We start from the raw sequence: 224,866 nt of genomic DNA, 5'->3' as shown, positions 1-224,866 counted from the left end.
CGGGCGATCAGAGCGTCGACCTGTGTGTCGTCGAAGATCTCGCATCGCGTCGGCCCGCGGAGGTCGGTGCCGTACTCCTCACCGACCATCCGCATACGGACCTGACCGACCGGCTCGTTCATCGGCACCGACTGCTCCCCGAACTTGCCGTACAAGCCCAGGTGCACGTGGACGATCGCACCGTTGTCGTATCGGTGGAGCAGATGCTTGCCCCACGCGTCCGCCCGCTTCAGAACATGCCCGGAGACCCACTCGGAGCCGTCCACGAAACGGCCCTGCGGACTGGAGACCTCGATGGCCTGTCCGCCGAAGCGCTTCTGGTGCAAGCGCGCCAGACGATGAAGAGTGTGCCCCTCGGGCATGGGTTGTCCCTGACTGTCGAGCCGACCTGACTGCCTTATTCGGAGCCGGCACCGGCCTCGGGCGCACCGGGCACGGCCGGTGCGTCACCGGTGCGCTCGTACTCGGACAGGATGTCGATGCGGCGCTGGTGGCGCTCTTCGTTCGACCATTCGGTCGCAAGGAACGCGTCGACGATGGCCAGAGCCTCCGGAAGAGTGTGCATGCGGCCACCGATACCGATGAGCTGGGCCTTGTTGTGCTGACGCGCCAACTGGGCGGTCTCGACGCTCCACGCGAGAGCGCACCGAGCGCCGGGCACCTTGTTCGCGGCGATCTGCTCGCCGTTACCGGATCCTCCGAGCACCAGGCCCAGGCTCTCGGGGTCGGCGACGGTGCGGCGGGCGGCCTCGATGCAGAACGCGGGGTAGTCGTCGACGGCGTCGTAGGTGTACGCGCCGCAGTCGATCGGCTCGTGACCTGTTTCCCGCAGGTGGTCGATGATCTGATTCTTGAATTCGAAGCCGGCGTGATCGGCACCCAGGTATACGCGCATGGCTAGAGTTTGACAGGTGTCCTCCCCCGACTCGACGTCAGCGTGCGAGGTGGGGCCGGTCGCCGGTGTCGACGGCGCCGCCGGCCGCTGGGTCGTGGCCGTTCTCGACGGCACCCACCTGTCGACGACGCTGGTGGACACCGTGTCGGACGTCCTGGTTCTGACCGCCGACTGCGCGGCTGTCGGCGTCGACATGCCTCTCGCGATTCCCGACGCCGGCGTCCGCGCGAGCGAGACGGCGGTGCGCACGTTCCTCGGCCCGGCGCGGTCGTCACTCTTCCCCACCCCGGTCCGTGACGCGGTGTATGCGCCGTCGTGGGAAGAGGCGTGCGTGATCGCCCGTGCGCGCACCGGCAAGGCGATCAGCAAGCAGTCGTGGTTTCTCACCGCCTACATCCGCGCGTGGGAGGACGCCGCACCCGATCCGAGCCGGGTGGTCGAAGTGCACCCCGAGTCGTCGTTCCGAGCGCTGGCACCGACGGTCACGTTCACGTCGAAGAAGCGCGCCCGCGGCGTCGCCCAGCGCATCGCGGCGCTGTCGGCGGTCGTCGGCACGGTGGAGTTGCTCGACAGCGTGCGCTCACTGGCCGACGGCCCGGCGATGGACGACGTTCTCGACGCGGTCGCCGCAGCGTGGTCGGCACGGCGCTGGCTCACCGGCGAGGCCGTCGTGTTCGGTGACGGATCGGTCGATGCCGGCGGCCGCCCCGATCGCATCGTCGTCTGAGAAAAGACGACTCACCCCCGCCGGGGAGTCCCGACGGGGGTGGCGTGAGGGATCAGTCGAACTGAGGATCCTCGTCGCGGGACCTCTTGAGCTCGAAGAAGTGCGGGTACGACGCGAAGATCACCGATGCGTCCCACAGCTTTCCGGCTTCCTCGCCTCGGGGGATGCGGGAGAGCACGGGCCCGAAGAATGCGACGCCGTTGATGTGGATCGTCGGGGTGCCGACGTCCTTGCCCACCTTGTCCATTCCCTCGTGGTGGCTCTTGCGCAGGGCTGCGTCGTGATCGGTGGAGAGTGCGGCGTCGGCGAGGGACGCAGGGAGATCGAGGGCTGCCAACGACTTCTCGATGACGTCGGTGAAGTCCTTGTTGCCCTCGTTGTGGATCCGCGTGCCCATCTCGGTGTAGAGCGACGGGAGGATCGCGTCGCCCTTCTCCTCCGCCGCGGCGATGGCGACCCGCACCGGGCCCCACGCCTTCTTCATCATCTCCACGTACTCGTCGGGGAGATCGCGTCCCTCGTTGAGGACGGACAGGCTCATGACATGGAACTTGGTCTCGATGTCGCGGACCTTCTCCACCTCGAGAATCCAGCGCGAGGTGATCCAGCACCACGGGCAGAGGGGGTCGAACCAGAAATCGGCCACGTCCTTGGAATCGCTCACGTCGGTCCTTTCGTCGAAAATGCGTCACGGTGGGTGCGCGCGTCGTGCCGCCCGCTCCCGACACACCTGTTCTACCCCCACGTCGCCGTCGGCGTCATGATGGGATGGAGTCAGCGGCGACCGCAGTTCGGCGGTCGCGAGAGAAATCGACAGGAAGGGTGCACGTGGTTGCCCCCAATTTGACCAGGGACCAGGCCGAGGAACGGTCCTCGCTGCTCTCGGTGAAGAACTACACCATCACGCTCGACCTGACGGATTCGTCGGGTGCCCCGGGAGAGAAGACCTTCTCCTCGACGACGACCGTCACGTTCGACGCGACGGCGGGATCGTCCAGCGTCGTCGACATCGTCGCCGCCTCGGTGACCAGCGCGACGCTGAACGGAACCGAGCTGGACGTGTCGTCCTACGACGAGTCGACCGGTATCTCGCTGACCGATCTCGCCGAGCACAACGAGCTGACCGTGGTCGCGGACTGCGTCTACTCGCACACCGGTGAAGGCCTGCACCGCTTCGTCGATCCCTCGGACGGCTCGGTGTACCTCTACAGCCAGTTCGAGACCGCGGATGCCAAGCGCATGTTCGCGTGCTTCGACCAGCCCGACCTCAAGGCCACGTTCGACGTCACCGTCACCGCGCCGAAGGACTGGGCCGTCATCTCCAACGCTGCGGCGACCGGCACGTCGGACGCCGCGTCCGGTGCGGTCACACACGTGTTCGAGACGACTCCGGTGATGAGCACCTACCTGGTCGCGCTGATCGCCGGTCCGTACGCGCAGTGGACCGATTCGTACTCCGACGACCACGGGACCATCCCGCTCGGAATCTACTGCCGCGCATCGTTGTCCGACTACATGGACGCGGACCGTCTCTTCACCGAGACCAAGCAGGGCTTCGAGTTCTACCATCGCAACTTCGGCGTTCCGTACGCCTTCGGCAAATACGACCAGCTGTTCGTTCCCGAGTTCAATGCCGGTGCCATGGAGAACGCGGGCGCCGTGACGTTCCTCGAGGACTACGTCTTCCGCTCCAAGGTCACGCGCTACTCCTACGAGCGGCGCGCCGAGACGGTGCTGCACGAGATGGCGCACATGTGGTTCGGCGACCTGGTCACCATGCGCTGGTGGGACGACCTGTGGCTCAACGAGTCCTTCGCCACCTTCGCGTCGGTGCTCTGCCAGTCCGAGGCCACCGAGTACAAGAGCGCGTGGACGACGTTCGCCAACGTGGAGAAGTCCTGGGCCTACCGCCAGGACCAGTTGCCGTCGACGCACCCCATCGCCGCCGACATCCCCGATCTCGCTGCGGTCGAGGTGAACTTCGACGGCATCACCTACGCGAAGGGCGCCAGCGTCCTCAAGCAACTCGTCGCGTACGTGGGGCTCGAGGACTTCCTCGCCGGCCTGCGCAGCTACTTCCGCGATCACGCATTCGGCAATGCGACCTTCTCGGACCTGCTGTCGGCACTCGAGACCTCCTCGGGTCGCGATCTGTCCGACTGGGGTGATCAGTGGCTGCGCACCACCGGACTCAACACGCTCACACCGGAATTCGAGATCGACGAGAACGGCAACTACTCGTCCTTCGCCGTGGTGCAAGGTGCCGCGGCGCCCGGCAAGGGTGAGCGCCGCGTGCACCGCGTGGCCGTCGGCGTCTACGACGGCGATGACACCGGCCCGCTCGCGCGCACACAGCGCGTCGAGCTCGACGTCGAGGCGCAGGAGCGCACCGAGGTTCCCGCCCTGGTCGGCACACCGGCCGGTCGGTTGGTCCTGGTCAACGACGACGACCTCACCTACTGCTCGCTCCAGCTCGATCCGACCTCGCTCGAAACACTCATCGCGCGCATCGGCGACATCACCGAGTCGCTCCCCCGCACGCTGGCGTGGTCGGCGGCATGGGAGATGACGCGCCAGGCCGACCTGAAGGCACGCGACTTCGTGGCACTGGTCCAGCGCGGCATCACGTCGGAGACCGAAGTCGGAGTGGTGCAGCGTCTTCTGCTGCAGGCGCAGACTGCCCTGGGCAGCTACGCCGACCCGCAGTGGGCGGACAGCACGGGCTGGCCGGAGTTCGCCGACCGCTTGCTCGAGCTGGCGCGCAGCGCCGACGGCGGATCGGACCATCAGTTGGCCTACGTCAACGCCCTGGCATCGTCGGTACTCGCCGAGCGCCACACGGACGTCCTGCAGGGCCTCCTCGACGGCGACGTCGACGGTCAACAGCTGAGCGGGCTGACGGTGGACACCGATCTGCGGTGGCGGCTCGTCACCGCGCTGGCACGCAGAGGTGCCGTCGACACCGGTGACGACACCCCCGTCATCGACGCCGAAGCGCAGAAGGACAACACCGCGGCCGGAGCCCGCAACGCCGCAGCAGCCCGCGCGTCGCGTCCGCAGGCGTCGGTCAAGGAAGAGGCCTGGACGACGGTCATCGAGAACGACTCGCTGCCCAACATCACCGCACGCGCCATCATCGGAGCGTTCCCCGGCACCGGGCAGGGTGAGTTGTTGGCGCCGTTCGTCACCCGCTACTTCGAGGCGATCTCGGACGTGTGGGCGCGGCGGTCGAGCGAAGTAGCTCAGACCGTCGTCGTCGGGCTCTACCCCTCGTGGTCGATCAGCGAGGATTCGGTGGCCGCGGCCGACGCGTTCCTGGCGGGCGACCATCCGCCGGCGCTCGAGCGCCTCGTGGTCGAGGGCCGTGCGTCCGTCGTCCGGTCGTTGGCGGCACGGGCGGCCGACAGCGCCTGACCCGGTAACGAGAGCAGGGCCCGCCATCTCGCGATGGCGGGCCCTGCGTCGTCTCTACTGTCGAGCGTTACCTCAGGACGAGGGTCCCGTGATGGCCGCGCTCATGACACGCACGGCGGCGACCAGACCGTCGATGAGGTCTCCGTCGCGGAAAGATCCTGTGGCAGCGGTGATCCCGAGCTGCGCGATGCGATCGTCGACCTTGTGTGCGACGCCACGTCCGTAGCGCACCTCGATGGCGTGCTGGTTGGGCGAGACCGCGATGAGCACGGAATGCTCCGCCTCGGGCGTGGCCACCAGTGCCGCGTCGGCGCCGGCAGCGGGATCGGCACCCAGATCGCCGACGAGGACGTTGAACCGAACCCTGGTACGACGGGTCGCCTCGATGAGCGCCTCGTCGAGCTGGATCAGCTCGTCGGTGGCGAACGGCGACAGGTCGGGGTTGACGGTGCCCACCTGATGCACACCGGACACACGCCCGCTGGCGGTGACCACATGGCCTACCGGAAGGTTCTCTTCCGATACACGTCGGATCGAGACGTCACCACTTGCCACTTGCCCGGCCTCCGATCAGAGAAGCCGAACCCGCGGTGAGCTCGGCGTGACCCGAGTGCGCTGCACCCGAGTGATGTGTGTACGGCGTGACCTCGTCCGTCGCCGACCACAGCACCGGCGCGTGGTCCCACGTCTGCCCGAGACGGTAGGGCGCGGGACGCGGTGCGGGATCGGTGGACGTGATCTTCGCGAACACGTAGAGCGCGAGGAACAGGACGAGCGGAATCAGTCCGAAGATCAGCGCAGTTTCGAGGATGCTCACGCCTCACACCTTAATGGACGACGATCACGCCGCACCCTCACCCAGGTACGGAAGCCACGTGGGATCGAGTTCCTTGATACTGGCGAGCAACCTCCAGTGCGGACCCTTGGGCGGAACCAGTGCCGCGCGCAGGGTCCATCCCAGTTCGCTCAACATCTTGTCCGCTTTGCGGTGGTTGCAGGACGCGCAGCACGCCACGCAGTTCTCCCACGAATGTCCGCCGCCTCTGCTCCGAGGGACGACGTGGTCGATGGTCTCGGCCTTGGACCCGCAGTACGCGCACCGGAAGCGGTCACGGTGCATCAAGGCGGCTCTGGTCATCGGGATCCTGGCGCGGTACGGGACGCGCACGTAGTTGCGTAGCCGGATCACCGACGGCACCTGCAGCGCGAGATCCGCCGATCTCACCACCGGACCGTCGTCGTCGTCGTGGACCACGACGGCTTTCTCGCAGACGAGCAGTACGACGGCGCGGCGCATGGGCAGCGCGGTCAGGGGTTCGAACGTGGCGTTGAGGAGAAGTACGCGTCTCTTGACCCAGACGGGCACGGAGGCATCGTCGTGGAGATGATCGTCATCGAGATCACCGCCGATGGGGTGTGGGAGATCGGTGACCGCACGAAGCGCGACGCCACCGGGTTGGTCGCCGGCCCTCGACGCGTCGACAGTGTCGGCGTCGACGGGCGACCGTTGTCGGTATTCCGTCCGGTGGTCGGTCTGTTGTCGATGCACGGCCAGAACCTGACCGGCAGTCCCACTCTTCTTCATGCCACCTCCAGTGAGCACACTGCGTGCACCGCGACATGTCACTGGATTGCGACAGCCACCGCCACACGTGAAGACGAACACAAGTGCATCACGAATCGGTGCAGTTCGCACGCGCATTCGAGGTCCGGAAGCGGCACGCGGGATGAATTCTCGGTGGCGAGGATGCGTGTGATCCGTAGACTTTTCGGGTGTATTCCGCCGACCCGAACGCCGTCCTTGCCCTCTCGCTCTCCGACACCGGTCGCGACTGGCTCATCGAACGACCACTTCAGATCGTGGGTTACGCGCTTCTGGCCGTGTTCCTGCGTTTCGCACTCCACCGGATGATCGACCGATTCTCCTCTCGACCCGGTACCGGCAAACCCACCCTGCTCCGACCTTTGCGCGAGCGCGCACCGGCCGGAGTGCAGTCGACGATCCTGAACGAACGCCGTAATCAGCGGGCCCGGACCATCGGTTCCGTCCTGAAATCGGCGGTTTCGGTCGCCATCCTGGTGTGGTTCGTGCTGTCCGCCCTGTCCATCGTCGGTGTGAACGTCGCACCGTTCATCGCCTCGGCCGGCATCGTCGGCGTGGCCCTGGGCTTCGGCGCCCAGAACCTGGTCCGGGATTTCCTGTCGGGCATCTTCATGTTGCTCGAGGATCAGTACGGCGTCGGCGACATCGTCGATCTCGGGGAGGCGTCGGGCACGGTCGAGACCGTCGGACTCCGCGTCACCACGGTGCGCGACATCTCCGGAACGCTCTGGTACGTGCGCAACGGCGAGGTCCTGCGCGTCGGCAACATGAGCCAGGGCCATGCCGTCGCCGTTCTCGACCTCCCGGTCAGCCACACCGCCAACGTCGACATCGCGTGCGAGGTCGCCGAGCGCACCGCGCAGGAGTCCATCGCGCGCGGCGAGTTCGACGAGGACATCCTCGAAGCTCCTCAGATGCTCGGCGTCGACGCGGTCACCTCCGACACGGTGACCTTGCGACTGACCATCAAGGTGCGGCCCGGGCGTCAGTGGGCGGTGCAGCGACGACTGCATCGCCAGATCCTCGAGGCGTTCGACGACGCCGAGATCGCCGCGCCCTACCCCAACGGTCGGCCGTTCGGGCCGACCGCCAGCCTCACCTCGTGACGACGCAGCGGCCTGCGGAGAACACCCGACGCGTAGGGGACAATGGAGTCATGACCGAGCCGGCAGAGACCTTCTACGACGCGGTGGGCGGCGCCGAGACGTTCCACGCACTGACTGCTCGTTTCTACGCGGAAGTGGAGCGCGACGAGATCCTGCGGCGTCTGTACCCCGAGGAAGACCTCGGTCCGGCCGAGCGGCGGATGCGGATGTTCCTGGAGCAGTACTGGGGTGGCCCCCGCACCTACTCCGACGAGCGGGGGCATCCGCGGCTGCGCCTGCGACACGCGCCGTTCGTCATCGGCCCCTTCGAGCGGGACGCCTGGCTGCGGGCGATGCATACCGCTCTTGCGTCGATAGACACCGAGACGATGGACGACCGTCACCGTCAGCAGTTCGTCGAGTACATCGAGATGGCGGCGAACTCCATGGTGAATTCGCCGCTCTAGGCAGCCGCTGCCTGTCAGCCCAGCGCGGGTCCGCGCGACTTGCCGCGGAGCTTGCGGCTGACGCGCATGGCGAACCACAGCGGGCGCGGAATGTGCGGACGGAGGATGGCGTGCTTGCGCACGTACTCGGGCACGTGCCACTCCGACCAGGTGCCCGCGTAGAACAGGGCGGCGTCGCCGGCGCGGAGTACGCGCGGCTCGTTGCCGGCGGACTTGACCATCACTTCGCCCTCGATGACGTGAATCGTCTCGTCCTGTTCGAAGTACCAGTTGAAGGTGCCGGCGGTGCAGTCCCACACCCAGGTCGACGTGGTCGTATCGGGGCTGCAGGACCACTGACCGCTGCGGGCGACGGGCTCGCCGGCGATGATCCATGACGGGTCGATGGGGGCAGGGGCCAGCTCGACGTCGTCGAGACGAACAGCCTCGAACACGGGACTCGTCATGGTTCTTCCTTTACCGTTGCTTGAAGTTCCGCTGAAAATACCCCATGAAACAAACTTTGGGTAGTTTTCACACCGATCCCCGTGTCGGTCGGTTCCGAAAGGGCCCCGGACACGGGCCGACCGAGCGCGGCGAGGACCGTCACATGCCGCGGAGGTCTCACGCACGTCCGAGGTTTGGCACTATTGCCTCTTGTGAGCAACACGACGGACACCGGCCTGCAGAGCTCATCGAACGACTCCCCCTGGTGGTCCGACGCCGTGTTCTATCAGATCTATCCGCGATCCTTCGCCGACTCGGACGGTGACGGCATCGGAGATCTCGGCGGTGTCCGCGATAAGCTGGGCTATCTCGAACTCGTCGGCGTCGACGCTCTGTGGTTGAGCCCGGTCATGCGGTCCCCCATGGTCGACCACGGTTACGACGTCTCCGACGCTCGGGACATCGATCCGCTGTTCGGTTCGCTCGCGACGATGGACGCGCTGATCACCGAGGCCCACGGCCGCGGCATGAAGGTGACGATGGACCTGGTGCCCAACCACACCAGCGACCGGCACGAGTGGTTCCAGGCTGCACTGGCCGCGGCCCCGGGTAGTCCGGAGCGCGCCCGCTACATCTTCCGAGACGGAACCGGTGAGGACGGTTCGGAGCCCCCGAACAACTGGCCGAGCATCTTCGGTGGTCCGGCCTGGCACCGGGTCACAGAGGCCGACGGCACGCCGGGTCAGTGGTACCTCCACATCTTCGCCCCCGAACAGCCCGATCTGAACTGGTCGGAGCCGGAGATCCTCGCCGACCTCGAGAAGACGATGCGGTTCTGGCTCGACCGCGGCGTCGACGGCTTCCGCATCGACGTCGCGCACGGCATGTCGAAGCCGGCGGACCTGCCGGACATGGACCTATCGGTCAACGAACTGATGCGCAACGAAGACGGCGATCCGCGCTTCGACGACGACGGTGTCCACGAGATCCACCGTGCGATCCGCCGCGTGATCGACGAGTACGACGGCGCGATGACCGTCGGTGAGGTCTGGGTCCAGGACAACGAGCGCTTCAGCCGCTACATCCGACCCGACGAGCTGACCCTGGGATTCAACTTCCGACTCGCCGAGGCACCGTTCGACGCCACGGCCATACGCGACGCGATCGACAACTCGCTCGACGCCGTGGACCGGGTCGGCGGTGTGCCGACGTGGACCTTGTCCAATCACGACATCGACCGCGAGGTGACCCGGTACGGCGACGGCGACATCGGACGTACGCGTGCCCGCGCCATGGCGCTGGTGCTCCTCGCGCTGCCCGGAGTCGTGTTCGTCTACAACGGATCCGAACTGGGTCTGCCCAACGCCGACCTCCCCGATTCCGCCCTGCAGGATCCTGCATGGCTGCGGTCGGGCGGGACGGAACGTGGCCGCGACGCGTGCCGGGTTCCGCTGCCCTGGGAAGGTACCGAACCGCCGTTCGGCTTCTCCACCTCCGACGACACGTGGCTTCCGATGCCGCCGAGCTGGGCGCCGCTGACGGTGGAAGCTCAGCTCGAGGACGTGGACTCGATGCTCAGCCTCTACCGCACCGCGTTGGGCCTCCGCGCCGTCCGTCCGGAGTTCGCTCGGCCCGGCATCGAGTGGTACGGCAGTCCGCCGGGATGCCTCGCGTTCCGACGCCGCGGCGGGGTGATCTGCGCGCTGAACACGACGGACGCACCCATCGCACTGCCCCCGGGTGAACTTCTCCTCGCGAGCACACCACTCGAGGACGGCATGCTCCCTGCCGACGCCGCCGCCTGGCTGATCTGACTCAGGTCACCAGCAGGGGGATGATCGCGCCCCGGCTGCGGAAGACGGACCCGTACCGGGCGTCGAGACGCACCCAGGAACGCGCGACACGGACGCGAACCCGGTCGTCGGCATCTCCGGAATCGGCGCCGTCGGGAAGGAACTTCATGGCGTTGAGGGCGAAGATCATGCGCATCGACACCGGAACCGCCTCGTCGGCGGCGTCGACCGTCACCACGTCCTGATCGAGCAGCGACACCGGTGGTCCGTGGTCGGTGCCGTGCTCGCGCGCCAGAGCGACACCGCGCTCGGCGAGGTCGACGAGGACACGGCCCGGGACGTCGTCGACGTGGACGAAGCCCGTGTCGGGCGGAACGGGCCCGCGCCACGCGGAGTCCATCCCGAAACCGGGGTCGAACGGTGCGGCTCCGGCCGAGGCCATCAAGGACAGCAGTCCGTCGGCGGCGACCGTCACGTCCGACGGGATCAACCGTGCGCGGACGGTGCGCGAGGCGAGCACATCGAAGCCGGTCTCGACCCAGGCGACGACATGCTGATCACCGCGCCGTCGCATCCGGACGACGGCAGCGGCGTCGAGACGCGTCGCGTGAGTGAGGAAGGTCGCGAGGTCGTCTCTGTCCCGCGCGTCCGGAACGGTCAGCGACCGTTCCGCGAGTGCACCGGTCACGGACGCTGCCAGCGCTGGAGGTACTCGCGCTCGGTGTCGGTGAGCCTGCGCAGTCGCTGTGTGTCGATGTCGAACGCGGCGATCTGCGTGGACGCGACGATGGCCGGCGGGCTGCTCATCGGCGCGCCATGAGCCCGCACCTCGTACCCGGCGGTGAAGTCGACGGCACGCAGCTGCTTCGTCCACATGAACACGTCGAGTGGGGTGTCCTCGTGGCGCAGCTGCCCGCGATACCGCACGTGCAGGTCGGCGATCACCGCGCTGTTGCGGAGCGACGCGGTCGGGCACCCGTCCGCCATCAGCCAGGGAATGCGCGCTTCCTCCAGCAACGTGACCATGCGGGCATGGTTGATGTGCTGGTAGACGTCCATGTCCGACCACCGCACCTCGACCGGGCAGTGGAAACCGATGAGCTCGTTCGCTGTCACGTCGTCAACCTATCGCTCTCGACCGACCCCTTCCCCCGCGAGTACGTCCGAACTGTCGCCCCGACCCTCGGGATCGCGACACTGTCGACGTACTCGCGGGGGGCGATCAGCGCGAGACGTCGGTGCGCGCCCCTGCTCCTCGCACCATGCTGCGGATCTGGCGTGCGGCCACCGACAGGGTCGCCAGGTCGAGTGTTCCCGACTCGCCGATCTCCGTCAGCGCTGCACGTGCGCGGGACAACCGTGACGCGTTGGTCGACTCCCACTCGGCGATCATCTCCTCCGGTGTCTCCCCCGGTTCGCCGCCCCCGATGACGTCGAGCGTCAGTGCTCGCAGCGACGAGTACAGGTCGTCGCGCAACGCGAGCCGAGCCAGCGAATGCCACCGGTCACCGCGTTCGAGGGTGGACACCGCGGACAGCAGCCAGTCGATGCCCAGGTGCTCGCTCAGGGCGTAGTAGAGGCTCGCCATCGCGGCGTCGTCCTGGTCCGCGATGTCCGCCGTCTCGATGACGTCGAGGAGGCAGAACACATCGAGAAGTCGGAACACTCTGTGCGCGAGCGCTTCCGGGGCACCCTTCTCGATCGCGACCGCCGCACGATCGATGCCGCTGCTCGCCTGACGTCCCTTCAGCCATGACGGGAGCTCGGCCTCGAGGTCTCGCACCTTGCGAGCGAACCGGGTGATCTCGGCCCCCACTGCGATGGGCTGAGGGCGGTTGGACAGCAGCCAGCGCGATCCTCGGTCGAGCAGCCTGCGTGATTCGAGCACCAGTTCGTCCGACGCCGCCGTGGGCATGTCCGTCGTCGCGATGATGGACCAGATCTCGTGCAACCCGAAGATCTCGCTCGTCGCGGCGAAGGCACGGGCGGCGTCGGTGCTGCCGACCCCGGAGTCCTACGCCAGCCGGAACGCGTAGCTGATGCCGCCGTGGTCGACCGTCTCGTTGGCGATCCTGGTGGCCACGATCTCCTGCCGCAGCGGGTGCGCCTTGATGGCACCGGCGAACCGCTCACGCAAGGGCGTCGGGAAGTACTCCGTGACGAGCGGGGCGAACACCTCGCTGTCGGGAACGTCGGATGCGAGCAGATCCTCCTGCAGCGCCAGCTTGACGTGCGCCATCAGGGTCGCGAGTTCCGGCGAGGTGAGGCCCAGTCCCTCCTTGCCGCGACGGGCGATCTCCGACTTCGTCGGCAACGCGTCGATCGCGCGGTCCACCCGTCCGGAGGCCACCAGCTCGGCGATGAGCCGGGCGTGCACCCCCAGCAGTTCCGGCGCATGCGCCCGCGACACCCCGAGCACCTCGTTCTGCGCGACGTTGTCCTCGAGAACGAGCAGTCCCACCTCGTCCGTCATGGACGCCAGCAACTCTTCGCGTTCGTGCGCCGGGAGATCACCCGACGACACCGTCGAGTCGAGCAGGATCTTGATGTTGACCTCGTGGTCCGAGCAGTCGACGCCGGCCGAGTTGTCCACGGCGTCGGTGTTGATCTTGCCGCCCGCGGCGCTGTACTCGATGCGGCCCAGCGCGGTGGCGCCGAGGTTTCCGCCCTCTCCGACCACCCGTGCACGGATGTCGGAGCCGTTGATGCGGACGGGATCGTTGGCCTTGTCGCCGACGTCCGAGTCGGACTCGGTCCGCGACTTGATGTAGGTGCCGATCCCGCCGTTCCACAGCAGGTCGACCGGGGCGGTGAGGACCGCACGCATCAGTTCCGGAGGCGAGAGTGCGGTCACGTCGTCCGCGAGTCCGAGAGCCGAGCGGGCCTGCGCACTGATCGGTACCGACTTCACGGTGCGGTCCCAGACTCCGCCGCCCTCACTGATCAACGACGTGTCGTAGTCCGCCCAGGACGACCGGGGCAGCTCGAACAGTCGACGACGCTCGGCGAACGATGTCGAGGCCACCGGAGCCGGGTCGAGGAAGATGTGCCGGTGGTCGAACGCGGCGACGATTCGCAGGTGTTCGCTGAGCAGCATTCCGTTGCCGAAGACGTCGCCGCTCATGTCGCCGATGCCGACGACGGTGATCTCGTCGCGCTGCGTGTCGACGCCGAACTCGCGGAAGTGCCGCTTGACGCTCTCCCACGCTCCCTTGGCGGTGATGCCCATCGCCTTGTGGTCGTAGCCGATCGATCCGCCGGAGGCGAACGCGTCCCCGAGCCAGAAGTCGTACTCCGCCGACACCTCGTTGGCGAGGTCCGAGAACGTCGCGGTGCCCTTGTCCGCTGCCACGACCAGGTAGGAATCGTCGTCGTCGCGTCGCACGACGCGGGCCGGCGGGATCGCCGCCCTCGTCGCACGGTTAAGGTTGTCGGTGACGTCGAGGAGTCCTGCGATGAACATGCGGTAGCAGGCACGTCCCTCCGCGCCGGTGTTCGCGCGATCGGTCGCCGGGTCACCGGTCGGGGTGGGCGGCCGCTTGACGACGAAGCCACCCTTGGCGCCGACGGGAACGATGACAGCGTTCTTGACTGCCTGTGCCTTGGCCAGTCCGAGCACCTCGGTGCGGAAGTCCTCGCGTCGGTCCGACCACCGCAACCCGCCGCGAGCGACAGCGCCGAATCGTAGGTGGACTCCTTCGACCCGCGGCGAGTACACGAAGATCTCGAACCGTGGTCGCGGTTTGGGAAGCGCGTCGATGTTCCGGGGATCGAACTTCAGCGACAGGAAATCGCGACCGCGTCCCTCGGCATCGACGACGAAGTGGTTGGTACGCAACGTCGCTCGCACCAACGTGAACATCGCGCGCAGGACGCGGTCCGCGTCGAGGCTGACGACGCGGTCGATGACGGTGGTCAGCTCGTCGGCGATCTCCTGCGCGCGTTCCTCCGACGACGAGTCGGGATCGAACTGTGCGTCGAACAGGTCGGCCAGGAGAGAGGCGGTGACCGGGTTGTCCAACAGCACGCTCTCGATCCCGGCCTGGCTGTACGGGAAGGCTGCCTGTCGCAGGTACTTGGCGTAGGCGCGCAACACCACGACGCGCCGCCACTCGAGGCCCGCGCGCAGCACCAGTTCGTTGAACCGGTCCGCTTCCGCGTGTCCTCTCCACACCGCCGCGAACGAGTCGGTGAAGCGCCGACCGACCACGCCGGCATCCGTGGTCGCGCCCTCGATGACCTCGGGTTCCGCGGACAGCCCGAAATCGTAGATCCAGCACCGGGTTCCGTCGAGACGGACCACGGCGTACGGACGTTCGTCCACCACCTCGACGCCCAGGCTCTGCAGCACGGGCAGTACCTGGCTCAGCGACACCTCGTGACCGGTGACGTACAGCGAGAAGCGCCATTGTCCACGCTCGGCGTCCCGGGGACGGTACAGGCACATGTCGATGCGGTCGTCGACGAGCGCGTCGAGCCGGCCGATGTCGATCAGCGCACGCGCGGGGTCGAAGTCCTGCTTGTACGCCTCGGGGAACGCGACGGCGTATCGAGCGGCGCTGTCCGGGGACACCGCCGGATCCGACGCGGCCGCCTCGCGGAGGGCGTCGTCCCATGTGCGCGTGGCGTCCGCGATGAGTGAGCGGATGCGGTCGCGGTTGGCATCGGAGACGTCCACCGCGTCGGCCGACTGACCGTCGAACCGAACGGTGAAGTGCACCAGTGCGAGGGGACTGTCGGTGACGCGAGCCTCGTACTCGACGTCGATTCCGCCAAGTTCCTCGAGCAGAATGCGACGGGTCTCGAGTCGCAGCCTCGTGGTGTACGAGTCGCGCGGGAGGTACACCAGCGCGGAGACGAACCTGCCGTACCCGTCCCGACGGAGGAAGAGCAGTACCTCGCGGCGGAGCGCGCTGCGCTCGACGGCGGAAATGGTGTCGAAGAGCGAGCGGGCATCCGCGGAGAACAGCTCGGTACGGGGGAACGACTGGATGGACTCGAGCATCGCCTGGCCCGAGTAGGACGTCAGTGTGTGGCCCGCCTTCTCGATCACGGCGCGTACGCGGTCGCCGACCACGGGGATGTCGAGCACGTTGCCGTGCAGCGCCGCGATGGTGAACAGACCGGTGAAACGGTTCTCCCCCACCGTGTTTCCCTCGTCGTCCAGGTCGTGGACACCGACGAAGTACGGATGCACGGCGCGGTGGACCGACGTCGAACTCGACGCGCGAGTAAGGACCAGCAAGTCCTCGCGTGCCACCACACGGTCGATCGGCAGGTCGAATCCCTCGACTACCCCGGCGTCGTCGGAACGCAGGATGCCGAGACCGGATTCCGTCACGGGCTCGAGACCGGACTCCGTCGCGGTGTACCGGCGGCTACCGAGCACGCGGAAATTGCCCTCCGCCAGCCAGCGCAGCAGTCGGCCGGCGTCGTGTCGCGCCTGCGGGGTGACGGTTTCCGAATCGTCGGCGTCACCGCGTCGTGGCCTGTCGAGGCGGTCGGCGAGTTCGAGCTGACGTCGCTGCATCGCCGGGGTGTCGTCGACGACCCGGCGGACGTCGCCGAGCACGTCCTCGAGGGACGACTCCAGCGACGCGAAGGAATCCTCGCTGGCTGCCGGGTGCAGAGCCACGTGGATCCAGGACTCGAGGATGCTGCCGTCGGCCGCGTCGCCGGTGTCGACGTCGGCAGGGGTGGCGCCGCCTCGGATGGAGAGCAGATGACCGGAGTCGTCGCGGACGACACGGAGAATGGGATGAACGACCTCGACGACCGCGATCCCGAGGTTGGTGAGCCAGGCGGTGACCGACTCGACGAGCATCGGCATGTCGTCGGTGACGATCTGGATGGCGACGCCGACGGCGCTGTCCGGCCCGCGGTGGAGTTCGATGTTCGCGACGCCGGTCGTGCGGTCCTGCGCGAGAGCGAGGTGACGAGTCACGACTTCCGCGGGGTCTGCGCCGGTGGTGGCTCGTAGGACGTCGAGATCGACGTGTCCGAAGTACACCGCGCGGAGATCGTCCGCCCGTTCGAGCACCGAGCTCGGCGCCGTTGCCGAGTCGGAGTGCCCTCCCGTTGAAGTCATCGCTGTCGCCTTTCGATCACCACGATCGGCGGATCCACCGGTCGCGGCGACGTTGTCCGTGGGGTTCGGCTCCCGACCCTAGCCTCGAGAGGCCGGGAGCCGAACACCGCGGCAGCGTGGCGTGCGATGAAAATAGGTTACTTACCAGTACATTTCAGTCGCGCGTGAGCTTGCGGTGCGTCACCCGGTGCGGACGTGCCGCGTCGGGGCCGAGCCGCTCGACCTTGTTGGCCTCGTAGCCTTCGAAGTTGCCCTCGTACCAGTACCAGGCTGCCTCGTTGTCGCCGAAGCCACCTTCCCACGCCAGGATGTGGGTACAGGTCCGGTCGAGGAACCACCGGTCGTGCGAGATCACGACGGCGCAACCGGGGAACTCCTCGAGGGCGTTCTCCAGCGAACCGAGCGTCTCGACGTCCAGGTCGTTGGTGGGCTCGTCGAGCAGGATCAGGTTTCCGCCCTGCTTGAGCGTCATCGCCAGGTTCAGACGGTTGCGCTCACCACCGGACAGCACGCCGGCGGCCTTCTGCTGGTCGTGGCCCTTGAACCCGAACGAGCTGATGTACGCACGCGACGGGAACTCCTGCGTACCGATGGTGATGAAGTCGAGGCCGTCCGACACCGTCTCCCAGACCGTCTTCGCCGGGTCGATACCCGAGCGGTTCTGGTCGACGTAGCTCAGCTTGACCGTCTGACCGATCTTCACCTCGCCGCCGTCCGGCTCCTCGAGACCGACGATGGTCTTGAAGAGCGTCGTCTTACCCACACCGTTGGGTCCGATGACACCGACGATGCCGTTACGCGGAAGCGTGAACGACAGGTCCTTGATCAGGACACGGCCGTCGAAGCCCTTGTCCAGGCTCTTGACCTCCACGACGACGTCGCCGAGGCGCGGCGGGTTGGGAATCTGGATCTCGTCGAAGTCGAGCTTGCGCATCTTGTCGGCCTCGGCCGCCATCTCGTCGTACCGGTCGAGACGTGCCTTGTTCTTGGCCTGGCGTGCCTTGGCGCCGGAACGGACCCATGCGAGCTCGTCCTTGAGGCGCTTCTGCAGCTTCTGATCCTTCTTGCCCTGGACTTCGAGACGGTCGGCCTTCTTCTCCAGGTAGGTGGAGTAGTTGCCCTCGTACGGGTAGAGCCGACCGCGGTCGACCTCGCAGATCCACTGGGCGACGTGGTCGAGGAAGTACCGGTCGTGCGTCACGGCCAGGATGGCGCCCGAGTACGCGGCGAGATGCTGCTCGAGCCACAGGACCGACTCGGCGTCGAGGTGGTTGGTGGGCTCGTCGAGGAGCAGCAGATCCGGCTTGCTCAGCAGCAGCTTGCACAGTGCGACTCGGCGCTTCTCACCACCGGAGAGGTGCGTGACACCCTCGTCCGGCGGCGGGCAGCGAAGCGCGTCCATCGCCTGCTCGAGCTGCGAGTCGATCTCCCACGCGTCGGCGTGATCGAGCTTCTCCTGCAACTCGCCCATTTCTTCCATGAGCTCGTCGGAGTAGTCGGTGGCCATCAGCTCGGCGATCTCGTTGTACCGCTTGAGCTGGACCATCGTCTCGCCGAGTCCGTCCTCGACGTTCTCGCGGACCGTCTTGGTCTCGTCGAGTTCGGGCTCCTGCATCAGGATCCCGACAGTGGCGCCCTGTGCGAGGAACGCCTCACCGTTTCCGGGCTGGTCGATCCCGGCCATGATCTTGAGGATGGACGATTTGCCGGCGCCGTTGGGTCCGACGACGCCGATCTTCGCTCCCGGCAGGAAGCTCATCGTCACGTCGTCCAGAATGACCTTGTCGCCGTGCGCCTTGCGCACCTTCTTCATGGTGTAGATGAATTCCGCCACGAGTTCCTCTCGTTGTGCTCACCAGCGTGTTCGTGCCGGGCGCGGTGCCGGTGACTGGGAGATGTGCTCGACGGCAAACTCTACCGGGACCAGCACGTGGCGTGAAATGCTCGCGCGCTCAGCCCACCGCGGCCACCTCCCGCTCGCCGTGCTCCTGCTCCGAGTGCTCGTCCCCCGAGAGCTCCTGACCCGAGTGCTCCTGCCCCGGGTGCTCCGCCTGGTCCGGTCGCTCGGCGGCGACGGGCCGACTGCGATCGACCTTCACGCTGCACCTCGCCAGGTCGGGCCCGACCGCCGTCGCCCGGATCTCGAGATCGGCGCGGCCGACGCCGTCCTTCGTCGTGTACTCGTTGGTGTGGGCCTGTCCGAACACGATGACCGAATCGCCCTTCATCAGCGATGCCCCGACTCCCGACACCAGTCGGCGCCAGCAGCTCACCGAGGCGTAGAGGGTGTCACCGTCCTGCCATTCCCCGGTACCGCGATCCATCCGGCGCGAGTTGCTGGCGACGCGGAAGCTCATCACCTCGTCCCCCGATTGTGTGGTCCGCTTGATCGGGTTGGTGATGACCGTTCCCACGACCGTCAGGTACGCCTCGTACATGGTGAATCCCCCTCGTCCGCGGCCGACGCGGTGTCGGTCGCACAGCCGACTCTGCGCCGTCGGACGGCACGGAACCAGATGCGCGGGAGCCCTGTGGACGGTGGTCCACAGGGCTCCCGGAGGTCTTGACTTTCCTGATCGTCAGGCGGAGACCAGTTCGTCGCCCGACGCGGCGAGCAGGGTTGCGTAGGCACCTCGCAGCGCCACCAATTCGTCGTGCGATCCCGATTCGACGATGTGCCCGTGATCGAGCACCACGATCCGATCGGCGGTGCGCACGGTGGACAGTCGGTGCGCCACGACGATGGTGGTGCGGTCGTGTTCCAGCTGGTCGATGGCCCCGGCGAGAGCGCGTTCGGTCGTGGTGTCCAGCGCACTGGTCGCTTCGTCGAGCACCAGCACGGGCGGGTTCCGCAACACCGTGCGGGCGATGGCGAGCCGCTGCTTCTCGCCGCCGGAGAACCGGTAGCCACGCTCGCCGACCAGGGTGTCGTACCCGTCGTCGAGCGAGACGATGAAGTCGTGGATCTGCGCCGTGCGGGCAGCATCCTCGATCTCGGCATCGGTCGCGGTGGGTTTGGCGAACCGCAGGTTCTCCCGGATGGTGTCGTGGAAGAGGTAGGTCTCCTGGGAGACGACTCCGACTGCGGCCGACACGGCGTCGAGTGCCATGTCCCGGAGGTCGACCCCGTCGATCTCCACCGACCCGGACGTCGGGTCGTACAGCCTCGCGGTGAGATACCCGAGCGTGGTCTTTCCGGCGCCTGTGGCTCCGACGATCGCGAGCGTGCTGCCGGCGGGAACCGTGATGTCGATGTCGGAGAGGGTCGGTCGCCCGGCGCCGGGATACTCGAAGCCCACGTGGCGGAAGCGCACCTCGCCGCGCAGGGTCGCGGGGTCGACCGTCGTCGGCGACGCCGGTTCGTCGATGTCGACCGGCAGATCGAGGTACTCGAACACGCGGCCGAACAGGGCGAGCGAACTCTGCACCTCGACACCGGTGTTGAGCAGCATCATCGTGGGGCGGAAAAGTTGTGTCTGCAAGGTGGTGAAGGCGACCAGAGTGCCGACGGTCAGCGCGCTGCCGTTGCCGATGGTTATCCCGGCGAACCAGTAGACCAGGGCGGGCATCGCGGCGAAGCTGATGGACATCGTGGCCATGCGCCACTTGCCGGCCATCATCGAGCGCAGTTCCACGTCGGCAACTTCCGACGACCGTGAGGTGAACCGGTCGGTCAGGACGCTCGATGCTCCCGTGGTCTTGCCCAGGAGGATGCCGCTGACGGACAGGGATTCCTCGACCTGGACGGACAGATCGCTCAGAAGTCGTTGCCGCACACCGGAGATACGTCGGCGCTCGTCACCGACGCGTCGTGCGATGCGGACGAAGACCGGCAGGATCGCCAGGGAGAAGAGAGCAAGTTTCCAGTCGAGAAGGAACAGCGCGACGACGGTTGCCAGAACGGTCGTGGCGTTCTGCGCGATGGACGTCGCGGTATTGGTGACGACGGACTGCATCCCGCCGATGTCGTTGGCGATGCGCGACTGCACTTCCCCGGTGCGCGTCCGCGCGAAGAATCCGAGGGACTGTCGCTGTAGGTGGGTGTAGACCTTCACTCGCAATCCGTGCATCAGCGCCTGGCCGATGCTGTTGGACATCCAGGTCTGCGCGACGCCGAGGCAGCTGGTGATGACGGCGATGGCGATCATGCCCCCGGCCAGGATCGTCACCAGGGCGACGTCGGCGTTCGGGATGGCATGGTCGAGCATGTCGCGCAGCAGCAAGGGAGATCCCAGCGCGACGATGGCGCTGAGGGTGATGACGGCACTGACTGCGGCGACTCGGCCGCGGTACGGGCGAAAGAGAGAGACGACTCGCCCGAGGGGGGCGGGTTCGGAACGGTGTTCATCCGGCATTGCCGGACTGGTGGAGGAACGCATATGACCTCCCGGTTGGGTTGAAGCTGAGGTTACCTCATTATGAGGTCTACCGCTGCAACGTTAGTATCGTCGAGTGCATTCCCACGAGAAGGACCTCGGCGAACTGGTCACGACGGTGGCCCGCTCCATGAGACGCCGACACATGGCCGCACTCGAACCATTCGGGTTGTCCCCCTCGCACGGACGCGCGTTGCGAGTCCTGGCCGGCACGGACGATGCGCTCCGGCCCGGCGACCTGGCCGAGCGGCTGCGGATCGCGCCGCGGTCGGCGACCGACGTCGTCGATGCGCTGGAATCGTCCGGCTGGGTGGCACGCAGCGTCGACGCGACGGATCGGCGTGCGGTCCTCCTACGTCTCACCGACGACGGCCGCGACATGGCACGCACCATCGCCCGAGCGCAGAAGAGCGCCTCCGAGGCGATGTTCGCCGGCCTGGGCGCCGAGGACCGCGCCACTCTGGCGGAGCTGTTGACTCGTATCAACGACGAATCCGGTGCAGGAAACATCGCATAGCCCAGGACTGAGAACTAGCACCGTTGCCGGCGCGCGGGACCGCCTTGACCGCTGCCCCGCGTGTCGGCGTTACACGCGTGGTTTGTCGTAGTCCTCACCTAAGCTGCCTTCATGGCTAACCCCGCTGCCTTGCTGCACGACCAACTCATGATCTGGTCGACAGGCGACGCTGCCTCAGCCGCGCGTGGCATTGACCAGGACCCGACCGTCGGGTGGTCGAATGTGCGGCAAGCAGTCGCCCATGTGAGCGCAATCGAGGAAATACTCATTGGTAAGCAGCAGCAGGGGAAGCGCGTCAATAGCTACCTTGCCGCGATACCTCGATGGACAGCCGCCATTTTGGCCCATCCGCACGGTTGGACGAACGCGTCTCACGCCGGAATAAATCACTCCGATGTAGAGCTTCTCGATACACTAGCGGGGCTTCTTGATGACTGGCTACCCAGCACTAATCCAGACGAGCGCAAGGGTCTCGCGGACTACGTTTCGGAAATTCTTGAGACGTTGTCAGAAGATGACTCGTTACCCGACGATCTCAAGCTACATGTCGCTGAGTGCATCTTCCACGTACGCGATTGTCTGGACCGCTTCGACGTAGTTGGGGACTTCGACTTGCAAATTGCAGTGGACCGACTTTATCTCTCGGTCGGTCGAGCGAAGAATTCCAGCAAGCAAAGAGACAGATGGACGCATTTGGCCGAGAATGTCTATTATCCTTTTGCGGTTGGTGCATTGTCATCGCCTGTTGGGAACATTCTCTCCCATTTGGCCATCGGTAGCTGACCTGCCGCGCCCGTTCTGGGGCAGGTGACTCCATGGTGACAAAAGGTGTACGCTGGCAAAGAAAACCAGCCTTAATGGCTAGTAGTGGACAATGACGCGTCATAAGCCGGCGTCGTGTGCGAATGCGCGACTCGAAGACTACCTCTGACCAGGGGCTCCAAGACAGCTTTTTCCGAAAAACTGGAATCCATACCCGGTTTCAAAGCCCTGACCTGGGGTTATTCGACCAGAGAGAGATCGCGGCCGGGTGCGGCGGGGTCGGCCGCTGACCCCCACACGGCGACCACCTCCCCCCCTACCCGAGCCACCTTGCGCCACACGTCATTCCGTCGCGCCGGCCATTCCTCTCCATCCATTCCCATCGTCTCGGACTACCATTCATTGGTGAGTGCTGACCATTAGCAGTGAATAGGTTCGGTGCATTCCTATCGAACGCTGGCGCTGCCGTTCGGCGGGGTAGGACCACACCAGCGCGGGGCCGTTCGGCCGTGTGCGTCCGTCTCCAGGGCGTCGTCTGCGGGCCTGGCTCACGGGTCGCCGGCGGTCCTGGTCGGCTCGGTCGGATCGTGCTGTCACAGTGTCGACTCGAAGCATGATTGTGTGTGTGAGTTGGTCAGACACACATCGACACGAGCACGAGCAGGCAGCAGGCAGGGCACGAGGGCAGCAGGGGTGGCAGGGCAGCAGGGGTGTGGTGGCACCAGCACGAGGGGTAGCAGGCGTGGCAGCAGCAGTGGTGTGCAGTGTGTGTGGTGTCAGGTGTGTGGTTGTCAGATCATGTGTGTCAATCATCATGTGCAACAGTGTTAGTCAGCACTAGCACGTGCACGATGGGATCGTCTGACAGGTATCATGTTGTTTGACTTGGGTTGCACAACAGTTACTTTGACGTTTTGATGACCAGCAGGGTCACGTTCGTCGGTCATGTACCACTCGTCGATCACGCCCCTAGTCCACGGCGGCCGGCCATCGGAATGAGCGCGGCGCTTGCATTCATCGCGGCCAGGGTTGATCTCGATCCACTCGACTTTCCCTTTGTACCGCGCATAACGCGCCTTGGCTGAATCGACTGGTGAGGTGTCGATAATCCAGACATCACCTTTCCATGAATGACGCGCGTCGACGATGTGCTCGATCATGGCAATTCGTGCAGCTTTCACCACCCCTCGCAATCCGGCCGGTCTGGTGCGATCGGGAAAGCCTAGCGCCTCAGCGATGATATCGAAGTCGATCACGAGATCGCCAGCCTTCTTATGCTTTCGCACGAATGTACTTTTGCCTGATGCCGGCGGACCGCTGACAATCTTCAGTGTGTACATTCGATAACCCATTCTGTCGATACCTGGATAGCAGAAAAGACGCCCATCTCCCGCGCTTCCCGACGACACGGGCATGCAGCAGGGAGATGGGCGTCTCGTGGTCCGATGCGCCGGCCAGGAGAGGTAACCGGCCATCGGAGTTAAATCGCGCGGGGTCGATCGGTTCATCACGCCTACCGACCCCGCGCTGTGATCGGCCGTGATGCCGCGCAACCACATTCGCCGTCGCGGGGTGATGTGTTTGCCGCCAGGTCGATCCTAAATGCGGCCACACGACGGCCGAACACTGGTGCAGGTGAATGGACCAGTAGTTCGTGCCGTGGTGTGGCCGTTCGGCCCGGAGGGCTCGACGTTCCTCCGGTGCCTGTAGGGCGCGGTCCTCGGGGAGTGGATCAGGCTCCGCCGCGCCTCTACGATCCGCCCTCGCCCGATGCTCAGCGGACCCGCAGAGGCCCTTGCACATCAGGTTCGGGAGCTTGTGGGGGTCAGGCCGTGGTCGGCACCGAGAGGACTCGGAACGCGTTCGGCACGAGCACGTCGGAGCCGGTCCGGAAGTGCAGGAGCAGGCCGCGCTGGCCGGTCGGTCGTCCGTTGGGGCCGAACAGGTTCGGGATGAACTCCACGACGCTGCCCAGCTTGTTGACGATGACGAACTGAGAGAAGTCGCCGTAGATGGCGGCGTAGTTCGCCTCGGTCGCGGCCGGGTTCAGGGTGCCGTCCAGGGTGCTGATCTCGCTCACGGGCTTGTCGAGCAGTCGGCCGGCGGCCAGCTCCGGGAACTTCAGCGCACCGTTACCGGTCTCCATCTGCCGGACGCTGTTCAGGATCGCCAGGTTCAGCGCCCAGCGCGCTTTATTGCGGAACCGGGGCGGAAGGGCCTGCGCCAGCGCGAACACGTCGGCCGCGCTCACGGTCTCCGGGGTCGTCGCCGGAACCAGAACGGACGGGCTCGCCGCTGCCAGCGCGGTCACGATGCCCTTGGGCTGCGCCACTCCGGAACCGGTGGCGAACGCTGCCGCTTCGAGCTGGTCCACGGCGTCGATCAGGAGCCGCTGAAGGTCCGCGATGAACGATGCGCTGGCGTCCTGTTCGATCTCGAAACTGTAGGGAACGAACGCCGTTGCCTTGTGGACCTTGATCTCCGGGTTCGCCAGCGTCGGGCTGTTGTCTCCGACCTCGGTGGCCTCGGGGGTCCAGGATGCCTGCACACCGGCAGATGTGATGCCGCGCCATGCATTCGTCGACGTGGTGACCGAGCGGGAGATCTCTCGGAACGGGTTCACGCTGCCACCACTCGACAGGATGATCGCCGGATCGAGCTGGTAGGGCAGGATCGCGCTGTTGCCGGTGTTGCTCTCCAGGAGAGACCGGTTCTCGGTCTGCGCGCTCTGGTAGGCGCGGCGCTCGGCGTCGGTCAGGTCCAGGTGCCCGCGCTCACTGCTCATGACCTTGGCGAACGCCGATGCATAGACCTCGGTGCCGGTGCTGCGGATCAGCGTGGCCATGGCCGGGGAATGGGCTGCGGCGCGCTCGATGCGGGTCGCTGCGGCCTCGGTGACCAGACCGTCGTCCACCGAACGTTCCAGCGAGACCGCCACGTCGTGGTTGCGCGTGCTGCGCGTGGTCGGCTGGTGGCCCTGGTCCGCGCTCTGTCGCTCGTCGTCGTCGTGATGGGTGCCGGCGTTGGCCTTGTCGCGGAGGGACTTGATCCGCAGCTCGGCGCGCTCGATCTTCTCGTCGAGGTCGGTCAGGGTCTCGGAGACCTTGCGCACCTCGGCGCTGTCGATCTGGTCGCCGGACTCGCTCCGCTCGGTGAGGTCGGTACCGTACTCGGCCAGTTCCTCACGCGCGGCGCGGAGTTCGTCGAGGCTCCTGGCGCTCGCGATCTGGGCATAGTCGAAGTCGTTGGTGTTCTTACGTCGGCGCATCAGAGTCGCCCTTTCAGAATGAGGAGCGCCAGCCTGTCGAGATCGGCGCTCGGGGAGTCGTCGATACGGAGACCGACGGAAGTGGTGGGATATGCGGGGGACGCGACTGGTCCGGCCTCGTGCAGCTTGACGGCGGTGACGGTGCGGAGGATCGGGCCTCGGCCACCGGACCACATCAGGTCTTGGGCCTCACGGGGTGTCAGGAGCTTTCCGTCTGCGTCGTTCCAGTAGTCGGAGACGACCTCGAATCGGAAGCTCATCCCGGTCACTGCGCCCGACTGGATCGCCTGCCGAACCGGAAGAGTGTGCGCGTTGTCGTGCATGCGCGCGGTCACTCTCAGTCCGTGGGAGTCCTCGGTGATGTCGGTGAACACACCGAGAGGGACTTGACCGACTGCAGGGTCGCGGCCGTGGTTCCACTGCAGGATCGGGGTGCGCTCGGCGAGACTGTCGGAGAATGCGCCCCGTGCGATCCGCTCGTCGAAGTCGCCTTCCCATGAGCGGATGTGCGTCACATCGTCGAATGTTGCGGCGTAGCCCTCCAGGGTGAGACCGTCGCCGCCGGCCGTGCCGGAACGGGTCTCGAAGTGACTGGGCGTCGTCCGCGTGAGAAGCGTTGCCATGGTTGAACTTTCGGGTGGCATGCTGATACTGCGGGAATGTCGATGAGCCTGCGGCCTGGGTCAACCCTGTCGGCGCGCCTCGGAAGGGCCAGCAGGGGACGACGGTCGGTCTCTGTCGAACGGGTGCATCATAACCCGTCCGACCGAGACCGCCCCCCTGCACTATTTCTCGGTCGTCGTCCAGCTCTCGGGAACGTGATCCGGCGCTGCGGCGTCCACGGTCTCCCGGTAAGCGCCCGTGGCGTCGTCGTCGAACAGGAGCGACTTGGCCACGAACGCGAACGGCACATCCGTCACTTTCAGCTCGATCGGGTCGTTCTCGGGATGGACCGTGACGCCGTGCTCGGCCACCAGGGCGCGGACATCGTCGGGTAGCGCGGCCACGGCGTCGGCCATGATCCGTTCCATGCGATGAGTAGCGCGGCGTGCCTGGAACTCGGTCGGGCCGGTCATCGCTGCGCTCCGCATGTAGGGCATACGCCGGTCGGTGCCATATTTCCCAGACTTGTCAAATCGGTTTGTGCGACGACGTGATTGTCTTTCTTGGCCTGCACGAGTCCGCCCGTCTCGGTGACAGTGAGTCCGGTGGTGTCGATCTTGCTCTCAGCGAGCAGGGTCAGGAATCGTGTGCGGTTCTCGGTGGTGAGTGCCATTTCTATTTCTCCTTGCGAATCAGGGATAGATCGGTCGTGAGTTTCTGGGCGTCGCGTACTCGGTGTGCGCGCATGCCCTGTTCCCGGAACGTGGACCACGTGAGCGCGGGGTCGTCGAGGGCGTCGTACTGCACCCTGAGCGCCACGATGCGCGTCCGGAGAAGCGCGTAGCCGTTGGAACGGCTGGACCGGCCGGACGACGCTCTCAGGCCCACTGCGCCAGCGCGATCCGGCCGTCTCGGCGCTCGTAGAGGTAGCCCTCGGCCACCAGCAGATCGACGTGAGCGCGGATCTCCTCGGCCGACCAGTCGAGCACCGCTTCGATCGTCTCGGGCTTGATCCCGTCGAGATGCGCGCCGGCCAGCGCAACAATGCGGTCCGCGAGGTTGCTCATTGAACGCCCAGACGTGCTCGGCCCCTCGGCGGCGTGATCACGCGGTCACCTCGGCGGCGCGCTTGCGGTAGCGCTCCAGGGTCGTGAGGATGCGGCGCTCGCGCTTGGTCAGATCTTTCATGATGAATCCTGTTCTCTCGGTGACTTATTCGGTCTCAGGCAGGGGGGTAACCGGCCCGGTGAGTAGTAGAATCTATCTGTGACGCTCGGTCACACGTAGAGCCTGGAGGGGCCATGACTGCATCGCTGACGCTCGATCGAAGCGCGTTCGACATCGACACCGCCACAACCGAATCCGCTGATATCGCGTGGCTCGATCGGTATTTCCCGGATCAGGTGAGCTGCCCTCGCGTGCGGTTCGCCGACGGAGGTATCGGAGCACTGCTCCCGCCGCTCTGACCAGCGCAGACATTCGATAAGGCCCCTGACGTTGCCGTTGGGGGCTTTTTCATGCCATCCGCTACTCGGTGTCAGGCAACGGCCCCCGATGCGTCAGGGTGGGCGCTGGAGGGTTAGACGGGCTCGGCCAGGTCCAACGCTCGGGCGCGCTCGATATCCCCCGTCAGCGCGGCCAGGCGCTCGTAGAGTCGATCACGCTCGGTGAGCGCGGTGTTCAGGATCAGGGTCAGCGCTTCCGGCTCGCGGCCGATGTCCACGAGGAAACCGGCCCCGTTGTCGTAAGCGTTGGCGGTTACGAATGTCGTGTCCGGATTGTGCAGGAGTTCCCCCGCTACCGTTTGCACCATCCGCGAATTCATCCATCGGAGCGGTGTGTGCGTTATCCGTTGCACGCGCGGTCCTATGGAATTCGACGAACCGGGTTGTAGTGATTTGTCCACGAACATCGTGTCCACGAATATGGCCGGCCCGGAATAGCCGGCGATCGTGAGTGTCGGTCGGGTGATCGGTTGGATGATCAGCTCGTAGGGGTTGCTCATAGCGCGGGGAACCTGATCGAGCCGTCTTCCTGTTCGACACCACCCATGGACGCCAGCTCCGGGGTCATCATCGACTTGTGCGGTCGTCGTGGTTCGGTTTTCTCCGGCGAGCCAGGGAGGAGCGCCCCCGGCGCGGATCCCTCTGGCGTAGCCGGGTCTGGGTTATCGGTTAAGGAAAAGGAAGTAAGTGTCTGTAAGACACTCTTACCTTTCCTTTCCTTTCCTTTAACCGGGGGTAACCCCTGGTGGTCACTACCGGTGTCAACACCAGTGTCAGGTGTGTTTCCCCTGGTCGTCTTCGATGACGCGTCAGTGACGGCCGTAGTGACGGCGTTAGCACCCTGCGCCCTGGTTACGTACCCCGGTGAGCACTTCCAGGTGTCCGGGCAGGTGCTGTGGTCGCCGCTGCGGTGCCGGTTGCGCTGGTCCCATTGCTTCTGCTGCTTCACCCTCTCGCCCGCTGTCTTCTGGTCCGACCAGTCCACGCGCCAGCCGTCATCGACCGATTCGGCCAGTCCCTCGGCCACGAGGAGCGCTATCAGGACTTCGGGCTCGGACTGACCAGTCGCGCGGGTCAGCATGAACTCCGGGATATAGCCGTCGCTGCCGGCCGATGCCGACCATGTGCGCAGCTCCAGCAGGAATAGAATTGCGCGTAGCGAATGCTCGCCACCGTGCAGTAGTTTGTTCACTGCGATTCCGGAAAAGAATTCCTGTTCCAGTGTTGTTCCGTAGCTCATTGTGTCTCGATTCCGTGGGCGTGAGAGGGCGGAGTCAAGCGCTCTTGGCGCGGAGTTCCGCCAGCTTCTCGACTTCGACGCGATCGAGACGGACGAACTTCGGTGCTAGGCGATACTCGGTGAGTCCCAGCTTGGCGCTGTTGTTCATGATGGTTGTCGCCGAAACATTGAGCAGCACAGCGGCTTGCTCGCGAGATATGAGATCCGGGTGGACCGGAGTCTTGATTCGTGGTGTGGTCATGGTGGTTCCGTTCGGTCGGTGGCTTGTACTTCCGATTATTAGAAAACCACCTCATCCGACAAACTCCCCCCACCTACGGTCGCCGCTGGTCTAGGGGGGATTCCGGTCCCCTCGACGCTACCCTGGAACGCGGTGTGAGAGCCGGATCGACGGCCCCGACCTACAGCGTGGACATTCTCCCTCGGCGCTGCGGGTCGGGGCCTTTTGCTGTCGCCAACAGTCTTGACACGGCGCGCGACCAGCGCGGACAGTGATGCGATGAATCAGACACGCGTCAACAGGGTGGACCTACCCAAACCACGAACCATCCGCATATGGACGAACGAGCCGGACGGAAAAGGTACCGAATACAGCGCTGTCGCGGCTTTCAACCACTACGAGCACGGTGAGGACGGCCGCGTCACTCAAACAGCGGTTGTACCAATCGTCCTCGTCGATGGCCGCGAGCTTTCGCCGTATTCGTTGGCGGTCGAGCGCGACGCGGCAGGTGTCATGTGGGACGCCGATTGGCTTGACGGCTAGTCAACGCCTCGGCTCGACAGTCACCGCGCCAGCCCGACCGAGCGTCACGCGGAACACGCTGCGGATGAAATGCCGGCGCTGCTCCAGGTCGCCGTTCTCCCACGTCTCGACCGTCCCCATGGCCAGCAGTGAGCGCAGAGCCCCGTCCTCGGTGGCAGCGCTGGCAGCGGCTCGGGCCTCGGCAATCCGGCCGCTGAGCGTGGCCGTGATGGACCGGAGAGCGTCGATGGTTATGGCACCCTCGGCGTAGGCCGCGCTGGCGTCCGTGAGGCGCTTCTCCAGCGCGGCGGCGCGTTCCAGGTGCGCGGCGATCCCGGCGCTGTCGTCGTCAGGGGCCTCGGTCTGCGCCAGCCATTCCGAAAGTTGTGCAGTGCCAATGAAATTGAGCACTTTTTCTATGACCACATTGTCGAGCGTGTCGGCCTTGGTGGAGACGTGGCCCTCCGGACAGCGGTAGCGAACCAGGTCACCGACGCGCTTGCCATGCTTGATACTCGGTCGCACGTCCCGGCGCAGCGGTGCTTCACACTCGGCGCAGCGCGCGATGTTGGACAGCAGAGTCGACGCCTGTTGCCCGGAGGCCGTCTTCGCTCGGCCGCTGTCGAGCACGTACAGCAGGCGCGCATGGTCGGCCTCGGAGATGATCGACGGCCAGTTACCCCGGACCGGTTGGACGACCCCGCGATGCACTCTCAGGCCGGCCATCGACGCGCGGTTCAGAACGGACTTCACCGATATTGTGGACCAGGCATTGCCGTTTCGGGTCTGCACCCCCGAAGCGTTCCAGTCCTTGGCAATTCGGTACAGAGTGCGGGTGCCGTCCAGTAGCGACTCGACGGCGTCGGCGATCATCGGGGCCTCGGTCGGGTGGAGTGACCACACCTTGCGCCCGGTCTCGGGGTCGAAGCTCGACTCGAAACCGAACCCGAGAGCTGTGTAGGGATTGCCGGAGCTGGCACGGGCGTCGGTGGATCGCCGGATGCGTGACCGCGTGCGCGCGCTCTCGTATTCGGCCGTGGCCATACCGATGACCGTGGTGTAGGCGTCCGTCGCGTCGTCGAAGTCGATGACCCGCTGTCCGTCGTAGAGGAGGACGCCGCGCTCGCTACAGAGGTCTCTCAGGGCGATGTACTCGCTCATCTGGCGGGTAGCGCGGGACAGCTCCCAGACTGCCAGCACATCGCCTCGCTGAAGCACCTCGGACAGTCGCGTGTACCCCGGTCTCGACTTGGTGCTGTAGGCGCTGGCGCTTATCCCGTCGTCGCGGATCTCCTCGCGGACGGTCCAGCCTTCCCGCTCGGCGACCCCTCGGAGCGCTGCGAGCTGTTGATCGACAGACCGCGAACGGCCATCGCGATCCACGCTGACTCGCGCGTAGAGGATGGCCGTTCGTGGCGCTGCTGCGGTGCCAGGACTCATACCGGCGTAGGTTACTCCTTCAGGTGCAAGTTCCTACGATCGTCATAGCGACGTTTCCTGCACCGGATTCGGTGGGCCGGAGATCAGTGAGCGACGACCGTCGCGCCCTCGGGTCCGTCGGGCAGCTTGCCCGAGCGCACCAGCAGGCCCGCCATCACCGAACCGGCGAGGAAGATGCCCGACGCCCACCAGAAGGTGGTGGTGTAGCTGGCGATCTCCGCATTCATCCGCAGCAGCGTCGCGGCGGCCTGCGGATCCGCGGCCTGAGCCACGGCGCCCTGATTGTCGGTCGCGTAGTTCGACGCCGCGGTTGCCGCGATGGTGCTGAGCAGGGCCGTTCCGATGGATCCACCGACCTGCTGCATGGTGTTCACCGTTGCCGACGCCACTCCGGCGTCGTCGGGCGAGACGCCCGAGACTGCACCCTGCATGGCCGGAGCCATGGTGGCGCCCATACCGACACCCATGATGAGCAGGCTCGGCAGGATGTGGGCGGCGTACGAGCTGTCGATGGAGATCTGGGCCAGCAGCGCCATACCCGCCGAGGCGATGAGCATGCCGGCGCTCATGAGGACGCGAGGTCCGAAGCGCGGCAGGACCACCGAGGTGGCGACGGTCGCCGTGACGACCAGGGTGGCGATCATCGGCAGGAACGCGAACCCCGTGGTGATGGGCGTGTAGCCGAGGGTGCTCTGCAGGTAGTAGGTGAGGAACAGGAACACGGCGAACATGCCGGCACCGATGACGAACACGGCCAGGTAGGCACCGCCGCGTGTGCGGTCGAGAACGATGCGCAGCGGCAGCAACGGATGCGTCGCACGGGTCTGCAGGAAGACGAAGACACCGAGCAGGACGACGCCGACGGCGAGGAATCCGATGGTCACGGCATTGCTCCAGCCACTGGACTCGGCATGTGCGAATCCGTAGACGATGGAGAACAGGGCCGCGGACACGCTGATGGTTCCGGGAATGTCCAGCACGGGACGCTCGGTCGCGCGGTGCTTGGCCAGCAGCATGAAGCCTCCGACGAAGGCGACGCCGGCGAAGATCAGGTTGACGTACAGGCTCCAGCGCCAGTTCGCCCACTCGGTGAGCACGCCGCCGAGCAGCAGGCCGATGGCACCGCCGGCGCCGGCGACCGCACCGAAGATGCCGAACGCCTTGGCGCGCTCCTTCGGATCGGTGAACGTGGTGGTGAGCAACGAGAGTGCCGCGGGAGCGAGCAGAGCGCCGAAGACACCCTGACCGGCGCGCGCTGCGACGAGCATTCCGAAGTTGACGGCCGCGCCGCCGACGGCGGACATCACCGCGAAGCCGACCAGACCGACGAGGAAGGTGGTGCGGCGACCGAAGAGGTCACTGAGTCGGCCACCGAGCAGCAGCAGGCTGCCGAACGCGAGCGCGTACGACGTGACCACCCAGGAGCGGTCCGCGTTGTCGAAGCCGAGGTCGAGCTGGGCGGCGGGAAGCGCGATATTCACGACGGTCGCATCGAGCACGACCATGAGCTGAGCCAGGCCCAGAACGCCGAGGATGAACCAGCGTGTGCGGTCGGGAGCGTCGTGCGCGCTCGACCGGATTGCCCGGTCGACGTTTCCGACGTCGGATGTGGTGGAAGACATTGTTCCTCGCTTCGGTTACAGCGTGTGTGAGGTCTATGCGGAGGCGTAGGCTCCGGATAACAAGAAGATAGCAGCCATGCGGAGGTGTCGCCTCCGGTTAACCCGAGAACCAGGACGAAACGGACTGTGAAACCCACCACAGCGCCCAGACCACTACGCGCCGATGCCGAGCGGAACAAGCTCAAGATCATCGACTGTGCGCGAGAGTTGTTGGCGCGCAAAGGACTCGACATCACGCTCGACGATGTTGCGGCGCGGGCCGGCGTCGGCGTCGGCACCGTCTATCGACGCTTCGCCAACAAGCAGGAACTGATCGACGGCATCTTCGAACAGCGTCTCGTCGAGGTTCTCTCCCGCGCAGAAGCTGCCGCGAACGCCGAGGATCCGTGGGAAGCCATGGTCGATTTCTTCGAATTCATGTGCCGACACCTGGCCGCGGACCGTGGTCTCGGTCACGTCGTGCTCGGGTGCGACGACGGGATGGACCGCATCGCCGCCGTGCGCGGCAAGCTCGAGCCGACCATCGAGACCGTCATCTCTCGTGCGAAGGCCGTCGGCAAGCTCCGCTCGGACATCGAGCCCGGTGACCTCTTCACGCTGGTGAAAATGATCGTCGCGGGCGCCGAGATCGCGGACGAGGTGGACCCCGACAACTGGCGGCGCTACTTCGCTCTCGTCATCGACAGTCTGGCGGCCTACCCCGATCGCTCGATACCGTTGCCGGGACGCGCTCTGACGACCGACGAGATCACCGCCGTCAAACACAAGCTGCACGGGAGGGGGACGTGATCGACAATCCGACTGCTCCCCCGCTGCTCGCCTCCGATGAGCACCATCGCCTGATCGGCATCGTGCGGGGCGACGGTGCCTGGCCTCAGCTTCTCCGTTTCGCCATGGTCGGCGGACTCAGCAACGTCTTGTACGTCGCCGTGTTCGTGGCGATGCACTCCGAGGGATCCATCGTCGCCAACGCCGTGGGCGCCGTCGCCTCCACGATCCTGGCCAACGAACTGCATCGACGGCTGACGTTCCACGCCGCCGACCGCGTCGGCTGGTTCACCGCACAGTGGGAGGGCGGCGGGCTCGCTCTCATCGGACTGGGCGCCTCGACCGCCGCACTCACCGCGCTGGACGTCGCACTGCCCCAGGCCGGTGCAGCGCTGTCCGCCCTGATTCTCGTCGCGGTCACCGCGCTGGTCGGTGGCCTCCGCTTCCTGGCCCTGCGAGGACTGGTCTTCTAACGCCCTTCGCGCTCGCGGCGTGCCAGTTCGGCGAACATGGCGTTGTGCGCGGCCAGGTCGGCGCCGTCGTCACGATCGGCGGCGCGGTCCGTGCGCACCGCTTCCTTGCGGTCGGTGTTGGACCACTGGACGAGCAGAGCGAGCATCACCAGGATCAACGGAACCTCGCCCGTCGCCCACGCGATACCGCCGCCGAGCCGCTGGTCCTGCAGCAGGTCCGAATTCCACGGGAGTGACAGACCGCGGAAGAACGTCTGTCCCATGACGGTGTCCTGACTCATCAGCGCGATACCGAAGAACGCGTGGAACGGCAGGGAGCCGAACACCATGGCGAGCTTCGTCACCGGCGACAGCCGACGCGGGGCCGGGTCGATACCGATGACGACCCAGTAGAACAGGTAGCCGCTGAGCAGGAAGTGCGCGTTCATCAGCAGGTGCGCACCGTGCGAGTCGACGGATGCGCCGTAGATCCCGCCGAGGTACAGGGCGTAGAAGCCGCCAACGAAGATGACGGCAGCCACGATCGGTTGCGTCAGGAATCGGGAGAACGGACTGTGCAGGGCGGCCAGGATCCACTCGCGGGGGCCCGGAATCCCGTCCCTCCCCGCTGCCGGCAGGACGCGCAGGGCGAGCGTCACGCCGCCGCCGAGCGCCAGCAGCACCGGCGTCAGCATGGACAGCACCATGTGTGAGCCCATGTGCACGCTGAACATGGCCATCGAGTAGCGGTACACCCCCGACGACGTAGCGAACAGCAACGTCGCGCACCCGAGCATCCACGCGATCGTGCGGCCCACCGGCCACGCATCGCCGCGGGCATGCAGACGGCGCACGCCGAGGAAGTAGACGACGGCCATCACGACGGCTGCAGTTCCGAAGATCAGGTCGAACCGCCAGTCGAACAGGAAGCGTCCGAGCGAGGGTGGCGCGGTGAGGTCGTATCCGAGTTCCACCTCGGTGATCGTCAGTTCGCGGGCACTACCGAGCGGGGGCGGGGTGCGTGAGAGCCCGACGGCCAGACCGATGGTCGCCGCGAACACTAGGACCTCGGCCCCGGCGAACCGGACCAGATTCCCGCGTGACGACGGGTCCGCCGCGAGAGCGGGCAGAGCGCGCCGACGCTGCATGTACCCGAAGACGCCGAGCACGACGAGCGCGGCGACCTTGGCCAGAACCAGTCGGCCGTAGGTGGAGTCGACGAGGTCCGCGGGCTCGACGCGCACCAGCGCGTTGACGACGCCGCTGACGCCCATGACGACGAACGCGACCGTCGCGAGCAGCGAGAACCGTCGTGCCGCGACATCGGTGTGTGCCCCGCGCCGGGTGGCGTGGGCGAGCACGGCGAACAAGCCGCCGGCCCACAGCGACGCAGCCACCAAGTGCAGGATCAGGCTGTTGGTCGCCACGTCGTGGGAGCCGCCGGACGAGGAGTGTCCCGACAGCGCGAGCGGCATCAGCGAGCCCAGCGCCACCAGCAGCAGCACGGGTGTCCACGACCACCGCAGCACCGCGCGGCAACCGATCGCCAGCACGATCGCGATGATCGCCGTCCACTGCCATGCCCGGGCGAGTTCGATCTGCTCGATGCCCGACCACAGGTTCTGCGGCTTCATCGCCTCCGACAACGGCTGACCGGAGGTGTCCGACAACGTCAGCGGCACCAGCACGATCGAGCACGCGGCCCATACGATTGCGGCCGCCGACGCGGTGCGCACAGCACGGTATCCGTCGATGTCCAGCACACCCGACTTCTGCGGCGGAACCAGGAACGCTGCGAGCAGCAGGGAGCCGACCGCGATGACAGCGGCGACCTCACCCAGAGCACGAACAGCGGGAAGTCCGTAGGTGGTGACCGGTCCGGGGTCGGGAATGCCGAGCAGGACGAGGGCTTGCGACGCCGACAGCGCCACGACGAGCCCTGCGACCACGGCGGCGATCAGACCGGCGGTCACGAATACCCCGCCCGATCCGGTGCTGCGTGCGGCGGGCGCGGTGCGCTCGACCTCAGTTGTTGCCATACCTCCAGGGTAGGAGGTGACTGGCGTCGCAGCACCTACGGGCTGTAGTACTTCCCGTCACCAGTCGACATCACCGGTGGATCCGGCCCTCCCGCTCGCCGAGGGGCCTACCGCCCCCACCCCACCGGCGCGCCACGATCTCCGCCGCGATGGACACCGCGGTCTCCTCCGGTGTCCGCGCGCCGAGATCGAGCCCGATGGGAGACGAGAGTCGAGCCAGTTCGTCGTCACCGATCCCCACCTCGCGCAGTCGCGCAACACGATCGTCGTGGGTCCGACGTGACCCCATCGCGCCGATGTACCCCACGCGCGGGAGTCGCAACGCCACCTCGAGCAGGGGCACGTCGAACTTGGGGTCGTGGGTCAGCACACAGATGACGGTCCGATCGTCGATCTCACCCTCGGCCTGCAGTCGCTCCAGGTACCGATGCGGCCACTCGACGATCACCTCGTCGGCCGTCGGGAAACGCTCGGGGGTCGTGAACACCGGTCGGGCGTCGCAGACGGTCACGCGATAGCCGAGCAGGGAACCCTGACGCGCCACCGCTGACGCGAAATCGATCGCGCCGAACACGATCATGCGGGCACGGGGCGCGAACGAGTTCACGAACACGGTCATGCCCTCGCCCCGTCGCTGCCCGTCCGGACCGTAATGCAGCACGTCGGTGCGGCCGGCCTCGAGCAGTCCGCGGGCGTCGTCGACAACCGCCGCATCGGTGCGGGCCGATCCGAGCGTGCCCGACGCCGTGTCCGGCTCCACGACGAGCCGAGCGCCGACACGAGAGGCGTCGGGGTGCTCGATGACGGTGGCCACGGCCACCGGTCGGTGCTCCTCGACGGCCGCAGCCACCGAGTCGAGGTCGGAAAACGTTGTCCGAGAGATGGTCTCGACGAACACGTCGATGATTCCGCCGCAGGTGAGTCCGACAGCGAATGCGTCGTCGTCGCTGATCCCGTAGCGGTGCAGGCCGGTCTCACCGCTCTGCGCGGCGTCGTAGACAGCACCCTCGACGCAGCCGCCCGATACCGATCCGACGACTCGACCGTCGGCGAGGACCGCCATCGACGCACCCGGCGGGCGCGGCGCCGAGCGGAAGGTGCGCACCACGGTGGCAACGCCGACCGACTCGCCCCTACGCCAGGCGACGAGCACTCGATCCATCACGTCCAGCACCACCGCAGCCTTCCCTCGAACCGTGGAGTCTAAGCCGCACCTGCACCCGGGGCGCGGTGAGCGGCCTCGCTACACTCGACGGCGCATCGGACACCGATGCGCGCCTCCGTAGCTCAGGGGATAGAGCAAGGGCCTTCTAATCCCTTGGTCGCAGGTTCGAATCCTGCCGGGGGCACCACAGCCGGCTCACTCGCCCAGGCGGTAGACCACACCGGCCGCGACGAGGACCGCAGCGAGTGCAATCACGGGCGCGCCGAACCCCAGGCCCCGGAATGCCGCGGCGCCTGACACCGCCCCGGCGCCGAGGGACAACCACATCGTCGACGGCCGCACCCAGGATCCTGTCGACCGTCCTCGTAGGCGCGCCGCGACGTTCTGCCCGGCCTTGACCAAGGCTCCGGTCATGTAGGTCAGGCCGATGGTGCCACCGTCCTTCTCGAAGACCGCGTTCTCCGCACCCATCGCCGCTGCCAGCACCATGGCGGACACGACCGTCGCGGCACCCAGCGCATGCGCGGATCCGGCAACGGCGAGCAAGGCGGCGACCAGGAGCAACACCCCCGTTTTGCGACGCGACCCGGCCAGGTCCCCGACGACCGATCCCGCGACCACCCCGATGACGAACGCCGCGATGATCGATGTCCCGATCAGCACACTCGTCAGGTCACCGTCCACGAGGTCGACGGCGGCGCGTGTGGAGTTGCCGGTCATGAAGGACACGAAGAACCCGCCGAGTGCGACGAAGCCGACGGCGTCGACGAAGCCGGCCACCGCCGCGAGGCCGGCAGCCACCACGAAGTCGCGTCGCTCGATGGTCATCATGGGCAGTCATTCCATCACCGCGAGGCGCGGTAGCGTCGTAGAGGTGACTCGGCACTCGAAGACCTTCATCGTCCTCGGGCTGCTGTGCCTGGCGGGGTGCGCGAACGATGCCCCGGAGGGCGCCGTTCCGACCGAGACTCCCGCCGCCACCACCACCTCGTCGGCTCCGGTCGGGCCCTCGGTACCGACGGGTCCCGACGCCGTCGCCGCAGACGACCTCTTCATCGCCGGACTCGACAGCGGCGCCGTCGAGTACACCGACCCGGAGACGATGAAGATTCTCGGGCGCGGTATTTGCACGGAATTGCAGCAGGGTCAGCCCGTGATCGCCGAGGTCGACGCCGTCACGACGGGCAGCCGCGGCAAGTGGGACGAGAGCGCCGCGGGAGCCATCGTCGGCACGGCCATCGGCGCCTACTGCCCGGAGTTCCGAGCACTGCTTCCACCCTGACGGGCACGCCGCAGCAGGAACCGCTGGACCTTTCCGCTGGGGGTCTTGGGCAGAGCGTCGACGAAGTGCACCGTGCGGGGATACGCGTGGGCGGCGAAGTTCTCCTTCACCATCTTCTGCAGTTCCGCTTCCAACTCGGGAGTTCCCGGGACGTTCTCGGCCAGCACGACATACGCCTCGATGACCTCACCGCGAATGTCGTCGGGCTGACCGACCACAGCGACGTCCATGACCGACGGGTGTTCCACGAGAACGCTTTCCACGTCGAACGGCCCGATCCGGTAGCCGGCCATGATGATCACGTCGTCGTTGCGTGCGGAGAAGAAGTACGAGCCGTCCTGCACTCGTCCGGAGTCGCCGGTCAGGTACCAGGCGCCGTCCTCGGTGAATCGCTCGGCCGTCTTCTCCGGCGCGTCGACGTATCCGGTGAACCACATCAGCGGACTGCCCGCCACCTCGAAACCGATCTGATCCTCGACCACGCCGGCGGTGAAGCCCGGCAACGGCTTTCCCATCGATCCCGGTAGTACGGGCTCGCGGACCGAGTCGTGCCATCCGTTCACGATCACCATGCCGTGCTCCGTCTGCCCGTAGTGGTCGCGGACGGGCACACCCAGTGCAGCCTCGGACCACACGAGTACATCGGGAGTCAGCGGCTCACCGGCCGACGACGCGCGCCGAAGGGTGATACCGCCGACGGCAGGGTCCTTGCTCAGGCTGCGGTAGACGGTCGGCGCCGCCGCGAAATTGGTGACGCCGAACTGCTGCATCACCGACACGGTCAGCTGCGGAGTGAAGCCGGCGTGCAGCATCAGACTGCGTCGACCCATCGCCATCGGCCCGAGGATTGCGTAGTACAGCCCGTAGGCCCATCCCGGATCGGCGGCGTTCCAGAAGACGTCGTCCTCCGAGACGTCGAGACCGTAGGTCATGTAGGCAACGAACGATGCGAGCGCCGTCACCGGCACGGGCACACCCTTGGGCTTACCCGTCGTCCCACTGGTGAAGAGCTGGATCATGACACCGTCGCCGCCGACTGCCACGGATTCGAGAAGTGGTTCGTGCTCACGGATCATCGCGTCGAATCCCTCCCCTGCTTCGATGACGGTGATGCCGTCGAGGGAGTCGAGCTTGCTGCGCTGGTCGGGTTCGGTGACGACGACTCGGGCCGCCGCGGCCTCGACCCGCATGGCGATCGCCGGAGTCGCGAAAGCGGTGAACAACGGGACGTGCACGGCGCCGAGTCGCCAGATGCCGAGCAACGCCACCACGAGCTCGAGTCGCTTGCTCATCAGCACGCCGACGCGGTCACCGCGGGCGATCCCCATCGCGGCGACACCGGAGGCGAAGCGGGCGGACAGGTCACGCAGTTCGCCGTAGGTGAGGTCTCGCGAGGCGAGGTCACCCTCGACGAACGTGAACGCGACGGCCGACGGGTCGTGGTCGTCGCACAGCAGTGCCGCCAGGTTCGCGTCCGCGGATCCGTACTTCTCGAGCAAGGCCGGAACATCATCGGTGATCGTCGTCATGATGGGAGTGTGGCGCAGAACACTGGGCGCCCGATACCCTCCGAAGAGGGTAGGAAGACGGAGACGATGATCGATACACACTTCGAGGACGCGGTGGGCAGGCTTCGCGCTGCGTCCGGGGTCTCGCTGGCGTTCGGCGGTGTCGTCTCGGGCGAGTTGCTGACGCTCCGGCATTTCGCCGGCCGCTCGGTCGGCGCGCTCGACGGGGTCGCACTCGAAGCGGGCCAAGGACTCGGCGGCAAGGTTCTCCAGGTCAACCGCACCGTCTCGTTGGACGACTACATGCGCACTCCGAAGATCAGCCATCGGTACGACGCCATCATCTCCGCCGAGGGACTGCGCGCGATGATCGCCGCACCGGTCGTCGTCGGCCGCACCGCGGTCGGTGTCCTGTACGGGGCGATGCACACCCCCGGGAACATCGGCGACCGCGTTCTCGACGTTCTCACCGAGGAAGCACGCGTGTTGGGTCAGGACATGGCCGTCGACGAGGCGCGGCGCGATGCCGACCGTCTGCGCGAGGACGTCCGGCTCACCTACTCGCGACTGCGCGCGATGACCTCACGTGTCGACTCCGCTGAGCTCGCCACCGTGCTCGACTCGATGCGGGCGTTCCTCGAACCACCGTCGACCGGCAAAGTCGTGCCGAACGTGACCATGCGCGAACGGGACGTCCTGTCGCTGGTGGCGCTGGGCCGATCCAACACAGCCATCGCCGACGAATTGGGACTCACCGTGTCGACCGTCAAGAGCTACATGAAGTCGATCATGTCCAAGCTCGACGCGTCGACCAGACACGAAGCCGCAGTTGCTGCCCGACGGGCGGGCCTACTTCTCTGACGACGTCCGCAGCGTCTTCTCCAACGGCGTCGGAAAGCTCGGGGTGATTGCGGAACCGTCCAGATGCGCTGCGATGCGTGCACTTTCAGCCGCCACGGCCTCGTCGTCGACATCCTCGAAGAGGCGTGTCACCAGATCGCCGGCACCGCGCACTGCCCAACCGCCCACCACGCGTCCGTCCATCCACACCGTCGGACCGACGTTGCCGAAGGTGTCGAAAAGGTCCGGCCGATACTCGTCGGGCAGGAACCAGCGACGGTCCTTCCATCCCATCGGCGTCGCGTCGAGAGCCGGCAGCAGCGCGACCCCACCGTGCATTCCGTCGATATCGCTGTCGCGGAGCATGATTCCCGGTCCGGAGGACAGCTCGACCTCGACCGTGTCCAGCGCCGCCACCGCCTTCGTGGTGTGTCCCTTGTTCCAGCCCGTCCACCATTGCAGATCGTCCATGGTCGCCGGACCGAACGACTCGAGCCATGCGCGTGCGAGTTCGACACGCGCCTCGGCTTCGTCCATGTCCGGTACACCGTCGGGCCACCAATAACCGACGGGCGCCCACGTGTGGTGGCGAGAAGTCCACGTACCCCGAGGTTCCACCCGAACTATCCGGCCTTCGGCCGACAACAGGGTCAGCAGCTGCGACGTCACGTAACGCCGGACGTCATATGCCTTGTCCGTCGTCGGAAGGAACGCGGTGCGCAACTGCGGTACAGCGATGGACAATTCGGCCCCCGTGGCGGTACCCGCTGCCGCGAGCGCCGTATCGACGTCGCGCTCCACCCGATCCAGCCACGTCGGAACGTCGTCGATCACCGGATCCGTCGGCATGGTCGACAGTTGTTTGACGAGGCGAGTTCGCAGAGTCCGCGCCACTCCCGCGCTCGCGGCGGCCTGCACGATCGGCATGAACGTCCTGTCGATGACGAACAACGTGCGCCGCATCGCCATCACCCGCACCAGACTGTGATCGGTGTACATCGCGTCGCGCATGGCATCGAGCGTCGCCGTCGTCGACCGCGCCAGCACCTGCAGAGACACGGTGGCCGGATCCGTCGCGTGCAGGGCCACCAGTCGCGTCGTCACCTCCGCCGGCGTGAGCGCCATACCCGCGCCGACCGCATGACGGCGCACCAACACCTGCCGTCGTTCCGCGTCGGTCACCTTCATCGGCATAGTCTGACCGACCCCGCTCCCGTGCGCACGTGCCCCGCGGCGCAGTTCGTGTGGTGCTCCCCCGATGGGGAGTGCGCGGGACGAACCGCGGTGCGCGAGTCCCAGCCCGGCCCCACCACTCACAACGGCGCCACACCCGCAGGTGTGGCGCCGTTGTGAAGCGTGCTCTAGCGACCGTTCGAACGCTTGGACTCCTCGAAGTCCCCCTCGATCACTTCGAAGGTGCGCGTATCGGATTCTGCGCGACGCGAGGCCTCACGCATTTCGATGCCGTCGGTGACCAGGTCACCGATCTCGCGGGTGACGTCGCGGACCGCGGTCGCGATGATCACCGCGATCCGCCCGACGTGCATGGCCGCCGATTCGGTCAGGTCCTGCACTGTGTCCTTGTTGCGTTCGAACTTGCCCACCATGGCACTTACCTCTCAGGCTGCAGCTTTTTCGCGCTCGATGATCACACCGGTCACCTTGTCCACACCGGTGAAACGGTCGGGAAGGGCGAGCCGGAAGATCTTGCCCCACACAGTACCGATCTGATGGAAGAAGCCACCAGTGTTGTACGGAAGGCCGTACTCCTCACAGAGCGCCTTGACCTCGGGCGCGATCTGCGGGTAGCGGTGCGCGGGCAGGTCCGGGAAGAGGTGGTGCTCGATCTGGTGCGAGAGGTTGCCGGACATGATGTGGAACAGCTGCCCACCCTCGATGTTCGCGGAGCCGAGCATCTGACGCACGTACCACTGACCGCGGGTCTCCTGCGCGGTCTCCTCGACGGTGAACGTCTGCACGCCCGTCGGGAAGTGGCCGCAGAAGATGATGGAGTAGGCCCACACGTTGCGGACGATGTTGGCGGTGAAGTTGCCCACCAGCGTCGGCACGAACATCGGCCCGGTCAGCGCGGGGAAGACGATGTAGTCCTTGAGGACCTGTCGTCCGGCCTTCTTCCACCAGCCCTGGATGAGGGGCTTGACGTCGTGCCACTTGCGCTTGCCCTGGATGACGTTCTCGGCCTCCAGGTCGTGCAGCATGACACCCCACTCGAAGAAGGTCATGAGCAGGAACGCGTAGATCGGATTGCCCAGGTAGTACGGGTTCCACTTCTGCGCGCTGTCCATCCGCAGGATGCCGTAACCGATGTCGCGGTCCATGTCGAGGATGTTGGTGTAGGTGTGATGCATGTAGTTGTGCGAGTGGCGCCACTGGTCGCCAGGGCACGTGTTGTCCCATTCGAAGACCTTGGAGTTCAGGCCCGGCTCACGCATCCAGTCGTACTGGCCGTGCATGACGTTGTGGCCGATCTCCATGTTGTCGAGAATCTTCGACAGGCTCAGGGCGCTGACGGCGGCGATCCATGCCGGCGGGAAGAAGCCGAAGTACATCAGTCCGCGACCGGCGACCTCGAGTCCGCGCTGCGCCTTGATGATCTTGAAGATGTAGTCGCGGTCTTCCTGACCGAGGTCCGCGACGGTGCGGGCGCGCAGGTCGTCGAGCTTGCGCCCGAGTTCCTCCACGGCCTCGTAGCTCAGGACGACGGGTCCGTCGGTGCCCGGCTTGTCCAGCACGTCGACGCCGGACGTCGTGGTGTCGGGCGCCGAGCTGGAACCGATGAACGGGAGAAAGGACAGTGAGAGTCCGAACATGGTGACCTCCTCTTCGAGTGTGTGGATGGGTCAGACGTCGATGTCGACGTCGCCCACGGGGACGGAGATGCAGAGCTGGATTTCGTTGTCCGGATCGGAGTCGAGCTCACCGGTCTTGACGTTGCGGGTGCATCCCGACTTCTTGATTGCCGTGCAGGTGAAGCAGATTCCCATCCTGCAGCCGAATTCCGGTGTCAGCCCGGCATTCTCGGCCTGCTCCAGGAGGGTGGCGCCGTCGTTCTCCGCCTCGACGGACGAACCCGAGAACGACACGGTTCCCGAGGCATCCCCGTCGACGACCGGAACTGCGGTGACGAACTCCTCCGAGAACAACGACTCGGAGAGTCCGAGGTCGTCGAACACCGACCTGACGCCCTTCATCAGCCCGGGCGGCCCGCACAGGTACGTCTGCGCCGAGGCGTGCCAGGGTGCTGCGGCGTTCAGATGCTCGGTGTCGAAGAATCCGTGCAGATGACCACCGTTCTGCTGATCGGTGTACGCGTACAGAACGTCCACGTTGTCGTTCTCGGCCGCGATGCGGTCGAGTTCGGCGCGGTAGCAGACGTCGTTCTCCGTGTAGGCGTAGTGCAGGAACGCCACGCGTCCGGTGTACCCCTCGTGCACCAGCGTGCGCAGCATCGACATCACCGGGGTGATGCCGCTTCCACCACTGATCAGCAGAACGTGGTCCGGTCGCGGGCTCGGCAGCTCGAAGGTGCCCGTGGCGGGTGCGAGATTGACCACGAGACCGGGCTTCGCCGAGGCGACCAGGTAGTTGGACACGATGCCGTCCGGCTGAGCCTTGACGGTGAGCTCGATCGTGTCGTCGCCGGTTCCGGCAGTGCCGGCCGGGGAATAGCAGCGCGTGTGTCGGACGCCGTCGACCACGACACCGATCTGCACGAAGTGGCCGGCGGAGAACCCCTTCCACTGCCACGTGGGGCGCAGCGTCAGCGTGACGGTGTCGGAGGTCTGATGACGAACGGCGACCACCTCGGCGCGCATGTCGTCGACGGTCATCATGGGGTCGACGAGTTCGAGGTAGCGGTCGACCGCATGCGGCGTCGTCAGCGTCTCGAGCAACCGGGGGCGCAGCTTGGACAGCAGCGAACTGCGACGGCCGCGCGATGTGGGTGTGGTGGCGATGCTCAAGTCGTCCTCCTCGTATGACGGGCCGGTGACCGGACGATTTCTCCAGTGCACACGCGTTCACTGGAATCGAGTGTGACAGCCCGTACCGGCAACTATCAAGCCAAATGTGACGACGGACACGTACCGTGATCTGCAGTGACGCGCCTGGCTCCCGTGATGCGGAAGTGCACACTCATACACTGATGTCGGTTAATGTCGAGGGATGTCCGAGAACTCCGCAGGTTCCGCGACGGCCAGCAGGGCCGAACGCAAGGAACGAACCCGGCGGGCCCTCGTGGACGGAACGCTCGACGCCATCGCGGACCGCAGCTTCTCCAGCGTGAGTCTCCGCGAGGTCACCCGTGCGGCCGGAATCGTCCCGACAGCCTTCTACCGCCACTTCGCCTCGATGGAAGACCTCGGTGTGGCGGTGGTCGAGGACAGCATGCGGGTGCTCCGCAAGATCCTGCGCGATGTCCGCCGCCACCCCTCCGCCGACAACGCCCGCGAATCGCTCGAGTTGCTGATCGGTGAGATCCGGGAGCACGACGTCCAGTTCCGCTTCCTCATTCGCGAGCGGTCCGGCGGCATCGTCGAGGTCCGACGGGCGATCGAGACCGAGCTGCAGATGATCGTTCACGAGCTGACCCAGGACCTCTCGCGCATCCCCGCGCTCTCGTCCTGGCCGGGCGAGGATCTGGACATGGTCGCCGACCTCATCGTCAACACGATGCTGGCAACGGTCGTCGACCTCGTCGAAGTGTCGCCGTCCAGTGCCGCCGAGCGCGACATCGTCGAGCGCGCCCTGTCCCAGCTGCGGGTGATCATGCTGGGGATGGGTCAGTGGAAGCCCCGACAGTTCGGCTCGGCCCGCGGACCCGCGACCGCGCTGCGCGCGTAGCCACGCCCGACGCGACCGACGAGCCGCTAACCTCGGATGCATGCGCATCTCTGTCGGCGACCTCACTTTCGACGCAGATCGGTACGGAACGGCCGGGAACAGACCCGCCCTTCTCCTGCACGGATTCCCCGAGACGTCCGCGAGCTGGCACGACGTCGCCGTCCGGTTGGCCGATGCCGGCCGGGACGTCGTGGTTCCGAACCAACGCGGCTACTCCCCCGGCGCCCGCCCCGAGGGCACGGAGTCCTATCGGATCGACTACCTCGTCGACGACGTCGTCGGAATGCTCGACAGCCTGGGTCTCGACGCCGTCGACCTGGCCGGCCACGACTGGGGCGCGATAGTCGCCTGGTACGTCGCGGTGCGGCACCCGGAGCGGGTCCGCACCCTCACTGCCGTGTCGGTTCCGCATCCCGCTGCGTTCGGCTGGGCCATCCGCGAGGACGAGGACCAGAAGAAGCGCAGCGAATACATGACGTTGTTCCGACAGCCCGGAAAGGCCGAGGATCTCCTGCTCGAGGACGGCGCGCGCCGCCTGATCGCGATGTTCTCCGGTGCCGAGGATTCGACGATCGTCCACAAGCATCTGCCTGTCATGGGCGATCGTGCGACCTTGACCGCGGCTCTCGAGTGGTACCGGGCCATGACGCGGGATTTCGCCGATCTCGGACCGGTGACCGTTCCCACGACCTTCGTCTGGGGCAACCAGGACACGGCCGTCGGGCGCGTCGCGGCCGAACTCTGCGCCCAGCACGTCAGCGGCACCTACGAATTCGTGGAGCTGTCGGGAAGCCACTGGATCCCCGAGGAATTCCCGGATCGACTCGCCGACGAGATTCTCGCGCGCTAGCGCGAGACGGGCTGTCGCAGAATCGTTCTCAGTCTCGAAGGATCCACTCGCCGCGGGTCGCTCAGATAGATCTCGTGATGACGCCCCGTCATGCCGAGCGAGCGCGCCGGGACGACGACGTCGTGCATCTCGGCCAGTACGGCAGCCTCGTCGTCGTAGGACCCGATGTGCAGAGTCTGCACACACAGGCCCTCGTCGAGACGCTCGAGCCGCACGTCGGAGATGCGCGGTGCGCTCTTCATCGCCCGCACCTCCTCCAGATGGTCGGCGGTGATCCAGTCCGGCACCATGATCATCGCCGTCCATTCCCACTGCGACTTGTCACGCCGACTGGTGAACGACTCCATGTCGTCGGACCACCACAATGCTTCGAGGGGCATCACGACGTGGTCGCGTCCGAGCTCGTTCCTGCTCAGGAACTTCAGTCCGTAGGCCAGCGGGTACAGCGACGCGATCGCATCCGCGTAGGCCGACGTGTTCGGATCGCCCTGTCCGTCGACCATCAGATAGTCCACCGGGGGCACGGTCACGATGTCGAACCGGCCTCTCGACGCGGAGTAGGTCGGCAGATCCTTCCTGAAGTCGACCTTCACGCCGTCACCCGTGCCCGATCACCGTCCGGAGCCGCGACGCGCAGCAACGCCAGCAGGCCGGCGCCGAGTACCAGCAGCAGCCCCAGGATTCCTGCCCGGTCGGCGTCGAAAAGGTAGGCGAACAGGCCGAACAACGTCGGCGACAGGAACGACACGGCACGTCCGGTGGTCGTGTACAGACCGAACATCTGGCCCTCTCGACCCGGCGGCACGATGCGCGTGAGAAACGTGCGTGACGACGACTGCGCCGGGCCGACGAACAGACACAGGATCAGACCGAAGATCCAGAACATCAGCGGCCCCGACACCGCGAGCAGGATGGCCCCGGCAACGATCATGGACGCGAGCGAGACGACGATGACCCGCTTCGGTCCGATGCGGTCGTCCACGCGTCCGGCGATTAGAGCGCCCAGTGCAGCAACCACGTTCGCAGCGACGCCGAAAAGCAGCACGTCGGCGGCCGAGATGCCGTAGACCGTCACCGCCAGCACCGCGCCGAACGTGAAGACCCCGGCGAGACCGTCCCGGAACAGTGCGCTGGCCACCAGGAACCATACGGTGCGACGCTCGGTCCGCCACAGATCGGACACGTCTCGCCACAGCACGCGGTAGGACTCGAGATATCCGGCGCGTGCGGCAGCCGCGTCGGGGTCGAGGGCCGGAAGTTCGGGCACCGCGAACACGACGGGAAGTGCGAACAGGAGGAACCACACCGCCGCCATGAGGGCGATCAGACGGATGTTCAGCCCGCCGTCGGTGCTGACGTCGAAGAATCCGCGTGTATCGCCGTCGCCGGTGATGAAGCCGAAATAGCACAGCAACAGCAGGAAGATGCCGCCGAAATAGCCCATGGCCCAGCCGAATCCGGACACCCGACCCAGATTGTCGGGCGTCGACACCTGCCGCAGCATCGCGGTGTACGGAACCTGGGCGACCTCGAAGAGCACCGAGGCGATGGACAGCAGCACCAGTCCGAGCCACAGATAGTGGTAGTCGTCCTTGACGAAGAACAACGCCGCCATGCACACGATGGTCGCTGCGGTCAGGACGAACAGGAGTCGTTTGCGACGTCCCTTCGCGTCGCTGCGCTGACCCGACACGGGGGCGAGCAGGGCTATCGACAGCCCGGCGATTCCCAGTGCCCAGCCCAACCACGTGGTCGCCGAGATACTGCCGGGCAGGTCCGCTCCGACCGAGTCGGTCAGATACACCGAGAAGACGAAGGTGAGGATGACGGCCTGGAACGCCGCGCCACCCCAGTCCCAGAACCCCCACGACAGCACCTGCTTCTTCGACACCGCGCCAGGGCTACCCACAACGACCATGCGTCGGAGCATAAGGTGCCGAGATGACCGACTTCCCCGTTCTCCTGTCCCCGATCGAGGTCGGCCACACCACGCTGCGCAACCGCGTGATGATGGGATCCATACACACAGGGCTCGAGGACCGGGCCAAGGACGTCGACAAACTGGCCGCCTACTTCGCCGAGCGGGCGCGCGGAGGGGTCGCGCTGATCGTCACCGGTGGGTACGCGCCCAACCGCACCGGCTGGCTTCTTCCGTTCGCGGCGAAATTGACCAACCGACTCGAAGCTCGACGCCACCGCCGCGTGACCGACGCGGTGCACCGGGAGGACGGCAAGATCCTGCTGCAGATCCTGCACGCAGGTCGGTACTCCTACCACCCGTTCAGCGTCAGCGCCTCGTCGGGAAAGTCGCCCATCACCCCCTTCCGAGCTCGAGGTCTGAGCGACCGCGGGGTCGAGTGGCAGATCAGGAACTACGTGCGCTGCGCTCGACTCGCACAGCGCGCCGGGTACGACGGCGTCGAGATCATGGGCGGCGAGGGCTACTTCCTCAACCAGTTCCTCGCACCGCGCACCAACCAGCGCACGGACAGATGGGGCGGATCGGCGGAGAACCGCCGTCGTATCGCCGTCGAGATCGTGCAACGCACGCGGGCGGCGGTGGGTCCGACGTTCCTGCTCTCGTTCCGCATCTCGCTCGCCGATCTGGTCGAGGGCGGCCAGACGTGGGACGAGATTGTCGCGCTGGCCACCGACCTGGAGGCAGCCGGTGTCGACCTGTTCGATTCCGACTTCGGGTGGCACGAGTCCCGCGTCCCGACCATCGTCACGTCTGTCCCTCGCGCACCGTTCATCGACTTCACCAAGCGTCTCGCCGAGGTGGTTACCGTGCCCGTCGCGGCCGCCAATCGCATCAACATGCCCGAGATCGCCGAGGAGATCCTGACCGACGGCAGCGCGCAGCTGGTCTCGCTCGCACGCCCGATGTTGGCCGACCCCGAGTGGATCCTGAAAGCGCAGAGCGGCCGACGCGACCAGATCAACACCTGCATCGCGTGCAATCAGGCCTGCCTCGACCACGTCTTCGTACACAAGAAGGCCTCGTGCCTGCTCAACCCGCGCGCCGGTCGTGAGACCGAGTTGCTCCTGTCCCCCACTCGCCGGGCGACCGACGTGGCCGTCGTCGGAGCCGGACCTGCCGGCTTGTCCACCGCCGTCGCCCTCGGTCAGCGCGGACACCGGGTGACACTGTTCGAGGCACGCGCCGAGATCGGCGGCCAGTTCGCCATCGCGCGGCGGATTCCCGGCAAGGAGGAGTTCGCGGAGACCGTTCGCTACTTCTCCCACGCCCTCGAGGCGGCGAACGTGACGGTCCGGCTCTCGACGACGGCGACTGCCTCCGAGTTGTCCGGGTTCGACCGTGTCGTTCTCGCCACCGGTGTGATCCCGCGTGTCCCGTCGATCCCGGGGATCGACCATCCGAGCGTGATGACGTATGCCGACGCGGTCCTCGGGCACCGGACCATCGGCCGTCGAGTCGCCGTCATCGGTGCCGGCGGAATCGGTGTCGACGTCTCGGAGTTCCTCACCTCCGAGCCGGCGCCCAGCCTCGCCGAGTGGCGTGCCGAGTGGGGCGTCACCGACGACCCCACTGCTCCCGGTGCCGTGACGGACACTGCCGCCACACCGGCCTTGCGCGAGGTGTTCCTGCTCCAGCGCACGGAGGGGCGCATCGGGACGCGGCTGGGAAAGACGACCGGATGGGTGCACCGCGCCGCGCTGAGGAGCAAGAAGGTGACGCAGCTGTCCGGGGTCGCGTACGACCGGATCGACGACGCCGGTCTGCACATCACCGTGGACGGGGCGTCTCGCACTCTCGCCGTCGACAGCATCGTCGTCTGCGCGGGACAGGAATCGGTGCGCGACCTGCTCGACGAGCTGGTGGCATCGGGAACCGTGGTCGACGTCATCGGAGGTGCCGACGTCGCCGCCGAGGTGGATGCGAAGCGTGCGATCGAGCAGGGCACCCGCCTCGCCGCATCCATCTGACCCGCCGCTGCCGCGTCGGAACCGCTCACGCTAGCCTCGGACACCGTGAGCCTCCCAGCACCCTCCGAAGAGTCCCGTGCCGTCGTCACCGGAGCATCGTCCGGTATCGGTGAAGCACTCGCCACCGAACTCGCCGCCCGCGGGCACTCGCTGATCGTGGTCGCACGACGCGGTGAGCTCCTCGAGGCCCTGGCCACGAAGCTCACGGCCGAGCACGGAGTCGCCGTAGAGGTGCGCGTGAACGACCTGTCCGATCCCGCTCAGCGTCAGACGCTGGCGGACGAGCTGGCCGGCCGCGACATCTCGGTGCTGTGCAACAACGCCGGCATCGCGACGTTCGGGCCCGTCTCGGCACTCGACCCCGCCTACGAACGCGCCCAGGTGCAGCTCAATGCCGTTGCGGTGCACGACCTCACCCTGGCGGTGCTTCCCGGCATGATCGCACGCAAGGCGGGCGGGATCCTCATCACGGGGTCGGCAGCAGGGAACATGGCCATCCCCAACAATGCGACCTACGCCGCGACCAAGGCGTTCGTCAACACGTTCTCGGAGTCGTTGCGCTCGGAACTCTCCGGCACCGGAGTGCACTGCACCCTGCTGGCACCCGGGCCGGTCCGCACCGAGACGCCCGATCCGGCAGACGCCTCCATCGTCGACAAGCTGGTGCCGGATTTCCTGTGGATCGACAGCGCGTACACCGCACGAATCTCGCTCGACGGCCTCGAGAAGAACAAGATGCGCATCGTGCCGGGCATCCTCAGCAAGGGAATGTCCGTCGCCGGGCAGTACAGCCCGCGCTCCATCAGCGCCCCGATCATCGGCAGCTTCTACAAGAAGCTCGGCGGTTCCTGACCTCCTACCTGCGTCGACGGCGACCCGTCCCGAAGATGCTGCGTGAGATCTCCCGTCCTGCTGCACTCGCAGCCGAGCGGAGGAAACTCTTCACGGCCGGGTTCGCCATGATGCGCTCCGCCGCGGACGGGCCGTCGCGCTCCGGCTCGGGGAGCGGCGGCAGGTCGTAGGTCTGTGGCAGCGGCGGGAACTCGGGTGCCTGCGGTGTCGGCTCCGGCGCCATGCGGGCGTTCAACAGTTCGTAGGCGGACTCGCCGTCGACCGTCGTCCCGTAGGTGGCATAGAGCGGGCTCGCTGTCGCAGCCGCGGTGATCGCGTCGGTGCCGATGGTGTCCATCAACGACTGCGGCGGTCGGATCCTCGTCCACGCCACGGGTGTCGGCGCTCCACGCTCGGACAACACGGTCACGATCGCTTCTCCGGTTCCGAGCGTCGTCAGAGCTTCCTCGAGGTCGTAGTCCTCGCTCTTCGGATACGTCCGGACCGTCTTGGTCAGCGCCTTCTGATCGTCCGGGGTGAAGGCACGCAGCGCATGCTGCACACGCGCGCCCAGCTGCGACAACACCGGACCCGGTACGTCCGAGGGCAATTGGGTGCAGAAGAAGATTCCGACGCCCTTGGAACGGATCAGCTTCACGGTCTGTTCGACCTGCTGCAGGAATGCTTTCGACGCGTCGGCGAACAGCAGATGCGCCTCGTCGAAGACGAACACGAGTTTCGGGGCGTCCAGGTCGCCCTCCTCGGGGAGAGTCTGGAAGAGATCGGCCAGAACCCACATCAGGAATGTCGAGAACATCACCGGACGTGCTGCGAGAGCGCCCAGTTCGAACAGCGTGATCACGCCGCGACCGTCGGGTGCGATACGGATCAGATCCTCCGTGCGCATCTCCGGCTCCCCGAAGAACGTGTCTCCACCGTCCGCTTCGAGATTCACCAGTGCCCTCAGGATGACTCCGGCCGTCGACGACGAGACGCCGCCGATGCCCTTCAGGTCGGCCTTGCCCTCGTCGCTGGTGAGATGGGTGATCACCGCGCGCAGGTCTTTCAGATCCAGCAGCGCGAGCCCCTGCGTGTCCGCCCAGTGGAAGATCAGGCCAAGGGTCGATTCCTGAGTAGCGTTGAGCTGCAGGACTTTACTCAGAAGGATCGGCCCGAAGGCCGTGATGGTCGCCCGGACCGGGACAGCGCCGCCCTCGGTACCGAGCGACAGGAATTCCACCGGGAACCCGGTGGGCGCCCACTCCGTCGCCGCGGTCTCCGTCGCGCGGGCCCGCAGACTTTCGGAATCGGTTCCGCCGGCAGACAATCCGGACAGGTCGCCCTTGATGTCCGCGAGCACGACGGGAACGCCTGCGGCGGAGAGCTGCTCGGCGATGACCTGGACGGTCTTCGTCTTCCCCGTTCCGGTCGCGCCCGACACGAGACCGTGCCGATTGACCATCTTCAACGGCAACCGCACCCGGGCCGAGGCATCTGCCACGCCACCGAGCACGACACTGCCGAGTTCGATCGCCGGGCCCTGCGTCGCGTACCCCGCAGCGATGGCGGCTGCCCGTCCGGCAGTGGTGGAATCGGTCATCGTCTGCGGTGCTCCGTTCGGTGGGGGCGTTCGCGGTGAACTCTAGCGTCGACGTCGGGACTACTGTGGCAGCGGTGAACGACAAACTTGTGTGGATCGACTGCGAGATGACCGGTCTCGAGCTGGGCTCGGACAAGCTCATCGAGATCGCCGCTCTGGTGACGGACAGCGACTTGAACGTCCTGGGCGACGGTGTCGACATCGTCATCCACTGCGACGACGACTCCCTCGCGTCGATGCCCGACGTCGTGACCGCGATGCACGCCAAGTCCGGTCTGACCGAGGAGGTGCGCGCCTCCACCGTCACCATGGAGCAAGCGCAGAAGCAGGTGCTCGACTACATCCGTACGCACGTGCCCGCGGGCACGGCTCCGCTCGCCGGCAACTCGATCGGTACCGACCGTGGGTTCATCGCTCGGGACATGCCGGAACTGAACGACTACCTGCACTACCGGATGATCGACGTGAGTTCGATCAAGGAACTGTGCCGACGCTGGTACCCGCGCATCTACTTCGGTCAGCCTCCCAAGGGTCTGGCCCACCGGGCACTCGCGGACATCGAGGAGTCCATCCAGGAGTTGCGGTACTACCGTCAGACCGCCTTCGTCGCGCCCCCCGGCCCGAGCACGGAGGACATCGCCTCCGTCGTGACCGCGTTGACCGACAAGGACGCCTGACCGAGTAACCGATTGGCATCCCGCGCCCGGGACACGCTAGTATCGAACGCGCTGCGAAGCCCTCCACGGGGCAGACACAGTGATGGTGGGCGTAGTTCAGTTGGTAGAGCACCAGGTTGTGATCCTGGCTGTCGCGGGTTCGAGTCCCGTCGTCCACCCCGAACAGAAAGGCCCCCGACTCACGAGTCGGGGGCCTTTCTCGTCCGTGATTCTCTAGCGCGGCAGGGCGTCGAGGTTCGTCCGCATCAGGATGACGTTGTAGGACGAGTACTGCGATGCCGTGAAGTACAACGCATTACCGGCGGACTTCGGGTGGATGTACGGGGCGTACAGGCCTCCGCCGGGGTAGTTGCCGATGTCGTTGTTGACCACGAGTGCTGTGGGCGCGCTCCACGGGCCCTCCGGAGACGACGCGGTGCGCGCCATGATCCGACCTTCGACGTCGTTGCCGTACAGCATGATGTATCGGTTCAGATAGGCGTTCCAGGCGACGGACATCTCCCCGACCGGTTGCCGGACGACGGGCACGGCCGCATCCACTCCGGGAGCCCACCCGCCGCCGTTCCAGTATTCGTAGCGGCTCAGGTCCAGCATGGCCTCGGGTGTGACGCGGGCGAGGTACGCAGCACCGAGACGGCCGTTCGGAGTCCCGTACTGGTAGACGAACCCGTCCTGGCCGCGGACGAAGGCCGCCTGCTGGAAGCGCGCATCCAGTTGTTCGGTGCCGGGAATCGTGACGCCGCTGTTGAAGCGGATCGTGCTCGGTTCGGGGAACCACGTCTGCCCGTTGTCCCGTGATGTCGCGATACCGGCGTAGTTGGTCGACCAGACCGAGCCGCTCCACTCCCGAACCGACATGAAGTGCATGTACTGCACGCCGTTCACCGCGATAGCCGACGTCGGAACGATCGTGTACTCGACGGGTGAGAGCCCCAGCGCGGAGAGCAGCTGCGTGGCGAACCGTGGGTCGTTGCCGGCGACCACTGCACCCGACGAGGCATCGCCGGGAACTCCGTCCGCGAAGGTGATGCCGTCCGCGAGATCTGCGTCATTGCTACGCAGAAGGACGTTGTGCCGCCATTGCCCACCCGGCACCGAGCAGTTGCCGAAGGTGTCGCCGAAGGCCATCAACGTCTGTCCGGCGCCGTTGTCCCAGCTGATGCCGAGATCCGTTCCCGAGATCCCGAAGCGGTCGAACGTCCTGTTCGCGCTCTCCTGTCCGGTCACCCACGCCACGGTGGACGTCGACGGCCCGTCGTATGCAGGCACGGGGCCCTGACGACCGGCCGGTTGCTGCCCCGGGAAGCCGATACCGCTGATTCCGGTGCCGGAGAGTCCCCCGCACGGTTCGGCGACGGCTACCGGTGCGAGCGCCAGGCTCGATCCCCCGACCACCATCAATGCCAGGGCAGCAGCCATCGCCCGTTGTCGTCCCATATCGAAAATCCCCCACAGTCGCGTTGCACGCGGCAGTAACCCCGCCCCGCACGAAAGGTATCAGTCGGCCATGGAGCCCGACCTCCCCGCATGAGCAGGGCCTCCGATGAATTACACGCATGTGTTTTCCCAGCTAGGCGGCGCCGCTCGAATTACGTTGGTGTAATTGAGCATTCGTGTTACCCAGCGATACTCAAGTCCCGTAGAGTGACCGATGGCGCTCTTGGGGAAGGTGCGCCCCGTGTTACCTGTGTTGTTCCACCGGTCGTACCCGAAAGCCAAGGGAAGGGCATTCGCGTTCGCCGGTGCGGCATGGCCGTGCTCTCGCGTCGCCCGCTCGTGCGGACCCGCGTGGCGTCGACGGCTGTGTCGTCAGTGGACGCCGCGGCACCTCGGGACGCCTCCTCCTCACAGTCCGCGCCGACGTGAGAAGTCGACGCCCCCGGGCGCATACGGAGGTATTTCGTGCACCGAACATCACAGATCAGCCCTGAATCGCGCTCCCCCCGACGGCGTGGCCGCTGGGGATCGGCCGCCATGGTCGGCGTCGCAGCGACAGGGGCACTCCTCTTCGCCGGTACGCCCACCGCCGCGGCAGCACCCGTGTTGCCGCCGTTGCCCGCACTACCGGCGTTCCAGATCCCGGGCATCCCGATGAACGCGAAGCAGCAGGCAGCCATCCTGGCGGCCGTCTTCGACGCAACCGGCGTCCTGGTCCAGGAAGTCGCAGGACTCGTCCTCGGCGACATCACACTGACGCCGGTGACTCCCGACCCGACACCGGACGCGACGTCGCCGTTCCAGGCGGCACCACTGGGTGTCGGTGGAGCTCGGTTGCCGTTGTCCCCCGGCACTTTCGAGGTCACCTCGGGCTACGGCGGACGCAGCAACCCGACAGGCAGCGGACAGCAGAACCACGAGGGCATCGACCTCGGTGCGGCCCAGGGCACCACCATCTACGCCGTCACCGGTGGCACCGTCGTGCAGGCCGGCGACGCGGGCGACGGCTACGGCAACCTGGTCAAGATCAAGAAGGGCGACACCGAGGTGCTCTACGGGCACCAGAGCCGTATCGATGTCGCTGTCGGCGACACCATCGCGCCCGGACAAGCCATCGGAGCGGTCGGCAGCACCGGCGACTCCAACGGCCCGCACCTGCACTTCGAGGTTCGCCGCGGCGGTGAGAGTGTCGATCCGGTCGGCTATCTCACCGCACTCGGACTCGCGGTCTGAGGCTCAGACGGACTGGGCGTTACCGGCTTTCCACTCGTCCCACGGAATGTTCCAGTCGCCCAGTCCGTCTGTGCCCGAAAGAGTTCCGCCCAGCGTGTTCTTGACGATGGTGATGTCGCCGCGTTTGGTGTTGTCGTACACCCACTTCGCGTTCGACGGGCTCAGATTCAGGCAGCCGTGGCTGACGTTGGAATAGCCCTGCGATCCGACGGACCACGGCGCGGAATGGAAGAAGATGCCGCTGTACGACATTCGGGTGGCCCAGTCCACCGGCGTGCGGTATCCCTGCGCGGAGTCCACGGCGACTCCGTAGGTGGACGAGTCCATCACCATGGACGCGAACTTGTCGCCGATGATGTAGACGCCGTTGTCGGTCGGTGTGCTGTTCTTACCCATGGACGTGGGCATCGTCCTGACGTCCACCCCGTTCACGGAGAACGTGACCTGCTTCGTGTCGTCGTCGGCCGTGGCGATCACCGCGTCTCCGATCGAGAACGACGTGGAGGCGTTCTCCTGCCCGAAGAGGCCCTCGCCGAGATCGCGGCCGAAGACGTCGACGTTCACGGTGACACGGGTGCCCGGTGCCCAGTAGTTCTGCGGGCGCCACCGCACCTCTTTCTGGTTGACCCAGTAGAACGCGCCTTCCACGGGCGGGTCGGTCACGACGGTGATGGCGTTCTGCGCGGCGATCTTGTCCGGAACGGGTTCGTCGAACTGCACGGCCACCGGCTGACCGATGCCGACGATCTCGTTCTCCGACGGGAGCAGGTAGGGCTTGGTGACGTTGTCGGGCGAGCTGGTCGTGAAGGTGGAGACCGACGAGGCTTCGCCGCCGAGGCCGAAGGCGCGGGTGCGGAGCGTGTAGGTGTCGTTGTACCCCAGCGGCTCGTTGTTGGTCCACGACGACCGGTCCGGTGACAGAACGCCGGGAACGACTGCTCCGGCCGCGTCGGCGAGGGTGACCTCGGACAGCGTCCCGTCCGTCACGGTGACGGCCACGGGAGCGCTCGGGGAGAAACCGACGGAGGCGTCCGGGACGGGGAGCGAGACCTTCGGCTTCATGAGTTCCGACAAAGGATTGGAGTCGATGGGTGCGGGCGGGGCAGCTGCGGCGCCTTCGGACCCGGCCGTGCAGCCGACGACGGAGACCGCAACGGCCATCACGGACGCGACCAGTGCCGCTTTCCCGAGTCCACCGATTCCGGACGACTTCCTCATACTCGAACTCCACTCACGCCGACCACTCGATCCGCCCACATCATGCCATTCACCTGCAGTTCTTCACCACTCGGCTGCGGTGCGCCGTGGTCACGGTCGCGTACCGATCGCTGCGCAGGACAGCCCGGGCGAGGGCATATCGGCACCGCCGTGGGACGGAAAACCGACCGGACGTGCCATTTTGCCGAGTTGGACGCTGTTTTCACGCGAACCTGTCGACAGTCACAAACGCACCCCGCACACGCGAAAGCCGCCGAGCATGATGCTCGGCGGCTTCGTGGACGGTGTCGGCCGTGCGCCTCTCGGCAAGTGGCCGCTCGCAGCGGCTTATGGGGTGGTACCCGGGGCATGGATCCGATCACCGTCGTACTGCACAACGCAGGCATGCCGCAGTCTGTTCCCGCCGACTACCATCACGTGGATGCGGATACAGGGACCGTCGGGCGCCGCATCTGCGTCCGAGCCTCATGGCGGAGCACGGTGAGCGGCCTCCGCGTGCGCGACGCCGCCGCTCTGGTCGGCGTCAGTGACGACACGGTCCGACGATGGGTCGACAGTGGCGTCGTCGCGTCCTCCAAGGATTCGTCCGGACGGACCGTCGTGGACGGCGCCTCTCTCGCCGCGCACTCGCGGGCACGCGCCGCCGCGCCGCCCGATCCCAGCGGCACGGTCAGCTCCGCGCGCAACAGGTTGGCCGGGTTGGTCGTCTCCGTCGTCGTCGACACCGTCATGGCGGAGGTGCAGATGCAGTGCGGACCGTTCACGGTCACGTCTCTGATGAGCGCAGAGTCGGTGCGGACTCTGGGCCTGGAACCGGGCAGTGTCGCCGTAGCTGTCGTCAAGGCCACGACCGTCATCGTCGAGACACCCTGAATGTCGGGTACATCGTCCGTTCGACTGCCGGTGTGGATCCTCGCGCCGGCCGCCGTGGGCACGGTGCTCATCGCGGCTCCCCTCGTGGCGATGCTGCTGTCCGTCGACGCGCATCGCTTCCTTGCTCTCGTCACCTCCGCATCGTCACTCGCCGCACTGCGGCTGAGCCTGGAGACCGCCTCGGCGAGCACCGTCCTGTGCGTCGTGCTCGGGGTGCCCATGGCCGTCGTCCTCGCCCGGTCGTCGGGTCGCGTCATGACGGTGATCCGCGCCCTGGTGCTCCTGCCGCTGGTACTCCCCCCGGTGGTCGGCGGAATCGCCCTGCTCTACACATTCGGCCGACGGGGACTGCTGGGTAGCCACCTGTCCGCCTGGGGCATCGACATCGCGTTCACGACGACGGCAGTAGTACTCGCCCAGACCTTCGTCGCACTCCCCTTCCTGGTGATCAGCCTCGAGGGTGCGTTGCGCACGGCAGGAACGAGGTACGACGTCATCGCCGCCACCCTGGGCGCCTCACCGACGACGGTTCTGCGCCGGGTCACGCTCCCCCTCGTCCTGCCGGCTCTGGTCTCGGGCGCGGTCCTGTCCTTCGCTCGGGCGCTGGGCGAGTTCGGGGCGACCCTCACGTTCGCCGGGTCGCTCGAGGGTGTGACGCGCACCTTGCCGCTGGAGATCTACCTCCAGCGTGAGACCGACCCCGATGCTGCCGTGGCCCTGTCGTTGGTTCTCATCGTCATCGCCGCGGTGGTCGTGATCGTCACCCGCAGCCGACGTCCGGTGGGCGTGCTGTGACGGAGGACCTCTCGCTGCACGTCGACGCCCGGTCGAGCGCCCGCGGTGTCGACCTCACGGTGACAGTGCCGTCCGGTGCGGTCACCGCCCTGCTCGGACCGAACGGCGCCGGTAAGTCGACGCTGCTGGCGTTCGCCGCGGGGCTTGTCCGTCCGGACGAGGGGACGGTGCGGATCGGCGCCCGCATGCTGACCGATACCGGTAGTGGACACCATGTTCCGCCGCACCGTCGCCGGGTCGCTCTCCTCGCGCAAGATCCGCTCCTGTTCCCGCACCTCGACGTTCTGCAGAACGTGGCGTTCGCACCCCGCTCACGCGGCGACGGTCGTGCACGCAGCATCCGCATCGCCCGGGACCGACTCGACACCGTCGGTGCTCTCGACCTCGCCGATCGACGGCCTCGGGAACTGTCGGGCGGTCAGGCCCAGCGTGTCGCCCTCGCACGCGCGCTCGCGGCGGATCCGGACGTGCTGTTGCTCGACGAGCCTTTCGCGGCACTCGACGCGGACTCCGCCCCGATGATGCGCCGCGTGCTGCGCGAGGTTCTGCAGGAGACCTCGCGAACGACGGTGCTGGTGACGCACGACCAGGTGGACGCTCTCACCCTCGCCCATCGTGTCGCGGTCGTCGAGAACGGTCGCGTGGTCGAGACAGGAACGGTGCACGACGTGTTGCGGGCTCCGCGCAGCACCTTCGCGGCGACGATCGCCGGGGTCAACTCGATCGAGGGGCGCTTCACCGCTCCCGATGTCCTGACCACCGCGTCGGGCACGGACATCCGGGGACACACCGACGAGCCCGTCATGACCGGGTCGGCGGGTGTCGCGCTCCTGCACCCGACGGCGGTGGCAGTCTTCGTCGACGCGCCCGTCGGTAGTCCGCGCAACGTCCTCCCGGTAGAGATCGGCCACGTGGAATCGACGGGTGCGTCCGTCCGCATCACCTCCGTGTCGACGGGCGATCTTCGTCCACTGCATGCGGACGTGACCGTCGCGGCTGCCACGGAACTCGCCCTCGTTCCCGGACGCAGGGTGTTCTTCGTCGTAAAAGCCGGCGAGGTAGCCCTGCACCGGGCGCGGGATCCGCACGCTCGCCTCGACCCGTGACGGGGCCGCTCTCCCCGCGAGGGCGCGCACTGGCCCGTGCCGCGGCCGACCTGTTCGGTGAACGTGGTTACGGCGCAGTCGGAATGGACGACATCGCGGCAGCCGTCGGCACGACCGGACCGTCCGTGTACCGACACTTCGACACGAAGTACGACGTGTTGCGGGCGGTGCACCTCGACGCCGCGCGCAGGCTCGCCCGGCCGGTGCAGGTGCACACACCGGCGACACTCGACACCGTCGCGGCCGGTGCCGTCGCGGTCCGCCGATCTCTGGGCACGCTCAGACGGGATCGACGGAATCTGAACCAACACGATCGGACTGCCGTCGACGCGGCGCTCGGATCGGTAAGACGGGCGGTCGAGCGTCGAGTCGCCTCGGCACGTCCCGACGTCGATTCCTCTGCGGTGCAGACCATCACAGCGTCTCTGCTGTCGATGATGTCCAGCATCGGCACCCATCGCACGAGCCTCGCGGCCGGCACCACCGTTCACCTTCTCGACGACGCCGCCTCCCGGATACTGGCGACGACACTCCCTCGACGCCCCGGCGACGTCACCCCGACGGCGCGAGGAATCGGCGCCGTGGGCAAACGCGAGGCGTTGGTGCGCTCGGCCACGGAACTCTTCGCCACACGGGATGCGTCCGAGGTGACCATGGCCGACATCGCATCGTCCGTCGACCTGGCACCGTCGAGCGTGTACCGGTATTTCGGAAGCAAGGCGGCCGTGCTGGCGGAAGCGTGTCTCGGAGCAGCGCGACGGAACGCGGAGACGACGGCGCACGTCCTGTCCGACACGGACGACCCGCTACAGGCGGTGCGGACACTGGTGGCGCTGCGCACCCTCGACGCTTCGCGGTCACCAGGACTCCGCGTCATGAGAAGCCATGTGCACCAGCACGATCCCGAGATCCGTCGACGACTCGCGCACATGATCCGACAGGACCACGCCGAGTGGGTCCATCTCGTCCGACTCGTCGACCCGCAGCGACGCCGAGCCGAGGTCTCGTTCCTGGTGGAAGCGGCGTTCACCGTCATCGACGACATGTCCCGCACCACCGACGCGGCGACCGTGTCGACGATTGTCGACGCACTGCTCGACGTGGGATCACAGCAGTGAGCCCCGGCCGTCGACGACGACCGGGGCTCACCGCAGCCGGCTACGCCTGCAGAAGAGTGAAGGAGCGGTCACGCACCAGGATCGACGTCGGTGCATCCGCCACCTTCTGATCCGGATCACTCGACAGCGTCAACGCCCACGTCTCGTCAGGCAGTGTGAATTCCACCGGTGTGTCGGCCGCATTCATCAACCACAGGAACACGGCGTCCTCGGCCGTCGACTTGTAGAGGACCGCGATGGACTTGTTCGACCCGTTGGTCCAGTCGCCCTCTTCCATCGCTACGCCGTCGGCGCGCTGGAAGTCGACGGTGTCTCCCGAGCCGCCTTCCTCGCCGTGGCGGAACCACACCGGCCGCAAGGACGGATGCTCGCGGCGCAGCCCGATCAGGGCGGTGGTGAACTCGACCAGCTGGTCGTCGGCGGCGGCCCAGTCGTACCAGGAGATCTCGTTGTCCTGGCAGTAGGCGTTGTTGTTGCCGCCCTGGGACCGAGCGAGTTCGTCGCCGCCCAGGATCATCGGCACACCGGCGGACAGGAGCAGAGTCGCGAGGAAGTTGCGACGCTGACGGTCGCGGAGCGCATTGACGTCGGCGTCGTCCGTCGGACCTTCCGCACCGCATCCCCACGATCGGTTGTCGGACTCGCCGTCCTGGCTGTCCTCACCGTTCTCCTCGTTGTGCTTCTCGTCGTACATCGTCAGGTCCGCCAGCGTGAAGCCGTCGTGGGCGGTGACGAAGTTGACGCTCGCCAACGTCGGGCGACGGTCGTTCTCGTACACGTCGGGACTGCCCGACACGCGCTGCGCCAGTGCGGGCAGACTTCCTTCCTCGCCGCGCCAGAAGTCGCGCACGTCGTCACGGAACTTGCCGTTCCACTCCGACCAGCGGGCCGGGAAGCCGCCCACCTGGTAGCCGGCGGTGTCCCACGGCTCCGCGATCAGCTTCACGGGAGCCAGGACGGGGTCCTGATGGACCATGTCGAGGAAGGCGCTGTGACGATCGAGATCCTCGTCCTGGCGGGTCAGCGTGCTGGCCAGGTCGAATCGGAAGCCGTCGACGTGCATCTCGGTGACCCAGTAGCGCAACGAGTCCATGATGAGAGCCAGTGCGGCCGGGTGGCCGACATTGAGGCTGTTACCGGTACCCGTGGTGTCGAAGTACGCGCTCCGGTCGTCCGGGACCAGGCGGTAGTGCGACCCGTTGTCGATTCCCTTCAAGGACAGCGTCGGACCGAGGTGGTTGCCCTCCGCGGTGTGGTTGTAGACCACGTCGAGAATCACTTCCAGGCCGGCTGCGTGGAGCGCCTTGACCATGGACTTGAACTCGGTGACCTGACCGCCGGTGTCGCCGGCGCTGCTGTACTCGTTGTGCGGAGCGAGGAATCCGACGGAGTTGTATCCCCAGTAGTTCCGTCGGCCCTCCTCCAGAAGATGCGAATCCTGCACGAACTGATGAGTCGGCAGCAGTTCGACGGCAGTGATGCCCAGTCTGGTCAGATGCTCGATGGCGGACGGGTGCGCCAGACCCGCGTAGGTGCCGCGGATGTCGGCGTCGACGGCCTCGTCGAGCTGGGTGAAGCCCTTGACGTGGACCTCGTAGATCACGGACTCGGACAACGGGATTCGCGGTGCCGCATCGTCGCCCCAGTCGAAATCGTCGTCCACCACGACGGACCTCGGCATGAACGGCGCCGAATCGGCGTCGTTGCGCTTCTCGGGCTCGTCGTGGTGATGGGAGAAGACGGCCTCGTCCCACTCCACCGATCCGGCAACAGCTTTCGCGTACGGGTCGAGAAGTAACTTGGCCGCGTTGTGGCGCAGGCCCTCGGCCGGGTTCCACTCGCCGTCCACCCGGAAGCCGTACTTCGTTCCCACCGGCATGTTCTCGACGATCCCGTGGAACACGTGGCCGGTGTACTCGGGCAGAGGGGTCGATGCGCGCTCGGAGCCGTCGTCGTCGAACGTGACCACGGTCACCGATTCGGCTGTCTCGGAATAGAGTGCGACATTCGCACGTCCGTCGGATCTCCGACTGACACCCAGGGGGTAGGGGGTGGAGGTCGACGAGGTCGATGTCTTCGAGGTCACGTGTGGCACCAGTTCTGTTGGAGGGACTGGATGCCACTTACCCCGCCCGGGCAGCCACGAAACGGCGCAGGTTGAGCATGTGACGCATCGGGTAAAGACGCAGGATGGCCGGAACCCGTACCGCAGTCCGGATAGTGCAGGAGCGGTCGGAGATCGCGGCCGGCATGAAGCGCCGCCTCGCGGCACGCGACACCGCACTGGTCGCGGCGGGCATCACGTTCTACGGCGGCATCGCGCTGGTGCCGATGCTGCTACTGGGGCTCCGATCGACGGCCTTGCTGCTCGGTGACACCACCGTCGTCCGCTACGGCGAGGACATCGCCGGGCTGCTCCCCGGGGCGGCCGGAGCGCCGGACGCGGTCAGGACGCTGTTCGATGCGGGCGTGCACATCGGGTGGATCGGCATCCTGGTCGCCATTCTTCCCGCGACGTTCTATGGCGAGGGAATGCGTCGGGCTCTCCTGGTGTACGAGCCGAAGAAAGAGAACTTCATCGGATGGCGCGGACGAGCATCGTCTCTTCCCGTCCTCGTCGTGACCCCGTTGTTGACCATTCCCGTGTTGGCAGTCGGCTCGGCTCTGTCATCGGTGACCGGGGGTGTCGGCGCGGGAGCATTCCGGGTGTGGCTGGGATTCGTCACGATCTGGCTCGTTCTGTCCGTCCCGATCGGATGGACCTTCCGCGTCGTGGCGCCGACGTCGCTGTCGTGGGGCGCCGTCGTGATCGGCGCCCTGACCACGGCATCGTTCGTGTCGGGCTTCCTGCAGGGTTACGTTCTGTTCCTGGCGATACCCATCGACTGGTCCGGGCCGTTCGGAGGGCTCGAACCTGTCGGAGCAGCGGTGGCCACCGTGCTGTGGCTGTTCCTGCTGCACATCATCGTCATCGTCGGATGGGTGTTCACCCTCGAATGCGACCGGGTCGAGGCGCAGGAAGCGCACTGAGCGTGTGATGGATCGTCACGACGAGTTGGCTGAAACCGATGACGGCCAGCAACACGGCGACCCCGACGCCGATGGTCGCGAACACCGTGGTGTCGTGGACCATCGCACTGCCCAGCAGGGTGACCACCACGGCGATGACGCGCGACGGGCGCTCCCAGACGGTGACGACGCCGATACTCGTCATGCCCGCCGAGACCGCGCGGGCTCTCGCCGTCTCGTGCAGCAGGGTGAGGACGGCGACGGCCACCACGAGCGGAACCGGCGCTCCCAGAGCAGCCAGGATGGCGAAGGCCAGCATGTCCGACAGGCGGTCCGCGACGGAGTCCGCGACGTACCCGAACGCCGAGGAACGGCCTCGTAGCAGGGCGACCGCACCGTCCAGGCTGTCCACGAGAGCCGACGCGATCAGGAGAAGGGCCGCGCTGCCGGCACCCCAGGGCCCGGCGCCGGCGGTCGACAACGCGATGACGGCGAAGACGACACCGACCGCGGTGACCGCGTTCGGGGCCACACCGGCGCGGGCCAGTGGGCGCGCCAGGACGTAACTCAGGGTCAACCATCCGCGGACCATGCGTGACGACGACGCGTCGTAGCCGCCGTGCAGGTCGGACCACAGACTCAGGTACTCGGATCGCGTCGACGGTGTGTCCACGCCGACGGATACCCCGGATCTCGGCGCGACCGGCCGGCGCCGAGCGTCTGCGGGCACGACGACATCGGGTCCCGCGGTCGCGGGACCCGAGAAGGACTCGTGGTCAGTGACCACCGGGATCGAGGAGGGACTTGCCCTCGGCAGCTTTGACACGCTTGCGTTCGAGCAGTACCAGCGCGAGTCCGGCGAGCAGCAGAACGGGGCACGCGATACCGGCGATCAGCACCCAGCCCTCGAAGCCGCCACCGGCAGCAGTCAGCGTCAGACCCAAGGACATCAGGCCGAGTGCGATGAGGATGTACCCGGGCCATGCCCGACTGTCCGTGATGGCCTCGCCCGCGTGCGCCCTGGTGGTGCGGGCGAAGTCCTGGGGTTGTTCGTTCTCGTTCTGATGAACCATGACGGTGTCCCTTCGTTCATCTTCAGGTGCATGATTGCCCGGACGTCGCGTTCGGGAAACCCGGATGCCGTGCATCCACAGGGAAGATTCGGAACTGTCGGACCGTGCGACGGGGCGTTACGGGGTGACGCGAGCAACGGTGCACGCTATGGTGTCCGCGACAACAGACTGCGCGGTCTCCGCCCGAGGTGCGAACTACGGGAGGTGCGGACCGCACCTAGCGTGAGGACCTGCGCGTGCCCTATCTCGGCTTGCTCATCGCAGTGCTGTGGATCTTCTGCCTGATCGACGTGATCACCGCGGACGAGGGCGGGATACGCCACCTACCCAAGACTGTCTGGCTCCTCCTGGTCGTCTTTCTCCCCCTCGCCGGATCCATCGCGTGGCTCGCCGCGGGACGACCCGTGGGTGGCGGCATCTGGGGTGGACCCGACGCCGGCAGGAAGCGACCGGCCGGCGCCTATCCCGAGTACGACGTCCGCCCGGGCCGCGCCGTCGCGCAGACTCCGGAGTCCGACGAGGAATTTCTGCGGCGATGCCGCGAACGCGCGCAGCAGCAACGGGACGCCGCTCGCCGTCAGCGGGGCACGTCCGACTCCTGACGTCGCCACCGGCGCCGACGTCGGGTTAGGGTCGGCTAATGCATTCCGCCCCACCGTCCACCGGCGGCGCCATTCTTCGCAGAACTGCACGACGTCAGCGCGCCCGACTGATCGGGTCCTCCGCACTGTTCTGCGTCCATCAGTTCTGCGAGACCATGGTGCCCGTCGCGATCGGCCTGATCATCGGGCGCGCCGTCGCTACCGGTGACGTCACTGCGATGCTCCTGTCGCTGCTGGGGCTCGCAGCACTGTTCGTCGTCCTCTCCTACGCGTACCGCATCGGCGCTCGCATCATCGTGGTGGCCATCGAACGCGAGGCGCACCTGCTCCGCGTCGAGGTCGCCGGACGGGTTCTCGATCCGCGAGGGGTACACGTCGATCTCGGACCCGGCGAACTGCTGACCGTCAGCACGTCGGACGCGGAGAAGACCTCCTGGGTTCTCGACGCCGTCGCCCGCTTCGCCGCGGCGGCGACAGCCCTTCTCGTCACCGCGGTGGCGCTGCTGCTGATCGACCTGCCGCTCGGGCTTGCCGTCGTCGTCGGAACACCGCTGCTGTTGCTGCTGCTGCAGCTCAGCGCGCCGCTTCTCACCCGTGCGGCGACGGACCAGCAGGCGGAGGTCGCCCGCGTCTCGGGCCTGGCCACGGACGTGATCGGCGGCGTCCGGCCGTTGCGCGGACTAGGCGCCGAGGACGCCGCGTCGCGCCGCTTCGTCGATTCCAGCCGCCGAGCGCTCGCGGCGACGATGCGTCTGGCGCGAGGGAACAGTGTGTATCTCGGGGTGTCCGCCACCGTCAGCGCACTGCTGTCGGTGGCCGTCGCCGGCACCGCGGGATTCCTGGCGCTCGAGGGCCGCATCTCGGTCGCCGAACTCATCACGGTGGTCGGGCTGGCGCAGTTCCTCATCGAACCGCTCGGCTCCCTGTCGCGGCTGCCGGGGCTGCTGGCCGTCATCCGCGGTTCGGCGGATCGCCTCGCCCTCGTGCTCGGCGCCGACCCCGTCGTGACATCGTCCGGAACCGGTACCGCGGATCCCGCGTCGATCAGTCTGTCCGACATACGGTTCGGATCGCTCGACGGGCTCGATCTGCATCTCGATCGCGGAGAGATGGTCGGCGTCGTCCCCTACGATCCCGCGGACGGTGACGCGCTGGCCGCAGTGCTGTCCGGCCAGGTGTCCGCGCGCGACGTCGCCGGACGCATCGCGATCGGCGGCGTCGACGTCTCCGACCTCGCGCTGCACGACGTGCGGCGCACGGTGCTCGTCGAACCGCACGGGTCGGATCTGTTCGCGGGCACCGTCCGCAGCAACATCGCTCTCCGCGGCACGGTCGACACGGGACCCGCCGTTCGGGCGTCGTCGGTCACCGACATCGTCGACATGCACGACGGCGGACTCGATCATCCCGTCACCGATCGCGGCGCCAGCCTGTCCGGCGGACAGCGCCAACGTGTCGCGCTGGCCCGGGCACTCGCCGCCGAGCCACCCGTCCTCGTCCTGCACGATCCGACCACCGCCGTCGACGCCGTCACCGAACATGCCATCGCTCGGGGAATCGCGGAGCTGCGTCATGGCGGTGACGCCCGTACTCAGACGACGATCGTGATCACCACCAGTCCCGCGCTTCTGGCAGTCACCGACCGCGTCGTCACTCTCGACTCGGGTCGGGTCGCCGCGACCGGAACGCACCTGTCCCTCGCCGAGTCCGACCCGCGCTACCGTCGGGCGGTTCTGCGATGACCGAGATGTTGCCGGTTGCCGGCGGTCGTCGGTCGGGCGCCTTCATCCTCGACGAACTGCGGCAACGACCGGCCCTCACCCTGGTCACGGTCGTCGTCGGCGCCGTGGCGGCGGCCATGGCCCTCGTTCCCGTCTACGTGTTCGGTGTCCTGGTGGACCGCGTCCGTGAGGGCGCGCCCACGTCGACCATCGTCGGCGTGGTCGCCGTCATCACCGTCGCCGCGGTGGCCGGCGGTGTCTTCACCGGATTCGGGTCCTACGCCGTCTCGGTACTCGGCGAGAAGATCCTGGCGTCCTTGCGCGAACGGGTTCTGGCCAGGGCCCTGCACCTTCCGGTGAGCACGCTGGAACGAGTCGGCAAGGGAGATCTGCTCTCTCGGGTCGGCGACGACGTCGCGGTGATGGCCAAGTCGCTGGGCGAGGTGATCCCGAACATCCTCGCCGCGGTGCTGCTGGTTCTGCTCAGCGTCGTCACGATGCTGGGTCTCGACTGGCGTCTGGGACTCGCGGGCATGGTGGCGATCCCGCTGTACGTCCTGGCGTTGCACTGGTACCTGCCCAGATCCGCTCCCCTGTACGCGCTCGAACGTGTCGCGATGGGTGACCGTGCGCAGTCGCTCGTCAGCAGCATGCAGGGTGCACGGACCGTTCGGGCCTACGGAGTGGAGAGCGAACACCTGGCACGTATCGACGCGTCGTCGGGCCGCGCGCGCGACATCGCGGTCACCGTCTTCCGCTTGTTCACGCGGTTCGGCTCGCGCAGCAACAGAGCGGAATGTGTGGGCCTGTCGGTGATCCTCACCGTCGGATTCCTGCTGGTGCGCGAGGACGCGGTGACGGTGGGGCAAACCACGGCGGCGGCGCTGCTCTTCCACCGCCTGTTCAATCCGATCGGCATGCTGATGTATTCGTTCGACGACATCCAGTCCGCAGGCGCGTCACTCGCACGACTCGTCGGTGTCATCGACATCCCGGACGACCGTTCGCCCGGCACCGGCGCCGTCCCCGTGGACAGCACCGTGGTGGTGACGGGGCTGACCCATTCCTACGACGGAGTGAACGACGTCCTGCACGACATCGAGTTCCGCGTCGAGGCGGAGACGACGGTGGCGCTCGTCGGGTCGACCGGCGCGGGCAAGTCGACCATCGCCGCGCTGGTGGCCGGATCGATGAGGCCCGGTTCCGGTTCCGTCCGCATCGGCGGGGTCGACCTCGCCGATATCGGCGCCGACCGGCTACGACGGCACGTCGCCATCGTCAGCCAGGAGGTGCACGTGTTCTCCGGCCGGCTGATCGACGACCTGCTCCTGGCCCGGCCCGATGCCGATCGCACCGCTGTCCGGGACGCCCTGCGCGTCGTGGGTGCGGACGCGTGGGTGTCGGCTCTCGACGACGGCCTCGACACCGTCGTCGGCGAGGGTGGCCGCGAGCTCACTCCTTCTCGCGCTCAGCAACTCGCCCTGGCCCGGCTGGTGCTCGCCGATCCTGCGGTGGCCGTGCTCGACGAGGCCACGGCCGAGGCGGGAAGCGCCGGAGCCCGTGACCTCGAGGACGCCGCGCACGCCGCGACGAAGGACCGCACGACGATCGTCGTCGCGCACCGGCTGACGCAGGCGGCACGCGCGGACCGCGTGATCGTCCTCGAGCACGGGCGGATCGTCGAGGAGGGAACACCCGACGCCCTGATCGCTGCCGACGGCAGATATGCCGAGCTGTGGTCGGCCTGGAGCGCCCGCTGACACACCTCGACTACACCCGCAGCAGAGGAACGTCGGCGAGTTCCGGCGGTACCGGCGCGCCCGAGGTCACCACCAGTCCGTAGCTGCCGGTGTCCGGCACCGACTGCCCTCGCCGGAACACACCGATGCGCGCCGGATCGAGACCCTCGAGTCGCATCGCCTCGGAGTCCGCGTCGGTGGGCACCCGTGCGATCGAGGCGGACACCGTGCCGCCCGGGTCCGACGCCGGCTCCGAGAGCACGTCGTCGTCGGCGAGGGCGGGCACGTCTCGAAGCACCGCCGTCCGCGCCGGGTGGACCAACGAGGCAGCGAGTGTCATACGCGCCGGATCGGCCGTGTCCACAGTCGCGGACTCGCCGCGGTTCACCGCGCGTAGTGCAGACCATTCCTCGCTTCCCACGTCGAACAGCTCTGCAGGAGAACCCATGTCGATCATCGCGGACACCACGGCCGACGGAGAACCGGAGCACGGCGGCAGTGGCCACGTCGGGAAGATCGAGCCCGGCCACACGTATCCGGTCTCGCCGGCCCAGTCTGCGGGATATGCCTGCGGCGCTTTGGCCGCCAGCGCCCGGCGGTGGCTGGCGTGGACGGCGTCGTCACCGCACCACGGAGGCAGCCGACCGTCGTCGCGTAACTCGTCGAAGGTGGACGCCACGCCGGCGCTGTAGTCGAGCAAGCGGGGTTCCAGGGCGTCGGCATGCCCACGGGCCGTCCACTCGCGGCAGGTGGCCACGCCGTAGGACACCAGGGCGGGCGTGAAGCCGCGCCACATGACGACAGCGGGATGGTTCTTCCACCCGTAGGACGGCCAGACCAGAGCGCGGAGAATCTGGAACGTCTCCACACGCTGCTTCCCCAGTCTCTTGTCGTCCAGCGCACGGGCGCTGCGCGCGAAACCCGGTTCGGGCAGGAACGTCTGCACGTCGTTCGCCTTCCACTCGGTCGTCGGCGGTGTTCGCCGGTCGACAAGGGATGTCCGGCACGGGCGGTGCCGAAACGGCGTCGACCGCGAGCAGCGGACGTTCGATTCTCGTCGATCGGAACCCTGTGACGACGACGCGACGTCCGACACCATCGACGACATGACCACATCGATCGACTCGGAACAGTGGCGGCTGGCTGCGGTCTGCAGGGGTGATCGCAGCGACCTGTTCTTCTCCCCCGCCGGCGAGGGTCGGCGAGCGGCACGGCAGCGTGAGGAGATCGCGAAGACACTCTGCGCGCAGTGCCCGGTGCTGGACAGGTGCCGCGACGTCGCGCTCGCCACTCACGAGCCCTACGGAGTGTGGGGCGGCCTGTCCGCTCGGGAGCGTCAGGAGCAGCGCCGCATCGATGCGGAAGCGCGCCGGGCCTAGCGCCTCGCCGCGACGGGTCCCGTACTCCCCCGCACGACCAGCTGCGGTTCCACCACCAGTTCGGTCGGCACCGCGTCGTCGTTCTCGAGACGCCTGATCGCGAACCGGACGGCGTTGGCGGCCAACCCTTCCGCGTCCTGCCGGACGGTCGTGAGGTCGATGCGGGACAGGTGCGCCATCTCGCTGTCGTCGTATCCGACGATCGAGACATCGTCCGGCACGGTGATGCCCGCACGATGGAACGCATCCATCAGACCCACCGCACACAGATCGTTGCCGGCGACGACCGCGGTGGGCACCCGCTGCTCGGCGACCATGCGCGTGCCGGCGGCGCTGCCCGCCTCCTCGGTGTGCGCTCCCGGCCACACCACGGCCGGCAGACCGCGCTCCTCCATCGCCGCGCGGAACGCCGCCCGGCGCTCGGTCGCGCCGGAATCGGTCCCACCGTCGACGTGGTGGATATCGACGTGCCCGAGACCGACGAGGTGCTCGACCGCCTGACGCACTCCATGGTCGTCGGCGCTGCGCACGACGTCGAAGTCGGTGGCGGGCAGTGCACGTCCGATCATGACCACCACGGCTCGCTCCTCGAGGTGTGCGACGTACTCGGGTGAGGACGACGGACCGAGCAGGATCACACCTTCGCAGCGGTGGCTCAGCAGTGCCTCGATCGCCTTCGCCTCGTCCCGTCCGGGCGCGCTCGCCGACAGCAGCACCTCGTACCCGGCGGCCTCGGCCACGGGATAGATGTGGGTCACCAGATCGGCCTGGAACGGCTGCCGCACGTCGATGACCACACCCAACGTTCTGCTCCGCCCGCGGGCGAGGAGCCGAGCGGCATTGTCGGGTCGATAGTCGAGCTCGCGCGCAGCGGCGAGTACGCGCTCGCGGGTGTCGTCACTCGCTCCGGGCTTGCCGCTGAGAACGAACGACACCAGGGTCCGGGACACTCCCGCCAGAGCGGCGACGTCACTCATCGTCGTCTTGCGGGTGCGGGGCGGCGTGGACACCGGCACTCCTCTCGGATGGGGCTTGACACGGAAGCGTGATCCACCTCATAGTAACTTAAGCGCGTTACTTAAGCGCGTTAGTGCCACAGCACGAGCGCTGGACATTCTTCGAGAGGAACCCCCGAGACATGAGCACGATTCGCGTCGGATCCGCCCCGGACTCCTGGGGAGTCTGGTTCCCGGACGACCCGCAGCAGACGCCCTACACCCGCTTCCTCGACGAGGTGTCGGCGTCGGGCTACGAGTGGATCGAGCTGGGCCCCTACGGCTACCTGCCCACCGATCCGCAGAAGCTGCTCTCGGAGTTGGAGTCTCGCAATCTGAAGCTGTCGGCCGGCACGGTCTTCGAGCATCTGCATCAGGACGATGCGTGGGACGCGGTGTGGACTCAGATCGAGGACGTCGCCAAACTCACCGCGGCCGCCGGCGGCAAGCACGTCGTCGTCATCCCCGAGATGTGGCGCGACCCGTCCACCGGCGCGGTGCTCGAGGACCGCAATCTCACGGCGGACCAGTGGCGCAAGAAGACCGAGGGCATGAACGAGCTCGGCAAGCGCATGTTCGAGCAGTACGGCGTCAAGGCGCAGTACCACCCCCATGCCGACAGCCACGTCGACACCGAGGAGAACGTGTACCGCTTCCTCGACGGCACCTCCAGCGAGTTCGTGAACCTGTGCCTCGACACCGGTCACATCAGCTACTGCGGTGGCGACAACATCGCGATCATCGAGCGGGCACCCGAGCGCATCGGCTACCTCCACCTCAAGCAGGTGAACGAAGAGGTGCGCGCCAAGGTCGCCGCGGAGGATCTCCCGTTCGGCGAGGCCGTGAAGCTCGGCGCGATGACCGAACCGCCGCTCGGTATCCCGGACATGCCGCCGCTTCTCGCGACCATCGAGCGGCTCGCCGACGCCGGCGCGCTCACCGCCGACATCTTCGCGATCGTCGAGCAGGACATGTACCCGTGCGCCGTCGACGCGCCGTTGCCGATCGCGCAGCGCACCCGCAAGTACCTCGGTACCTGCGGCGTCCCCTCCGTCACCTTCTCCTGACACCTCCTCTCCGGAACGGATTTCCCTCACCATGACCACCGAACTTCGCATCGCAGTACTCGGCGTCGGCATGATGGGCGCCGACCACGTCGCCCGCATCACCTCGAAGATCACCGGCGCCCGCGTCGCCGTCGTCAACGACTACGTCAGCGAGAAGGCGCACGAACTTGCCGCGACCATCCCCGGGTGCCGCGTCGTCGAGGATCCGCTCGACGCCATCGCCGACCCCGAGGTGGACGCCGTCGTCCTGGCCACTCCGGGCCCGACGCACGAAAAGCAGTTGCTGGCGTGTCTCGAGCACGGCAAGCCCGTCATGTGCGAGAAGCCGTTGACCACCGACGTCGCGACCTCCCTGGCAGTCGTCGAAGCCGAAGCGGCACTGGGCAAGAAGCTCATCCAGGTCGGCTTCATGCGCCGCTTCGACACGGAGTACGCACAGCTCAAGACGCTCATCGATTCCGGTGATCTGGGCCGTCCGCTGGTGGTGCACTGCGCACACCGCAACCCCGCCGTGCCGCCGCACTTCGACAGCGCCATGATCGTGCGGGATTCCCTCGTGCACGAGGTGGACGTCACGCGCTTCCTCCTCGACGAGGAGATCACCTCGGTGCAGATCATCAGCCCGTCGGCCAATCCCTCTGCGCCGCAGGGACTACGGGATCCGCAGATCGCCATCTTCACCACCGAGTCGGGCCGCCACGTCGACGCCGAGGTGTTCGTCACCACCGGCATCGCGTACGAGGTCCGCACCGAGGTCGTCGCAGAGCACGGCAGCGCGATGATCGGTCTCGACGTGGGCCTGGTCCGCAAGTCGGCTCCCGGAACCTGGGGCGGCACCATCACTCCCGGCTTCGTGCAGCGCTTCGGTCAGGCGTACGACACCGAGGTCCAGCGGTGGGTGAACGCAGTCAAGGCCGGCGCCGAGACGGGCAACTACGTCGACGGACCCGGTGCATGGGACGGCTACGCGGCCGCCGCCGTGTGCGAGGCCGGCGTGAAGTCCCTCGAGTCCGGTGCTCCCGTGGCTGTCGAGATGGTGCAGCGCTCGTCCATCGTCGGTGCCTGAGATGAAGATCGCGCTCGATCCCACCCCGTTCCATCATTCGCATTCACTGCTCGAGCTGCCCGCGGTCGTCGCCGACCTCGGCTACGAGTGGCTGCAGCTCACCCCGCACGTGGACATGATCCCGTTCTTCAACCACCCCAAGGCCGACGACGGGTTGGTCGCGAAGTTCCGCAAAGCCTGTTCTGACGCCGGCGTCGGGATCGCCTCGGTGCTGCCGGTGCTGCGCTGGTCCGGTCCCGACGAGGACGCCCGCGAAGCGGCCGTGCGGTACTGGAAGCGGGCCATCCAGATCACCGTCGACCTCGGCGTGTCGACGATGAACACCGAGTTCTCCGGTCGACCGGAGAAGCCGGAGGAGTCCGAGCGGGCGTTCTACCGGTCGATGGAGGAACTGGTCCCCATCATCGAACGCGAAGGACTCGACGTCCTCATCGATCCGCACCCGGACGACTTCGTCGAGGACGGGCTCGCCGCGATCCGCACCATCCGCGGAATCAACTCCCCCAACATCGGGATGGTCATCGTGGCGTGCCACCAGTTCCACATGGGCGGTGACCTGCCGGCGATCATGGCCACCGCCGGGGACATGATCCGCCTCGTCCACGTCGCGGACACGATGGACCATCACCGCTCGCACGGCTTGCGGTACATCACCAACCCACCCGGCAACGCGGTGCGGGTGCATCAGCACCTCGAGATCGGCGACGGGGACGTCGACTGGGACCAGTTCTTCGGCGGCCTCGGCGAACTCGGGTTCTACGACAACGACACCGTCATGGTGTCGAGCGTTTTCGCCGAGAACGAGAACGCCCACGACGTCTCCCGACGCCAACTCGACACCATGAACAAGTACGTCGAGAAGTTCAGCGTTCGCTAGACAATCAGGACGGCTGCGCCCCGGGGGTCCGGACGATCATCGGAACCCCGGGGAACACCGCGGCCATCTCCGAACGCGACTTCCGCAGAGCAGCGGTGCCGTAGCCCTTCTGGCGATGGCCCGGGTGAATCCACACGCGCAGATCGATCTCGCCGTCGACGAGCTCGCCGAAGACGAAGCCCACCTTCTCCGATTCCTCCCGGGCGACGAACCACGCCGCCTGCTCGGAGTCGAGTCGGTCGCGCGCCGACGCCAGCTCCGTGTCCAGATCGCCTGCAGCGCCTCCTGATCCGTCACCGGCCGAGCCCACGTCGGCGAGCCGGGCAGCGAACAGGTCGCGGTCGTCGTCGGAGAAGGCGACGAGGACGAGGGACTCCCCCGCACTCGCGGGTCGATCGGCCAGCGTGAAGTTCAGGCGGCTGTCGAGGTCTTCGAGCTCGGCGGCGTTGCTCCGGCGAGCGTCCTTGGTGAGGCTCGAGAAGGACATTCCCATCACGGCCTCACCCCCGAGGCGCGAGGTACCCAGGAGCGCAGCGATGGCGTCGACCGCCTCGGGACGACTGTCGGCCTCGACGATGACGTCGAGCACCTCGTGACGTCGTTCGAAGGCCGCCAGAAGGGCGGACGTGATCTCTCGGCGAGCAGCAACAAGGTCGTGGTCGGTCATCGCGTGATCATAGGGCTTCACCCCCGCACGGGGGATCATGGACTCATGCAACCGAGACAGCTGCGCAGGATGGGTTTCCTCACGATCGGCCTCTTCGACGGGGACAACCCCGCCGCGGGGCACGAATCGACATTGCGGATCATCGAACTCGGTGAGCGCCTGGGCTTCGACAGCGCCTGGCTACGACACCGCCATCTGCAGTACGGCATCTCCTCACCGATGGCGGTGCTGGCCGCGGCGTCGCAACGGACGTCACGGATCGAGTTCGGTACCGCGGTCACTCCACTGGGGTGGGAGAACCCGATCCGACTGGCGGAGGACCTCGCGACCGTCGACGTGCTGTCCGGCGGGCGACTCAACCCGGGTATCAGTGTCGGCCCGCCGATGAACTACGACCGTCTGCGCGACGCGGTCTATCCGGACACGGCCGACACTGAGGACTTCACCTTTCGACGGGTCGAACGACTGCTGGCGGCGGTGCGTGGCGACGCTGTGACCGAGTTCGAGGGAACCGAAGGGTTCGAAGCGTTCTCGTCACGCGTGCAACCACATTCGCCCGGTCTGGCAGCACGCATGTGGTACGGCGGTGCCAGCCTGTCGTCCGCCGAGCGGGCAGGTGACCTCGGCATGAACTTCCTGACCAGCAGCGTGGTCAAGGCCGAGGAGTCCGACCGGTTCGACGACATCCAGACCTCCCACATCCGCCGATTCCGCGCACGACACCCCCTGGGCGACCGTGCTCGCGTGTCCCAAGGTCTCGTCGTCGTCCCGACCGACTCGGCGACACCTCACCAGCGCGACAAGTACCACGCCTACGCCGAGTCGCGGATGGCCCGCACCAGCACTCCGGTGGGGCCCGCCCGTCTGCTCTTCGCCCCGGACCTCGTGGGGCCGTCCGACGAACTGGTCGAACGATTGCACGAGCTGGCCGCCTTCCGGGAGATCGACGAGGTGGCCTTCGCCCTACCCTTCAGTTTCGACCACGAGGACTACGTGCAGATGCTCACCGACATGGCGACCACGCTGGGTCCTGCGCTGGGGTGGTCGCCGGCGTCGTGACATCGGGCTCGTGACCCCGGGGATCACTGCACGCTGACCCAGTGTCGTATCGCTGCCTTGGCGTCCGCGAACGGATGGTCGACGAATCCCATTCCGGCGGCGACCAGGGCACCCTCGTGGAGGAGCATGATCACGTCGACGAGCCTGTCGGTGTCCGGACGTCCCGTGTCTGCGACGATGCCGCGGAACAGGTCTGCCATCCACGCCTTCTGACCCACGATGACGGGGAACGCCGGGTGCGCGGGGTCACTGATCTCCGCGTGTGCGTTGATCATGCTGCACCCCTTGCCACTTCGCGCCGCCGTCCAGTCGGCCGACGCGTCGAGGACCGTATCGAGTCGCTCGATGACGCCGCTACCGCCGCGCTCGAGTCGTTCACCGAGGAAGTCCCTCCACTGCCGGTCACGCTCACGGAGGTATTCCACGACCAGCCGTTCCTTGGACTCGAAGCGGTCGTACAGCGTCTTCTTCGTGACACCGGCATGGGCGGCGATGACGTCGACACCCACCGCATGTATCCCGTGGGCATAGAACAGCTCGTCGGCGGCGGCGAGCACCGCCCGAGCTTTCGGTGTCCACGTCACGTCCGTATCCATGTTTAGGACTATACCGATCTGTATATTCACCGTCCATGACTACACAGATCGGTATACCCACGCGGAACGGACGGGCATGGTCCATCGTCCTGGGCGTGTCGTTCGTCCTCTGCTGGTCCTCCGGCTTCATCGGCGCCAAGGTGGCCGGCGACGAGGCTCCGACGACGACCATCCTCATGTGGAGGTTCCTTCCCCTCGCGATCGTCCTGGCACCCGCCCTCGGAATCCGCCGCGGTCGAGCCGACCGGAATCCACCGCGCCAGATCCTCGTCGGTGCGCTGTCCCAGTCGGGATATCTGCTGACTGTCTACTGGGCCATCGACCTGGGAGTGTCCACCGGCACCACGGCACTCGTGGACGGTGTGCAACCACTGGTCGCCGCGGCGCTGGCCGGACCACTCCTCGGAGCGGCGGCGACCGGCCGACAGTGGATCGGTTTGATCGTCGGAGCGGGAGGTGTCCTGCTGGCCACCGCTGCCGACGCGACGGCGACGGCGTCGACACCGTGGTGGGCGTACTCGGTTCCTCTGGTGGGGATGCTCTGCCTGGTGGCAGCGACGTTCGTGGACAGACGAGGTGATTCGACGACACCGATGCGCGCACTCGCCATCCACTGCGCGACATCGGCCACCATCTTCACCGGGCTCGCCGTCGCCACCGGCACCGCTGTCCCTCCGTCGACGACCAGGTTCTGGCTCGCCGTGGCGGCCACCGTCGTCTTCGCGACCTTCGGCGGATACGGCCTGTACTGGCATCTGTTGGATCGCATCGGCGTCACCCGCGTCAACACGCTGTTGTTCCTCGTTCCGCCGGTCACGGCAGTGTGGGGAGCCACGGTGTTCGACGAGCCGTTCACCGCCATGACGGCCGGCGGACTGGGGCTTACCCTGATCGCGACATGGATCGTCACCGGAGACCACAGGCCTACCATCGGAATCATGAGTGGAGCCGAGAAGGACAGCGGCGAGCGGGAATACACCGACGACGGTCATTACATCGTCATCAAGGGCAGACGGTGGCGTGCCACGGACCCGGACATCCCCGACGAGCGTAACGCCGAACTACGGTCGATCCTGATGGCCTGGCGGCGCGATGTCCGCGCGACCGGCGGCGCGGACAGCTCCCGAGCCGGGGTACAGGCAGCGAAAGTGGCTCTGGGAGAACGCGGGGACCCGTGGTGGGAACAGTCCCTCGACGAGCGCAGGGCCCGGTGGGAGGCGGACGTTCCTCGACCCGGCGACTGATTCGTGGCGTTTACGATTCAGCCTGCCGGGAACGCTGACGGTATGACCGAACCCGGCAACATCGACCATGACCAGCCGACGCTCGACGACGTGATCACTCCGACCGAGACCGCCCGACCCGATCACCGCGAGCACGCCAAGGAACCCCAGCCGATCGACGACCAGGATCTGCAGGAGCGCACGCAGCACGAGCGCGAAGAGACCTCGTCCCAGTAGGTCGCAGGGGGGTGTGTGAACACCCCTCGCGTAAGGCGCACACCCACTACCGCAGGTTGTAGAGGGTGTGCGCTTCGTGCGCCCGGTGTGTGCACCCTTTCCCGCACGGCGCAACGCGGTGTGACACCCGTGACACGGCACATCCGCAACGCCCGCTGACACCGAACACCGAAGGTGACGCACATACCCCGCGCCAGTGATGCGCTCGATCTGGCCGACCACGACCCGTCGTGGCTGGTGTGGATGGTCGGGCTCGACGACGCGATGGTGGTGCGTTCGGCGCCCACGTTCGATGCCGTCATCGACGCCGCACGGGCGTACAGCGCGGCATGGAACGCGCGAGTCGTCATCGTCGAGGATCCCGCGGGTAGCCCTGTGGCGGAAGAACTGTGGGTTCCGTTGCTCCGCACCGACGACCCACTCCCCTATCTGTACACGGTGGAATGCCGCTCACCGTCCGTGGCCGGACGGGAGTGCGTGTCGACGTTGTGGACCACCACCGATCTGGAATCCGCTATCCGCCACCGAGCACTCCTGCCACAGCACCTGCGCGTGCGGACGTTGATCGTCAGCAATTCCCCGGACGGCCGATCGCCGCGGTCGAACCGTCGACTCGGACGCGGCGATGCGCCGACCCGCGAACGCTCGGCGGCCGGATGCTGATCCCTACTTGACCATCGTGAACTGTCGGACGTCGATCAATCTGCGGTGGAACAGGTCCGCACAGCCGGGCAGATACCGCATGTAGGTGTCGTACATCTTCTGGCCGGCGATGGCCACCGCGTCGTCACGTCGCTCCTCGAGAGCAGCCGTCCACATGTCCAATGTCCGCGCGTAGTGCGGCTGCAGCGACTGGACGTGCGTGACGGAGAATCCGGCCTTCTCACCATGGTCGACGACGGCCTGCGGGGTCGGCAGTTCTCCGCCCGGGAATATCTACTCCACGATGAAGTCGGCGAAGTCCATGTCCGCGCGCGTCACTCGCGACTCCTGCCGGAACATGTCACGACCGAGCTGACAGATGGTGTGCAGCATCATCCGTCCGTCGGCGGGAAGGATGTCGTACGCCTTGGCGAAGAAATCGTCGTACCGCGGCGACGTGAAGTGTTCGAATGCCCCGATGCTGACGATGCGATCCACCGGTTCGTCGAATTCTTCCCAACCCTGCAGCCGTACCTCGACGGTGCGCTGGGTGTCGAGTCCACCGAGCATCGTCGACACGTGCTCGTACTGGTTCCGGCTGAGAGTCAGGCCGACGACGTCGACGTCGTACTTCTCCACGGCCCGGCGAAGAGTGCCGCCCCATCCGCATCCGACGTCCAGCAGTCGCATCCCCGGGGACAGATCGCACTTCGACAGCGACAGGTCGATCTTCGCCAGCTGCGCTTCTTCGAGTGTCATGTCCTCGCGCTCGAAGTACGCGCAACTGTAGGTCTGCGTCGGATCGAGGAAGAGACGGAAGAACTCGTCCGACAGGTCGTAGTGCGATTGGACGTCGTCGAAAAAGGGTTCGAGTGTTGACACGAGAGTTCCTCCACAGGTCACCGGACAGCCGACGCGCAGCCGGCCGGAGTGCCGGATGCGTCGGCGGTGTTCCCGACTGCTGGTCGACAAAACCACCTGCGGAGGATGTCTACGCGGGGCTCGACAGACGGCACGACGGGTCCCGGCACCACTCCGGTGCCGGAACCCGTCGCTCGTGTGTCGCCCGTCAGCCCGCGTTGGGGTCCAGCGTTTCCTTGATCTTGCCCATCACGCCCTTCTCCGTGCCGAGCGCTGCGTTGGACGGTTCGCCCAGCCCGCCGTCGTAGGTGGCGTAGAGCTTGGGATCCGGCGGCGGGCCGCTCTGCTTGTTTCCCAGAGCCTGCGGATCCGCGAGGAACCGATTCTCGTGCCGGCCGTCCGGCGCGGTGCCGTGTGCCCACCGACCCTTGTCGGACTCGGTCCCGTCGGACAGATGCCAGAGTGTGCTCGCGTACTCCTCGTCGAACAGATCGTTCGGTGCCACGACGCCCTCCACTCCGTCCGCCTGCAGTTCCTCGATCGCCGCGAGCCACATGTTCTGGTGGTACGTGTCGCGGGCGAGGTTGAACTCGAGCATTGCCTTGACGCCGGGGTCGTCGGTCATGTGCCACAGGCGCGCTGTCTGAACTCGGCCCTGGGCCTCGGCAGCGACGTTCGCGCGGAAGTCGGCCAGCAGGTTTCCGCTGGCGACGATGAAGCGGCCGTTCCACGGGACACCGTTGCTGTCGGCGAGCGTCGGTCCGCCGCCCGACACGATTGCCTGCTGCGGGTCCATGCCCCCCAGAACTGCCGCGACCACCGGATCAGCTGCCGCGTTCTTCGTCGACTCGGTAGCCGGCGCACCCTCGAGAAGACGCGCGACCATGGTCGCGAGCATCTCGACGTGACCGATCTCCTCCGTGGCGACATCCATGATGAGGTCCTTGTACTTGCCCTTCATGCGGCAATTCCAGCCCTGGAACAAGTACTGCATCGTGACCGTCATCTCGCCGTACGCGCCGCCGATCAATTCCTGCAGTTTGCGGGCGTAGACGGGGTCCGGCTTCTCCGGCTTGACGTCGAATTGGAGATGGTCGGTATGACGAAACATGAGCGCTCCCAACGATGCTGACGTGCGTACTCGGTCCTGGTCCGACTACCCGAGGCAATCGCACGCAAACGGAACCGACTCATCACTCCTGTACTGCATAGTTGCGATGTCGGCGGGTACTGCACTGTGTTGGACGTCGACTCAGGGCGTGCGGAATCCGCTGAACGTCACCTGTCGTCGAGTCCGGTATCCGAGGCGTTCGTACACCCCGATGGCCCGATCGTTGGACTCCGCCACGTGCAGGAACGGTGAGTCTCCCCGCGCGGTGATGCGTGCGCCGAGTTCAGTCACCAGATGCGCCGCATACCCGCGGCCACGCATCGCGGGGACGGTGCAGACCGCACTGATCTCCGTCCACCCCGGCGGACTCAGTCGCTCACCGGCCATCGCCACCAGGCTGCCGTCGACGACCACGCCCAGGTACGTCCCCATCTCGATGGTCCGCTGTCCGAATGGGCCCGGGCCCGTCCGCTCGATCAGGTCGAGCATGGCGGGAACGTCCGCGGACGTCAGCTGCACGACGTCCGGTCCGTCCGCTGCCGGGCTCGCGTAGCCGACGCCATCGTGGATCATCTGTCGACCCGGCAACGTGAACACCGGCTCCCACCCCGCCGGCGGTTCCAGCGGTGAGCTGAACATGTCGGCGAACCCGCCCGGACCCAGCACCTCGGCAAGGTCCGACCACGGGGCGCCGTCGTCGAGCGCACAGAATGTCGCGACACCGGCCGCATACGTCGCCGCGCCACCGACACGTCGACCGAGGTGCGCATGGCGACCGCGCAACGAACTACCTACCGGATCGTCGAGCGCAGCATCGGTCATAGGTGGATTATGGACCGACGAACAATCACTCCGGCCGGCTGCCCCGCGCCCGAAACCCCTACTTCCGCCAGAAAAGGTGGTGGACGATGCCACTGGCGCTGGGGACAACCTCGTGCTCGAAGCGATCGTTCAGTTCCTCGGGCGACTCCCACAGCGTCAGGCCCGGCGCGAGGTCGATGGGCGCGACGGCGATGTGCATCGTGTCGACGAGGTCGGCGTCGAGGAACTCACGGATGGAGGTCACGCCGCCACCGAGGCGCACATCGCGACCGTCGGCGGCTGCCTTCGCCCGGGCGAGCACCTCGGACGGTTCGGCATCGATGAAGTGGAACGTGGTGTCGGACAGTGTGATCGACGGCCGTTCGTGGTGAGTCAGCACGAAGACCGGAGTGTGGAACGGCGGCTCGTCTCCCCACCAGCCTTCCCATTCGAGGTTCTCCCACGGTCCGCGCTGAGGACCGAACTTGTTCCTCCCCATGATCTCTGCGCCGATGTTGTTGGAGAAGTCGCGCGCGAAGTAGTCGTCGAGGCCGCGGGTACCGCCCGGCTCGGTCCTGTTGGGCCAACTCGCGGTGGCACCGCACCACGACATCAGCGTCGAGTGGTCGAGCCCGAACGGACTCTCGAAGCTCTGATCGACGCCGGCCGCGACCCCGTCACGCGAAATGGTGAAGTTCTGGACTCGTAGCAGCTGTGTCATGTGGCTCCGCCCTCGACGACACCGGACACCGTCGTCCTGTGCGTCAGGAGAGACTAGCCGTCCGGGAATCATCGAGGGCAGAGATACCAGCCGACCGTTACGACACCTCGGCGGCAGATTTCGGTGCGTTCTCGGACCCGTGCACCGCCATGTACCCGAGTGCGCCGACGAGCCCACCGATCAGCGGGAAGACGATGAAGACCCAGAGTTGCGTCACAGCGTCACCTCCCGCGAACAGAGCAGGCCCGATGGAACGCGCGGGATTGACCGATGTCGAGTCCACTCCGATAGCGAGGAGGTGAACGAACGCCAAGGTCAACCCGATCGGAACTCCGGCTGCAGCAACGGGATTGCGTCCGGTGACGGCCAGGACGACGAGGACGAGAATCGCGGTGGCAACTACCTCGACGAGCGCGACAGACAGTAACGAGTAGCTGCCGGCAGAGGCGTCGCCGTATCCGTTCGCACCGAGGCCGTCCACGGACCGGTCGTATCCGGGCCGACCGGACGCCATCGCGAACACCACGAGCGCACCGATCGCTCCACCGACTACCTGCGCCGCGACGTACCCGGCTGCGCGTGCGGCCGTCATCCGGCGCGTGATCAGGAATCCGAGCGTGACGGCCGGGTTGATGTGGCAGCCCGACACCGGGCCCAGAACGAACACCATCGCGAGAAGGGTCAGCCCGAAAGCCAGCGCGATCCCGGTCGTGCCGACGTCGTCGCCCGCCAACACTGCAGTACCCACACCGCCGATCACGAGAATCGCTGTGCCGATCGCTTCCGCGACGTACACGGTCCATCTGGTCATCGTCGTCCCCCCTTCGCGCTGCGACGCTCGTCGAGCTTGCGCTTGGCATATCCCCAGGTAACGCGGCCGAGCCCCTCGAAGAGTCGACTCGACAGGCTCCTGCGCCGGCTCACGACGCTGCCTCGAATGCTGTGGAACGTGGTGTCATGTCTGTGTCCTTCCATGTCGAAGAGGCCCGTTGTCAACGGGCAGCGATGTAGTTCGGGATCAGGCGAGGGCGGAGTTCGGTGCCAGATGAACGTCGTGCACGACGATGTCGACCGGCACGCACCGGAGACCGGTCATGGCGTGCACCGCGCTGGTGACGTTCCGGCGCACGTCGGCAGCCAGATCTGCGATCGCAGTTCCGTAGTCGGCGACGAGGTCGATGCGTACCGACGCGCGGTCGTCGTCTACCCGGGCCGCAACACCCTGTGACGGTGCGGATTTCACGCCGGGAACGTTCTCGCGAAGAGCACCGACGGCGCGAGTAGCACCGTCACCCGTGGCGTACACACCCGGCACTTCGCGTGTCGCGATCCCGGTCACCGTGGCCACGACCTTCGGCGCGATCACAGTTCGTCCCGTCCTTACGGGTTGCTGTTCGATCGCCTGATCACTGGGTGCGACCGACGTCTTCACGGCGGGATCGGTCGCGGTGCGCGGGGCGTTCACTCATGTCCTTTCGTCGTGGTCGAACAACTGTGTCGACCGGTTACGACTACTGAGTCGCGTTCGCGAGCGGAAAGCGCACGTCCCGATTCGAGTGACGCGCATCACACAGGTTTGCCGGACAGCCTGGTCGGGCATCTCGAATGGACGTGAAGTAGTTGCTTCATCAAGCACCGGGGGGTGTGTCGACCCCGATGGGGTTTCGGGGGGAAGCAATGCTCAGTCGTCCATCGATGGCGCCCGACCCCGGAAGTCCCGGCGTTGCCGGCGCCACGAAACCCGGGGACACACGCCTCCGACACCCTGACGGCACCGCGGCGATCCGCGCCGAACTGGCCGAGCTGCCGGATCGGGCACTCGCCGCGGCGGCGGCCGTCGGCGACCGGTTCGCGTTCGAGGAAATCGCGCGGCGGTTCGGACCGGACATGTTGCGCTACGCGACTCATCTACTGTCCGACCGCGGTGCGGCCGAGGACATCGTGCAGGATTCCCTCGTCGACGCATGGAGAGGAATTCGCACGTTCCGTGCGGAATCCAGCGTGCGCACATGGCTGTTCAGCGTCGTCTCGCACAAGGTGATAGATCACCGGCGCAGACGCAGCGTGGCCCCCGTCGAAGATTGGGTCTTCGAACGGCCCAGCCTGGACCCGAAAGACGATCCGTCGTCGGCCGCGTCCGAGGCGAGCTTCCTGTCGGCGCTCGATGTCGCGCTCGCTGGGCTACCGTACCGACAGCGGGCGTGCTGGTTGCTTCGTGAAGTCGAAGGCATGAAGCATGCAGACATCGGAACAGTGATGTCCCTGTCACCCGGTGCCGTTCGCGGCCACCTCACCCGCGCCCGCGCGACACTCGGCGAACGATTGGAGACATGGAAATGACGTCGGGCGACCATGCTCCGATTCTTCGACACGCGGCGGAGGCCCTGCAGGACTCCCCTGTCCGCGGATGGGTCGACATCAGTGCGTCCGCCATCTCCCGCATACGAGCCGTGGGAATCCGAACATGGCCGCTCGACGCCCGCTACCCCGGTGACAACGCCCCCGCTTACGACACGCTGCGCATCAGCGACGCCATCGTCCGAGTGGCGCTTCGACGGGCCGTTGCAGAGGTTCCAGGAGCGGAACCGTCCGACATCTCGCTCTATACCGACGGGCACGTGTGCACCGGTGCACGTATCACCGTGATCGCCGCCTACGACTCGGATCTGGCCGACGTCGGCGCGCAGGTGTCGACGCGTGCGGCCGCCGCGTTGACCGACATCCTGGGATTTCCGTTCGTTTCCCAAGACGTCGACGTACTGGTCGTCGACGTGGACGGCCCTGCCTGATCACCTCAGGTGGAGCGGCGCTGACGTAAACCTGTCACGATCGCGGTGACCACCAGAATCAGCCCGATGAACTGCAACCCCGGTGAGTCGTCGGCGCCGCCGAGGACGATGGCCGCGATGCCGAGCAGACTCAGAAGGACCACGCCCACCCATCCACGCACGCTGCACTCCTTCGGTCACCGCGATCCTGCCGTCGTCGACACCGTACCTGCGGCGCCGCACACATGACGTTTGTCATCGATCGTCCATGACGATGTCATTCTCTTCGATGAATCCTCGCACTGCCGGAATCGTTGTCCTGGTTGAAAACTGATGGACATGAAGCAACCGGACGAAGGAAACCTGTTCACGGACCTGATGGAATTCGGTCCTGCCCCGACCATGTCGCGAGAAGTCGTCGTGGATGTCATTTCTCTGGCGATCGTTGCCGCGCTGTTCGCCGTCCTCGGCGTGACAGTGCCGACGCTGGTCGCCGCTGCGGTGATCGTGATCTTCCTCGGCATCCGATTCGTCGTGGGCCGTAGCCAGTGGAGGGAACGCTCGTGACAGTCATCGACGTGGTGGGAATGAGTAGACGTTACGGATCCGGGAAGAACGCGTTCGACGCCGTCAAGAATCTAGATCTGCAGGTCGAGGAGGGCGAGCTGTTCGGACTTCTAGGCACCAACGGCGCCGGCAAGACGTCGACGCTCGAGGTGATCCAGGGTCTGTCGCGGCCGAGTGAAGGATCCGTGCGCATCCTCGGATTCGACCCGGTGTCCGAACGGCGTTCGGTGCGGCCCTCCCTCGGCATCATGCTGCAGAAGGGTGGACTCCCGCAGGACCTGACGGTCGCCGAAAGCCTGCGGATGTGGGCCGGCACCTGCAGTTCCCCGTCGCCCGTCCCCGATGTGCTCGAAAGGGTCGATCTGGCGGACAAGCTCGACACTCGGGTGAAGGTTCTGTCCGGTGGCGAGCAGCGGCGCCTGGACCTGGCGTGCGCGATCATCGGTCGTCCTCGCGTCCTGTTCCTGGACGAGCCGACTACCGGTCTCGATCCCGAGAGCAGGCGGAACACCTGGAAGCTGATCCAGGAATTGAAGGACTCGGGAGTGACGATCATGCTCACCACTCACTATCTCGACGAGGCGGAGTCGTTGTGCGACCGCCTGGCAATCATGCACCGCGGCAGTGTTGTTCGTAGGGGCACCGTCGACGAGGTCGTCGCCGATCATCCCGCAAGGATCGAGCTGAAGGATCCACGGGTCGCGCTCCCCCAGCTGCTTGGATCCGACGTCGAACTCCGCGGGGACACCGTCACGATCACGACGTCGTCCGTGCAGGAAACTCTCACAGACCTGCTGAACTGGGCCCGCGACTCCGGCATCACCCTCCACGGGCTCGATGCTCGCGCCGCGTCCTTGGAAGCCGTCTTCTTGTCCATCGCAGACCGACTCGACAACCCCGAGGTGATCGACGCATGAGTACTCTCACAGCACTGTCGCGAGCCGAGTTCACGCTGCTCGGACGCAATCGCGTTCTCCTGTTCAATGCGCTCGTCATGCCGCTGGTCATTCCGATCGCACTCCTGCTCGTCGCCGGGCGCGACGGTGGCCTCACCGACGCCGGCGTGTCTGCGGCCCTGGAAACATTCGCCCTCTTCCTGCTGGTGTTCCTCGTCTACTACAACCTTCTGTCGGTCTACGCGACGAGACGGGACGAGTTGGTGTTGAAGCGCTTGCGGACCGGAGAAAGCAGCGATCAGCAGATCCTGCTCGGCCCAGCCGTTCCATCCCTGCTGCTCACCGTCGTGCTCGGCGTGATCGTCGGCGCGGTCGTGACCGCCCTCGGCGGCGGCGCCCCCGTCAATGCTGTGCTCGTTGCCGTCGCCCTGCTGGGAGGAGCGGTCCTCTTCGCCGCGTTGGCTCTGATCACGTCCGCGTTCACCCGAACTGCGGAAGCAGCTCAGATCACCAGCCTGCCGATCATTCTGCTGGCGATGCTCGGATCCTCGTTGCTGCGCGACGTCGTGCCGGAGTCGCTCGCGGACGTCGTGGCTCTGACACCGATGGCGGCGGTCGCCGACCTGCTGAACCTGGGATGGTTCGGCACCACCTCTGCCGGCGACGTATCGATCGGACTGACGTCGACGTTCGTGGAGGCCGGCCGGCCGGCTCTGGTCATGGCTGCCTGGATCGTCGGAAGCCTGCTGATCGCTCGCACCCACTTCCGGTGGGAACCGCGCTCGTGATCGCCGGTCTGTAAGGCTGAGAGCATGAGAGTGCGTGCCTACCTGGATCCGACACTGGGCTGGCGTCACAGCAGTGACGTCGACAAGGTCCGGCTGTACACACGCCAGTCGGGTCAATTGATCGTCGTGGCGATCGTGATCGCGTCGGTCGTTCTGTCCGTGCAGCAGAGCGACACGATCACCCTCGCTGCAACCGTGACGTGCGGTGTGGCGTCGCTGGTTCTGTTGCATCGGATCCCCGCTCTGGGTGGCGTGTCCGACGGCGGCCTCCGTATTCCTGCCACGATTCTGGCGGCGTCGGCCACGGTGTCCGTTGTGGCCGGTGAGCCGAAGACGGTGGTGTGGACGGCGTTCATCGTGACGACACCGGTTGCCGCGCTCATCGACTTCCGCTGGAGCCTGGGGCTGTCGGCAGTGGCGACCGCCCTCGCTGCTGCACTGGGGTTCGGGCCGGCTTTGTCCGTCGCGCTCGGTCTCTGCATCGCTCTGATGGCGGCCACGATACGGCTGTCGATGTGGTTGCTACGTATCGTCACCGAGCTCGATGCGACTCGTGACGCGGCCGCAGCACTGTCGGTGGCCGAGGAACGACTGCGCTTCTCCCGCGATCTGCACGACGTGGTCGGGCGCGCTCTGTCGGCCATCGCGGTCAAGAGTGAACTGGCGGCCACCCTCGCGCGCCGAGGCGATGACCGGGCAGCCACACAGATGGACGAGGTTCGCGATCTGGCTCGTCGATCGATGACAGATGCGCGCGAGCTGGTGCGGGGCTACAGATTCGTCGACGTCGCGACCGAACTGCGAGGGGCGACGTCACTGCTGTCTGCTGCCGACATTCGAACGGACTTCACCGGGAACGTCGACGACGTGTCTTCGGTCGCCGCCGAACAAGCTGCCTGGGCGATCCGGGAGGGAGTGACCAACATTCTTCGGCACTCGACCGCGACCTACTGCCGCATCGAGCTCGACAGCACCCGCATCCGCATCACGAACGACAAGCCGCACACCGGGAACGTGTCGAGCGGCGGGACAGGCCTGCGTGGTCTGCGTGAGCGCCTCGACAAGGCCGGTGGCACGCTGACAGTCGACGCGAGGTCCGACACCTTCGCGCTGACAGTCCGATTCGCATCAGAAGAGGGTTCGCGATGATCAGAGTCCTGATGGCCGACGACGAGAACCTGATCCGAGTCGCCCTGGCCACGATGCTCGATCTGGAGGACGACATCGAGGTAGTCGGACACGCCGATTCCGGCGAGGCGGCAGTCGTCGAGGCTGCCCGCACGACGCCGGATATCGCCGTTCTCGATCTTCAACTCGGCGGAATCGACGGGATCGAGACAGCGCAGCGGATCACCGCTGCCCTCCCGACATGTCGGACCATCATCGTCACCAGCCACGGGCGGCCCGGTTACCTCAAGAAGGCTCTCGAATCGGGAGTGGGCGGATTCCTCCCCAAAACCACCTCCGCCGCGACCCTGGCCGAGGTGGTTCGCACCGTGCACGGCGGCGGACGCTACGTCGACCCGACCCTGGCAGCGGAGGCGATCGGCGCCGGGGATTCACCGTTGACGCCCCGTGAGGCGGACGTTCTCGAATTCGCCGCCGACGGCGCAAGTATTGCGGAGATCGCGAATCGAGCTCACCTTTCGCAGGGAACGACGCGCAACTACCTCTCGGCCGCGGCGGCGAAACTCGGCGCCGCCAACCGACATGAAGCGTGTGCGGTGGCGCGGCGTCACGGTTGGATCTGACGACGAGCGTCAGCCCGCGCTGATGGCGTCTTTGCCGACCATTGCCGATTCGACGAGGTTGTTCTTGTCCAGCGCCGACCCTGAGCGCACGGCGTCTACCCACCGTTCCGTTGTCGCCACTGCGGCGAAATTCGAGTGCAGCAGTGTCATCAGCGTCGTGTGGAGGATTTCGGCCGACACGGTTCCCGCCGCGTTGGACAGATTGATGGCACCGGACGCGTCGGACAGGATCTCCGCTGCGAATCCGAGGCCCTCGGCTTCGACGGCCGTCGCAAGATCGCAATTGTTGGTCATGAAGCCGACGATTGTCACGGTGTCGACCTCGAGCGCGCGGAGCTGTTCTGCCACGTCGGTTCCGGCGAACACGCTCCCGAAACTCTTGGTCACTCGCGTCGTTGCCGACGGCAGAGCGGCGACGACCTCGGGGTGCAGATCGAACCCGTCTGTTCCGTCCACGAAGACGGGAGCGCCCTCGGGCATGGAGTGCTGCACTGCGATCACGGGTAGACCGGCGGCGTCGGCTACCTGAATCGCCGTGATCACGTTGGACAGCGACTCGGCGCGCGGCGGGTACGCGATTTCGAGGGGACCCGAGAAGTATTCCTGTTGGATGTCGACGACGATGAGTGCGCGGCGCGGTGCCATGGTGTGTCCTCTTTCTCGTGTGCGATCCGCCGGGACGGCGGCCGACCACCTCAGTGTTCGCCCGCCGGCGGATCTTCGACAGTGGCACACATGCACGGTTACGATGGATTCGGGCCAAACCAGGGAGAGCTGTGCGCATTGCCATCTACGCATTCGACGACATCACCATGTTCCATCTCGCCGCACCGTTGATGGTGTTCGGCGAGGTCCAGCGCCTCGGTCTGGCCACCGACTGGGAGACACGAGTGTGGTCGGACACCGAGGGAAGTATCCGTACATCCGAGGGATACTCACTCGGCGACATCGCCGGCCCGGAGACCGCGGAATGGGCGGACATCGTGATCGTCCCGTCCTGGCACGTGTCCCTCGATTCCTTCGGAACTGTCGTCAGAACTGCTGTGCTGAAAGCTCATTCACGAGGCGCAGCGATTGTCGGGCTGTGCCTGGGGGCGTTCGCGGTAGCTGACGCGAACCTCTTGGGAGGACGGTCGGCAGTGACCCACTGGGCGGCACTGTCCGAGCTCGCAGAGCGTAACGGCGGAAGTTCGGTCGACGCGTCCGTGCTCTACATCGACCACGACGACGTCATGACGTCGGCAGGTACCGTGTCGTCGATCGACGCCTGCCTGCACATCGTCCGCAAGCATCTGGGCACGTCAGCAGCCACCCGCGTCGCCCGGCAGCTGGTCGTCGCGCCCCATCGAGAGGGCGGCCAGGCGCAGTACATCGAGAGACCACTGGCCGACCGTGCCACCGACACCACCATCGCCGACATCCAGGAATGGATACTGGCTCACCTCGACCAGGATCTGTCCGTAGACGATGTCGCACGACATGCGCGGATGAGCCGACGGAGCTTCGTGCGACATTTCAAGCTCTTCACCGGGACGACGCCGGCGCGGTGGATTCTGGAACGACGGTTGGACGAGGCGCGACGACTGCTCGAGACGACTGACTGGCCGATCGACGCCGTTGCCACTGCGTGCGGATTCGGTAGCGATGTGACTCTGCGCCAACGGTTCGCGGCGATGTTCTCGACGACTCCGTCCGAGTACCGACGACATTTCGCGGCGCGCGCTCCGGCGTGACCGATGGGTCACGCCGGAGCCGACCTCAGTTCGTACCCCAGAATTCGTCCTCGGCGCTGCCGTCCGAGGAGAACAGGTACACGTCGACGATCTTCCCGTTCACGACGGTCAGGAGATCGAGGCCCGACATATCCATCGATGCGTGCTGCAGTCGACCCGTGAACCGCACCGGCACAGCGACATTGTTGCCGTTGACCATCATCGGGCCCTCCACGGTCAGTCCGAACGTTCCTTGACTGGTCGTCATCATGGCGCTCAGCAGTGCGCCGACACCGCCTACACCTCGGTGTTCGCCCGAGAACTGATTCGCGCCCGGCTGATGCCAGACGACGTCGTCGTCGATAAGACCCATCAGGGTCGACATGTCGCCGGTACTCAGAGCGTCGAAGTATCGGGTGGCGACATCGAGAGCGGTGGACTCGGTCATGGTGGCAGCTCCTTCGGAGTGGGGACATCAACGCGCCGAGAGTGACAGCCACTAGCCTCTAACCTCAACGTAACTGTCGATGACCTGGGGGGACGATGACAACGCCGGTATGGAATGTTCTGTTGGAAGACTGTCCGTCGCGCACGTCGCTGGCCAGAATCGCCAACAAGTGGACGGCGATGATCGTTATCGCCCTCGGAGACGACCGAGTGCGGTTCGGCGAACTCCGAACGCAGGTCGGGGGTATCAGCGCGAAGGTCCTCGCCGACACGCTGCGGGACCTGGAACGAGATGGCATCGTCGCCCGACACGCCTACGACCAGATGCCGCCGAAGGTGGAGTACGAGCTGACCGACCTCGGCCGGACTCTGCACGATCCGTTGCAGGCCCTCCGAACCTGGGCCGAGGCTCATTACGCTCAGGTGAGTCGAGCACGAGAAATGTACGACAGGGAGAAGTCGAGCTGACCTGAGCAGGCCGATGATCGATCAGTACTTCCGACCGATCGGTACGCTGACGCTCATGATCGTCTTGGCGATGCTCATCGCGGCTGCGGCCCTGCGGATCTGGACCGACGCGCTGGGCCCGACACCGAGTTTCGTCGTGACGGCCATCATCGTGGTGATGGTTCTCTACGTGCCGAGCGCGGTGATCACCGCGATCCACAATCGTCGATACGACGGGCACGCACTCGAACGATGACCGGCATCATCACGCAGATTCGCGCACGGGCCAGCCGATCTCGCTCACCAGGTCCTCCCCGCCGTGCACACCGGCAAGGTACCGCTCTCTGACCGGACCGGCGACACCGATGTTGCGGGACGAAACGTATTCGCCCAGAGCCGCGTACGTCTCGTCGATGCGTGCGTCCGGTCCTCGATGAACTGCTACGGCGTAGCGGGCTTCGGCGTACGGCACCACGTCCAGTCCTTGCCGGGCTGCGCCCACGGGGTCGACCGGGTACCACAGCGATGCGGTTCCCTTCTCGTCCGAGAAGAGTTCCATGTCGAAGTCGGCACCGAGAACGCCCACCGCGTCGACATGGAACTCGCGTAGACGGGATGTCAGGGTGTCGCGAGCGTCGTTCCACCACGGTGCGATCGCCGACAAGGTAACCGTGTCGGTGACGACAGTCGCGACGAACGCTGTCTCCGTGCGCATCTCGATGACAGGATCGATCGGCGTCGTCATCATCGATCGGAGCGCCTCGACGGCCTCGCGGGTGTACGTGAGCCTGTCCTCCAGGCGCTGGAAATGCTCTGTGAGGACCCGATGTCGGCTCACCTCGTCGTCGGCCGTGAAGTACGACGCGACGTCCGCAATCGGCATGTCCAGATCGCGTAACCGTCGTATCGTGCGGGCTCGGCCGACCTGCGAGATGTCGTAGTAGCGATATCCGGTGAACGCGTCCGTCTCTGCAGGCATCAACAGTCCGACGTCTTGATAGAGCCGCAACGCTTTCCGAGTAAGCCGCGTCATCGTCGAGAACTCACCGATGGTCACCCTCGTCGCCACTGGAACAGTCTCTCATCCACCGATACGCAGACCCGTGATCGACGAACCGTCGAGTTCGAACCGATACACCAGGTCGGCCACCCCGCCCGGGAAGTTTCCGGCAATACGGACCGATACGCGATAGTTCGAGGCATCGACGAACTCCGAGCCCGTCACGGTGGTGGTGTAGGTGTAGCGCCCGGCGACCGTGTCGCGCCAGCGTCGGACCTGGTCGTGTCCGCGGTAGGTATGGCCTTCGTCGGTCACGCCGGCGTCCGGCGCGAAGCAGTCGACGAGCGCATCGATGTCGTCGACATCAGCGGCAGCGAGGTAGCGGGTCACGACGTCCGGAGTTGTGGTTGTCATTACACCAGTCTGAGCCTGGCCCCGAGGTGAAGGTCCAGCCCCGCATCGGTATCTCTTCGCCACTCTCACCATAACTCCGACAGTGGGGCTTGCGGCAAGGGCCCGTGCGCGGTGCACACTCTCCCGATCACACCGTCGATGGAGGGATCGAATGGCAGACATGGCCGATACGCCGGAACGCTTCGTGGTGCATGAATCGGGTGCGTTCTTCCACGGCACCAAGGCCGACCTTCGGGTGGGCGACTTCCTCACAGCCGGCCACCGGTCCAACTACCGGCCCGAGCACATCTCCAATTACGTCTACATGACTATGGTCTTGGACGGAGCGGTCCTCGCAGCCGAGATGGCGGTCGGCGACGGCCGCTGCCGCGTCTATATCGTGCAGCCGCACGGAGATGTCGAGGACGACCCCAACGTCACCGACAAGAAGTTTCCCGGGAATCCCACCAGGTCGTACCGCAGTGCGGAACCGGTGGAGATAGTCGGGGAGATGACCGACTGGGTCGGCCATTCACCGGAATACCTGGACCGTTTCCGCGCAGGCTTGAACGCCTTGCGTGAGCAGGGCCGCGCAGTTCTGTACGACTGATCGCCTCGAGCGTGATTCAGTGGACCCATGACCTGGATCGGTCGAGAGCTGGTTGTCGCGTCCGCACTCGGAGCACTCGCAGGTGCTGCGGTGATGCTGGACAGTGTCGCCAACACGGCGGGTCTGATCCTGGGAGCCGTCGTCGGATCGATCGTCGGCCTCGTCGTCGGATCCGTGGCTGTCTGCGGCGGCAGGTTCGCTATGAAAACGACACTGCACTGGCAGCCCCGGTCGCGCAGCAGCTTCCGACACCGGTTCGCATTCTGGTCGATGATCCCCGTCGTCGGAGCGTGGGCCGTGTTCCTCATCTGGGGCGGCGCGGCGTCATCAACGGTCGCCGACCCCTCGACGCCGAACTACGTGGTGCCTCTCTCGATCATCGGCGCGGTAGGTGCGGTCAGTTACGTTGCCGCCTATATCCTCGCCCCCAGACATCAGGACGTCGCACACCTCGATGCCACCACGGACAACTAGGCCACCGGGAGCGAAGCGTCGTGTCATGGATGGAGAGACATCAGATCCCGCTGTATCTGGTGGCACTTGCGCTGGGAGCGGCGGTCGGGCTCGGTGCGCCGTCCACTGCATCTACCTTCGAACATGCGATCAATCCGGTCCTGATTCTGCTGTTGTATGCGACCTTCCTCGCAGTCCCCTTCGCCGCTATCGGACAATCGTTGCGAGACAGAAGCTTTCTTGCCTGCGTCGTCGCACTGAACTTCGTCGTAGTCCCCCTCGTAGCGTTTGCACTGACCAGATTCGTCGACGGAAACGACGCGGTCGTGGTCGGGTCCCTCCTCGTTCTCCTCGCACCGTGCATCGACTACGTCATCGTCTTCAGCGGGCTCGCCGGTGCGGCATCCGAGCGATTGCTCGCTGCTGCACCACTTCTGATGCTTCTGCAGATGGCTTTCCTGCCACTGTATCTGTGGCTGTTCGTCGGATCGGACGTCGTGTCGGTCATCGACGTCGCCCCCTTCGCCGAAGCCTTCGTGCTGCTCATCGCGCTTCCCCTGGCAGCGGCCGCAACGACCCAGGCTCTCGCGAGGCGCTACCGCTCGGGCGGTGCCGTCATGAAATTCCTGGCGACGTCGATGGTTCCGATCATGATGGCGACCTTGGCCGTCGTCGTGGCCTCGCAGGTCGATACCATTCGTACCGAAGGCATGCGGTCGGTCGCCGCCGTCCCGATCTTCGTCGCTTTTCTCGTCGTCATGGCGTTCGTCGGAAAGTGGTCGGCACACTTCGCCCGACTCGATGTGCCGGCGAGCCGCGCGTTGACCTTCTCCGGTGCCACTCGTAACTCGTTGGTCGTTCTTCCTCTGGCCCTGGCACTCCCCGACAGCCTGTCGCTTGCAGCAGTCGTAGTCGTCACGCAGACGCTCGTCGAACTCATCGGGATGGTCGTCTACGTTCGGGCCATCCCGGCTCTGATCCCGGACCGCAGTACGCCACGACAGGTGCCGGACCACCTCGACACCCCCTGAGACCTGGAGCGCATGCACCGCGCACGGGATCGACCGGAACGGCCGGTGACGCGACACGTGCTAGATGATCGACCCCACGTCGGCGCCGACGATCTTGTCGAGCGCGCGCTCGGCCACCGCGGCGATGGTCATCGACGGATTGCACGCCGCGCAGTTACCGGGGATCAGGGCGCCATCGAGAACGTACAGGCCGCGTTGTCCTTCGACTCGACCCTCCAGGTCGCACACCGTTCCCATGTTGGCTCCGCCGAGCGGATGCCACGTGGAGGGAAACACCGCGTTGGTGTCGACGACGATGCTGTTCGGGCCCGCGATGGCACGCACGCGCGGGTCGATCCGACTCTGGATCGCGGCATCCGCCTCGTGCGGCCACCGTAGGACCGCGTCGTCTCGAGCGCCGTCGTACACAAAGCGTCCGCGGGCGTCGCTGACGCCGTAGCCGACGAGAATCGTGGTGCGAGGGTCGAATCCGATCGGCGGAAACGACGCCTGGATGACGGTCATCGCTCGCGACGGGTCAGCCCAGTCGAGACTTCCGAACACCACCGGACCACCCTGAGCAGGCCCGAAATCTTGGTCGAGCGTGGTCCAGGAGTAGATCCGGTCCGCATTCGATCCCCATCCTTCGCCGAGGGCGTCGGGCATGTCCGGGATCCGCCCGGATGCACCCGCCCGCATCAGCAGGCGCGTCGTGTTCATGCTTCCCGCGGCCATGATCAGGGTCGGCGTCGTCAGGATCTTGTTCTCGAGCACCTTCCCCGTCGTGTCGATGCGATCGACGTATACCGTCCACCGGCCGTCGGGGGCCCTCTCGACGTCCGTGACCTGATGCAGCGTCTGCACGGTCACCAGTCCGGTCGCCTCCGCTTCCGCGATGTAGGTGACATCGACGGAGAACTTCCCGCCGTTGTTGACTCCGATCGCACCGTCACCGTTGGTGTAGGACGGCTTCATCCGACCGCGAAGTTCGTCGAGCGCAAAATTCCAGTCGATCGGCATCGGAATCTTCGACACCGGCAGCCCGAGCCGTCGAGCGTTGTCTCGAAAAGCCCTCGGTGCAGCATAATTGGGACTGTCGATCAGCTCGTCGGGCGCAACCTGCAGATGCAGCATGCGCGCCACCCGCGGATAGTGCACGCGATCGAGCAGCCCCCACTCCAGCTCTGCCGGGAACTGTGTGGCGAACACCGACTCGGCCGGCTGCAGCGTCATCCCCTGATAGACGAGGGATCCACCACCGACACCGGCTGCGCACAGCGCAGTCATGTTCTCCCCCGGTACCGCCTCGACGAGCCCGGTGTAGGCGGGAACATCGATGGGGCGACCGAAGGCGTTCTTGGCGGAGCCGTACCAGAGCAGACGGCCGTCGGGCGACTTCACGTGAGGGAACGTCTCGGCGTTCGGACCCGTCGGCCACCGCAATCCCCGTTCGAGCACCGTCACCGGCACACCCGCCTGAGCCAGACGCAGCGCAGAAACGCCCCCACCGAAGCCCGAGCCGACCACCACGACCCGATGATCTTCGTGGGACAACGGAACCCGTTGCACGCGTGCGCCGATTCCCTGCGCCGCGGCACGTCCGGCGCCCCGACCCGCTACCACCGATCCACCTGCCAGAGCAGCTCCGGTGAGAAACGTACGGCGAGTGAACGGTGTCATGCGGTATTACCCCCGGATCGACGCACACGCTCACCGATGCGTCGAGCACCCCCCGGTGAGCACCGACCTCTGCGGTCGGTACGCAGAATCTGACAGATATGACCCAATGTGTCAAGTATTCCGAGACCCGATGACATCGTGGCTCGTGGCAGAATGTCCTGGTGTCGGCACGAGAGAAGTTGATCGAAGGCACACTCGCGTTGATCGCGACAGGTGGTTTCTCGGCAGTCACCGTCGCGTCCGTAGCCCGCCAGTCCGACGTCTCCCGGCAGACCGTCTACACCCTGTTCGGATCCAAGGAAGCGCTGGTGTCCGAGGCTGTCGGAACCGTTGCCCTCGGCGTCCTCGGTGTCATCTCGGACCACGCGTCGGCGACCGACACCCCCCTGGACTACCTGGTGGAATTCGCGGTGGCGGCTGTCACCGAAGTGCGTCGCGACGCAGTTCTGACCACCCTTCTGTTCGCGAACGAAGGAAACCCGATCTTCATGCGGGAGACAGTACTTCGAGCTACCCCGATAGCTCGTGAGCTGCTGGCACCGATGTTCGACAAATATCCCCAGCTCACCGAGAAGAGCGACCGAGTCGTCGAACTGGTGGTGAGGCTGGGCATCAGCGTCATCATGTTCGACAGCGAGTCCGTGCGTGACGACGAGGGGCTGCGCGCATTCCTGCGGCCACCCCTCGCGTCCGTTCTCTGAACACCCCCGGTCAGCGGCCCGCACCGGCGGGCATACCGCCGCCCGGTCCGCCTGTCGCCGCCTGCTGGATGACGCTGCCGGCGTAGTCGTTCGTGGGGTCACGGTAGATGGTGTGGACGTGTCCCCAGCCCGAGGTCACCACGCCGTCGACGTCCGCACCAGCAGAACCCCGCTGTGCCGCGAACTCCAGGTAGACGTCCGGTCCACTGATCTGGAAGTAGATGCCGTCGCCCTGACTCATGTCGTAGGTCGTCGCCCCCGACCAGTCGACGTAGGTCGTGTCCAACGAGGCTTCGATCTCGGCGAGTTGTGCAGCGTTGGTCTCGTCGTCGGCCATACCCGCCCAGTTCGCGATCACCGCGAGGAGTAGTTGTCGCTGGTCGTCGGTCAACTCCGCGCCGGAAAGGCCGGTGCCGGTGGGGAAGTCACAGGTGCTGCCCGGTGCGCAGACCATGTCGGGAATGCTCTCACCTCGATAGAGCTTCGCCTTCTGGTCCTCGGTCAGACTGTCGTAGAACGCGGAGGCATCGGTGTAGATACCGTCGAACGGTTGCACCGTCGTGCCGTCGGCGGCGGTGTACGCGGCCGGCTGGATCCCCAGATGGGTGGGCGCGAACGTGATCGCGTTCGCTGCGCCGTCCAGCGTGGCGTTGATACCGAGGTGATGCCCTCCGAACTGGATCTCCCACGCCGACGTATCGGACGGGTCACCGAAGAAGGCAATGTAGTACTGCCCCAACGATTCCTCGGTCGACGAACTGTTCTCGTGCAGGTACTCGTCGCCGCCCATGATGCCGGTGACGGTCGCGTAGGCGTCGTCACTGAGCAGCGACTCGAGGACGGCCATGGCGGCGGTCCGCTGCTCGTCGGTGAGGTCGGTCAAGTTCAGCCCCGCACGATCGACGAAGGTGACGGGGAAGTTCGACCAGGAGGTCGTCTTGGTCTCGTCGTCGTAGGCATAGGTGACCTGCTCGCGCTGCTCGTCGGTCAGGGTAGCGAGGAAAGCGTCAGCCGCAGCGGCGCTGTCGGTGATGGTCCCGGTAGTCGTCGTGGCGTCGGTCGTAGAGGCGTCGGACGCCGCAGCGGACCCGTCCACGCTCTGACTGGACGTGACGGTGGACGTAGGAACGGTCGTGGTGTTCGCCGCCTCGGCGGAGCATCCACCGAGCGCGAGACCGCCCGCCAGCAATGCGGAGATGAGGGCGGTGCGGCCGCGGCCCGTTCGAAAGACTCGTCGTGGGGGCGAAGTTTCGTGTGTCATGGGACGAAAACTATGGGGCTTCCCCGGGACCCCGCTGGATGCCCGATGGGTGCCGGCTGTGAGAAATCTTCGCTAGACGAGCTCGGCCGGCAGTTCGACCGGATAGAGACTGAAGGCGCCCGACAACCCCTTCAAGTGGACCTCGCGCGGGGTCCCGAGCGCGATGCCGGGTGACGGCTCCAGCGCTTCGCGGACCTGCTCGCTCACCAGGATCTCGCCGCCGTCGGCCTGACTCGCCACTCTGGCCGCCAGCGCGACGTTGAGCCCGAACAGGTCGTTACCCCGGCGCACCGAACTGCCCGTATGGATACCCATACGTACCCGAATCCCGTTCCAGCGCTCCGGCTTGTCGTTGAGCGCCGCCTGCACCTGCATCCCGCATCGAACTGCTTGGCCTGGGTCCGAGAACGCCATCATGAAGCCGTCTCCCTGATTCTTGACCACGTGCCCGCCATGGGACTCGACCTTCTCGGTGACCAAGCGATTGTGACGCTCGAGCAGCTTCAACCAATCACGATCCCCGAGCTCCTCGTTGCGCGCGGTCGATCCCTCGATGTCGGAGAAGGCGATGACCACCGCACCGGCAGCAGTCATCCGCGCAAGGTCCGGCCGCTCGATTCGCGCCCATCCCGCCAGGTCTTCGACCGAGTTACGCACCGTGACCCCGAAGCCTTTGTGAACCAGCGAGTCCGCCGTGTTGAACGCCGTCTTGATCGCCAGGGGCGCGAGACCCCGGCGGCGGCGACGCGGCGAGTCACTTCTCGCGAGTTCGAGCGCCGCCCGTGTCTTCCTCAGCTTCACCCGTGAGACGACGAGTACGACGACGAGAGCCACGATCAGGGCCAGTTCCACCGACGCCGCGATTATCAACAAGGTCACGCCGCTCATCTTGGCCCCCATTCGACGAGGTCTATCCCCTGACCCGCGTTTCCTATGAAACGCCCCGGCGAGTTCTGTTCGAACGAGTTGCATCACCGGACCGCTCTGTTACCGCTTCTGGGGCTAGGCCTGTCCACGATCGTGGATGATGGACCCCGGATTCCGGGGTCCAAAGTCCACGATTCGTACGAGGACCCGACGCACGCCTATACGACCGTTCCGGCGGACGGTGATCGCGAGCTGACATGCGACGTATGGTGACGCCCATGAGCGCGACGACACCACGGCCAGGGCAGGCGGTCCGCGGCTCCCGCTCGGGGAGGCCGATCATGGTCGCGCTCGACCTCCTCGGCCGCCGCGGAGCTCTGACCGTCCTGTGGTCGCTTCGCGACGGTCCCGCCACATTTCGCAAGCTCCAGGAACTCGCGGACGGTATGGCCGCCAGCACCCTCAACACGCGCCTCCGCGAGCTGAGGGACGTCGGGCTGATCGAGCGTTCCGACGGGGGGTACCGATTGGCCGTCGACGGTCGGGCGCTGCTCGACGCCGGTGAGCCGCTGCTGGATTGGGCGCACGAGTGGGCCCTGCGACTCCCCCGGTCCGACTGAAGCGGTCGGTTCAACCCACCTCGGCCGCAGTACCTCTCACCAGGGTGACGCCGGGGATCGTGTCGATGAAGTCGACTCCGAACGCCGTGGATGGTGTCAGAGCACCGATCACCGGAGACTCCGCCAGCGCGATCATTGCCTGAACCATCGACTTCGCGGTGAAGGCGTAGGTGTTGTCCACCTCGATGGACCGCTCCACGCAGCGGCCCGAGTCGTCGGTCAACCGAACCCACCCGGCACTGCGAGTGAGACCTCGCGTCGCTTCCGACGGAACGGGCACGAACGCCAGCAGCTTCTCCAGAGCGTCACCGACACCACGGACGGACAGCAGTCGACGCATCGGCCGATCGAGTCGTCGCAACAGCGTCGCTCCCGGCAGGGCGGTGAAGGTGGTGACGTTCTGCAGGCCTGCAGTGCGGGCCGCGGACGCGAGATCGCCGAGCGGAGTGGATGCGACCGTGGCCTTCTTCGAACCCGGCAAGTCGATGGTCAGGATGCGATGACTGTGAGCGACGGGCTCGAATTCACCCGACACGCGAATCTTGTTTCCCGCGGCCATCCCGAGCAGGGCCGTGCTGAGTGTGCCGCGACTGAAACCACCAGGACTGACCATGGCGATATCGCCCGTGATCGCCTCGGGGAGGGCCTGTTTCGCCACTGCTGCGAGGTGGTCCGTGGGAACCACGTCGAAACCCACTCCCGGAACGAGTGCGACACCGGCGTGACGCGCGTCGGAGTCGCGGGCGTACACCGCCTCGAACACGTCCGCCTCCCCCGTCAGATCGAGGTAGTGCGTACCCGTTCGAAGGCACGCGTCGACCATCGGTGCCGACGTCCGCTCGTAGGGGCCGGCGCAGTGCGCGACGATGTCGATGTCCGCCAGCGCAGCGTCGAGGCCCTCCGCATCGTCGAGTGCCACGACACGGAATTGCACTCCGAGGTCGCGGGCTGCCGCTTCGGTTCGAACTCGATCGCGACCGGCCGCGATGATGTCCACGTCACGGCGCACTGCCTCCCACCCCACGAGAAGCCCTGTGTAGCCGTAGATTCCGTACACGAGGACGGTCGTGCGGATGGTGTCGCGCTCGGCTGTCGTGGGTTCGCTCACGCACCGCAGTCAACACGATCGATGCTTCGATAACAAGAGCGAAAGTTCTGCGAGCTCATCACCTTCGATCCCGTTCTACAGTCTGAACATGACTATCGAACGAGTACCGGTATCCGGCGGCAACATGGCCGTCGAGATTCTCCACGGATCCTCGGAGCCGATTCTCGTGGTGCACGGGGTCTCCAGCCAGCGCAGGCTGTGGGGCTGGCTGCACACGGAAGCGCCACACCTGACACTCGTCGCGCCGGACCTCCGCGGTCGCGGTGACAGCGTGGACATTTCGGGCCCGTCCTCGCTGACCCAGCACGCCGACGACCTTCGTGCCGTCGTCGATGCGCTGGGACTCGACGCCGTGCACATGTGCGGTATGTCGATGGGCGCGTTCGTGGCGGTCGAATTCGCGGCTCGGTATGCGTCCAGAGTGAAGAGTCTCGTTCTCGTCGACGGGGGCGTGCCGGTGGGACCGCCCCCGGGTCTCACCCGGGAGAACGTTGCTGCAGTCTTCATGGACAGGATGGCTCGTACTCAGCAGCGGTGGAACGATACCGACGACTACGTCGACCACCTGGTGTCGACGTCGTTGCCGCTGCTCGACCGTACCGACCCCCTACTGCGGGAGTACGCCGAACACGACCTCCTCGACGGGTCGGTCAGGTTGTCGTCCGAGGCGGTCGTCGCGGACGCTACGGACGTATTCTTCGGCGATTCGCGGTTTCGGGACATCACAGTTCCGGTCCGCTTCCTGCACGCTCAGTGGAGCATCGGGGCCGATTCGGCGCCGATGTATTCTCCGCGAGACATCGAAGCGCTGGACGTGACGTCGGTCGAATCGATGGTCGGACTGGATCATGCCGGCACGATCATGACGTCGACGGGAGCCCGCGCTGTCGGCGCCATGATCGACACCGCGGTGCAGGGCAGGTGAACGCGTTACCGACGGATCGTGCCGAACACGTCGACCGGGTGAGGCACTCGAAGCCCGCCGTCGTCACCGGGGACCGACACCGCCTCCAGATAGGCGCGCACCGGCCCGTACAGGTCAGGGCTCAGCTGGGCCTGGACTGCGAAGTTCAGCACCAGGTCGCTCGCGGACGCCAGGTCCACCAATGCGTCCAGGGTGACCGCGTCGTCGATGACGATGTCGGCATCCACGAAAGCCTTCTCGACGTCGGCGCTGAACCACTGCCGATGACCTTCCACGGGCGGCGCGAGAACGCCGACCAGCGCATTGAGTGCGGCCGTCGGTGCCACAGCCACCCACAGTTCGCCGCCGGGACGTAGCAGGGCGAGCGCGGCACGCAGCGTTGCACCGACATCGACGACGTAGTACATCGAGTGCACGAACATCACGACGTCGAAGGTCTCGTCCACGGGCGAGTCGTCGAACGATGCGACGAACGCGTCAGTGCTCAGCTCGTCGGCTCCCAGCGCATCCATCGTGGACGTGAAGAGGTCGGCGCTCCCGAGCCAGGGGTCGACGCCGACATACCGAACCGGTCGGCCGGGAACTGCTCGCACAAGGCTTGCGGCAAGTCTGGCGTCGAGCACGCCGTCGCCGCATCCCACCGACAGGACCGAGATCGGTCCGTCGCCCCTCGTCGCCAACCGACCGGCGAAGTGCTCGGCGATCAGACCGCGCTGATCGGAGAGTCGCTCGAAGGCGGCGTGCTGTCGGGCGTAGGAGTCGGGCTCGAGGCCCGCGAGCGCCGGGGCGCCACGCCGAACGTCGCGCAACCCGTCGATGAGCACGGCAGCGGTGTCGGTCGGCGGAGTCGGCGCTATGTTGGACATCGATACGAGTCAACCACGACGCACCCACCCGGTGTGCTGCGGTCGGCTTCCTAGGAGGAATGTCGTGAGCAGCGGAGATACAGCCGAACGCAGTCTCGAGCACTGGAGCGAGGCCGGTCGGACGGGCATGGAGGCGTTCTACGCGCTTGCCACCGAGGACTACCGACAGCTGGCACTGGCAGCCGAGTGGCCCACTCTGCTCGCCGACCGTGCCCACGAGGGATGGTCACTGCTCGACGTCGCCTGCGGCAGCGGGAAGTTCCCCACCGCTCTCCGCCGCTATACCGACTTGTCGGCTGTGCCCGAGATCGCCTACGACCTGCTCGACCCGTCCGCGTTCTCCGTCGCCGAAGCACGGGGGTCTCTCGGCGCGCCGTTCGCGGGCCGCCACGACCTGGTGATGACTCTTCAGGATCTGCCGGCGGATCACACCGGTTACGACGTCGTGTGGGCTACCCACGCGCTCTACGCCCTTCCGCCGGCCGAATTGGACGCTGCCGCCGAAAGATTCGTGGCTGCGCTCGCCCCGGGTGGTCTCGGCCTGGTCGCGCAGGCCACGGCGTCGTCCCACTATCTGGCGTTCTACGACGCCTTCCGCGCCGGCGTGCGCGACGCGACCCCGTACACGACGGCGGAGCAGGTACGCGACGCGCTGATACGGGCCGGCGCGGACGTGCGGGACCAGCGGGTCACGTACACCACCGGTACCTCCGATCGCGCCATCGCCGAGGGTTTCCTGCAGCGGTGCGCATTCGACGACTCCGTGTCCCTGGAGGAGATGGAGGCGGCGCCGGTGCTGGGCGACTACCTCGCGTCATGCCGTGACTCGTCCGGTGCCTACACCTTCTCCCATGAGGCGGCCCTGCTGTGGCTCTGACCGATCCGACGACCAACGAGCGGCTTCCCGAACAGAACCGGGACGGCGGTATCGATCAGGACTGGGCAGGCGACGATCAGGACTGGTGGGACTGGTACGTCACCCTCGCCGCCAACGACGCGACGTCCACCGAACTGGTCGACGGCCCCGGCCTGCCCGATGTCGAGGCGGCCACGGACGAACAGGTCGAGCGCGAGCTGGCGGAGCCCTACGACCTCGATCCTGCCTCCGCCGAAGCTTTTGCGCGACAAGCATTCGTACGGCTACCGGGCGTGCTGTCTCCGGCCGTGGTCCGGCGACTCGCCGAGCGGCTCGAGGAACTGCTGCGCGCCGAGCACGGTGAGGACGTCGCCGGCCGGTTCACCGCGCTGGAACAGATGTGGTTGCACGACGACCTGATGCGTACCGTGGCGCTCTCGCCCCGGATCGGAGGCCTGGCCGCCACCCTTCTCGACGTGTCCGGCGTTCGGCTGTATCACGACAACGCACTCTCCAAGGAGCCCGGCTGCGGGCGAACGCCCTGGCATCACGACGCCGAGCACTTCCCGCTGCAGACCACTGACGCCGTGACCGCCTGGATGCCGATGTCCGCCATTCCCGGTCGGATGGGACCGCTCTCGTTCGCCCGCGGTCGCACCGTTCTGAGCGAAGTAGCCGACCTGGAGTTCGACAAGGTCGGCACGTCGTACGACGAGGCCGTCGCTCGCCGCTTCGTCGAGCGCGATGTCTCCGTGGAGTCGGAGCCGTTCGCTGTGGGCGACGTGTCGTTCCACTCCGCGCTGTGCTTCCACACCGCGGGCCCGAACCGGACGACGCAGCCACGCCGTGCGTTGGCGACCACCTACTTCGCCGACGGGACACGCGTCGTGGAGTCGCCGACGCTGATCAGTGGCACGTGGCGCGAATTCCTCCCCGGCATCGAGCCCGGTGGCCTCGCGAACTCCGAGCTCAATCCGGTCGTGGGCCGGCGAACCTGACTCGAGACCAGCACTGGGCGTTCAACACCTCTTCACGGTGGTCGATGCCCTGAGTTCGTCGCGCCGTGAATCCTGTTCTCGATAGACCCCAGCTCGATACTGACGATATGCTCAGTTCTGTACGGGTTCTCCACGAGGAACGGACACTCCATGGTCGAGGAAGGCTCGGATCAGGCTCTCTCCCGACAAGCGAGACGTCGCCTGCACACACGGGCCATGCTCGTGCAGGCAGCGTGCGCATTCCTTGCCGGCGACGTCGGCGCCGACGCGAGCGTCCAGCAGTTGGCCGACCGAGCGGACGTCGGGGTCGGAACGTTCTACAACCACTTCGACAACAAAGAAGCCTTGTTCGAGGCCGCGATCGCAGAGACACTCGCCGAGTTCGGCCGATTCTTCGACGACGCGTGCGCCGACGTGGACGATCCCGTGATGCTGTTCGCCCACGGAGTGCGAATGACCGTGCATTTGAGCGAGTCTCACCGAGAGATGACCAGCATCCTGATGCGACTCGGGTTCGGATACCTCGCAGGCGATACGGCGTTGGCGCCCCGCGCCGCCGCCGGACTTCGGGCGGCAGCCGAGTCGGGTCGGCTGACGATCACCCATCTCGACACCGCTCTCGCGTGCACGGCCGGATCACTCCTGGGGTGCTTGCACGTGCTCGCCGCGGACCCCTCCGCCGATGTGGCACGCACGGCAACTGCCCTCGCTGCCGGACTACTTCGCATGTTCGGCCTCGACGACGCGAGCGCGTCGGACCTCGCGTCCCGGCCCCTACCGACGCGCCGAGTCATCCAGTCGGCCTGACTCCGCCGCCAGAACTGTCCGTTGACCTGCAGTACTGCATCGGCAGTCCGGTCACATGCAAACTGACGAAATCGTCATAAGTGAGGGCTCTTGACCCCCAATGGGCTCGAACGTGACGATTCGTTCACCGACACCGCCGAACACACCTCGGAAAGAGAGCCATGAGCATCGCCAGTACGAATCATCCCTCATCGGACGTCGACGTGGACGTCATCGTCGTCGGACTCGGTCCGACGGGAGCCACCGCAGCAAACCTGCTCGGACAGAGGGGCATTCGTACTGCGGTGATCGAGCGGGATGTGGACATCTATCCACGTCAACGCGCCATAGCCTCGGACGAGGACGCGCATCGGGTCTGGCAGAGCCTCGGATTGTTCGACCGCATGCTCGACACGATGTCTACCGACGTGAGAGTTCACCTCAAACACGGCGACCGAACGTTCCTGACCACCCACTCGGCAGAGAGCTACGGCCAGGGTGTTCCCGGGATGGCTTTCTACCACCAGCCGGAGCTGGAGCGAGTCCTCCGTGACGGCATCGAGCGCTTCCCCAGCGTGACCGTGACTGCAGGTCTCGATGCGGTGGCCCTCACCCAGGACGCCGACCGGGTGGTGCTCACTCTGCGGCCTGCGGACGGAAGCCCTGATCGGACGCTACGAGCGCGCTATGTCGTCGCCGCAGACGGCGGATCGAGCTCGATTCGGAAGATGTTGGGAATTCCGCTGCCGGGCAAACACATCGAAGAGCAATGGTTCGATATCCAGCTGCGCGCGTGGTACGACCTCCCCTCCGATGCACCTCTCGACTTCACGTTCATCTCCGACCCGTACCGGCCGGGCGTCGACTGCCCGTGCCCGATGGGTTACCACCGCGTCGAATTCCGCGTCAACAAGGGAGAGACGATCGACTACCTGCAGTCCGAAGCGGGTCTACGAGCGTTGCTGGCCGAGCGCGGCATCGACTACGACACGGTGGAGGTCTTCCGTAGCTGGGCCTATACCTTCCACATCCGCCAGGCAGAGAAGTGGAGCGAAGGCCGAGTGTTCCTCGCCGGCGACGCTGCTCACATCATGCCCCCGTTCGCGGGACAGGGCGTCTCGTCCGGCGTACGCGACGTCGCCAACCTGTGCTGGAAGATCGCCGCCGTGCTCGACGGCGCCGACACATCACTGCTCGAGACCTACGAGCCCGAACGTCGTCCGAACGTCACTGCGCTGACACGTTTCTCTTTGGCGATCGGACGTGTGGTCATGTTGCGCAACGATCGACTCGCACGCGTCCGAGACTCCCTGTTCGTCGCCGCATCGAAGACACCCGGCGTTCGATCATGGCTCGCGAGAATGGGACTCAAACCCCGATACACACTCGGGACCCGCCGGGGCTTCTTCGCGGAGCAACCTGCCCGAGGCAGCATGCGCGGCACCTTCGTCGAACAGCCGTGGGTGGTGGGATCGGACCTGACGCCGGTACGCCTGGACACACTGCTGGCCGACTCCTGGACGTGGATCGGCTTCCCCTCCGCCCCGATACCGCACCGGTTGGCCGAGGCGGGGGTGTCCGAGATCAAGGTCGAGTATTCGTCTGCGCTGGCGACTCACCGTGTACCGACCGGACACATCGTCGACGGTGAACGCGTTCTCGAACGGCAACTCCGAAAGTCCGGGGCCGCCGGCATCCTCGTACGCCCGGATCGCTTCATCTACGGCAGTGACCGTGAACTGACCTCCGCGGACCATCTGCGGGTTTCCGCTGTGATGGGCTCGGCCCCTGTGCGCGGTGTCGTGACAGGCGCCGGGCAGTGATCGTTGCCGACGGTGTCGGCGAGAACGTCCTCGTCGAATCACGCAGGACAGCAGCATGATCGACACCCCGCGGCCATTGGTGCGACGACTGTCCGGTGCCGCGTTCCTTGTAGCGGTGGCCGTATTCATCGGGACCAGCGTCGCAATCTACGCCCGAGCGTTCGAGCCGGTGTTGCACGTCGAGCTGACCACCGATTCGGTGGGTAATTCCCTGACCCGCGATGCCGACGTCAAAATGCGGGGTGTTCTTGTCGGACGCGTCGAATCATCGAGGCCCACGAGTTCCGGCACGGTGGTGTCCACATTGGGGCTGAACCCGGATACCGCGCGGATGATTCCCGGCAACGTCACCGCCCGCATTCTCCCGAAGACCCTGTTCGGGGAACGCTATGTCGCCCTGCAAATGCCGGACCGGCGCGACGGCACAGCGCTCCGCGACGGGGCCACCGTGCTCCAGGACCGCAGCGGCAATGCCGTCGAGGTCAGTGAACTACTGGACAGCATTCTCCCGCTACTCGATGCGGTCCCTCCTCGAGATCTCGGCGCCACTCTCGGGGCGCTGTCGGGGGCGCTGTCCGGCCGCGGGGAACAGATCGGACTGACCATCGACCGCCTAGAGAAGATCTTCACCGGTCTCGATACACAGCTACCCGCGATAAAGGCTGATCTGCAGGGCGTGGCGAAACTGTCGGTAACCTATTCCACCGCAGCACCGGACCTGGTGGACGCACTCGACAATCTCAGTTCCGTGGGGAACACGGTCGTCGAGCGCCGCAACGACATCACCGCCCTGCTCGCCTCGGCAACCACGACGTCCACCTCGGTCGCAGACGTGGTCGAACAGAATGCCGACTCGATCATCGGACTCGCCGCAGGTTCTCGTGCCACACTCGACATCCTGGCGGAGTACTCCCCCGCCGTCGGATGCACGCTGACATCACTCGCGAGAACCCGCGAAGACGCCGTCGCAATCCTCTCCGTCGACGATCCCTACCCCGGGATCCGCGGCACCCTGAAGTTCGACAACCCGATGGGCGCGTACCTCCCGAACCAGGACGAACCGCGCTGGTTCGACGACCGAGGCCCGTCCTGCTACGACACTGTCACCGCACCGGGCGAATTCTTCCCGGCGTATCCCGGTAGCTCGCGCAACGACGGCTCCTACCAACCCCCCTCGCGCAACCCCGGACCCGCGGAACTGGTGCCCGCCAGGCTCGCCCAGAATTCGCCGACTCCCGGGTACGCCGGATCCGCTCTCGAACGCGACACCCTCGCCGTCGTCTACGGTCAGGGCAGCGGCATCGATCCCGCGCACGTCCCTGCCTGGACCACCCTTGTCGGTGCACCAGCACTACGAGGCCGCGACGTCGACATCAACTGACAGCGCGCGCTATCGGCGTCCAGAAGCGATCGACGTCTCCTCCGTGCGGTCCGATCCGTCGGTAGGTGAGAAATACGGCAGCCAGGTGCGTCGGACGACATCGACGAACTGCCGTCCTGCCGCGTCGGCATCGTCACGCGAACGCCATACGACGTGGCCGTCGGCACGGACGACGACTGCTCCGCTCGTTCCCACCTCGTACAGGTCGACCGTGGCCTCGGGCGACGGGACCCCTGTCATATCGACGACGCGAGTTGTCAACGGCGACAGCTCCGTCGACAACGACGACAGAACTCTCGTCCACGACGCGGGGTCGGACGTGAATATGGTGAAAGCACTTGGTGTCGTAGCGACGAGCTCGAGTGTCGACCGCGGCCCGGACGGGGTCTCGACGACGGTGTGCGGCAGACGTCCTCCTGGCCTGGTTGTGGGGCGGTACTCGACGACATCCTCGGGGCCTACGGCCGGCTCTCGTTCACCAGGTTCGGCCGCGATCAAGGGACCGCCATACCGATACCCGTACTCCAATCCTGTCGAGACGAAGTGCGCGAGTTGCCCGGGGATACTTCCTGCCACGAGATCGCGAACACGTTGTGCGCGCCGACCCGTCGACGCGAGAATGCGCGTACGTGCCAGCCCGGCGCGAGTCACTCTGTCCGCCAGAGGCGCTGCGAGACGACCGGGAATCATCGTCATCGGTCGCCGCGACATCGCTGCCGTCGCCCGTTGCAGCATCGTGTTGGTGACACCGAAATAGCGGGTCGTGTCGTCCATCTTGACGTGATTGCTGACGCTGTGTCGGGCGAACAGGTCGATGACCGGTCGACGCTCGGTCTCGTAGGTGTCGAGCAGTCGGTCGGTGGCGTGCCCACCGAGAACGGCATCGAGCTTCCATGCGATGTTGTGCGCGTCCTGCACCCCACTGTTGAGTCCGTAGCCGCCGGTATGCGGAAAACGGTGTGCAGCATCACCTGCCAGAAGAATCCGGCCACGGCGGAACACCTCGGCGGTCTGGGATGTCATCGTCCATGTCCCGGTCGAGACGACCTCGACGTGCACTTGGTCGCCCAGGACGGCCGGCAACGTCGTGGCCCAGAAGTCCTCGCGGCGACGGGCCACGTCCTGATCGGGGTGAAGGTACGTGTTCATCAACACGTAGTGGTCATCGGCATGAGCGATCATGACTCCAGCGAAGTTCGGCTGATAGATCCAGCTGAGCAGCGGGCGGGCGTCGGCGGGATAGAGCCCGGGCGCACGAAAGAATGCGCTTCCCATGCGGGCCAGCACCGGACCATGCATTTCGACATTCGCGAACTCTCGGATGTCGCTGTTGGCGCCGTCTGCACCGACTAGGTACTGCGCAGTCACGGTGGCACCGGTACTCATCTGCGCGGTTACTGTGTCACCACGCTGCTCGACGCGCTCGACGCGAGTGTTCCTGCGGAAGTCGATCAGTGGTTCCCGGTCGAGCGCCGTCCACAGCACAGGCATCAACTGGTGCTGACCGATGTGCGAGATCAGAAAGTCACTGTGCGACTTCACACGAGCGAGTTGTTCCGGACGCGATGACAGGTCGATCTCGCCGAGAGCTCGCCCGCTCAGCTCGGAACACCAGCGGATGAGACTCACATCCTCTATCGGGGGCGCCAGTGCGGCGATGTCGCGCGCCAGAGCCGGATCCGCCTCCCGCCAGATCTCGAGGGACCTGCCGTGGATGACGTGTGCCGCGGGATGAGTGAGTTCGTCCGATCTGCGGTCGACGACGATGGACGCGATGCCTCGACTTGCGAGCAACAGCGCCGCCGTGGCGCCGGTCGAGCCGGCCCCGGCGATGAGGACGGGAGCCGGATCGGAGGTGCTCACAGCGTACGAAACGTGATGGCGCGTCGGTTGACTAGCGGAGTGGTCCCCGGTCTCACGCCGGCGTCTCGACGTAGCAGCGACTCCGCGGGGGCACCGTCACGGAGTCGTTCGAGCAGGTAGGACGGGTCGATGGTGATTCCGATCGGGTTGCTCGCGAACTCGTCGCTGGAGAAGAACCGAGCGGTGTCCTCGGCTGTGGAGAAATTCTCCGTCTGGAACTCCAGACGCGTTCCGTCGGGATCCTCGTAGTAGAGCGACGTGGTCGGGCCGTGATTGATAGCCCACACCGGGGTGATGCCCCTCGCGGCCAGTCGTTCGTAGTTCAGCAGCAGCGGCTCGAGCGTGGTGTAGGTGAACGCGAGGTGGTCGACGCCGTAGATCTTGCGTCGAAACCTGGCCAGCGGGAACAGGTATCGGAGCAGTCGAGGCACCTTGACCAGGGCCAGGCGGTGACTTTCGTCGTCCCAGGTGAGGAAGGCGATCTGACCGTCCTCGTGCACGACGTGGGCGCCGAGAACGGCGGCGTACCAGTCGATCATCTCCTCCGGACGCGCTGTCTTGACCACGAAATGGGCGATGAGGTCCGGGGCGAGCGCTGTCGTTGTCGGAGCGGGGCTCGCAGTGGGCGATGGCATGGAAGTCTCCTCGGTGTCAGTTCGGTGCGATGATCGGCGTGCGTTGCTCACCGAGATCCAGGGCGCCGTCGGACGATCGGATGGTGCTGGTGACGGTGTCACCCGGGCTCAGGAACGGCCCGGCGAGGTTGCGGCGAATGAAGAGTTTCCACATGACGTGCTCGGGCAACAACGCGGTCGCGAGCCGTCGCACGATTGCGGGTGGCGACTTTGCCGCGGTGCCGTGCGGGGTCCCCGTCAGGAGCACGTCGCCCACGTCGAGATTGCTGAAAGTGCTGAGCTCGGTAAGTGATTCGGCGGGCCGGTAGACGAAGTTCGCGGTGGTGTCGGTCTGACGCAGATCACCGTTGACGTGCAACCGCAGTACGAGGTCGTCCAGGCGGTCGTAATCTGCATCGTCGAGGACCGCGAGCAATGGGCCCATCGGGCAGAAGCCGCGGTAGCTCTTGCCTTTCAGATACTGCCCTTGCGGGAGCTGCACGTCACGTGCCGACAAGTCGTTGGCGATGGTCACCGCGACGACGTACTCGCGTAGCGAGTCGTCGGTGATCGTGACCGGCTCGGTGATCGCCTTGCCGATCACCAGCGCAAGCTCGATCTCGTGGTCGAGCAACCGGACGTGCGACGGGCGGGTGACGGCCGAGTGCGGGCCGGTGATCGAGGCGTCGGTCTTGTCGAAGAAGAGGTTGAACGCCGTGTTGTCCGGATCCATCCCGGAGTCGATGGCATGTTGGCGAAAGTTCGCGCCCTGACACAACACGCGGCACGGAGTGGTGATCGGAGACAGCATCTGCACGTCGTCGGCCACGTGGGTGGGCCGCCGCGATGCCGCGGCCGTCCAGTCGTCGCGTCCGTTCTCGAGAAGTTCACCGGTGGTCGCGTAGTCACCCTCGAGCGCGATGATCCCGCCGGCGGTCACCACACCCCACAGCTCGGCCTTGGCTGTCGTGAAGCGGCTGAGGTAGGTCGCCATCGTCTGAACTCCGTCCGTCGTGGCTGGGAGTGCCAGACTAGCGTGTTCGCTGAACAACAGTCAACGAATCATGTTCAGTCGGATCGGCCGTGGTCGTCCATAGTCGCGGCGGCGGTGAGTACGGCGATCTGTTCACGCAGGTCCGGGCAGCCGTCGATGGCTTGAACACCCCTCAACGCGCCGATGCCGATCTCGATGAACGAGGTGACGAGGGCGTCGACAGGCAGCGGATCGGGGTCGTTCAACCACCACGAGGACGCCTCGTCGAATGCGGCGACCAGGGTCGTGCCGACGAACTGCATGAGCTTGTTGCCGGGGTCTAGTTCCAGGGCGTGCGCCAACGCGGTCAAGGCCCGCGTACGTCCTCGGTCCGACGCGGCGACGACGGTCGGGTCCGGGTGTCGCCGCCCGACGATCAATCGCAGCGCGACTCCGCGGTGATTCTCGAGGTAGCTCAGATGAGTGCGCAGCGCGGCCCGGACGACCCTCGGGACGTCCGCGTCGTCAGGAATGCTGAACGCGGAATCCATCTCTGCAACAACGTTATCGAGGACGGCTCGATAAATTCCATCTTTGTTCGAGAAATGATGGAACAGCAATCCGTGGGCGACACCGGCCCGTTTGGCGATGTCCGCGATCGTCACATCGCCGTAGTCCCGCTCGGTGAACAACTCGGAGGCCGCCGTCAGCAATCGTTCCCGTGTGGCGGCCTTCTGTTGCGCTCGTGTCGTCAACGAACAATCCTGGAGGTCACTCGACGAGACTACCCGGGGCTGTCACAGGGGTCGTCCGATCACGACCGTTCGGCGAAGGCGTAGTCACTCAGGTCGAATCGTCGGCTCCGCCACGACGCCTCGAGCGTGGTCGACGCTCTGAACGGCACATCCCCGTTCTTGGTGAAGTAGTAGCTGTTGGCGCTCGCACAGCTCGGGTCGGTGAACACCTGCAGCGGCCGCCGCTCCAGGATGGCGCTCATGTACTTCTCCTGCGCCGCCGGTGTCACCTCGGCAACCGACGCCCGGAGGCGACGAGCTTCGCTCAAAACCCGCACGATGTGGGCGGCACTGTTCTCGACCAGGGTGAAGAACGACGCGCCGTTGTAGCCGTAGGGACCGAAGACGGTGAAGAAGTTGGGAAAGCCTGCTGTCGTCACGCCCTGGTAGGTGTGGAACCGCGCAGCGTCCCAATGCTCGGCGAGGTCTGTTCCGTCGTCGGACGTGAGCGGGTACGTCGGCAGCGCGTCCTTGTCCGTCACCTTGAATCCGGTGGCCAGGATGAGCACATCGAGCTCGTGCAGATCGCCGTCGGCCGTGCGAATCCCTGTCGGCGTGATCGCCTCGATGGACGCCGTCTGCAGAGCGACGTTCTCGCGATTGAACGTCGAAAGATACGAATTGTGGAAACTCGGCCGTTTGCATCCGAGGGCGTACTTCGGGGTGAGCGCCTCCCGCGTCGCCGGATCATCGACCTGCGCGGCGATGTATCGACGCGCAGCGACCTGCAGGGCGGCGGTGCCGGGAACCCATCGATGGAAGTGGGCCAACACCGGGAACGTCGCCTCGACGAAGGTCTGGCTCGCCAAGCGAGCGACCTGCCGAACTCCGGGAACTCGCCCGAGGCCCGCGCGTCCTACCCGGCCGAGCGGGAAGTCCGGTTTCGGCAGGCACCAGATGGGCGTGCGCTGGAACACGGTCAGGTGCTCGACCTCGGGTGCGATTTCCGGAACGACCTGCACAGCCGTCGCGCCGGTGCCGATGATGCCGACCCGCTTGCCCGCCAGCGATACCTCGTGGTCCCAGCGGCTGGTGTGCATCGTCGCGCCACCGAAGGAGTCGATGCCCGCGATATCGGGCAGTTTCGGTTGGCTCAGCGGCCCGCCTGCGTGAATCAACCAGCGGGCCGTGACATCTCCCCCGCTGGTCGAGATCGACCACTGGGCAGACTCCGCGTCGAACGAGGCTCCGTGCACCCTGGTACCGAATCGAAGGTGGGCACCCAAGCCGTATTCCTCCACGATCTGCTCGGCGTAGGCACGTAACTCGCTGCCCGGGGCGTAGCTGCGGGACCAGGTCGATCGTTGAGCGAAGGAGAATTGGTAACTGAAGGACGGGATGTCGACAGCCACACCCGGATAGGTGTTCCACTGCCAGGTACCACCGGGACCGTCACCGTCGTCGACGATGAGCACGTCGTCGAAACCGGCTTTCGCGAGAGCGATCGCGGTCCCCAGACCGGAGAAGCCCGCACCGACGATGACGATCTCGTGGTGTGGGCGGGCTGAAACGTCAGGCACCGACGGTTCCCTTCTGCACTGTGCGTCGCGGTGAAGCACTCGGACTGATCATGCGACCGTACAACCGCATCGCACGTCCTGGTACGGACTCTTCCATCCCCGGTTGCGCCGGACGGTTCCTCGCGGGTACCGATGTGCAGATGAAGACTTTCGATCTCCCCGGCACCGACCTGCACGTCTCGAGCATCGTTCTCGGACTCATGCGTATCGAGTCACTCGACGACGAGCAGATCCGCACACTCGTCGGAACCGCCCGGGACGCCGGTGTGTCGGTGTTCGACCACGCAGACATCTACGGCAGCGAACGGCATGCGTGCGAGCGACGGTTCGGTGATGCAGTGTCGTTCGCATCCGACCGCGACGATGTGATCATTCAGAGCAAGGTCGGCATCCGCGAGGGTTACTACGACTTCTCGGCCGAGCACATTCTCTCCACTGTCGACGAGTCTCTCGCTGCGCTGCGCACGGACCACCTCGACATGCTTCTGCTGCATCGACCGGACGCCTTGGTGGAACCCGCCGAGGTGGCTCGGGCCTTCGACACCTTGCAGTCCGCGGGAAAGGTCCGACACTTCGGCGTCTCGAACCACACTCCCGGTCAGATCGCCGTGCTGAAGACTGCGGTGCAGCAACCCCTCGTCGTGAATCAGGTGCAGCTCAGCATCACTCATGCACCGCTCGTCGCGGCAGGCGTGGCCGCCAACATCGCCGGGCTCGACCAGTCCATGGATCGGGACAATGGACTTCTCGACCACGCACGCGTGCACGGCATCACGCTCCAGGCATGGTCACCGTTTCAGAAAGGTACGTCGGACGGCGTCTTTCTCGGCGACCGTGAGAACTATCCGGACCTCAACGATGCACTCGACGACCTCGCCGACCAGTTCGGAACCACTCCCACCGCCATCGCCACAGCCTGGTTGACCCGGCACCCGGCGAATATCCAGGTCGTTCTCGGTACGACCACACCGTCACGGGTCGCGGAGGCGGCGGCCGGCTCCGACATCGAACTCGATCGTCAGCAGTGGTACCGGCTCTTCAGGGCTGCGGGCCACACGCTGCCGTGACCAGTGCACGTCCGAGCAGCGGGGGGTCAGACATGACCTCCACCGCTGGAACGGTTATTGCTCTAGCACTGTCGACCATCGCGCTGACCGCGTGTGGAACGTCGGAGATAGGTCAGCCGTACGAACTCGATGCGGACGATGTCGCGGCGTACTCCCGGAGAGACGGCTTCACCGTCCCGGACGGCTTCACGTTTGCCGAGGCGCACACGTTCTCGGAATTCGTCGGGCAAGCCCCGTGGTCGGCCCGATACGACGCGCCCGTCGACCTCGGCGACGGAAAAGCGGTGACGGCAGCCAACCCCACATTCCCGCCGATGGCAGCGATCACGTGCAGTGCGGTCCCTCCCGGCAATTGGTCGTCTCTCGGGTTCGATTGCGGACCGGGCACCCTCGTCACGCAGTATCCACCGTCCGGAGAGATCGACACCGTGACAGCACTTCTCACGCGGGACGACCGTGGCGCTTCCTTGTTCCTCTACAGCTCAGGACACTGACTAGGGCCGCCGAGGTTCGGAACCCCCGATCGTGGACGTCTACCCCCGCCCTACGGTGGTAGGAGTCCACGATCACCGGGCCGAAATCGGGCCTGGAGGCGTCCCTGGTTCACATCGAATTACTATCTGCCTATATAGATTTCACTGAATTGCTCAGTCCTCGTCGGCCTCGAACTGCTGCTTGCGTCGACGGCTGCGATAGATCGCCAGAGCAGCTCCGCCGCCTCCGAGTACAGCTCCGACGATCAGGCCGGCCCAGGTGCTCGGGTCTGCACGCCCGGGCAGGTACTTATCCGGAGCGAGGGTCACCCCGATGCCGACGAAGGCCACCAGCAGGAGTACGGCGCTCACATTGCCGCGGGCGGTGAACCACCGAGTCTCCGCGAACAGGTCCACATCCCTGGACTTCGCGTAGGCGAGGGTCGCGCAACTCACGACGCCACCGAAGATGATGATGCCCAGTGCAGTTAACGCCCCGGGGCGTCCACCGACCCATGGGAGGACAGCGGCGGCCACCAGCCCACCGAAGGTGTGCAATTGCAGCCCGACGGCAGCGGCTTCGTTCCATACGTCCCGCTGACGCTCGTCGCGATAGAACTCGGCGTCGAGATCGCCGACGAACCGCATCGATGTTGTGAACGCACTCATCAGGACTCCTTCTCGCTCAAGCTCGGGGTGTCGGACTTCGGGGTATCGGACCGCGGGGTGTCGGTGTCGACCGGGAACAGATGCTCGACCGTGGAGTCGAGCGCTCCCGCCACTTTCAGTGCCAGATACACACTGGGGGCGTAGTCCCCGCCCTCGATCGAGACGATCGACTGTCGGCTGACTCCGCAGACGCGGCCCAGCTCGGCCTGAGTCATGCGGGATGCCTTCCGGAGGTCTCGCACTCGGTTCGTCACGACCATGCAACAAGTCAACTGCACTTGTCATTTGATGTCAAGAGTGGTTGACATTTGCTTGATTGGCATCGATCGGGCCCAGTGCAACGTGGGGCCGTCACGGCATGCACCCATCGCTGAGTCTTGCGTTATTTGCATTTTGTGTGCAGTATCTGCAGAACGCACCGGGCGAACCGGGTGCGGACACCGAAGGGGGTTTCATGATCACAGTGACCAGTGCCGCAGGCGGTGTCGGACGACTGCTCGTGCGACAACTCGCACAACGCGGTGTTCCGGTGCGCGCGGTGGTGAAGAACATCGACCAGGAACGTACGACGCGACGGGACGGCGCAACAGAGGTCGTCGTGGGCGACCTACGATCTCCGCAGACACTCGACACGGCCCTGCTCGGCACGACCGTTCTGTACCACGCGGCTCCCACCCAGATCATCGACGAGCGACCCATCATCGCACACCTCATCGCCTCGGGACCGTCACAAGGACTGCAGCACATCGTGTTCCACTCGGTGATCCACCCGGATCTGCACGAGCTGACCCATCATCGACAGAAGGATGTCGCGGAGGGGCTGCTGCGCGACAGCGCTCTGCCCACCACAGTCCTGAGACCGTCGCACTACATGCAGAATTACCTCGAAATATGGGATCTTCTGCAGGCGGGCGTCATGCCCTACCCCGTCTCGCCGAACAGCGTCATGGGCGTGGTCGACGTCGCCGATGTCGCCGAGGCGGCAGCCACCATCGCGCTCGATCCGACACCGCACACCGGACGCACCTACGACCTGTCCACCGTCGAACTGACGCGTCACCAGATGGCCGCGATCTGGGCGAAGGTGTTGGGACACGGCGTGACTGCGGTGCGCATTCCCCCGTCGTCGCTGACACAGCGAGCAGCCGCACTACCTGCACTCGGGGCGGTGGTGACCCATGCGGTGCGGGCCACCGGGCTCCGTTCGGTCGGCCACCTCGTTCGTGGCGCCGGCGCAGCCTCGAATCCCCGCGGCATGAACGACTGGCCACCCGATGCCCGCGTTGCGTACCGGACGATGATGTCGCACTACGACCGCCACGGACTACCTGCCGGCGACCTCAGCGTACTGCCGGCACTGCTCGGCCGGGAGCCCACCTCGTACGAGGACTTCGCCCGACGAGCCGTCGCAGAACACGACCAGCAGAGCCGGAGTGACCGCGAATGAAGCAGGCGCCGCGCCGATTTCGCCCCCGACGGTCCCTGGTGACCGGCGCGAGCTCCGGCATCGGAGCCGAATTCGCCCGAGCCCTTGCTGAGCGCGGCTCAGACTTGGTGTTGGTGGCGCGGCGCGAGGAAAGACTCGTCTCTCTCGCAGCCGAACTAGGACGCGAGCACGGAGTCCACTGCCGCATCGTCTCCCACGATCTGTCGGAACCGGCGGCCGGACGCCACTTACGAGACCTGGTGCCCGAAAGACTGGACCTAGTCGTCAACAATGCCGGCTTCGCCGTTCAAGGCACATTCATCGACAACGATGCCGACGATCTCGCACGGCTTCTCGCCGTCGACGTCGCGGCCGTCGTGGACATCTGCTCGGCGTTCCTCCCCGACATGATCGCGCGCGGCACAGGATCCCTCGTGAACGTCGCCAGCACGACGGCGTTCCAGCCCGTCCCGACCCTCGCTGTGTACGCCGCAGCCAAGGCGTTCGTCCTCAGCTTCACCCAATCCTTGTGGTACGAATCCAAGCGCCACGGTGTCCGAGTGTTCGCGCTCGTCCCGGGTCCGACGCGCACCGAATTCTTCGACGTCATAGGCGAGACGGCCGCGGTAACGGGCTCACACCAGACAGCGACCGAGGTCGTCGCCACCGCGATGCGCGCCCTCGACGCGAAACACTCGCGCCCGTACGCAATCTCGGGCCGTAAAAACTCGATCCAGGCTGCGACGGCGATGTTGACTCCACCACGGATACTGCTTCCCGCCGTGGCCCGTCTGCTGCACTGAAATCCGTCGTCCCTCGCGCCGACACGGCTGTACTGTCACCACTATGGCCAGGGTCTCGAGATTCACGGCGGCCGACCGTCGCGACGCGGTGGAACGTGCATTCACAGGAACAGAAAGTCCGGCCGCTGTCGCCGCGGCCATGGGCATCCACACCACAACGCTGTATCGATGGGCTGCGTCCGACGCTACGGACGACTCGGGTCCTGCCACGACCCGGCTCGTCCGCGCGACCCAGGAGCTCCTGAGGCACGCCGACTACGGCGACATCACCGTCGAAGCCGTGGCACAGCAGTGCGGCCTCTCTCCCAGAACTGCGTTCCACCACTTCCCCGGCAAACGCGACCTGTTCCAGGCGGCGGTCAACGACGCCGCCACCACCCTGATCGACCGCATGGCAGCACGGTCCGCGAAAGTGGAGTGGCCGGACGATCCTCTGGGGCAGCTTCAGTCGTTTCTGCACATCGCCGCAGCCACCATCTACGACACCCCGGCGACCCACGTCCTGTTCCGCAACATAGGTGTTCCTCGCAGCGAGGGCACAGCCGAGGGATGGCACGACGACTTCGTCGGCGCGATCGATCAGTTGCTTCGTCGTGCAGCCGACGCGAACCAGATCGACAGTCACACAGACATACCTGCCACCGCGCGACTCGTCACCGGCGCCATGCGCGGTATTCATGCCGCAGTATTCGACGGCGCCTCTCCCGATGTGGCACTCCAGCTGGTCGACAGGATTCACCTGATGATTCCCGGCCGACCGCCACGGTTCGAACAGTAGGCGGCAAGGACCACCGATGAGCGCTCAGGCGTCCTTACGGCCTGCGCCTCGACCGGAGACGGTGACAGAGAGCTGCGTACTCACGCTCTACGACCAAGCCGGTGTCGCACCCCCTCGACCCGGTCATCATCGCCGATCACGCCGACTCCTATCGCGAGGCAGGAACGGACAGTAGCTCTTCCATCACCGGGAGGTCACACCGTTTTCCTCGGCACCGTCCGGCCCGGTCCGGTCAACGCAAGAGCGGTTCGTTTCGACAGGCCCTTTCGGGACAGTCCGGTGGAGCGTATGGTTTGAGTGCATACCCCCAGGGGGTATCAAGACCGAGCCCGAGACGGGTTGCACAACACGCGACCGGCGAGAGCGGCCTTCGCGAGACAGCACGACGACAAGGACATGACATGGTCGAGACGACACCGGACGTCACACGAGTCCACAGCGACCACGAACACCACGGCGGCCACGGCGGCCACGGCGGCCACGGCGGCCACGGCGGCCACGGCGATCATGCGGCCCAGTTCCGAAGATTGTTCTGGGTCATGGCCGTTCTGGCTGTTCCGGTGATAGCGGCGTCGGACATGTTCGCGATGATTCTCGGCTACGCCCTCCCCGACGTTCCCTGGATCGGGTGGGTGTCTCCCTTACTGGGCACGGTCATATTCGTGTGGGGCGGCTCCCCGTTCCTCACGGGCGCGCTCGGCGAGATCCGCGGCCGCGCTCCGGGGATGATGCTGCTCATCGCGCTGGCCATCACCGTCGCCTTCATCTCCTCGCTGGGAGCGAGCACGGGACTGCTCGATCACCAGCTGGACTTCTGGTGGGAGCTCGCACTGCTGATCGTGATCATGCTGCTGGGGCACTGGATCGAGATGCGATCGCTTGCACAGACGACGTCGGCCTTGGACTCTCTGGCCGCACTGCTGCCCGACACTGCCGAGCGCGTCGACGCCGACGGTGAGGTCAGCACTGTCGATCCCGGATCGCTGGCAGTCGGCGATGTGGTGATCGTGCGCCCCGGCGGTCGGGTGCCTGCCGACGGTGTCGTCGTCTCCGGGGCCGCGAGCATGGATGAGTCGATGATCACCGGCGAATCCCGGACGGTCCGCCGCAGCGAGAGCGAGACCGTCGTCGCCGGCACCGTCGCCACCGACTCGGGTCTGCGTGTGCGTGTGTCCGCTATCGGCGAGGACACCACACTGGCCGGGATCCGCCGACTGGTCAGCGACGCGCAGAACTCGACGTCGCGAGCACAGCGCATCGCAGACATCGCCGCGGCGTGGCTGTTCTGGTTCGCCCTCGGCGCCGCCGTTCTCACCGCGGCCGCCTGGACCCTCCTCGGCTCCCCCGACGACGCGGTCGTCCGCACGATCACCGTCCTGGTCATCGCCTGCCCCCACGCGCTGGGGTTGGCAATCCCGCTGGTGGTGTCCATCGCGACCGAACGTGCCGCACGCGCCGGCGTACTGATCGAGGACCGCCTCGCACTCGAATCCATGCGCACCGTCGACACCGTGCTGTTCGACAAGACCGGCACTCTCACCCGCGGGGAACCCGCTGTCACCGGCGTCGAGACCGTCGCAGGACGCACCGAGGACGACGTGCTGGTGCTGGCGGCGGCCGCGGAAGCGGACTCCGAGCACCCACTCGCCCGCGCGATCGCCGCCGCCGCACATGATCGGCGTCTGTCGACACAAGCGGCGACGAGTTTCGAATCCTCTCCGGCAGTCGGGGTGTCCGCACGCGTCGACGGCGCGGTGATCCGGGTGGGAGGACCCGCGATGCTCGAGGAGGAGAACCGAAGCGAACTCGACATCGCAGCACGATGGCGCCGCGACGGGGCGATCATCCTGCACGTCGTCGAGAACGGGAGTGTCATCGGAGCGGTGAAGCTCGCCGACGAGATCAGGCCCGAGTCACGCCGCGCCGTGGACGAGCTCCACCGCCGAGGGATCGCGGTGGTGATGATCACCGGCGACGCCGACGCGGTGGCCGGATCGGTGGCCACCAAACTCGGCATCGATCGCTACTTCGCCGGCGTACGGCCCGAGGACAAGGAGCGACGCGTCGCGGAGCTACAGGGCGAGGGCCGCACGGTGGCAATGGTGGGTGACGGCGTCAACGATGCTCCGGCGCTGGCCCGCGCTGACGTCGGCATCGCGATCGGAGCCGGCACCGACGTCGCGATCGCCTCGGCCGGAGTCATTCTCGCCGGCGACGACCCTCGATCGGTTCTGTCGGTCGTCGACCTTTCCCGTGCCGCCTACCGCAAGATGAAGCAGAACCTCTGGTGGGCAGCCGGATACAACATGATCTCCGTGCCCTTGGCGGCCGGTGTGCTCGCGCCGATCGGGTTCGTGCTCCCGATGTCGGTCGGGGCGCTTCTGATGTCGCTGTCGACGATCATCGTCGCCGCCAACGCCCAATTACTGCGGCGCCTCGACCTCCGACCCACCGACGCGGACGGAAACATCCCGGAGGACGAGCACGCGTGAAGATAGGGAGATGCGTGATGACGCGTGCCCCAGGGAGATCTTCACGGATGTCCGATCTGCGCGTGGATGCTCCACCTGTCCGGTTGCGCGATCTCCTCCACTATCAGTCCCCCCGCCAGTCGATATAGTGACATCGATTGTGCGGCAACGTGTCTTCCTGTAGCAGCGACGCCGTCGAACACTCCGGAATGTACCCCGTTGATGATGTAGCGGACGGCCACCCATCGTCGATCCACAACGATTTCCTGGGCCAGCCACGTCATCCCGGTGAACGACGAGTGAAGTGACGCCGTGACGTCGAGGTACGTTTCGACGCCGTCGAAGCGTTCGCCTCCGATGTGGAGGATCACGTCCGCATCGACCAAGGCCCGTCCGAGACTCCGGTCACCGGTCCGTAGATAGTCGCCCGCGTACCGTTCCATCGTCCATCGATTGACATCCGTGGGTTCCCAGATCTCTTCGTGAATCATTCTCTCCCCGCCCTCGGGGGCCTCGACCGTCGCAGAAGCGATCACGCGGGCCCGACCGGGTGCCAGTCAAGCCGGTCTCGCCCCGCACAGGGAGTCCTCTGCTTCGGGGTTACCGACGTGCACCCCATCCGATGCCGACGCAGTGTCGTCATCCGGGATACGCATCGTTTCGCGAGCAGTGACCTGTCGGCTAACCGAGCGGGCGGTTCACGTCGGCGATCGACTGCGCTTCCCAGCTGGCAAGGAGTTGCAGACCGTCGTGCGAGGGCGTCCCGACAGCAGCAGTGAAAGCGATGAGCATGAGCCCGGGAGCAGAATTGACTCCGAACGCCTCGTAGGTCAGATCCAGGTCGCCGACGACGGGATGGTGTATTTGCTTTGTCCCCGTCTCGTGGACACGCACGTCGTGTGCCGCCCACATCTGACGGAACTCGTCACTGCGAGTGGACAATTCACCGACCAGATCAGTGAGCGCACGATCATAGGGAGCACGACCGGCTTCACCACGAAGCAGGGCGACGATCTGCTCGGCAGAGTCGAACCAATCTCTGTAGAAGTCGACCGCTTTCGGGTCGAGGAAAACGTACCGGGCGAAGTTGGCCGGTACGCCGTCGTCGCGTGCCATTCCCGAGAAGAGAACGGACCCGAGCCGGTTCATCGCCAGGACGTCGAAACGCCCGTTCTGCACGATGACCGGCACGTTCGTCATCGAGTCGATCGTCTGCCGTACGGCGTCGCTGACTTTCTGGGCGGGAAGCGGGCGACGCTTGCGCCGCGCAGGGCCGCCTTCGTTCGCTGTGCGCACCAGCTCGTGCAGATGAAGCCGCTCCGCGTTGTCGAGCTGCAATGCTCGAGAAAGACCCTCCATGATCGAGTCCGAGATGCCCGTGGCGTCTCCACGTTCGAGACGGATGTAGTAGGCCGTGCTCATCCCTGCCAGCAGTGCGACCTCCTCCCGCCTGAGGCCTGTGACGCGTCGTGTCCCACCGAACAGAGGTAACCCGGCCGCCTCGGGTGTTATCCGGGCGCGCCTGGTCGTGAGGAATTCACGAATGTCGTCCTTGTTGCTCATCTTCCGAATATATGCCGACCACCACGCGGCCAGAGGGTTACTGGCGCTACCCCCAAGGTCCGGGACTCCCCGGCGGTTGCGGTGTCCGCTTCACTGGATCTCGGCGGGAGCGTCCCGACTGATCGCACACCCTTCGCAGCCGATCGACACAGCTGCCCGTGGTGCTCGAACACGCTGCACCAGAACGAACCTGCGCCGACCGCGGCGCACGGAAGGACAACATGAGCAAGGTCATCATCGTCACCGGAGCAGGGCGGGGACTGGGCACGGACATCGCCCGCGAGGCACTCGCCGCAGGACACCGAGTCGTGGCCACCGGCCGCCGGCCCGAGGACGTCGAGAAGAGACTCGGAGGACCGCAGGCCGACCTGCTGGTCACACGACTCGACATCACCAGCGTCGAAGACGCCGAGGCCACTGCACAGGCTGCCATCGACACGTTCGGGGCAATCGACGTCCTGATCAACAACGCCGGCAACTTGTACACCGGCTACTTCGAGGAAATTTCCCCCGAGCAGTTCCGCCGACAGTTCGAGACCAATGTGTTCGGCTCCATGAACGTCACGCGTGCGGTCCTGCCGTTTCTCCGCAAGCAACGATCGGGCCATGTCATCACCGTGACGTCCACGGCGGGATTGGTCGGCATGGAGTTCACGTCCGCGTACGCATCATCGAAGTTCGCGGAGGAAGGGTGGATGGAGTCGTTGCACTACGACGTCGAGCCGTACGACATTCACACCACGATCGTGAATCCCGGCTACTTCCGCACCGAACTCCTGGTCGACGGATCCACCATCTGGCCCGAAATCTCCCTCGACGATTACGCCCGGCGCACCGCGCCACAGATCGAGAGCATGAAGAGCATGAACGGCCGTCAGCCCGGCGATCCCGCCAAACTTGCTCGCGCCCTTCTGACCGTTGCTGATCAGAGCACGCCGGTACGCCGATTCATCGCCGGCTCGGACGCGATCGACGCTGCCGTGACCAAGGCGCAGGAACTCCTCGCGGACGCGGAAACTTCCCGTGAACTCGGAGAGCGACTGTCGTTCGACGACGTCGCCTGACGTCGCCCTCTCCCCTCGAACACTCGATAACTCACTCTCAGCGAAGGGTTCACCATGTCCAAGATTCTGCTGATCGTCGCGCATCCCGACCTGGCCGACGCCTCCAAAGCCAACGCCGCGCTCGTGAATGCGGTGAGCGATCTCGACCACGTCACCGTGCACGACCTGTACGCCGCATACCCCGACTTCGCGATCGACGTCGAAGCCGAGCAGAACCTGCTTCTCGATCACGACGTCATCGTCTTCCAGCACCCGGTCTACTGGTACAACGTGCCCCCACTGTTCAAGCTGTGGCAGGACAAGGTCTACACGATGCCGTTCGCCTTCACTCCGGATCGATCCCCCTCACAACTGTCGGGAAAGAAGGGCATCGTGGCTGCCACGACAGGCGTCCCGGCGGAGCACTACACCCTCGAGGGCGCCAACCGGACGACACTCGAGGCGCTCCTCGAAAACTGGACCGCGACCTTACGTCTATGCCAGTTCGACGTTCAGCCCATCTTCAAGGTTCACGGAGTGGCATTCGGAGGCACCGACGAAGACCTTGCGACGTCAGCGAAGGACTACCGCGAACTGATGCTCTCGTACGCGGACTGACCGGTCGCGCAATCAGGGGGATCCTGGCAGTAGCACCACTGACAGGACCTCCCTGTGATGTGCCGAGTGCAGTTCACTGGACATCGAAAGAACCCATTCGCGAAAGAAAGAGCCCGACATGAGAACTGCACGCCTCGGTGATCTGACAGTCTCGCGCATCGGCCTGGGCGCAATGACGATGGCAGGGACCTACACGACCGGAGTGACGCTCGATGACGAGGAGTCCGTCCGCACCATCCGGAGAGCTCTCGACCTCGGTGTCACCCACATCGACACAGCAGAGATTTACGGCCCCTTCCACAGTGAGGAAGTCGTCGGGCGAGCGATCGCAGGTCGACGCGACGACGTCATCATCGCCACCAAGTACGGCCTCGTCTCCCATGCCGGCGGCGGACCCGGAAACATCGACAGCAGTCCCGACAACATCCGCGTCGCCGTCGAGGGTTCACTCTCGCGACTCGGGGTGGACCACATCGACCTCTACTACCAGCATCGAGTGGATCCGGCCGTCCCGATAGAAGACACCATCGGAGCTGTCGCCGACCTGGTCGAGGCGGGCAAGGTTCGACACATCGGCTTGTCCGAGGCAGGCGTGGCGACTATCCGACGAGCTCACGCCGTCCACCCCATCGCAGCACTGCAGACCGAGTACTCGCTGTGGAGCCGCGAACCCGAGACCGAGCTGTTCCCGACGCTTCGGGAACTGAACATCGGGTTCGTCCCCTACTCGCCGTTGGGTCACGGTCTGTTGACAGGCCGGATTCGTAGCGTGGACGACTTCGCCGACGACGATTGGCGCAAGGACAACCCCCGCTTCGTGGGCGAGAACTTCCGACGCAACCTGGCACTGGTCGACGAAGTGCGCCATATCGCCGAACAAGCGAACGCCACACCGGCTCAGGTTGCCCTCGCGTGGATCCTGCTCCAAGGAGAGGACATCGCACCGATTCCGGGTACCCGCAGGGTCGATCGGGTGGAGGAGAACACGGCTGCCGATGGCATCGAACTGTCCCCGGAACAGGTGCAGCTTCTCGACGATCTGACTCCTGCGGCCGGCGCACGCCACAACGACGCGAACATGGCCACTATCGATTCGTGACGACGGGGTTGGAGCACCTCGTCGCGTGAACGACGCCTCGACGGACGAGACTCCGACAGCCGTCCTGATCGTCTAGCGGGTGCTGAACTTCTCGACGTACTTGGTCATGGTGTCGAGTTGGCGGCGGGAGACCTCCGCGGCGTTCTCGTTCTCGGCGAAGACGCTCGAGACCATGACGGTGTCCTTGTCGTAGAACCCGAGTTCGCCGAGGCCGCCGAAGAACTGGTCCCAGTCGACGTCCCCGTCGCCGATCTCGAGGTGCTGGTGCACCCGCACCGCGTTGCCGGGTGGGTTGGTGATGTACCGCAACCCGTGCGAGCGGTGATGGTCCATCGTGTCCGCGACGTGGACGAGGCGGATCATGTCCCCGGCGGTGGCCATGATCGCCGGCAGGTCACCGCCCATGTGGAACTGGTGGCACGCCACGATCACCATCCCGATGTTCGGGGAGTTGATTCCGCGGATGGTGCGGATCGCGGCGAGCCCGTCCTCGACGAAGTCGTCCGGGTGCGGATCGATGAGGACGTCGAGTCCTTCGCGTTCGATGATGGGGACCAGTTCCTCCATCGACCGGTAGAACGCCCGCTCGGACTCCTCCGGCTTCTCCGGTCGACCGGAGAACTCGGTGTTCATCGTCGACACCCCGAGATCGACGGTGATCTGGATGGCGCGTTTCCAGTACCGCACGGCCGCTTCGCGGGCGTCCTCGTCGGGACCGGACCAGCGCAGCACCGGCAGCACCGAGGCGATGCCGACGCCGGCGTCAGAACAGGCTTTGCGGAACTTCGCGACCAACCCGTCGTCGGCCTTCGGATGGTTGAAGAACGGGATCATGTCCACGTGCGGGGTCAGCTGCAACCACTCGTACCCCAGATCGGCAACCACGGCGGGTAGCTCGAGCAGTGAATGCGAATGATGGAACGGCGTCGGATCGAGAGCGATCTTCATAAATAGTCCTGTACTGGTCGGAGTGAACGCCGGCGTGAACTCGTTGGTGCACAGCAGCAGTCACGAGGCGAGCGACCGAGCGTCGTGCCGTGGGGTTCTGGCGACCAGGCCCCCGGATTCGACTCGCTGTGCGTAACCGTCTTGGACGAGTACGCGCTGAGCATGGATGACGGTGTCGCGGGAGACTCGCAATCTCCGCGACAAGGAGCGTGCGCTCTCCAACGCGCCGCCGTCATCGAGTGCTCCGGAGTCGATCAAAAGCCGAACCTGTTGCACCATCTGGTGATAGATCGGAACCGGGCTCGACGTGTCGAGTTCGATGCGGTGATGCGACATGGCTGTCTCGCTCCTACGGTCCTAGCGAGTGCCGCCGGCGGCGAGGTCGGCGATGGCGTCGATGTTGGTGGCGTCGATGAATGACGGTCCCGTCAGCACGGCCTGCCCGCCGCCGAGCGTGTTCTTGTTGTTCAGGTAGAGCCAGAGCGAGTCGACCGCCAAGTATCCCTGCAGGTAGGGCTGCTGGTCGATGGCCCAGGCCACGTCCCCGGACTTCACGGCGTCGACGAGCGCACCGTTGGTGTCGAACGTCGCGATCTCGGCGTCACTACCTGCGGCGCTGCGTGATTCGACGGCGGCGAGCGCGATGGGCGCGCCCAGTGTCAGGACTGCGTCGATGGTCGGATCCTGCTGCAGCTTCGCCTGGATGGTGGCCTGCACGGACGGCAGATCCTGGCCGTTGACGTTGAGATTCTCGATCTTCCCGCCGAAGCCCTCCGCGACACCGGCGCACCGCGCTTCGAGCGACACCGCTCCCTGCTCCTGGATGACGCAGACGGCATTGGTCGCACCGTCCGCCTTCAGGCGCTCACCGGCGGCGATCCCCGAGGTGCGCTCGTCCTGACCGAAGTACCCCTGGACTCCCATGTCCTTCCAGTTGTCGTAACCGGAATTGAAGGCGACGACCGGTACCCCGGCCGCGACCGCGGCTTCGACGTTCGGTTGCATCGCATCGGGTTTGGCCAATGTGACCGCCATGGCGTCGACGCCGGAGTCCAGCGCGTTCTGCACGAGGTTCGCCTGATTCGGCGCCTCTACCTCACCGTTGTATTGCAGGTCGATGTTGTCCTTGGCGGCAGCCGCTTCCGCTCCGCGCCGGATCAGATCCCAGAACGTGTCACCGGGAGGGGCGTGAGTGATCATGGCGATCGTGGCACGCGGAGTGTCGGCGACGCCGGCGTTCGCACCTCCGTCGGCCTGGTCGGGAGCGCCACCGGAGCTGCTGCACGCGGTGAGTGTGGTGGCGGCAGCGAGTGCCATGGCGACCGCAGCGCGACGTGTGGAGATCACGAGGAGTCCTACTTTCCCAAAGAGGTAGACGGATCTATTTGACCGGTCTAGTAGCAGAACTATGACGTGGCACACAGGGCGCTGTCAAGAGGTGGGTCAGGTCAGGACGGGACGGGGCCCGACGTCGAACGAACGACCAGACGTGGTCGCAGCACGACGGACCGTGGTTCGGTCCGTCCGTTGTCGAGTCGATCCACCGCGGCGTCGACGGCACTGACGGCCTGCTCGCGTGCCTCCTGGCTCACCGATGTGAGATCTACGTGCGCGAGCTGGGCCAGCACGCTGTCGTCGTATCCGGTGACCGACATCTGTTCCGGCACAGCGATTCCTGACCGTTGCAGTGCGTCGAGGAGACCCACTGCACTGCGGTCGTTCGACGCGACGACGGCCGTGGGGCGCGTGGCGCGCCGCATGACGGTCGCGGCAGCAGCCACGCCCGAGGCCTCGGTGAAGTCACCCTCGATGATGTCCACGTGGGCGTCGAGGCCGTGGCGGTGCATCGCTCGCACGTAGCCGGATCGCCGGTCCACCGCGATCGGGTTCGACCCGCCCGTCACATGGGTGATGCGCTGATGGCCGAGCCCCACGAGATGGTCGACGACCGAGCTCATCCCGCGGAGATCACCGGCGCGGACCACGTCCACGTCGGGCCGGGCCAGGCGCCGACCCACCGACACGATGGGCACGCGGGCGTTCCACAGGCTCAACAGCTCGGACTCCACCTCGGGACCGAGAAGTACGACTGCCTCGCAACGGAAGTCGAGCAGGGTGTTCATCACCGCCTCTTCCCCGTGCGTGGGAGTGAGTGCGCCGAGGACCACCTCGTACCCGCGTTCCGACGCGTGCTCGACGAGGTGCTCGACCATCTCCGCATGAAAGGTGTTGCGAATGTTCGTCATCACGCCGAGGAGGTGCGTGCGACGCAGTGCGAGCAACGCCGCACTGCGGTTCGGCCGGTAGTCGAGCTCCGCCGCAACGTCCATGACCCGCTCGCGCGTCGCCGCGCTGGGCCCCTGCACGCCACGAAAGATCATGCTCACGAGCGCTTTCGACACCCCTGCTCGATCGGCTACGTCCTGCATCGTCGTGGTGCGGGAACGGCCTCCGCCGCGGGACACCGAGCTGTCGGACACGCGGATCCCCTCATCGGTCGGCGGGCAGCACCCTTGACAGGGGCGTGATGCGACTCTCATAGTAGACCTACTAGACCGGTTCAATAGACCGAGTCAGTCATCCACCACGAATCTCGAGAGAGCAGTTCTCATGACCCACGACTCGATCGGCGTCGCCGTCATCGGCGGCGGTATGGCCGGCCGCGCCCATGCTGCCGGATACCGCATGGCCTCCACCCTCTTCGGCACCGACCGGCCCCAGGTCCGCCTCGTCGCCGTCGCCGACACCAACGCCGCAGTGGCCGACGACACCGCGAAGCGCTACGGCTACGAGCGTGCCGAGTACGACTGGCAGTCCATCGCCGCTGCCGACGACATCGACGTGGTCAGTGTCGTCGTCGCGAACCACCTTCACCGCGAGATCGTCGAAGGTCTCCTCGCCGCCGGCAAGAACGTGCTGTGCGAGAAGCCCCTCGCCGGATCGATCACGGATGCGGAGGCGATGGTCGCCGCCGCGTCGATGTCATCCGGTATCGCCACCGTGGGGTACACCTACCGCCGCTCCCCTGCCGTCCAGGCCATCGCCGACGAACTCGCGGCCGGCCGCCTCGGCGACATCGTGCACTTCGACGGCCGCTATCGCGCCGACTACTCGCTCGATCCCACGGGTCCCATGACCTGGCGCTACCGAGGCGGCCCCGGCACCGGTGCGCTCGCCGACGTGGGCAGCCACCTGATAGACCTCGCCGAGTACGTCGCCGGGCCCATCACCGAGGTGCGCGGCGCCCAATTCGCCACCGTGATCGGCGAGCGGCCCGTTCCCGTCGGCGTCACCTACGGACACACCAAGGCCGAGACGACCGGCGACATGGCCCCCGTCGAGAACGAGGACGTCGCCACCTTCACCGCGGCGTTCGCGGGCGGATTCGTCGGGACGTTCTCCGCCTCGCGTGTCTCCCATGCGAACCCGGACGGACTGTCCTTCGACGTCTTCGGCACGAAGGGATCGGCCTCCTGGGCGCTCGAGCGCGCTGCCGAATTCCACATCTCGACCACCGACATCGATGACGCCGTCAACGGCCGTCGCCAGGTGATCGTCGGACCCCAGCACCCCTATATCCGTGGCGGACTCCCGATGGACGCCGGCGGCGTCGGTCACGGCAAGGCCGAGTTCTTCGCCTACCAGGCACGCGCCTTCCTCGACCAGGTCGCGGGGATCGACGGCCTGCCGCCTCTCCCCGACTTCGCCCACGGGTTGCGCGGTATGCAGCTCGTCGCCGCGATCACCGAATCCGCAGCGAACAACGGTACCGCCGTCAAGATCTGACCACTCGACCACCATACACAGAGGACCAGCCATGAAGCTCGGCGTCTACAACGCGATCCTGCACGACAAGCCACTCCCGGAGGCACTGGCGACCATCGCCTCCCTCGGGCTCGAGGGCATCGAGATCAACTCCGGCGGGTTCCTCCCACCGGTCCACATCCCCGTCGACGACCTCCTCGCCGGAACCGTGGGTGCAGCAGACTATCTCGCGACGTTCGAGGGAACGGGCGTCTCGATCCAAGGACTGAACTGCAACGGAAATCCGCTGCACCCCGATCCCGAGGTGGGACCGGAGGACGCCGAGGATCTCCGCAAGTCCATCCGCGTCGCCGGGCTGCTCGGCATCGATCGCGTCGTCACCATGTCCGGCCTACCCGCCGCGCACGCCGGCGGCACCTGGCCCGCGTGGCACGTCAACACCTGGGACTCGGGCTATCTCGACTCGCAGGACTACCAATGGGACGAGGTCGCGGTGCCGTTCTGGAAGGAGATCGATGCCCTCGCCCGCGAGCACGGTGTCAAGATCGCCATCGAGATGCACCCGCAGAACCTCGTCTTCAACCCGCCGACCATGAAGCGACTCGTCGACAAGACAGGCGCCACCCACGTGGGCGCCGAGATGGATCCCTCGCACCTGTTCTGGCAGGGCATCGACCCGGTCATGGCTGTCGAATGGTTGGGGCCGTTGGTGTTCCACGCTGCTGCTAAGGACACCCGCATCAACCCGAACTGCGAAATCTACGGAGTACTCGACGACCGCTTCACCCGCATCCCCGCCGACCGGAACCCGGTGGGCCTCGGAGGCAAGCACGTGGTCAACAAGTGGCCCGAAGACTCGGCGTGGGACTTCGTCGCCGTCGGCAACGGACACGACACCGCCTTCTGGGCACGCTTCCTCCAAGCCCTCCACACGGTCGACCCGGACATGGCCGTCAACATCGAGCACGAGGACACCGCCTACGGACCCATCGAAGGCCTACGGATCGCAGCGGAGACACTGAAGGCTGCAGCCCGTACCGCTGGGATCTGACGCCCTCGCATCGGTCGTGCTCGTAGATTTCCGGATGCCGCTGCGGTGCGCGGCATCGGCCAGATCGGCGTTGACTTGGAGGGAGATTCCTCAGGTTGAAGTCGCGCCTCAGTCTGAAGGCCGAGGAACTCTATCCGTGGCTCGACGAGCAGTTGGCCGGGTTCACCCCCTGACGAACGGCCGCGTGGCACGCTGACCAACTTCGCCTCACCGACAAGGGTGTGGTGGGCCTACCCACTGATCGGTGCGGTATCGGCAGCGGTTCTGGCTGCGCCGTGTGCGATCGCCGGCGTAGGACTGGTTCGGCAACGCCGGCGTACGACTGGTTCGGCAACGCCGGTGACCGATGGTCGACCGGACGCAGTGAACGACCGCTCGACGGTGAGTTGGCGCCGTCACGCTCTTCTGTGGCCGGCGATCTGCTGCGCTCTCACATCGATCTTCGCCGTCCTGTGGGTCGCGGCGCTGGGTGGGTCGACCACGACCTGGGGTCGATTCTCGCGGTGTCGGCCCGGGTGCCGATCGCTGTGGTGGTGTCCGTGTTCGCTTTCGGCATCGTCGCCACGCTCGCGTCGACTATCTACGCGCGTGATCTTTTCGCCGAGATGCCCGCACCCATCGACTGGGATCGCGAAGTCTGATTCAGTTGATTCCACCACGCTTCGGACGCTGATCCGGCGCATACTGTTCGCCATGGCAACCGTCGCAGACCACTTCGTGCAGACCCTGACCGAGAGTGGCGTGACCCACGTCTACGGTCTTCCGGGTGATTCGCTGAACGGCTTCACCGACGCGATCCGTCGGCACGACGGCATGACGTGGCAGCACGTCCGTAACGAGGAAACTGCCGCCTTCGCCGCAGCCGGTGACGCCGCGATCACCGGTGAACTCGCGGTGTGCGCCGGCAGTTGCGGTCCCGGTAATCTGCACCTCATCAACGGGCTGTTCGACGCGCACCGCAGCCGGGTACCCGTGCTCGCGATCGCGGCGCATATCCCGCGCAGCGAGATCGGATCACAGTACTTCCAGGAAACCCACCCGCAGAACCTCTTTCAAGAGTGCAGCGTCTTCTGCGAGCTGGTCAGTGACCCGGAGATGGCGGAGCACGTGTTCGCGATGGCGATGCGCGCGGCGATCGAGGAACGCGGAGTCGCGGTGGTTGTCGTTCCGGGCGAAGTGCTGCTGGCGCATGCCGAACAGAGAAAAGCCACCCCAGCTATCCGCGCGACGACGTCCCACGTGCGCCCCGACGACGTCTCGCTCGACGAGGCCGCGTCGATCCTCAACTCGTCGGACAACATCACCATTCTGGCCGGCGCCGGTGTAGCAGGCGCGCATCGGCAACTGCTCGAGATCGCCGGCGCCCTGCAGGCTCCGGTCGTACACGCGCTGCGCGGCAAGGAGCATGTCGAGTACGACAATCCCTACGACGTAGGAATGACGGGTCTGCTCGGCTTCGCCTCCGGATACCGTGCAATCTCGCATGCCGACGTTCTTCTCATGCTGGGCACCGACTTTCCGTACCGCAATTTCTACCCCGACGACGCGAAGATCATCCAGGTGGACATCCGTGGCCAGAACCTGGGCCGCAGAGCGACCCTGGACCTCGGCTTGGTGGGTACCGTCGCCGATACCGTGGACGCTCTGCTCCCCCGTATCCACGCGAAGACGGACAGCAAGCATCTGGACACGTCGGTCAAGCACTACCGCAAGACACGCAAGAATCTCGACTCGTTCGCCGTGGACGACCGGCACCGCACACCCATCCGGCCGGAGTACCTGGCACGCATGGCGAACGAGCTGGCCGACGACGACGCCGTCTTCACCGTCGACGTGGGATCGCCCGTCGTATGGGCAGCCCGGTACCTGACGATGAACGGCAAGCGCCGGCTGCTCGGGTCGTTCAATCACGGATCGATGGCGTGCGCTCTCCCGTTGGCGATCGGTGCGCAGACCGCGCAGCCCGGACGGCAGGTGGTCGCTTTCGCCGGCGACGGCGGTTTGACGATGGGCTTCGGTGAGCTGATCACGTTGATGCAGAGTGGCCTGCCGGTCAAGGTCATCATCTTCGACAACTCGTCGCTGAATTTCGTCGAACTCGAGATGAAGGCTGCCGGCATCGTCAACTACGGCACCGACCTGAAGAACCCAGACTTCGCAGCTGTAGCACAGGCTCTGGGGATGTTCGGCCGACGAGTGGAGAAGCCGCAGGATCTCGAGGCGGCCCTGACCGACGCGTTCGCGTACGACGGTCCCGCCGTCATCGACGTCGTCACCGCGGCGCAGGAGCTCTCCATCCCTCCCAAGATCACCCTCGAACAAGCGAAAGGGTTCACGCTGTACGGAATTCGGACGATCCTGTCCGGCCGGGCCGACGAACTCGTGGACCTCGCGGACACGAACGTCCGTCGCCGAATTTTCGACTGAGAGATTCGTCGCCTGTCCCCTGGTGTGGCTGGTCGACACCGATGGACGTGCAATGTTGGCGGAACTGCCCCGCGAGCGCGAGAACGGGCTGGTCGCACCGCCCGCACTGGTAGCGCTGGACGCAGTGACACTGGTTAAGGCACCGCGGCTGGGCGTCTGTGAATATCTGTCGTATGACGGTGCGGCCCACCATGAATAGCGCTAGGCGTGACTTGCGGCAACCACCCGCAGCCCTTCCGGTGGCACTTCCCGGACGATGAACTCGTTCTCCACTGCGGTCACGACGGCAACGTAGAACATCGGGTTACCGTCGATCTGGACCGAGCAGCCGATGCTGAACCCCTCGAGCCTCGGGATTCGCCGCAGGGCGGGCTCGACGTGCCCAATCATGTCCGGGCCGTGCAGGCGCACCGCCTCCGCTGTGACCGCACGCCGCACAGCCTCGCGGTCGACGAGGTCGTCGTCGTCGGTGAGCGACGACAGCGACACCATCTCGGGGGAGATGAACGGTACCTCCAGCACCGCCGACGGGTCGGCGCCACCGTCGTGCACCTGCTGATCGGTCGGCGGAAGGAACTCGAGTCGATAGGCCGCCAGGGGCCGGTGGGAGCCCACATCGAGCAGGAACGACCAGTGCGCGCCGTGCACGGGCACCGAGCCGTGCAGTGCCGGCCCCCCTCGGGCCGCGACCTCACGGAACTCGTCATACCCGACGAGCTCGGTATCGGTACGGCTGTCGTAGTCGGCCGCCAGCAGTTGGGTGTGCACGTCGGCCATCTCCGGCTCGAACAGCTGGATCGGGTACGGGTACTTCCAGCCGTCGATCTCGCGGTGGAAACGTCGTAACGCGTCGGTGTGCAGATGACCGGCGATCCACCCGGCCACGTCCCGAGTAGTCACCGACGCGACGGGTTGCGCAGGTTCCGGGAAGCCGCGGAAGACGCCGTCTGCGTCGACGCTGTCCGCGAAGTCGTCGAAATCCATGTTGGCGAGCGACAGATTGTTCTCGATGCTCCACATCTCCGACGGAACTACTCGGAAGGTCTTTCCGCGCGGACGCTCCGGATCGTCGTCGGCGGTCTCGACGACGACAATGGGATGTTCATGGTTCTGTACCGCTTCGGTATCGGCGACAAAGATGTAGTACGGCGGCGGGTCACCCAACGCCAGCAGAAGTTGCTCGATGGACCAGCCGTCATGATCGGAGTTGTCGATACATGTCAGTACGGCTTCGAACTCCATGTCGTCGCCTTGGTCGACAGGTGCCATAGCGGCAAGCGCGACCTCGCGCCAGGCCGCGTCGTCGGAAAAGTCGGTTCGGATGAGGAGCGACTCCCCCGTCAGGTGATCGGCGAGCAAACGCCCCGTTCCGAGCATCTCGCGAATCTCCGCTTCGCGTCGTGCGTGCTCTTCTTGGTCGATCTCGGCCGTGATGTCTGCGGCATCGCGTTCCGGCGGGTCGACGGGCACGATCGACTCGATGATGCGCTCGCAGTCCTCCGCGCGCATCTCCTCGTAGGAACGGATCTCGTAGGTCCATTGACCGATGCCTCGACGATGACGGGCCGGGGTCTGGTCGTTCGGCCAGGTCACCTCGGGTTCACCGATCGCGGTGACCCAACGGCGAAGCGTGAAGTGCGCAGTTTGTCCCCCGACTGCCAGAACGAGTTCACCTGTACGAGGATCCCCCGATTGAGGCGTGGTGGTGATCGTCATCGGCAACCAGGTAGGAACTGCGCGGGCGATGCCTGCCAGTGCCTGCTCTCGCTCCTGCTGCTCGCGTTGCATGCGGGCCATCTCGTCGGCCGCCGGGCGTGACGGCCCCGACCAGCGGAACAGGTCGGTGTCGAATTCCTCGTCCATGACCGGGTTCTCGAGTTCCATCCACTGGTCGCCGTACTGCCACCGCAATGCAACTCCCAGTTCGGCGTCGATCACGTACGTGATCTGTTCGGTGGAGTGTGGATCGGTGGCAGTCACTTCCCACCCGTCGCGCCCGCGCACGGTGACCGGTCGCGGAGCGGTCGGATCGGTGAAGCGCGAGTCATCGAACCCGTGATTGCTCCTCTGGGGGAACGCGTCGTAGGCGCGCAGCACCGGGGACGGCGACCCCATGTCCATGTAGAACGTGTTCGCATCCTTCACCGCGTGGACCATCACGCCGTCCGCGTCACGCGACCACCGGTTGTCAGCGTTCTCGATGAATGTCGGTGATCCCGACTCGTCCTCGTGGCGCCACGACGTCGTTTCCGGCTCGTGGCGGACAAGCTGTCGAGATCCATCGCTTCGGTGCACGACACCGCGGATGGTGCGGCCCATCGTGCCGTAGTTCTGTGCTCGGACTTGTTCCCACTTCGGAGCCATGAGCAGAACGTACTCGAAGGTACGAAGTGCCGCCCCTGCCTCCGAAGTCAGGTGACGTTCTTCGTGGTGTGTCGACTGCGGCGAGCAGTACTCGAGCACGGGCGTCGAATCGGTGTTCCGTGCACGGGCGGCTTACGTGTGTCGAGGGCTTCTCACGCGCTGAGGTCGACCTCCATCCCGAGTCCGCGTTCGTGAGCTGCGGTGATGACGAGGTGGGCGACGGCGAGGTCTTCCGGTCCGATTCCGGTGGAGTCGAACAGTGTGATCTGCTCGTCCGATGACCGACCGATTCTCCGGCCGGTGATGACGTCACCGATTTGAGTGCTCAGGTCGTCTTCGGTCACCGCCCCCTCGGCGAGCGCCAGCACAGCGTCCCCGGACTTCGACAGCGCAGTGCTTCGACTGTCCACGACGACCCGCGACCGCGCCATGGCCTCCCCGTCCACTTCACGCTCGTTCGGGCGTGGCGCTGCACCAACCACGTTCAGATGCGTTCCGGTGGTGAGCCATTCGCCGCGCAGGATCGGCTGTACCGACGGGGTGAGAGTGCAGACGATGTCGGCGCAGCGGGCCATCTCTTCCACCGACGTTGCCGACCGCACCGGGAGATCGTCACCCTCGAGGGCCGTACGGAACGTCTCCACCGTGCTCTCAGATCTGGACCACACCAGGACACTGGTCACGTCCCGCACAGTGCGGATCGCGCGGACATGCTCGACCGCGAGCGCGCCGGCGCCGACGACACCCAGCACAGCCGGCCCCGGCCGTGCCAGGTACCGGGTGGCGACTGCACTGGCGGCTGCGGTCCTGATGGCAGTGATCGCACGTCCGTCCAACAGAGCGACGCATTCTCCGGTGCGAGTCGAGGTGACCAGCATCGTCGACCGCTGACGAGGAAGTCCGCGCGCACGGTTCGCGGGTGCGTCGCAGAGCACCTTGGCCACCGCCAGTTCCGCGACACCGGACTGGGCCACCATGGGGATGATGCGGGCGTCGTCCGTTCCGTTCATCGACGGCGGAACCGGGTTCTGGGCGCTGCCCTGACTCAATTCCACGAACATCCGCTCGACTGCTTCCAGGACGGTCGTGCGGTCCAGCAGCGCAGAGATCTCCGAGTGACGCAGTACCAGTGTCATCGTTCAGCCGACCGTCGTCAGTTCCGCAGCGTCGACGATGCGCGAGGTGACCAGGTCCTCGAACGCGGGGGCACGACCGACCATCTTCTCCTCGTGGAGGATGCGCATCCAGCGGTCGCTCGCAGCACCGTCGATGCGCACCGTGTCCCAGGTGCGGGACTGCTGAATCCTGGTGCAGGCGGCGGACAGAGTGGACAGCGGCATCGTGGGCCAGTGCTCGGCGAGCAAGGGTTCGAGTTCACTGACCGGAGTCGCCTTGACCGTTGCCATCGCAGCGTCCAAGGCGGATGTGAACGCGACCAACCGGTCCTGCAGTTCGTCGACACGGTCGGTGCGGCAGTAGTACACACTGTTCGGGCCGAGCCCGCCGACGTCCGCGTACTCGACGACGATGTGTCCGGTGTGGCGGTCCGACATCGACTGAGCGGTCGTGATGTCGAGAATGATCGCGTCACCCAGTCCGTCCTCGAACAGTTCGACGAACATCGCCGTGGAGAGGTCGCGGAGGAACGTGGTGGCGGCGGAGTCGATTCCCGCTTCCCGCATCATTCCCGCGGTGATCGCATACGGCGCGCTACCACCGATTCCCGGCGCCAACACGGTCTTCCCGGTCAGCATCGACCAGTCGAATCCTTCCGGTGTCGGCTCTCGCATGACGAGCGCCTTGGGGAACTGGTGATTGAGCTGCGCGAACACGGTGAGCTGACGAGATGTCCCCCAGTACATTCCGGGAACCCACAGTCCGCCGAGCGCGATGTCTGCAGCACCGCTGTCGAGATCGTCGAGCACGCCGGTCCATGGGTCACACGCCTTCGCGTGCACCGACAGACCGCGCTCGGCGAACATGCCGGCGTGATCGGCATAGTACTCGGGAAGGTAGTTCAGCCCGTGCGCGGTGGCGGAGACGAACAGTGACTCGGTCATGATGGATGTTGCCTTTCTGTTGTGGTGCAATGCATTCGAGTGTCAGGCTGCGACGAGTTCCTTCTCGTTCACTTCCTCGAGGGACTGTCCGAACGTCTCGGGCCCGAACCGGGCGACGACGACCAGGAGGACGTACATGGCCGCGATCATGAAGAACACTCCGGCCACTCCCGCGCGGTCGAAGAAGAAGAGAGCTGCGAACGGCATGACAGCGCCGGCTACATTGCCGATTCCGTTGACGATGGACGTGCCCATTCCGCGGATCGAGGTGGGGAACAGCTCCGGCGTCCACACCGACAGCATGGTGTTGAGCATCATGGTGAAGAACTGGAAGACGGCGCCGAGAACGAGGATGGTGGCCACACTGTTCGCGAGAGTCGCGAACGCGACCGCAGACATGCATCCGAGTACGGCCGCTGTCATGACAGTGGGTCGCCGCCGGACTCGACCGGCGAGATAGCACGCGGCACAGGCACCGAAGAGACTGCCGACGTTCATGATCATGGTGAACAGCAGAGAGTCCGTGAGCGAGTAGCCCCGCGAGACCAACAGGATGGGCATGAGGAACAGAAGGGTGACCTGGGCACCGAACGACATCCACGAGGCGGCTCCGACGGCCGCGGTGCGGCGCAGATTCTGCCCGCGGAACACCTCGGCGTACGACGTCGATGCGGTGGTGGGCAGGATGTCGGCATCGGTGACGAACTGCTTCGTCGGCCCCGGGTCGCGAAGCCCCGCGATCGAGCCGCTGGCCAGACGCGTCAGACTCCGGCTAGCCTCGTCGACACGCCCTTTGGACAACAGGAACCGCGGCGATTCAGGAAGGTAACGCCGGAAGAACACCACCAGCAGCGCCGGCACGGCAAGGATGACATAGGTCCAGCGCCACGATGTGTCGTCGCCGCCGAGCACGCCTCCGAGCGGACCGAGCACGAGCATGAAGAAGCCGAACGATGCGATGTTGCCGATGCCTCCGGACGAGATGTTGAGAGTCGCCAGGAGAGACCCGCGGTGGCGGGTCGCGACCAGTTCGGCAAGAATCGCCAAGCCGACCGTGAACTCGCCGCCCAGACCGATGCCCACTATGAATCGGCTCGCGAGCAGCATCTCGTAGCTGACGGATGCGGCACTGATCAGTCCGCCGAGGGTGTAGACCAGAAGGTTCAGGCTGAGCGCCACGCGCCTGCCCCACCGGTCGGCGATGTAACCACCGATGAGGCGGCCCACGAGCCCACCGATCACGGTGGCGGTGTTGATGAATGTCAACTGCGCGTTGCCGATTCCGAGAGAATCCTTGATGAGTGGGCCCATGGCGCCGGTGGAGTTCTGCTCGAGACTGTCGAAGAACAACCCCGCCATGAGCAGAAGGATGACGGCCCCCTGGACGCGGGTGAAACCGATGCGGTCGAGGGCGCTGGACAGCGCCGATGCCGGTACAGGATCGACGCCCGGTGGGATAGACGCCGGAGTGGATGTGGACATGGTGTGCTCCAGGGGACTGGACGGCACCGGGAACGGATGTCAGCCGGCGAGTCGCCTCTCCACGTGCTCCGAAACGACTGCCTAATTTGTATACAAATCATGTGTCATTCCGGTTGCTGACCGCTACGGACGTGTTAATCCCCTGATATACATCCTAGATAGTATACGAAACGGTGGTCGTCGACTCAGGTGCCGGTCTCGTCGCGCCGGAGATGCTCGTCCATGAGGAACCCCGCCTGGACGGGTGCGCCACCGAGGATGGCCGAGGCAAGCGCCGCGTGGTCGTGAACGGTGGCATCGGGATCGTCACCGAGACCCCACTCGACGCGCCGATTGACACCCGCCAACATCTCTCTGAGCTGGTCGTTGCCCGAGGCAATGGCGATGAGGTCGTGGAACGACCGGGCGCCGCTCCGGTCCGCGGGTGGTCCCCCGCCGCACTCCCGCGCCCGTTCGACGACGCGCGCCAGCTCGTCCGCCACCGAACCACCCCGGTTACGGGCAGCGAGCTGGGCGGCGAGAACTTCGAGCCCGTGCCGAACTTCGAGCAGCTCTCGATTGTCCTTGTGGAGAGTGGTCGACACCGTCGCACCGCGATACCGCACAGTGGTGACGAAACCTTCGGCTTCCAACTGCGCCAGAGCCTCTCGAACCGGCACGCGGGACACACCGAAACCCTTGGCGATGGTCTCCTCGACCAGCCTCTCCCCGCCGACACGGCGACCAGAGAGGATCTCCTCCCGCAAGTGTGCCGCGATCGTGTCGCCGGGTGACCTGTCATCCCCTCGATCCGCATCCACACGCGCAGTCTAGTTCTCCGCTTCCTCCTGTCCGGGACCGTGCCGATCAGCGATGGCACACCCGTCGACGGGCGGACAATGGTGTTCTCGTCATCGACACCTCGAGACTCGACGTGGCGCGGAACAGTTTCTCGGTCGAGATGGTTGACTTGTAAACTAACCAAGGGTCGACGTCGTGGCCCCGACCGAGAGGCTCAGCAATGCATGTAGGTGTGGACAGCTTCGTGTCCTCCGTAACCGACCCGACCGACGGCCGCGTGATCGGCGCTGCCGAGCGAATGGAGCATCTGCTCGAGGAGATCACCCTCGCCGACCGGGTGGGTCTTTACTCGTTCGGGATCGGCGAGCACCACCGCAGCGAGTACTACGATTCTGCTCCGTCGATCATCCTGGCGGCCGCGGCAGCTCGCACGGAACGAATCCGGCTGGGCAGTGCGGTCAAGGTACTCAGCGCGGACGATCCGGTGCGAGTCTTCCAGGAATTCGCCACCCTGGATCTGATCTCGAAGGGGCGGACGGATCTGGTCGTGGGCCGCGGCTCGTTCACCGAGTCGTTCCCCCTGTTCGGTCTCGACCTGGCCGACTACGACTCGCTGTTCATCGAGAAGCTCGAGCTGCTGCTGCAGATCCGGGACAACGTCGAGGTGACATGGTCGGGCAAGCACCGGCCGGCGCTGACGCGGCAGAGCATCTATCCGCGTCCCATGCAGGATCCTCTGCCGATCTGGGTGGGTGTCGGCGGCAGTCCCGAATCGTTCGCTCGCGCAGGTTTGTTGGGGTTGCCGCTGATGATTGCGATCATCGGCGGTGAGCCGCGCCAGTTCGCGCCGCTCGTCGATCTGTACCGCCGCGCGGGTGCGCAGGCAGGTCATGCGCCGGAGAAGTTGAAGGTGGGCCTGCACGTGTTCGGGTTCGTCGCGGAGAGCACGCAGGCGGCGGCGGACACCATCTACCCCGGGTGGAACGAGATGTTCACGAAGATCTCGAGGGAGCGAGGATTCGCGCGACCGACCCGAGCGCAGTTCGATGCCACGTCCGGACCGAACGGTGCCTTTTTCATGGGTGACCCACAGACGGTGGCCGACAAGATCGCGCGAGTGGGCGAACAGCTCGGCGGTGTGGATCGGTTGTCTCTGCAGATGACCAATCCCCGCTTGGCTCACAGTGATCTGCTCCGCGGCATCGAGCTGCTGGGAACGGAGGTCGCACCGCTGGTGGCCGATCTCTGATCGTGGGCTCGGTCATGACGAGCTAGCGGACCTACGGCCGGCTCTGCAGGATTGCTCGGGCGCGTTCGACCTCGATTCCCAGCCGACGTAGATTCCGTCTAACTCTGCCCGCCGTCCAAGTGCGGACGGCGGGCTCTGGAGCGAGATGGAATTGTGCCCCGCCCGGCAAATATTCGATTCACAGTCGCCGATCCCTCGACCGGTAGGGCGACCGGCCGGACCGGTATTTACCTCAGGTGCTGGGTGAAGAATCGGTCTGCCTCGTCGCTGGCGTATTCCGGGACGCCGGGGTGCCCACCCATGTTGGCGTGCAACGTTCGGTGGTGGTCCACAGTGCGGTGATGAGCTCGTCGTCCCCGGTCGATATCGGAGATCGAAGTCGACGGTGTAGTTGTACGGCAGGGGCGCTCCCACGATGAACAGCAACCTCCCACTCCGCCCGGGGGACGATGTCGCCGTCCGAGTTCTCGATGTAGCGGACGGTGGCACCCCAGGCACCCCAGGCGTCGCAGTAGGCGCGAGCAGCCTGCACCGCAGGTCTATCGGACCCGGTACAGACAGCTTTGCAGCCGCCTGAGCAGGCACATGCGCCGTTCGATATTGCCGAGAGGACCCGACACCGTGAGTTTTGAATTGAAAGTCACGAATAAGTAGTGAGTGGCACCGAAACCAGAAGGGCCCCTGACCAGCAACTGCTGGTCAGGGGCTCTTTTTGGTGCGCCCACAGGGACTCGAACCCCGGACCCAGTGACTATGCCCGCTGAATGCCAGGAATCCCATTGGGACCACGAAAGTCCGCCTGACCAGCGGGGATTAAGAGTCGCATGACCACACGAGACCACCACTGTGCGGGTGGGATCAGAATGAAAGTCATGAATAAGTGATGAGTGGCCCGCGGAGTGTCGAGTGCCCGCCATTCGTTCCCACCGTCGCCTTCTGTGGCGGCGGTCTGATCCGATTACGGCGCTCGATCCGCTACCCACGGACGATGAAATTGGGCTCGGGTTACCCAAGGCGGCCGCGAAACCGGCTCTTGTACTTGGGGGTTGTCGGATCCGGCTGGCATGCTCGTCGCAACGGACACCACGATGATGGCCGCGGACGGGCCACTATCCGTGCAAGCGAAAACGGATTGACAGGCTGATCGTCGCCGACGACACCGTCATGCCGATCCCGACCGCTGACATCATCGCCCAGCGGTACCCGAAGACACCGCGACGCGGCGACACCGACACCTACGGGTCACTGCTGTCCAACAACGCCGCCCGCACCGACCTCGGATGGGCGCCGGTCCACAGCTGGCGAGACCACGTCGGACAGCCCTGACACCCTCCCCCACCGGATGAGCGCGATGCACTGGGGTTAGCCACGACGCTGCACGGTGTCTCCGCGGCCACCCGATCGGTGCGCCGAGGCGGTGACAGAGGGCGGTGCCGTCGAGAGTTTTGAGGACGACCGGTTCGCTGTCGGCCTCGATCAGCTGGTGGTCGAGATCCGATGCCCCGCAGCGGTCAACGCAGTCACTGCATCGTCTCGGCGGCTCGCCGGGACGAGAACGAGGTCTCCGTCGAAGGTGGAGATGACGAAGACCGGGCATCCGATGTCCGCCAACGGGGATGTCATGGCCGCGACGATCCCGGTGGTCCCGAACGCGATCGTCCCCTCGGTGTAGAACGCCACCCACGGACCGTCCGTCACGGCGCCGGCGGGAACCTCCGAGTCCACGCACACGATGGACAACTCCCTCGTGGTGCGAGTGACCGAGAGGGCGCGGGAGGCATCCACAGTCGCGCGTGGTTCGAGTCGAGCGACGACGTAGGACTCGTTGAATTGATGCAAGTTCACAGAAGGAGATGTGTCGGTCACGGTAGATCCTCACCGGCGGCGCGGAAGGCCGGTGTCACGGCCACGAATATCGCGCTCGCGCAGAGTCTCACATATCGCTGTCCGTTCGCTCACGCCGCCCCGTCGTCCTGCATCAGCGGCGCGGTGCGGACGGAGCACCGTAAAAACCAACATTTCAGCGGTAAGCGAACCGCGTCACCGCCATCACCGCCATCACCGCCATCACCGCCATCACCGCCATCACCGCGAGAGCCTCATCGCGACACGCATCGCTATGGTGTTTCACTCACCTATCGAGCACACCAAGCCAGGAATACCGTCGGGACCACGAAAGTTCGCCTGACCCGCAGGGGTTAAGAGTCACATGACCACACGGGACCACCACAGTGCGGGTGGGATCAGATTGAAAGTCATGAGTGGCCTTCGGAGTGTCGAGTGCGGCCTCTGGCCACATGTAGTGACCGCGAGAACGAGTCGGCACCGGAATCGGGGTGCACCAAGACGCACCGGCTATCCCCGTCCCCTCAGCCGATCCAACTAACCTCGAGGTCGAACCCCGTGCAGGGATGTCCCTGCTCGCATGACGGGTGCTCGGATCGCCTCGTGGCTCATTGATTCCGACCGAGGCTACATCGGCAGGTGGAGAGAGACCCGAGCGCCGCCCAGAGGTGATCGAGTCACATCGGCAGTACCCGAATGGGCCGCGACCGTCCCGGCGACGATCGCCAGACCCAGCCCTGCACCGCCACTGTCGCGGGACCGAGAACTGTCCAGTCTCACGAACCTGTCGAACACCCTGCCACGCTCGGCCTCGGGAACACCGGGGCCGTCGTCGTCGACGACGACGTGGGCGACAGTGCCGTCGTCGTACGTACTGAGACGGATCTGCGTCGACGCGTGTCTGACGGCGTTGTCGACGATATTGCGGATCGCTCGTGCGAGCGCTCGCTGATCACCTGACACCCGCACGGGCGTGATCGACGAGGTCACCTCGAGATCCGACACGGCGGCGACTCTCCTGGCCTCCTCGAACACGATGTCGTCGATATCCACATCCACCGGATTCGACTGCGCCCCTGTCTCGTCCGAGCGGGCAAGCAGTAGGAGATCGTCGATCAGGTGCCTCATCCGACGCGCTTCGGGCAGCAAGGACTCGTCGATCATCGACTCGTCCAACAGGTCCGGGCGCGACGCCGCCAATTCCAGTGCCGCGGTGATCGTCGAGAGGGGGCTCCGAAGTTCGTGGGAGGCGTCGCTGACGAAGCGCTGCTGTCCGCGCTGACCTGCTTCCAACCGGGCCAGCATCTCGTTCATCGTCACCGCCAGGCGGGTGATCTCGTCCTGAGCTTGCGGCACCGGGAGCCGCTCGGACAACTGACTGTTGGAAATCGAGGCTACTTGGCGCCGCAGCCGCTCGACCGGGCTCAGCGCGGCACCCACGAGCCGATATGTCGCGAACGCCACGAGCGCGATGACGAAAGGCCCGACGATCGACAACAGTGCCGCGACCGTCGCGATCACCGTCTCGACGGGTTCACGGTCAGCGCCCACCAGCACCGTGACCGGACCACCCGGTGAGTTCGCTCCTCGCCCGCTCACCCAGAAGTCGCCTCCGTCGACCTCCGCTCGGCCCAGTTCCGCCGACTGCGGGTCCGTCAGCAGTACCGCCGACAGCGCCGTGCGGGCATCTCCCTGAGATGCGGCCACGACGTCGCCCGACCCGTCGACGATCTGCACCGACCCGATCTGAGCATCGGTCGCCAACAACGATTGGTCGATCTCGGGCGGTGTGTCGGTCTCGAGTTGTTCGGCAACCTGCACTGCCCGCGCGGCGGCAGCGTCGCGGGCGGAGGTTTCGAGGGAACTGTGGAGGACACCGAGCAGAGCCCCACCCGCGATGATCAGGCACACCGCGACGACCACCGTCGATGCAACTGCCGACCGGACCCGAACCGTCCATGTCTGTGGGCGAAGAGGGTCGAGGCTGAGACGCATCGTCACAGTCTGAGGCCACCACCGCCGGGGTGGGCACACATTTTCAGCGGTTCTTCAGGAACGCTCTGTCACAGTCCCGCCATGACCACTTCACGCACACTGGCGAGCAAAGTCCCCGAAGTGACCGTGTACTTCTGGATCATCAAGATTCTCGGCACCACGGTCGGCGAAACAGCGGCGGATTCCCTCAACGCCGATCTGGGACTCGGCCTGGGCGGAACCTCGATCGTGGTGGGCGCTCTGCTCGTCGGTGTCCTGATCTACCAGGTGACACGGACCCGGTACATCCCGTGGGTGTACTGGCTGACGGTGATCCTGATCAGCGTGGCGGGCACGTTGATCACCGACAACCTGACCGACAACTTCGGTGTCCCACTCGCCATCAGCACCGGGGTGTTCGCTGCCGCGTTGATCCTGACGTTCGCTGCCTGGTACGTCAGCGAGGGCACACTGTCGATCCACAGCATCCGGACGCGGCGACGCGAAGGCTTCTACTGGCTCGCTGTGTTGTTCACCTTCGCGCTCGGCACCGCAGCAGGGGACCTCGTCGCCGAGCAGATCGACCTCGGCTACGCCGCATCGGCACTGGTGTTCGGCGCGATCATCGTGGTGGTCGCCGTCGCTCACTACGCGCTGAGACTGGGCGCTGTGCTCGCGTTCTGGGTCGCCTACATCGTCACTCGCCCCCTGGGGGCCTCGGTCGGCGACCTCCTCACGCAGGACAGCGATTCCGGCGGCCTCGGCCTGGGCCCGACCGTGGTCACCGCCGCGTTCCTGGCGGTCATCGTCGCACTCGTCGCCTACCTCACCGTCAGCAAGGCCGACGCGATCGACCACGATCTCGACGAGACCACGGCAACCGTCACGGGGTGATCCTCAGCGGCGCACAGCGTTTCTTCAGGTCGGTGCGCGCACCCTCGTCGCACGCCGCACCAGGGGTGAATCAACTCTCACGAACCGAAAGGTCACACGCGTGAACACGACGAAGACCATCGTGGCGGCCGCAGCCGCCGTACTCGCAGCGGCGTCCATCGGCGCAGGTATCGCCGGCGCTCACGTCCTCGACCGAACCCGCACCTCGCACACCAGCGTCGTGGACACCCCCGAGCCCGGCGACACCCCCGACGTCGTTGGTTCAGTCGACACACCCGACCGCTAGCACTCCCGTGGTGACCGTCGGCATCGCGGGTGGGGCAACGCCGGATGAGGCTGGTGGCGAGAGTGGAGGCACCTGTGGGCGCACCGACAGTTCCCGCGGTGCACGGCCGGATGCGCACATGTCCGGGCGGGAGGCGCGCGTGTGGAAGGTGCTCGGACTCGTTGCGCTCGTGTCGATGTCGGTCGGATCGGTGTCCTACGCGCGTGCCCTCGCGACGCCCGGGTACGCGACATGGAACGACAAGACCTCGACGTGGGTGCGCGAACACGGAGCGGGTCCGCTGCTCGATGCGTACGAGAACTGGCGGTACGCCACTCCCCCGCCGGACACTCGACCCACCCTGCCTCTTCCCGGACGCGCAGCGGTGGCGGGCGGAACGGCGACATCCATCGGGACGCTGCCGACGCTCCCCACTGTCGCCTCGATGCCCGCAGCGATGTGGACTCCCGGCCGCACCGACGACCACGGGGCGCCGGTGGCCTATACCGCTGTGTATCAACCGGATCCGGCGCACCGCAGCGCAATCGCCGGGGTCGCGGTGATCTCCGGGCGGGCGACCGTCGCGCACCTCGTCGCCGGAACCGCCCAACCGCGCGCGGGCGACCCCGGCCGAGCCTCGGTCTCCGACGGCGACCGCCCCAGTCTGGTCGCGGTGTTCAATTCCGGGTGGAAGATGAACGACATCGAAGGCGGGTACTACGCCGACCGACACACGGTCCGGGAGCTGCGGAACGGACAGGCCTCGGCCGTCATCGACGACCGCGGGCACCTGAGCGTCGTCGAGTGGACAACCGACGCCGAGATGGATCCACACATCGTCGCCGTGCGACAGAACCTGGCCCTGATCGTCGACCACGCAGCCACCGTTCCCGCACTCACCGTGAACGGTTCAGCGCAGTGGGGCAGCGCCGAGAACCAGCTCCAGTACACCGAGCGGTCGGCGCTGGGCATCGACGCCGACGGCAACATCGTCTACGTCGCCGCGTCGAAAGTCGACCTCCCCACCCTGGCCCGGGCACTCGCCGACGCCGGCGCGGTCACCGGGATGGAACTCGACATCCACAGCGGGATGACGGCATTCAACTCGTGGTCCGCCGACACCGCAGGCATCCTCACACCCACCCCGCTCCTCCCCGGCGTGCAGAGCTCCCCGGAACGCTATCTGGCTGCAGATCAACGAGACTTCTTCTCCATCACACTCGCCGCCCCGACACCGCACCAGCCGTGGTCGGCCCCCGGTGAACCGCATCCTCCCGCACCGTCGTAGTCCCCACCGTCCGTGCGATCACCGTGCAGCGCTCATCGTGTCGGTCCCGAGGCCAGCCGGTACCCGACACCGCGGACGGTCTCGATGCTTCTGACCCCGAACGGCTGATCGACTTTCTTGCGCAGGTATCCGATGTACACCTCGACGATGTTCTCGTCCCCGTCGTAATGCGCATCCCACACCGACCGCACGATCTCGGACTTCGTCACCACGACACCGCTGCGTCGCATCAGGAATTCCAGCACGCTGTACTCCCGCGGAGTGAGCACCAGTTCCTCGCCGCGGCGGGTGACGCGGTGGCGTGCGGGATCGAGTTCCAGATCGCCGACGGACAGGACCACCGGACGCTCGGGTGCACCCCGTCTCACCAGCGCACGAAGCCGCGCGACCAGGACGACGAAGGAGAACGGTTTGACCAAGTAGTCGTCGGCTCCCAGATCGAACGCGTCGGCGAGGTCGTACTCCCCGTCCTTCGCCGAGAGCATCAGGATCGGTGTCCATACCCCGTTCGCTCTGAGGTCGCGGACGATGTCGTAACCGGATCTGCCGGGCACCATGATGTCGAGAACGATCGCATCGAAGTCGCCACTCACGGCTGTATGGAAGCCGTCATCACCGTCGTGGGTGATCTCGACGACGAAACCCTCGGCGACGAGACCGCGGCGGACCATCTCCGCCAGCCGCCTCTCGTCCTCGACCACCAACACCCGCATCCTCGAGCTCCGTCCGCTTCTCGCCGGACCCGAGTACATCAGACCACCGGTGTGTCCGCCGACACGCTTTCAGCGATTCTTCAGGACCCGATCCCCACACTGACGCTCGTGATCACATCCCCGTCGACGTCCATAATGCACACCGTCGTCACCGAAATCGTCACCGAAGTCGCGTCCGCCGAGATCGAAGCGACCGCGATCGTCGTCGCGCTCGGACCCGTCGCCGCCGCGGCGGCCCGACATCGCCACCGGTGCTCGCCTGCGGTGTCCGTACTGGGTTTCGCACTGGCATTGCTCACCCTCGCCGTCGCTGTCAGGACCGGCGGATGGGCGACACGCGCCGACGGCCCGATCACCGGCTGGCTCGTCGATCACCGGACCGCGGCCCTGAACCACCTTGCCGTCGTCGTGACATCTGCGGGTGGCCCGCCGGAGACAGCGGCCCTGGGGTGTGTGATCGCCGCTCTGCTGATCTGGCGGACCGAACGCTATGTGCCCGCGCTGATTCTGCTCGCCACCGTCGGAGTGTCCGCGGTGATCTGCACCCTGCTCAAGCTGCTCGTCGGGCGTGAGCGTCCACCGTCGGCCACCCGGCTGGTCCTGGAAACCGATCACTCGTTCCCGTCGGGTCACGTCACCGGGACCGCGACGCTGCTGTTGATGACCGTCCTCGTCGTGGGGCACCTGTCGAGGACGAGGCGAGTAGCACTGCTGGTCGCTGCGCTCGCCGTCACTGCCCTGGTCGCCGCGAGCAGGCTCTACCTCGGCGTGCACTGGTTCACCGACGTCGCCGCCGGTCTGCTGCTCGCGTGCATCATGGTCACCGCCGGTGCAGTCGCCCTGCGCGTCGACGCCGCCCACGCACACCGGCCCCCGCGGCACCGGACCGAGCCGTCCATCGACGACGAGGTCACCGTATGACCACCGCACTGCCCACCGGCATCCTCGACCCGCACACCCTGCTCTCGACGTTCGGTCTGCTCGGTCTGCTCGCCGCGGTCGTCGTCGAGACCGGGCTGCTGATCGGGTTCTTCCTGCCGGGCGATTCCCTGCTCTTCACCGCCGGTGTCCTCGTCGCCGGCGCCGACCCGTTCGTTCCCGTGTGGGTGCTGCTGGTGGCGGGTGCCGATCGCCGCGGTCGTCGGCGACCAATGCGGGTACCTCATCGGCCGCACCGCCGGTCACGCTGTCTTCGACCGGCCCAGCGCCCGTCGGCTCGGACCCGCCCAACTCGACCGCGCCCGCCGATACTTCACCGACTACGGACCGCGCACTGTCGTCCTCGCCCGCTTCGTCCCCGTCGTCCGCACCGTCGCACCGGTCATGGCCGGAGCATCAGGAATGCGATATCGGACGTTCACCATTTACAACATCGTCGGCGGAACCCTCTGGGGCGCAGGCGTCACCATACTCGGCTACCTCCTCGGCGGAATCGCGTTCGTGCGCGATCACATCGAGACAATCCTCATCGCAGTCGTCGTGCTCTCCCTGCTTCCCGTCGCCGTCGACTACCTGCGCTCACACCGCCGCACCGGCCGACGACCCACCTGACAGGCCGTAGCGATCACACGGCCTCGCCCTCGCTGACCACATCGACGATGCACCGCGGCACCCCTTGTCGCTCAGGGAACGGCTTACCCGCCACATCCTGCTCGTTCTCCTCATCGTCGTCCTGGCGCCGCTGACCGCGCTGGTCGCGATCGATGCCGCCACCGTGGTCCAGGCGTACCGGATCGGTGACTCCGCTGCCCGCGCAACGTGGGGCGCGAATCCCGAGATGTCCTCGGGTAAACGGCGGTCGAGGCCAGATCGGGGCGGAGCGAACGGACTCGTGTGACGTGGCGGTAACGTCGGTGTCCTCGGACCGGCGGGGTGCCGGTTCCCGTACAGAGGACTCATCATGCGACTCTCCACCCGCAATCAACTCGTCGGCACCATCGCCGAGGTCACCCTCGGGAGCGTGATGGCGACCGTGAAGGTGCGACTCGACGGTGGCGACCAGAGCGTCACGTCCTCGATCACCCGCGAAGCTGCAGTCGAACTCGGTCTCGAGGTGGGCCAGTCTGCGACGGTGTTCGTCAAGTCGACCGAAGTCACCATCGGCGTCGAGTAGGACCCCGACGGGATAGCTGTCACGGCTCCCGACGAATTCGCACGGAGCGCTCCGTCGGGTCGACGCCGCACTGACCGCACCTGACGGCGAGACCCTCCTTGTCGGTTTCCGCGGTCATCGGCGATGAACGGGCGACAAGCTCGGAGGCGTTGGCCTCGAAACACCAGATTCAGCGCGTGCCGCCATGGTGGCGTTTCGGCATTTCTCACGGACAACCCTCGATTGTACTGACAGGTACATTCGAGTGATGATGACGATTGACGACGTGTTCAGGCGAGGGATGGTAGGTCTGCCGTCGTGGATCGCGGAGACCGATGGGCGTCGGTGCGCCGTTCCGGTCTCGCGCTGGCTGGGCGGATCGTCCGCGACAGTCGATGATCGACGTGCGGATGCTGCCGCTCTGGCGCTGTGCACAGGCCCGACACTCGACCTCGGGTGTGGACCGGGCCGGCTGACAGAGGCGCTCGGTCGAGCCGGCGTGCCGACTTTGGGTGTCGATTCGTCGGTGTTCGCTGTCGAGTTGACCACCGGACGGGGCGGCGTCGCACTTAGACGCGATCTTTTTTCGCCGCTCCCGGCCGAGGGAGAGTGGTCGCACGTGCTTCTCGCGGACGGGAACATCGGCATCGGCGGCGATCCGCTGGCTCTTCTGCGCCGTGCCCGCCGTCTGCTGCGGGCCGAGGGGACGGCGATCATCGAAGTGTCGTCGACACGCGATGTCGGTGGAATTTTCGTACGCACGGTGCGTTGGGAATCGGGAGACTCGGCGAGCGAATGGTTCACGTGGGCCGACGCCGACACCGGCTCGCTCGAATCTCTCTCGACCGCAGCCGGGATGTATGTGCGCCGTATCATCGAGACGAGCAAGAGGACCTTCGTGGAATTAGGACTGCACGCAGCACCATGAGCAAGGACATCCCCCGCACCCCCAAGGGGCGGCGCACCCGTGAGTCCATCATCGACGCAGCGGCGACGATGATGTACGCGCACGGAGTTGCGGGGACCACTATCGACAACGTCCTCGACGCCTCCGGCACTGGAAAGTCACAGCTGTACCACTACTTTTCCGACAAATCCGATCTCGTCGACGCCGTCATTCAGCGCCAGCTCGAGCGAGTGCTCGCCGCACAGCCGCTACTCGACCACATCGACACGTTCGACGACATCGAGCGATGGGCGCAGGCGGTGATCCACACCCACGAACAGCCCGGTGGACCCTTCTCGTGCCCGCTGGGATCTCTCGCATCGGAACTGAAGAACGACCCGGCGTTCGTGCCTGCGCTCGATGCAGCGTTTCGCCGTTGGGCCGAGCCTCTGCGGTGCGCATTGTCTGCCATGCGCGAGCGTGGCGAGGTAGCCCCGTCCGTGGATGCCGCTGCCGCGGCGGCGATGCTCATCGCGGCCTTACAAGGCGGAATGCTGTTGGCGCGCACAGCAGGCGACGTCCAGCCGCTGCGCGATCTCCTCACTGCCGCAGTCGATTCTCTTCGACTACGACGCACCTGAACACGCTACGAATACCACCGATCTCCAGCGTCGACTCTCCGGCGTCGTCTGCTCGCTCCGCGATGCCTGGCGTTTCGGCACCCCATGTTCTACATTGACGGTATTCGCTTTGTACCGACGGGTACACTTTCTGATCGGACGTTCCCGTGCTGCACGTACCGACACCTCGATTCCGAAGCCCGATCCGCGGCGTCTGGCTCACCTCCGTTCTGGGGTCGGTGCTGCTGGTGACCTTGCCGATCGTGACCGTTACCGGCCTGCTGTCCTGGGTTGCCTACGGTCCTCGATTCGGCCAGTCGATGCCGGGCGACGTAGGCCTGCTGCACCTGCCGGTGTTCGACTGGCCGACGAACCCGTCGTGGTTGTACCGCCTCACCCAGGGCCTCCATGTGGGTTTGGGTTTGATTCTCACGCCGATCGTCCTGGCCAAACTGTGGTCCGTCATTCCTGCCTTGTTCGAGTTTCCTCCGATCCGGAGTCTCAGTCATGCACTGGAGAGAATCTCCTTGCTGGCGCTGGTGGGCGGCATACTGTTCGAGATCGCCACCGGTGTGCTCAACATCCAGTACGACTACCTGTTCGGGTTCAGTTTCTACACAGCCCACTACTGGGGTGCGTGGGTGTTCATAGCCGGGTTCCTCACTCACGTGGTCGTGAAGTTCCCGGCCATGGCCCGAGCGCTGCGCAGCCGTCCTTTCCTGGAGGTGATGCGTGTGCGTACGGCCGACACCGTCGTCGATGCCGGTGACCATTCGGTTCTGGCAGCAACCGACCCCGATCCTGCGACCATCAGCCGACGTGGCGCACTGACACTCGTCGGCGGCGGCGCGTTGTTCGTCGCAGTCCTCAGTGTCGGTCAGAGCACCGGCGGCTTCCTGCGGTCGGCCGCTGTCCTGCTCCCTCGGGGTCGGTCGTACGGCGACGGCCCGAACGACTTCCAGATCAACCGCACTGCAGCCTCGGCGAACATCACCGAGGACCAAATCGGTGAACTCTGGACACTGACCCTGCTCGGGGGTCTCACCGACGTCACTCTCACCCGGCAACAATTGCTCGAGATGGAATTACACACAGTCGACCTTCCGATCGCATGTGTCGAAGGCTGGTCGACGGTCCAGACCTGGACAGGAGTCCGTCTCCGAGACCTGGCGCAGCTCACAGGATTCGACACCGTCGATCGTGCCGAGGTGACGTCATTGGAGCGATCAGGTTCGTTCAATCGCGTCAATTTCACCGGCGCCCAGTTCCGACACCCTGATTCGCTGCTGGCACTGCGCGTGAACGGCGTGGACCTGTCCCCCGATCACGGTTTTCCCGCACGCATCATGATTCCCGCAATTCCCGGGGTACACACCACCAAGTGGGTCGAGTCGATCGAGTTCTCCGGAGGCGCAACATGATATTCCGCCGACTCTACGGAGACGGACCGACCCACCTCGTGGCGGTGGTGTTCTGCCTCGGCTTGGTCTTGCTGGTGCTGACGTCCATCGGGATCCCGGCATTATGGAACCCCGATCACAGACTGCAGTCGATCGCGGTGTGGTTCGTCGGCGCCGCAGTGATCCACGACCTGATCGCCTTCCCGCTGTACGCAATTCTCGACCGCGGACTGATCCGCGCATTGGGCACCCGAGTCAATTACGTACGAGTGCCCGCTTTGGGTGCCGCGTTGAATCTCATTCTGTTCTTCCCGGGAATCATCAAGCAGGGCAGTGACACGTATTACTCTGCCACCGGCCTCACCCAAGAGCCCTACGCCGTGAGGTGGGCACTGCTGACCGCAGCGATGTTCACAGCCAGTGCCGTCCTGTACGCCATGTCGCGAATCGTGCAATTGCGTCGCACATAGTCCCGTCGGCGCGGCCTGCATCTGAAGTGCACTAGAGCTCCTAGTGCCGAGGACGATTGCCGCCAGCCGATGATCGTGGTCGCAGTTCGGTCCGGCCGCAGCGTTGCCAGTGGCGCGTTGGAGTGGAGGGTAGGTACTCGGAGCGGTCCTGGCGAGCGGGGCGGGTTGGTTCATTACGTAGACCACGTAGTAGACCTAGCGTCTCGAAGGGAGTTGCCGACGCAACCGACTCTCCTCCGCTCACCCGCGCGGCGTCGACCACTCGAGCGAGAAGAGGATTCGCGTGGACGCGATCGAGGCCTGGTCAGCACCAACCGCTGGCATCATGGGGGCCGCTGCCGCAACCCGTCCCTCGAATCACGCTCCTCTCGTTCTGAGATCGCAGATTTGGGGGTAGCCGCGGAGGTCAGTTGGATCCACGGAGTTCCGTTGCGATGAGCTGTCAGTCGTCCAATACTCGTGGATCAAGAGTGCGCCGCACGAGGTCTCGAGCGACGCCGCTGATGGGCGTGGACTCGGCATACGCATGCCCGCGCAGCCGAACCGCCGCATCGTCGATCGGAATGCGTAGCCGAGCTGCCAGCATCCCGATGGCCGTGTGGACCTCGTCGCGCGAAAACTTCGCTGCCACGCCGTGTTCGAGTTCTGTGTTCTCACCCGAGGGACGCGCGTCGGCGACCTCAGCCACCAGCGCAGGCCCGATCATCGCCGCGATCGTCGCAGCGGTGGTGTGCTGCGCGACCGTCAGCTCCCCCGGCGCGGTGCGATACAACTCGAGCGTTCCGATCGTCGACTCACCGGCCGTCAGCGGGAATGCGAATACCGACCGCACCTCGAGCTCCTCCACCACCGCCGACGCGAACACCGGCCACCGCGCCGCAGCGCCGCGGTCCAGCAGATCGGGCACCATGTGCGCCTCGCGCGTGCGGAAGGCGTCCAGGCAGGGACCCTCCCCGATGGTGAACTGCAGCTCGTCGATGCGGGTCGCCACCGAATCGGTGCTGTGGATCAACTCCCGGACCAGCGGGGTCCCGGCGATGACCGCGACCGCGGCCCCGTCGACACCCGCCGCATCGACCGCCATCTCCGCCAGCAACGCCGCCGACGATGTGCCGGCCGTCCCGCCGTCGTACTCGTCTCGCATTCGACGTCTCTTCTCGTGAGCCCGATATTGCGCAGACCAGGCCGAGCGGCCAACGCACCGAACACCTCCGATGCCCACCCGCGCCCCAGATAAACACTCGATGGCGTCGACGATTACGGGCCGGCCGGGGTCGTTCCGAGGCCATCTCGGGAACGGGACGTGTCGACCGCCACAGCAGTGGACTCGACCCGTCGGACAGGATCGACGGAAAAAGCCGAGGTTGCACCGACCGATGACACGGGACCGTGATGGACGGCCATGGCTACACGACTCTTAATCCAGCGGTCTATTGGACCCAGTACAGACAAGATGGCGACGCCCTGACCAGCAGCAATGCAGCGTCAATCTTCGCCCGGAGGGCCCGAACACGCGAGTTTCGAGTTGAAAGTCATGAATAAGTAGTGAGTGGCACCGAAACCAGAAGAGCCCCTGATCAGCATAACTGCTGATCAGGGGCCCTTTTTGGTGCGCCCACAGGGACTCGAACCCCGGACCCAGTGACTATGCCCGCAGAATGCCAGGAATCCCATTGGGACCATGAAAGTCCGCCTGACCAGCAGGGATTAAGAGTCACATGACCACACGGGACCACGACGATCCGGGTGAGACCGAAATGAAAGTCATGAATAAGTAGTGAGTGGCCCGCGGAGTGTCAGGTGGTCCGCGTTCAGCGTCGATCGGCTGTCGGTAGATGTCTGCACTGGCAGAGCCGGATGAACCAGCCCACTCCAACGCTACTGGGGGGACTGACCCGTTCCCGCGCCCCTGACCGCGCAGCAGCGATTGGCGTTCATCACCGCCGCCAAGAGTCTCAAGATCACGATTAACGCGACACGAACTCGGGAGAGATCAGGCCGGGGTCACAGGGAGTGACACCCGGCGGAGCCACCTCGGTGGTCCGTCCTCACATCGCTGTGTAGTGGGAGATTCGTCCACCACTCAGTCGCGGGACACCTACTTTTCGAGCCTCGTCATGGCGGACCAATCGAGGCCTGCCGTCCGTTCCGTACAGGACGACAGAATGCCACGGTGTGGTCCACGCATCAGCATGGTCGAGCAGTCGAATCCCCAGCTTGTCAGCTCCGCGCGGTTGCGGGTGAATCGACAGACGCACGTGATTCGGAAAGTGCGCGGCGATCACCCGACCCCACCCTTGACTTCGCGACACGACGTGTCGCGCAGCGATCTTCGCTCGGCGATGTCGGTACGACCTGGTGTGGCCGTCACCGCTCGGAGCGTCCTCGGCCAGGAACTTGATCACCCCTCTGAGCTGCCGCGCGGCTGCCTCGTCGTGTCGGGCGCGTGCTCGAACTTCCTCGTGTCCGTCACACCAGGCGGTGTCGAGCAGTGTTCGTTTGTCCTCGAAGGTGCGACCCGGCCAGAGTGCGCCGAGATCGAACCATTCGAGATGGCCGAGGCGCTGGGCGTCGAGGAGTGCACGCAGGGCGGTGCCGTACTCGGTGATGGCGCCGTCGTCCACACCGATGTGGTCGGCGAAGACGTGACCGTCCGAGCAGATGGTCAGTGTCGCCCCCGGTTCGTAGATCTCGCCGATGCGCCGACACAGATCATCGAGCTCCATCAGGGCGAGACGTTCTCCTTCGTCGGGCAGAACTCCACACACCTTGTCCGGACTCGGCGACTTACAGGGAAAGGCGGGCAGCGTCATCCGAATGGGACGCTGCTGCAGAACGTGAGCCATGATCTGCGCGAACTGCGTCGACGCCTCGAGCGCTGCCGGAACCGCGGTCGGTGCCTCGCCGGGCACCGCGCGGCGGCGACCGAGAAGTATCTCGAGAATGTTCTCCGCCATCGTCACGTCGTCTCTCAGATGACGGGGAAGCGTGACGGTCATGCGCTCGCACTCCGTCGGCACGAGTAGTGCACCGGCAGCGCGGCGACAGCCCGGGTGATCGGTGAACTCGACCAGTCGAGGTCGTCGTTGCGGTCGTAAGCAGGCCTGAGCCCGTCCAAGCGAATGATCAATGCCGTCAACGCTTCCTGCAGCTCGACGCGCGCCAGACCCGCTGCCGGGCACGCATGACGCCCGTATCCGAATGCGAGGTGCGGATTCGGCGATCGGTCGATGCGCACGTCGTGAGGACACTCGAAGACCTCGGGGTCCCGATTGGCCGCTCCCAGAGCCACGATGACCGAGTCACCGGCCGGCACCGCCACACCGTCGATGTGACCGTCCGCCTCGAGGAACCTCCACGTCGTCAGATTGAAGGCCGAATCGTGGCGGAGCAGCTCTTCGACGGCGGACGGTACGAGGTCGGGATGGTTCCGAAGCTGCTGGAGAACGACCGGGCGTTCGAGCACTCCGACGAGGGCCAGTTCGAGTTGTGCGGCCACCGGATCCTGGCCGGCGGCGAACAGTTGAAAGATCATCGAGTCTCGTTCCTGCACAGTGATGATCGCTGCGTCGGCGGCGCGAACGATGTCGCCGAGCACGGTCTCGTCACGGGCCTCGCGTACCACGTCGTTTATGTAGTCCTGCAGTTCCACGAGGTTGTTCTCGTAGCGTTCTCGTCGCGGGTGTCCTGGCGGAACCGGAGCGACCACGGTCCGCCACTCGGGCTCGAATCGGTCCCGCAGATGATCCGGTAGCCCGATCGCGCGAGCGAGGGCGAGCATCGGCAGCGCCTCGGCGACGGCAGCGACCAGATCCACCGGTCGATCGTCGGCCGTCGCCGGCATCGCGTCGATCAAAGCATCGATGTCGGCTCTGATCGCATCGCGGTGGGCTTCGGATCGGCGTGCCGAGAGGTGGTCTGTGACCAGTGATCGCATCCGTGTGTGGTGCGGTTCGTCCCTGTGGAGCAGGTGCTTCTGCAGCCGGGATCGTTGCTGCTCGGGCATGATCGACGCCTTGGCCAGGAACTCGGAGTTCGCTCTGGCGTGGTCCTTCCCCAGTCGTTGGTCCGTCAGCGCGCGTCGTGCAGCGGCGTGTCCGGTGATCAGCCAGGCGTCGAGCGCCGGGAAGGAGACCGCGTGCACGGTCCCGGACGAGGTCAGGGTTGCGAACAGCGGATACGGGTCGGCGCGGTAGCGAGATCCGTCCAGCAGGGTGCGGTCTGTCATCGGGTGTCCTCTCGTGACGTGGTGCGATGGTGAGTTCGGTGGTGGGCAAGCAGGATGGCGGCGCACGCGGCGACCGCGGCGGCGACGGTGAGAGCGGGATTGGGTACGACGGGCGCCGTCCAGAGCGACGCCGCGACGAGAGGCCCGACGATGAAGCCTGTGGTTCTGGCGAGTTGCATGTGCGATGCCGCGATCGCGGCCCGTGCCGGAGCGACCGAGGACATCACCCATGCCTGCGCAGGGCCTCCGTAGAGCCCCATGCCTACCCCGACCAGCGCCAATCGCCATGCCAGCTCGCCGATGCTCCAGTCGCCGCGGTGCAGGACCATCGCGACGAGTCCGACAGTCACCGCCGCAACCCCGATCACGACGAGTCGAGACGGTCCGATGCGATCGGCGAGCATGCCCGCGACGAGACCGACCGCAGCCATGGCGGCCGCCTGGACGATGATGACCATCGCTGCGTCGGTGGCGGACCCGCCTGCCGCTTGCAGGGCGATCGACACCCCTAGCGGGACCACGGATGCAGCACTCGCGACCAGACCCACAGCCAGCACGATTTGTTTCGTCGGTGTCTCGTCCTCCGGCCGGCCACCGTCGCTCCGCGGCGGTCGGCCACGTGCCCCGGCGAGCGACCCCGGCGGCGTCCGCGCGAGAATCCACCCGGCGGCGACACACGCCGGAATCTTGAGGAGCAGCGCGGACTGCCAACCGAAATTGTCGATGAGCGGACCGGCCAGAACCGGGCCCATCACGATCCCGAGTGACCCGAGTCCTGTGGTCACGCTCAGGGCACGAGCTCGACGCTGCGGGGACACCGCTCCCGTCGACAGCAGCGGCATGCAGACGAACAGAACCGCCGCCGCCGCACCCTGCAGCGTTCGCCACGCCGTGGTCCACACGATGCCGATCTCGTCGCCGGGCGCGAACGCGGCGAGCACTCCGGTGGCGGCGAAGAGAGTCAGTGCGCCGAGGACAGTGCGGCGCGCGTCGTGCGCGGCGAGGAAACGCCCGGCCGGAATCAGGCAGATCGTCAGCATCGCCTGATATCCGATGATGGCGATCTGCGCGACCGTTGTCGTCGTCCCCGTGTGTCGAGCGATCGCCGGCAGAGCGAGATTCAACGCGGACATCTCCATCATCGCCGTGAACGAGAGAATCCCGGCAGCGACGACGACGATCCAACGGTCACCGCTACGGACGATCGGGCTCGCCGTCATGTCGCTTCGCTCAGGTAGTCCACCGAGATCTGCACGCCTCCGGTGAGCGGATGTCTTCCGATTGCCGCACGCACGCCGAACACGTCTCGGAGCAGCGCACCGGTCAGGACCGCCGAGGGCGGACCTGACGCCACGATGGCGCCCTTCGACAACACGTGCACCTCGTCGCACACCGCAGCGGCGACGCCGAGATCGTGCAGCGTGATCAGGCAGGTGCAGCCCGTGCGCTCGAGCAACGCCAGCATCTGTACCTGGTGCGCGAGGTCGAGGTGATTGGTCGGCTCGTCGAGCACGAACACCCCGGCCCCCTGAGCGAAGCATCGAGCCAGCAGCGCTCTCTGCTTCTCCCCGCCGGACAACGACTGGAAGGTCCTGGCTGCGAGATCCTCGATCTCCACATCGGCGAGAGCTCGATCGATCACCGCGCGGTCCTCCGACGACTCGCGGCGGAAGCTCGACTGGTGCGGGATCCGGCCGAGCGCGACGACGTCACGTACGGTCGCACCCGGTGCGCCCTCTCGTTCCTGCGGTACCGCGGCGACGAGGCGGGCCGACGCCTCGGTGGACGTGGCCGACAGGTCGCGATCACCGACGACGATGCGCCCGTGCGTCGGTGACACGTGGCGGTAGACCGTGCGGAGCAGGGTCGACTTGCCGCTGCCGTTGGGTCCGATGATCCCGGTGATGCACCCTGCCCGAGCGAGGACGGAGACATCGGAGACGATGTCGTTGCCGGACAGTCGAACCGACAACTTCTCGATCGACAGCGACACGGGCGGTGGTCCGGTGTCGGTCATGGGCGGCCGGTCCGTGTCATGAGAAGTACGAGCAGGACCGGGCCTCCGAGCGCGGCGGTGACCACGTTCACGGGCAGTTCCTGATGAACCAGACGCGCTGCGACACGGCACGACAGATCGACGAACACCATCAGCGTCGCCCCGACCAGAGCCGCGGCGGGAAGCAGCCGGCGATGGTCGACGCCGACGACGAAGCGGCACAGGTGAGGGACGAGCAACCCGATGAATCCGATCGCTCCCGACACGGCGACGATGACCCCCGTCATCAGGCTGACGACGACGAACACCTCCCGGCGGACACGGAGCACGGAGATGCCCAGAGAGGACGCGGTCTCGTCGCCGAGCGCGAGAGCATTGAGGTGGCGGGCACGGCCGTAGAGCACTGCCGCGCCGAGTGCGACCCCGATGACGGTGACAGGTAGCTGCGACCAGGTGGCCCCGCCGAGCGAGCCCATCAGCCAGAACAGGACACTGCGGGTCTGCGCCTGGTCGTCGGTCTGCAGCACCATGAAACTGGTGATCGCGGTGAGGATCTGGCCGACGGTGACTCCGGTCAGGACGAGTCGGGTGGGCCCGAAGGCTCCGCCGATGCCGCCCGCGGCTCTGGTCACCGACCACACGACCGCGAGGGCGATGAGAGCACCGAGGAACGCCGCAACGGGAAGGACCACCGCGGATCCGATGATGCCGACGAGCGTCCCGACGACGCCACCCCCGAACACCAACACCCACACGGCACCGACGGAGGCTCCCGAGGAGATACCGAGGAGGTACGGATCCGCGAGATCGTTGCGCACCAGCGCCTGCACGGCGACCCCGACCGTCCCCAGACCGGCACCCACGACGACGGCGAGGATGGGGCGTGGAATGCGCACCTGCCACACGATGAGATCGATCGTGCCGGGGGCGAAGGGTGTACCGAGCAGACCTCCTCGAACGGTCGACCACACGGTCGACACGGGAACCGACGTCGATCCGTAGCTCACCGCCAGTGTGAATCCCGCGACGAGCAGGACCGTGGTGGCGCCGGTGAGCAGCGCGGCACCGCGGTCACGAACCATCGACGGCGTTCGCGATGGTCGCCACGGCGGCCGCGTTGGCGATGCCGGGGAGCGTGGTCTCCTCCGCACCCAGGTCGATGAAACTTTGCTCGCGGACGGCGCGAAGGTCACGCGCTCGCGGATCGCTGCGGAGAGTTTCGAGCGCTGCAGCGTACGCGGCGGACTGCTCCGCGGCGGATGCCTTGTTCCTGACAGCGATCTGGATGAAATCAGGGTCGGCGGCGATGACGTCTTCCCAGGACACGGGTCGCATGCTCGTCGCATCGTCGGTGAATGCGTTACGGGCTCCGGCCAATTCGTAGATGGCGTTCGCGATCTGCTTACCGCCGACCGTGGTCATCCCCTGCGTGGTGTGGTCCGGCGAGTAGTAGAACACTGTCGGTCGGTCGTCCCGCGGTGGATGTGCGACGGCGACCTCGGCGATCGTGTCCTTCATGTCGGCCACGAGGTCGGCTGCGGGGGCAGATGCGTCGAGGATCGCGCCGATGCTCTCGATGTCGCGGTAGACGGCGTCCAGGTCCGTGCGGGCACCCTGGAGTGTCGCTGCGCAGGCACTCGACGACAGCACCACGTGTCGCATATCGGCAGCGGTCATCTCCTCCTCGGACAATCCGTCTCCCCCCATCATCTGCATCGATCCGAAGGCGTCGATGTACGCCTGCGCTCCGGTGGTGAGCAGGACCTCCTTGGGAATGCCACCGGTCGACAACACGGGAACCGTCTCCGCGGCCTCGCGGACGTCGTCCGGGAGCGTGGACACTCCGGACGCCCACCCGGTTCCGGCGACACTGTCCGCCCGCCCCAGACGGATCACCAGCTCGAGTGCGGCCAGATTGGCTGTCACCACCGTCGCCGGTGGCCCGTCGAACGTGGTGGGCTCACCGGCACAGTCCGCCACCGTGACGGGGAAGGGCGCGGGCCGGACGGCACCTCCGTCCGCCGTCGGATCGGGTGCGTCCACGGTCCGTGTGCACGCGGACGCCACCAGGGCCACAGCGACGAGCGCCGTCGAGAAGGTACGAGTGTTCATGCCTCGGTAGTCGGCTGTGGGCGCGGTCGGGTTCCCCTCCGTCGGGAATTCGTCCGGACGAGTGCGGTTGTGGTGCATCGGTTTCGGCTTCGAGAGCGCGGTCGTCGAGTCGAACCGGGACTGTCGGGAACTTTCGGTACGCGGCACCCGACCACTGGTGGACGATCACGGGCCTACGCGCCCGTGCGGCCCGAGCAGAGGAACGAACCGCGCATGCAGCCACGTGTGATGCCCACCTCGATCGTGGACGAGGACCGGTCGTGATCGCCGATGGCACGTTGCGCTGGATCTGTACGGCCCTGTTCGTCGCCGCCGCCGGCTATTGCGTGTCGCGGCTGGCCCACGTCGGGCGGACCCGCGGTGTGATCGATCATGGCCTGCACCTGGCGATGTGTGTGGCGATGATCGCGATGGCGTGGCCGTGGGGCCTCGGTGTACCCCTGCTCCCCCAGGGCGTCTTCTTCGGTGCGGCCACCCTGTGGTTCGTGTTCACGGCCGCGCAGGGTGTTCTCGCGAGTGTGCGGCGACGGGTGGACGTCGGTCGTCATGGTCCCGTGATGGCCGCTTATCACGCATTCATGATGGCCGCGATGGTGTGGATGGTGGTCGTCATGGCCGGGTGGTTGCCCGACACCGCCGCACACGATCATTCCGGTGGCGATTCGATGGCTGGTGACGCGTCCGCGCACGCCCATCACGCGGCGATGGAGACTTCTGCTCGGACGAGCGCGGGTTCGGAGTGGGTCTCCCTCGTATCTTTCGCTCTGACGCTGGCGTTCGCCGCGGCCGCGATCCTCTGGCTCCACCGCATGTTCGCAGTCGAACAGGACGCCGCCCTGGCCCCCACCACCGCGGAGCGCGGTGCAGTGGCCACCGTGGGACGCGTGTACCAGCCGCAGACCGTCGCCGCCGCGTGCGAGGTGGCCATGGCCGGCGGGATGGCCATCATGATGGGAGTGATGTGACGTCTTCCTCGACCCACCGTGACCAGTGCAGCGGCCGATGACACCGGGGATGCGTTCGTCAGGAGACGCGTCGTCGCGGCCCTCTCGCACACTGTCGACCCATGTGCTCACTGCGACGATCGTCGTCGCAGTCGGCCTCGTCGTGTCGGTCACCGCGGTCTCCGGTGACACCCGCTACCTCGCGAGCGGAGACTCGTATCCCGGCATCGTCACCTCCCAGCTGTACGTGGTGCTGCGGTTCGTCGCTGCCCTGTCCGGCGCCGTCACGCTCGGGGCGCTGGTGCACGCACTCACCTGCACACGGGTCACCAAGTCCGGGCGCATCGGCCCGGAGGGCTATGCGGCACTGTTGATCGCCGCGCGTTCCAGCTCCGTCTGGCTGATGTCGTCCGCAGCATTGATTCCGGTGTCCGCGGCGGATGCCACCGGGATCGGTCTGGGCGATGCCGTGCGGCGCGGCGCACTTCTCGACCTCGTGGCGCCGAACGAGGCACCGAAGGCGTGGATGGTGAGCGCAGTCGCCGCTCTCGCCGTGGTCGTCCTCACGCGTTGGACTCTGAACTGGGTACCGCTAGCCGCGTCGGCCGCTGTCTCCGTGATCGGGATTCTCCCGGCCTGGGTGATCGGCAACGCCGGGCAGGGCCGCGATCACGACATCGGTACCAGCGCAGTCATCGTGGCGATGGTCGCCTTCTCCGTGTGGACCGGCGCCGCGATCTCGTTGCGCTCGATGATCCTGCGCGTGGACGGACGCGACGCGCGCGAATGCGACCTGGCCGTGTCCCGGCATCGTGTCGTCGCCTCGTGCGCGGCGGTTCTCACCGTGGGACCAGCGATCGTGGTGGCCGTCATCCTCCTTCCGTCGGGAGCTGTGTTCAATTCGGAGTACGGCCGATTCGCCCTCGTGGCAGGGGCACTCGTCCTGGTCTCCGCGGTCCTCGCCGTGACTGCGGCTGTTCGGCGTCCTCCGTCCGATCGGTACATGCGAGTGTCGGCACAGGCGTCGTCGGTGATCCTGGTGTTCGTCTGGGCGCTGGTCGTGCTCATGGCCGTGCGGCCTGCTCCGGCTTTTCTGGTCACCGCGTCCACCGTCTACGACGTCTTTCTCGGGTTTCAGCCCACTGGTCCCCCGTCGCTCTCGCAGTTCGCCTCGTTCTGGCGCTTCGACTTCGTCACCGGCGCAGGCGCGGTCCTGTTGGCCGGGCTGTACGGGTGGGCCGTCGTCCGCCTGCGCAGGCGCGGCGACCCGTGGCCGCTCGGACGCACCGTCGCCTGGGCATCAGGGTGCCTGACCCTGTTGGTGGCGACCAGTTCCGGGGTGGGCGCCTACGGTTCGGCGATGTTCGGCGTCCACATGGGCGTGCACATGACGTTGAACATGTTCGTTCCTGTGCTGCTCGTTCTCGGCGGGCCGGTCACTCTTGCGCTCCGCGCACTGCCGGCCGCGCGGGACGGCAACGCCCCCGGGCCGCGCGAATGGATCGTCATGGTCGTGCACTCACCGCTACTTCGAGTTCTGTCCAACCCGGCTGTCGCCGTCGGACTGTTCGTGCTCTCACCGTTCGCGGTGTACTTCAGCCCACTGTTCGACGAATTGGTGCGGTACCACTGGGGTCACGAACTCATGAACATCCATTTCATCGTCACCGGATACCTCTACTACTGGGTCATCATCGGGATCGATCCGGGCCCGAAGCGTCTACCGCACCTCGGTCGGCTGGCGTTGCTGTTCGCGGCCATGCCCTTTCACGCGTTCTTCGGTATCGCGGTGATGACGATGGACCGTCTCATCGGCGGTACGTTCTACCGATACCTCGACCTCCCCTGGGTCCAGGACCTCGCAAGTGACCAGCGCTTCGGCGGGGGCTTGGCGTGGGCGTCGAGCGAGGTCCCGCTGGTGATGGTCGTCCTCGCTCTGGTGACGCAGTGGGCGCGCCAGGACAGGAAGACCGAGGTGCGGGAGGACCGGGCAGCCGATCGCACCGACGACGACGAGCTCGCGGCCTACAACGCGATGCTGGCCCAGTTGGCCAGAACGCGGAAGTGAACGTGCGCGCATGATCGACGTCCATCTCGTGGTTCTCGTCGTTCTCGTCGCGTTGGCGTCGTGGTTGGGAGCACGGGTCGAACACCGGCGGGACGCGCGACTGGTCGGAATCCTGGCGATTGCCCTGCTCGCGGTGGTCGTGGCCGTCGATGCGGCCGGGACAGTGCCGCATCCGAGCTAGAGCAGGGTCTGCCAGTAGTCGAGGAATCGTTCCCCGCACAGCAGGATCACTGCGGTGAACCAGAGGGCGACGATGGTCCATCTCCATCTGACGAACGGTGCCCACTGCGTCGCGCGGGAGACCGCGACGACCCACAGCGGCACGGTGACCGCCCACACGACCATGCAGTAGGGACACAGTGCGCCGATCCGGTACAGGCTCTGAAAGATCAACCAGTGCACGAACACCACCCCGACCGACAGTCCGATCGCCAACCCCGCCCAGTACCACCGCGGGACACGGACACCGCCGAGACAGAGGACGCCGGTCACCACCACCACCGTGAACGCGGGGATTCCCAGGATGGGGTTGGGGAAGCCGAACAGCGCGGCCTGCGGCGTGGTCATCACCGACCCGCACGACAGAACCGGGTTGAGACTGCAGGACGGTACATAGCTGGGATCGAGCAACAGCCGATATCGCTCGATGACCAACACCAGCGCCGCCAGGAGTCCGATCGCCCCGGCGACGAGGATCCCCCCGCCCGCGATGCGGCCGAGCGGGGGGCGTCCGGACACCTCGGTGCTCGCGAGGACGTCGGTCACGAGATCGCGAGCACGGCGGCGGTCAGTGCCTCGGGGGTTGTCAGCTGGAGGGGTTCGCCGTTGAGCAGGACGGTCGGAGTCGAATTCACGTTGGTCTCTAGCACCGACTGGGTGGAGGAGGCGACCCAGTCGGTGTGGGTTCCGTCGGCGATGCACTCGCCGACCGTCTCGGGTGCACCCGCCGCCACTGCCATCTCGGTGAGCTGATCGTCCGTCAGTCCGGCACCACCTTCGGCGGGCTGCTGTTCGTAGGCTGACGAATGGAAGCGCAGCCAGTTGTCCATCGACGAATCAGCCACGCACAGCGACGCGTTGGCAGCGCGTGTGGAGTAGTCGGTGGTCGACATCCTGTCGAGAATTGCGATCGGCTGGTAGTCGATCGCCGCGGCCCCGCTCGTGCGGAGCTCGTCGAGAGCACTACCGAAGGTGGCTTCGAAGGCTCGACAGCTCGGGCACTGGAAGTCCTCGTAGATCGTCAGGACTCGTGTGGGTGTCTGCCCGCCGCCGAGGGTCTCGACGTCGGGCTCGGCTGCGCGCAGGGCGCCGGTGTCGGTGACCGACGCCGGCGCAGCCGCTGCGCCGGGGGTGTCGCGGCCGGAGATGACCACGATGCCCACGACCAGCGCGAAAACGACCAGGGCGGCGGTGATTCCGGCGCGGATGAGCACCGAACGTCTGCGTTCGGCTTCCGCCAGCGCATTACGCTGGACACGGTCGGTCTTGGACACGATGTGGTTCTCTCTTTTCGTGGAGTGGTGACGGAAGAGAAGTCGGCCGCTCCATCGAGAAAGTTCCCGCGAACCCTCAACGCGGCGATTCCCGCTCGCCGGTGACCGAGTTGGAGGTTGTGAAACGGCGTAGTCGCAGAGAGTTCGAGACGACGAAGAACGAGGAGAACGCCATGGCCGCCCCGGCCAGCAGCGGAGTGAGCAGTCCGGCCGCTGCGACGGGGATGGCGGCGACGTTGTAGCCGAACGCCCACACCATGTTTCCCTTGATCGTCGCGAGCGTGGCCTTCGCCAGGCCCAGGGAATCCACCACGGCGCCGAGGTCGTCCCGGACGACGATGATGTCGGCGGCACCGATGGCGACATCGGTCCCCGCACCGATCGCCAGACCGAGGTCCGCTGTGGCGAGGGCCGGTCCGTCGTTGATGCCGTCGCCCACCATGGCGACCGTGCGGCCGCTCTCGCGCAGCGACGAGACGATCTCGACCTTGCCCTCGGGGAGCACCTCGGCGACGACGTCGGTGATGCCCACGGCGTCGGCGACTGCCTGCGCGGCGTAGGCGTTGTCTCCCGTGACGAGCAGAGTGCGGAGCCCGAGCGCGTGCAGCTGCGCGACGGCCGCCGCGGCGGACGGCTTGACCGTGTCGGAGACGACGAGAACTGCCCGCACTCGGTCGTCGACTGCCAGATAGACGGCTGTCGCTCCGAGTTGCTCACTCTCGTGCTGTGCACGGGCGAGAATTCCGGGAACGGGCCACTGCCTGTCCTCGAACAATCGCCGCCGTCCGATCTCCACGGCTCGGCCGTCCACGAGCCCTCGTGCCCCCAGTCCGGGGAGCGCGACGAAATCGTCGACCGACGGAAGTGTCCCCAGTCGGTCACGAGCGGCGCCGACGATCGCGGCCGCGATCGCGTGCTCGGATGCGACCTCCACGGCTCCGGCGAGTCGGAACAGATCGTCCTCGTTCTCCCCGTGAGCGACGACGATCGATTCGAACGTCAGCGCTCCGGTGGTGATGGTCCCGGTCTTGTCGAAGACGACGGTGTCGACCGTGCGTGTGGCCTCCAGCGCCTGATGTCCCTTGATGAACACCCCCAGTTGCGCCCCGCGGCCGGAGGCCACCATCAACGCTGTGGGTGTGGCCAGGCCCAGCGCACAGGGACAGGCGATGATCAGGACCGCGAGTGCAGCGCTGACCGCTGCGTTCATGTCGCCGCTGCCGACAACCCATCCGGCGAATGTCGCGGCCGAGAGCAGGAACACCACGGGAACGAAGATGCCGGAGATGCGGTCCGCCAGGCGCTGCAGATCGGCCTTGCCCGACTGGGCGGCGTCGACCAACCTGATCATGCCGGCCAGCGCGGTGTCGGCCCCGACCGCGGCGGCCTCGACGACGAGACGTCCGTCCAGCACGACGGTGCCGCCGGTCACCGCCGTGCCGACCTCCTTGTCGACGGGAAGCGACTCACCGGTCATGGCACTGGTGTCGACAGTGCAGTGTCCGTCCACGACAAGACCATCCGCGGCGATCACCTCCCCCGGACGGACGACGAACTGCTGCCCCTCCTTCAGTTCCGAGACGGGAATCCGTAGTTCGCCGCCACCGCGGACGAGCACCGAGACATCCCGAGCTCCCAGAGCGGCGAGAGCTCGAAGGGCGCCGCCGGCGCGGCGTTTGGCTTTTGCCTCGAAGTAGCGGCCGGCGAGTACGAACACTGTGACGCCGGCTGCCACTTCGAGGTAGATCGCATCGCTCGACGTGATGGCCGCCCAGATGCCCCGGGTCTGATCCGCCGTGGAGGTCTGGAAGAACATCGAGTAGACGGACCACCCGGTGGCCGCGATGATGCCCGTGGACACCAACGTGTCCATCGTGGTGGTGCGGTGCGCGAATCCGGACAACGCTGCCCGGTGGAACGGCAACGCCGACCACAGGACGACCGGGGCAGCGAGCGCCAGCAGGATGAATTGCCACCCCGTGATGCGTGTGTCGGGCACGACGGCGAACATGATGGACAGATCGGCCAGCGGAACGAACAGAACCAGGGCGACGACGAGACGGCGGAACAGGTCTCGGGAATGCGCGTCCTCGGCCGTGGTGTCGACGCGGGTGTCGTCGGTGAACTCCGCGGCTGTGAATCCGACGGCCTCGACCATCCCGCACAGGTCTGCTGTGGTGACGGACGGCGGAGCCTCGATGGTGGCGACCGCGGTGGCGTAGTTCACCGAGGCCTTCACCCCGTCGACCTTGTTGAGCTTGCGCTCGATCCGGTTGGCGCAGGCACCGCACGTCATGCCCTCGACGGCGAGTGCGACACGCACGGACGTCGCATCGTCGGCGATGTCAGCAAGGACGGTGTTCTGGTGGGTGCCGACGGACATGGTGATCAGCTCTTTCGTTCGACACTGCGGTTTCGGTGGAGTGGGGATGTCACGCGGCGGAGTCGCCGGCGTCTCGCAGGTGGCCGCGTCGACGCCCCTGGCGCGCGCCGTCCGGAACGATGACGCCCTTGTCGTCGCTGTGCGACAAGCGTTGCGGTGACGGTGATGTCGACCCGTTCGCGCTGCGCCGGACCATCGCGGTGACCGCGACACCGACGGCGATGATGGCGTGGGACGCGACGCGTTGGACGGTCACCTGGCCGGATATCGAGTCGGTGATCACGAAGACCGCCAGCAGCCCGGTGAAGGCGACCAGGACCGGCATCAAGCCTGCCGACGCTGCCGGCCGCCACGCGGCGACGAGGAATCCGATCCCGACGGCGATGTTCCACGCGGTGCTCTCGTTGAACAAGTGTCCGGCCATCGACTCGTGACCCATCGCCATGGGGTCGGCCGCAGGGGTGTGTCCCACTCCGAGGAGTTGCGCGGCGCCGAGCGAGATCTGCGCCATGGCCACGAGAACGAGGGCGGCTCTCCATGGATGGTCTCGGCACACCCATCGCGCCACGCGACGGGGACGACCGCGCGGCGCACGGACGCCGACGGCGTCGAGTATCTGCGCCGTCAGATCCGGGGTGCGTGGGGCGGACCCGACACGGAGACTGCGCGTCAGCTCGGTCGCGGAGGCGTACCAGTTCTGGCACCGGGCGCAGGACTCCAGGTGCTCGTCGGTCCGGGCGGACGGTACGGGCTCCCGTTCGCCGTCGATGCGCGCCGACAACGCTTCTCGCGCGAGTGTGCAGTCCACGAGTCAATGGTCGCCCGGGGTGGTGAAAAAGTTCCCGACGGGCCTTTTCAATAACACTGAAGGTCATCAACTACACTGAAGGTGTGAGTTCCCGAGCCGAGCACGACGCGCACACCACCGAGTTGGCGCTCGCCGCCGGCCGAGGTGATCACCGCGCACTCGAGTCCTTCGTTCGAGAGACACAGCGTGACGTGTGGCGATTCGTCGCCCATCTGAGCTCCCCGTCCGCGGCGGACGATCTCACGCAGGAGACGTACCTCCGCGCGATGACATCCCTCCCGCGTTTCGCGGCGCAGTCCTCCGCGCGCACCTGGCTCCTGTCCATCGCCAGACGCGTGGTGGTCGATCAGGTCAGGTCGGCGATGGCTCGCCCGCGGCTCGTCGGAAGCGACGACTGGGTGGCCGTGGCGGATTCCGCGCAGAGTGCCTCCACGGGGCCGAACGTCGCGGAGGACCTGGTGGAAGTGCGCATGATGCTGGCCGATCTGCCCGCGGACCGGCGCGAGGCACTGATCCTGACGCAGGTGCTCGGGCTGTCCTACCAGGAGGCGGCTGATGTGTGCGGGTGCCCCATCGGCACAGTCCGCTCACGGGTGGCGCGTGCGCGTGAACAGTTGATCGCCGGGGTCGGCGAAGTCGGTTCCGACACGGGTTAGGCGCGTTCGACCACACCGGCGATGGGCACGGTCATGGCCCACGCGTTCATGGCGTCCAACACCGGCCGGAGCCCCTGCCCCAGCGGCGTGAGTTCGTAGACCACCCGCGGCGGAATCTCCGGGTACACCGTCCGTACGAGCAACCCGTGGGTCTCGAACTTGCGCAGACGATTGGTCAGCGTGTGGGCACTGATTCCGTCGAGTGCAGTGAGCAGTTCGCCGAACCGGTGGGGACCACCCAACAGTTCGCGCACGATCAACGTGGCCCACGGGCCGTCCAGCAGACTCAGGAACCGCGTCACTCCGCAGGTCTCGACGGAGCAGTCCTCGAACGCGATCGGTCTCATGTATCCCCACGTTACAGCCAGTGCACTTGATGTAACCACTGCATCGCATGCACTAATGGGTTCATGACCTACATCGTTCACGGCGCCACGGGCGCTCAGGGTTCTCCCGTCCTCACCGCACTCACCGCGGCCGGCCACTCCGGCACCGCCGCTGTCCGCGACACCTCATCCGTCGAGGGCCCGGCGGTGGCCGTCGACTACACCTCCGTCGACACGCTCGTCGACGCCTACACCGGCGCGGACGGCGTCTTCGTCCATATCCCCATCGGTCCCCTCGACGTCCAGATGGCCGCGGCCCGCGCCGTCGCCGAAGCCGTCCGGCGCGCGCGCCCTGCCCGAGTCGTGTTCTCCACCAGTGGATCCACCATCGACGACTCCACCGCGCCGACGTCGGCTCCCGAGGTCCTCGCCCGCGAGCTGGCCGACAGCGGCGTGTCCCATGCCGTGATCGAGCCCCGCGTGTTCCTCGAGAACTTCCTGCTCCCCATTTCCCTCGGTCCGGTACGCGACGACGGCGTCCTCATGTACCCGATCCGGGACGACTACGCCGTGTCCTGGAGCTCACACCTCGACATCGCCGACGTCGCCGTTCGTCTGCTCACCGACCACACCGTCACCGGCGTCGTGTCGGTCGGTGCACTGCCCGGCCTCGTCGGTGCCGACGTCGCCGCAGGATTCGCCGCGTACCTCGACCGGCCCGTGACCTTCCGCGCCATCACCCCCGACCACTACGGCGACCTCATCACTCCCCTGTTCGGGGCAGGAGCCGCCGGGCCCGTCGTGGAGTCCTACCACCACCGATACACGCTGCCCGGTGAGGTCATCACCCCGGACAGGTCCGCGCAGCACCTGCTCGGTATCACCCCGCGCACCGTGCAGCAATGGCTGACGGACCTGGACGTCTGACGCACTGTGTGCGCGTCCGGCGAAGGATCAGCCGATGATCGAGCTGCTGACGACGCCGGTACGCATCCGCTGCGGATGGTCGCCGACCACCGCGCTGCCCACTTCCAGACCGGTATCGAACGAGATGGACGAGACCTTGTCACTTCCCGCCCACGACACGAAGCAGTACTGACCGTCGGCACTGCGCGTGGACCAGTAGGGCTTCTCACCGGACGTCACCAGCGGCCCCGCCGTCAGGGTGTCCCGCGAGACCACGGTGGCGTAGTCCGACATCGTTCCCGCGACGCACATCTTGGTGCCCGCGGTGTTCATCGCGATGCCGTGATGGGCCGAGTCGAGCAGGTACGACTCGCGCGGAAGTGCCGCCGCCGCAGGGGTGATGGGCAGATCGGCCACCCGGGTCACCCGGTCCTGCTGCAGGTCGTACTCCACGATGCCGTGGAAGAAAGAGACCTGCAGGTAGAGGAAACGCTCGTCCGGCGAGAGCGTCATCGGGCGGACGGACGAACTCATGTCGGGGTGCCCGGCCTCGGCCAGCTTGCGCCCGATATCGATCTGGCGCGTGACGGCCCCGGTGGTCCTGTCGTAGAAGGCGATCCAGCGCGGGAACTTGGTCACGCCGAGAGCGGGCGCGTCGAGGGGTGACTCGACGCGGCCGATGCTCGCGTTGATGATGTATCGGCCGTCTTTCGTGTACACGTTCTCGTGCGGGGAAGTGCCGGTGGGGAATCTGCCGATCTCGCGGCCGTTCGCCGTATCCAGGATGTGCACCGTGTTGGCCGTCGACGCCGAGACAGCGACCTGTGTGCCGTCATCCGAGATGGCCATGTGATCGGCGCGCTGGCCGTCGACGACGAATCGCCAATCGATCGCACCGGTTGCGATGTCGAGGGAGACGACGTCGGCGAAGCTGGGCCGCGAGACGATCAGCTTCCTGCCGTCCTTCGAGGTGTACATGTCGTCGGCGTACTGGTCGTGCCCCTCGCCCACCAGCTGCCGGATTCCGAAGTAGAACGCGGCACGCACTGGATTCCGGTAGATCTCCGCGAGGCGCTGTTCTTTGTCCGGCACGACGTTCAACCGACCCAGTCTGGTCAGGTTGCCGTCGGGGGTGAGGTAGTCCGCGGTCCCGTCCCAGTTGTTGGCCACGAACAGCACGTCGGTCAGGTCGGGTGCAGCAGCGGCCGGCGTCGCGACCGCGACGGTGCCCATCGCCGTGAGCGCCGCGGTGGCGATGGTGAGAAGTGTAGTGCGAGCGGTCATGTGCGGCCCCCGAGAATGTCGTCGAGGCGCCCTGTGCCCCCCGGCTCCATCACGGTATCCGCCGACGTTCTCGCGGGCATGCGAACCTCGCGGAATACGTGCCAGCAGACAAGCTCAGCGTAATTCTTCAGGTGAAGTACCGACTTTTCGGCGAAGCCGCGGGACACTGTTCGAAACCTCGACATACAGACATTTCGTTGTCGGCCTCACGAGCATCTGCACGGCACCACTCGACGAAGGAGGAGCGATGACACGCGACGAGAAGGCCGCGCCCACGGTGCGCACGAGCTGCAGTGCGGATGCTCGGCGCAAGCCTGTGTCCGTGCATTCTCAGCCGTCGTTCATCGAGGTGCGCGGCGCGAAGGTTCACAACCTCGCCGACATCGACGTGTCGATACCCCTGCACACGCTTGTCGCGGTCGCGGGGGTGTCGGGGTCGGGAAAGTCGTCGTTGGCGATGGGGGTTCTGTACGCGGAGGGCTCGCGCCGCTACATCGAGGCACTCTCGACCTACACTCGCCGCCGAATGTCGCAGTCCGCCCGCGCCGACGTCGACAGTGTCGAGCACGTGCCGGCCGCACTGGCCCTGCGCCAGAGACCCGGCGTGCCCGGCGTGCGCAGCACCTTCGGCACGTCGACCGAGCTACTCAACGTCCTGCGACTGATGTTCTCGCGGTTGGGTTCTCATTGTTGTCCGAACGGTCACCGACTCGCCCCCACGGTGGAGGTCGCCCTCGACCACGACCTGACGTGCCCGGTCTGCGGAGCCACCTTCTACCCTCCCGGCGCCGAGTCGCTCGCCTTCAACTCCGACGGCGCCTGCCCTCGATGTTCGGGCAACGGCGTCGTGCGCGAGGTGGACGAGCGCATGCTGGTGCCCGATCCGAGCCTGAGTATCGACGCCGGTGCGGTGGCTCCCTGGTCGATGTTCGGTCTCACGGTGATGCCTCGCGTCGTCGCCGAGATGGGCGTACGCACCGATGTGCCCTACGAGGAACTGCGCGCCGAGGAGCGCGACCTCGTCATGCACGGCGCGGAGGAGAAGCGGCACATCACCGTTCCCACCAAGAACGGCAAGCTGTTCGAGATGGACTTCACCTACCGCAATGCCGTACGCGCGGTGGAGGAAGCGGTGAACAAGGCGACGAGCGAGAAGGGGCTGAGCCGTGTCGACCGTTACATCAGCACCCACACCTGCCCCAGTTGCCACGGCGTCCGTCTCAGCGACTCGGCCCTCCGATCGCACATCGGCGGCATCGATCTCGGCCAGGCCACCGCCAAGACTCTGGACGACCTCACCGGCTGGGTCACCACCATCGAAACGTCCTTGCCCGCGGACATGACGCAGATGGCGCGCAACCTCGTCGACACACTCCTCGAGATGGCCCGGCGCCTCGTCGGGCTCGGCCTGGGCTATCTGACACTCGACCGCGGCAGTGCCACCCTCTCCACAGGCGAACGGCAACGCGTTCAACTCGCGCGTGCGGTGCGTAACCGAACCACCGGTGTGCTCTACGTGTTGGACGAACCGTCCATCGGACTTCACCCGTCCAACGTCGACGCCCTTCTCGACATCATGCGAGACCTCTTGCGGGACGGGAACTCCGTGGTGTGTGTCGACCACGACGTGCAGGTCCTACGCGATGCCGACTGGATCGTCGAGATGGGTCCCGGCGCGGGCAGAGACGGCGGACACGTGGTGGCGACCGGCACTCCCGCCGACCTGGGAGACGATCCGGCCTCCTCGCTCGGCGGCTTCCTCGTCGGTCGCGAAGGTATCGTCGTGCGCGATCGCGCACCGTCCGATCAGATGTTCGCCCGCGGACGGATTCACCTGACCACCCGTCCCCTGCATACCGTTCACGCTCTCGCAGTGGACATCCCGTCGGGGCGTATCACCGCGGTGACCGGCGTCTCCGGGTCCGGCAAGACCACGATGGTTCTCGACAGCCTGGTGCCCGCACTGATCGCTCGCGGCGCCGGCGGACGCCCACCCGCACACGTCACAGCATTCGACGCACCGGGCATCACGCGCGTCAACGTGGTCGACGCCACCCCCATCGGGATCAACGTGCGCTCCACCGTCGCCACGTACAGCGGGATCCTCGACGACCTGCGCCGCGCCTTCGCATCGACACCGGCGGCCGCAGAGCGCGGTCTCACGGCCGCCGACTTCTCGTACAACACAGGGTCCCTGCGCTGCCCCAGGTGCGAGGGAACCGGCCAGATCTCACTCGATGTGCAGTTCCTGCCGGATGTCGACATCGACTGCCCCGACTGCTCCGGCACGCGCTACTCCCCGGCCGCCCACGAGATCCGCCGACCTGTCCAGAAGGCCTCCGGCCCACCGGACATCTCGCTCCCGGACCTGCTCTCGTGCACGGTGACCGAGGCGCTGAATCTCACCACCGACCTCCGGCGCGTCCACACCCGCCTGCAGACCCTCGTCGACCTCGGATTGGGCTACCTCACCCTCGGCGAAGCCACACCCGCCCTCTCCGGCGGCGAGGCACAGCGCCTCAAATTGGCAACCGAACTACGTCGCGACCAAGCCGACACCCTCTTCGTCTTCGACGAACCCAGCGTCGGACTGCACCCACTCGACGTCCGCACACTGCTCACCGTCATCGACCGCCTCAACGACAACGGCGCCACCGTCGTCGTCATCGAACACGACCTCGACATGATCGCCAACGCCGACCACATCATCGACATGGGCCCCGGCGGCGGTGACGCCGGCGGACGCATCGTCGCCACCGGCACACCCGACGACGTCGCCGCCGACCCCTCGAGCATCACCGGTCGCTACCTTCACGAGCACCTACGAGCTGGAGCGGACGCGGGACACAACTCTCGCGGGTGAACCGCGGCACTACCGCCACACTCACATGTCGCGCGGCGCAGCGTTGTGGCGTCGACGTTCACGTGCAACAGTGCGGTACCGAAGAGTACTACGACGGTGACTGTTTCGATCACCGAGAGGATCGACAACGCACGCAGAAGCCCGGGAGTTACGCGGTCTCACCGGGCCATACGACCATCAACACCACGACGACGACCCACACCAGGTCGAAGGCACCGGTCGACATCCCGATTCGTCGCAGACGCGCACCCGTGTCCGGTGAGGTCAGCGCCTCTCGCTGCAGCGGAGCGATCCGGAAGGCCAGCAAGCCACCGGCTACTGCAGTGAGAGCCATCGCCGCAATCACTACGTATCGGTCGTTCTTGGGCGGACAGCAAGAGGTCCTCCACACCTTCAATTTAACTGAAGGCTTACCGATCGCGGGCGGCCCATTGCTCCGCATGCACGCGCAGCGCCTCGGCCAGATCGGGCGCCGCCGTCGAGAACTTGTCGTCCACCGTTTTCATCACGTCGGCGGCACGAGCCAGCAGCTCCTCGCCGTCACTCGAAATACTGAGGTGCGCTGCGGATCCCGAGTGCGCCGTGTGATCATCGACCAGTCCGGACGAGATGAAACCGGCGACTGTGACGTGCACACTTTGCACCGTGATGGACGAGCGACGGGCGAGTTCACTGAACGAGATGCCGGGCGCGGATCCGATGTGAGCGAGCATCCCGTACTTGCGAGCAGTCAATCCCATGGCCTTGAGCGCCTCGTTCAGCGTGGACTCCCACGCCTTGGCCACTGCCAGCAGTGCCGTCGTGGGGCTCAGGGGAACTCGGTCGACCATGAAGTAACACTATCGGCCGTGCCCCGTCGCCTGCACCGAGACGACGGTGCGGAGCCGCGGTGCGGCAGGGGCTGCACCGCGAGCAGTGCGAGCGCGTGGAAATTGGTGTCCGGTAGCACCGCGGTCCGCAGCCGCGGAATGTGGTCGCTCACCCGACCGCGAGAACTACTACGTTGCGTAGCAGCCGGGTAGGGTGTCGGCGGTGAGCACCCCGGCGACCAGTGCGCCTCTGCGCGGCGTCGTCGTCGGTGCGCTGTCCGTGCTCATCACCGCCGCCGCTCACGATCTCGGTGGAGCGGCACTGCCCTCGCAATCCGCCGCCGTCGCGCTGCTCGCAGTCTGCGTCGGCGTCGGGTGGATGGTCTCGACAGTGCCGGCCGGCAGGAACCGCCTCGTCGTCGCACTCGCCGTCGCACAGGCGCTCGGGCACCTCACCCTGGCCGTCGTGGACGGTCATCATCACGGTGCGCTCCTCGACCTTCGCATGGCCGCCGCGCACACTCTTGCCATCGGTATCGGCGCCGTCGCCGTCCACGGCGCCGAGCGCGGCATCATCGCCGCCGCCGGGGCGATGCGCCGTATCCTCCCGGTCGTTCTCGCCGTGGCGGACGTCGACACCGACACGGTCCGGCCAGCCCGCCCCGTCATCCGTGTCGACGCACCCGCGCGTCTGCTCGACCTTTCCGGGTGCGGCACTCGCGGCCCTCCCGCTCGACTCCGGTAACCCCTCCTCAACAGCCGCCCGACGCAGCACGCCGTCGGGTGAGGCATCTCGCCGCGCCGACCGTCGATCTCGTGTGTCGAGACTCGGCGCTCTCGTGCGCGCCATCACCGGAATCGAGCACAACCGTGTCCACACCCGAGAAGACCGAGCCCACCGCGGCTCCCGCACCGCCGCCGCCCACCTCGCGGTGGCGACCACTGATCCTGCGCCTGCACTTCTACGCCGGCATCTTCATCGCACCGTTCATTCTCGTCGCCGCCGTGACCGGCGGCCTCTATGCCATCGCACCCACACTCGAGAGCGTCGTCTACCGCGACCTGCTCCACACCGACAGCACCGGACCCGCACTACCGGTGTCCGACCAGATCCTCTCCGCGCAGCAGGAGCGACCCGATCTCACCGTCGCCGCCGTCCGACCGGCCACCGAACCGGGCGACACCACCCGCGTCCTGTTCACCGATCCGAGCCTCGGCGAGTCGAAACGCGCCGCCGTGTTCATCGACCCCGCCACCGCCGCCCCCGTCGGGCAGTCGACGGTCTACGGTTCGTCCGGCTCGCTTCCGCTGCGCACCTGGCTCAGCGAACTACATCGCACCCTGCACCTCGGCGACACCGGGCGCCTCTACAGCGAACTCGCCGCGTCCTGGCTCGGCGTCGTCGCGCTGGGCGGAGCGTTCCTCTGGGTGGAGCGCTTCCGACGCCGGCGCAGGCGGAACTCCGACAATGCACGCCTGTTCACCGTCGACCGCACCGCCCGCGGTCGACGGCGCACACTCGGCCTGCACGGGGCGAGCGGAGCGTGGATCGTCGTCGGGTTGGTGTTCCTGTCGGCGACCGGACTGACGTGGTCGAACCACGCCGGCGCGAACATCGGCGACCTACGGAGCGCGCTGAGCTGGACCACCCCCGCCGTCGCCACCGATCTCACCGGTCACGCCGGTCAGTCCGACGACCAGCACGCAGGCCACGCCGGACACGGCACGTCCGATGCCGCGACGACAGCCGAGCCGGTGGATGTCCGGCAGATCGACGGTGTCCTCGCCGTCGCTCGTGCGAACGACGTCACCGGCGCCGTCGAAGCATCGATCCCCACCTCGAGCGACACCGCCTTCACGGTGGCGCAACTCCGTGATCCGTGGGTGTTCTCCACAGACTCGATCGCCGTCGACGGAGCGTCCGACCGGGTCGTCGACGTGCAACGCTTCGACGACTGGCCGCTCGCCGCCCAACTCACCACCTGGGGCATCAGCCTGCACATGGGCGTGCTGTTCGGGCTCGTCAGCCAGATCGCCCTGCTGGCGTTGGCCGCGGTCCTGGTGACCATGATCATCGCCGGATATCGAATGTGGTTCCAACGCAGACCTGTTCGTAGTGGCGCATCCCCGGTGGGCCGGCCGCCGCAGCGGGGAGCCCTCTGGCGCATCCCGCCCGTCGCTGCGGTCGGACTCGTCGTCGCCACCGTGGCCGTGGGGTGGTTCGTGCCGCTCCTGGGTCTGTCCCTGCTCGCCTTCCTCACCGTCGACCTCGTCGCCGGCTTCCGCTCGCGTAGTGCACGCGTGTGAGAAGCGCGATGGAGTTTCGACGCAACCTCGATCTCCGTCACCTTCGAGGAGGCAGGTGATGTGACCGTCGACGCACCATTCGACATCAGCGAACCCGGCCGACTCGGCGATACCGAGCGCCCGCTACCTCCCACGGTGGCAGCGTCGGCCCGGGTCACGACGTGCTGCCGCTCGAACCGGACGGTCGCGGACGAGTGCGGAGCGGGGTCGATGTCGGTAGCGTGATCACCACGATCAGTCCCCCGTCCGGGTTCGGTTCGAGCGAAAGACTCCCCCTGTTCTCGCGGGCGAGCTGATCGACGATGGACAATCCGAGGCCGGATCCACCCGGGCGTCGGGTCCAGAAACGGTCGAGCGCACGGCGCCGGTCCTCCGCCGAGAGTCCCGGCCCTCTATCGGTGATCGTCAGGCGCAAGGACTCACCCCCGACCGCGGCGTCGACGACGATGTCGGTGCCCGGTGGGGCGACGTCGACCGCGTTGGCCAGAACATTGTCCAGGAATTGTTCGAGGTGACCGTCGCCGAGGACCGCCCGAGTACCGGCGGGAACGCACGAGACCAGTTCCACGCCATGCGCACTCGCCGCAGCGGACCAGGTGGCGAGGCGCTCGTCGACGACGGCCCGAACGTCGACCGTTGTCGGACGGTCGATCGGCTTCTGGGCGCGCGCGAGGGTCAACAGGTCGTGCACCAGGCGCGTCATCCGTACGGTGTCCGCGATCGACCGGTCCACGGCCGCCCGTGCGTCGGGGTCGCTCACCTCGTCCTGGAGGTTGTCGAGACTCAATCGCAGAGCGGTCAACGGTGTGCGGAGTTGGTGCGACGCGTCGGCCACGAACTGCCTCTTCGCGTCGATCAGGTCGCTGATGCGCCGAGCGGCATCGTTCATGGATTCGGCGACCCGACGTGTCTCTTCCGGCCCGGCGTCCAACGGATCCGTGCGGGCGGCGAAGTCCCCGCGTGACAGGGACCGAGCCATACCGTCGAGAAGCCGCAACGGACGCGTCATCGACCGGGCGAGCCACCACGCCGCGGCCGCCGCAATACCCAGCGTCGCCAACGCCACGATCAGCTGGAACCCGAACAGCTCCTTGATCTGCGCGGTGACGGGAGCGGACGGATACGTCAGACGCACCGCTCCGACCGTCGTACCGTTCGGATCGTTCGACGGCACGGTGACCTGCAGACCGGGCTCACCGAGCACGGAATCGTCCGTACGCGTCACGGTTTCCCGCCCCTGCAGCGCCGCGCCGATGTCGACTCCGAGAGGGTTCGACACCGGACGTCCCAGTGCGGGACGCCCGTCCGCGGAGAGCAACTCCACCCGGCCACCCGTCTGCTCCTCGAGGTTGCTGCGCAGTGTGAGCAGCGCCAGGTCCGCTCCCGCCGCCGAGTCGGGATCGGCGGCATCAGCGGTCGCGAGCAGGACCGCGACTGTGCGCGCTTCACGCAGTCCCACCTCCGCCTGGTTGCCGAGCAGGGCGTTCACCAGTCCGATGCCCTCGGGAACGGTGAACAGCGCCAACGCGAGTGCCACCAGTGCGAGATACGACGCGACGAGACGGCGGACCATCAGACCTCCAGGCGGAAACCGACGCCGCGCACGGTCGTCAGAGCGAGCGCGTCGCCGAACTTCTGCCGGAGCGCAGCGACGTGGACGTCCAGCGTTCTCGTGGGGCCGAACCAGTGCTCGTCCCACACCGCCTCCATCAGCTGTTCGCGGGTGAACACCGCGCCCGGCGACTCGGCGAGGTGAGCGAGGAGGTCGAACTCCTTCGGCGCCAGCAGAATCTCGACGCCGTCCACACTTACTCGGCGGGCAGCACGGTCGAGCAGGATCGGCCCGAGCGACTGGGGCGCCGCCACCGACGTAACGGAGTCGGACCCGGTGCGCCGCATCACCGCTCGAATACGGGCGATGATCTCGCGCACCCCGAACGGCTTGCTGACGTAGTCGTCCGCACCCACCTCGAGACCGGCCACGGTGTCGATCTCGTCGTCTCGTGCGGTGATGACGACGATGGGTACCGCTGAGCTCCTGCGGATCTCACGGCACACGTCGAGCCCGTCCATGTCGGGTAGCCCGAGGTCGAGCAGAACCACGTCGGGCAGCGGAGCCGCGAGTGCGTCCGCTCCCGTCGTCACCTGCTGCACCTCGTAGCCGTATCGCCGCAGACCCGCGGTCAGAGGGTCGGAGATCGACGGGTCGTCTTCGACCAGGAGTACGCGCACGGGTCATGGTCCCATCCCGGCGGTGTCCGCCGTGTCAGGTAGATCAGGCAGGCAACTTCGAGGAGTGGTGGTCGACGATCACGACGTCCCCGTCGTCCTCGAGCTCGAAGACGAAAGTGAAGCGCGCCGGCACCTCGTCCCCGGACTCGCCCATGGTGAACGTGTAGAGGCCCGACAGCGATCCCGACGTGGGGCTGAGCAGCTGCGGCACGGACTCGTCGACCTCGCCGGTCGGCTTCTTGGTGACGAAGTCGGTGAAATAGGCCAGTCGCTCTTCGGAGCTGTTGTACACCCCTGCCCACAACGTCGGAAGAAGCACCGCGTCCTCTCGGTAGAGAGCGTTGATCGCCTGCGGGTCGCCCTGCGCGACGGTATCGAGCCAGGTATCGAACTGGTCCTCGATGCGGTCGAGGGTGAGTTCGCCGACCGCGTCGACGGAGGCGTTGGTGCCTGCGGCGGTGACGGTGTCGGCTGCGACGGGCGTGGATGCCTGTCCGGTGCCGCATGCCGACAGAACGACGGCGGCTGCGACGACGGCAGCGACGGAGGTGGCGCGGACGACGGTGTTGGTGCGCATGGTCTTACCTCTCGATCTGGTGTCACCGAACCACTTTCGGTGACAGATCAAGCATCGCGATGCGATTGCCAGCGCAGCGTCAGGGAAGTGTCAGCGGACGGACAACTTTCCACCCGGAGCGGTGTGACGCGTGTTCCCGAGACGGCGCTGTATGACCGTCGACACCCGCACGCATCATGTCCGCTGGTCGCGGCACCTCCTGTCCACTGCGGCCGAACCGGACCGTGTGACAACGCTTCTCACGTTTCGTCGGTGCCCAGCGAGTGCTCCACCCGCTGGACAACCCGCTCAGCCGTCCACAACGGGATGTCGCGAGCATTGTGCGGACCATCCGGACGGGAACACCTGCACCACCATGCGGCGACCGCACCACGCGCAGTACCGCGGTGGCCCCAGGTCACGAGGCCGTGGTCGCGCCCCGTCGGCCAAGGGTGCGCCCGTCCACCCGTCGTACGCGGGGGACTCAGAGCGCGGCATCGAGTGCCTTGACCGGCATCATCAGCTCTGCCAACAGGTCGAGATCGGATTCGGCCGGACGACCGAGTGTCGTCAGATAGTTGCCGACGATGATGGCGTTGATGCGCCAAGAATGCCCTGTCGCGCGCCGAGATCGCCGATTGTGATCTTTCGGCCGTCGGTGAAACGCAACGTCGTGCGAGGGAGCGCGAGCCGGAATGCCGCGATGGCGCGGAGGGCAGCGGTCTCGGGCAGGACCTCGAGGTGGGTGAACGGGGTCCCGGGGCCGCGGCTCGAAGAAGGACGTCCGTTGCTACATGACTCATGATCACACCGTCTGTTGGACCCAGTACAGACCAGATGGCGACGCCCTGACCAGCAGTAATGCACCGTCAGTCTCTGCCCGGAGAGCCCGAACGCGTGAGTTTCGAGCTGAAAGTCATGAATAAGTAGTGAGTGACACCGGAACCAGAAGAGCCCCTGATCAGCATAACTGCTGATCAGGGGATCTTTTTGGTGCGCCCACAGGGACTCGAACCCCGGACCCAGTGATTAAGAGTCACTTGCTCTACCAACTGAGCTATAGGCGCATGGTCGGAGCAACGTGCGCTCCTTGGTGCGTGAAAGACATTAACACCTGGCGCGCAGGGAGTGAAATCGAGTCACTGACCTGCGCGGATGCTCAGCTGACGATCTTGCGGATCACCAGGAGTGCGACGACAGCGCCGACGCCGATGAGCGAGAACTTCACTGCCGGCTCGTTGAGGGTGCTGACGACACTGCGCTTGGTGTTCTCCACCAGGCGCTTGGGGTTGGCGCGCACGCTGAGCTCGTCCAGCGTCGACGCCAGCTGGTCGCGTGCGGCCTCGATGTCGCGCTCGATGTTGTCGGTGTTGCGTGCCACGAAAGCCCTCCCGGGTGAGCGTCTGTGCAGAACTGGTGCGGTTGACTCACGAGCCTAGAGCACGCCGTCCGGCTCGCTCCTCCGACTGTGAGGTGTCGGGATAGGTTTGGTGGCGTGACCGCGAACTCGAGACTCTCCGCCGGCGATGCCGCTCCCGATCTGACCCTGTCCGACGCCGACGGCAACACCGTCTCGCTGGCGGACTACGCCGGTAAGCGCGTGGTGGTGTACTTCTACCCCGCTGCCGGGACACCGGGCTGCACGAAGCAGGCCTGCGACTTCCGCGACAGCCTCGCTCAGCTGAACGACGCCGGCCTGGACGTGCTGGGTGTCTCGCCCGACAAGCCCGCGAAGCTGGCGAAGTTCCGTGACGCGGAGGGCCTGACCTTCCCGTTGTTGTCGGACCCGGAGAAGTCGACTCTGCAGGCGTGGGGCGCATTCGGTGAGAAGTCGATGTACGGCAAGACCGTCACCGGGGTGATCCGGTCGACGTTCGTCATCGACGCCGACGGCAAGGTCGAGGTGGCTCAGTACAACGTGAAGGCCACCGGCCACGTCGCCAAGCTCATCCGCGATCTGAAGCTCTGAGCCGCCACTCCCCCGGCACTCTGCTGAGGAAGGCGGCCTCGGCCACGGCGATGTTCTCGATCTCGGTCGGGTCGACGCTCTCGTTCGGCGCGTGGATGGTGCAGAGAGGCTCCTCGACGCCCATCAGGACCATCTCCGCGTCGGGCACGGCCCGCTGCAGCGCAGTGCACAGCGGGATCGAGCCTCCCTGCCCCGCGAACTGCACGGGCTGACCGTAGGCGTCGCCGAGTGCGCCGAGCAGCGCGCTGTACGCGGGGCCGTCCGTCCGCGCGGAGAACGGGGCACCCACCGCGTCGGGCGTGACGCTCACGCGTACGGACCACGGTGCGGCATTCTCGATATGGGCGATCAGAAGGTCTCGTGTCCGCTCGGCGTCCATGCCCGGCGGGATGCGTAGGCCGATGCGGGCGGACGCTCGCGGAACGACAGCGGCGGCGCTCCCGACCACGGGTGGGCAGTCGATACCCATGACGGTGACCGACGGCCGCGCCCACAGATGGTCGGCGATACTGCCGCTGCCGGTGAGGTCGACCCCGTCGAGCACTCCCGCGTCGTCCCGGAAGCGGTCGATCGGGTAGTCGGCGCCCTGCCACGCCCCGGTGCCGTCGACACCGTCGATAGTCGTGTTCCCGTGCTCGTCGTGCAGGGACGCGAGAACGGCGATCAGCGCCACCAAGGCATCGGGCGCCGGGCCGCCGTACATTCCGGAATGGACTGCGCCGTTCAATGTTTCGATGTCGACGCGAATGATCGCCATTCCGCGGAGGGATGTCGTCAACGTCGGGGTGCCGACGGCGATGTTGCCCGTGTCACCGATCACGATGATGTCCGACGCGAACAGTTCGGGCCGCTCGTTCACCAGGTCTTCGAGACCACCGGTGCCGGTTTCCTCCGACCCTTCGCAGACGACGACCACGCCCACCTCCGCGTCGTCCGCCAGCGCGCGGAGTGCTGACAGGTGCATGAGCACGTTGCCTTTGCAGTCCGCGGATCCTCGCCCGTACCAGCGGCCGTCCTGCTCGGTCAGCTCGAAAGGTGGCGTGTTCCACAGTGACTCGTCGCCGGCAGGCTGAACGTCGTAGTGCGAGTAAAGCAACACGGTCGGTGCGCCGGGTGCAGCGGGTCGACGGCCGATGACGGCGGCCGAGCCGTCGGACGTGTCGTACAACTCGGCGTCGGTGATGCCGACATCGCGGAAAGCGTCGCGCACCCATTCCGCAGCTGCACGACACTCGGACGGGGGCGCCTGCTCCTGGTCCGCGATGGAGCGGAAGGCCACCAGCGTGGCCAACTCGTCACGGACTCGGGGCATGCCAGCGCGCACCCGCTCGCGCAGTTGCTCGACGGACGGGACAGAAGCTTCGGTGCCTGACGTCATCCACCCAGTCTGGCACTGTGCCTGCTAGCGGTTACTGAGGGAACTCCTGGTTCAGCCACTGTCCGGTCTCGGCCCAGTGCTTGGCCCACGCCTCGTCCTGGAGTTGCTGACGGGACTTGCTCGGATCGTTCTCCGGCACAGGGACAGTGAACTGCGGCGGCGGAACGGCACTGGGCGACTGCGACGACGACGGTGACGTCCACGAGGTGGGCGCCGGGGTCGCGGCAGTCCACGGAGCAGGCGCTGCGGCTGCGGGCGCCGTCCAGTCGGGTGCGGCAGCCGGAGTGTCGGCGGCGTCGGTGGGCAACGGTTCCGCAGGAGCAGCGGGAGGTGCGACAGGAGGAGCAGCCGGAGCAGGCGCAGCCGCGGCGAGAGCGGGACTGTCGACGGTCGGCGCGGAATCCCGGGCCTGCTGGGTCGCAGCCGTGTTCTGTGGTGCGCTGTCCGATCCACCCGAGATCACGGCGGCGGTGCCGATGCCGGCGGCGACCAGAACTGCTGCGGCGGCAGCACCGGCGAACCCGACAGCTCGGCGGGACCGACGGGGCGCGGCGACGGCCGCGGCAGTGGGGACGACCAGGAAGGATTCCGTCGGCGCGTCATCGTGCTGCACGGCCACCTCGGGGAGGACGACGGCCGGGAACACCTCCGTGTCGGTGTCGTGAACGGTCGGACGGTCCTCGACGGCCGGTGCGGGAACGACCTCGGGTTGGGTCGCGGTCGGTCGTGCTGCTGCGGCAGCAGCCGCAGCAGCCGCGGCGGCGACCCCGGACTTCTTCACCAGTGACGGGGCCGGACGTGCCGTCGTCGCGGACGACCGGCGGACCGGTACGGCCGGAACCGGTCGAACGGGCGACGTGGATCGCGCCACGGCGGGCTTCACGGGCGCTACCTCGTCCGGGGACGGCGCCGGGGTGGCGGAGCCGAAGACCGGCACGCCGAACGCGAGCTCGAGGATGGGAGGTGCGACGTCGATGTCCGCGGCGGCACCCGAGGTCACGACGCACATGACGTTGGCTTCGGCGACGTCGACCAGATCCCACAGGATCGGCACGGTCAGCCCGATCTGTTCCGGCGAGAAGCTGTCGAGGTGGATCGATTCGGCGGCGCCCAGCTCGGAGCCGTCGACAGGTGAGAGCAACGTGGCGGTGACGGTGCTGCCGTCGAGGTCGTAGAGGAGGACAGCAGACACCACCGTGGTGTCACCACGTCCTCGCGCACTCTTCTTCGGGGTGTTGCTCATGGTGTGCCTCCTCTTCTCGCAGACAGGCGCAGCCGACCCCACCGTTGGAACTCCCCCGAGACCGGTATCCATGGCCGGCTGGACGCCACTTCAGTGAACGTCTCGCCTTGTTGTCGACTCTAAACATACCGTAAGTTCATATTGGTCGCTGCAGAATGGTGTCGCCCTGTTCGAGATCAGCGGCGAAACGGATACTGTGGGCACCGTGGAGTCGACCGACGGATCACCGATGCTCAGCGCGCGGGACCCGTCGGCACCGCACCCGTCGACCGGTCCTCACCAGGACGAATCCGATGTCCGCGACGGTGACGACACCAGCGAGAACGCCGACGCGAACGAACCCGTCGAGCTGCTTCCGCGCCGACGGCCCACCCAGGAACGCAGCAAGAAGAAGTTCGACGCTCTGCTCAGTGCATCGCGCGATCTCCTGACGGACGTCGGTTTCGAGTCGTTCACGTGCGAGGAAGTGGCAGCGCGGGCAGGTCTGCCCATCGGCACGCTGTACCAGTTCTTCGCCAACAAGTACGTCATCGTGTGCGAGCTCAGTCGCAGAGATCTGTCCGGCGTGGAGCAGGAGCTGTCGGATTTCGACGGTGAGATCCCGTCGCTCGACTGGCTACGCTTCCTCGACGACTTCCTCGACCACCTGTCCGGATTGTGGACGTCCGACCCGTCCCGGCGCGAGGTGTGGCTGGCGATGCAGTCGACGCCGGCCACCAGGACCACCGGAATGATCCACGAGAAGGCGTTCGCGGCCCAGGTCGAGCGGATGCTGGCGCCGCTGACTCCGCGCACACCCCGTGTCCGACGCAACCTGATGGCCGAGGTGCTGGTGCACGTCGTCTACTCGATGCTCAACTTCTCGGTGCAGGACGGCCAGTCCCATGCTGATGCCGTCGCCGAACTCAAGCGCCTCATGGGCGCCTACCTCCTGGTAGCGGAAAAGGAGAGCCGACGCTGATCGCGCCGGCTCCCCTCGTCTCGTAGTTCTCGAAGGATCACTCCTCCAGAATTGCCACTGCTCCCGCGATGTCACCGTCGTGCGTCAACGACAGGTGGATCTTGACCGTCGGCAGGAACTCCGCCGCCATCCCGTGCAGCTTGATGGACGGCCGTCCCCACGCGTCGTTGACCACTTCGATCAACGGGTACGGGTTGTCGCCGATCTGAGGCGCACGAGCGAAACGTGATGCGGCCCAGGCCTTCAACACAGCTTCCTTCGCGGCCCACCGCGCGGCGTAGTGCCGCGCGGGTTCCGCACTCTTGGTGGCGGCGTGCCGCCGCTCGCCGGCAGTGAAGCTGTCGCGGACCATGGTGGTCCCCACTCGCTCCATCTGCTCGGCGAACTCCGAGACCGACACCAGATCCAGACCGACTCCGAGGATGCTCACTTGGCCACCGTACGGTAGACGTCGTCCGCGCCGAGGCGAGAATCTTCGCTGAGCAACATGTCGACCTCGCGCTGATGCTTGGCATCGCTCGACGTTCCCTCATGACCCAACCGGCGGTCTTCCGGACGCTCGTACAGCGCCGCTCCACCGCACATCGCGTCCATCAACCGGCGTCGGCCGGCGACGAGGCGCGCCTGCGCCTTGGCCACGTAGTCGTCCCGACGCTCGGCCGGCACGGCCTCGATGAACGCCTGCGGATGCACCACGGCGATGAGGCCGGACACGTGCCCGAAGCCGAGGCTGGTCAGCAGACCGGCCTTGAGCGGCAACCGATCTCCGAACCGGAGCGGTTCACGAGCCCACACGAGGTGGTCGAACTCGGTCATCTTGTCGTCGACGCAATCGAGACTGCGGTTCGGCGGCACGACTCCCTGTGCGAGCACCTGGCACAGACCGATCAGCTGGAACGCTGCCGCTCCACCCTTGCTGTGTCCGGTGAGCGACTTCTGCGACACGACGAACAGCGGGTTGCCGTCCGTACGCCCGAGAGCCCGGGCGAGACGCGTGTGCAGCTCCGCCTCGTTGGGGTCGTTGGCGTTGGTCGAGGTGTCGTGCTTGGAGATGACCGCGATGTCGTCCGCGGCCACTCCGAGTGCACTCAGCGACAGGGCCATCGCCGAATCCTGTCCCCCGCGGCCGACGCCCAGAGCGCCGAGGCCGGGAGCCGGAATCGAGGTGTGGACACCGTCACCGAACGACTGCGCCCATCCGACGACGCCCAGGACCGGGAGTCCCATCTCGAGCGCCAGGTCACCGCGAGCGAGGAGAATCGTTCCGCCGCCGTGCGACTCGACGAAGCCGCCACGTCGCCGGTCGTTGGCCCGGGAGAACCGGCGATCACTGATGCCCTTGGCATGCATGGACGCCGAGTCGGCCGTCGCGGACATGTCACCGAATCCGATGATGCCCTCGGTGCTGAGGTCGTCGAATCCGCCCGAGACGACGAACGTCGCCTTGCCGAGTCGGATCTTGTCGACGCCTTCCTCGACGGACACCGCGGCCGTGGCGCACGCCGCGACGGGGTGGACCATGGCGCCGTACGAACCGACGTAGGACTGGACGACATGCGCGGCAACGACATTCGGCAGAGCTTCCTGCAGGATGTCGTTCGCCCGCGCATCACCGAGCAGCGTGTCGATGTACAGCGAGCGCATCGACTCCATGCCGCCCATGCCGGTGCCCTGTGTGTTGGCCACCAACGAGGGGTGGGTCCAGCGCATGAGCTCGGACGGATCGAAACCGCTGGTGATGAACGCGTCGACGGTGCAGACGATGTTCCAGAGTGCGACGCGGTCCACCGAGCCGGCCATGTCGGGCGAGATGCCCCACTTGACCGGGTCGAAGCCCGTCGGAATCTGTCCACCGACCGTGCGGGTCAGCTTCATCTGACGCGGCACCCGGATCTCGGTACCGGCTTTGCGCGTGACCTGCCAGTCGCCGTCCGCGTTCGTGTTCACGACGGTCCGCTCGGGGTCGGCCCCGACGAAGGCGCGAGCCTCCGCTTCGCTGCCGACGACGAACGTCAGGTCGTTGTCCAGGAACACCGAGGTCATCAGCGGCGCCGTGTTGTTCACCATGGCGCCGTCGTCCTCGTAGCGACGGATGCCGCAGCGCTCGACCACCGTGTCGTGGTACTTGTCGGCGATCTCCGCCTCGGGCACCAGGTCACCGGACTCGACGTCGTACCACCCGGGCTTGGGATCGTTCTCCCAGACCACCAGGCCGGTACTCCACGCGAGTTCGAGAACGCCTGCCGCCGAGAGCTTCTCGTCGACCTCCATCTCGAAGCGGGTACGTGCACTGCCGTAGGGTCCGAGCTCGCCGGTACCGACGATGACGACCATCTCGGCCGGATCGATGTCCAATGCGGGCCACGACGGTGCAGGCAACTGCTCGGCCGGGCGCGGCGGCGCCGGCAGGGCGTCGATCGTTGCCAGGTCGTCCGCGACGGTCTCGTCGGCGACGGCCTCGTCGGCCGCCTGCTTGGCCAGTGCGGCCAGGTCGAGCCCCGCCTCGGCCAGTCCGCCGGTCAGATCCACCTCGAGCGGAGCCCGTGCTGCGGCCTCACGGGAGGCCTCGTCGCAGGTTGCCAGCAACTGTTCCGCCATCTCGGCGGTCGACCAGGTGCGCACACCGGCCGCTTCGGCTGCATTGGCGACAGGATCGTTGTGGCCCATGAGGCCGGTGCCCCGGACCCACCCGATCCGTGCGTGCACCAACGTGACTCGCTCGGCCCAGGTGCGCTCGGCCTTCCACCGGTTCACGACGGCGTCGAGCGCAGCCTTCGACTCGCCGTACGCACCGTCGCCGCCGAAGAGGCCGCGGTTGGGTGAGCCCGGCAACGTGACGTGCAGTCGCGCGTCGACGTCGCGGTCGATACCGATCTTCGACAGTCCACCGATGAGGCGCTCGACCGACCAGAGCAGGACTCGCATCTCCATCTCGGCCCGCGATCCGGCGTCCGACAGCTCGCCGGCCACGCGGGGCGCGGCGAACGGGAAGAGCATCGTCGGCGTGATCGCCGGTTTCACCAGCGTCTTGGCGCCACCGGCGGAGTCGATCTGATCGCTACCGATCCACTCGATGAACGCATCGACGTCGGCGTAGGACGCCATGTTGGCCGGAACGACCCAGAGTGCTGCTCCCGCAGTGGCACTGGTGCGGTAAAGCTCCCGGTAGAAGCCGACACGGCTCTCGTCGAGGCGCGAGGTGGTCAGGAAGACCGTGGCACCTCCGGACAGCAGTTCGCTCGTCACGGCGGCGGCGATGGAGTTCTTGCTCGCACCGGTGACCACGGCGACCTGACCGGCCCAGCGAGTCGAGGCTTCGGTGGTCGAGGCTGCAGCCGTCGCGATGGCGCGGTAGGTCTCGGCCAGCGCGGTCAGACCTTGCGCATCCGCACGGTTGCTCCACCAGGTCGCATGATCGGCGACAGCATCGCCGGTACCGGCGAAGGCGCCGACGGCGAGGGCCTGAGCCTTCGCATCTCCGACCCACAGGCGAGCGAGGTCCTCGCGCGCCGTGGCCCAGCGGTCGTCGATCAGGACGGCCTTGCGGGCGTCGAACGACGGTGCCACCAGACGCGGCCAGTCGGTACCCAGTTCGGTCGAGACGAGGTCGACCAGTTCGGCCTCGCTCGCGTCGGCCTCGGGAAGCGTTGCGTCGTCGGCGAATCCGAGCTGTTCGAGAACCAACCGGGCTGCCGAGGCGAGGACGCCGCTGCGTCCGGTGATGTTCTCGGTGAACTCACCCAGTGCAGCTGCGTCGACGGTGCCACCACCGCCGCCGCTACCGCTGGACGGCATCGACACCTGGATTCCGCGACGCTGACCCACTGCGGCCACGGCCGCGTCGATCACCGCGTCGACGGCAGCGCCGTCGGCCAGGGCACCGGGAGCGAGCCCGCCGAGATCCCCACCGCGGATGGACGATCCGTCGCGAGTACCGAGGGCGACCTCGGCCGTGACGTGATGCGACCAGCCGTCACCGAGCTGCCAGACCTTGGCGATGCGCTCGGCGATGGATCCGGGACGTCGACCCGACGGTCCGAACACCTTGCGCAGGTGGTCGTTCACCGAGTCGGTCAGCACCGGGCCGTAGGGGCGGTAGGTACGCGCCAGCTTGTTCACGGTGCCGGCGAGAGCGCCCATGTCGGCGTCGGCTGCACCGTCGATGGCACCGAGCGAAAGCTCTGAACCGAGGTCGACGAGCAGCTGGTTACGGCGTGAGGAGACACCGTCGCACAGCGCCTCGATCGTGTCGGCGGGGCCGATCTGATCGATGCGGAGCTTGGTCCACAGGGCGATCAGCACCGTCGTGGCATCGGATGCGGTGAACGCGATGTCGTCGGGACGGGGAGCGCCGGCGGGTGCGGACGGGGCTGCAGCGGGGGCTGCGGCAGCGGCGGGAGCCGCCGTCGCTGCGGGGTCCGCGGCAGGAGCCTCCGGCTCGTCGACGATCTCCGGGTCGGTGTCGGTGGAGAACACGACGGCAGCGTCGCGCTCGATGTTGAGCACCTCGACCGGGTGGCCGATGCGACCCGGCAGCTTGAGCGTGTTCGTGGCCAGGTTGGCCACCGTCGGAACCGATCCCAGACCGACCTCGACGAAGCGCTCGATACCCAGACCACCGTCGGACTCGTCTCCGAAGAGCAGGTCCTGGGTCTCGATCCACCGGACGGGGCTGGCGAACTGCCATGCGAGCAGCTCGGTCAGCACCACGCGGCACAGATCGGACGGGCGCGCGGCCCAGTCGTCCCAGCTTGCGAGGACGTCGGACAGCGGCTGCGACGGAACCAGATCCGCGATCTCCTGCACGAAGTCACGCTCGAGCGAGAACAGACGCGGGACCAGGTTCGGAATGTAGCGACCGACGAGGATCGACGGGTCGATGTCCGCGGGCAGCAGATCGAGCAGTCGTGCCCGGAAGTCGTCCACACCGCCGCGGAGCACGGTGGAGTGGAACGGCACGTCGATGCCGGGAACCACGATGAAGGCGCGCTTGCCACCGAACTCGGCACGGCGACGGTCGATCTCGACCTCGAGAGCATCGAGACCCGCGACCGTTCCGGCGATGGCGTACTGCGAGCCCCGCAGGTTGAGATTGACCACCTGCAGGAACTCGCCGGTGCGCTCACCGATCGCCTCGACGAAGGAGATGACGTCCTCATCGGCCAGGCCGATCTGCGACGGGCGGATGGCGGCCATGCGGTACTGGCTGCGGCCCTTCGCATCACGTGGCACCAACTGGTGCATGGCCGATCCGCGCTGGAAGACCACCTCGAGGACAGCTTCGAGAGGGAGCACGCCGGCGACGGCGGCGAGTGCGTTGTACTCACCGACCGAGTGACCCGCGAGGAACGAGCCCTCGACGAAGGCGCCGGACTCCCGCAGCTCCGCCACCTGGGCGACGCCGAGGACGGCCATGGCGACCTGGGTGAACTGCGTCAGGTGCAGGACACCGTCGGGGTGACGATGGACGACTCCCCTGGCCCGCAACTCCGTCGGGTTGTCCCGCACGACAGCGAGAATGGAGAAGCCGAGCGCTGCGCGGGTGTGCTTGTCCGCACGCTCCCAGATCTCGCGGGCGGCCTTCGAACGAGCCCGCGCGTCCAGGCCCATTCCGGGCTGCTGGATTCCCTGACCCGGGAAGGCGTAGACGGTCTTCGGTGCGGCGATGCGGCCGGTAGCCAGCATCACCATGTCGCCGTCGACCTTGCAGGAGACCTCGACGACCTCGGTGCCGGCTTCGAAGCCGATGCGGTCGACACGGACGTCGATGCTCGCTCCCGGACGGACCATCCCGAGGAAACGGGTGGTCCATGCGGTCAGGCGACGCGGCGGTGTGGTCGCGGACGGATCGACGGCGACGACGACCTGCTGGGCGGCGGCCGAGAGCCACATGCCGTGGACGATCGGGCTTCCGAGGCCCGCGAGGAGTGCTGCGGCATCGGAGGTGTGGATGGGGTTGTGGTCACCGGACACCTGTGCGAACGCACCCATGTGGCGGGGTGCGGTGACGGCGGTGTCGCGGCGGCGACGACGCGGGGTCTCGACCAGTGCGTCGGTCACCGAGCCACCGGCGCGCGGCGGATCGGACAGCGTGCCGGTGCCGGTGCGCCCGCGGATGGCGAAGCGCTCGACCAGCGTGGCGACGACCGGAGCGTCGAGCCCCTCGCCGAGCATCGCGCCGATCTCGACGGACACCTCGACGACGCGGCCGAGGTCCGTGTCGACGACCTCGCCCGCTTCGGCCTTGACCACGAGGATGCTGTGGTGATCGGGCAGCTCGCCCACCAGGTCGATGCGGTGATCGAGGTGCACCAAGTCGAGCATGCCCTCGATGACGGCGCCGGCGTCGGCGGTCCGGGCGGATCCGAGCACGGCGAACACGGCGGGCCAGCAGGCGCCGACGAGCACGTCGGGAACAGCCGAGTGGCCGATGCCGAAGGCCGCGGGCAGTCCGGATCCCGTCACGCCCGCGTGATCGGCCACCAGATCGGGCGACCAGGCGATGTTGAGGCGTGCGGAACCGTTCTTGACGGTCGGAAGATCCTGTCCTGCAGCCACTCCGAGCAGAGCCGACATGGAGGACTCGGCGTCGGCGTCGGTCACCAGCGGGGCGCCACCGTCGACGGCGGACGCGGGGACGCTGATCCGGATGTCGACGGTTTTGCCCGGAGAGAGCGGTACGGACAGCAGAACCTGATCGGTTCCGACGACCGACAGCGAAGCACCGGTACGAGCGTGGGTGGCCAGCTCGTCGGACACGACGTCCCACTCGGACAGTGCGCCGAGTCGACGCACGGGGTTCGGAGCCAACCGGGATGCCCAGGTGATGTCGGGAGCAGCGAGCACCATGCCGACCAGTCCACCGGCGATGTCGGGGTGGCGACGCGTCGCGACGGCGACGGACTCGACGCCCTCGGCGAGGAGTCGATCGGCGGCGGCCTTCTCGAAGCGGTTGAGCAGGTCGCCGACCGGCTCGTTCAGCCGGTCGATTCCGGCGACGGCGACGGTGCCGGGGATGACGCAGACCTGGTCGGCCGAGTAGCGGGCGTCGTGTGCCTGCCACAGCGAGTCACTGCGCCACCACCGACGGACGTCCTTGTCCACCACGGGGACGAAGTTGACGGGCTTACCGGGAAGACGGCACAGCGAGATGAAGAACGGGACGTCCGCCGGGTGCAGTTCCACCGAACCCGCGTCGGGGTACGCGGCGGTGAGGGCAGCGATGGCGTCGGCCGGACGGTTCAGCAGATCCTCGTCGGCGAACAGCGTCGGCACGGGGCCGCGGTCGGACGGATGCAGACGGGCCTCCGCGCGCTGCAGCATGTCGCGGAAACGAACGCGCCACGTGACGTCCAACCACGGTGTGTCGGTGTCGATGTCGTGTCCGACGGCCAGCTCGACGTACCGCTCGAGCCACTGCAGGTAGGTCATCGACGCAACGTCACCGAAGTACGGCTTCGCGGTGGAGTCGAGCGCCGCGATGATCTCCTCGCGGCGTGCCGCGACAGCCTCGTCGTCACCGGCGACGTCGTCGAGCAGACGGCCGGTACGCGAGGCGGCGTTGTCGATCTCGTGGATGTCCGCGCCGAGCTGACTGCGACCCGACGCCATGCCACCGATCGCGGTGCCGGCGCCGACCCAGTCGGGGGTTCCGGGGGTGTCGACGAGGAGCTGCTTGACCTCGGGTGAGGTGGTCGCCTCGAGGGTTGCCATGGCAGCGGTTCCCACGAGGATGCCGTCGAGCGGCATGGCCGGGAATCCGGCGGCCTCCGACCAACGGCCGGTGAGGTAGTCGGCTGCACGCTCGGGTGTTCCGATGCCGCCGCCGACGCAGATGACGATGTTGTCGTGCGACCGCAGTTCGGCGTAGGTGGCGACCAGCAGGTCGTCGAGGTCCTCCCACGAGTGGTGGCCACCGGCGCGGCCGCCCTCGATGTGGACGATGACCGGGTAGTCCGGGACCTCGTTGGCGATCCGGATCACCGCGCGGATCTGCGCCACCGTGCCCGGCTTGAAGCAGACGTGGCTGATGCCGACCTCGGTGAGCTCCTGGATCAGCGCAACGGCTTCCTCGAGCTCGGGGATACCGGCCGTGACGACGACACCGTCGAAGGGGGCGCCGGCGGTGCGGGCCTTCTGCACGAGGCGCTTGCCGCCCAGCTGCAGCTTCCACAGGTACGGATCGAGGAAGAGGGAGTTGAACTGGACCGACCGGCCCGGCTCGAGAAGTTCCTGCAGCTCGGCGACGTGTCCGGCGAAGATCTCCTCGGTGACCTGTCCGCCACCGGCCAGTTCGGCCCAGTGTCCGGCGTTGGTCGCGGCGGCGACGATCTTCGGATCGACGGTGGTCGGGGTCATGCCCGCGAGCAGGATCGGCGAGCGGCCGGTGAGCTTGGTGAAGGACGTCTCGACGCCCGTGTAGCCGTTCGGCAGCTGGACGACGGTCGGGGCGAAGTCGCTCCACGGTCGGTCGACCTCGGGTGCGGCGCCCGGCGTCAGCAGGTTGCGGTGACCGGTGCGTGTCGACGCGGCGACGACGCCGACACCGTGTCCGCTGATGTTCGAGGCGGTCAGACGGGTGAGGGCGTCACCGGGTCCGAGGTCGAGGATCCACGATGCACCGGATTCGACGACGGATTCGGTCGCGGCGACCCAGTCGACGGGATCGACCAGGATCGACTGCGCGAGCGAGCGGGCGCGTTCGACGTCGACGCCGCACCGTGCGGCCCACGACGCGACGACGTCGACTGCCTCGTCCATCTGCGGGTGGTGGAAGCCGACCTCGATGTCGAGGGGTTCGAAGACGGGAGCGAAGATCGCCCCGCCGCGCTTCTTGGCATCGCGCTCGCGAGTCTCGGCTGCGGAGATCTCCTCGCAGCGCTGCTGGACCCGGACGAGCTTGGTGTACGGGCCGCTGAGCACCACGCGGCGGCGGCCGTTGCGGATGGCGACGACGGCGGAGGTGGAGGCATCGTCACCGGCGACCTCGTCGACGATCGTCTTCAGGCGGACCGGGTCGACGGCGGACACGGCGATCATGGGAGCGCGCTCGCCGGCGCCGATGAGGCCCCGTCTGCGTCCGACCAGACCGGCGGCTGCGCCGATGAGCTGGGCGACCGCGAGCAGTTCCGCGTCGCTGCGACCCTGGTCCGCGACGGCTGCCTGTGCGAGCACACCCTGGGAGTGACCGATGACCGCGGCCGGAGGGGTCGCGGTGTAGTCGAGCCCCTGCACGGACAGTGCGCGCAGTGCAGCGATCTGGGTCAGGAGGACACCGGGAACGGAGACGGCCGCGGACGAGAGTGCTGCGGTGGACGGTCCGGCGGAGGGGTCGTCGGCAAGTTCCTGCTCGAGCATCCAGGCGATGGGGTCGAATCCGAGCGGACGGACCACGAGGAGTTCCTGCGAGACCGGAGCCAGGATGGTTGCTGCCGAGTTGACCAGTTCGGTGATCTGCGGCTCGAGAGCGCAATCGCGCGTGAGCTCGTCCAGTGTGGGGAGCCAGGGTGCACCCTGACCGCCGAATGCGAACGCGTAGCGCTCACCCGCGACGAAGCGCTCGGCGAGAGCCTCCGCGCGATCGGTGGATCGTTGCCGATTGGGGGGTGTGCTCTCGTTGATGGTCACGCGTGCGTGTCCTCTCCTGCCTCGGGTACGAGGCGCTGGGGTCGTGTGGTGCTCGAATGAGCGGCCCCGGTGTCGATCGACCTGTGTGGGTCTCACGTAGGACCGATATCGGCCTCGTCGCCATGGACGTCGGGGCCGAGCCGGTGGCAGTCGTCATCGACAGACCACTCTCATCTCGTGGAACCAGGGTCGCACAGAATCATGAGGAATTCCTCACGTTCTGTTTGACGTCCTAGTGCTACCGGCGGGTATGTCGTGATCGTGGCCAGAATTGCGGCCTCAACTGACCGAATAGTAGGGAGTATCGCTGCAGACCAGCGCCGTTTCCTCGACACACGAACCTGAGGAAACCCTCGTGTTCATCGTTATCAAAGCGTTACATAAGGTCGAGCGGTCACGTTGCCCGACGTCGCCGATAACCAGCGACTTTCCTGTCGGACCGACGGTTTACGGTCCCCTCTGCACACACCGTGCACCAGTGCTGCTTCCGGGGGGAATCATGACGCTCGACACCACTTCCACGTTCGACACCACGTCCACGTTCGACACCACGCCCACGTTCGACACCAGGCCGATAGATCTGGCCACGCCTCTCCACCGCGTCGTCGCCGCCATTTCCGACGCGATGCCGCGGGAGAGCTGGCCCTTCTGGTTCGACGGGTGGCCTCAGGACTCCGAGGCCGCACTGCTGGACGCGATCTTCTCGTCCCGTGCCACGTACGGCACCGCTGCCACGGGGGTCCGCAAGGTCGTCACGTCCTGGCGCGCGTGGCGCGGCGACGCATCCGACGACCTGTCGTCGTTCGCGCTTCTCTCACCCGAGGAACTCCTCGACATTCTGGGCAATCGCCAGCGCGTGTCCGGTAACCGGATGTCCAAGGCCGAGGCGGTCCGTGACTGCGCGGCTCTCGTCGTCGGGTTCGGGGTGCGATCGGTGGGTGATCTCGCCGCACTCGACTCGGACGGCCTCGCCGCAGTACGTCAGGCCGTTCTGGGAGTAGCAGGAGTCGGGCCGGCGTCGTGGGACGTCTTCGTCGGGTCCTCGGGCGTCGACGTACCAGCGCTCGATCGGCACGTCACCGCCTTCGTCTCGGAGGCATGCACTCGTGACGTGCCGGACGCCGAATGCCGCGACCTGATCGCGAACGCGGCCATCGTCCTGCAGGTCGACGTGGCGACGGCTCGGCACAGCATCTGGCGGTACCAGCGTCGACCATTGCCGCGAACAGATCGAACGGCGGCGCCGACAGCTGCAACCGCGGGTAGTTGAGACATAGCGAGGAGAAACTGCGGAACGCCGTTTCGCAATCAGTGAGCATCGCCGGGGTACTTCGGTACCTCGGCGTTGCCCCCACGGGCGGTTCGCATGCGCACATTTCGCGTCGGATCAAACGACTCCGTTTCGATACCTCACACTTCACCGGGCAAGCCCATCGCAAGGGAGTACCGGCCGGGAATCGACAGACAGCGCTCGACATTCTCGTCGTACGCCCTCCGGGTTCCGCCCGGGCAAAACCGCATCATCTGAGACGCGCCTTGACCGATTCGGGCGTTCCCGAGCGGTGTCGTGGTTGCGGGCTCGGAACCACGTGGAACGGCTCGCGCCTACGCCTTCATGTCGATCACGTCGACGGAAACTACTTCGATTGCCGGCTGACCAATCTGCGCTATCTCTGCCCGAACTGTCACAGTCAGACCGCAACGTGGGCGCGCCGCCGAAATCCCGGCACGGCCCCGACGACGCTGCCGGACGATACGGGGGTCGACTAGAGTACGACTGCACGCGCGAGTGGCGGAATGGCAGACGCGCCACACTTAGGATGTGGTGTCCGGAGGACGTGGGGGTTCGAGTCCCCCCTCGCGCACCATCTTTCTGTGAGTACGACGCACTGTCGTTGATACTCGCTCGTCCGGTACCGTCGTGGTGTGGAACAGACCGGCGACAAGGCCCGCGGAACGCGTCGACCAGCACTCATCCTGCTCGTCGCCGTCAGTGCTGTCGGCTGCCTGGTGCTCGGTTACTGGCAATGGGAGCGGTTCGAGTCCTCGTCCGGCACGGGCCAGAACCTCGGTTACGCGTTCCAGTGGCCGCTGTTCGCTGCGTTCGTCGTCTTCGCCTACCGCCGCTTCGTCCAGTTGGAGGACAGCGTGGACGAACCGACGGACGACGACGGCCCGGCCCCGATGACCGAGATTCCCGCCGACCTGCTGCCCCGGCGTCCGGAGTCGGCCACGTCCACGGGCGACGACGCCGAGTCCCGTCAACTTCGTGAGTACAACCGCTATCTCGCAGATCTGGATTCCAGCCGCGAGAACGACAGGAGCACTTCGTGAGCACCGCAGAACCTCGATCCACGACGCGTGCCGACGGCACCCGGATCAAGCCGGCGCTGCTGCGCTACCGCGTGCTCGCCTACGCCACCGGCGTCTGGCTCCTCGTACTGACCGCAGAGATGGTGGCCAAGTACATCTTCGGCGTCGAGAACACTCCGACCTGGATCGCGGTCGTGCACGGGTGGGTGTACTTCGTCTACCTGATCGTGACGCTGGATCTGGCCGTCAAGGTGCGCTGGCCTGTCGGGCGCACCATCGGCACCCTGCTCGCGGGCACCATCCCGTTTCTGTCCTTCGTCATCGAGCACAAGCGCACGCAGCAGGTGAAGCGGGACTTCGCGGTCTGATCGATCAGGAAACGAGCGCCGCGATCTGCGGCAGCAATTCCCGCAGCGCCGTTCCTCGATGCGATGCGGCGTCCTTCTGCTCGGGGGTCATCTCCGCGGCCGACACAGCCGATCCCTCGGGGACGAACACCGGGTCGTAACCGAATCCGCCTGACCCGGCCCGCTCCCGCGCGACCGTCCCCCGCCACTCTCCCCGCACGACCGTCTCGCGACCGTCGGGAAGCACCAGCGCGCATGCCGAGACGAAGGCCGCGCCCCGGCGGTCGTCCGGGACGTCGGAGAGTTGCGCCAGAACCAGTGCGGTGTTGGCCTCGTCCTCGCCGTGGCGTCCGGACCAGCGCGCCGACAGCACACCGGGCATACCGTTCAGCGCATCGACAGCGATCCCCGAATCGTCTGCGACACAGGGTAATCCGGTTGCCGCGGCGCCGTCGCGCGCCTTGATCAGAGCGTTCTCCTCGAAGGTGGCTCCCGTTTCGGGGGTCTCCGGGTACTCGTCGACCTCGTCGAGGCCCACCAGGTCGATCCCGCTCACCTGCGCGCGGTCGAGGACTCGGCGCAGTTCCGCGAGCTTCTTGGCGTTGCGGCTCGCGACCAGCAGTCGGACCGTCCCGGTGCTGGGCGTCAGGTCAGGCACCGGGCAGTTCTCCCGGGTACGGCGCGGCGAGGGCTTCCTTCTGGATCTCGAAGATGCGCTCGCATCCGGCGAGCGCGTTGTCCAACATCGCATCCAGCGTCGACCGAGGGAACGTCGCGCCCTCACCCGTTCCCTGGATCTCGACGAGGGTGCCCGTGTCCGTGGCGACGACGTTCATGTCGACCTCGGCGCGGGAATCCTCCTCGTACGGGAGGTCGAGGCGCACACGGCCGTCGACGACACCGACGGAGATCGCGGCGATGGCACAGGAGATGGGCTGAGGATCGGCCAACTTGCCGTGCGCGGCGAGGTAGGTGACGGCGTCGGACAGGGCGACGAAGGCGCCGGTGATGGCCGCGGTGCGCGTGCCGCCGTCGGCCTGGAGGACGTCGCAGTCGAGCGCGATGGTGTTCTCGCCGAGGGCAGCAAGGTCGATGCAGGCCCGTAGCGACCGGCCGATGAGACGACTGATCTCGGACGTGCGCCCGCTGACCTTGCCCTTCACGGATTCGCGACTGTTTCGGGTGTGAGTCGCACCGGGAAGCATCGCGTACTCGGCAGTGAGCCAACCGAGTCCGGATCCCTTGCGCCAGCGAGGAACTCCCTCCTCGACACTGGCCGTGCACATCACTCGCGTGTTGCCGAATTCCACCAGCACCGACCCGGCCGGGTGCGAGGTGAATCCGCGGGTGATCGTGATGTTGCGGAGTTCGTCGTCTGCTCTACCGTCTTCGCGTGTGGACACGGCTGCCACCCTAGCCGTAGCGGGGATCGCCCATCGGAACGCCGGTGATCAGATCTCGACGACGTACCCGGGAGTCACCGCGTCGACGGGCCCGTCGAACTCGGCCGCGGCTTCGGCGATGACGTCCTCGCGTGACGTCCACGGTGGGATGTGGGTGAGCAGTAGGCGGGACACCCCGGCAGCCGCGGCCAGCCGCCCGGCCTCGGTGCCCGACAGGTGCACGCCCACGGGACGGTCGGCGTCGTGTGTCCACGAGGCTTCGGCCAGGAGGACGTCCGCCCCGGAGGCCAACTCCTGCACGGCATCGCAGACGCCGGTGTCACCGGTGTAGGCCAGCACGGTGCCGCGCTCGGTCGTGATGCGCATGCCGTACGACTCCGGCGGGTGGTACACCCGGCGCGGCTCGATGGTCAACGCGCCGAACTGCAGGGTTCCGCCGTCCCGCAGGTACCTCAGATCGAGGGTGTCCGACATGTCGTCGATGCGTCCGCCGCTCTCCGCGGACGCCACCCCCAGGCGGAACGCCATGTCCGACGGCCCGTAGACGATCGCTCGGCCCGCCGCCGGGGTCGGGTGGTACCGACGCCAGACGAGCAGACCGGGCACGTCCAGACAGTGATCGGCGTGCAGGTGCGACAGCAGCACATGGACATCGGCCGGGTTCACGTACTTCTGCAACGCGCCGAGGACGCCAGGGCCGAAATCCATGACGATCGGCGACGTGTCCGGAGCCTCGAGCAGATAGCCGGATGCCGGTGAGTCGGGACCGGAGACGCTGCCCGAACAACCCAGAACCGTGAGACGCATGAGGGTCATGCTGCCACGCCGGGCATGCGCCGCGAGCACGTTCCGCGACCGGCCGTGTCGTGACATTCTCCGTAGGTCACACGCGGACGTCGGGAAGTGTCAAGAGAGCCTCTGCTGCACCGTGATCGGTGCCGAACGCTCGCGTCGAGCGTGACCGGCGAACATCCAGGCGGCCAGAATTCCCGCGAGCGCTCCGAACAGATGTCCCTGCCACGAGACGTCCTCCTGCGTCGGCAGCACGCCCCACAGAGCGCTGCCGTAGACGAACAGAACGACGACTCCGACGAGGAGTTGCTTCATGTCGCGGGCGAACACGCCGCGCACGATGAGGTACGACAACCATCCGAACACCACGATCGACGCGCCCACGTGGAGGGAGGCAGTCGCTCCGGTCAACCACGTTCCCAGTCCGCCGACGATCCAGACGACCGCCGTGACCGCGAGGCCCCGGCCGATACCCGAGAGCATCAGCACGAAGCCGAGAACGAGGAGCGGGCCGGTGTTGGCGAACAGGTGGTCCCAGCCGTGGTGCAGCAGTGGGGCGAAGGCGATGCCTTGAAGTCCGTCGATCGACCGGGGACCGATGCCGTGGCGGTCCAGCGCCAGACCGGACGCGACGTCGACAGCTTCGATCACGTACAGCAGGAGGACGAAGCTGCCTGTCACCAGTGCGGCGCCTGCCCACCGTGACCGTCCGCGCGTCGTCGCCGGCGATGCGCCGGGTGTTCCGATGGTCATGGCAGTCCCGTCGTGCAGATCGGTGAAGTGTCCTGGTTCCGACGATACTCGAGGCGCCGAGTCAGGCGTGAGCACTGGGGAAGACGTCGCGATACGAGGGAATGCCCGCTACCGACGTGGCCGCGAGCACGGCCCGGACGATGGCGCGTTCGGCCACCACGGCCACGGCGGCACAGAGGGCGTCGAGCACGGCGAGGTCCGGGAGCATCGCAGGATCGTCGGGACCTGAGGCGTCGACTCCCCCGCGGCCGTCGTCGATCGGCTCCGTGCGGCCGGTGGCCAACGCGAAGATCGTGTCGCCGTCCAGCGGGGAGTGCGCCGGACGGATCGCCCGCGCCAGACCGTCGTGCGCGGCGACGGCAAGGCGTCGGCACGCGGGTGCACCGAGGTCGGCATCCGTCGCGACGACACCGATGGTCGTGTTCAGCGAGGTGTCCTTCGGGGCGAGTGCAGCGGCGGCGGCGATGTCGGCGGCATCGGGGTCCCGCAGATCGAGCTCCGGTACGGACGATGCGCCCCACAGGGTTCCGGTCGCGGGATCGAACACGGAACCGACGGGATTGCACACCATGAGTGCGCTCACGGTGAGTCCTGCCGCGGCACCCGACTCGATGAGCATCGACGCACTGCCGACGCCACCTTTCAGCACTCCTGCGCGTGCACCGGTCCCCGCACCGACGCTGCCCGCTGCGTAGTCGGCCGCGGCGTCGGCCGCCGCCGCGTAGCCGAAGTCGGCGGTCGGTCGCGTCGACCAGTCGCCGACCGGAAGATCGAAGACGACAGCTGCGGGAACGATGGGCACCACCCGGTCGTCGCGGCCCATCCGCACGCCGCGACCGCGTTCCTCCAGGAACCGCATGACTCCGTCCGCGGCGGCCAGACCGTAGGCGGATCCGCCGGCGAGCAGCACGGCGTCGACTTTCTGCACGGAATGCGACGGGTCGAGGAGATCCGTCTCCCGCGTTCCCGGTCCTCCACCCCGGACGTCGACCGCGGCCGTGACCGGCGCATCGGTCATGACGACGGTGCACCCGGTCGCGCGGCCGTGGCCGTCGACGTCGGGATCGGACAGGGTGACATCTGCATCGAGCACGTGGTGGTGCCCGACCGTCAGTCCTGCGACATCCGAGAGGAGGTCGCGGATCACGGCATAAGGACCTGGACGAGCGAGTCCTGCATCCAGGTGAGCCAGTGATAGACGTCGAGATGCGGCGCTCGCGGATCGTCCTCCTCGAGCTGGTCGGGGGTGTCCGCGTCGATGCCCAGCGTCGTCCCGAGCGCGAGGCGGACGTCGTTGAGGCCGGTCAGCCAGGAATCGGCCTGTTCACGGGTCAGCGCGATCTTGCCTCCGCCCTCGGGAAGTGTCGACAGGATGGTCGCTCCCGCTGCACGTTTGACGTCGATGATCTCCGGCTCGTAGAGGCCGCGCAGAGCGCCGTTCAGGTCGGCCTGCTCGGCGAGTCCGTCGGATTCGGCCGAGTCCGCCCCCTCCGGCCGGTGGAAATCGGGGAGCAATCGCGCGAGCGTCGGGTCCTCCGGAGGCCGCGTGTTCCCCGAGCGCATACCGGTCAGCTCCGCGAGGTCGTCCGTCGGCGCCTCGGCGCCTCGGCGGTCGAGGAGGCCGATCACGGACTCGACGAGCGAGCGGAGCACGGCCACTTCACGGGGGTCCATCTCGGACTTGAACTTGACGCCGCTCAGCGCGTTCTTCCGGGTCCACATGCGCACGACGACGGTCCTTCCAACGATCACGGGGTAGTTCTCTTCGCGAGCCGACAGGTCAGATGTCGTGCTGCATGGTGGCCCACAGGCCGGCCGCGTGCAGCTTCTGCACGTCGACTTCCATCTTGTCGCGATCTCCGCTCGAGACCACGGCCTTGCCCTCCGAGTGCACCTGCATCATCAGCTCGGTCGCCTTGTCCTTGCTGTATCCGAACAGCTTCTGGAAGACGTAGGTGACGTAGTGCATGAGGTTGACCGGGTCGTCCCAGACGATGGTGACCCACGGGGTGTCCGTCGCCGTGTCCTCCGCCACCGCCACGTCCGCGTCGGGGGTGGCCTGCGGAAGTGTCGCGGTGAGATCCGAAGCCATGGGTTCGAGGATACGGCGTGACGATGTCACCGCGGACACGACACCGATCCTCGGGTGGGATCTAGGGTGGCCTGGTGACGTCAACAGCGCTGTTCACAGATCAGTACGAGCTGACCATGTTGTCCGCCGCCCTTCGGGACGGTTCCGCGCACCGGTCGTGCACCTTCGAGGTGTTCGCACGCCGGTTGCCCGGTGGACGGCGGTACGGCGTGGTGGCGGGTACCGGCCGCTTTCTCGACGCTCTCCGGGACTTCCATTTCGGCGAGGCGGAGCTGGACTCGCTGACGTTCCTCGACCCCGACACGCTGGCGTGGCTGCGTGACTACCGGTTCGGCGGTGACATCGACGGCTACCGGGAGGGCGAACTGTTCTTCCCCGGCTCCCCCATCCTCTCGGTCCGCGGCACCTTCGCCGAGTGCGTGATCCTCGAGACGCTGGCGCTGTCGATCTACAACCACGACAGTGCGATCGCGGCCGCCGCGGCCCGCATGGTCAGCGCGTCCGACGGCCGACCGTTGATCGAGATGGGCTCACGACGCGCCCACGAGGAAGCCGCGGTGGCCTCCTCCCGCGCCGCGTACATCTGCGGTTTCTCCGCGACGTCGAACCTCGAAGCGGTACGCCGGCACGGCATTCCCGGCGCCGGAACCAGCGCCCACGCCTTCACGCTCCTGCACACCGACGCGAACGGTCCCGACGAGGCCGCTGCCTTCCGGTCGCAGATCGCCGCGCTCGGCGTGGGCACGACCCTCCTCGTGGACACCTACGACATCACCGCGGGCGTCGCGACGGCCGTCGAGGTGGCCGGACCGGAACTGGGCGGAGTGCGCATCGACTCCGGCGATCTCGGGGTTCTGGCCCGCCAGGTCCGTCGCCAGCTGGACGACCTGGGCGCGACCGGCACCCGCATCGTCGTCTCCGGTGACCTGGACGAGTACGCCATCGCCTCGCTGCGTGCGGAACCTGTCGACACCTACGGCGTCGGCACCTCGCTGGTCACCGGATCGGGCGCACCGACGGCAGGCATGGTCTACAAACTCGTCGAGGTCGACGGCATCCCGGTGGCGAAGCGCAGCTCGCACAAGGAATCGCGGGGTGGCCGCAAGCGCGCGGTGCGGCTGGCGCGGCGGACCGGAACCGTCGTCGAAGAGCTGGTGCTGCACGCCGACGCGGCGACACCGGCCTCCGATCCGTACACGGTGCGCGAGTTGTCCGTACCGCTGGTACGAGGGGGCGAGGTGGTCGAGCGCAGCACCGTCGAGGACGCCAGAACGCTCGTCGCGGACGGCCTCCGGTCGCTGCCCTGGGAAGGCCTCGGCTTGTCCCAGGGTGATCCGGCCGTTCCGACGGTATTCTCCTGACCGTGGGTACAGCACTCGTGGTGGTCGACGTCCAGAACGATTTCTGCGAGGGCGGGTCACTGGCCGTCGACGGCGGTGCGCGCGTCGCCGCGGCGATCACCACGCTGATCGCCGGGTCCACGTACGACGCTGTCGTCGCCACCCGCGATCACCACATCGATCCCGGCGCACACTTCTCCGACACCCCCGACTACGTCGACAGTTGGCCGCCGCACTGCGTCGTCGGCACGCCGGGGTGCGACTTCCATCCCGATCTCGATCTGTCCTCCATCGAGACGGTGTTCTCGAAGGGCGAGTACGACGCCGCGTACTCGGGCTTCGAGGGCGCTGCGGAGGACGGTGCGCGGCTCGCGGACTGGCTGCGCGCCCGCGATATCGACGCGGTGCACGTCGTCGGCCTGGCCACCGATCACTGTGTGAGGGCAACGGCGCGCGACGCCGCGAAGGAAGGCTTCGACACCACCGTGCTGGTCGACTACTGCGCAGCCGTGTCCCCGACCACCGTGCCGTCCGTGCTCGACGACCTCGCTCACGACGGTGTCCGCGCCAGCAGATGAGGTGAGCAAGCGCGACGGTGGCGAGCGGTAGCCTTCCACGGTGCCGCCGAAGTCCCCGAAATCCCAGAAGTCTGATCTGCCCACCGTTCCCAGCCTGCTGAGCACCGCGGTCACCGCTCTCGGCGGCACCGAGCGGACGGCGCAGCTCACCATGGCATCGGCGGTGGCGCACAGCATCGACACCGGCGAGCATCTCGCCGTCCAGGCGGGCACCGGTACCGGTAAGTCCCTGGCCTATCTGGTCCCGTCGCTCCGGCACGCGGTGACCTCCGGCAAGACCGTCGTGGTGTCGACGGCCACCATCGCGTTGCAGCGTCAGCTGGTGGACCGAGACCTTCCTCGCCTGTCGAAGGCCCTCACCACCGCGCTCTCCCACGAGCCGAAGTTCGCGATCCTCAAGGGGCGCGGCAACTACCTGTGCCTCAACAAGCTGCACGGCGCCCCGTCCGACGCGCCGGAGGACGAGCTGTTCGATGCGTTCGCCGTCTCGCGACTCGGCCGCGAGGTCAAGCGCATCACCGAGTGGTCCTCGGACACCGAGACCGGTGACCGGGACGAGTTGAACCCCGGCGTGTCCGATCAGGCCTGGCGGCAGATGAGCGTGACCTCGCGCGAATGCCTGGGCAAGTCGCGCTGCCCGTACGGCGAGGACTGCTTCGCCGAGATCGCGCGCCTCGACGCCGGCCGAGCCGACGTCGTCGTCACCAACCACGCGATGCTCGCCATCGATGCGATCACCGGTATCGCCGTCCTGCCGGAACACGACGTGGTGGTCGTGGACGAGGCCCACGAACTGGTGGATCGCGTGACCTCCGCCGCCACCGCCGAGATGTCCGCCACCGCGGTGGGCGCGGCCATGCGTCGTTGCGGGAAGCTCGTCGAGGACGAGATCCTGGACCGCCTCGCCGGCGCCGCCGAGGGTTTCGCCGCACTGCTCGACGAGCTCGACGGCGGACGCTGGGAAGAGCTGCCGCACGGCGGTTCTCAGACCATCGCGAGCATCCGCGACGCGGCGTGGGCCGTCCGTACCGCGATCGGCCCGGCGAAGCAGGGCGCCGCCGCGGCCGATCCCGACGCCGCCGCCGCACGGACGGCCGCGCTGGCGGCCATCGACGACGTGCACGACACCGCGGTGCGCATCCTCGAGACGTTCGAGGAGTCGGACCCGGCCAAGCGCCGCGACGTGGTCTGGCTGTCGGTCGACGAGTTCCGCGGCGTCGTCAAGCGGGTGGTGCGGGTGGCGCCGCTGTCGGTGGGCGGTCTGCTCCGGACTCGCCTGTTCGCGGAGTCGACCGTGGTCCTCACGTCCGCGACGCTCACCGTCGGCGGCTCGTTCGACGGGCTCGCCGTCAACTGGGGACTCCCGGCGGCCAACCCCACACGTGTCGACGCCGCCCTCGCCACCGGGTCCGAGGCGCCGTCCGACGCGGACACGTTCCGCTGGAACTCCCTCGACGTGGGTTCGCCCTTCGACCACGGCAAGGCGGGAATCCTCTACATCGCGAAGCACCTGACCGCCCCCGGTCGTGACGGCACGTCGCCGAGCCAGTTGGACGAGATTGCCGGGCTGGTCTCCGCGGCGGGCGGTCGGACGCTGGGACTGTTCTCCTCGATGCGCGCCGCCAAGGCCGCGGCCGCGGAGATGCGGGAACGGCTCGACACCCCGGTGCTGTGTCAGGGCGACGACGCCACCGGCGCGCTGGTCGAGAGGTTCGCGAAGGACGAGGCGACATCGCTGTTCGGCACCCTGTCGTTGTGGCAGGGCGTCGACGTTCCGGGCCGCTCGCTGACACTGGTGATCGTCGACCGCATCCCGTTCCCCCGGCCCGACGATCCGCTGCTGGTCGCACGCCAGCGCGCGGTCGAGTCGCGGGGCGGCAACGGCTTCCTGGCCGTCGCCGCCAACCACGCTGCTCTGTTGCTCGCCCAGGGGGTGGGCCGACTTCTGCGCAGCGTCGACGACAAGGGTGTCGTCGCGGTCCTCGACTCCCGCCTCGCTACAGCGCGCTACGGCGGCTACCTGCGGGCGTCGCTGCCGCCGTTCTGGGAGACCACCGACCCGGAGATCGTCCGCAAGGCGCTCACCCGGCTCACCGCCGACCCGGCCTGAGTCAGCCCACCGGTCCCGCGACGCGTCCCAACTCGGCATCTCCCGCGAGCAGCGCGTGGTGGGGCAGCACCCGCACGGTGTAGCCCACCGATCCGGACAGCGGGAGCGTCGTCGTCACGGTGAACCGCTCTCCGCCCGACGCGCCACCCTCGTGCGTCATCGGAACGCTGACCACGTCGCGGAGTTGCTCGTCCTGATCGACGTGGCCGAACACTGCCTGCACGGACACGTCCGAGGAACCGAGCCCACCGAGAGCGACCGTGGCCGACAGGGTCAGCGACGAACCGAGTACCGGCGTATCGGGCAGCCCGTCGGCGTCCACGTCGGTCACGGTGATGTCCGACCAGGCGGAGTCGACGCGTCGGCGGTATTCGGCCAGTGCCTTCGCTCCAGCGTAGTCGTCGGTGATCACGGCGGCTCCCGCCCGGGCGGCCGGACCGTAGTACTGCGCCGTGTAGTCGCGAACCATCCTGGACGCCAACACCTTCGGTCCCAGCGTCGTCAGGGTGTGCCGCACCATCTCGACCCAGCGAGCCGGCAGGCCGTCGGCGCCGCGGTCGTAGAACTTCGGCAGTACCGACTTCTCGAGCAGTTCGTACAGCGCTGCCGCTTCGAGATCGTCACGCCTGTTCTCGTCCACGATGCCGTCGGCGGTGGGGATGGCCCAGCCGTTCTCGCCGTCGTACATCTCGTCCCACCACCCGTCGCGGATGGACAGGTTGAGTCCGCCGTTGAGCGCCGACTTCATGCCGGATGTGCCGCAGGCCTCGAGGGGACGGAGCGGGTTGTTGAGCCAGACGTCGCAGCCCCAGTAGAGGTAGCGGGCCATCGACATGTCGTAGTCCGGGAGGAACACGATGCGGTGCCGCACGTCGTGCTGGTCGGCGAAACGCACGATCTGCTGGATCAGCGCTTTGCCGCCGTCGTCGGCCGGGTGTGATTTGCCGGCGACGACCAGCTGCACGGGACGGTCGGGGTCGAGCAGCATCGCGCGCAGACGTTCGGGTTGGCGCAGCATCAGGGTCAGCCGCTTGTACGTCGGCACGCGGCGGGCGAAGCCCACGGTGAGCACGTTCGGGTCGAACACGTCGTCCGTCCACGCCAGTTCGGCGTCCGTCGATCCGCGTTCGAGGCTCGAATTGCGTACGCGCCGACGCACTTCCGTCACCAGCTCGGCGCGCAGAGCCGAGCGCGTCTCCCACAGTTCGGTGGCGGGAACGTCGACGAGCTGCTCCCACCCGCGCGCTTCCTCCATGCTGTCGGATCCGACGGTCCGCTTCGCTAGGTCGAGCCAGCGCGGCGACGCCCATGTCGGCGCGTGGACACCGTTGGTGACCGAGCCGATGGGGACGTCGGACGAGTCGAAGCCCGGCCACAGCTCGTCGAACATGCCTCGACTGACGATGCCGTGCAGCTTGGACACACCGTTGGCACGCTGCGCCGATCGCAGACCCATGTGCGCCATGTTGAACACGGTCGGGTCGCTCTCACGGCCCAGCTCGAGGATGCGTTCCATCTCGATACCCGGCAGAAGCGAGGAGTCGGCGGTGCCGTCCCCGAAGTACAGCCTGACCAGATCCGCCGGGAACCGGTCGATGCCGGCGGGAACGGGCGTGTGGGTGGTGAAGACCGTGGAGGCTCGCACCGCCGCCAGCGCGGCGTCGAAGTCGAGGCCGTCGACATGTAGTTCACGGATGCGTTCGAGACCGAGGAAGCCGGCGTGACCCTCGTTCATGTGGAAGACGCTCGGCGCCGGCAGCGAGTGATACTCGGTGTAGGCGCGCACGGCCCGGACTCCGCCGACGCCCGCGAGGATCTCCTGCTTGACGCGATGATCCTGGTCGCCGCCGTACAAGCGGTCCGTCACGCCGCGCAGTTCCGGGTCGTTGTCGGCGATGTCCGAGTCGAGCAGCAGCAGCGGAACACGGCCGATCTGCGCAATCCAGATGCGCGCGCGCAACACACGGCCGCCGGGCATGGCCACGTGGACCAGGACGGCGGCATCGGACTCGTCGGTGAGCAACCGCAGCGGGAGCCCCTGAGGGTCGAGCGACGGGTACCGCTCGGCCTGCCAACCGTCCGCGGTCAGCGACTGGCGGAAATACCCGGACCGGTAGAGCAGACCGACGCCGATGAGCGGCAAGCCCAGGTCGGACGCGGCCTTGAGGTGGTCGCCGGCCAGAATGCCCAGGCCACCCGAGTAGTTGGGCAGCACCTCCGAGACACCGAACTCCATCGAGAAGTAGGCGATCCCGACAGGGAGGTCCTCGCCCGCGTCGACCTGCTTCTGGAACCACCGCGGCTGCGCGAGGTAGAGGTGCAGGTCCTCGACCAGGTCGTCGACCCGGCGGACGAACGCGTCGTCCTCGGCCAGTGTCTGCAGACGCGAGGCGTGCACCTCGCCGAGCATGCGGACGGGGTCGCGGTCACCGCTCACCCACAGCTCGGGATCGATGCTCTCGAAGAGCTCCAGCGTCGGCGGGTGCCACGACCATCGCAGGTTGACGGACAATTCGGCCAGCCCGGACAGACGAGGCGGGAGTTGCGCGCGGACGGTGAACCTGCGGAGGGCTTTCACGATTCCGAAGACTACTGCCGGGAGAGCTCCCGCACGCCGGAAAAGCGTTTGCAGAACTGCCGTGCGGGTACATCACGCACGAGAGATCCGAGGATGCTCCGTGCCCTCACGTCGGGTCGCGGTCGTGCTCTCGGTCGGTTCCGAGAAAGACCGAGCCGGTTCGTCTACGGTTGAACTTCAGGCTCAGCCCGACACCATAGAACTGGCGACAACCAGCAGAAAAGGGGCTTCGGTGACAGGCCGTATCGGCATCGACGACGTACTACCCAACACATCGTCCGGTAAATATCCCGCCAAGGCCGTTGTGGGAGAAACTTTCCCGATCACCGCCGCGGTGTGGCGGGAGGGACACGACGCCGTCAACGCGACGTTGGCGGTCCGCGGGCCCGGCCAGGGTAAATCGGTTCACATCCCGATGACCCCCGGTGAACAGCCCGACATCTTCCACGGAGTCTTCACTCCGGACACCGAAGGTTTCTGGATCGCACGCGTCGAGGGGTGGGGCGATCCCATCGCCACCTGGATGCACGCGGTCGAGGCCAAGCTCGGCGTCGGCCAGGGGCCGGCTGAACTGGCCAACGATCTCGAGACCGGGGCACGCCTGTTCGAGCGCGCGGCCAAGAACGTGGACCGGGCCGACAAGCCCCTCCTCGAAAACGTCGTCGCGGCGCTCCGTAGTGACGCGCCGCTGCCGTCGCGGGTGTCCCCCGCGTTCACCACCGAGGTGCGCGAGCTCCTGCACGCGAAGCCTCTTCGCGAGCTGGTGACGCGCGGCGAGGCCATCAACGTGTGGGTCGACCGGCGCGCGGCGCTCGTCGGATCCTGGTACGAACTGTTCCCCCGCTCGACCGGCGGGTGGAACGACGACGGCACTCCGCGACACGGCACGTTCGAGACCACGATCGGCGCACTCCCCCGCGTCGCGGCGATGGGATTCGACGTCGTGTACTTCCCGCCGATCCATCCGATCGGCAGAGTGAACCGCAAGGGCCGCAACAACACTCTCACCCCCGGCCCCACCGACGTGGGCTCGCCGTGGGCCATCGGCGCCTCCGAGGGCGGCCACGATGCGGTGCATCCGGAGCTCGGCACGGTCAAGGAGTTCCGCGCTCTGGTGACGGCCGCACGCAAGCTCGGCCTCGAGGTCGCGCTCGACCTGGCGCTGCAGTGCGCACCGGACCATCCGTGGGCGAAGGCTCATCCGGACTGGTTCACCGTTCTCCCCGACGGCACCATCGCCTACGCCGAGAACCCGCCGAAGAAGTACCAGGACATCTACCCGGTCAACTTCGACAACGATCGCAAGGGCATCTACGCGGAGGTGCTGCGCGTCGTCAGATTCTGGATCAGCCAGGGAGTCAAGATCTTCCGGGTCGACAACCCGCACACCAAGCCGCCGGACTTCTGGGAGTGGCTGATCGCCGAGGTGAAGAAGACCGACCCCGAGGTCCTCTTCCTCGCCGAGGCGTTCACGCGTCCCGCTCGCCTGTACGGGCTCGCCCGACGCGGATTCACGCAGTCCTACACGTACTTCACGTGGCGTGTGGCCAAGTGGGAACTGACCGAGTTCGGTCGGGAGATCGCCGCGAAGGCCGATCTCGGGCGTCCGAATCTCTTCGTCAACACTCCGGACATCCTGCACGAGAGCCTGCAGACGGGTGGCCCCGGAATGTTCGCGCTGCGGGCAGCCCTGGCCGCGACGCTGTCGCCGACGTGGGGTGTCTACTCGGGATACGAACTCTACGAACATGTTCCGGTCCGCGAAGGCAGCGAGGAGTATCTCGACACCGAGAAGTTCGAGCTACGTCCCCGCGATTTCGAGGGAGCCCGCGCACGCGGAGAATCCCTCGAGCCGTGGTTGACCACGCTGAACGCGATCCGCAAGGCGCACCCGGCCCTGCAGCAACTGCGCAACATCCATTTCCACAGCATCGACAACGATGCGCTGATCGCGTACTCGAAGTTCGATCCGGTCACCGGCGACGCCGTGCTGGTCGTGATCAACCTGAACCCGTTCGGTGCCGAGGAAGGCACCGTCTGGATCGACATGCCGGCCATCGGACGCGACTGGCAGGAGCACCTCACCGTCACCGACGAGGTCAGCGGCCAACAGTTCCAGTGGGGCCAGGCCAACTACGTCAAGCTCGAGCCGTGGCGCTCGGTGGCGCACATCCTCGCGCTTCCGCCCGTCCCGTACTCCCTCCGCACCGAACTCGCTTTCCGGAAGGAACAGTCATGACGGAACGCACCTCCCCCGGTTCGGGGTCCGACACGCTCGCCGCACCGAGCGGCAACGACCTGTCGCTGCTCGCACGCGGCCACCACCACGATCCGCACTCCGTGCTGGGTGCGCACCCGGTGCCGGGCGGGACCGCCATCCGCAGCCTGCGTCCCAACGCTCTCAGCGTCACCGCCCTCATCGGCGGGAAGGAATACGAGCTCTCCCACGTCGCCCACGGTGTGTTCTCCGCCGAGGTGCCGGTCGAGGATCTCGCGGACTACCGTCTGCGCGTCGAATACCCGGGTGGCCACACCGTCACCGTCGCGGACGGATACCGGTTCCTGCCCACGCTCGGGGAACTCGACCTGCACCTCTTCGGCGAAGGCCGTCACGAGCGGTTGTGGGACATCCTCGGCGCACACACCCGCAGCTACACCACACCGGACGGCACCGTCACCGGAACGTCGTTCGCCGTCTGGGCGCCCGGCGCCGTGGGCGTCACGGTCGTCGGCGAATTCGACGGCTGGGGCGGACAGACCTGGCCCATGCGAGTTCTCGGCACCACCGGTGTGTGGGAGCTGTTCGTTCCCGACATCGGCGCGGGCACGCTGTACAAGTTCCGCGTGCACGGCAAGGACGGGTCCGTGAAGGACAAGGCCGACCCGATGGCATTCGCCACCGAGGTTCCGCCGTCCACCGCGTCGGTCGTCAACCACTCCACCTACGAGTGGAACGACGACGAGTGGATCACCGCGCGAGCCGAACTCGAACCTCACCGCGCCCCGATGAGCGTGTACGAGGTGCACCTCGCGTCGTGGCGTCCCGGCCTGAACTACCAGGAACTGGCGGAGCAACTCTCGGCTCACGTCCGCGAGACGGGCTTCACCCACGTAGAGCTCCTCCCGGTCGCCGAGCACCCGTTCGGCGGATCGTGGGGCTACCAGGTGACGTCGTACTACGCGCCGACGTCGCGGTTCGGTTCCCCCGACGACTTCCGTGCCTTCGTCGACCTGTTGCACCGCGACGGCATCGGCGTCATCGTCGACTGGGTTCCCGCGCACTTCCCGAAGGACGACTGGGCCCTCGCACGGTTCGACGGTTCTCCTCTCTACGAGCACGGCGACCCGCAGCGCGGCGAGCAGTTGGACTGGGGCACCTACGTCTTCGACTTCGGCCGCACCGAGGTGCGCAACTTCCTCGTCGCGAACGCCCTCTACTGGATCGATGAGTTCCACATCGACGGACTCCGTGTCGACGCGGTCGCGTCGATGCTCTACCTCGACTACTCGCGCCCCGAGGGCGGATGGTCGCCGAACATCTACGGCGGTCGCGAGAACCTCGAGGCCGTGGCATTCCTGCAGGAGATGAATGCCACCGTCCACAAGCTCCACCGCGGTGTCGTCACTGTGGCGGAGGAGTCGACGTCGTGGCCCGGTGTCACCCGGCCCACCAGTGTCGGCGGACTCGGCTTCAGCATGAAGTGGAACATGGGCTGGATGCACGACACGCTCGGCTACGTGGGGCGCGACCCCATCCACCGCGCGTACCACCATCACGAGGTCACGTTCTCCCTGGTCTACGCGTGGAGCGAAAACTTCGTCCTTCCCATCAGCCACGACGAGGTCGTCCACGGCAAGGGCACTCTGTGGTCCCGGATGCCGGGTGACGACTGGGCGAAGGCTGCAGGATTGCGCGGAATGCTCGCGTACATGTGGGCTCACCCGGGCAAGCAGTTGCTGTTCATGGGCCAGGAGTTCGGGCAGACGGCCGAGTGGTCGGACGAACGCGGGCTCGACTGGTGGGAAATCGGTGACGACGGCGTCGGCGCACTGCACCGCGGTGTGCAGCAGCTGGTCGGTGACCTCAACCGCACCTACGTCGCCGGGCCGGAGTTCTGGACGCAGGACGGCTCCCCCGACGGCTTCTCGTGGATCGACGCGAACGACACGGCGAACAACGTGCTGAGCTTCCTGCGCTACGGCGACGACGGATCCGTCAGTGCGTGCCTGTTCAACTTCTCCGGCTCACCCAAGGGCGACTATCGTGTCGGATTACCCGAGCCGGGTCGCTGGGTCGAGATCCTGAACACCGACGCGGAGGTCTACGGGGGTTCGGGAGTCGGCAACCTCGGCGAGGTGACGGCAACGGAGCATTCATGGCACGGTCGACCGGCATCCGCCCGTGTCGCCCTGCCTCCTTACGGAGCGATCTGGCTCAGACTGGAGAGATGATGGTCGGGGCTCGCGTCGATATCGATGGATCGACTCGCCGCGGGCCTCTCCGCACCTTCGGTTCCGCGAGCCTCCTCGCGCTGGCCGCGGTCACGGTCCTGTCCTCGTGCGGGTCCGTGATCGACGGCACCGCCGTCTCCATCTACGACGACCCCTTCACCGTCGCCGGCCTACCCGTCACCGACGGTCCGTCCGGTCCCCGTCCCGGCGTCGGTCACGCCCAACTCGACGTTGTCGGCTTCGCCGGGACCGAGACCGACCTTCTGGCCGCCGATGCGGTGGACGACATCCAGAAGTTCTGGCGCACCACCTATTCGACGCTGTTCCGCGGATCGTTCCAGCCCATCCGGTCACTGGTGTCGTGGGACTCGTCCGACGAACCCGGCGAGGGTCCTATCTTCTGCGACGAAACGACGGACGGCCTGGCCAACGCGGGGTACTGCTCCCTCGACGACAGCATCGGCTGGGACCGCGGCGTCCTGATGCCCGCGATGGTCGACGCCTTCGGCCCCATGTCGGTCGTCATGGTGTTGGCACACGAGTACGGACACGCCGTGCAGACGCAATCCGGACTGATCGGCGACGACGATCCCACGATCGTCGCCGAGCAGCAGGCCGACTGCTTCGCCGGCGCCTTCATGAGGCACGTCGCCGAGGGCGACTCGACTCACTTCACGCTGAACACCTCGGACGGACTGAACGACGTCCTCGCCGCAACCGTCGCGGTGCGGGACGTGGATCCGAACGATCCGGATTCCGTGCACGGATCCGCCTTCGAGCGCGTCACCGCCGCTCAGATCGGGTTCACCGACGGCGCCGAATCGTGCACGCGAATCGACGAGAAGGAGGTCGAATCGCGGCGCTCGACTCTGCCGCGACAGTTCGACAGCCCTCTCGATACCGGTGAGCTCCCGGTCACGCGTGACACGCTCGAGCAGTTCGCGAAGACCTTCGAACAGGTCATGCCGACGGATTCACCTCCGACGGTGGACTACTCGGGTGCGGACACCGGATGTCCCGACGCGGACACCACCGAACCGGTGTCGTACTGCCCGTCCACGGACACCATCGGCATATCCGTCGATGCGCTGGCAGATCGTGGACGTCCCACCGAGATGAGCGACGACGCTATCGTGCCGGTGGACGTCACCGGCGATTACGGCGCCTACGTCCTGTTCGTCTCCCGCTACGTCCTCGCGGTCCAGAAGGACGCCGGCCACTCCCTGACCGACGCGCGCACCGCCCTGCGGTCGGCCTGCCTGTCCGGCGCCGTCACGGCAGCGCTGAGCCCGACGGATCCGACCGTCGCGGCCGGACTGGCGGTCACGCTCTCCCCCGGCGACCTGGACGAGGCGGTGTCCGGACTGCTGTCCGACGGACTCGCGGCCAGTGACGTCGACGGGCGCACGGTCCCCAGCGGCTTCTCGCGTGTCGACGCGTTCCGCTGGGGCGTCCTCGGCGGCAAGGACGCGTGCGACGGGCGTTACCGCTGACGAGAACCGGTCAGTAGAGAGCCGTCGCGAGCTTGCGTCGTGCAGCGACCACCAGCGGATCCGCCGGGTCGAACAGCTCGAACAATTCCAGAAGCCGGGCCCGTGCGCGCGCACGGTCGTCCTCGCGTGTACGGGCGACGAGGGCGATGACCCGAGCGAACGCGTCCTCGGTCCGCTGCTGGTAGAGCAACGAATCGGCAGCCTGCAGACCCAGGTCGACATCGTCGGGAGCCGCGTCCGCCTTCTCCAGGACGCCTTCGGGCAGGTCCTGGATGCGGGCGAGGAACCGAACCTGTCGGACACCGTTCAGCGCCTGCTTGTTGGCCGGCTCGGCATCGACGATGTCCTGGAACGCAGCCTCGGCCGCGACCAGATCTCCGTCGGCGAGAGCGTTCTCGGCCGCGTCGAAACGCGGGTCCTCGGGCTCGGGCGCGGGGCCGTCGGCTCCCGCGGGTCCGGTCAGTTTGCCCTCCACGGCGCGGGCGATGGCCGCGAGCCATTCCCGCAGGCTCTCCTCCGGCTGCAGACCCTGCAGATCGGCGAGCGGCTGTCCGGCAGCCACAGCGACAAGGGTGGGGATCGCCTGGACGCCGAATGCCTGCGCGATGCGCGGATTGACGTCGACGTCCACGTTCGCCAGCACCCACTCACCGTTGCCCTCGACAGCGAGGGCCTCGAGCGAGGTGGTGAGCTGGAGCGACTGCGGGGAGCGCGGCGAGAGCAGGTTGACGATCACCGGAACCTGGTTGGACCGCACGAGCACTTCGGCCTCGAAGTCCAGCTCGGTGACCGTGATGGACACTGCCAGACCGTTCTCGGCGGTCGGAGGCGGAGGGCCTGCGGCAGCCTGCGCCTTGGCCTTGAGCGCGGACAGGTCGACGGCTCCGGACATGGCGGCGGCCGCAGCGGCGGACGGGCGTACTGGGGGACGAGATCCGGGTCGAGTCACGCCGCTATTTTGTCACTTGTCGACGCGCTGTGGTGATGCGGGCACAGCGGTACGGACCAGCCGTCCGGTCCGCGACGCCCACACCTCGAAGATGATGGTCCCGAAGGGCGGGATGCTGGCGAGCAGTGCCACGACTGTCAGGCCCTTGCTCCAGCGCAGAGCAAGTGCCGTCAGGACGGTCACGATCAGGTACAGCACGAAGACCGCACCGTGCAGCATGCCGGGGATACGGACACCACTGTCGATGTTCGGGTCCGGCACGTACTTCACGGCCATCCCGATCAGCAGCGCGACCCAGGTGATCGCCTCGGCGATCGCCACGATCCGGAACCACCGGACGATCGGTGGAGCGCCCGCCGGGCTGTTCGCGGAGGTGTCGGTGCTGGAAACACGGTTGTCGGCCATGCCCCTATTCTGCCGTAGGTCCTCACTGGGCTGTCACCAACGGAACCGGGCTTCGATTGTGACTCACACCACCGATACACCCGGCGCGAAAAGGTCTAACGTCAAAGCATGACGAGCACCCAGGAGACCACGGCCACGGCAGATGCGGTGTCGGCCGGTCTGGTCACCGCCATCGATCACGTCGGTATCGCGGTCCCGGATCTCGACGCAGCCATCGAGTTCTACCGTTCGCATTTCGGCATGACCGTGACCCACCGTGAGGTCAACGAGAGCCAGGGCGTCGTCGAGGCCATGCTCTCCGTGCCGGTAGCCGACAGCGGTGCTGCTCAGATCCAGCTGCTCGCGCCCCTCGACGAGTCGTCGACCATCGCGAAGTTCCTCGACCGCAACGGTCCGGGACTCCAGCAGCTCGCCTTCCGGGTGAAGGACGTGGAGGAAGTCGCAACGTTCCTGCGCGACCGCGGAGCGCGGCTGCTGTACGACGCTCCCCGTCGCGGCACTGCCGACTCGCGCATCAACTTCGTCCATCCCAAGGATGCCGGCGGTGTGCTGGTGGAACTGGTCGAACCTGCCGCACACTGACCCGCGTATCTCGGACAGCTGGTCGACGACCCGACAGCAATAACGGGGCGCGTGACGGTAAGTTGTGCCCATGGCCCCAGAGAACGTCACCGGTAGCAGCTCCCTGCCTTTCAGCATCGCCCGCAAGGGATATGACAAAGACGAGGTCCAGCGGTATTTCGAGAGGTTCGACGCCGAACTCCGGGTGATCTCCACCGACAGGGATGCCGCAGCGGCTCAGGCCCGCGATCTCGCGGTCCAGCTCGAGGACGCTCGCGACGACATCGACGATCTCCGTAAGGACATCGACCGTCTGTCCGTTCCCCCCACCACCGCGGAGGGCATGAGCGACCGCATCTCCAGGATGCTGCGCCTCGCCTCCGACGAGGCCTCCGAGGTCCGCGCCAAGGCCGAGGCAGAAGCAGCCGAGACCGTATCCATCGCCGAGCAGGACGCGGCGCGTATGCGCGGGGAGTACGAGGGCCTGGTCGCCGAGCTGAAGGACCGACGGTCCGCGCTCGAGACCGAGCAGGAACAGACGCTCGCCGAGGCCCGCACCACGGCCGCGCGCATCATCGAAGAAGCCCAGGCGGAGCGCGATCGCTTGGCCGCCGAGGCCGAGAAGAAGCGGGCCGCAGCGCAGGAAGACTTCGAGATCACCATGGTCGATCGCCGCACCAAGGTGATGAACGCCGTGAACGAGCTCGAGGCCGATTCCAAGGCGGAGGCCGAGCGCAGGCTTGCCGACGCCACCGCGGAGGCCAAGCGTCGACTGCAGGCCGCCACCGAGCAGTCCGAGCGTCGTATCGCACACGCGAAGGAACTGGCCGAGGAACTCCGGGTTTTGCGTGGCCGAGTCCTGGCGCAGTTGTTGGGGATCCGCGGGCAGCTGGATTCCGTGCCGGCCATGCTGGCGTCGGTCAACCGCGAGAGCGAACTGCTGGACGCGCCTCTCGCTCCGGACGACCTCGAGATCGACGAGACCCTTTTGGACGACGAAGACTCGGACACGTCCGTCGACGCCACGTAAGCAGGGCGGGATCAGGACCAGCGGCGAGTGAGGCCTCTGGTCCTGCGGCCGGACCAGCAACCCGTGTGCCAGTGTCGACGGTCGTCCGCTCCCCCGATGCGATCGGACGGCCACACCACGACGTGCGCGACACCGGGAAAGATCTCCTGGTCGCATCCGGGGCAACGGTAGTGCTTGGTAGCTCGCGCGCCGGGGACGGGACGGACTATGTACTCCTCGTCGCCGTCGAACGCGGGCCCGGCCTCCCTGCGGGCAGTCGAGTTCCCGAACGTCGGAGCAGGCCGGTCCGCCCGTCCCGAGCGGCCGGTTCGCTGATTGTTACGCCGCGGCACAGCTCCGATCGTAGGCGACCGTGTCAGAACAATCTGAAGTCGGACGACTCGATACCGCGCAGCGAATCGTAATCCAGTGTGAGGCACCGAATCCCGCGGTCGTGCGCGAGCGTCTTCGCCTGAGGCTTGATCTGCTGGGCCGCGAACACCCCTCGTACCGGAGCGAGCAGCGGATCGCGGTTCAGCAGTTCGAGGTAGCGCGTCAGTTGCTCGACGCCGTCGATGTCTCCGCGGCGCTTGATCTCCACGGCCACGGTCGCGCCGTCCTCGGCGCGGCACAGCAGGTCCACGGGACCGATCGCCGTCGGAAACTCGCGACGGACCAGCGTGTAACCCTCGCCCAGCGTGTGGACGTGCTCGGCGAGCAGCTCCTGCAGGTGGGACTCGACGCCGTCCTTGGTCAAGCCGGGATCGATCCCGAGCTCGTGGCTGGTATCCAGTTCGACGTCCTCGATGGTGATACGGAGTTCCTCGCCGGCCTTGTTGGTCACCACCCACAGCTGACGATCGGCCGGAACCAGGTCGCCGTCCGCGGGAAGGGCTTCCGGCGGGTTCTCCACGAGCCAGCACGGGGGCGTCATCCAGTTCAGCGGCTTGTACGCACGGTCGTCGGCATGGACGCTCACGGACCCGTCCGACTTCACCAGCAACAACCGCTTGGCCCACGGAAGATGGGCGGTCAACCTGCCGACGTAGTCGACCTGACACCGAGCAATGACGAGACGCACCGGGCCACCCTATCCACTCGAACCCATGCCCTCAGGCAGGGGTCGCGAGGCGCGTTTCCTCGGAACGACCTCGCAGGGTCACGCTGTCGCCGAACGTCCACTCGTCGGATCGGATGTTTGTCGCCGACTCCACGGTGCGTGCCGACGCCACCAGACGACCGTCCGCCGTCTTGGCGAGCTCGGACAATCGCGCGGCTTCGTTCACCGGGTCACCGATGACCGTGTACTCGAACCGCTGCTTGGCGCCGATGTTGCCGGCCACCGCCCGCCCCGACGCGATCCCGATGGCAGCCCGGCAGTCCGGGACTTCCGTCTCGAGGCGGCGCATGATGGCGCGTGCCGCACTCAGCGCCTCGCCACAGTGGTCGTCGAGATCTCCGGGTGCACCGAAGATTGCCAGGGCGGCATCGCCCTCGAACTTGTTGACGAAACCGTGGTGCTTGTCCACCTCGTCGACCACCACGTCGAAGAAGCGGTTCAGCAGGTCGACGACCTCCGACGGAGGCTGGGATGCCGCCAGTTCCGTCGACCCGATCAGGTCGATGAAGAAGACGGCGATGTCGCGCTCTTCCCCGCCCAGCTCCGGGTTGCTCTTCAGCGCGGCCTCGGCGACCTCCATGCCGACGTGGCGCCCGAACAGGTCACGGATCTTGTCGCGTTCCGCCAGACCCTCGGCCATGCGGTTGAAACCACTCTGCAGCTCGCCGAGCTCCGTGCCGTCGTACACGGACACCCGAGCGTCGAGGTTGCCGCGCTCGACCTCGACCATCGCCGACCGCACGTTGTCGATGGGAGCCGTCGTCGCGAGGCCACCGAGAAGAGTCAGAGCGAATCCGAACAGGAAGGTGATGCCGCCGAGCGCGAGAATGGCGACGGCGAACTGATCGGCCGTCGTGTCGTTGCGGATGAACGAGGCGATGGCGATGACCATGAGGCCCGCAACCGGGACGCCCGTACCCAGGACCCACGAGAGGACCGACCGCCCCATCACGCCGGCGATTCGAATGCGTCGCAGATCGCCGGCCTCGAGTGCGCGCGCTGCCGCAGGACGCAGGGCGAATTCCGTCAGCAGATAGCTGAAGGCACACACGGTGGCACCGCCGAACGCGATGGTGAAGGCCACCTTCGGGATGGAGTTGGGATCGATGATCCCGTCGGCCGTGGTCACGATGATCAGGCCACCGATCCACAGCCCGATCTGCAGTCGGGTCAGACGCCAGGGCATGGAGAGAGTTCGTCTCTGCTCCTTCTGGGTGGGCTCTCTGTCCTCGATCGCCCACCGGAGGCCTTTGACGGTGCGCTTGGTTCCCCAGCCGACTCCGATGAGGAATGCCACCACGAGGTAGCAGGGGATGAGGATGAAGTTGACCCACCAGTACTCGCGGGGTGTCACGACGTCGGGGCCGGGAACCACGACGCTGATGAGAGCCCCGACGATGACGGCACCGATCGCATTGGCACCCAGCAGGAAGACCGTGAGCAGGATCTGTACCCGGATGCGCCGGCGACGCGGGGACTCATCGGTGTGCCCGAGCAACGGGGAGCCCAGTGGCGATATCGATCGTCGTGGTTTCTGCGGCATGGTGGATAAGAGACTATCCCGGCGTGCTCAGGACGGGACTCCGCTTGATCGGACTGTGTCCGAGACAGAAGCCCGTGAATGCAGAAAGCCCCCCGACCTGTGGTCGGGGGGCTTTCTGGGAAGGGTTGTTCGGCGGTGTCCTACTCTCCCACACCCTGTCGGGTGCAGTACCATCGGCGCTGGAGGGCTTAGCTTC

The 224,866-nt window shown here is 66.5% G+C and carries 220 protein-coding genes, 4 tRNA genes and 4 pseudogenes (1 of these 228 cut by a window edge); 107 read left to right on the top strand and 121 right to left on the bottom strand.

Annotated features, from left to right (window positions below; translation table 11 throughout):
- On the bottom strand, positions 1 to 362 hold the start of the coding sequence (locus AC0IX4_RS19500) for an Fpg/Nei family DNA glycosylase (RefSeq protein WP_056075476.1). 436 nt of this gene lie to the left of the window's left edge; only the first 362 of its 798 coding nucleotides appear in the window; its start codon is at positions 360 to 362; its stop codon lies beyond the left edge, outside the window.
- A gap of 35 nt (positions 363 to 397) precedes the next feature.
- Positions 398 to 895, bottom strand: coding sequence for a ribose-5-phosphate isomerase (locus AC0IX4_RS19495; RefSeq protein ID WP_042572759.1), 498 nt, complete (start codon positions 893 to 895; stop codon positions 398 to 400).
- Positions 896 to 911: 16 nt separating this feature from the next.
- On the opposite strand from AC0IX4_RS19495, the gene AC0IX4_RS19490 reads away from it, so the two are divergent.
- A complete protein-coding gene (locus tag AC0IX4_RS19490; protein ID WP_471830573.1) occupies positions 912 to 1,622 on the top strand; it encodes a DUF429 domain-containing protein in 711 nt (236 codons plus the stop codon).
- Positions 1,623 to 1,674: 52 nt separating this feature from the next.
- Here AC0IX4_RS19490 and AC0IX4_RS19485 read toward each other — a convergent pair whose 3' ends face one another.
- The gene (locus tag AC0IX4_RS19485; protein ID WP_471830571.1) at positions 1,675 to 2,286 is read right to left on the bottom strand and encodes a mycothiol-dependent nitroreductase Rv2466c family protein; all 612 of its coding nucleotides are present in this window, start codon (positions 2,284 to 2,286) and stop codon (positions 1,675 to 1,677) included.
- Between the two features lie 164 nt (positions 2,287 to 2,450).
- On the opposite strand from AC0IX4_RS19485, the gene pepN reads away from it, so the two are divergent.
- On the top strand, positions 2,451 to 5,036 hold the full coding sequence (gene pepN / locus AC0IX4_RS19480) for an aminopeptidase N (RefSeq protein WP_471830569.1): 2,586 nt from the start codon (positions 2,451 to 2,453) through the stop codon (positions 5,034 to 5,036).
- Between the two features lie 72 nt (positions 5,037 to 5,108).
- Here pepN and AC0IX4_RS19475 read toward each other — a convergent pair whose 3' ends face one another.
- The 3 genes from AC0IX4_RS19475 to AC0IX4_RS19465 are packed head-to-tail and all read right to left on the bottom strand — an operon-like array spanning position 5,109 to position 6,447.
- The gene (locus tag AC0IX4_RS19475) at positions 5,109 to 5,591 is read right to left on the bottom strand and encodes a DUF5130 family protein (protein ID WP_042572756.1); all 483 of its coding nucleotides are present in this window, start codon (positions 5,589 to 5,591) and stop codon (positions 5,109 to 5,111) included.
- Positions 5,578 to 5,853 (bottom strand): aa3-type cytochrome oxidase subunit CtaJ, encoded by a 276-nt coding sequence (gene ctaJ, locus AC0IX4_RS19470; protein ID WP_042572755.1) that lies wholly within the window; start codon positions 5,851 to 5,853, stop codon positions 5,578 to 5,580. The genes AC0IX4_RS19475 and ctaJ overlap by 14 nt, the downstream gene beginning before the upstream one ends.
- Positions 5,854 to 5,877: 24 nt before the next feature.
- Positions 5,878 to 6,447 carry an HNH endonuclease gene (locus AC0IX4_RS19465; protein WP_471830735.1) on the bottom strand — a complete coding sequence of 190 codons (570 nt, stop codon included), beginning with the start codon at positions 6,445 to 6,447 and terminating at the stop codon, positions 5,878 to 5,880.
- Between the two features lie 362 nt (positions 6,448 to 6,809).
- Here AC0IX4_RS19465 and AC0IX4_RS19460 point away from each other — a divergent pair, with 362 nt between their 5' ends.
- Together AC0IX4_RS19460 and AC0IX4_RS19455 are read left to right on the top strand one after the other, a co-directional pair.
- A complete protein-coding gene (locus AC0IX4_RS19460) occupies positions 6,810 to 7,745 on the top strand; it encodes a mechanosensitive ion channel family protein (RefSeq protein WP_471830567.1) in 936 nt (311 codons plus the stop codon).
- A 50-nt stretch (positions 7,746 to 7,795) separates the two neighbouring features.
- The gene (locus tag AC0IX4_RS19455; RefSeq protein WP_471830566.1) at positions 7,796 to 8,191 is read left to right on the top strand and encodes a globin domain-containing protein; all 396 of its coding nucleotides are present in this window, start codon (positions 7,796 to 7,798) and stop codon (positions 8,189 to 8,191) included.
- A gap of 14 nt (positions 8,192 to 8,205) precedes the next feature.
- Here AC0IX4_RS19455 and AC0IX4_RS19450 read toward each other — a convergent pair whose 3' ends face one another.
- Positions 8,206 to 8,637: a cupin domain-containing protein gene (locus AC0IX4_RS19450; protein WP_042572752.1), complete on the bottom strand. Its 432-nt coding sequence runs from the start codon at positions 8,635 to 8,637 to the stop codon at positions 8,206 to 8,208.
- Positions 8,638 to 8,829: 192 nt separating this feature from the next.
- On the opposite strand from AC0IX4_RS19450, the gene AC0IX4_RS19445 reads away from it, so the two are divergent.
- On the top strand, positions 8,830 to 10,431 hold the full coding sequence (locus AC0IX4_RS19445) for a glycoside hydrolase family 13 protein (protein ID WP_471830564.1): 1,602 nt from the start codon (positions 8,830 to 8,832) through the stop codon (positions 10,429 to 10,431).
- A gap of 1 nt (position 10,432) precedes the next feature.
- Here AC0IX4_RS19445 and AC0IX4_RS19440 read toward each other — a convergent pair whose 3' ends face one another.
- The 6 genes and pseudogenes from AC0IX4_RS19440 to AC0IX4_RS19415 form a co-directional block, all read right to left on the bottom strand.
- Complete coding sequence (locus tag AC0IX4_RS19440; RefSeq protein WP_042572751.1) at positions 10,433 to 11,098, bottom strand: DUF8010 domain-containing protein; 666 nt, start codon at positions 11,096 to 11,098, stop codon at positions 10,433 to 10,435.
- The gene (locus tag AC0IX4_RS19435; protein WP_042572750.1) at positions 11,095 to 11,526 is read right to left on the bottom strand and encodes an acyl-CoA thioesterase; all 432 of its coding nucleotides are present in this window, start codon (positions 11,524 to 11,526) and stop codon (positions 11,095 to 11,097) included. The genes AC0IX4_RS19440 and AC0IX4_RS19435 overlap by 4 nt, the downstream gene beginning before the upstream one ends.
- A 106-nt stretch (positions 11,527 to 11,632) precedes the next feature.
- A pseudogene (locus tag AC0IX4_RS19430) lies at positions 11,633 to 16,498 on the bottom strand (NAD-glutamate dehydrogenase).
- Between the two features lie 154 nt (positions 16,499 to 16,652).
- Positions 16,653 to 18,332 (bottom strand): energy-dependent translational throttle protein EttA, encoded by a 1,680-nt coding sequence (gene ettA, locus AC0IX4_RS19425; protein ID WP_042572748.1) that lies wholly within the window; start codon positions 18,330 to 18,332, stop codon positions 16,653 to 16,655.
- Between the two features lie 118 nt (positions 18,333 to 18,450).
- Positions 18,451 to 18,936 (bottom strand): single-stranded DNA-binding protein, encoded by a 486-nt coding sequence (gene ssb, locus AC0IX4_RS19420; RefSeq protein WP_471830562.1) that lies wholly within the window; start codon positions 18,934 to 18,936, stop codon positions 18,451 to 18,453.
- A 141-nt stretch (positions 18,937 to 19,077) separates the two neighbouring features.
- Positions 19,078 to 20,853, bottom strand: coding sequence for an ABC transporter ATP-binding protein (locus AC0IX4_RS19415; protein WP_056075460.1), 1,776 nt, complete (start codon positions 20,851 to 20,853; stop codon positions 19,078 to 19,080).
- A gap of 97 nt (positions 20,854 to 20,950) precedes the next feature.
- Here AC0IX4_RS19415 and AC0IX4_RS19410 point away from each other — a divergent pair, with 97 nt between their 5' ends.
- Together AC0IX4_RS19410 and AC0IX4_RS19405 are read left to right on the top strand one after the other, a co-directional pair.
- Entirely contained in the window at positions 20,951 to 21,391 is a 441-nt protein-coding gene (locus AC0IX4_RS19410; protein ID WP_471830560.1) for a MarR family winged helix-turn-helix transcriptional regulator, read from the top strand.
- Positions 21,392 to 21,502: 111 nt separating this feature from the next.
- Positions 21,503 to 22,174 (top strand): hypothetical protein, encoded by a 672-nt coding sequence (locus tag AC0IX4_RS19405; protein WP_471830558.1) that lies wholly within the window; start codon positions 21,503 to 21,505, stop codon positions 22,172 to 22,174.
- An 806-nt stretch (positions 22,175 to 22,980) separates the two neighbouring features.
- On the opposite strand, the gene AC0IX4_RS19400 is transcribed toward AC0IX4_RS19405, so the two are convergent.
- The 7 genes from AC0IX4_RS19400 to AC0IX4_RS19370 all read right to left on the bottom strand — a co-directional run bounded on the left by AC0IX4_RS19400 (position 22,981) and on the right by AC0IX4_RS19370 (position 27,091).
- Positions 22,981 to 23,493, bottom strand: coding sequence for a hypothetical protein (locus tag AC0IX4_RS19400; RefSeq protein WP_471830557.1), 513 nt, complete (start codon positions 23,491 to 23,493; stop codon positions 22,981 to 22,983).
- Between the two features lie 485 nt (positions 23,494 to 23,978).
- Complete coding sequence (locus tag AC0IX4_RS19395; RefSeq protein ID WP_471830555.1) at positions 23,979 to 25,421, bottom strand: phage major capsid protein; 1,443 nt, start codon at positions 25,419 to 25,421, stop codon at positions 23,979 to 23,981.
- Entirely contained in the window at positions 25,421 to 26,044 is a 624-nt protein-coding gene (locus AC0IX4_RS19390) for an HK97 family phage prohead protease (protein WP_471830553.1), read from the bottom strand. Before AC0IX4_RS19390 ends, AC0IX4_RS19395 begins: the two co-directional genes overlap by 1 nt.
- Positions 26,045 to 26,206: 162 nt before the next feature.
- Positions 26,207 to 26,497 carry a hypothetical protein gene (locus AC0IX4_RS19385; protein WP_471830551.1) on the bottom strand — a complete coding sequence of 97 codons (291 nt, stop codon included), beginning with the start codon at positions 26,495 to 26,497 and terminating at the stop codon, positions 26,207 to 26,209.
- Positions 26,494 to 26,697 carry a hypothetical protein gene (locus AC0IX4_RS19380; RefSeq protein ID WP_471830549.1) on the bottom strand — a complete coding sequence of 68 codons (204 nt, stop codon included), beginning with the start codon at positions 26,695 to 26,697 and terminating at the stop codon, positions 26,494 to 26,496. The genes AC0IX4_RS19385 and AC0IX4_RS19380 overlap by 4 nt, the downstream gene beginning before the upstream one ends.
- 2 nt (positions 26,698 to 26,699) lie before the next feature.
- Entirely contained in the window at positions 26,700 to 26,912 is a 213-nt protein-coding gene (locus AC0IX4_RS19375) for a hypothetical protein (RefSeq protein WP_471830547.1), read from the bottom strand.
- The gene (locus tag AC0IX4_RS19370) at positions 26,903 to 27,091 is read right to left on the bottom strand and encodes a hypothetical protein (RefSeq protein ID WP_471830545.1); all 189 of its coding nucleotides are present in this window, start codon (positions 27,089 to 27,091) and stop codon (positions 26,903 to 26,905) included. The genes AC0IX4_RS19375 and AC0IX4_RS19370 overlap by 10 nt, the downstream gene beginning before the upstream one ends.
- Before the next feature lie 234 nt (positions 27,092 to 27,325).
- Here AC0IX4_RS19370 and AC0IX4_RS19365 point away from each other — a divergent pair, with 234 nt between their 5' ends.
- Complete coding sequence (locus AC0IX4_RS19365; RefSeq protein ID WP_471830543.1) at positions 27,326 to 27,490, top strand: hypothetical protein; 165 nt, start codon at positions 27,326 to 27,328, stop codon at positions 27,488 to 27,490.
- 113 nt (positions 27,491 to 27,603) lie between these two features.
- Here the strand turns inward: AC0IX4_RS19365 and AC0IX4_RS19360 are convergent, their stop codons facing one another.
- The 3 genes from AC0IX4_RS19360 to AC0IX4_RS19350 are packed head-to-tail and all read right to left on the bottom strand — an operon-like array spanning position 27,604 to position 29,010.
- A complete protein-coding gene (locus AC0IX4_RS19360) occupies positions 27,604 to 28,029 on the bottom strand; it encodes a hypothetical protein (protein ID WP_471830541.1) in 426 nt (141 codons plus the stop codon).
- Complete coding sequence (locus tag AC0IX4_RS19355; protein WP_471830539.1) at positions 28,026 to 28,769, bottom strand: hypothetical protein; 744 nt, start codon at positions 28,767 to 28,769, stop codon at positions 28,026 to 28,028. Before AC0IX4_RS19355 ends, AC0IX4_RS19360 begins: the two co-directional genes overlap by 4 nt.
- A 34-nt stretch (positions 28,770 to 28,803) precedes the next feature.
- The gene (locus tag AC0IX4_RS19350; protein WP_471830538.1) at positions 28,804 to 29,010 is read right to left on the bottom strand and encodes a hypothetical protein; all 207 of its coding nucleotides are present in this window, start codon (positions 29,008 to 29,010) and stop codon (positions 28,804 to 28,806) included.
- Between the two features lie 258 nt (positions 29,011 to 29,268).
- Here AC0IX4_RS19350 and AC0IX4_RS19345 point away from each other — a divergent pair, with 258 nt between their 5' ends.
- On the top strand, positions 29,269 to 29,532 hold the full coding sequence (locus tag AC0IX4_RS19345) for a hypothetical protein (RefSeq protein ID WP_471830536.1): 264 nt from the start codon (positions 29,269 to 29,271) through the stop codon (positions 29,530 to 29,532).
- Here AC0IX4_RS19345 and AC0IX4_RS19340 read toward each other — a convergent pair whose 3' ends face one another.
- Both AC0IX4_RS19340 and AC0IX4_RS19335 read right to left on the bottom strand, forming a co-directional pair.
- Entirely contained in the window at positions 29,533 to 30,951 is a 1,419-nt protein-coding gene (locus tag AC0IX4_RS19340) for a recombinase family protein (protein WP_471830535.1), read from the bottom strand. It abuts the gene before it with no gap.
- 83 nt (positions 30,952 to 31,034) lie between these two features.
- A complete protein-coding gene (locus AC0IX4_RS19335) occupies positions 31,035 to 32,573 on the bottom strand; it encodes an MFS transporter (protein ID WP_471830534.1) in 1,539 nt (512 codons plus the stop codon).
- A 126-nt stretch (positions 32,574 to 32,699) separates the two neighbouring features.
- Here AC0IX4_RS19335 and AC0IX4_RS19330 point away from each other — a divergent pair, with 126 nt between their 5' ends.
- Positions 32,700 to 33,362, top strand: a complete 663-nt coding sequence (locus AC0IX4_RS19330) for a TetR/AcrR family transcriptional regulator (protein WP_471830533.1) — start codon at positions 32,700 to 32,702, stop codon at positions 33,360 to 33,362.
- Positions 33,359 to 33,814: a GtrA family protein gene (locus tag AC0IX4_RS19325; protein WP_471830532.1), complete on the top strand. Its 456-nt coding sequence runs from the start codon at positions 33,359 to 33,361 to the stop codon at positions 33,812 to 33,814. The genes AC0IX4_RS19330 and AC0IX4_RS19325 overlap by 4 nt, the downstream gene beginning before the upstream one ends.
- Here AC0IX4_RS19325 and AC0IX4_RS19320 read toward each other — a convergent pair.
- Positions 33,811 to 35,832: a bifunctional copper resistance protein CopD/cytochrome c oxidase assembly protein gene (locus tag AC0IX4_RS19320; RefSeq protein WP_471830530.1), complete on the bottom strand. Its 2,022-nt coding sequence runs from the start codon at positions 35,830 to 35,832 to the stop codon at positions 33,811 to 33,813. The two genes, AC0IX4_RS19325 and AC0IX4_RS19320, sit on opposite strands and share 4 nt — an antisense overlap.
- Before the next feature lie 70 nt (positions 35,833 to 35,902).
- Positions 35,903 to 36,994 (bottom strand): XdhC family protein, encoded by a 1,092-nt coding sequence (locus AC0IX4_RS19315; protein ID WP_471830734.1) that lies wholly within the window; start codon positions 36,992 to 36,994, stop codon positions 35,903 to 35,905.
- Between the two features lie 114 nt (positions 36,995 to 37,108).
- Here AC0IX4_RS19315 and AC0IX4_RS19310 point away from each other — a divergent pair.
- Positions 37,109 to 37,184, top strand: a tRNA-Arg gene (locus tag AC0IX4_RS19310).
- Positions 37,185 to 37,192: 8 nt separating this feature from the next.
- Here the strand turns inward: AC0IX4_RS19310 and AC0IX4_RS19305 are convergent.
- Positions 37,193 to 37,828, bottom strand: a complete 636-nt coding sequence (locus tag AC0IX4_RS19305; protein WP_471830528.1) for a YoaK family protein — start codon at positions 37,826 to 37,828, stop codon at positions 37,193 to 37,195.
- A gap of 43 nt (positions 37,829 to 37,871) precedes the next feature.
- Between AC0IX4_RS19305 and AC0IX4_RS19300 the strand changes: the two genes are divergently transcribed.
- Positions 37,872 to 38,279 carry a DUF732 domain-containing protein gene (locus AC0IX4_RS19300; RefSeq protein WP_471830526.1) on the top strand — a complete coding sequence of 136 codons (408 nt, stop codon included), beginning with the start codon at positions 37,872 to 37,874 and terminating at the stop codon, positions 38,277 to 38,279.
- On the opposite strand, the gene AC0IX4_RS19295 is transcribed toward AC0IX4_RS19300, so the two are convergent.
- Positions 38,243 to 39,808, bottom strand: a complete 1,566-nt coding sequence (locus AC0IX4_RS19295; protein WP_471830524.1) for an AMP-binding protein — start codon at positions 39,806 to 39,808, stop codon at positions 38,243 to 38,245. The genes AC0IX4_RS19300 and AC0IX4_RS19295 overlap by 37 nt on opposite strands.
- A 66-nt stretch (positions 39,809 to 39,874) precedes the next feature.
- On the opposite strand from AC0IX4_RS19295, the gene AC0IX4_RS19290 reads away from it, so the two are divergent.
- Positions 39,875 to 40,648 (top strand): helix-turn-helix transcriptional regulator, encoded by a 774-nt coding sequence (locus tag AC0IX4_RS19290; RefSeq protein ID WP_471830523.1) that lies wholly within the window; start codon positions 39,875 to 39,877, stop codon positions 40,646 to 40,648.
- On the opposite strand, the gene AC0IX4_RS19285 is transcribed toward AC0IX4_RS19290, so the two are convergent.
- From AC0IX4_RS19285 to AC0IX4_RS19270, 4 genes are all read right to left on the bottom strand, one after another.
- Positions 40,637 to 41,815 (bottom strand): winged helix DNA-binding domain-containing protein, encoded by a 1,179-nt coding sequence (locus AC0IX4_RS19285; RefSeq protein WP_471830521.1) that lies wholly within the window; start codon positions 41,813 to 41,815, stop codon positions 40,637 to 40,639. The two genes, AC0IX4_RS19290 and AC0IX4_RS19285, sit on opposite strands and share 12 nt — an antisense overlap.
- Before the next feature lie 173 nt (positions 41,816 to 41,988).
- Positions 41,989 to 42,234 (bottom strand): hypothetical protein, encoded by a 246-nt coding sequence (locus AC0IX4_RS19280; RefSeq protein WP_042575992.1) that lies wholly within the window; start codon positions 42,232 to 42,234, stop codon positions 41,989 to 41,991.
- Positions 42,235 to 42,246: 12 nt separating this feature from the next.
- On the bottom strand, positions 42,247 to 43,458 hold the full coding sequence (locus AC0IX4_RS19275) for a fatty acid desaturase family protein (RefSeq protein WP_471830520.1): 1,212 nt from the start codon (positions 43,456 to 43,458) through the stop codon (positions 42,247 to 42,249).
- A gap of 30 nt (positions 43,459 to 43,488) precedes the next feature.
- Entirely contained in the window at positions 43,489 to 44,610 is a 1,122-nt protein-coding gene (locus tag AC0IX4_RS19270; protein ID WP_042576001.1) for a ferredoxin reductase, read from the bottom strand.
- 202 nt (positions 44,611 to 44,812) lie between these two features.
- On the opposite strand from AC0IX4_RS19270, the gene AC0IX4_RS19265 reads away from it, so the two are divergent.
- Complete coding sequence (locus tag AC0IX4_RS19265; RefSeq protein ID WP_042575990.1) at positions 44,813 to 45,490, top strand: TetR family transcriptional regulator; 678 nt, start codon at positions 44,813 to 44,815, stop codon at positions 45,488 to 45,490.
- Positions 45,491 to 45,530: 40 nt separating this feature from the next.
- The gene (locus tag AC0IX4_RS19260; protein WP_471830519.1) at positions 45,531 to 46,340 is read left to right on the top strand and encodes an alpha/beta fold hydrolase; all 810 of its coding nucleotides are present in this window, start codon (positions 45,531 to 45,533) and stop codon (positions 46,338 to 46,340) included.
- On the opposite strand, the gene AC0IX4_RS19255 is transcribed toward AC0IX4_RS19260, so the two are convergent.
- Together AC0IX4_RS19255 and AC0IX4_RS19250 are read right to left on the bottom strand one after the other, a co-directional pair.
- Positions 46,337 to 46,933, bottom strand: coding sequence for a GyrI-like domain-containing protein (locus AC0IX4_RS19255; protein ID WP_471830518.1), 597 nt, complete (start codon positions 46,931 to 46,933; stop codon positions 46,337 to 46,339). The two genes, AC0IX4_RS19260 and AC0IX4_RS19255, sit on opposite strands and share 4 nt — an antisense overlap.
- Entirely contained in the window at positions 46,930 to 48,258 is a 1,329-nt protein-coding gene (locus AC0IX4_RS19250) for an MFS transporter (RefSeq protein WP_471830517.1), read from the bottom strand. The genes AC0IX4_RS19255 and AC0IX4_RS19250 overlap by 4 nt, the downstream gene beginning before the upstream one ends.
- 23 nt (positions 48,259 to 48,281) lie before the next feature.
- Here AC0IX4_RS19250 and AC0IX4_RS19245 point away from each other — a divergent pair, with 23 nt between their 5' ends.
- Together AC0IX4_RS19245 and cmrA are read left to right on the top strand one after the other, a co-directional pair.
- Positions 48,282 to 50,288 (top strand): FAD-dependent oxidoreductase, encoded by a 2,007-nt coding sequence (locus tag AC0IX4_RS19245; RefSeq protein WP_471830516.1) that lies wholly within the window; start codon positions 48,282 to 48,284, stop codon positions 50,286 to 50,288.
- Positions 50,289 to 50,333: 45 nt separating this feature from the next.
- Positions 50,334 to 51,140, top strand: coding sequence for a mycolate reductase (gene cmrA / locus AC0IX4_RS19240; RefSeq protein WP_471830515.1), 807 nt, complete (start codon positions 50,334 to 50,336; stop codon positions 51,138 to 51,140).
- A 4-nt stretch (positions 51,141 to 51,144) separates the two neighbouring features.
- On the opposite strand, the gene AC0IX4_RS19235 is transcribed toward cmrA, so the two are convergent.
- The gene (locus AC0IX4_RS19235) at positions 51,145 to 52,719 is read right to left on the bottom strand and encodes a helicase HerA-like domain-containing protein (RefSeq protein WP_056075410.1); all 1,575 of its coding nucleotides are present in this window, start codon (positions 52,717 to 52,719) and stop codon (positions 51,145 to 51,147) included.
- Positions 52,720 to 52,793: 74 nt separating this feature from the next.
- Between AC0IX4_RS19235 and orn the strand changes: the two genes are divergently transcribed.
- Positions 52,794 to 53,396 carry an oligoribonuclease gene (gene orn, locus AC0IX4_RS19230; RefSeq protein WP_042575999.1) on the top strand — a complete coding sequence of 201 codons (603 nt, stop codon included), beginning with the start codon at positions 52,794 to 52,796 and terminating at the stop codon, positions 53,394 to 53,396.
- A gap of 85 nt (positions 53,397 to 53,481) precedes the next feature.
- Positions 53,482 to 53,554 (top strand) — tRNA-His (locus AC0IX4_RS19225).
- A gap of 55 nt (positions 53,555 to 53,609) precedes the next feature.
- Here the strand turns inward: AC0IX4_RS19225 and AC0IX4_RS19220 are convergent.
- Complete coding sequence (locus AC0IX4_RS19220) at positions 53,610 to 54,833, bottom strand: DUF4185 domain-containing protein (protein WP_056075407.1); 1,224 nt, start codon at positions 54,831 to 54,833, stop codon at positions 53,610 to 53,612.
- Positions 54,834 to 55,370: 537 nt separating this feature from the next.
- On the opposite strand from AC0IX4_RS19220, the gene AC0IX4_RS19215 reads away from it, so the two are divergent.
- Positions 55,371 to 56,066 (top strand): M23 family metallopeptidase, encoded by a 696-nt coding sequence (locus AC0IX4_RS19215; protein WP_052493360.1) that lies wholly within the window; start codon positions 55,371 to 55,373, stop codon positions 56,064 to 56,066.
- Between the two features lie 3 nt (positions 56,067 to 56,069).
- Here AC0IX4_RS19215 and AC0IX4_RS19210 read toward each other — a convergent pair whose 3' ends face one another.
- A complete protein-coding gene (locus tag AC0IX4_RS19210) occupies positions 56,070 to 57,284 on the bottom strand; it encodes a L,D-transpeptidase (RefSeq protein WP_056075404.1) in 1,215 nt (404 codons plus the stop codon).
- A 480-nt stretch (positions 57,285 to 57,764) separates the two neighbouring features.
- Here AC0IX4_RS19210 and AC0IX4_RS19205 point away from each other — a divergent pair, with 480 nt between their 5' ends.
- The 4 genes from AC0IX4_RS19205 to AC0IX4_RS19190 are packed head-to-tail and all read left to right on the top strand — an operon-like array spanning position 57,765 to position 61,176.
- Positions 57,765 to 58,157 (top strand): TOBE domain-containing protein, encoded by a 393-nt coding sequence (locus AC0IX4_RS19205; protein ID WP_471830732.1) that lies wholly within the window; start codon positions 57,765 to 57,767, stop codon positions 58,155 to 58,157.
- Positions 58,158 to 58,952 (top strand): ABC transporter permease, encoded by a 795-nt coding sequence (locus AC0IX4_RS19200; RefSeq protein ID WP_471830513.1) that lies wholly within the window; start codon positions 58,158 to 58,160, stop codon positions 58,950 to 58,952.
- The gene (locus AC0IX4_RS19195) at positions 58,949 to 60,058 is read left to right on the top strand and encodes a sulfate/molybdate ABC transporter ATP-binding protein (RefSeq protein ID WP_471830511.1); all 1,110 of its coding nucleotides are present in this window, start codon (positions 58,949 to 58,951) and stop codon (positions 60,056 to 60,058) included. The genes AC0IX4_RS19200 and AC0IX4_RS19195 overlap by 4 nt, the downstream gene beginning before the upstream one ends.
- Entirely contained in the window at positions 60,055 to 61,176 is a 1,122-nt protein-coding gene (locus tag AC0IX4_RS19190; protein ID WP_471830510.1) for a TetR/AcrR family transcriptional regulator, read from the top strand. The genes AC0IX4_RS19195 and AC0IX4_RS19190 overlap by 4 nt, the downstream gene beginning before the upstream one ends.
- A gap of 40 nt (positions 61,177 to 61,216) precedes the next feature.
- Here the strand turns inward: AC0IX4_RS19190 and glgX are convergent, their stop codons facing one another.
- Positions 61,217 to 63,262 carry a glycogen debranching protein GlgX gene (gene glgX / locus AC0IX4_RS19185; protein WP_471830509.1) on the bottom strand — a complete coding sequence of 682 codons (2,046 nt, stop codon included), beginning with the start codon at positions 63,260 to 63,262 and terminating at the stop codon, positions 61,217 to 61,219.
- 104 nt (positions 63,263 to 63,366) lie between these two features.
- Here glgX and AC0IX4_RS19180 point away from each other — a divergent pair, with 104 nt between their 5' ends.
- Positions 63,367 to 64,206: a YhjD/YihY/BrkB family envelope integrity protein gene (locus tag AC0IX4_RS19180; protein WP_471830508.1), complete on the top strand. Its 840-nt coding sequence runs from the start codon at positions 63,367 to 63,369 to the stop codon at positions 64,204 to 64,206.
- Here the strand turns inward: AC0IX4_RS19180 and AC0IX4_RS19175 are convergent.
- Positions 64,163 to 64,915, bottom strand: a complete 753-nt coding sequence (locus AC0IX4_RS19175) for a CDP-alcohol phosphatidyltransferase family protein (protein WP_471830507.1) — start codon at positions 64,913 to 64,915, stop codon at positions 64,163 to 64,165. The two genes, AC0IX4_RS19180 and AC0IX4_RS19175, sit on opposite strands and share 44 nt — an antisense overlap.
- A 46-nt stretch (positions 64,916 to 64,961) precedes the next feature.
- Positions 64,962 to 65,258, bottom strand: a complete 297-nt coding sequence (locus tag AC0IX4_RS19170; protein WP_042576551.1) for a hypothetical protein — start codon at positions 65,256 to 65,258, stop codon at positions 64,962 to 64,964.
- A 236-nt stretch (positions 65,259 to 65,494) separates the two neighbouring features.
- Here AC0IX4_RS19170 and AC0IX4_RS19165 point away from each other — a divergent pair, with 236 nt between their 5' ends.
- From AC0IX4_RS19165 to AC0IX4_RS19155, 3 genes are read left to right on the top strand one after another with little or no spacing between them, the layout of a single operon-like run.
- Positions 65,495 to 65,860, top strand: a complete 366-nt coding sequence (locus AC0IX4_RS19165) for a PLD nuclease N-terminal domain-containing protein (protein ID WP_042576552.1) — start codon at positions 65,495 to 65,497, stop codon at positions 65,858 to 65,860.
- Positions 65,861 to 65,898: 38 nt separating this feature from the next.
- The gene (locus AC0IX4_RS19160) at positions 65,899 to 67,602 is read left to right on the top strand and encodes an ABC transporter transmembrane domain-containing protein (RefSeq protein WP_471830506.1); all 1,704 of its coding nucleotides are present in this window, start codon (positions 65,899 to 65,901) and stop codon (positions 67,600 to 67,602) included.
- Entirely contained in the window at positions 67,599 to 69,341 is a 1,743-nt protein-coding gene (locus AC0IX4_RS19155; RefSeq protein WP_471830504.1) for an ABC transporter ATP-binding protein, read from the top strand. Before AC0IX4_RS19160 ends, AC0IX4_RS19155 begins: the two co-directional genes overlap by 4 nt.
- Before the next feature lie 10 nt (positions 69,342 to 69,351).
- On the opposite strand, the gene AC0IX4_RS19150 is transcribed toward AC0IX4_RS19155, so the two are convergent.
- On the bottom strand, positions 69,352 to 70,266 hold the full coding sequence (locus AC0IX4_RS19150; RefSeq protein ID WP_471830502.1) for an MSMEG_6728 family protein: 915 nt from the start codon (positions 70,264 to 70,266) through the stop codon (positions 69,352 to 69,354).
- A gap of 160 nt (positions 70,267 to 70,426) precedes the next feature.
- Between AC0IX4_RS19150 and AC0IX4_RS19145 the strand changes: the two genes are divergently transcribed.
- Positions 70,427 to 70,699: a WhiB family transcriptional regulator gene (locus AC0IX4_RS19145; protein ID WP_056075384.1), complete on the top strand. Its 273-nt coding sequence runs from the start codon at positions 70,427 to 70,429 to the stop codon at positions 70,697 to 70,699.
- On the opposite strand, the gene AC0IX4_RS19140 is transcribed toward AC0IX4_RS19145, so the two are convergent.
- The gene (locus AC0IX4_RS19140; protein ID WP_471830731.1) at positions 70,696 to 71,676 is read right to left on the bottom strand and encodes a LacI family DNA-binding transcriptional regulator; all 981 of its coding nucleotides are present in this window, start codon (positions 71,674 to 71,676) and stop codon (positions 70,696 to 70,698) included. The two genes, AC0IX4_RS19145 and AC0IX4_RS19140, sit on opposite strands and share 4 nt — an antisense overlap.
- Before the next feature lie 161 nt (positions 71,677 to 71,837).
- Between AC0IX4_RS19140 and AC0IX4_RS19135 the strand changes: the two genes are divergently transcribed.
- The 3 genes from AC0IX4_RS19135 to AC0IX4_RS19125 are packed head-to-tail and all read left to right on the top strand — an operon-like array spanning position 71,838 to position 74,704.
- Positions 71,838 to 72,761: a sugar phosphate isomerase/epimerase family protein gene (locus AC0IX4_RS19135; protein WP_042576556.1), complete on the top strand. Its 924-nt coding sequence runs from the start codon at positions 71,838 to 71,840 to the stop codon at positions 72,759 to 72,761.
- A gap of 31 nt (positions 72,762 to 72,792) precedes the next feature.
- On the top strand, positions 72,793 to 73,827 hold the full coding sequence (locus AC0IX4_RS19130) for a Gfo/Idh/MocA family protein (protein WP_471830499.1): 1,035 nt from the start codon (positions 72,793 to 72,795) through the stop codon (positions 73,825 to 73,827).
- 1 nt (position 73,828) lies between these two features.
- Positions 73,829 to 74,704 (top strand): sugar phosphate isomerase/epimerase family protein, encoded by an 876-nt coding sequence (locus AC0IX4_RS19125; RefSeq protein ID WP_471830497.1) that lies wholly within the window; start codon positions 73,829 to 73,831, stop codon positions 74,702 to 74,704.
- A gap of 4 nt (positions 74,705 to 74,708) precedes the next feature.
- Here AC0IX4_RS19125 and AC0IX4_RS19120 read toward each other — a convergent pair whose 3' ends face one another.
- A complete protein-coding gene (locus AC0IX4_RS19120) occupies positions 74,709 to 75,371 on the bottom strand; it encodes a GNAT family N-acetyltransferase (RefSeq protein ID WP_471830495.1) in 663 nt (220 codons plus the stop codon).
- A 45-nt stretch (positions 75,372 to 75,416) separates the two neighbouring features.
- Here AC0IX4_RS19120 and AC0IX4_RS19115 point away from each other — a divergent pair, with 45 nt between their 5' ends.
- The gene (locus AC0IX4_RS19115) at positions 75,417 to 76,430 is read left to right on the top strand and encodes an LLM class flavin-dependent oxidoreductase (protein ID WP_471830494.1); all 1,014 of its coding nucleotides are present in this window, start codon (positions 75,417 to 75,419) and stop codon (positions 76,428 to 76,430) included.
- 23 nt (positions 76,431 to 76,453) lie between these two features.
- On the opposite strand, the gene AC0IX4_RS19110 is transcribed toward AC0IX4_RS19115, so the two are convergent.
- The gene (locus AC0IX4_RS19110; protein WP_471830492.1) at positions 76,454 to 77,026 is read right to left on the bottom strand and encodes a TetR/AcrR family transcriptional regulator; all 573 of its coding nucleotides are present in this window, start codon (positions 77,024 to 77,026) and stop codon (positions 76,454 to 76,456) included.
- A gap of 35 nt (positions 77,027 to 77,061) precedes the next feature.
- Here AC0IX4_RS19110 and AC0IX4_RS19105 point away from each other — a divergent pair.
- The 4 genes and pseudogenes from AC0IX4_RS19105 to AC0IX4_RS19090 form a co-directional block, all read left to right on the top strand.
- Positions 77,062 to 77,877, top strand: a pseudogene (locus AC0IX4_RS19105) (DMT family transporter); the annotation flags it as partial.
- An 87-nt stretch (positions 77,878 to 77,964) separates the two neighbouring features.
- Positions 77,965 to 78,270: a hypothetical protein gene (locus tag AC0IX4_RS19100; protein WP_197074863.1), complete on the top strand. Its 306-nt coding sequence runs from the start codon at positions 77,965 to 77,967 to the stop codon at positions 78,268 to 78,270.
- Positions 78,271 to 78,312: 42 nt separating this feature from the next.
- The gene (locus AC0IX4_RS19095; RefSeq protein WP_197074849.1) at positions 78,313 to 78,486 is read left to right on the top strand and encodes a hypothetical protein; all 174 of its coding nucleotides are present in this window, start codon (positions 78,313 to 78,315) and stop codon (positions 78,484 to 78,486) included.
- 174 nt (positions 78,487 to 78,660) lie between these two features.
- Positions 78,661 to 79,149 carry a hypothetical protein gene (locus tag AC0IX4_RS19090; protein ID WP_471830490.1) on the top strand — a complete coding sequence of 163 codons (489 nt, stop codon included), beginning with the start codon at positions 78,661 to 78,663 and terminating at the stop codon, positions 79,147 to 79,149.
- Between the two features lie 3 nt (positions 79,150 to 79,152).
- On the opposite strand, the pseudogene AC0IX4_RS19085 reads toward AC0IX4_RS19090, so the two are convergent.
- The 6 genes and pseudogenes from AC0IX4_RS19085 to AC0IX4_RS19060 form a co-directional block, all read right to left on the bottom strand.
- A pseudogene (locus AC0IX4_RS19085) lies at positions 79,153 to 80,010 on the bottom strand (cyclopropane mycolic acid synthase family methyltransferase).
- Positions 80,011 to 80,197: 187 nt separating this feature from the next.
- Entirely contained in the window at positions 80,198 to 81,100 is a 903-nt protein-coding gene (locus AC0IX4_RS19080; protein ID WP_471830489.1) for a manganese catalase, read from the bottom strand.
- 141 nt (positions 81,101 to 81,241) lie between these two features.
- A complete protein-coding gene (locus AC0IX4_RS19075; protein WP_471830487.1) occupies positions 81,242 to 81,922 on the bottom strand; it encodes a GNAT family N-acetyltransferase in 681 nt (226 codons plus the stop codon).
- A 58-nt stretch (positions 81,923 to 81,980) separates the two neighbouring features.
- Positions 81,981 to 82,622, bottom strand: coding sequence for a dihydrofolate reductase family protein (locus AC0IX4_RS19070; protein ID WP_471830485.1), 642 nt, complete (start codon positions 82,620 to 82,622; stop codon positions 81,981 to 81,983).
- 97 nt (positions 82,623 to 82,719) lie between these two features.
- The gene (locus tag AC0IX4_RS19065; protein ID WP_042576565.1) at positions 82,720 to 83,433 is read right to left on the bottom strand and encodes an aquaporin; all 714 of its coding nucleotides are present in this window, start codon (positions 83,431 to 83,433) and stop codon (positions 82,720 to 82,722) included.
- A 207-nt stretch (positions 83,434 to 83,640) separates the two neighbouring features.
- Positions 83,641 to 84,087, bottom strand: a complete 447-nt coding sequence (locus AC0IX4_RS19060) for an Asp23/Gls24 family envelope stress response protein (protein WP_471830483.1) — start codon at positions 84,085 to 84,087, stop codon at positions 83,641 to 83,643.
- A gap of 230 nt (positions 84,088 to 84,317) precedes the next feature.
- Here AC0IX4_RS19060 and AC0IX4_RS19055 point away from each other — a divergent pair, with 230 nt between their 5' ends.
- Entirely contained in the window at positions 84,318 to 84,962 is a 645-nt protein-coding gene (locus AC0IX4_RS19055; protein ID WP_471830482.1) for an RNA polymerase sigma factor, read from the top strand.
- Positions 84,953 to 85,411 (top strand): hypothetical protein, encoded by a 459-nt coding sequence (locus tag AC0IX4_RS19050; protein WP_471830480.1) that lies wholly within the window; start codon positions 84,953 to 84,955, stop codon positions 85,409 to 85,411. The genes AC0IX4_RS19055 and AC0IX4_RS19050 overlap by 10 nt, the downstream gene beginning before the upstream one ends.
- Before the next feature lie 5 nt (positions 85,412 to 85,416).
- Here AC0IX4_RS19050 and AC0IX4_RS19045 read toward each other — a convergent pair whose 3' ends face one another.
- Complete coding sequence (locus tag AC0IX4_RS19045; RefSeq protein WP_200933498.1) at positions 85,417 to 85,572, bottom strand: hypothetical protein; 156 nt, start codon at positions 85,570 to 85,572, stop codon at positions 85,417 to 85,419.
- Between the two features lie 157 nt (positions 85,573 to 85,729).
- Between AC0IX4_RS19045 and AC0IX4_RS19040 the strand changes: the two genes are divergently transcribed.
- From AC0IX4_RS19040 to AC0IX4_RS19020, 5 genes are read left to right on the top strand one after another with little or no spacing between them, the layout of a single operon-like run.
- Positions 85,730 to 85,957: a hypothetical protein gene (locus AC0IX4_RS19040; RefSeq protein WP_471830478.1), complete on the top strand. Its 228-nt coding sequence runs from the start codon at positions 85,730 to 85,732 to the stop codon at positions 85,955 to 85,957.
- The gene (locus tag AC0IX4_RS19035) at positions 85,954 to 86,874 is read left to right on the top strand and encodes an ABC transporter ATP-binding protein (protein WP_471830477.1); all 921 of its coding nucleotides are present in this window, start codon (positions 85,954 to 85,956) and stop codon (positions 86,872 to 86,874) included. Before AC0IX4_RS19040 ends, AC0IX4_RS19035 begins: the two co-directional genes overlap by 4 nt.
- Positions 86,871 to 87,641: an ABC transporter permease gene (locus tag AC0IX4_RS19030; protein WP_471830475.1), complete on the top strand. Its 771-nt coding sequence runs from the start codon at positions 86,871 to 86,873 to the stop codon at positions 87,639 to 87,641. Before AC0IX4_RS19035 ends, AC0IX4_RS19030 begins: the two co-directional genes overlap by 4 nt.
- A gap of 24 nt (positions 87,642 to 87,665) precedes the next feature.
- Positions 87,666 to 88,790, top strand: coding sequence for a sensor histidine kinase (locus AC0IX4_RS19025; protein ID WP_471830473.1), 1,125 nt, complete (start codon positions 87,666 to 87,668; stop codon positions 88,788 to 88,790).
- On the top strand, positions 88,787 to 89,392 hold the full coding sequence (locus AC0IX4_RS19020; RefSeq protein ID WP_471830472.1) for a response regulator: 606 nt from the start codon (positions 88,787 to 88,789) through the stop codon (positions 89,390 to 89,392). Before AC0IX4_RS19025 ends, AC0IX4_RS19020 begins: the two co-directional genes overlap by 4 nt.
- 9 nt (positions 89,393 to 89,401) lie before the next feature.
- On the opposite strand, the gene AC0IX4_RS19015 is transcribed toward AC0IX4_RS19020, so the two are convergent.
- Positions 89,402 to 90,037: an isochorismatase family protein gene (locus AC0IX4_RS19015; protein ID WP_471830470.1), complete on the bottom strand. Its 636-nt coding sequence runs from the start codon at positions 90,035 to 90,037 to the stop codon at positions 89,402 to 89,404.
- Between the two features lie 131 nt (positions 90,038 to 90,168).
- Between AC0IX4_RS19015 and AC0IX4_RS19010 the strand changes: the two genes are divergently transcribed.
- Entirely contained in the window at positions 90,169 to 91,125 is a 957-nt protein-coding gene (locus AC0IX4_RS19010; protein ID WP_471830468.1) for a GlxA family transcriptional regulator, read from the top strand.
- A 25-nt stretch (positions 91,126 to 91,150) separates the two neighbouring features.
- Here the strand turns inward: AC0IX4_RS19010 and AC0IX4_RS19005 are convergent, their stop codons facing one another.
- The gene (locus AC0IX4_RS19005; RefSeq protein ID WP_471830466.1) at positions 91,151 to 91,552 is read right to left on the bottom strand and encodes a nuclear transport factor 2 family protein; all 402 of its coding nucleotides are present in this window, start codon (positions 91,550 to 91,552) and stop codon (positions 91,151 to 91,153) included.
- A gap of 95 nt (positions 91,553 to 91,647) precedes the next feature.
- Between AC0IX4_RS19005 and AC0IX4_RS19000 the strand changes: the two genes are divergently transcribed.
- On the top strand, positions 91,648 to 92,019 hold the full coding sequence (locus AC0IX4_RS19000; RefSeq protein ID WP_042576569.1) for a winged helix-turn-helix transcriptional regulator: 372 nt from the start codon (positions 91,648 to 91,650) through the stop codon (positions 92,017 to 92,019).
- Positions 92,020 to 92,074: 55 nt separating this feature from the next.
- Complete coding sequence (locus tag AC0IX4_RS18995) at positions 92,075 to 92,254, top strand: hypothetical protein (RefSeq protein WP_156388412.1); 180 nt, start codon at positions 92,075 to 92,077, stop codon at positions 92,252 to 92,254.
- A 9-nt stretch (positions 92,255 to 92,263) separates the two neighbouring features.
- Here AC0IX4_RS18995 and AC0IX4_RS18990 read toward each other — a convergent pair whose 3' ends face one another.
- A complete protein-coding gene (locus AC0IX4_RS18990; protein WP_471830464.1) occupies positions 92,264 to 93,067 on the bottom strand; it encodes a MerR family transcriptional regulator in 804 nt (267 codons plus the stop codon).
- Between the two features lie 12 nt (positions 93,068 to 93,079).
- On the bottom strand, positions 93,080 to 93,412 hold the full coding sequence (locus AC0IX4_RS18985; protein WP_471830462.1) for a nuclear transport factor 2 family protein: 333 nt from the start codon (positions 93,410 to 93,412) through the stop codon (positions 93,080 to 93,082).
- A gap of 160 nt (positions 93,413 to 93,572) precedes the next feature.
- On the opposite strand from AC0IX4_RS18985, the gene arr reads away from it, so the two are divergent.
- From arr to AC0IX4_RS18970, 3 genes are read left to right on the top strand one after another with little or no spacing between them, the layout of a single operon-like run.
- A complete protein-coding gene (gene arr, locus AC0IX4_RS18980; protein WP_471830729.1) occupies positions 93,573 to 94,001 on the top strand; it encodes an NAD(+)--rifampin ADP-ribosyltransferase in 429 nt (142 codons plus the stop codon).
- Between the two features lie 27 nt (positions 94,002 to 94,028).
- Positions 94,029 to 94,475 (top strand): hypothetical protein, encoded by a 447-nt coding sequence (locus tag AC0IX4_RS18975; RefSeq protein ID WP_471830460.1) that lies wholly within the window; start codon positions 94,029 to 94,031, stop codon positions 94,473 to 94,475.
- A gap of 29 nt (positions 94,476 to 94,504) precedes the next feature.
- Positions 94,505 to 95,485 carry an arsenic resistance protein gene (locus tag AC0IX4_RS18970; RefSeq protein ID WP_471830458.1) on the top strand — a complete coding sequence of 327 codons (981 nt, stop codon included), beginning with the start codon at positions 94,505 to 94,507 and terminating at the stop codon, positions 95,483 to 95,485.
- A 60-nt stretch (positions 95,486 to 95,545) separates the two neighbouring features.
- On the opposite strand, the gene AC0IX4_RS18965 is transcribed toward AC0IX4_RS18970, so the two are convergent.
- On the bottom strand, positions 95,546 to 97,144 hold the full coding sequence (locus AC0IX4_RS18965) for a GMC oxidoreductase (RefSeq protein ID WP_471830456.1): 1,599 nt from the start codon (positions 97,142 to 97,144) through the stop codon (positions 95,546 to 95,548).
- A 161-nt stretch (positions 97,145 to 97,305) separates the two neighbouring features.
- Here AC0IX4_RS18965 and AC0IX4_RS18960 point away from each other — a divergent pair, with 161 nt between their 5' ends.
- On the top strand, positions 97,306 to 97,845 hold the full coding sequence (locus AC0IX4_RS18960; RefSeq protein WP_471830454.1) for a TetR/AcrR family transcriptional regulator: 540 nt from the start codon (positions 97,306 to 97,308) through the stop codon (positions 97,843 to 97,845).
- A 10-nt stretch (positions 97,846 to 97,855) separates the two neighbouring features.
- On the opposite strand, the gene AC0IX4_RS18955 is transcribed toward AC0IX4_RS18960, so the two are convergent.
- Together AC0IX4_RS18955 and AC0IX4_RS18950 are read right to left on the bottom strand one after the other, a co-directional pair.
- Complete coding sequence (locus tag AC0IX4_RS18955; protein WP_471830452.1) at positions 97,856 to 99,106, bottom strand: DUF3500 domain-containing protein; 1,251 nt, start codon at positions 99,104 to 99,106, stop codon at positions 97,856 to 97,858.
- A gap of 72 nt (positions 99,107 to 99,178) precedes the next feature.
- Complete coding sequence (locus tag AC0IX4_RS18950; protein ID WP_235579614.1) at positions 99,179 to 99,994, bottom strand: adenylate/guanylate cyclase domain-containing protein; 816 nt, start codon at positions 99,992 to 99,994, stop codon at positions 99,179 to 99,181.
- A gap of 257 nt (positions 99,995 to 100,251) precedes the next feature.
- Here AC0IX4_RS18950 and AC0IX4_RS18945 point away from each other — a divergent pair, with 257 nt between their 5' ends.
- On the top strand, positions 100,252 to 100,593 hold the full coding sequence (locus tag AC0IX4_RS18945; RefSeq protein ID WP_056076201.1) for a winged helix-turn-helix transcriptional regulator: 342 nt from the start codon (positions 100,252 to 100,254) through the stop codon (positions 100,591 to 100,593).
- Positions 100,594 to 100,603: 10 nt separating this feature from the next.
- Here AC0IX4_RS18945 and AC0IX4_RS18940 read toward each other — a convergent pair whose 3' ends face one another.
- Entirely contained in the window at positions 100,604 to 101,701 is a 1,098-nt protein-coding gene (locus AC0IX4_RS18940; RefSeq protein WP_471830450.1) for a saccharopine dehydrogenase family protein, read from the bottom strand.
- 88 nt (positions 101,702 to 101,789) lie between these two features.
- Between AC0IX4_RS18940 and AC0IX4_RS18935 the strand changes: the two genes are divergently transcribed.
- The gene (locus AC0IX4_RS18935; protein ID WP_471830448.1) at positions 101,790 to 102,626 is read left to right on the top strand and encodes an alpha/beta fold hydrolase; all 837 of its coding nucleotides are present in this window, start codon (positions 101,790 to 101,792) and stop codon (positions 102,624 to 102,626) included.
- Between the two features lie 5 nt (positions 102,627 to 102,631).
- Here AC0IX4_RS18935 and AC0IX4_RS18930 read toward each other — a convergent pair whose 3' ends face one another.
- The gene (locus AC0IX4_RS18930) at positions 102,632 to 103,492 is read right to left on the bottom strand and encodes a methyltransferase domain-containing protein (RefSeq protein ID WP_042576578.1); all 861 of its coding nucleotides are present in this window, start codon (positions 103,490 to 103,492) and stop codon (positions 102,632 to 102,634) included.
- A gap of 64 nt (positions 103,493 to 103,556) precedes the next feature.
- Between AC0IX4_RS18930 and AC0IX4_RS18925 the strand changes: the two genes are divergently transcribed.
- The 5 genes from AC0IX4_RS18925 (at position 103,557) to AC0IX4_RS18905 (ending at position 109,336) form a co-directional block, all read left to right on the top strand.
- Positions 103,557 to 104,369, top strand: a complete 813-nt coding sequence (locus tag AC0IX4_RS18925) for a class I SAM-dependent methyltransferase (RefSeq protein WP_471830446.1) — start codon at positions 103,557 to 103,559, stop codon at positions 104,367 to 104,369.
- Entirely contained in the window at positions 104,360 to 105,346 is a 987-nt protein-coding gene (locus tag AC0IX4_RS18920) for a phytanoyl-CoA dioxygenase family protein (RefSeq protein WP_471830444.1), read from the top strand. The genes AC0IX4_RS18925 and AC0IX4_RS18920 overlap by 10 nt, the downstream gene beginning before the upstream one ends.
- A gap of 150 nt (positions 105,347 to 105,496) precedes the next feature.
- Complete coding sequence (locus AC0IX4_RS18915; protein ID WP_471830443.1) at positions 105,497 to 106,153, top strand: TetR/AcrR family transcriptional regulator; 657 nt, start codon at positions 105,497 to 105,499, stop codon at positions 106,151 to 106,153.
- A gap of 161 nt (positions 106,154 to 106,314) precedes the next feature.
- Positions 106,315 to 107,955, top strand: a complete 1,641-nt coding sequence (locus AC0IX4_RS18910; protein ID WP_471830442.1) for an FAD-dependent monooxygenase — start codon at positions 106,315 to 106,317, stop codon at positions 107,953 to 107,955.
- A gap of 55 nt (positions 107,956 to 108,010) precedes the next feature.
- Positions 108,011 to 109,336 (top strand): MCE family protein, encoded by a 1,326-nt coding sequence (locus AC0IX4_RS18905; protein ID WP_471830440.1) that lies wholly within the window; start codon positions 108,011 to 108,013, stop codon positions 109,334 to 109,336.
- A gap of 9 nt (positions 109,337 to 109,345) precedes the next feature.
- Here AC0IX4_RS18905 and AC0IX4_RS18900 read toward each other — a convergent pair whose 3' ends face one another.
- From AC0IX4_RS18900 to AC0IX4_RS18880, 5 genes are all read right to left on the bottom strand, one after another.
- On the bottom strand, positions 109,346 to 111,199 hold the full coding sequence (locus tag AC0IX4_RS18900) for an FAD-dependent monooxygenase (RefSeq protein ID WP_471830438.1): 1,854 nt from the start codon (positions 111,197 to 111,199) through the stop codon (positions 109,346 to 109,348).
- Entirely contained in the window at positions 111,196 to 111,834 is a 639-nt protein-coding gene (locus AC0IX4_RS18895) for a VOC family protein (protein ID WP_471830437.1), read from the bottom strand. The genes AC0IX4_RS18900 and AC0IX4_RS18895 overlap by 4 nt, the downstream gene beginning before the upstream one ends.
- Before the next feature lie 16 nt (positions 111,835 to 111,850).
- Positions 111,851 to 112,807, bottom strand: coding sequence for a fumarylacetoacetate hydrolase family protein (locus AC0IX4_RS18890; RefSeq protein WP_471830436.1), 957 nt, complete (start codon positions 112,805 to 112,807; stop codon positions 111,851 to 111,853).
- A gap of 74 nt (positions 112,808 to 112,881) precedes the next feature.
- Positions 112,882 to 113,541, bottom strand: a complete 660-nt coding sequence (locus tag AC0IX4_RS18885; RefSeq protein WP_471830435.1) for a TetR/AcrR family transcriptional regulator — start codon at positions 113,539 to 113,541, stop codon at positions 112,882 to 112,884.
- 59 nt (positions 113,542 to 113,600) lie between these two features.
- Entirely contained in the window at positions 113,601 to 115,100 is a 1,500-nt protein-coding gene (locus AC0IX4_RS18880; RefSeq protein ID WP_471830434.1) for a flavin-containing monooxygenase, read from the bottom strand.
- Between the two features lie 140 nt (positions 115,101 to 115,240).
- Between AC0IX4_RS18880 and AC0IX4_RS18875 the strand changes: the two genes are divergently transcribed.
- Together AC0IX4_RS18875 and AC0IX4_RS18870 are read left to right on the top strand one after the other, a co-directional pair.
- The gene (locus AC0IX4_RS18875; RefSeq protein ID WP_471830432.1) at positions 115,241 to 116,167 is read left to right on the top strand and encodes an aldo/keto reductase; all 927 of its coding nucleotides are present in this window, start codon (positions 115,241 to 115,243) and stop codon (positions 116,165 to 116,167) included.
- Between the two features lie 32 nt (positions 116,168 to 116,199).
- Positions 116,200 to 116,661 (top strand): hypothetical protein, encoded by a 462-nt coding sequence (locus AC0IX4_RS18870; RefSeq protein ID WP_471830430.1) that lies wholly within the window; start codon positions 116,200 to 116,202, stop codon positions 116,659 to 116,661.
- Positions 116,662 to 116,814: 153 nt separating this feature from the next.
- On the opposite strand, the gene AC0IX4_RS18865 is transcribed toward AC0IX4_RS18870, so the two are convergent.
- Together AC0IX4_RS18865 and AC0IX4_RS18860 are read right to left on the bottom strand one after the other, a co-directional pair.
- A complete protein-coding gene (locus tag AC0IX4_RS18865; RefSeq protein ID WP_471830428.1) occupies positions 116,815 to 117,309 on the bottom strand; it encodes a DUF2029 domain-containing protein in 495 nt (164 codons plus the stop codon).
- Positions 117,309 to 117,569, bottom strand: a complete 261-nt coding sequence (locus tag AC0IX4_RS18860; RefSeq protein ID WP_471830427.1) for a helix-turn-helix transcriptional regulator — start codon at positions 117,567 to 117,569, stop codon at positions 117,309 to 117,311. Before AC0IX4_RS18860 ends, AC0IX4_RS18865 begins: the two co-directional genes overlap by 1 nt.
- 194 nt (positions 117,570 to 117,763) lie before the next feature.
- On the opposite strand from AC0IX4_RS18860, the gene AC0IX4_RS18855 reads away from it, so the two are divergent.
- The 4 genes from AC0IX4_RS18855 (at position 117,764) to AC0IX4_RS18840 (ending at position 122,808) form a co-directional block, all read left to right on the top strand.
- On the top strand, positions 117,764 to 118,756 hold the full coding sequence (locus AC0IX4_RS18855; RefSeq protein ID WP_471830426.1) for an SDR family oxidoreductase: 993 nt from the start codon (positions 117,764 to 117,766) through the stop codon (positions 118,754 to 118,756).
- 38 nt (positions 118,757 to 118,794) lie between these two features.
- Positions 118,795 to 119,538 (top strand): SDR family NAD(P)-dependent oxidoreductase, encoded by a 744-nt coding sequence (locus tag AC0IX4_RS18850; RefSeq protein WP_471830424.1) that lies wholly within the window; start codon positions 118,795 to 118,797, stop codon positions 119,536 to 119,538.
- Between the two features lie 43 nt (positions 119,539 to 119,581).
- Positions 119,582 to 120,316 (top strand): TetR family transcriptional regulator, encoded by a 735-nt coding sequence (locus AC0IX4_RS18845; protein ID WP_471830423.1) that lies wholly within the window; start codon positions 119,582 to 119,584, stop codon positions 120,314 to 120,316.
- A gap of 401 nt (positions 120,317 to 120,717) precedes the next feature.
- A complete protein-coding gene (locus tag AC0IX4_RS18840) occupies positions 120,718 to 122,808 on the top strand; it encodes a heavy metal translocating P-type ATPase (protein WP_471830421.1) in 2,091 nt (696 codons plus the stop codon).
- Positions 122,809 to 122,849: 41 nt separating this feature from the next.
- Here the strand turns inward: AC0IX4_RS18840 and AC0IX4_RS18835 are convergent, their stop codons facing one another.
- Both AC0IX4_RS18835 and AC0IX4_RS18830 read right to left on the bottom strand, forming a co-directional pair.
- A complete protein-coding gene (locus AC0IX4_RS18835; RefSeq protein WP_471830419.1) occupies positions 122,850 to 123,323 on the bottom strand; it encodes an ester cyclase in 474 nt (157 codons plus the stop codon).
- Positions 123,324 to 123,468: 145 nt separating this feature from the next.
- Positions 123,469 to 124,350 carry a helix-turn-helix domain-containing protein gene (locus tag AC0IX4_RS18830; RefSeq protein ID WP_471830418.1) on the bottom strand — a complete coding sequence of 294 codons (882 nt, stop codon included), beginning with the start codon at positions 124,348 to 124,350 and terminating at the stop codon, positions 123,469 to 123,471.
- 221 nt (positions 124,351 to 124,571) lie between these two features.
- On the opposite strand from AC0IX4_RS18830, the gene AC0IX4_RS18825 reads away from it, so the two are divergent.
- From AC0IX4_RS18825 to AC0IX4_RS18815, 3 genes are all read left to right on the top strand, one after another.
- Positions 124,572 to 125,414 carry an SDR family oxidoreductase gene (locus AC0IX4_RS18825; RefSeq protein WP_471830417.1) on the top strand — a complete coding sequence of 281 codons (843 nt, stop codon included), beginning with the start codon at positions 124,572 to 124,574 and terminating at the stop codon, positions 125,412 to 125,414.
- Between the two features lie 54 nt (positions 125,415 to 125,468).
- On the top strand, positions 125,469 to 126,011 hold the full coding sequence (locus tag AC0IX4_RS18820) for an NAD(P)H-dependent oxidoreductase (protein ID WP_471830415.1): 543 nt from the start codon (positions 125,469 to 125,471) through the stop codon (positions 126,009 to 126,011).
- A 118-nt stretch (positions 126,012 to 126,129) separates the two neighbouring features.
- Positions 126,130 to 127,110: an aldo/keto reductase gene (locus tag AC0IX4_RS18815; protein WP_471830413.1), complete on the top strand. Its 981-nt coding sequence runs from the start codon at positions 126,130 to 126,132 to the stop codon at positions 127,108 to 127,110.
- 72 nt (positions 127,111 to 127,182) lie between these two features.
- Here AC0IX4_RS18815 and AC0IX4_RS18810 read toward each other — a convergent pair whose 3' ends face one another.
- From AC0IX4_RS18810 to AC0IX4_RS18795, 4 genes are all read right to left on the bottom strand, one after another.
- Complete coding sequence (locus tag AC0IX4_RS18810) at positions 127,183 to 128,058, bottom strand: sugar phosphate isomerase/epimerase family protein (RefSeq protein ID WP_471830411.1); 876 nt, start codon at positions 128,056 to 128,058, stop codon at positions 127,183 to 127,185.
- Positions 128,059 to 128,118: 60 nt separating this feature from the next.
- A complete protein-coding gene (locus AC0IX4_RS18805) occupies positions 128,119 to 128,337 on the bottom strand; it encodes a hypothetical protein (protein WP_471830727.1) in 219 nt (72 codons plus the stop codon).
- Positions 128,338 to 128,415: 78 nt separating this feature from the next.
- Positions 128,416 to 129,375, bottom strand: coding sequence for a substrate-binding domain-containing protein (locus AC0IX4_RS18800; RefSeq protein WP_056076191.1), 960 nt, complete (start codon positions 129,373 to 129,375; stop codon positions 128,416 to 128,418).
- A gap of 131 nt (positions 129,376 to 129,506) precedes the next feature.
- Positions 129,507 to 130,487: a LacI family DNA-binding transcriptional regulator gene (locus AC0IX4_RS18795; RefSeq protein ID WP_471830726.1), complete on the bottom strand. Its 981-nt coding sequence runs from the start codon at positions 130,485 to 130,487 to the stop codon at positions 129,507 to 129,509.
- Between the two features lie 181 nt (positions 130,488 to 130,668).
- On the opposite strand from AC0IX4_RS18795, the gene AC0IX4_RS18790 reads away from it, so the two are divergent.
- The 4 genes from AC0IX4_RS18790 (at position 130,669) to poxB (ending at position 135,301) form a co-directional block, all read left to right on the top strand.
- A complete protein-coding gene (locus tag AC0IX4_RS18790; RefSeq protein WP_471830409.1) occupies positions 130,669 to 131,844 on the top strand; it encodes a Gfo/Idh/MocA family protein in 1,176 nt (391 codons plus the stop codon).
- Positions 131,845 to 131,875: 31 nt separating this feature from the next.
- On the top strand, positions 131,876 to 132,874 hold the full coding sequence (locus tag AC0IX4_RS18785; protein ID WP_471830407.1) for a sugar phosphate isomerase/epimerase family protein: 999 nt from the start codon (positions 131,876 to 131,878) through the stop codon (positions 132,872 to 132,874).
- A 407-nt stretch (positions 132,875 to 133,281) separates the two neighbouring features.
- Positions 133,282 to 133,515 carry a hypothetical protein gene (locus tag AC0IX4_RS18780; RefSeq protein ID WP_471830405.1) on the top strand — a complete coding sequence of 78 codons (234 nt, stop codon included), beginning with the start codon at positions 133,282 to 133,284 and terminating at the stop codon, positions 133,513 to 133,515.
- A gap of 52 nt (positions 133,516 to 133,567) precedes the next feature.
- Positions 133,568 to 135,301, top strand: a complete 1,734-nt coding sequence (poxB, locus tag AC0IX4_RS18775; RefSeq protein ID WP_471830403.1) for a ubiquinone-dependent pyruvate dehydrogenase — start codon at positions 133,568 to 133,570, stop codon at positions 135,299 to 135,301.
- 201 nt (positions 135,302 to 135,502) lie between these two features.
- Here the strand turns inward: poxB and AC0IX4_RS18770 are convergent, their stop codons facing one another.
- The 5 genes from AC0IX4_RS18770 to AC0IX4_RS18750 form a co-directional block, all read right to left on the bottom strand.
- Positions 135,503 to 137,665: a DUF6924 domain-containing protein gene (locus AC0IX4_RS18770; RefSeq protein ID WP_471830401.1), complete on the bottom strand. Its 2,163-nt coding sequence runs from the start codon at positions 137,663 to 137,665 to the stop codon at positions 135,503 to 135,505.
- A 152-nt stretch (positions 137,666 to 137,817) separates the two neighbouring features.
- Positions 137,818 to 138,801 carry an ornithine cyclodeaminase family protein gene (locus AC0IX4_RS18765; protein ID WP_471830399.1) on the bottom strand — a complete coding sequence of 328 codons (984 nt, stop codon included), beginning with the start codon at positions 138,799 to 138,801 and terminating at the stop codon, positions 137,818 to 137,820.
- A gap of 3 nt (positions 138,802 to 138,804) precedes the next feature.
- On the bottom strand, positions 138,805 to 139,725 hold the full coding sequence (locus AC0IX4_RS18760; protein WP_471830398.1) for an ABC transporter substrate-binding protein: 921 nt from the start codon (positions 139,723 to 139,725) through the stop codon (positions 138,805 to 138,807).
- A gap of 42 nt (positions 139,726 to 139,767) precedes the next feature.
- Positions 139,768 to 141,207 (bottom strand): MFS transporter, encoded by a 1,440-nt coding sequence (locus AC0IX4_RS18755; RefSeq protein ID WP_471830397.1) that lies wholly within the window; start codon positions 141,205 to 141,207, stop codon positions 139,768 to 139,770.
- Positions 141,208 to 141,392: 185 nt separating this feature from the next.
- Complete coding sequence (locus AC0IX4_RS18750; protein ID WP_042576598.1) at positions 141,393 to 142,007, bottom strand: GntR family transcriptional regulator; 615 nt, start codon at positions 142,005 to 142,007, stop codon at positions 141,393 to 141,395.
- Positions 142,008 to 142,207: 200 nt separating this feature from the next.
- On the opposite strand from AC0IX4_RS18750, the gene AC0IX4_RS18745 reads away from it, so the two are divergent.
- Both AC0IX4_RS18745 and AC0IX4_RS18740 read left to right on the top strand, forming a co-directional pair.
- On the top strand, positions 142,208 to 143,236 hold the full coding sequence (locus AC0IX4_RS18745) for an LLM class flavin-dependent oxidoreductase (protein ID WP_056075226.1): 1,029 nt from the start codon (positions 142,208 to 142,210) through the stop codon (positions 143,234 to 143,236).
- Positions 143,237 to 144,400: 1,164 nt separating this feature from the next.
- Positions 144,401 to 144,562, top strand: a complete 162-nt coding sequence (locus AC0IX4_RS18740) for a hypothetical protein (protein ID WP_471830395.1) — start codon at positions 144,401 to 144,403, stop codon at positions 144,560 to 144,562.
- 150 nt (positions 144,563 to 144,712) lie between these two features.
- Here the strand turns inward: AC0IX4_RS18740 and AC0IX4_RS18735 are convergent, their stop codons facing one another.
- Entirely contained in the window at positions 144,713 to 145,102 is a 390-nt protein-coding gene (locus tag AC0IX4_RS18735) for an ACT domain-containing protein (protein WP_471830393.1), read from the bottom strand.
- 606 nt (positions 145,103 to 145,708) lie between these two features.
- Entirely contained in the window at positions 145,709 to 147,076 is a 1,368-nt protein-coding gene (locus AC0IX4_RS18730; RefSeq protein WP_471830392.1) for a sensor histidine kinase, read from the bottom strand.
- An 81-nt stretch (positions 147,077 to 147,157) separates the two neighbouring features.
- On the opposite strand from AC0IX4_RS18730, the gene AC0IX4_RS18725 reads away from it, so the two are divergent.
- The 3 genes from AC0IX4_RS18725 to AC0IX4_RS18715 all read left to right on the top strand — a co-directional run bounded on the left by AC0IX4_RS18725 (position 147,158) and on the right by AC0IX4_RS18715 (position 149,502).
- Positions 147,158 to 147,949: a COG4705 family protein gene (locus tag AC0IX4_RS18725; RefSeq protein WP_471830390.1), complete on the top strand. Its 792-nt coding sequence runs from the start codon at positions 147,158 to 147,160 to the stop codon at positions 147,947 to 147,949.
- A gap of 100 nt (positions 147,950 to 148,049) precedes the next feature.
- Positions 148,050 to 148,235: a hypothetical protein gene (locus AC0IX4_RS18720; protein WP_471830388.1), complete on the top strand. Its 186-nt coding sequence runs from the start codon at positions 148,050 to 148,052 to the stop codon at positions 148,233 to 148,235.
- 118 nt (positions 148,236 to 148,353) lie between these two features.
- Positions 148,354 to 149,502, top strand: a complete 1,149-nt coding sequence (locus AC0IX4_RS18715) for a phosphodiester glycosidase family protein (RefSeq protein WP_471830387.1) — start codon at positions 148,354 to 148,356, stop codon at positions 149,500 to 149,502.
- A 32-nt stretch (positions 149,503 to 149,534) separates the two neighbouring features.
- Here AC0IX4_RS18715 and AC0IX4_RS18710 read toward each other — a convergent pair whose 3' ends face one another.
- Complete coding sequence (locus tag AC0IX4_RS18710; RefSeq protein WP_471830386.1) at positions 149,535 to 150,215, bottom strand: response regulator transcription factor; 681 nt, start codon at positions 150,213 to 150,215, stop codon at positions 149,535 to 149,537.
- A 108-nt stretch (positions 150,216 to 150,323) separates the two neighbouring features.
- Here AC0IX4_RS18710 and AC0IX4_RS18705 point away from each other — a divergent pair, with 108 nt between their 5' ends.
- From AC0IX4_RS18705 to AC0IX4_RS18670, 8 genes are all read left to right on the top strand, one after another.
- Complete coding sequence (locus AC0IX4_RS18705; RefSeq protein WP_471830384.1) at positions 150,324 to 151,136, top strand: phosphatase PAP2 family protein; 813 nt, start codon at positions 150,324 to 150,326, stop codon at positions 151,134 to 151,136.
- Positions 151,137 to 151,337: 201 nt separating this feature from the next.
- Positions 151,338 to 151,766: a DedA family protein gene (locus tag AC0IX4_RS18700; RefSeq protein WP_471830383.1), complete on the top strand. Its 429-nt coding sequence runs from the start codon at positions 151,338 to 151,340 to the stop codon at positions 151,764 to 151,766.
- Between the two features lie 64 nt (positions 151,767 to 151,830).
- Positions 151,831 to 152,052: a hypothetical protein gene (locus AC0IX4_RS18695; RefSeq protein WP_471830382.1), complete on the top strand. Its 222-nt coding sequence runs from the start codon at positions 151,831 to 151,833 to the stop codon at positions 152,050 to 152,052.
- A gap of 63 nt (positions 152,053 to 152,115) precedes the next feature.
- On the top strand, positions 152,116 to 152,328 hold the full coding sequence (locus AC0IX4_RS18690) for a TOBE domain-containing protein (protein ID WP_471830380.1): 213 nt from the start codon (positions 152,116 to 152,118) through the stop codon (positions 152,326 to 152,328).
- A 247-nt stretch (positions 152,329 to 152,575) separates the two neighbouring features.
- Positions 152,576 to 153,235: a methyltransferase domain-containing protein gene (locus AC0IX4_RS18685; RefSeq protein WP_471830378.1), complete on the top strand. Its 660-nt coding sequence runs from the start codon at positions 152,576 to 152,578 to the stop codon at positions 153,233 to 153,235.
- The gene (locus AC0IX4_RS18680) at positions 153,232 to 153,834 is read left to right on the top strand and encodes a TetR/AcrR family transcriptional regulator (protein WP_471830376.1); all 603 of its coding nucleotides are present in this window, start codon (positions 153,232 to 153,234) and stop codon (positions 153,832 to 153,834) included. The genes AC0IX4_RS18685 and AC0IX4_RS18680 overlap by 4 nt, the downstream gene beginning before the upstream one ends.
- 149 nt (positions 153,835 to 153,983) lie before the next feature.
- Positions 153,984 to 155,234, top strand: a complete 1,251-nt coding sequence (locus AC0IX4_RS18675) for a molybdopterin-dependent oxidoreductase (protein ID WP_471830724.1) — start codon at positions 153,984 to 153,986, stop codon at positions 155,232 to 155,234.
- Positions 155,231 to 155,683 (top strand): hypothetical protein, encoded by a 453-nt coding sequence (locus AC0IX4_RS18670; RefSeq protein WP_471830374.1) that lies wholly within the window; start codon positions 155,231 to 155,233, stop codon positions 155,681 to 155,683. Before AC0IX4_RS18675 ends, AC0IX4_RS18670 begins: the two co-directional genes overlap by 4 nt.
- A 442-nt stretch (positions 155,684 to 156,125) precedes the next feature.
- Here AC0IX4_RS18670 and AC0IX4_RS18665 read toward each other — a convergent pair whose 3' ends face one another.
- The 7 genes from AC0IX4_RS18665 to AC0IX4_RS18635 form a co-directional block, all read right to left on the bottom strand.
- The gene (locus AC0IX4_RS18665) at positions 156,126 to 156,827 is read right to left on the bottom strand and encodes a GAF and ANTAR domain-containing protein (protein WP_471830372.1); all 702 of its coding nucleotides are present in this window, start codon (positions 156,825 to 156,827) and stop codon (positions 156,126 to 156,128) included.
- 904 nt (positions 156,828 to 157,731) lie between these two features.
- Positions 157,732 to 158,682: an L-tyrosine/L-tryptophan isonitrile synthase family protein gene (locus AC0IX4_RS18660; protein ID WP_471830371.1), complete on the bottom strand. Its 951-nt coding sequence runs from the start codon at positions 158,680 to 158,682 to the stop codon at positions 157,732 to 157,734.
- Positions 158,679 to 159,911 carry a cytochrome P450 gene (locus tag AC0IX4_RS18655; RefSeq protein ID WP_471830369.1) on the bottom strand — a complete coding sequence of 411 codons (1,233 nt, stop codon included), beginning with the start codon at positions 159,909 to 159,911 and terminating at the stop codon, positions 158,679 to 158,681. The genes AC0IX4_RS18660 and AC0IX4_RS18655 overlap by 4 nt, the downstream gene beginning before the upstream one ends.
- Positions 159,908 to 161,131, bottom strand: coding sequence for an MFS transporter (locus AC0IX4_RS18650; RefSeq protein ID WP_471830367.1), 1,224 nt, complete (start codon positions 161,129 to 161,131; stop codon positions 159,908 to 159,910). Before AC0IX4_RS18650 ends, AC0IX4_RS18655 begins: the two co-directional genes overlap by 4 nt.
- Positions 161,128 to 161,928 (bottom strand): ABC transporter ATP-binding protein, encoded by an 801-nt coding sequence (locus AC0IX4_RS18645; protein ID WP_471830365.1) that lies wholly within the window; start codon positions 161,926 to 161,928, stop codon positions 161,128 to 161,130. The genes AC0IX4_RS18650 and AC0IX4_RS18645 overlap by 4 nt, the downstream gene beginning before the upstream one ends.
- Entirely contained in the window at positions 161,925 to 162,989 is a 1,065-nt protein-coding gene (locus tag AC0IX4_RS18640) for a FecCD family ABC transporter permease (RefSeq protein WP_037185682.1), read from the bottom strand. The genes AC0IX4_RS18645 and AC0IX4_RS18640 overlap by 4 nt, the downstream gene beginning before the upstream one ends.
- The gene (locus tag AC0IX4_RS18635; protein WP_037185744.1) at positions 162,979 to 164,019 is read right to left on the bottom strand and encodes an ABC transporter substrate-binding protein; all 1,041 of its coding nucleotides are present in this window, start codon (positions 164,017 to 164,019) and stop codon (positions 162,979 to 162,981) included. The genes AC0IX4_RS18640 and AC0IX4_RS18635 overlap by 11 nt, the downstream gene beginning before the upstream one ends.
- Positions 164,020 to 164,279: 260 nt before the next feature.
- On the opposite strand from AC0IX4_RS18635, the gene AC0IX4_RS18630 reads away from it, so the two are divergent.
- The 3 genes from AC0IX4_RS18630 to AC0IX4_RS18620 all read left to right on the top strand — a co-directional run bounded on the left by AC0IX4_RS18630 (position 164,280) and on the right by AC0IX4_RS18620 (position 167,212).
- Positions 164,280 to 164,984, top strand: a complete 705-nt coding sequence (locus AC0IX4_RS18630; protein ID WP_307092032.1) for a DUF5134 domain-containing protein — start codon at positions 164,280 to 164,282, stop codon at positions 164,982 to 164,984.
- A 103-nt stretch (positions 164,985 to 165,087) separates the two neighbouring features.
- Complete coding sequence (locus tag AC0IX4_RS18625; RefSeq protein WP_471830363.1) at positions 165,088 to 167,031, top strand: cytochrome c oxidase assembly protein; 1,944 nt, start codon at positions 165,088 to 165,090, stop codon at positions 167,029 to 167,031.
- 10 nt (positions 167,032 to 167,041) lie between these two features.
- Positions 167,042 to 167,212, top strand: coding sequence for a hypothetical protein (locus AC0IX4_RS18620; protein WP_156388475.1), 171 nt, complete (start codon positions 167,042 to 167,044; stop codon positions 167,210 to 167,212).
- Here AC0IX4_RS18620 and AC0IX4_RS18615 read toward each other — a convergent pair.
- From AC0IX4_RS18615 to AC0IX4_RS18600, 4 genes are all read right to left on the bottom strand, one after another.
- A complete protein-coding gene (locus AC0IX4_RS18615; RefSeq protein ID WP_471830723.1) occupies positions 167,209 to 167,742 on the bottom strand; it encodes a vitamin K epoxide reductase family protein in 534 nt (177 codons plus the stop codon). The genes AC0IX4_RS18620 and AC0IX4_RS18615 overlap by 4 nt on opposite strands.
- A gap of 50 nt (positions 167,743 to 167,792) precedes the next feature.
- Positions 167,793 to 168,524: a DsbA family protein gene (locus AC0IX4_RS18610; RefSeq protein ID WP_307092028.1), complete on the bottom strand. Its 732-nt coding sequence runs from the start codon at positions 168,522 to 168,524 to the stop codon at positions 167,793 to 167,795.
- Positions 168,525 to 168,600: 76 nt separating this feature from the next.
- Entirely contained in the window at positions 168,601 to 170,907 is a 2,307-nt protein-coding gene (locus tag AC0IX4_RS18605; protein WP_471830362.1) for a heavy metal translocating P-type ATPase, read from the bottom strand.
- A gap of 49 nt (positions 170,908 to 170,956) precedes the next feature.
- Positions 170,957 to 171,715: a zf-HC2 domain-containing protein gene (locus tag AC0IX4_RS18600; protein ID WP_471830360.1), complete on the bottom strand. Its 759-nt coding sequence runs from the start codon at positions 171,713 to 171,715 to the stop codon at positions 170,957 to 170,959.
- Positions 171,716 to 171,798: 83 nt separating this feature from the next.
- Here AC0IX4_RS18600 and sigC point away from each other — a divergent pair, with 83 nt between their 5' ends.
- Positions 171,799 to 172,371 (top strand): RNA polymerase sigma factor SigC, encoded by a 573-nt coding sequence (gene sigC / locus AC0IX4_RS18595; protein ID WP_471830358.1) that lies wholly within the window; start codon positions 171,799 to 171,801, stop codon positions 172,369 to 172,371.
- On the opposite strand, the gene AC0IX4_RS18590 is transcribed toward sigC, so the two are convergent.
- Positions 172,368 to 172,718, bottom strand: a complete 351-nt coding sequence (locus AC0IX4_RS18590; protein ID WP_056076097.1) for a winged helix-turn-helix transcriptional regulator — start codon at positions 172,716 to 172,718, stop codon at positions 172,368 to 172,370. The two genes, sigC and AC0IX4_RS18590, sit on opposite strands and share 4 nt — an antisense overlap.
- Positions 172,719 to 172,781: 63 nt before the next feature.
- On the opposite strand from AC0IX4_RS18590, the gene AC0IX4_RS18585 reads away from it, so the two are divergent.
- On the top strand, positions 172,782 to 173,624 hold the full coding sequence (locus tag AC0IX4_RS18585) for an SDR family oxidoreductase (RefSeq protein WP_042576609.1): 843 nt from the start codon (positions 172,782 to 172,784) through the stop codon (positions 173,622 to 173,624).
- A gap of 27 nt (positions 173,625 to 173,651) precedes the next feature.
- On the opposite strand, the gene AC0IX4_RS18580 is transcribed toward AC0IX4_RS18585, so the two are convergent.
- Entirely contained in the window at positions 173,652 to 174,887 is a 1,236-nt protein-coding gene (locus tag AC0IX4_RS18580) for a YncE family protein (RefSeq protein ID WP_471830356.1), read from the bottom strand.
- Between the two features lie 247 nt (positions 174,888 to 175,134).
- Here AC0IX4_RS18580 and AC0IX4_RS18575 point away from each other — a divergent pair, with 247 nt between their 5' ends.
- Positions 175,135 to 177,750, top strand: a complete 2,616-nt coding sequence (locus tag AC0IX4_RS18575) for an excinuclease ABC subunit UvrA (RefSeq protein ID WP_471830355.1) — start codon at positions 175,135 to 175,137, stop codon at positions 177,748 to 177,750.
- Positions 177,751 to 177,898: 148 nt separating this feature from the next.
- Here AC0IX4_RS18575 and AC0IX4_RS18570 read toward each other — a convergent pair whose 3' ends face one another.
- Positions 177,899 to 178,084, bottom strand: coding sequence for a hypothetical protein (locus AC0IX4_RS18570; RefSeq protein WP_471830353.1), 186 nt, complete (start codon positions 178,082 to 178,084; stop codon positions 177,899 to 177,901).
- A gap of 76 nt (positions 178,085 to 178,160) precedes the next feature.
- Positions 178,161 to 178,580 (bottom strand): MarR family winged helix-turn-helix transcriptional regulator, encoded by a 420-nt coding sequence (locus AC0IX4_RS18565; protein WP_056076088.1) that lies wholly within the window; start codon positions 178,578 to 178,580, stop codon positions 178,161 to 178,163.
- Between the two features lie 202 nt (positions 178,581 to 178,782).
- Here AC0IX4_RS18565 and AC0IX4_RS18560 point away from each other — a divergent pair, with 202 nt between their 5' ends.
- Both AC0IX4_RS18560 and AC0IX4_RS18555 read left to right on the top strand, forming a co-directional pair.
- Positions 178,783 to 179,304, top strand: coding sequence for a hypothetical protein (locus AC0IX4_RS18560; RefSeq protein WP_471830351.1), 522 nt, complete (start codon positions 178,783 to 178,785; stop codon positions 179,302 to 179,304).
- A 125-nt stretch (positions 179,305 to 179,429) separates the two neighbouring features.
- A complete protein-coding gene (locus AC0IX4_RS18555) occupies positions 179,430 to 180,866 on the top strand; it encodes a PepSY-associated TM helix domain-containing protein (protein WP_471830349.1) in 1,437 nt (478 codons plus the stop codon).
- 154 nt (positions 180,867 to 181,020) lie between these two features.
- Here the strand turns inward: AC0IX4_RS18555 and AC0IX4_RS18550 are convergent, their stop codons facing one another.
- The 7 genes and pseudogenes from AC0IX4_RS18550 to AC0IX4_RS18520 all read right to left on the bottom strand — a co-directional run bounded on the left by AC0IX4_RS18550 (position 181,021) and on the right by AC0IX4_RS18520 (position 185,035).
- Entirely contained in the window at positions 181,021 to 182,439 is a 1,419-nt protein-coding gene (locus tag AC0IX4_RS18550; RefSeq protein ID WP_471830347.1) for a sensor histidine kinase, read from the bottom strand.
- Positions 182,439 to 183,098 carry a response regulator transcription factor gene (locus AC0IX4_RS18545; protein WP_056076077.1) on the bottom strand — a complete coding sequence of 220 codons (660 nt, stop codon included), beginning with the start codon at positions 183,096 to 183,098 and terminating at the stop codon, positions 182,439 to 182,441. The genes AC0IX4_RS18550 and AC0IX4_RS18545 overlap by 1 nt, the downstream gene beginning before the upstream one ends.
- A gap of 43 nt (positions 183,099 to 183,141) precedes the next feature.
- Entirely contained in the window at positions 183,142 to 183,675 is a 534-nt protein-coding gene (locus AC0IX4_RS18540; RefSeq protein WP_082518623.1) for a DUF4440 domain-containing protein, read from the bottom strand.
- Between the two features lie 288 nt (positions 183,676 to 183,963).
- Complete coding sequence (gene bsaP, locus AC0IX4_RS18535) at positions 183,964 to 184,152, bottom strand: biotin synthase auxiliary protein BsaP (RefSeq protein ID WP_082518622.1); 189 nt, start codon at positions 184,150 to 184,152, stop codon at positions 183,964 to 183,966.
- Positions 184,139 to 184,416, bottom strand: a pseudogene (locus AC0IX4_RS18530) (biotin synthase BioB); the annotation flags it as partial. The gene bsaP and the pseudogene AC0IX4_RS18530, both read right to left, overlap by 14 nt.
- Before the next feature lie 229 nt (positions 184,417 to 184,645).
- Positions 184,646 to 184,721, bottom strand: a tRNA-Lys gene (locus AC0IX4_RS18525).
- A 92-nt stretch (positions 184,722 to 184,813) separates the two neighbouring features.
- Positions 184,814 to 185,035 carry a DUF3618 domain-containing protein gene (locus AC0IX4_RS18520; RefSeq protein ID WP_042575143.1) on the bottom strand — a complete coding sequence of 74 codons (222 nt, stop codon included), beginning with the start codon at positions 185,033 to 185,035 and terminating at the stop codon, positions 184,814 to 184,816.
- 114 nt (positions 185,036 to 185,149) lie between these two features.
- Between AC0IX4_RS18520 and bcp the strand changes: the two genes are divergently transcribed.
- Entirely contained in the window at positions 185,150 to 185,623 is a 474-nt protein-coding gene (bcp, locus tag AC0IX4_RS18515; protein WP_042575144.1) for a thioredoxin-dependent thiol peroxidase, read from the top strand.
- On the opposite strand, the gene AC0IX4_RS18510 is transcribed toward bcp, so the two are convergent.
- Together AC0IX4_RS18510 and AC0IX4_RS18505 are read right to left on the bottom strand one after the other, a co-directional pair.
- Positions 185,601 to 187,001, bottom strand: a complete 1,401-nt coding sequence (locus AC0IX4_RS18510; protein WP_471830344.1) for a M20/M25/M40 family metallo-hydrolase — start codon at positions 186,999 to 187,001, stop codon at positions 185,601 to 185,603. The genes bcp and AC0IX4_RS18510 overlap by 23 nt on opposite strands.
- 31 nt (positions 187,002 to 187,032) lie before the next feature.
- Positions 187,033 to 188,244, bottom strand: coding sequence for a hypothetical protein (locus tag AC0IX4_RS18505; RefSeq protein WP_471830343.1), 1,212 nt, complete (start codon positions 188,242 to 188,244; stop codon positions 187,033 to 187,035).
- 205 nt (positions 188,245 to 188,449) lie between these two features.
- Here AC0IX4_RS18505 and AC0IX4_RS18500 point away from each other — a divergent pair, with 205 nt between their 5' ends.
- The gene (locus AC0IX4_RS18500) at positions 188,450 to 189,205 is read left to right on the top strand and encodes a TetR/AcrR family transcriptional regulator (protein WP_231568716.1); all 756 of its coding nucleotides are present in this window, start codon (positions 188,450 to 188,452) and stop codon (positions 189,203 to 189,205) included.
- A 37-nt stretch (positions 189,206 to 189,242) separates the two neighbouring features.
- On the opposite strand, the gene acpS is transcribed toward AC0IX4_RS18500, so the two are convergent.
- Both acpS and AC0IX4_RS18490 read right to left on the bottom strand, forming a co-directional pair.
- Positions 189,243 to 189,635 (bottom strand): holo-ACP synthase AcpS, encoded by a 393-nt coding sequence (acpS, locus tag AC0IX4_RS18495; protein ID WP_042575146.1) that lies wholly within the window; start codon positions 189,633 to 189,635, stop codon positions 189,243 to 189,245.
- Complete coding sequence (locus AC0IX4_RS18490) at positions 189,632 to 198,832, bottom strand: fatty acid synthase subunit beta domain-containing protein (RefSeq protein ID WP_471830341.1); 9,201 nt, start codon at positions 198,830 to 198,832, stop codon at positions 189,632 to 189,634. The genes acpS and AC0IX4_RS18490 overlap by 4 nt, the downstream gene beginning before the upstream one ends.
- 499 nt (positions 198,833 to 199,331) lie before the next feature.
- On the opposite strand from AC0IX4_RS18490, the gene AC0IX4_RS18485 reads away from it, so the two are divergent.
- From AC0IX4_RS18485 to AC0IX4_RS18470, 4 genes are all read left to right on the top strand, one after another.
- Complete coding sequence (locus tag AC0IX4_RS18485; RefSeq protein ID WP_471830340.1) at positions 199,332 to 200,102, top strand: hypothetical protein; 771 nt, start codon at positions 199,332 to 199,334, stop codon at positions 200,100 to 200,102.
- A gap of 513 nt (positions 200,103 to 200,615) precedes the next feature.
- Positions 200,616 to 200,700: transfer RNA gene (locus tag AC0IX4_RS18480), tRNA-Leu, on the top strand.
- 58 nt (positions 200,701 to 200,758) lie between these two features.
- Entirely contained in the window at positions 200,759 to 201,166 is a 408-nt protein-coding gene (locus tag AC0IX4_RS18475; protein ID WP_471830339.1) for a transcriptional regulator, read from the top strand.
- The gene (locus AC0IX4_RS18470) at positions 201,163 to 201,513 is read left to right on the top strand and encodes a DUF3817 domain-containing protein (protein ID WP_471830337.1); all 351 of its coding nucleotides are present in this window, start codon (positions 201,163 to 201,165) and stop codon (positions 201,511 to 201,513) included. Before AC0IX4_RS18475 ends, AC0IX4_RS18470 begins: the two co-directional genes overlap by 4 nt.
- A 4-nt stretch (positions 201,514 to 201,517) precedes the next feature.
- On the opposite strand, the gene rdgB is transcribed toward AC0IX4_RS18470, so the two are convergent.
- From rdgB to clpS, 7 genes are all read right to left on the bottom strand, one after another.
- A complete protein-coding gene (gene rdgB, locus AC0IX4_RS18465) occupies positions 201,518 to 202,150 on the bottom strand; it encodes an RdgB/HAM1 family non-canonical purine NTP pyrophosphatase (RefSeq protein ID WP_471830336.1) in 633 nt (210 codons plus the stop codon).
- The gene (gene rph, locus AC0IX4_RS18460) at positions 202,143 to 202,895 is read right to left on the bottom strand and encodes a ribonuclease PH (protein WP_042575171.1); all 753 of its coding nucleotides are present in this window, start codon (positions 202,893 to 202,895) and stop codon (positions 202,143 to 202,145) included. Before rph ends, rdgB begins: the two co-directional genes overlap by 8 nt.
- Positions 202,896 to 202,943: 48 nt before the next feature.
- Complete coding sequence (locus AC0IX4_RS18455) at positions 202,944 to 203,702, bottom strand: cyclic nucleotide-degrading phosphodiesterase (protein ID WP_197074779.1); 759 nt, start codon at positions 203,700 to 203,702, stop codon at positions 202,944 to 202,946.
- A gap of 99 nt (positions 203,703 to 203,801) precedes the next feature.
- On the bottom strand, positions 203,802 to 204,440 hold the full coding sequence (locus AC0IX4_RS18450) for a rhomboid family intramembrane serine protease (RefSeq protein ID WP_042575149.1): 639 nt from the start codon (positions 204,438 to 204,440) through the stop codon (positions 203,802 to 203,804).
- A 61-nt stretch (positions 204,441 to 204,501) separates the two neighbouring features.
- Positions 204,502 to 205,587: a P1 family peptidase gene (locus AC0IX4_RS18445; protein ID WP_471830334.1), complete on the bottom strand. Its 1,086-nt coding sequence runs from the start codon at positions 205,585 to 205,587 to the stop codon at positions 204,502 to 204,504.
- Positions 205,584 to 206,168 (bottom strand): oxidative stress transcriptional regulator AosR, encoded by a 585-nt coding sequence (gene aosR / locus AC0IX4_RS18440; RefSeq protein ID WP_042575173.1) that lies wholly within the window; start codon positions 206,166 to 206,168, stop codon positions 205,584 to 205,586. The genes AC0IX4_RS18445 and aosR overlap by 4 nt, the downstream gene beginning before the upstream one ends.
- A 52-nt stretch (positions 206,169 to 206,220) precedes the next feature.
- Positions 206,221 to 206,532 carry an ATP-dependent Clp protease adapter ClpS gene (gene clpS, locus AC0IX4_RS18435; protein WP_042575174.1) on the bottom strand — a complete coding sequence of 104 codons (312 nt, stop codon included), beginning with the start codon at positions 206,530 to 206,532 and terminating at the stop codon, positions 206,221 to 206,223.
- Between the two features lie 71 nt (positions 206,533 to 206,603).
- On the opposite strand from clpS, the gene AC0IX4_RS18430 reads away from it, so the two are divergent.
- From AC0IX4_RS18430 to AC0IX4_RS18420, 3 genes are read left to right on the top strand one after another with little or no spacing between them, the layout of a single operon-like run.
- Positions 206,604 to 207,893: a nicotinate phosphoribosyltransferase gene (locus AC0IX4_RS18430; RefSeq protein ID WP_056076449.1), complete on the top strand. Its 1,290-nt coding sequence runs from the start codon at positions 206,604 to 206,606 to the stop codon at positions 207,891 to 207,893.
- A 2-nt stretch (positions 207,894 to 207,895) separates the two neighbouring features.
- Positions 207,896 to 208,450 carry an isochorismatase family protein gene (locus AC0IX4_RS18425; protein WP_471830333.1) on the top strand — a complete coding sequence of 185 codons (555 nt, stop codon included), beginning with the start codon at positions 207,896 to 207,898 and terminating at the stop codon, positions 208,448 to 208,450.
- A gap of 40 nt (positions 208,451 to 208,490) precedes the next feature.
- Positions 208,491 to 210,560: an ATP-dependent DNA helicase gene (locus AC0IX4_RS18420; protein WP_471830332.1), complete on the top strand. Its 2,070-nt coding sequence runs from the start codon at positions 208,491 to 208,493 to the stop codon at positions 210,558 to 210,560.
- 1 nt (position 210,561) lies between these two features.
- Here the strand turns inward: AC0IX4_RS18420 and glgP are convergent, their stop codons facing one another.
- Positions 210,562 to 213,138, bottom strand: coding sequence for an alpha-glucan family phosphorylase (gene glgP, locus AC0IX4_RS18415; RefSeq protein WP_471830330.1), 2,577 nt, complete (start codon positions 213,136 to 213,138; stop codon positions 210,562 to 210,564).
- A gap of 232 nt (positions 213,139 to 213,370) precedes the next feature.
- On the opposite strand from glgP, the gene AC0IX4_RS18410 reads away from it, so the two are divergent.
- The 3 genes from AC0IX4_RS18410 to AC0IX4_RS18400 are packed head-to-tail and all read left to right on the top strand — an operon-like array spanning position 213,371 to position 219,083.
- Positions 213,371 to 215,377 (top strand): maltotransferase domain-containing protein, encoded by a 2,007-nt coding sequence (locus tag AC0IX4_RS18410; protein WP_471830329.1) that lies wholly within the window; start codon positions 213,371 to 213,373, stop codon positions 215,375 to 215,377.
- Positions 215,374 to 217,590: a 1,4-alpha-glucan branching protein GlgB gene (gene glgB / locus AC0IX4_RS18405; protein WP_042575156.1), complete on the top strand. Its 2,217-nt coding sequence runs from the start codon at positions 215,374 to 215,376 to the stop codon at positions 217,588 to 217,590. The genes AC0IX4_RS18410 and glgB overlap by 4 nt, the downstream gene beginning before the upstream one ends.
- Positions 217,587 to 219,083 (top strand): neutral zinc metallopeptidase, encoded by a 1,497-nt coding sequence (locus AC0IX4_RS18400; protein ID WP_471830327.1) that lies wholly within the window; start codon positions 217,587 to 217,589, stop codon positions 219,081 to 219,083. Before glgB ends, AC0IX4_RS18400 begins: the two co-directional genes overlap by 4 nt.
- A gap of 10 nt (positions 219,084 to 219,093) precedes the next feature.
- On the opposite strand, the gene AC0IX4_RS18395 is transcribed toward AC0IX4_RS18400, so the two are convergent.
- Entirely contained in the window at positions 219,094 to 219,975 is an 882-nt protein-coding gene (locus AC0IX4_RS18395) for a co-chaperone YbbN (RefSeq protein WP_471830721.1), read from the bottom strand.
- Between the two features lie 69 nt (positions 219,976 to 220,044).
- A complete protein-coding gene (locus AC0IX4_RS18390) occupies positions 220,045 to 220,437 on the bottom strand; it encodes a DUF3817 domain-containing protein (RefSeq protein ID WP_471830325.1) in 393 nt (130 codons plus the stop codon).
- A gap of 108 nt (positions 220,438 to 220,545) precedes the next feature.
- Here AC0IX4_RS18390 and mce point away from each other — a divergent pair, with 108 nt between their 5' ends.
- Together mce and AC0IX4_RS18380 are read left to right on the top strand one after the other, a co-directional pair.
- Positions 220,546 to 221,019 carry a methylmalonyl-CoA epimerase gene (mce, locus tag AC0IX4_RS18385; RefSeq protein ID WP_471830323.1) on the top strand — a complete coding sequence of 158 codons (474 nt, stop codon included), beginning with the start codon at positions 220,546 to 220,548 and terminating at the stop codon, positions 221,017 to 221,019.
- 70 nt (positions 221,020 to 221,089) lie between these two features.
- The gene (locus AC0IX4_RS18380; protein ID WP_042575159.1) at positions 221,090 to 222,028 is read left to right on the top strand and encodes a hypothetical protein; all 939 of its coding nucleotides are present in this window, start codon (positions 221,090 to 221,092) and stop codon (positions 222,026 to 222,028) included.
- Between the two features lie 11 nt (positions 222,029 to 222,039).
- Here AC0IX4_RS18380 and AC0IX4_RS18375 read toward each other — a convergent pair whose 3' ends face one another.
- From AC0IX4_RS18375 to AC0IX4_RS18365, 3 genes are read right to left on the bottom strand one after another with little or no spacing between them, the layout of a single operon-like run.
- A complete protein-coding gene (locus tag AC0IX4_RS18375; RefSeq protein WP_042575160.1) occupies positions 222,040 to 222,360 on the bottom strand; it encodes a hypothetical protein in 321 nt (106 codons plus the stop codon).
- Between the two features lie 23 nt (positions 222,361 to 222,383).
- Positions 222,384 to 223,088: an endonuclease NucS gene (gene nucS / locus AC0IX4_RS18370; RefSeq protein ID WP_471830321.1), complete on the bottom strand. Its 705-nt coding sequence runs from the start codon at positions 223,086 to 223,088 to the stop codon at positions 222,384 to 222,386.
- A 31-nt stretch (positions 223,089 to 223,119) separates the two neighbouring features.
- Positions 223,120 to 224,670 (bottom strand): adenylate/guanylate cyclase domain-containing protein, encoded by a 1,551-nt coding sequence (locus tag AC0IX4_RS18365; protein ID WP_471830319.1) that lies wholly within the window; start codon positions 224,668 to 224,670, stop codon positions 223,120 to 223,122.
- Positions 224,671 to 224,866 lie beyond the last annotated feature (196 nt).

This window comes from Rhodococcus sp. AC861 (genome assembly GCF_979256035.1).
This window is presented reverse-complemented; position numbering and strand designations above follow the sequence as displayed.

What these genes read in the sequence shown, in the direction of transcription:
- AC0IX4_RS19495 (WP_042572759.1), bottom strand. Translation starts at nt 895, where the DNA reads ATGCGCGTATACCTGGGTGCCGATCACGCCGGCTTCGAATTCAAGAAT.
- AC0IX4_RS19455 (WP_471830566.1), top strand. Translation starts at nt 7,796, where the DNA reads ATGACCGAGCCGGCAGAGACCTTCTACGACGCGGTGGGCGGCGCCGAG.
- AC0IX4_RS19450 (WP_042572752.1), bottom strand. Translation starts at nt 8,637, where the DNA reads ATGACGAGTCCCGTGTTCGAGGCTGTTCGTCTCGACGACGTCGAGCTG.
- ssb (WP_471830562.1), bottom strand. Translation starts at nt 18,936, where the DNA reads ATGTACGAGGCGTACCTGACGGTCGTGGGAACGGTCATCACCAACCCG.
- AC0IX4_RS19415 (WP_056075460.1), bottom strand. Translation starts at nt 20,853, where the DNA reads ATGCCGGATGAACACCGTTCCGAACCCGCCCCCCTCGGGCGAGTCGTC.
- AC0IX4_RS19405 (WP_471830558.1), top strand. Translation starts at nt 21,503, where the DNA reads ATGGCTAACCCCGCTGCCTTGCTGCACGACCAACTCATGATCTGGTCG.
- AC0IX4_RS19400 (WP_471830557.1), bottom strand. Translation starts at nt 23,493, where the DNA reads ATGTACACACTGAAGATTGTCAGCGGTCCGCCGGCATCAGGCAAAAGT.
- AC0IX4_RS19395 (WP_471830555.1), bottom strand. Translation starts at nt 25,421, where the DNA reads ATGCGCCGACGTAAGAACACCAACGACTTCGACTATGCCCAGATCGCG.
- AC0IX4_RS19390 (WP_471830553.1), bottom strand. Translation starts at nt 26,044, where the DNA reads ATGGCAACGCTTCTCACGCGGACGACGCCCAGTCACTTCGAGACCCGT.
- AC0IX4_RS19385 (WP_471830551.1), bottom strand. Translation starts at nt 26,497, where the DNA reads ATGACCGGCCCGACCGAGTTCCAGGCACGCCGCGCTACTCATCGCATG.
- AC0IX4_RS19380 (WP_471830549.1), bottom strand. Translation starts at nt 26,697, where the DNA reads ATGGCACTCACCACCGAGAACCGCACACGATTCCTGACCCTGCTCGCT.
- AC0IX4_RS19370 (WP_471830545.1), bottom strand. Translation starts at nt 27,091, where the DNA reads ATGAGCAACCTCGCGGACCGCATTGTTGCGCTGGCCGGCGCGCATCTC.
- AC0IX4_RS19365 (WP_471830543.1), top strand. Translation starts at nt 27,326, where the DNA reads ATGACTGCATCGCTGACGCTCGATCGAAGCGCGTTCGACATCGACACC.
- AC0IX4_RS19360 (WP_471830541.1), bottom strand. Translation starts at nt 28,029, where the DNA reads ATGAGCAACCCCTACGAGCTGATCATCCAACCGATCACCCGACCGACA.
- AC0IX4_RS19355 (WP_471830539.1), bottom strand. Translation starts at nt 28,769, where the DNA reads ATGAGCTACGGAACAACACTGGAACAGGAATTCTTTTCCGGAATCGCA.
- AC0IX4_RS19350 (WP_471830538.1), bottom strand. Translation starts at nt 29,010, where the DNA reads ATGACCACACCACGAATCAAGACTCCGGTCCACCCGGATCTCATATCT.
- AC0IX4_RS19345 (WP_471830536.1), top strand. Translation starts at nt 29,269, where the DNA reads ATGAATCAGACACGCGTCAACAGGGTGGACCTACCCAAACCACGAACC.
- AC0IX4_RS19340 (WP_471830535.1), bottom strand. Translation starts at nt 30,951, where the DNA reads ATGAGTCCTGGCACCGCAGCAGCGCCACGAACGGCCATCCTCTACGCG.
- AC0IX4_RS19335 (WP_471830534.1), bottom strand. Translation starts at nt 32,573, where the DNA reads ATGTCTTCCACCACATCCGACGTCGGAAACGTCGACCGGGCAATCCGG.
- AC0IX4_RS19320 (WP_471830530.1), bottom strand. Translation starts at nt 35,832, where the DNA reads ATGGCAACAACTGAGGTCGAGCGCACCGCGCCCGCCGCACGCAGCACC.
- AC0IX4_RS19315 (WP_471830734.1), bottom strand. Translation starts at nt 36,994, where the DNA reads ATGGATCGAGTGCTCGTCGCCTGGCGTAGGGGCGAGTCGGTCGGCGTT.
- AC0IX4_RS19305 (WP_471830528.1), bottom strand. Translation starts at nt 37,828, where the DNA reads ATGATGACCATCGAGCGACGCGACTTCGTGGTGGCTGCCGGCCTCGCG.
- AC0IX4_RS19295 (WP_471830524.1), bottom strand. Translation starts at nt 39,808, where the DNA reads ATGACGACGATCACCGATGATGTTCCGGCCTTGCTCGAGAAGTACGGA.
- AC0IX4_RS19290 (WP_471830523.1), top strand. Translation starts at nt 39,875, where the DNA reads ATGATCGATACACACTTCGAGGACGCGGTGGGCAGGCTTCGCGCTGCG.
- AC0IX4_RS19285 (WP_471830521.1), bottom strand. Translation starts at nt 41,815, where the DNA reads ATGAAGGTGACCGACGCGGAACGACGGCAGGTGTTGGTGCGCCGTCAT.
- AC0IX4_RS19280 (WP_042575992.1), bottom strand. Translation starts at nt 42,234, where the DNA reads ATGGTGGGCAAGTTCGAACGCAACAAGGACACAGTGCAGGACCTGACC.
- AC0IX4_RS19275 (WP_471830520.1), bottom strand. Translation starts at nt 43,458, where the DNA reads ATGTTCGGACTCTCACTGTCCTTTCTCCCGTTCATCGGTTCCAGCTCG.
- AC0IX4_RS19265 (WP_042575990.1), top strand. Translation starts at nt 44,813, where the DNA reads ATGTCCGAGAACTCCGCAGGTTCCGCGACGGCCAGCAGGGCCGAACGC.
- AC0IX4_RS19260 (WP_471830519.1), top strand. Translation starts at nt 45,531, where the DNA reads ATGCGCATCTCTGTCGGCGACCTCACTTTCGACGCAGATCGGTACGGA.
- AC0IX4_RS19250 (WP_471830517.1), bottom strand. Translation starts at nt 48,258, where the DNA reads ATGGTCGTTGTGGGTAGCCCTGGCGCGGTGTCGAAGAAGCAGGTGCTG.
- AC0IX4_RS19245 (WP_471830516.1), top strand. Translation starts at nt 48,282, where the DNA reads ATGACCGACTTCCCCGTTCTCCTGTCCCCGATCGAGGTCGGCCACACC.
- AC0IX4_RS19235 (WP_056075410.1), bottom strand. Translation starts at nt 52,719, where the DNA reads ATGACCGATTCCACCACTGCCGGACGGGCAGCCGCCATCGCTGCGGGG.
- AC0IX4_RS19220 (WP_056075407.1), bottom strand. Translation starts at nt 54,833, where the DNA reads ATGGGACGACAACGGGCGATGGCTGCTGCCCTGGCATTGATGGTGGTC.
- AC0IX4_RS19215 (WP_052493360.1), top strand. Translation starts at nt 55,371, where the DNA reads ATGGTCGGCGTCGCAGCGACAGGGGCACTCCTCTTCGCCGGTACGCCC.
- AC0IX4_RS19210 (WP_056075404.1), bottom strand. Translation starts at nt 57,284, where the DNA reads ATGAGGAAGTCGTCCGGAATCGGTGGACTCGGGAAAGCGGCACTGGTC.
- AC0IX4_RS19200 (WP_471830513.1), top strand. Translation starts at nt 58,158, where the DNA reads ATGTCGGGTACATCGTCCGTTCGACTGCCGGTGTGGATCCTCGCGCCG.
- AC0IX4_RS19180 (WP_471830508.1), top strand. Translation starts at nt 63,367, where the DNA reads ATGGCCGGAACCCGTACCGCAGTCCGGATAGTGCAGGAGCGGTCGGAG.
- AC0IX4_RS19170 (WP_042576551.1), bottom strand. Translation starts at nt 65,258, where the DNA reads ATGGTTCATCAGAACGAGAACGAACAACCCCAGGACTTCGCCCGCACC.
- AC0IX4_RS19160 (WP_471830506.1), top strand. Translation starts at nt 65,899, where the DNA reads ATGCATTCCGCCCCACCGTCCACCGGCGGCGCCATTCTTCGCAGAACT.
- AC0IX4_RS19155 (WP_471830504.1), top strand. Translation starts at nt 67,599, where the DNA reads ATGACCGAGATGTTGCCGGTTGCCGGCGGTCGTCGGTCGGGCGCCTTC.
- AC0IX4_RS19145 (WP_056075384.1), top strand. Translation starts at nt 70,427, where the DNA reads ATGACCACATCGATCGACTCGGAACAGTGGCGGCTGGCTGCGGTCTGC.
- AC0IX4_RS19140 (WP_471830731.1), bottom strand. Translation starts at nt 71,676, where the DNA reads ATGAGTGACGTCGCCGCTCTGGCGGGAGTGTCCCGGACCCTGGTGTCG.
- AC0IX4_RS19135 (WP_042576556.1), top strand. Translation starts at nt 71,838, where the DNA reads ATGAGCACGATTCGCGTCGGATCCGCCCCGGACTCCTGGGGAGTCTGG.
- AC0IX4_RS19130 (WP_471830499.1), top strand. Translation starts at nt 72,793, where the DNA reads ATGACCACCGAACTTCGCATCGCAGTACTCGGCGTCGGCATGATGGGC.
- AC0IX4_RS19125 (WP_471830497.1), top strand. Translation starts at nt 73,829, where the DNA reads ATGAAGATCGCGCTCGATCCCACCCCGTTCCATCATTCGCATTCACTG.
- AC0IX4_RS19120 (WP_471830495.1), bottom strand. Translation starts at nt 75,371, where the DNA reads ATGACCGACCACGACCTTGTTGCTGCTCGCCGAGAGATCACGTCCGCC.
- AC0IX4_RS19115 (WP_471830494.1), top strand. Translation starts at nt 75,417, where the DNA reads ATGCAACCGAGACAGCTGCGCAGGATGGGTTTCCTCACGATCGGCCTC.
- AC0IX4_RS19110 (WP_471830492.1), bottom strand. Translation starts at nt 77,026, where the DNA reads ATGGATACGGACGTGACGTGGACACCGAAAGCTCGGGCGGTGCTCGCC.
- AC0IX4_RS19100 (WP_197074863.1), top strand. Translation starts at nt 77,965, where the DNA reads ATGAGTGGAGCCGAGAAGGACAGCGGCGAGCGGGAATACACCGACGAC.
- AC0IX4_RS19095 (WP_197074849.1), top strand. Translation starts at nt 78,313, where the DNA reads ATGACCGAACCCGGCAACATCGACCATGACCAGCCGACGCTCGACGAC.
- AC0IX4_RS19080 (WP_471830489.1), bottom strand. Translation starts at nt 81,100, where the DNA reads ATGTTTCGTCATACCGACCATCTCCAATTCGACGTCAAGCCGGAGAAG.
- AC0IX4_RS19075 (WP_471830487.1), bottom strand. Translation starts at nt 81,922, where the DNA reads ATGACCGATGCTGCGCTCGACGATCCGGTAGGTAGTTCGTTGCGCGGT.
- AC0IX4_RS19070 (WP_471830485.1), bottom strand. Translation starts at nt 82,622, where the DNA reads ATGACACAGCTGCTACGAGTCCAGAACTTCACCATTTCGCGTGACGGG.
- AC0IX4_RS19065 (WP_042576565.1), bottom strand. Translation starts at nt 83,433, where the DNA reads ATGACCAGATGGACCGTGTACGTCGCGGAAGCGATCGGCACAGCGATT.
- AC0IX4_RS19055 (WP_471830482.1), top strand. Translation starts at nt 84,318, where the DNA reads ATGGCGCCCGACCCCGGAAGTCCCGGCGTTGCCGGCGCCACGAAACCC.
- AC0IX4_RS19050 (WP_471830480.1), top strand. Translation starts at nt 84,953, where the DNA reads ATGGAAATGACGTCGGGCGACCATGCTCCGATTCTTCGACACGCGGCG.
- AC0IX4_RS19040 (WP_471830478.1), top strand. Translation starts at nt 85,730, where the DNA reads ATGAAGCAACCGGACGAAGGAAACCTGTTCACGGACCTGATGGAATTC.
- AC0IX4_RS19030 (WP_471830475.1), top strand. Translation starts at nt 86,871, where the DNA reads ATGAGTACTCTCACAGCACTGTCGCGAGCCGAGTTCACGCTGCTCGGA.
- AC0IX4_RS19025 (WP_471830473.1), top strand. Translation starts at nt 87,666, where the DNA reads ATGAGAGTGCGTGCCTACCTGGATCCGACACTGGGCTGGCGTCACAGC.
- AC0IX4_RS19020 (WP_471830472.1), top strand. Translation starts at nt 88,787, where the DNA reads ATGATCAGAGTCCTGATGGCCGACGACGAGAACCTGATCCGAGTCGCC.
- AC0IX4_RS19015 (WP_471830470.1), bottom strand. Translation starts at nt 90,037, where the DNA reads ATGGCACCGCGCCGCGCACTCATCGTCGTCGACATCCAACAGGAATAC.
- AC0IX4_RS19005 (WP_471830466.1), bottom strand. Translation starts at nt 91,552, where the DNA reads ATGACCGAGTCCACCGCTCTCGATGTCGCCACCCGATACTTCGACGCT.
- AC0IX4_RS19000 (WP_042576569.1), top strand. Translation starts at nt 91,648, where the DNA reads ATGACAACGCCGGTATGGAATGTTCTGTTGGAAGACTGTCCGTCGCGC.
- AC0IX4_RS18995 (WP_156388412.1), top strand. Translation starts at nt 92,075, where the DNA reads ATGATCGTCTTGGCGATGCTCATCGCGGCTGCGGCCCTGCGGATCTGG.
- AC0IX4_RS18985 (WP_471830462.1), bottom strand. Translation starts at nt 93,412, where the DNA reads ATGACAACCACAACTCCGGACGTCGTGACCCGCTACCTCGCTGCCGCT.
- arr (WP_471830729.1), top strand. Translation starts at nt 93,573, where the DNA reads ATGGCCGATACGCCGGAACGCTTCGTGGTGCATGAATCGGGTGCGTTC.
- AC0IX4_RS18975 (WP_471830460.1), top strand. Translation starts at nt 94,029, where the DNA reads ATGACCTGGATCGGTCGAGAGCTGGTTGTCGCGTCCGCACTCGGAGCA.
- AC0IX4_RS18970 (WP_471830458.1), top strand. Translation starts at nt 94,505, where the DNA reads ATGGAGAGACATCAGATCCCGCTGTATCTGGTGGCACTTGCGCTGGGA.
- AC0IX4_RS18965 (WP_471830456.1), bottom strand. Translation starts at nt 97,144, where the DNA reads ATGACACCGTTCACTCGCCGTACGTTTCTCACCGGAGCTGCTCTGGCA.
- AC0IX4_RS18955 (WP_471830452.1), bottom strand. Translation starts at nt 99,106, where the DNA reads ATGACACACGAAACTTCGCCCCCACGACGAGTCTTTCGAACGGGCCGC.
- AC0IX4_RS18950 (WP_235579614.1), bottom strand. Translation starts at nt 99,994, where the DNA reads ATGAGCGGCGTGACCTTGTTGATAATCGCGGCGTCGGTGGAACTGGCC.
- AC0IX4_RS18945 (WP_056076201.1), top strand. Translation starts at nt 100,252, where the DNA reads ATGAGCGCGACGACACCACGGCCAGGGCAGGCGGTCCGCGGCTCCCGC.
- AC0IX4_RS18935 (WP_471830448.1), top strand. Translation starts at nt 101,790, where the DNA reads ATGACTATCGAACGAGTACCGGTATCCGGCGGCAACATGGCCGTCGAG.
- AC0IX4_RS18930 (WP_042576578.1), bottom strand. Translation starts at nt 103,492, where the DNA reads ATGTCCAACATAGCGCCGACTCCGCCGACCGACACCGCTGCCGTGCTC.
- AC0IX4_RS18915 (WP_471830443.1), top strand. Translation starts at nt 105,497, where the DNA reads ATGGTCGAGGAAGGCTCGGATCAGGCTCTCTCCCGACAAGCGAGACGT.
- AC0IX4_RS18910 (WP_471830442.1), top strand. Translation starts at nt 106,315, where the DNA reads ATGAGCATCGCCAGTACGAATCATCCCTCATCGGACGTCGACGTGGAC.
- AC0IX4_RS18905 (WP_471830440.1), top strand. Translation starts at nt 108,011, where the DNA reads ATGATCGACACCCCGCGGCCATTGGTGCGACGACTGTCCGGTGCCGCG.
- AC0IX4_RS18895 (WP_471830437.1), bottom strand. Translation starts at nt 111,834, where the DNA reads ATGCCATCGCCCACTGCGAGCCCCGCTCCGACAACGACAGCGCTCGCC.
- AC0IX4_RS18890 (WP_471830436.1), bottom strand. Translation starts at nt 112,807, where the DNA reads ATGGCGACCTACCTCAGCCGCTTCACGACAGCCAAGGCCGAGCTGTGG.
- AC0IX4_RS18875 (WP_471830432.1), top strand. Translation starts at nt 115,241, where the DNA reads ATGAAGACTTTCGATCTCCCCGGCACCGACCTGCACGTCTCGAGCATC.
- AC0IX4_RS18870 (WP_471830430.1), top strand. Translation starts at nt 116,200, where the DNA reads ATGACCTCCACCGCTGGAACGGTTATTGCTCTAGCACTGTCGACCATC.
- AC0IX4_RS18865 (WP_471830428.1), bottom strand. Translation starts at nt 117,309, where the DNA reads ATGAGTGCGTTCACAACATCGATGCGGTTCGTCGGCGATCTCGACGCC.
- AC0IX4_RS18860 (WP_471830427.1), bottom strand. Translation starts at nt 117,569, where the DNA reads ATGGTCGTGACGAACCGAGTGCGAGACCTCCGGAAGGCATCCCGCATG.
- AC0IX4_RS18855 (WP_471830426.1), top strand. Translation starts at nt 117,764, where the DNA reads ATGATCACAGTGACCAGTGCCGCAGGCGGTGTCGGACGACTGCTCGTG.
- AC0IX4_RS18845 (WP_471830423.1), top strand. Translation starts at nt 119,582, where the DNA reads ATGGCCAGGGTCTCGAGATTCACGGCGGCCGACCGTCGCGACGCGGTG.
- AC0IX4_RS18840 (WP_471830421.1), top strand. Translation starts at nt 120,718, where the DNA reads ATGGTCGAGACGACACCGGACGTCACACGAGTCCACAGCGACCACGAA.
- AC0IX4_RS18830 (WP_471830418.1), bottom strand. Translation starts at nt 124,350, where the DNA reads ATGAGCAACAAGGACGACATTCGTGAATTCCTCACGACCAGGCGCGCC.
- AC0IX4_RS18825 (WP_471830417.1), top strand. Translation starts at nt 124,572, where the DNA reads ATGAGCAAGGTCATCATCGTCACCGGAGCAGGGCGGGGACTGGGCACG.
- AC0IX4_RS18820 (WP_471830415.1), top strand. Translation starts at nt 125,469, where the DNA reads ATGTCCAAGATTCTGCTGATCGTCGCGCATCCCGACCTGGCCGACGCC.
- AC0IX4_RS18815 (WP_471830413.1), top strand. Translation starts at nt 126,130, where the DNA reads ATGAGAACTGCACGCCTCGGTGATCTGACAGTCTCGCGCATCGGCCTG.
- AC0IX4_RS18810 (WP_471830411.1), bottom strand. Translation starts at nt 128,058, where the DNA reads ATGAAGATCGCTCTCGATCCGACGCCGTTCCATCATTCGCATTCACTG.
- AC0IX4_RS18805 (WP_471830727.1), bottom strand. Translation starts at nt 128,337, where the DNA reads ATGGTGCAACAGGTTCGGCTTTTGATCGACTCCGGAGCACTCGATGAC.
- AC0IX4_RS18800 (WP_056076191.1), bottom strand. Translation starts at nt 129,375, where the DNA reads ATGGCACTCGCTGCCGCCACCACACTCACCGCGTGCAGCAGCTCCGGT.
- AC0IX4_RS18795 (WP_471830726.1), bottom strand. Translation starts at nt 130,487, where the DNA reads ATGCAGGACGTAGCCGATCGAGCAGGGGTGTCGAAAGCGCTCGTGAGC.
- AC0IX4_RS18790 (WP_471830409.1), top strand. Translation starts at nt 130,669, where the DNA reads ATGACCCACGACTCGATCGGCGTCGCCGTCATCGGCGGCGGTATGGCC.
- AC0IX4_RS18785 (WP_471830407.1), top strand. Translation starts at nt 131,876, where the DNA reads ATGAAGCTCGGCGTCTACAACGCGATCCTGCACGACAAGCCACTCCCG.
- poxB (WP_471830403.1), top strand. Translation starts at nt 133,568, where the DNA reads ATGGCAACCGTCGCAGACCACTTCGTGCAGACCCTGACCGAGAGTGGC.
- AC0IX4_RS18770 (WP_471830401.1), bottom strand. Translation starts at nt 137,665, where the DNA reads ATGGCTCCGAAGTGGGAACAAGTCCGAGCACAGAACTACGGCACGATG.
- AC0IX4_RS18765 (WP_471830399.1), bottom strand. Translation starts at nt 138,801, where the DNA reads ATGACACTGGTACTGCGTCACTCGGAGATCTCTGCGCTGCTGGACCGC.
- AC0IX4_RS18760 (WP_471830398.1), bottom strand. Translation starts at nt 139,725, where the DNA reads ATGACCGAGTCACTGTTCGTCTCCGCCACCGCGCACGGGCTGAACTAC.
- AC0IX4_RS18755 (WP_471830397.1), bottom strand. Translation starts at nt 141,207, where the DNA reads ATGTCCACATCCACTCCGGCGTCTATCCCACCGGGCGTCGATCCTGTA.
- AC0IX4_RS18745 (WP_056075226.1), top strand. Translation starts at nt 142,208, where the DNA reads ATGCATGTAGGTGTGGACAGCTTCGTGTCCTCCGTAACCGACCCGACC.
- AC0IX4_RS18740 (WP_471830395.1), top strand. Translation starts at nt 144,401, where the DNA reads ATGCCGATCCCGACCGCTGACATCATCGCCCAGCGGTACCCGAAGACA.
- AC0IX4_RS18730 (WP_471830392.1), bottom strand. Translation starts at nt 147,076, where the DNA reads ATGCGTCTCAGCCTCGACCCTCTTCGCCCACAGACATGGACGGTTCGG.
- AC0IX4_RS18725 (WP_471830390.1), top strand. Translation starts at nt 147,158, where the DNA reads ATGACCACTTCACGCACACTGGCGAGCAAAGTCCCCGAAGTGACCGTG.
- AC0IX4_RS18715 (WP_471830387.1), top strand. Translation starts at nt 148,354, where the DNA reads ATGTCCGGGCGGGAGGCGCGCGTGTGGAAGGTGCTCGGACTCGTTGCG.
- AC0IX4_RS18710 (WP_471830386.1), bottom strand. Translation starts at nt 150,215, where the DNA reads ATGCGGGTGTTGGTGGTCGAGGACGAGAGGCGGCTGGCGGAGATGGTC.
- AC0IX4_RS18690 (WP_471830380.1), top strand. Translation starts at nt 152,116, where the DNA reads ATGCGACTCTCCACCCGCAATCAACTCGTCGGCACCATCGCCGAGGTC.
- AC0IX4_RS18685 (WP_471830378.1), top strand. Translation starts at nt 152,576, where the DNA reads ATGATGACGATTGACGACGTGTTCAGGCGAGGGATGGTAGGTCTGCCG.
- AC0IX4_RS18680 (WP_471830376.1), top strand. Translation starts at nt 153,232, where the DNA reads ATGAGCAAGGACATCCCCCGCACCCCCAAGGGGCGGCGCACCCGTGAG.
- AC0IX4_RS18670 (WP_471830374.1), top strand. Translation starts at nt 155,231, where the DNA reads ATGATATTCCGCCGACTCTACGGAGACGGACCGACCCACCTCGTGGCG.
- AC0IX4_RS18665 (WP_471830372.1), bottom strand. Translation starts at nt 156,827, where the DNA reads ATGCGAGACGAGTACGACGGCGGGACGGCCGGCACATCGTCGGCGGCG.
- AC0IX4_RS18660 (WP_471830371.1), bottom strand. Translation starts at nt 158,682, where the DNA reads ATGACCGTCACGCTTCCCCGTCATCTGAGAGACGACGTGACGATGGCG.
- AC0IX4_RS18655 (WP_471830369.1), bottom strand. Translation starts at nt 159,911, where the DNA reads ATGACAGACCGCACCCTGCTGGACGGATCTCGCTACCGCGCCGACCCG.
- AC0IX4_RS18650 (WP_471830367.1), bottom strand. Translation starts at nt 161,131, where the DNA reads ATGACGGCGAGCCCGATCGTCCGTAGCGGTGACCGTTGGATCGTCGTC.
- AC0IX4_RS18645 (WP_471830365.1), bottom strand. Translation starts at nt 161,928, where the DNA reads ATGACCGACACCGGACCACCGCCCGTGTCGCTGTCGATCGAGAAGTTG.
- AC0IX4_RS18640 (WP_037185682.1), bottom strand. Translation starts at nt 162,989, where the DNA reads ATGGTTCGTGACCGCGGTGCCGCGCTGCTCACCGGCGCCACCACGGTC.
- AC0IX4_RS18635 (WP_037185744.1), bottom strand. Translation starts at nt 164,019, where the DNA reads ATGAACACTCGTACCTTCTCGACGGCGCTCGTCGCTGTGGCCCTGGTG.
- AC0IX4_RS18620 (WP_156388475.1), top strand. Translation starts at nt 167,042, where the DNA reads ATGATCGACGTCCATCTCGTGGTTCTCGTCGTTCTCGTCGCGTTGGCG.
- AC0IX4_RS18605 (WP_471830362.1), bottom strand. Translation starts at nt 170,907, where the DNA reads ATGTCCGTCGGCACCCACCAGAACACCGTCCTTGCTGACATCGCCGAC.
- AC0IX4_RS18590 (WP_056076097.1), bottom strand. Translation starts at nt 172,718, where the DNA reads ATGAGACCGATCGCGTTCGAGGACTGCTCCGTCGAGACCTGCGGAGTG.
- AC0IX4_RS18585 (WP_042576609.1), top strand. Translation starts at nt 172,782, where the DNA reads ATGACCTACATCGTTCACGGCGCCACGGGCGCTCAGGGTTCTCCCGTC.
- AC0IX4_RS18580 (WP_471830356.1), bottom strand. Translation starts at nt 174,887, where the DNA reads ATGACCGCTCGCACTACACTTCTCACCATCGCCACCGCGGCGCTCACG.
- AC0IX4_RS18575 (WP_471830355.1), top strand. Translation starts at nt 175,135, where the DNA reads ATGACACGCGACGAGAAGGCCGCGCCCACGGTGCGCACGAGCTGCAGT.
- AC0IX4_RS18570 (WP_471830353.1), bottom strand. Translation starts at nt 178,084, where the DNA reads ATGGCTCTCACTGCAGTAGCCGGTGGCTTGCTGGCCTTCCGGATCGCT.
- AC0IX4_RS18565 (WP_056076088.1), bottom strand. Translation starts at nt 178,580, where the DNA reads ATGGTCGACCGAGTTCCCCTGAGCCCCACGACGGCACTGCTGGCAGTG.
- AC0IX4_RS18550 (WP_471830347.1), bottom strand. Translation starts at nt 182,439, where the DNA reads ATGGTCCGCCGTCTCGTCGCGTCGTATCTCGCACTGGTGGCACTCGCG.
- AC0IX4_RS18540 (WP_082518623.1), bottom strand. Translation starts at nt 183,675, where the DNA reads ATGCGCACCAACACCGTCGTCCGCGCCACCTCCGTCGCTGCCGTCGTC.
- bsaP (WP_082518622.1), bottom strand. Translation starts at nt 184,152, where the DNA reads ATGCCGCGCTCTGAGTCCCCCGCGTACGACGGGTGGACGGGCGCACCC.
- AC0IX4_RS18510 (WP_471830344.1), bottom strand. Translation starts at nt 187,001, where the DNA reads ATGACGTCAGGCACCGAAGCTTCTGTCCCGTCCGTCGAGCAACTGCGC.
- AC0IX4_RS18505 (WP_471830343.1), bottom strand. Translation starts at nt 188,244, where the DNA reads ATGAGCAACACCCCGAAGAAGAGTGCGCGAGGACGTGGTGACACCACG.
- AC0IX4_RS18485 (WP_471830340.1), top strand. Translation starts at nt 199,332, where the DNA reads ATGACGCTCGACACCACTTCCACGTTCGACACCACGTCCACGTTCGAC.
- AC0IX4_RS18455 (WP_197074779.1), bottom strand. Translation starts at nt 203,702, where the DNA reads ATGCGTCTCACGGTTCTGGGTTGTTCGGGCAGCGTCTCCGGTCCCGAC.
- AC0IX4_RS18450 (WP_042575149.1), bottom strand. Translation starts at nt 204,440, where the DNA reads ATGACCATCGGAACACCCGGCGCATCGCCGGCGACGACGCGCGGACGG.
- clpS (WP_042575174.1), bottom strand. Translation starts at nt 206,532, where the DNA reads ATGGCTTCGGATCTCACCGCGACACTTCCGCAGGCCACCCCCGACGCG.
- glgB (WP_042575156.1), top strand. Translation starts at nt 215,374, where the DNA reads ATGACGGAACGCACCTCCCCCGGTTCGGGGTCCGACACGCTCGCCGCA.
- AC0IX4_RS18400 (WP_471830327.1), top strand. Translation starts at nt 217,587, where the DNA reads ATGATGGTCGGGGCTCGCGTCGATATCGATGGATCGACTCGCCGCGGG.
- AC0IX4_RS18395 (WP_471830721.1), bottom strand. Translation starts at nt 219,975, where the DNA reads ATGTCCGGAGCCGTCGACCTGTCCGCGCTCAAGGCCAAGGCGCAGGCT.
- AC0IX4_RS18390 (WP_471830325.1), bottom strand. Translation starts at nt 220,437, where the DNA reads ATGGCCGACAACCGTGTTTCCAGCACCGACACCTCCGCGAACAGCCCG.
- mce (WP_471830323.1), top strand. Translation starts at nt 220,546, where the DNA reads ATGACGAGCACCCAGGAGACCACGGCCACGGCAGATGCGGTGTCGGCC.
- AC0IX4_RS18380 (WP_042575159.1), top strand. Translation starts at nt 221,090, where the DNA reads ATGGCCCCAGAGAACGTCACCGGTAGCAGCTCCCTGCCTTTCAGCATC.
- AC0IX4_RS18365 (WP_471830319.1), bottom strand. Translation starts at nt 224,670, where the DNA reads ATGCCGCAGAAACCACGACGATCGATATCGCCACTGGGCTCCCCGTTG.